We start from the raw sequence: 230,686 nt of genomic DNA, 5'->3' as shown, positions 1-230,686 counted from the left end.
TATTTCTTTATATATAAAGAAAAGAAAGTCATAAGACTTTCTTTATTCTTCAGTTGAAGCAACTACTTCTTTACCTTTGTAGAATCCACAGTTCTTACAAACTCTGTGAGCCATCTTCATTTCGTGGCATTGTGGACATTCAACTATTCCTGGTAAGCTTAACTTAAAAGTTTGAGCTCTTCTAGAATCTCTTTTTGCTCTATATGTCTTTCTAGCTGGATTTCCCATTATTACACCTCCTTATTCCCCAAACAACTCTCTAAGCTTTGCAAGCCTAATATCTACATCATAATCTAAACAACTACAATTTTCAACATTTTTATTTACGCCGCACTCTGGACAAAGTCCTTTGCAGTCGTCCTTACAAAGTCTTTTGATAGGTAAGGTAGAAATAATACAATTTTCAATAATTTCGGTAATATCTAAACTATCACCTTCTACAAACATAGTCCCATCTTGTTGTAGGTCTATATCGTTTGTAAACCTTTCTTCTATATCAATATCTATTGGATAGATAAAGGTATCTAAGCATCTAGAGCATGTTAATTGAAGCTTAGTTTTTATAGATGCGTTAACCACAATAACATCTTCATTAGATGTAGCTACTCCCTCTACTTTTACATCTTCAATTGCTCTAATCTCTTCTCCCTCGAACTCTAATGGTTCTAGTTTGAATGATAAACTTATTTGTTTCTTTCTGTTTCTTTTAGATAGCAAATCTGAAAAATTAATTATCATATCTTAAGCTCTGGATTAAAATCCTCACACCTTTAAGGTATATTATACGCACTGTATAGCTTGAGCTAAAGCGTCATTTCACTCCCTGCTACTTTTTTCTCATTTCAAACACAATTTATTATATAAAGGTAAGCTATAAAAGTCAAGCTATTTTATAATTACTTTTGTATTAATTCTAAAGTATCTCTAGCAATAACTAATTCTTCATTAGTTGGAATAACAAATGCTTTAACTTTGCATCCTGGTTTAGATATTTCTCTAACTTTTCCTCTAACCTTGTTAGCTTCTGTATCTACTTCTACACCTAAGAATTCTAATCCTCTTAAGCATTCTTCTCTAGTTTCTGGACCATTTTCTCCAACACCAGCAGTGAATACTATAGCATCTACTCCACCCATTATTGCAGCATATGAACCTATAGTAGCTCTTACTTTGTATTCAAATATCTTAAGTGCTAATATAGCTCTTGGATCTTTTTCTTTAAATGCTCCATCTTCTATATCTCTGAAGTCTGAGCTCTTTCCATATATTCCAAGAACACCTGATTTTTTGTTTAATAAGTCATTTACTTCATCAGCAGTCATATTTTCTTCCTTCATTAAGAAAGTAACTATAGCTGGATCTATATTTCCACTTCTTGTTCCCATTGCTACACCTTCAAGTGGAGTGAATCCCATTGAAGTATCAACAGATACACCATTCTTAACAGCACATAAACTTGCACCATTACCTAAATGACAAGTGATTATCTTTAAGTCTTTTATATCTCTTCCCATAACTTCAGCAACCTTGTTTGAAACATACTTATGTGAAGTTCCGTGGAATCCATATTTTCTAATTCCATGTTTTTGATATAATTCGTATGGAAGTGCATAGATGTATGCTTCTTCTGGCATAGTTCCATGGAAAGCAGTATCGAATACAGCTACCATTGGTGTATTTGGCATTAACGCTTCACAAGCTTCAATTCCAATCATGTTTGCTGGGTTGTGAAGTGGAGCTAATTTAAAGCACTCTCTTATGTAATCTTTAACTTCACTATTTATTACTACTGAATTCTTATACTTTTCTCCACCATGAACAACTCTATGTCCTACAGCGCTTATTTCATCCATTGATGAAATAACTCCATTCTTTTCATCTATTAAAGCTTCTAAAACTAACTTTATAGCATCTTTGTGATCAGCCATTGGTTGTTTTACTATATATTTATCTCTTCCTTCAACCTTTTGAGTTAAAACAGAACCTTCTATTCCGATTCTTTCAACTAAACCTTGTGCTAAACTTTCTTCATTTGACATATCTATTAATTGATATTTTAATGAAGAACTTCCACAGTTTATAACTAATACTTTCATTTGAACACCTCTTAAATATTTAATTTTTTTATATTATTTATTTGCATTTTGAGCTTGTGCCTGAACTGCTGTTAAAACAACAACGTTAACTATATCTTCTGAATTACATCCTCTTGATAAGTCATTTATTGGTTTTGCAAACCCTTGACACATTGGCCCTATAGCCTCTGCTCCTGCAAATCTTTGAACTAATTTATAACCAATATTTCCTGATTGTAAATCTGGGAATATTAATACATTTGCTTTACCTGCAACCTTGCTGTTTGGAGCTTTTTGCTTAGCAACGCTTTCAACTATAGCAGCATCTAATTGTAATTCACCATCTATTAATAAGTCTGGTCTTAATTCCTTAGCAAGTTCAGTTGCTTTTCTAACTTTATCAACCATTTCATGGTCTGCACTTCCCATTGTTGAGAATGAAAGCATTGCAACTCTTGGTTCAACCTTACAAAGATTACGAGCTGTATCTGCTGTAGCTATTGCAATAGCAGCTAATTGTTCGTAATTAGGATTTGGATTAACTGCACAGTCTGAGAATAATAACATTCCATTTTCACCATACTTAGAGCCTGGTACCATCATAATAAAGAAACTTGAAACAACAGATACCCCTGGAGCTGTTTTTATTATTTGTAAACCTGGTCTTAAAAGATCACCAGTTGTATGAACAGCACCTGATACCATACCATCAGCATCATCTAACTTTACCATCATCGTTCCAAAATATAAAGGATCTCTAACTATTTTTTCAGCCTTCTCAATAGTCATTCCTTTATTTTTTCTTGATTCATAAAAAGCATTTATATAATCATTTAATCTTTCAGATGTTTCAGGATTAATAATTTCAACTCCTGTTAAATCAACACCTAACTCTTGTGCTTTTGATAAAATTTTATTGTTATCTCCAACTAAAATTGGATGTGCTAAACCTAATTTTTGTATTTTCTCTGTTGCAACAATAGTTCTTTCCTCATCACCTTCTGGTAATACTATTCTTTGCTTATTTTCTTTTGCCGCATTCCATAATTTATCCATAAGTTCCATATCTGATTTCCCCTTTCGAATTTGTACGGTCTAATCTTCAATACTAATATACTCCTATGTAGCTATATTTTTCAATACCCAAATTCCTTAAAAATTTAATTCTTTATATTATAAATTTTCTGAAATTTTCGCTATATATGTAACATATTTTTTTATCTCCTCCAAATCCCTCTTTTTATTTATAACAAAAGAATTCATTTTTAAACCTTTAACATTAATCTTTATATATCTTCTCTTTATGCTATAATACTTTTATATTTCCCAAAAAGGAGTTTAAATATGAATATTACAGGAATAATTACAGAATATAATCCATTTCACAATGGACATCTTTATCATTTAACTGAAGCAAAGTCAGCTACAAAAGCAGATGGTATTGTTTGTATAATGAGTGGTAATTTTGTTCAAAGAGGCGGTCCTGCTATTATAGATAAATGGAAAAGAACAGAAATGGCATTAAACAACGGTGTCGATTTAGTTATAGAGCTTCCAACTTATTATGCAGTATCTTCTGCTGAATTTTTTGCTAAAGGCTCTGTTTCAATACTTAATTCACTTGGTATAGTTAATAATATTTTTTTTGGTTCAGAGTGTGGAAACACAGAAAAGCTGATAAAGATTGCAAAAGTTTTAACGAACGAAGATGAAGATTTTAGAAATATTTTGAAAGAAAACTTGACTCTTGGTCTTACCTTTGCAAAGTCTAGAGAAAAATCTCTTGTTGAATATTTTAAAGACGATGAACTTACTTCTATATTATCTTCTTCTAATAATATTTTAGGAATTGAATATATAAAAGCATTACTTAGATTAAACAGTACTATAGCTCCTAACACACTTAAAAGAGAAGGTGCTAGTTATAACGAGAAAAATCTAACTTCATCTTTCGCTTCTGCAACATCTATTAGAGAAACTGTAAAAGCTAATAAATCTTTATCATCTCTAAAAGATTTTATGCCTGAAGAATCTTTTAAAATATTTAATCAACAAAAAGAAAATGACTATCCTTTTGTTTTCGATGAAGATATGTATACATATATAAAGTATAAAATACAAACTAACTGTGTAAATTTTAACAATCTTTACGAGGTTACAGAAGGTCTTGACAATAAAATCATAAAGGAAATTTCATCTTCTACTTCATATAACGATTTGGTTCTTAAGATAAAAAGTAAGAGATATACCTTCAGTAAAATTTCTAGAATTTTAACTCATATTTTTATTGGGCTAGACAATTTTAATATAAATGAGCTTAATGATGAAAGCAATCTTTACGCTAGAGTTTTAGGTTTTAATAAAACAGGTAGAGAGATGTTATCATTAATTAAAGCTAATTCAAATATACCTCTTATAACTAAACTACCAAGATTTAATGATAATCCACTGCTTGAATTAGATATACAAGCTACAAAGGCTTATTCAATATTAAATAGTAAGGTTAATCCTAATAATGATTATTTAATAAGTCCTTTAATAAAATACTAATATTACATAGTATAATAAGCATATAAATACTATAGATGGAAGGAGGCTGTTTTCCATGTATAGTATTATTTTTTTATTAATTTCTATATTTTTATTACTTATTATACTTTTTAAACTATTTAATAGTAACAAAAATTATTTTATGTGCTTCTTAATAACTTTATTTATTTTTTTATTTGTTTCTAACCTCAAAAGTTGTATGGATGCTGCTTTAGTTGGCGTAAATCTAGTTGTAAAAACTATAGTTCCAACTATCTTTCCCTTTTCTGTAATATGTAATTTACTTATTTCTTATGATGGTATAGGATTATATTCAAAAATCTTAGGCCCTATTATTTGCAAGCCACTAAAACTTTCAAAATCTGCTTCTTTCCCTATAGTAGCAAGCGTACTTAGTGGTTATCCTTTAGGTTGTAAATATTGTTGTGACTTATATTCACTAGGTTATATTGATAGAAAAGAATTCGAGAGACTCTTAAATATAGCGTCAAATGCAAGCCCTATGTTTTTAATAGGATCAATTGGAGCTGCTATGCTAGGTAATATTAAACTTGGTTTTATTTTACTTATTTCTAATTACTTATCACCTATAATAATAGGTATTTTAACCTTAAAAAAAGCTTCTACTTATTGTAATGAGAAACCTTTAATTTCTGATAATAAAACTGCAAATTTTGGTATTGCTCTAAAAAATGCATTAGAAAAAGGAATAAATACAACTTTGCAAATCGGAGCTTTTGTTGTTATATTTTCAATAATTATAAGCATAATAAAAAATAATGCTTATATAAGCATTATTTTTAATAATATTGAAACTTTTTTTAATATTCCTAAATATTCACTTTACGGATTATTTGTCGGTAGTGTGGAATTTACAAATGGTTGTAAATTAATAACTACACTCCCTCTTTCATTACCTTTTAAATTAAGTATAATTAGCTTCATTTGTTCTTTTTCTGGTCTTTCAGTAATTGCACAAATTAGCTCATTTATATCCGAATATAATGTTTCAATTGCTAAATATACATTTTGGAAATTCATACAAGGAATAATAAGCTTTATTATTACATTTATTATAAGTAACATTTTAAGTATTACTTCACCTGTATCTACTTTGCCAAATAATAATACTTTTAGTTTTAGCATTTACTTAGCAATATATTTAATTTTACTTATACCTATATTATTTCCACTTATAATATCTTGCATAAAAAAACTACATAGTTTTTAATTCGGCAATGTTTTCTTTAATTCTACTACCAGTTTTAGATAAATTTTCATCTATATCTTTAGCTACTTTTTCAAAAGATGCTTGCATTGATTTTATAAGCTCAGCCTTATTTTTCTCTATTTCTATATCAAGTTGCATAAGAATATCATTAGAGTAATCTCTTGATCCAATTCTAATAGCCTTTGCATCCCTTTGTGCTTGGGCTATTATCTCTTGTGCTCTAATTTTGGCTTCTCTCACTATATCATGATTTTCTAAACTTTGTTTCATCATTTCAAAAGTTTCCTTTTGAGCCATATCATATTCTTTTTTTGCTTCTTCTAAAATTCTTTCCTTTTCACTAACAACCCATTGAGCTTTTTTTAATTGATCCGGTAAATAATTAGTTATTTGATCAATAACTTCATCAAATTCTTTAGTGTCAATTATAGCTTTACCTGTTATAGGAACTTTTGGTGAATTTTCAACCATATCCTGTAAATATTCTAATAATTCAATAACACTTTGCTCTAATTTTTCCAAAATAAAACGCCCTTCCCCTATTTTTTTAATTCTATTTATTAATTTTTCTTATGATGTCCTCTTTAATCTCAGCTGGAACTAAATTGTTAATGTCTCCACCAAACTTTGCTACTTGCTTTACTGATGATGAACTTAAAAAAGAATTTGCAGCTGATGTAGTCATAAATAATGTCTCAATATTTGAATCTAATTGTGAGTTCATAAGCGCCATTTGAAATTCATATTCAAAATCCGATACAGCTCTTAAACCTTTTAATATTACTCTTGCATCATACTCTTTAGCTAAATCAACAAGCAGTCCCTTAAAACTAATAACCTCAACATTATGTAAATGTGAAGTTACTCTTTTAATAAGCTCTACCCTTTCTTCAATTTCAAATAACCCAACCTTATCAACATTGACTAATACCCCTACTATTAGCTTATCAAATATTTTAGATCCTCTTGTAATTATATCTAAGTGCCCATTTGTTATAGGATCAAAACTTCCTGGATAAATTGCAACTCTCATACTATTCTCCCTTAGTTATTCCGTAATAAACTTATAATAACATACAGTAGTGTTACCGTATCTCTTACTTTTATTTAATTGTATATCTTCATACCCTTCATATATCTCTTCTATAGAATCTATCTTTGTAACAATTATTCCATCTTCTTTTAACATATTATTTTCTTTTATTATTTTCATAGCTTCTGGAATCATTTCCTTACAATATGGCGGATCTATAAAAATTACGTCAAATACTTTTCCTTTGTTAGCTAAACTTCTTAAAGCTTCATAAGAATCCATATTAAGTGGATAACAACAATCATTAAACTTTAAGTCATCTACATTCTTCTTTAAAAGCGGAAAAGTAGTATTACTCTTATCTACTAAATAAACCTCTTTAGAACCTCTACTTGCTGCCTCTAATCCTAAACTACCAGTCCCTGCAAATACATCAATAACAACTGCATCTAATAAATAGTTTTGAATTGTACTAAACATAGCTTCTTTAACTCTATCTAAAGTTGGTCTAGTTTCCATTGTTGCTGGAGGTATCAATTTACGTCCTCTTGCTCTTCCTGCTATAATTCTCATTTGTTTTCCTCCTTAATCTTTAACATTCTAATTTTATCATATAATTTATCTATTAACAATTTTTTTATTAAATTCCCATTCTGATTAATATCTAAACTCCAAATTATATATCGATTAATTAAAACAGATATATTTGCTCCATCTTTCAAGTGAATTACTAACTTCTCTACAGAATTTAACTTTACTTTCCTCGTCAGAATTCAAAAGAATTTTACATTCTTCTCTTGCACATCTTAATATATTAATATCATCATATAAGTTAGCTAAAATAAATCCTTCTTCTCCACTTTGTTTCCTTCCAAACATCTCACCTGAACCTCTAAGCTTTAAATCTTGTTCTGATATATAAAAGCCATCAGTTGATTCAGTCATTATTTCCATTCTTCTCTTAGTATTTTCAGTTTTAGCCTTTGCTATTAATATACAATAAGATTCATATTGCCCTCTTCCAACTCTTCCTCTTAGTTGATGTAATTGAGCTAATCCAAATCTCTCTGCATTCTCAATAATCATAACTGATGCATTAGGTACATTAACTCCAACTTCAATTACCGTTGTTGATATTATTGCTTTTGTTTCATTTGCTTTAAATCTTCCTATTATTTCATCCTTCTCTTTAGGTTTCATCTTTCCATGAAGTATTTCCATCTTTATATTTCTAAAATATCCATCACTTAGTTCATCATATAACTTTTCTACCGAGTTTAATTTCATATCTTCATTTTCTTCAATTAAAGGACAAACAATATAAACCTGTCTTCCCTTCCTTATTTCATCTACAGCCAAAGAATAAGCATCATTTCTTTCTGCATCATTGAAATATCTTGTATCTACTGGTTTTCTTCCTGGTGGAAGTTCATCAATTGCAGAAATATCTAAATCTGAGTAAACATATAGAGCTAATGTTCTTGGTATTGGTGTTGCTGTCATAACAAGAACATCCGGTCTTCTTCCTTTATTTATTAACCTACTTCTTTGCTCCACACCAAATCTATGCTGTTCATCTGTTATAACAAGACCTAAATTACTAAATGCTACATCCTCTTGAATAAGCGCATGTGTACCTATTACTATAAGAGGTTCGTCAGTTGTAATAAGTTCTTTTATTCTTCTCTTTTCCTTCACTGAAGTACTTCCAGTTAATAATTCTACATGTATATTAAATGGCTCTAATAGCTTCTTTGCTTCTAAATAATGTTGATTTGCTAATATTTCTGTTGGAACCATCAAAGTAGCTTGATATCCATTCTTTACAACATTAAACATAGCTATAAGAGCTACTACAGTTTTTCCACTTCCAACATCACCTTGAACCAATCTATTCATTGGCCATGGGCTTTTTTGATCTCTAAGTATTTCTCTCACAACTCTTGTTTGTGCTCCAGTTAAACTATAAGGAAGAGCTGCTTTTAAATCTTTAAGTTCATCTACAAGTTTAAATTCTATACCATTTTTACTCTTAAGCTTTCTTTTTAGTATTAAAAGTTTCATAGAATAAGTAAACAGTTCTTGAAATTTCAATCTAGTTATAGCTTGTTCTAATTCCTTTTTTCCCTTTGGAAAATGTATATTTCTTATAGCTTCATCTAAATTAATCATTTTATATTTATCTATTAAATACTCAGGTAAATTATCTGTAATTGTAATTTCCTCTAAACACTTTCCTATTAACTTAACTAAAATTTTATCACTTAATTCTCCCTTAAGACTGTATTTGGGAATTATTTCATTTTCCTTAGCCGCCTTTACCCCTATAATTGGGTTAACCGCTTCAAGCCTACTTCCTATTCTCTTAAACTTTCCTAATAGATCATAACTTTCACCTATTTTAAAGCTATGCTTTATAAAGCTTTGATTAAACCACTTACACAAAACTAAATTTCCTAAATAATTAAATCTAATAGTAGTTAAAATCTTACCATTTTTAGTTCTTACATCTTTATCATATCCAATGCATTTACATGTTAAAACTTGCTTTTCTTCTTCATCAACTTCTTCAAAAGGTATATTACTTCTTAAAAATTCATAATCTCGTGGAAAATATAGCATCAAATCTAAAATTGTAAAAATCCCACACTTATTTAACTTTTCTAAAAGCTTAGGTCCAACACCTTTCAAAGAGCTTACATCCTTTGATATATCCATTATACACCCCTCCTCTTACGTTATTTACTTTTATTTTTATATAATAACTACCAATTATTAAACTATATCTTTTAAAATTAATATAATTAATTTTATATTATTAACATAAAAAAATAAAGTGCAAGAAACAGTAATAGTCTCTTACACTTTATTTTTTCTATTCTACAGCCATTATGAAATAATATAATGGTTGATTTCCCTTATAGCATTGAACATCAAAGTCTTCATACTTTTCTTCTAATTCAGCAATAAAATCTTCTACTTTGCTTTCATCAACATCTTTTCCATAGAAAATAGTTATAAGTTCACTATCTTCATCAATCATAGATTCTAATACTTCCTTAGCTACTTCAAAGTAATCTTCTCCGACTTTATTAATTTTACCTTCAACTAGTCCAAGCATATTACCTTCTTTTATTTCTATTCCGTCCATTTCTGTGTCTCTTACAGCATAAGTTACAGAGCCTGTCTTAACAAGTTCTAATGCTTCCATTAATGCCGCTTCATTTTCATCAACAGAATTTTCTTGATTGAACATAGTTATACAAGTAATTGCTTGTGGAATACTCTTAGTTGGTATAACTCTTACATCTTTATCTGATATTTCAGCTGCTTGAGTTGCTGCCATAATTATATTTTTATTGTTAGGTAAAATGAATATGTGATCTGCATTTAATTTTGATATACATTCCATCATATCTTGAGTTGAAGGATTCATTGTTTGACCACCTTCAATTACATAATCTATACCTAAATCTTTAAGAACAGTTGTTATGCCGTCTCCCATAGCTACTGATATAAATGCAAACTTTTTCTTTTCAGTCTCTACTTCTTCAGCCTTATCTGCAGCTAAAGCTTCTTCTCTAGTTAGAAGCTCTCTATGCTCTTCTCTCATATTATCTATCTTTATCTTTGATAATTCACCTACTGCAACAGCCTTTGATAAAACTAAACCTGGATCATTTGTATGGATATGCACTTTTATAACATCATCATATCCTACAACTATCATAGAATCTCCTAGCGGCTCTATTTCATCTTGGAACGCTTTAGCTTTTGCTGCATCCCCTAATATTATAAATTCTGTACAGTATCCAAATTTAATGTCAATTTCTTCAGTTGATGCTGCTCCAGTTTTTGTAGATGTACTTGAAGCTATATCTTTTATCTCAGCCTTAATTCCATCTTTTAAAGCATCATACATACCTTGAATTATTATATATAATCCCATACCACCTGAATCTACAACTTTCGCTTTTTTTAGCGCTGGTAAAAGCTCTGGTGTTTTATCTAACATTATTTTTGCTTCAACTACGATTTCTGAAAGTAATTCTACTATATCAGTTTTATCAGATTTCATTGCACCTTCTGATGCGGCTCTAATAACTGATAAAATAGTACCTTCTGTTGGTCTCATAACTGCCTTATAAGCTGCATTGCTTCCTTCAACAAAAGCATTAGCTAATTCCTTAGAGTCTACACTATCTTTTCCATCTAAACCTTTTGAGATTCCTCTAAGTATTTGTGAAAGTATAACTCCTGAATTACCTCTTGCTCCCATAAGAGCACCTTTAGCTAACTTCTTTGAAGTTTCTCCAATAGACTCTGAATTTAAGTTTTCAATTTCCTTTACTGCCGCTTTAAATGTCATAGACATATTAGTTCCTGTATCACCATCTGGTACAGGAAAGACATTTAACGCGTTGACAAAATCACTTTCTTCTAAAAGCCTATTACTAGCATTAACAACCATGTTGTAAAAATCATGGCCATTTATTCTATCATATTTCATCCTATTTCCTCCTAGACTCTAACCGCTTGAACATTTACTGTAACTGATGCAACCTTTAATCCAGTATAATTTTCAACGCTATAACGTACCTTTTGAATTATATTATTAGCAATTACAGAAATTTTTGTTCCGTATTCAACCATAATAAATAATTCTATTACTAGTTTATCTTCATCATTAAATTTTAAATTTACACCCTTAGCTAAATTTTCTATTCTCATTAACTCCCAAAAGCCTTCTGTGGCATTTTTAGAAACCATCCCTACAACACCGTAGCATTCCATAGTAGATAAACCTACTATTTTTGCAAGAACCTCTTCAGAGTAGTGTATATTTCCAAGATCATTTGAATATCCTACCATACAAAATCCTCCTTTATTAATTTTTTCATATAAAATATTGTATATTAGTTGCTATATTAATTCAAGTAAATTTATGTCACTTACCAGTTCTTTAGTCAAATTCCTATTATTTTTTTATTTTTTTTTATTTTTTCACTTGCATTAAGTATATAAACTATGATAAAATTTGTTTTGTCCTATTGAAGAGAAATTATCTTCATAACATAAGGAGGTGTTTTCAAGTGGCAAGAAGATGCGAAGTTTGTAACAAAGGTGTTGTATCTGGAACTCAATACTCACACTCACATCGTCAATCTAAGAGAACTTGGGCTCCTAACATAAAGAGAGTAAAGGCTTTAGTTAACGGAACACCAAAGACTGTTCATGTATGTACAAGATGCCTTAGATCTGGTAAGGTTGAAAGAGCAATATAGTTCAAATAAAAAATGCAATTGTTAAAACAATTGCATTTTTTATTTTACAAAAATTTTTAACTTAAAATACATACTTGAAGTTATTCTTTCTTTAAGGAATCCTATTCCTAACAACTTATCTTCCTCGTCATATGTACTTATTTTTTTCTAGTGAAAAATTTTATAATACAGGATATAAATTTAGGCATCTTAATAGCAATTATCTTCATATACTCTCCCCCTATCTTTACAAAAAATCAAAGTGTACTGCTAATAATTTAAATATAAACTTTAAATCAGTAGTTAAATTTACTAAATCTAAAATTTATTTATTAGCAATTTTTAGATATAAAAAATCACCACTCCTTACTACTCATAATATGCAGTAACTCTCTAAGTGGTGATTACTTTTTTAAATTTTTTATTATTTTTTAATCTTTTGAATAAATTACTAAAAGTTTTCCAGTTGAAAAACTTATACTTATATCCATCCCCTTAATAAACTCATTAGAAATTGTTCTACTATCGCCTATTTTTAGGTCATAATTTTCTAATTCATATTTAGCACCCTTTATATTAAATTTACTAATAACATTTTCATATGCTAAAAATGAAATATACTTATATTCATCTTCTTCGGAAATAATACAACTTTTATCAACTATCGAAATCTTATTTCTATCATCAATAATATTTGCTTTTACATCTTTTTTTAAAGCTCTTAGCAATAGTCCTATATTTCCTAATGAATGATCAAATCTACCACCAGTTGCTCCTAAAAAAAATATCTCACAAACACCAAGACTTATAGCTAAATCAAAAGCTATTTCAGAATCAGTAGAATCTTTTTCACAATTAAACTTATATTTTTTCGATCCCTTTTCTTCTAGTATATTAATTATTTCTTTATTAGATGAATCAAAATCTCCAACTATATACTCAGGTATTATCCCTGCACTATATAGATAATTACATCCTTTATCAACACCAATTACAAAATCGCTTTCACTAGCATATTTCCTTAAACTCTCTAAAGACGGTTCAGAACCAGCACTTACAATTAGACACTTCATTATTGCCCTCTTAAAGCCTTAATATTAGCCTCTATATTACCATCACCAAAAACAGCCGATCCTGCAACAATAACATTAGCTCCAGCATCAATTACACTTTGTACATTATTCTTATCAATTCCACCATCAACTTGTATTAATATATCACTATTATTAGCAGCAATCGCCATTTCTTTAACTTCTTTTATTTTGTTTATTGAGTATGGTATAAACTTTTGTCCTCCAAACCCAGGATTAACAGACATTATTAAAACCATATCTAAATTACCTATAATATCCTTTAAAACAAAAGTAGGTGTAGCTGGATTTAAAGCAACTGCAGCTTTAACTCCTTTAGATTTAATATAAGAAATAGCTCTATCTAAATGCTTCTCAGCTTCATAATGTAGAGTTATTATGTCAGCACCTGCAGCTATAAATTCATCTATATAGCTTTGTGGATTATCTATCATTAAATGAACATCAAAAACCTTATTTGTTTTATTTCTAATAGCTTTTATCACTGGCATACCAAATGTAATATTCGGTACAAATTTTCCATCCATAACATCAATATGTATGAAATCTGCACCAGCTTCATGAAGCCTAACTACTTCCTCTCCTAACTTTGAAAAATCTGCTGATAATATTGACGGTGCAATTTTAATCATTAATACTTCCTCCCACTCATTATTTCTTCTAAAGTTCTTATATAAAATTCATATCTAAATTTATTTATTTTACCCTCTTCTACAGCTTCTTTTACTGCACAACTAGGTTCTTTATAATGTAAACACCCTCTAAATTTACACTCATGATTATAATCTTCAAACTCTGGGAAACAATATTTTAAATCATCTTTTTCTATAAAATTAACTTCTAGAGTTGAAAATCCCGGTGTATCAACTATGTACCCATCTACTACATCTATAAGTTCACTATGTCTTGTAGTATGTCTACCTCTTCCTATCTTTTCAGAAACCTCTCCTGTTTCCATATGGTATTTTTCAGTTAACGTATTTATTAATGTAGATTTTCCTGCTCCAGAAGGTCCACAAAGCACTGTAACATTAGAATCTAATCTTTCTTTTAAAGATTCTATTCCTAAACCTTGTTTTGCATTTATAAATAATACTTCATATCCTATGGAGTTAATTTTATTTTTTACTATTTCCTTTTCCTCTTCTGTAACTAAATCTACCTTGTTTAAACATACTATTGCTTTAATATTATTACTCTCACATAAAACTAAAAATCTATTTAATAAATCATAGTTTATATCAGGATTTTTAACAGCAAATACAACAAATGCTTGAGTTACATTAGCTACTGTAGGTCTTATTAGCTCTGATACTCTTTCATGTATATCACAAATAACACCTTTACCTTTATCAATTAAGATATCAACATCATCACCTACCATAGGTTTCATATCCCTATGTCTAAACTTACCTCTAGCCTTACACTCAATTATCCCTTCAGAGGTCTTAACATAATAAAAACCTCCAATTCCTTTTATAATTTTACCTTTCATAGTACCTCCAAACATTTTACTCTCCATATCTATAATAAACAAATTTTTAAAATAAATGCAATATTTTATTATATAAATCTTGTAATTATTAATTATATAAAATCTTTTTCAATGAATATTAATATAAAAAAAGGTCACAACACCTTGTGACCTTTTTTATATTTATTATGGGTTTGGTACTTCTGCAGAGTTATTATCTCCACCATTATCAGCACTATTTCCACCATTTCCACTATTTCCATTATTTCCACTTTCTGCATCATTTCCATTATTACTATTATTATCTCCTGATGGAGTTTGTGGAATTTTTTCTATTTGTAGCTTAACAAGTTCACCTTTTTTAATATTTTCAGTAAAACCTTTTATAGTATAAGTATTCATACTTTCTTGTGATGGTGAACCACCTGAAATAGTATATGAAATATTAGCTCCATCTAATACTGCTATAGCATCACTTAAATTCATCCCTATATATATATATTGAGAAACATCTACTGTAGGGTCTACATACTTACCATAAGTTAAAGTTATAGGTGTTCCTACGCCTACTTTATTTCCTCTTTGAAGTGATTGTTGAATAACTATTCCATTTTCACTTTCCCTATCAGTTTCTTGTTCAACAACTTGAACAACTAACCCAAGATCTTCTAATTTCCTTTGAGCTTCTTCAATATTTTCTCCTAAATAGTTTTCTATTAAAACTATTTTCACTTCTGGTCCACTACTTATTGTTAATTTAATAACCGTATCTTTAACAACCTCAGTATTTTTTTCTGGATTTTGACTAATTAAATATCCTTGTTCTACTACATCACTATATTCTTCAGTTATTTCATACTTTAATCCTAATCTAGTTAATACTTCTTTAATATAATTTACTTCATAGTCTCTTAAATCTGGAACTTTTACTTTCTCTTCTCCACCAGAAATAGTAACTTTAACAGTACTTCCCTTATCTACCATAGCACTTGCTTCTGGGATACTTTCTAAAACACTATTTTCTGGTCTATCACTTTCACTAGTTCCTACAATTTCAAGTTTTAATCCAAGTTCTTCTAACTTCTTTTTAGCTACCTCTACATCCATTCCAATAATATTAGGTACAGGTATCTCAGCGGTAGTAGCATTATTACTACCAAGCACAACAGCTCCAACTATACCACCAACAAGTAATAACAATGTAATAACAATTCCTATAATAAGTTTTTTACTTATCTTTTTATTAGATGGTATTTGTCTATTTTTTTCATTTTTATCATCAGACTCTTCTTCACTCTCTCCGCTATAATCTTTTTCAAAATCAGCTTTAGTATAAATATTTGGCTTAGATATATTCTGTTTGTTATCTACCTTTATAGGCTCCATTATAATAGTTCTACCATCATCTATTGCTGTGTTTAGATTAACATCTGGATTGTCCTTTATAGTTTGTAAATCTTTTATAAGCTCTCTACAGCTCTCATATCTATTTATAGGTTCTTTATTAATACATTTCATTATTAACGCATTTAAACTATTTGGAATAGAAGCATTAATTGCTTTAGGTTCTATTGGTTCTTCTTGTATATGCTTTAAGGCAACAGTAACTGGTGATTCTCCATCAAAGGGAAGTTTTCCTGTTACCATTTCATATAATACAATTCCTAGAGAATATATATCTGACCTAAAATCAATAAAACTTCCCTTAGCTTGTTCTGGTGATAAATAATGAGCTGATCCCATTATTGTAGTTGTATTTGTTATTGTAGAAGATGTAGAACTTTTTGCTATTCCGAAATCAGTAACCTTTACCTCTCCGCTTTCTGTAACAAGAATATTTTGAGGTTTAACATCTCTATGAATAATATTATTTCCATGAGCACACTCTAGAGCTTTTGCTATTTTAATAGCTATATTTATAGCAGTAGTATAAGTCAATTTTCCGTTATACTTTATAAACTCTTTTAATGTTTTTCCATTTATATATTCCATAACAAAATAATCTACGTTACCGTCTTCTTCATGTCCTACATCTAAAACATTAACTATATTGGAATTAGAAAAATTGGCTACGGCAGTTGCTTCTTTTTTGAATTTTTCTGCTACATCTTTATTATTGGCAAATTCTTTTTTTAGGATTTTAACGGCAACTAGTCTATCTAGCTTTCTATCTCTAGCTTTATACACTATTGCCATTCCACCTTCTCCTATCTTTTCAAGGAGCTCATATCTTTCTCCTAGCACCTCACCAATCATCACTACACCTCTCCTCCAAATAAAACCACTGTAATATTATCTCTGCCTCCATTTTTCTTAGCTAATAAAATCAATTCGTCACATACATCTATATAATTTTCCGATTTATTTACTATCTTTAAAATTTCTTCATTTGTTAACTCATTAGTTAATCCATCTGTACATAGCAAAAATTTATCGTAAATACCTTTTTTCAAACTAAAAATATCAACTTTTACATTACTTTCAGTACCTAAGGCTCTAGTAATAACATTTTTTTGTGGATGATTTCTTCCCTCTTCTTCGGTAATACTTCCTGAATCTATTAATTCTTGTACAAGAGAGTGATCTTTTGTTATTTTAACAATTTTATTTTTAGTTATTCCAAAACATCCGCTATCTCCAATATTAGCAATATTTATAGATTCTTTACTTACCAATGCTACAACTAAAGTTGTTCCCATACCTTTTAAATTGTTTCTACTTATAGAATATTCATTTACTTTAGTATTAGTATACTTTACAGCATCTTCTAACACTTTAGCTTCATTACCATGGCTAAAGTTATTTTTTATATATTCCCTTATTTCATCAACAGCCATTTTACTAGCAACTTCACCAGCATTATGGCCCCCCATCCCATCTGCAACAATATAGAGCTTATACTCATCATTCTCTATACAATCTGCATAATCTTCATTTAACTTTCTTCTAATTCCTACATCACTTTTTAAACCCACCATAAATTCTTCGCCCCTTTTATTTTTGTGTTTCTAAATAACTTCTTCTTAATTGACCACAAGCCGCATTTATATCTGTACCCATTTCTCTTCTAATAGTAACTTCTATTCCATATGACTTTAATATATTTTCAAAATCTTCAACTGTTTTTCTTGATGGTCTTTTTAATGTATTTTCCTTTATTTCATTAACTGGAATTAAGTTAACATGACAATTCATACTCTTAAGTAACGTTGCAAGTGATTTTGCATCTTCTCTAGAATCATTTACTCCTGAAACTAAAGAGTATTCATATGTAATTCTACGCCCCGTTTTATCCATATAGTACTTACAAGCATCTAATATTTCTGATATAGAATACTTATTTGCTATAGGCATTATTACCTTTCTCTTTTCATCACTAAATGCATGTAATGAAATAGCAAGCGTAATACTTAAATCCAAGTCTGCCAATTCTTTAATTTTAGGTACTATTCCACAAGTTGATAATGTAATATGTCTTTGACCAATATTTAATCCATATTCTGCATTAACAAGTTTTAAAAATTTAGTAACATTTTCAAAGTTATCTAGTGGTTCACCACTTCCCATTAAAACAATATTAGAAATTCTCTCTCCTATATAATTCTGAGCGACCATTACTTGAGATAAAATTTCTCCTGCACTTAAATCTCTTATCCTTCCCCCAAGTGTAGAGGCGCAAAATTTGCACCCCATTCTACAACCAACTTGAGTAGATACACAAATAGAATTTCCATGCTTATATTTCATAATTACACATTCAATTAAATTATTATCTTTAAGTGATAATAACATCTTTTTAGTATCATCAACCTTTGATTCATATACTTCAACTATAGTTGGTAATGAAATTAAAAAGTTTTCTTTTAATTTCTCTCTTAAAGCTACTGGTATATTTTTCATTTCATCAAATTCTTTAACGCCTTTATATATCCATGAGATTACTTGCTTTGCTCTAAAAGCACTTTCACCATTTTCTTTCATCCAATTTTGTAATTCTTCTAATGTAAAATCAAAAATATTATACATTTATCCACCTACTACTTTTTAGATATCTTTGCAATATAGAATCCATCCATATATTCGTTTGGTAATATTGTTAATGCACCATTCTTTTCATATATGAAATTATCCATATTTCCTAAGAATATCTTTTCTATAACTGCATCTTTATGTTTATTTAAGAACCACTCAACATTTTCTCCATTTTCTTCATTATTTAAAGTACAAGTTGAATAAATCATTGTTCCACCTTGCTTTAAATATTGCCATGCATTTTCCATTATTTCTCTTTGAGTTGGTACTAAATCTTTAAGTGATTTTCTTGATTTATTCCATTTTATTTCTGGCTTCTTTCTAATTATCCCAAGACCTGAACAAGGTACATCTATTAAAACCTTATCTGCCATTGACACATATTTAGAGTTAAGTTTTGTTGCATCCATTGCATCTACTTCTACATTGTTTAATCCTAATCTTTCTACATTTTCAGTAATTAAAGATAATTTATTTTCATGTAAATCAAAAGCATAAACCTTTCCTGTACCTTCTAAAAGTTCTGCTGCATGAGTTGTTTTTCCTCCTGGCGCAGAGCAAAGATCTAATACTACATCACCTTCATTAATGTCTAAAAGTGGTGCAACAAGCATAGCACTTTCATCTTGCACTGTAATGTAACCTTCTCTAAATAACTCGTTATTTTCTATTGAGCTACCACCTTTTATGATTATAGCTTCAGGACAAGCATATCCTTCTTCAACATCATAACCCATTTCTTCTAATTTTTCATATACTTCATCAAAATCAGCTTTATTAGTATTTACTCTTACTGTAACCTTTGGAGTTGCATTTAAGCCTGCTAATATCTTTCTTCCATTTTCTTCTCCATATTGTTTGTAAATCATTCTAATGAACCAAGGCTCATAAGAATAAGTGTAAACTAATTTATCTATAGGACTATCGCTTACTTCTATATCATCTGGATTCTTTGTATAACTTCTTAATATACCATTTACTAATTTTGAACTTTGAAGTGATATATTTTTAGATAATTCAACAGCTTCATTACACGCTGCAAAATCTGGTACCTTATCTAAGAAATGCATTTGATATATTGCCATTCTTAATATGTTTAAAACTCCATCTTCCATTAAAGATATATCTTTTACATAATTAGAAATTATAATATCTAATGTTTTCTTTCTTCTTATAGTTCCATAAACTAATTCAGTTACTAATGCTCTATCTTTTTCATTTAAATCTGAATCATTTAACTCCTTAGAAAGAACTAAATTTGAATATGCTCCTTCTTCTAAAACTCTGTTTATTATATTTAGTGCTACTTCTCTACTGTTCATACTCTACCTCTTAATCGTTATTTCTATTGCTTATAGCAATTAATCTTATCAATTGAGAAATTGACATAAGTGCTGCAGCTACATAAGTCATTGCTGCTGCGTTTAAAACATTTTTAGCCCCTTTAACTTCATCACCATATAAAATACTTCTACTTTCTAATATCTTTAATGCTCTATTAGATGCATTAAATTCTACTGGTAATGTAATTAACTGATAAAAAACTGCAAAACTAAAAAATATTATTCCTATTGTGGTTAACCCACTAAATCCCAAAAATAATCCTATCATAAATAATATAATAGACATTTGGCTAGTAAAATTTACAGCTGTGGCTATTGATGTTCTCAGGACTAATGGCTTATAACTTTGTGCGTGCTGTATTGCATGCCCACATTCGTGTGCTGCCACTCCTGCGGCTGCAATAGAAGTTCCATGATATATATCGCTAGATAATCTAATAACCTTACTTCTTGGATCATAATGATCTGTAAGTTCTCCTCTTGTTTCTAGTACTGGTACATTATAAAGACCAGCTCCATCTAATATCATTCTTGCAATATCTGCACCATTATATCCATTTATAGTTCTAACATTTTTGTATTTTCTATAAGTGCTACTTACTTTGCTTTGTGCCCAAATTCCTATAATAATTGCAGGAATTAACAAAAGCATCGTTCTATCAAAATAAAATCCTGGATAAAACATAAAATATCCCCTTTCACCTTATAGTAATTTACACCCAACCTCTATTTCATTCCCATTAATATATTGTTCTATAGTAAGTGGTTTACCATTTGGAAATTGTACCTTTTTAATTAATAATACGTCTTCCCCACAACTTACCTTAATACCATCTTTATTAACTCCAATGATAGTACCTGCTTCTTTGTTGCTATTTTCCTCTAAAACGCTTGAAGCGTATATTTTCATATTTTGTCCTTTATACGTAGTATGTGCTATTGGCCACGGATTAAGACCTCTTATTAAGTTGTGAATATCTTTAGCTGCTTTGCTCCACTCTATTTTTCCTGTATCTTTAGAAAGCATTTTAGCATAACAAGTTTCACCTTCTTGCTTTATAGGTGTTATAGTTCCTTGAACTAACCCTTCAATTGTCTTTATTAAAAGTTCTCCACCACTTGCCATTAGAGTGTCATGAAGTTCCCCTGCTGTCATATCATCACTTATTTCTACTTCATCCTTTAAAAGCATATCTCCAGTATCTAATCCAACATCCATAAGCATTGTTGTATTTCCTGATTTTTTCTCACCATTAATTACAACCCAATTAAGTGGAGCTGCTCCTCTATACATTGGAAGTAAAGATGCATGTAAGTTTATACATCCATACTTTGGAATATCTAATACTTCTTTAGTTAATATTTGACCAAAAGCTACAACTATTATAAAATCTGGTCTTAAATCTTTTAAATATTCTACCGCTTCTCTATCATCCTTTAATTTTTCTGGCTGAAGAACCTTTATATTATGACGTACAGCAACTTCCTTCACAGGTGAAAAAGCTAATTTTTTCCCTCTTCCTTTAGGTCTGTCCGGTTGCGTAAAAACAGCTTCTACACCATACTTTTCTATTAAAGCTTCTAATGAAGGAACAGCAAAATCTGGAGTTCCCATAAATACTATTTTCATATTTCATCCTCCTATTTTGCGTGATCTACGTATAGTACTCCATTTAAGTGATCATTTTCATGAAGCACTGCTCTTGCTAACAATTCTTCTGCTTCAAGTATAAATTGTTGTCCTTTTTCATTAAAAGCTCTAACTTTCACATAATTAGGTCTTTCAATTGGACAAGTTTTTCCTGGAATACTTAAACAACCTTCATCATCAGTTTGACTACCACTAGTTTCTAATATTTCAGGATTTATAAATACCATTAATCCATTTTCATCTCTTATATCTATAACAAAGATTCTCTTTAGTATACCAACTTGAGGAGCCGCTAATCCAACACCATCTGCTTCATACATTGTTTCTGCCATATCCTTAATAAGAGTTAACTCTCTTTTAGTTATTTCAGTTACTTCTTTACATGTCTTTCTTAAAACATCGTCTCCCATTGTTCTAATAGTTCTAATTGCCATTTTATTTCCTCCTAATTTAAATTGTTTGGATTTATATCTATACTTATTCGTATATCATTATATACGTTCTTGTTCTCTTCATAAAGTAATTCTTTAATATTTTTAGCAAATTCATCATTAAATTCACCCTTTATTATAATTTGCCACCTATAATTTTCCTTTATTTTAGATATCATACAAGGAATTGGTCCTAAAATTTCTAAATCATATTCCTTTTTTACCAACGGTTCTATTATATTAAATATTTTATGCATAAATTCTTTTAATAACTCTTCATTTTTTGAAATTCCATTTATTAAAAATATTTTACCAAACGGTGGATACTTCATCAACGCTCTAATTGTGAATTCTTTTTCATAAAAGCCTTCATAATCATAATTTATTGCATAATTTAAACTATAATGTTCTGGTGTATATGTTTGTATTATAACCTTCCCTTGCTTTTCTCCTCTACCAGCTCTCCCGGCAACCTGTGTTATAATTTGAAATGTTTTTTCTCCTGATCTATAATCTGGTATATTTATAGACATATCTGCAGCTAATATTCCAACTAAAGTTACATCTTTAAAATCCAATCCTTTTGATACCATTTGAGTACCTATAAGTATATTTGCTTTTTTTTCTTTAAAAGCATTATATATTTTTTCATGAGAGTTTTTTTCTCTAGTTGTATCTACATCCATTCTAAGAACTCTTGCATCTTTAAAGTACTTTCTAACTTCCTCTTCCACTCTTTGAGTTCCAGCTCCAAAAAACTTTACATACTTACTATCACATTTAGGACATACCTTTGGTTCTCTTTTAGTTTTTCCACAATAATGACAAACTAAAAAACCATTCTTATGATATGTCATTGAAATATCACATTCCTCACATTTAAATACATAACCACAACTTCTACAAGAAACAAAAGTAGAAAACCCTCTTCTATTTAAAAATAATATAACTTGCTCGCCTTTACTTAAAGTTTCATTTATACTCTTATAAAGTTCTCTACTAAATAAAGACTTATTTCCTGATCTTAATTCTTCTCTCATATCTATAACTTGCATAGGAGGCATTTCTTTATTATCTACACGATTTTTCAGTTCTAAAAGCTCTATTTCCCCTGTAATTGCTCTATAGTAATTTTCAATACTTGGAGTAGCTGAACCTAAAATAACCTTACAGCCTCGTTGATTGCTTATAAATTCTGCAACTTCTTTTGTTTGATACTTTGGATTTTGTTCAGATTTATATGTGTTTTCATGCTCTTCATCAATTATAATAAGCCCTAAATTCTTTGCTGGCAGAAATATTGCACTTCTTGCCCCTACTATAAGCCTGGCCTTACCTTGCCTTACTCTATACCATTCATCAAAACGCTCACCATCAGAAAGCTTACTATGAAATAATGCAACATCTCTTCCAAATCTTCCTTTAAATCTTTCAATCATTTGAGGTGTTAGTGATATTTCCGGCACCAGTATTATTGCACTTTTATTTTCAGATAAAGTTTTTTCTACTAATCTCATATATACTTCAGTTTTACCAGATCCAGTAACACCTTTAAGTAAAAATATATTTTTTTTTGAATTTAAAAATTCTTCTATAACATTTTTTTGTTCAAATGTTAACTCTTTTTCATTATCCTTTATATAAATTCTATCATTATACCTATAAACAGTTTCTTCTTCTACTAATAAATTTCCATTCTCTATTAGTTTATTTAACTTATATAAAGAAATTGAGTGATTTTTAGTAAGTTCTGCTTTTGTATATACTCCTGAATTACTTTTTATAAAATCAATTATTTCTGTATAACCATCTTTACTTTTAAACTTGCTTAAATCATCATCTATAAAAGCTATGACCTTTTTACTTTTGCTTTTTGCACCTTTTAATATTCCTGTTGGAATAAGCAATCTAAAAGCATCAATATATTTACAAAGATATTTTGTTCTTAAAAAATTTATAAGTTCAATATCTGCTTCGGTAATTATAGGTTCTTTATTTTCAATAGATGATATTTCCTTAACTTTAAAGTTTAAACAAGCTTCCTCTTCTTTTTTTATACTAAGCACAAATCCTTCGGAATATCTATTTCCAAAACCAAATGGTACTTTTACTATTTGGCCTATTTTTATGTCCTCTTCTAATTCATGAGGTACTTTATATGTAAAAGGTCTATCTATTTCTAATGCGTCACTATTTACTATTATCTCAGCATAAAGCTTCAAAACATCACCCTCATATACAAAAACTATTTTTATACAAAGAAAAGCGCAATTAGCGCTTTCCTAGAATCATATCAAATATATTACTTGCAACTTCTTTTTTACTCATCTTATCAAGATGCATAGCTTTATTATCCTTTGAAATAATAATTACTTTATTATCATCGCTACCAAAGCCTGTATCACTTGCAGTAATATCATTTGCAACGATAAAATCTAAATTTTTATTTATAAGCTTTTTGTTAGCATTTTCAATTACATTATTACTTTCTGCTGCAAAGCCTACTAATATTTGATGAGTTTTGCTTTCGCCTAACATTTTTAATATATCATTATCTCTAGTTAAGCAAAGGTTTAAGTCTCCCTCACCTTTTTTTATCTTTTCTTTGCTATATTCCTTTGGTTTATAATCAGCTACAGCAGCTGATTTAATAACAATATCTGAATCAGCAAAGTTCTCAAAGATTTCTTTTTTCATTTCTTCATTAGTTCTTATGTTAATTATTCTTACGTTTTTTGGTGGTTCTAAATTTGTTGGTCCTGATACTAAAGTAACCTCAGCTCCTCTATCTCTTGCTTCTTCAGCAATTGCATATCCCATCTTTCCTGTAGATCTATTTGTAATATATCTAACTGGATCTATAGGTGCTATAGTTGGACCTGCACTTATAAGTACCTTTTTACCTTTTAAATCCTGCTCTTTATCCTCTAATTCAAATAGTACTCTTTCAACAATTGTATTTACATCAGCCAGCTTACCTTTACCTATATCTCCACAAGCTAATCTTCCACTTGCCGGTTCAATAAATTCATAACCAAAGCTTTTTAGCTTTTGTATATTATTTTGAACTATCTTATTTTCATACATGTTAGTATTCATAGCTGGCGCAAAAACAACTTTTGCTTTTGTAGCCATTATAGTAGTTGTTAACATATCATCTGCTATACCATTTGCTACTTTTCCTAATACATTTGCAGTGCATGGAGCAACAAGCATCAAATCAGCTTTTTGTGCTAATGATATATGTTGAATTTCCCACGCTTTTGGTTCTGCAAACATATCAGTAACAACCATATTTTGACTAATAGATTGAAAAGTTAATGGATTTACAAACTTAGAAGCACTTTCTGTCATTATAACATGTACTTCAATGTCTTTCTTTCTTAAAGCACTAATTACATCTAATGCCTTATATACAGCAATACCACCAGTAACTCCAATAACAACACATTTACTCATAGCAGTTTACTCCTTATCAGTTTTATGATAAGAAATTGCTCCTTCATTTACTTCATTAACAGCAATTGTTAATGGTTTCTTTGATGGATTGTTAGTTAATACTTGGCTACCATCGATTATTTGTCTTGCTCTTCTTGATGTTACTATAACTAGTGAATATCTATCTTCTACCTTTTTTAATAAGTCCACCACTGATGGATTAATCATAGAGTTGTTCATGAATTAAGCCCTCCTTAGAATCTAATATTGTATCTTTTATTCTATCTACTCTACATTTTTCTGCGGCAATTATACCTTCTATTTTACTAACCGCCGTTAAAACTTCATCATTAACTACTGCATAATTATATTTAGAAACATAGTTTATTTCTTGATATGCATTTTTAAATCTTGTCATTAATGACTCTTCAGTTTCACTACCTCTTTTTATTATTCTTTGCTTTAACTCTTCCATTGATGGTGGAAGAATAAATATGAATACCCCTTCGCTAAAGTTTTCCTTAACTTTCAATGCACCTTGAATATCAATTTCTAATATAACATTTTTGCCTTCAGCTAGCATTTCTTCAACTTTAAACTTTGGTGTTCCATACATATTTCCATGTACTTCAGCGTATTCTAAAAAATCATTACTTTCTACTTTAGATATAAAATCTTCTTTAGTTAAAAAGTGATAATTTACACCATCAACTTCTCCAGCTCTTGGGCTTCTTGTAGTGGCTGAAACGGAAATAAATAAGTCATCATGTTTTTCTAAAAGTGCTTTACAAATAGTTCCCTTTCCTGCTCCTGAAGGCCCAGAAATAACAATTAATAAACCTTTATTATTTTGCATTATTCATCAACCTCATCTACAGTTTCATCTTTAGCTACTAATCTGTGTGCAACAGTCTCTGGTTGAACTGCTGATAAAATAACATGATCACTATCTGTTATTATAACAGCTCTTGTTCTTCTTCCATAAGTTGCATCAATAAGCATTCCTCTATCTCTTGCTTCTTGGATTATTCTCTTAATTGGTGCTGACTCTGGACTTACTATTGCAACAAGTCTATTGGCTGATACTATGTTTCCAAAACCAATATTAATTAATTTTATACCCATGACTCTCCTCCTATTATTCAATATTCTGTACTTGCTCTCTTATTTTTTCAAGTATATTTTTTATATCAATGACTATATTAGTCATTTGGATATCACTAGATTTTGAGCCAATAGTATTTGTCTCCCTATTCATTTCTTGTACTATAAAGTCAAGCTTTCTTCCAATTGGTTCATTTAAACTTAAAGTTTTTCTTACTTGATTAATATGACTGTTAAGTCTTATTATCTCTTCATCTATTGTTGCTTTATCTGCTAACATACAAACTTCCATCGCAACTCTATTTTCATCTATTTCAACATTTCCTAAAAGTTCTTTTAATCTTTCTTCAAGCTTAACTTTAAATGTTTTAGGTATACTATCTGCAAACTCCTCAACCTTTTTAACTAGTTCTTCTATTTGAGAAATTTTAAATAAAATATCTTCTTTAAGCTTATTTCCTTCAACTTCTCTCATTGCTATCATCATATCAAGAGAGTTTTTTATTAGAGGTTTTATTTCATCTAATATTTCCTCTATTTTATCTTCCTCTTCAACTACAGTTATAACATCTGAAAATCTTGCAATTTGCATTACCGAAATATCATTTTTAATTCCTAGCTTTTTTTCTATTTCTTTTAAACATTTTAAATATCCTTCAGCTAAATTCATATCAACTTTTGGAATTCCATTACCGTCTGAGTAAGTTTTTAAATTTATAAATACATCAACCTTACCTCTGCTTAATGTGTTATTTATTATTTTTCTTATTTCTTCTTCTAATGATATTAAGCTTTTAGGCATTCTAATGTTTACATCTAAATATCTGCTATTTACACTTTTCATTTCAACAGTAAAGAAGCGTTTCTTGCCTTCTTCACTGCTACTTCTTCCGAAGCTAGTCATACTCCTTACCATACTTTTCTCCTAACTTATATTTGCTTTATGCCAAATATAAAATTTTTTTAATTTTTATTATATTAAATTCGCAAATTTCTGTATCTCTGTCAATATCAATTAGTTTATAACTTTAACATTACATATGTCAATATTTTGTTCACAAATTGTTAACATTTTATATTTATATATATTTTATATCAAAAAAATAAAATGGCAAATTAAACATTAAATTAAAAAAGCTTTTTATTTTTTTAATTATAAAAAAATTGCTTAATAATTTAAAATTTTCATTTACCATTTTATATCTTTAACTTTTAATTTTCATTTTTTCTTAAAGTCTGCATCAATAAAATTAAGTATCACTTTGAATTTTTATATTTTACAAGAAAGCTATTTTTAATATAAATATAATTGCTAAAACATACATAATCCAAGATACTTTTACCTTTTCTTCTTTCTTTCTAGCAAATATCAAGTTATATAATAAATTAATTATAACATATGATAATATACCAAGAGTCAATCCATTTCCTATACTATAAGTTAACGGCATCGCTGCAATAGTTAAGAAAGCTGGAACACCTTCTGTTATATTATCAAAATCAATTTCTTTTACAGCTCCAAGCATTAAATATCCAACATAAATTAAAGCTGGTGCTGTTGCACAACTTGGAATTGCTATAAATATTGGCGAAAATAGCATAGCAATTAAAAATAAAACCCCTGTAGTTATAGCTGTAAACCCACTTCTTCCACCTGCTGCAACACCAGTTGAACTTTCAACATAAGTAGTAACTGTAGATACCCCTAGCAATGCGCCTGCAGTTGTTCCTACTGCATCTACTAGAAGAGCTCTCCCAGCATTAGGAACATTACCTTCATCATCTAGCATTTTAGCTTTTGAGCAAACACCTACTAATGTTCCTACAGTATCAAAGAAATCTACAAATAGAAAAGTAAATACTACTGTTATAAACATTTTGATATTTTCTGCACTAAACGCATTTACTAAATCAACTTTTCCTGCAATTTCTCCTATTCCTTCAAACTTAAAGATACCTGTTGGTAAGTAGATTCCTAAATTTGCTGCTGCTTCTTTATTAATTAACGCATATCCCCATCCTATTATCGCTGAAATTAATATTCCCCAAAGAATAGCGCCTCTTACACGTTTTTTATCTAAAACAGCTATTATTATAAGTCCTATAATTGATATTATTACTGCTGGAGTAAACTTTCCAAGTTCAACCATAGTAGATTCATTAGCTACTACTAAACCTGCATTAACCATACCTATAAAAGCTATAAATAATCCTATACCACCTGTGACTGCCAACTTCATATTTTTAGGAATAGAATTTACTACAGCTTCTCTAACTTTAAACAATGATAATACAATAAATATAATACCTTCTATAAAAACTGCAGTTAAAGCAACCTCCCATGATACTCCCATTTGTCCTACAACAGTATATGCAAAATACGCATTAAGCCCCATTCCTGATGCTAAAGCAAATGGAAGATTTGCAAAAAGCCCCATAAGTATAGAAGCAATTGCTGCTGATAAACAAGTTGCTGTAACTAATGCTCCAGCAGGCATACCTGTTGATGATAAGATATTAGGATTAACAGCAATAATATATGCCATAGTTAAAAATGTAGTTAACCCTGCTAACATCTCCTTTTTCATGTCTACATTTTTGTTTAAAAAAATAGGCAGGAGTTTTTCTTTTTTTGATACAGTTTGCATTAATAATTCCCCCTTTTTATTTTTTATGCACATTATCCTTTTATACTCCTATTTAAAACTTATTCCTCAAATCCTTTAAATATTTATATCTAAAATAAAAAAAGAGCCTGTACCAAAATAAAATTGATAAAGTCTCTTTTTTATATTATTACTTAAAATAATTATTATTTAAAATATATCTCTTATTTTCTCATATGACAATCCAGAATTAATTGCAAGAACTAATTTTATTCTTGCCTTTTGTCCTGCTAATGTATCACCAAATATAACTCCAAGATCCTTAAGCATTTTGCCGCCACCTTCATATCCATATGATTCATGTACTCTGCCTTCAAAACATCTTGATACTATTACAACTGGCACTTCTTTTTCTATTGCTCTTTTTATACCTTCAACCATTTTAGGTGGAACATTTCCTCTTCCTAAACCTTCTATTACAATTCCTCCAAAGCCTTTTTCTATAACAAAATCCATTAATGTTGAATCCATATCAGCTACACACTTAATTAATGCAACATCTTTTTTTATATCTGAAACATCATAAGTTTCAGTATTTTTTGTTTCTCTATAAAACATAACTTTATTATTATCAACTATTCCTATAGGTCCAAAGTTTGGAGTTCTAAATGCATTAAGAGCCATAGAATTAGCTTTTGTAACTTCAGATGCTGAATTTAACTCACCATTGAAGCATACAAGAACACCTCTCCCTTTAGCATCATCAGATATAGCTGTACAAATAGATGCTGCTAAATTTGATGGCCCATCATATCCAAGCTCCGAACCACTTCTCATTGCACCTGTTATAACTATTGGCTTATTACTATTTATAGTTAAATCTAAAAGATATGCTGTTTCTTCTAATGTATCTGTTCCATGAGTTATAACTACACCATCAATGTCATCTCTTTCTAATAACTCTTTAATAAACTTACTAAGTTTTATCATAGTTTTAAAAGTCATATGAGGTGATGGCATACTTGAAAAACTATAAGATTCTATTTCTGCAAATTCTTCAATGCCTGTAACCATGGACATTATTTCTTCACCAGTTAAGCTAGGTACTGCTGCTTTTATTCTTTCATCTACTTTCATGGATATCGTTCCACCATTAAATACTACTGCTATTTTTTTCATCTTGTCCTCCACATCTTTAGTTTATATATTATTCTTCTAAAATAAAAAACTTGTACAAATTTTCTACTTATATAATACTTATTTAACCTTGAAATCAAGCTTACTTACCTTGTAATCAATTATATAATATAGATGATTATCGGCAGGTCGACATTATCCTGCATCTCTGTTTACTACATTAATACTAGCGCATGAGGAGCCTTTTCTCACCTCAACAATCATCTATATATATTATTCTTAAATATTATACATTCAAAAAAATTTTATCGCAAATAATATTTATTTAATGGATTTCATTTCTATTAATTTTCCACTGTATATTCTATTTGCAATTTTTTTATCGGTAATTGGATACATTGTTGTTACATAAATATATTCATTTTCTTCATCTACTTCCACTCCTAAAAGCAAATTAGTATACATTGTCTTAATAAATTCTACAGCAGTCTGTCCCTGTTCATTTTTATATATGCCAATATAGTCAGGCTCTTCAAGTATCTTTTTCATCCTATCAAGAATACCGTCCCTAGTTTTTTTATCAAGTTGTTTCCCGTGCCTCTTAATAATATGCTTCAATACTCCTGGGGATGCATATATAACTCCGGTAAACCCTATACCTAACTCACTAGCTATCTTTCGCCTTAAATATCCTACTCTTTTATAGGTACAAAATCTGCTTTCCATACTATATCCCTCTTTACTATAATATATTAAGCATAAATACTATCTGCTTAATATATTCTATTCTATATAGTAATTTATTTACACTAAATTTCTTTATTTATTTCTATATTTCTTAATAATTAATAAAAAAAATTAAAAGCTTAGGCATATTTTGCACTAAGCTTTTAACTTTAAATTTCTAACTTTTTATAATATTATACAAATCAATCCGCCATTACCTTCATTTATAATCTTTTGAAGTGTTTTTTGGATTTTAACTTGAACATCTTCTGGCATTTTATACAATTTATTTTGTAATCCTTCTTTAACAAGTACCTCTAATGATTTACCAAACATATTGCTTTGCCAAACTGATGCAGGATCTTTGTCAAATTGTTCCATCAATGCTTTAACTAACTCTTCACTTTCTTTTTCTGAACCCATTATTGGACTAATTTCAGTTTTAATATCAGCTTTAATAAAATGAAGTGATGGTGCACTTGCTTTTAGTTTAACCCCAAACTTACTTCCTTGTTTAACAATTTCAGGTTCTTCAAATTTCATTTCACTAAGTTGAGGCGCAACTAATCCATATCCTGTTTCTTTTACATCCACTAAAGCATCTTTTATCTTATCATATTCAACCTTTGCAATATTTAATTCTTTAACAAGTGATATTAAATCACTTTCATTTGATACATCTACTCCACAATTTTCACTAAGAACCTTATAGAAAATTGTTTCACTAGGTTTAAGTAATATATTAGCAGTTCCTTCTCCTAAGTTAATTTCATTTAAGTCTGATGCGCTTAAATTTTGATTTTCCTTAGCATCATAAAATGCTGGTTTTATGTCTCTTATCTTATCTACATTTTGGCACATTCCCTTAATAATCTTAAAGAATTCTTTTTTTAGCCAATGATCTGGTTCAAGACACTCTACCCATTCTGGCATATCTATATTTATTTCTTTTACCGGGAATTCCTTAAGTACATTTTTGAATAACTTCTCAATATCTTTTTCAGTCATATTGAATACGTCCATAACCTGAACTTCAACATCATATTTCTTTTCTAATTCATCCTTTAATGCATCAGTTTCAGGCGAATTTATGTTTTTAGTGTTAAGTACTACTATGAATGGCTTATTTATAGCCTTTAATTCTTCTACAACTCTCTCTTCTGCTTCTACATAATCTTCTCTATTTATTCCTGTAATACTACCATCAGTAGTAACTACAAGTCCTACAGTAGAATGGTCAGTTATTACCTTTCTAGTTCCAATTTCAGCTGCTGCCTCAAAAGGAATTTCATCTTCAAACCATGGAGTGTTTACCATTTTTGGTGCATCATCCTCTGAGAATCCAAGTGCCCCCTTAACTATATATCCTACACAATCTACCATTCTTACCTTTAATCTTATATCCTCATCAATAGTTATTTCTACAGCCTCATTTGGAACAAATTTAGGTTCTGTAGTATGAATAGTTTTTCCTGAGCCACTTTGTGGAAGCTCATCCTTTGCTCTTTCTTTTTTATAAGTATTATCAATCTTTGGTATAACCATTAGGTCCATAAATTTTTTTATAAATGTAGATTTTCCCGTTCTAACTGGTCCAACTACCCCTAAATATATGTCCCCTTGAGTTCTTTCTGCTATATCCTTATATATATTGAAATCGCCCATAAGTACATCCTCCTATTTATTTTTAACACTATATATATATTCTTATATCTAAAAAAGTATACTGTTTTTTTAAACTTCTTATTTTAAATTTAAAAATATATATTTACCTTAATAAACTATATGTACTTAAATACAAAAAAAGAAGCTATTATTAAAATAGCTTCTTTAAATTTAATTAATTATTTTCAGATTTTTTATCTCTTTCCAATAATTCATTTACCATTGTTTTTGCATCTTTATTTTCAAATAAAACTTTATATAAAGCATCTGTAATTGGCATTTCAACATTTAATTTTTCTTTTAACTCATAAAATGCATGACAAGCTTTAATACCTTCTACTACCATTCCAACTTCAAGAACTGCTTCTTCTCTAGTCTTTCCAGTACCTATTAAGTATCCTGCTCTTCTATTTCTAGAGTGCATACTAGTACAAGTAACTATTAAGTCTCCCATGCCCGTAAGTCCTAAAAATGTTTCTATTTTTCCACCAAGCTTAGTTCCTATTCTAACTATTTCAGCCATACCTCTAGTCATAAGTGCTGCCTTAGTATTATCACCATAACCTAAACCATCACAAACACCTGCTGCAAGAGCAATAATATTTTTTACAGCTCCACCAATTTCTACTCCAATTAAATCATCATTAGTATAAACTCTAAAAGTCTTAGTCATAAATAAATCTTGAACTTCTTCTGCACATTTCATATTTTTTGATGATGTAAGTACAGTTGTTGGAACATTAAATGCAACTTCTTCTGCATGACTTGGACCTGATAATACAACTACAGGATTTTTAATTTCTTCCTCTATAACTTCTACTAAAGTTTTATTAGTTCCTTCTTCAATTCCTTTTGCAATACATATAACAGGTATGCTTTCATCAATTAAACCATTTAAACTTCTAGATGCAATTCTAATAACATGAGATGGAACAGCTAATACTACATAATCAGTATTAACTATAGCATCTTCTAAGTTATTATAAGCTGTAACATTTTTAGGCACTTCTAGCCCCTTAATGAATTTATCATTTTTTCTATTAACATTAATATCTTCTACAACGCCGCTATCTCTATCATATATAGAAACCGTATTTCCTTTGTTTGCTAATAAAATTGCTAAGGAAATTCCAAAACTTCCTCCGCCTAAAAAAGTCACCTTACTCATAATTAACTATCCTTTCTTTCCCTATACTCTATTTGAATTCCAGTACCACTAAAATCAAAGCTTTCTCTTAGTTGATTTTCTAAGTATCTTTCATATGAGAAATGTCTTGCATTTACATCATTAACGAAGAATACAAACTTTGGTGGTTTTGTAGCTACTTGAGTTGCATAGTATATTTTTAATCTCTTTAATGCTACAATTGGAGGTTCCTTCATTAATATTGCTTTACTTATAACATCATTAAGTACCCCAGTACCAACTCTCTTATCATAGTTATCATAACACTCTTTTGCAACTTCTAAAACTTTATGTGCTCTTTGACCTGTTAATGCTGATATAAATAAGAATTTAGCATATTTTATAAATTTAAGCTTGCTTTGAAGGTCTTTCTTATAAACATCCATAGTCTTATCATCTTTTTCTATTAAATCCCACTTGTTAACAATAACCATTATAGCTTTGTTTAACTCATGAGCAAATCCTATAATTTTTTCATCTTGCTCTGTTACACCTTCTGTTGCATCAATCATTAAAATACAAACATCAGCTCTTTCAACAGCTGCAAGTGTTCTAATTACTGAATATCTCTCAATTTCTTCTTTCACTTTGCTCTTTCTTCTAAGACCTGCTGTATCTATTAAAGTAAACTTACCAAACTCAGTTTCAACCTTACTATCTATAGCATCTCTTGTTGTACCTGCTATATCAGAAACTATTAATCTATCTTCACCTAATAATCTATTAATTAAAGATGACTTACCTACGTTAGGTTTACCTATCATAGCAATTTTTATGTCTTCTTCTTCCTCTTCTTTGCTTGCTATTGAATCAAAGTGAGCTACTACCATATCTAACATATCTCCAAGACCTTTTCCTTGACCTGCAGATATAGCAACTGGGTCACCTATACCTAAATTATAGAATTCCCATGCATTTTCTTCATCCTTTAAATTATCAATTTTATTAACAACAAGAACTACTGGTTTCTTAGACTTTCTAAGCATAGTAGCAACTTCATTATCAGCTGCTGTTAATCCTTCTTTACCATCAACTACAAACATTATAACGTCAGCAGTTTCTATAGCAATATTTGCTTGTCTTCTCATTTGCTTAACTATTATATCTTGGTTTTCTGGTTCTATACCACCTGTATCAATCATTGTAAAAGTATGACTTAGCCATTCTGCTTCTGCATATACTCTATCTCTTGTTACACCTGGTGTATCTTGAACTATTGAAATTCTTTTTCCTGCTAATTTATTGAATAATGTAGATTTACCTACATTTGGTCTTCCAACTATAGCTACTATTGGTTTTGCCATTATCTATTTTCCTCCTGACATGCTTCATTTATTATACTTACTATATCTTCGCCTGTATGATCACAGACAAGTACTTTAACACCTAATGCCTCTTCTATGTCTTCTATCTTTGTATCATCTAACATAATATACTCAGCAGGACCTAATTCATATCCTTTTCTAAACATATTATTTGGCATTATTAAATACTCACTATTAATTTTGCCTTTCAGTTGTGAAATAATATCAGTTCCAGTAAGAAGACCTGCAACAGTTATTGTTTCTCCAAAAAAGTGGTTAATAATTTTATATGTATCTATTTTAATATTAGGGTTAACTTCCATTAACTTTTTCATTCCATTACTTACTTCATCAAAAGCAAGCTTTCCTGTTGGAACAGAAAAAGTTCCTTTTATATTTTTATCTAGATGTTGAGCAGAATAGTTTATAGCTTCTCTAAAGCATCTAATCATTCCAATTCCATCTTCTATTTGCTCATACCCATTATAAAAGCTTTCTTCAGGCACATCTATACCTGACACTAAATAAAACTCATCAGAAAACCTTACAAATGGATCATTTATTTCTTCCATAAATCTCTTTTGGAACTCCATAACCATTTCTAATTCTTTTCTTGCCGTTTCATTAGTGAATGTTTTTACTTTAACTAATCCATCTCTATATTTAGTAACTCCAATTGGAACTACTGCTATATTAGCTACTGATGGATATAGTTCATATAAATCCGTTATAGTTCTTTTTAATTCTTCTCCGTTATTAACTTCTGGTATAAGAACTATTTGGCAATGCATTTCAATTCCAGCTTCAGCTAATCTCTTCATTCTATCATAAACTGCTCCTGCAAATCTATTGCTAAGCATCTTAACTCTAAGTTCTGGATTTGTTGTATGTACCGAAATATTTATTGGACTAATTCTATATTTAATAATTCTATCAATATCTTCTTCCTTCATATTAGTTAAAGTAACAAAGTTACCTTGAAGGAATGAAAGTCTTGAATCATCATCCTTAAAGTAAAGACTTTCTCTCATACCTTTAGGGTTTTGGTCAATAAAACAAAACATACACTTGTTACTGCATCTCTTTGCCTTATCCATAATACCGCCACCAAACTCAAGGCCTAATTCTTCTCCATATTCTTTTTCTATTTCATAATCCCATACTTCACCATTTGGTTTTTGGATTTCTAAAACTATTTCTTCATCACTAGTTAAAAACCTGTAGTCTATAATATCAACTATCTTTTCTCCATTTACTGATAATAAAATATCATTTACTTCTATGCCGACTTCTTCAGCAATACTATCAGGCATTACACTTGTTATTACATTTTTCATAATGTCACACTCCTATAATTACCTACCATCTCTATGATATATTAACCTATTAATTATATTCAGTCAACCAACAACTTTAGTAAAAAAAAGAATATAAGGTTCCCCTTATATTCTTATTATTACTCATTTAAATCTACATAATCACCTTTTGCTGAAAAAATTATCCACTCACATATATTAGTTACATGATCGCCAACTCTCTCTAAATATTTAGATGCAAATAATATTTGTGCTCCTTTGTTAATGATTGTTTCATCTTTTGCCATTTTCTTTAACATATCGCTAAATAAACCACGATATAAAATATCAACCTGATCATCCATTTTGCAAATTTCATAAGCAGCCTTTACATCACCTGCAACAAAAGCTGAAAGTGATTTATTAATCATTTTTCTTAAAATATCTACCATTTGCCAAATTGGTTCGCATTCTTCTCCTAAAATATCAAATTCAACTCTTTGTGCAATTTTACAAATATCAACTGCATAATCAGCCATTCTCTCTAAATCTGTAACTATTTTAGAAGTTGTAAATATTTTTCTTAAGTCTGTAGCTACTGGAGATTCCATTGCCATAAATTTTAAACACTGTTCTTCTATTTTTCTATTTAATTCATCAACTTTATCATCATTGTCCATTACTTGCTTTGCAAGAGCCATGTCTTTGTTTCTAAAAGCTTCTATACTGTTATATATTTGCTTTTCAACTAAACTTCCCATTTCAGCAAGCTCAGCAGTTAAAATCTTCATTCTTTTGTCTAAAAGATTTCTTGTCATGATTTCACTCCCTACTCTCAAATTATAACCTAAACATATTTTTACTCAAAACTTTAATTTATAATTACCCTTATTAAATATTCCCTTTTAACACACGTAATTTTATCCAAATCTACCTGTTATATAATCTTCTGTTCTCTTATCCTTTGGTCTATAGAATATATCCTCTGTCTTTCCATATTCAACAACTTCTCCTGATAAGAAAAATGCAGTTTTATCGGCAATTCTTCCTGCTTGTTGCATATTATGAGTAACAATTACAACTGTATATTGCTTTTTTAATTGATCCATAAGTTCTTCCATTTTATTGGTAGAAATAGGATCTAGTGCTGATGTCGGCTCATCCATTAATATTATTTCAGGAGAGACTGCTATAGTTCTAGCTATACATAATCTTTGTTGTTGTCCTCCTGAAAGACCTAATGCAGACTTCTTTAATCTATCTTTAACTTCATCAAAAAGAGCAGCACCTCTTAAACTTTTTTCAACTATTTCATCTAAAGTCCTTTTATCTTTAATTCCATGTATTCTAGGACCGTAAGCTATATTGTCATAAATAGACATTGGGAATGGATTAGGCTTTTGGAACACCATTCCAACCTTTTTTCTAAGGTCTATTTCATCATATTCCTTATATATGTCCTTTCCATCTATTAGTATTTGACCATTAATTTTAACTCCTTCAATTAAATCATTCATTCTATTTAAAGTTCTTAAAAATGTTGATTTACCGCATCCTGAAGGTCCAATTAATGCTGTAACTTTTTTTGACTCTATATCTAAATTTATATTTTTTAATGCTTTATTATCACCATAAAAAAGTTCTAGATTTCTAACCTGGATTTCAGGTTTTATTATATTTGACATATTTACACCTCAAAATCTTCTGATTTTCTTTCATTAATATAGTTACTTAATATAAAATTAGCACTATCTATCATTCCACTTAAAAATTAAACATTAATAATTAGCCTTGTTAAATCTGTTACTAATAAATTTGGCTAATAAGTTTAACACTAAAATCATTACAATTAAAACTATCCCTGCAGCAGCTGCTGATGCAATATCACCTTTCTCTTTAGTTTCAAGAAAAGCATGAACTGTTAAAGTTCTACCACTTGACATTATGCTTGTAGGTATTTTATAAACTGTACCTGCAGTTAAGAAAAGTGCTGCAGATTCTCCAATTACACGCCCCATTGAAAGTATTACTCCTGAAAGTATACCAGGTATAGCACTTGGAAGTATAACCTTATATAAAGTTTGGAATCTTGTTGCTCCAAGCCCAAGAGAAGCCTCTCTATATGATGGTGGAACCACTTTTAAAGACTCTTCTGTTGTACGAATAATTACTGGTAAAATTATAATTGCAAGAGTTAAAGATCCTGCTATAAGTGAATATCCAAACTTCAATGTAGTTACAAAAAATGCTGCTCCAAATAATCCATAAACTATTGATGGTATTCCTGCTAATGCTTCAGTTGAATATCTTATTATTTTAACAAGCCTACCTTGCTTTGCATATTCTTGTAAATAAACTGCTGATAATACCCCTATTGGTGTAGCAATAATTAATGATAATCCAATAGTATAAAGTGTTGAAATTATAAATGGCTTAATTCCACCACCACCTGATGGCTTATAATCACCAAATAAATAATTAAAATTTATAAGTTTATATCCTTTCATGAATATAAATCCTATTATAAAAACTAAAATTCCAACAGTTATTAATGCTGATAAATATAATAATACCTTTAAGATATTTTCTTTAAATTTTCTCATTTTACTTACCTTCCTTATTAGAAAGTTTAGAAATAACCAAGTTTAATATTAAAATGAATGCAAATAATACAACACCTGTTGCAAATAATAACTCTTGGTGTGATTGAGTTGCATATCCCATTTCTAAAGCTATATTACTTGTAAGAGGTCTCACCTTATCAAAAATAGATGTAGGTATTTGAACTGAATTTCCTCCAACTAGGATAATAGCCATGGTTTCTCCAATTGCTCTACCGCAACCTAATACTATAGCTGCAAGTATACCTGATTTTGCTGCAGGTACTACAACCTTAAATGTTGTTTCTATATGTGAAGCTCCAAGTGCTAACGAACCTTCTTTATAGCTTTTTGGAACAGCCTTTATTGCAGTTGTAGAAACTGAAATTATAGTCGGAAGCATCATAACTGCCAATACAATAATTACTGCTAATAAACTTTGTCCTTGTGGTAAATTGAAGGTCTTTTGTATCCATGGAACAATTACTGCCAAACCAAATAATCCGTATAATACAGATGGTATTCCAGCTAAAAGCTCAACTGCTGGAATTATAATTTTAGATAATCCTTTTGGTGCTACTTCTGAAATAAAAATTGCTGTAAGTAATCCTATTGGTACCCCTATTATTAAGGCTCCTATGGTACCATAAATAGATGCAATTATCATTGGTAATATTCCATACTTTTGATTTTCTGATGTCGGATACCATTCAGTTCCAAAAATAAATTGTGTGAATGATTTTCCTTCTGCAAAAAATGGTCTTAAACCTTTATAAAATACAAATCCTATAATTAAAACTAAACTTATAACTGCTATAAGTGCACATATTAAAAATATTGTTCTAGTAACTTTATCTACTATATATTTGCTTTTATTTTTTTTACTTTCTTCTACCATTTTAGTCCTCCTAATGGTAATAACTGCTTTTCAAATTACAAATTTAAAATTAAAAATAGCAAATTAACAAGGAAACCGCCAAGGCAGTTTCCTTAAACTTTATTTAATCAAAGTTTAATTTTTAATTTGCCTTTTGTAATTTTTATTTACTTAAATTATTCAATAGTTATTAATCAATAGTTATTAATTTATTTTCTTCTACTATTTGTTGTCCCTCTGGGCTTAATACGTAGTCAATTAATTTTTGACCATTTTCTGTTAAAGTATCTTCTTTAGTTACTAATAAGAATGGTCTTGATATTTTATATTTTGCATCTTTAACGTTTTGAGCTGTTGGTTCTACTCCATCAACTTGTAAAGCTGCTACAGTGCTATCAATATATTCAAAAGAAGCAAAACCAATTGCATTTTCATTTCCAGCTACTGTAGTTTTAACAGCTCCGCTACCATCTGAAATTGATGCATCTTTAGTTAACTCTTCTGATGCGTATCCTACTATTTCTTGGAATGCATCTCTAGTTCCTGAACCTTCTTCTCTTGAAACAACTACGATTGGTGAATCAGTTCCGCCTAGCTCTTTCCAGTTGGTAATTTTACCAGTATACACATTTTTCACATCTTCTAAAGATATGTTTTTAACTGGGTTATTAGGATTTACTAGTAAAGCAATTCCATCATATGCAATTGTAGTTCCTTTAACTGAACCCTTTTCTTCATCCTTTAATTCTCTTGAAGACATTCCTATTTCTGAAACTCCACCAATAACATCTTTTATTCCTGCCCCTGAACCATTTTGTTGTATTTCTAATGTAATATTATTATTTTCTTCTTCATATTTTTCTTGAATCTTTTCCATTAATGGCCCTACTGAAGTTGAACCTGAAATTGAAACAGTAACCGCTCCAGAACCATTATTTCCACCTTCTGCTGATTTATCAGATCCACATCCTACAAATGTAGCTCCTACCATAGTAACTAATAATGCCCCTACCATTAACTTTAATTTTTTACTTCTCATTTTTATTCCTCCACTTTCATAAATGAATTATTATTCATATACCTTACACACATAATATTATTCCTCTAAAGTTAAAGTAATATTACTTCTTCGTTAAATATTTTTAAGTCAATGTTAAGTTAATGTTAAATTTACATCTTTTAACTCTTTTCTAATATCTCTATAATTAACCTAAAAATATTTTAAATATAAAAAAAGGATTGTATTTCTACAATCCTTTTTGTTATTTCTTTATTTTAACAATAAATGTACTACCAATACCAACTGTTGATTCTACACTTATATCTCCATTAAACAATTTAACAATATGTTTAACAATTGCAAGTCCAAGTCCAGTCCCCCTTGTAGATCTTGATTTATCTACTCTATAAAACCTTTCAAAAATCCTTGGAATATCATTTTTAGGTATACCTATACCATCATCACTTACTTTAAAAATAAAACAATCGCCCTTTTCCGATGCGACTATATCAATATTTCCACCATCATTTGAATATTTAATGGCATTTTCAATTAAGTTTAAAGCTAATTGATGAAATTTATCTTTATCTCCAAGTATTTTTCCATTGAACTCATTGTAATAATTAATCTTAATATTTCTTTTATCAGCTTGCTTTGATACTACTTCAATTGTATTTCGAATAACTTCCATAGGCATAAAATATTCATTGTCCATCTTATGCATATTTTCTAAGTTAGAAAGAACTAAAATATCATTAATTAAATTACCTAATCTTTCCGATTCCTTTTCTATTATATCTAAAAATTTATTTCTAGTATTTTCATCATTAACATACCTTAAAGTTTCAGCAAAACCTTTTATAGATGTTAGCGGTGTTTTAAGTTCATGCGATACATTAGCAACAAATTCACTTCTCATATTTTCAAGCCTTTTTATATCAGTTATATCTTGAATTGTTATTACTATTCCTATAGGCTTTTTATATACTCCTATAATAGGTGACTTTTTTATTCTAATTTCTCTTTCTATAGGATGAAATAATTTTATTTCTTTTGTATCAATATCAGGAATATCTCTTATAAAATTAATTAAATCATAATCAATTATACAATCTGAAATATTCTTTCCTATAATTTCTTCTTTCACTCCAAAGAGCTTATTTGAATAGGGATTACTTAATATAATTTTTTCACTATTATCTAAAGCAATTACTCCACTTTCCATACTTTCTAAAATAGCTTCTAGCTTATTTTGCTTATCTAATGAATCATTTATCTTTATTTTAAGTTGCTCTGCCATATTATTAAAGGTTTGAGCTAAAAGACCAATTTCATCATAATTATAAATTATAGCTCTTTTATCTAAATCACCAGCTGCAATTTTAGTAGTTACCTTTTCTAATTCTTTTACTGGATACACTATAATTTTTACTAATTTAACAGCTAATAATAATGATAATAAAAATACTACTATAACTATGGCAATATAATATTTAAGAGTACCTAATGTAAAAACTTTAATATTGCTAATTGGCACAGAGCTTCTAACTACTAAATTATCACTTATTTTAGTTGCAACATATGCTAAATTACATGATAATGTATCGCTAAATCTTACACTTGTACCTTCACCTTTATTAAAAGCATCTATTATTTCTTGTCTATCTTTATGATTTTCTAAATTTTCTTTTTCATTATCATAAATAACTTCGCCATCTTTATTTACTACAGTGAATCTTACAGCATTGCCCTTAAATGTAAATAATGATACATTATCATAATCATTATTTTTTATATCATCTGCAATTAATAAATTGTAAATTGATAATATTTCCTTTGCATCATTAATAGTATTAACATTTACTAAAGCAATAAATGAACTAGTTACTATTATTAATGCAAATACTACAGTAATTACTACTGATGTTATAATTCTTTTCTTCATTATTTATAAATTAGGGTTAAACCTATACCCTACTCCTCTAATAGTTTCTATAAATTTAGGATTTTTATCATCTGACTCTATTTTTTTTCTTAAATATCTAATATGAACATCTACAGTTCTTGTTTCTCCAATATATTCATAGCCCCAAATTTTATCTAATAAAGTATCCCTTGTTAAAATTTTACCTTTGTTTCTAATTAAAATTTCAAGGAGTTCAAACTCCTTTAGTGTTAACTCTAACTTGTTATTTTTTATAAGTACCTCTCTTTTTTCAAAGTCTACAGTTAAATCACCAAAAACTAAAACATTTTCCTCAGACTCAACAATAGAAAATCTTCTAAGTACAGCTTTAACTCTAGCAAGCAATTCTCTTACTGAAAATGGTTTTGTTATATAATCATCTGCACCAAGTTCTAATCCTAATATTTTATCAATCTCTTCACTTTTAGCCGTTAACATTATTATTGGCGTATTCATAACTTCCTTAGTACTTCTTATTTCCTTACATACATCATATCCATCTTTTCCTGGAATCATTAAATCAAGTAAAATTAAGTTTGGTCTTTCCTCTAATACAATTTTCATTGCATCTATTCCATTATTGGCACTTAAAATTTTATATCCATTACTTTCTAAGTTGTAACGTATAAGTTCTGCTATATGTTCCTCATCATATACTACTAATATTTTTTCATTTGCCATTATTATCACCCCATAATTTATTTTATATATGCAAAGGAAAATAACCTTCCATAAGTTCCATTACTCTTTCTGTATGAGAATAATTTTTCTTCTTCTTCACAGTGTGTACATATTTTTAGAGAATATATGTTGTTTTCATTTATTCCTATTGATTTCAGACTTTCTTCTATGCATAATTCCATACTTAGATTTCTTCCATTAAAAAGTTTTTCCTTAGGCACATTAAATTTTTCAATAAACTTCTCTTTTAATTCTTCTGAAATTTCATAACAGCACTGTCTAATATGAGGTCCTATATAAACTTTTATATTATTTACATCTGAATTAAAATTAGTAATCATTTTATCTACAGCCTTTTTACTTATCTCATTAAAAGTTCCTTTCCATCCACTATGAATGGCACTTATAACATTTTTCTCTTCATCCACTAAAATAACTGGAACACAATCAGCTGTAAAAGCTCCTATTATAACACCTTTTTCATTTGTTATTATGGCATCTCCTTCATTTTCAATAAAATCTTTAATTTCTTTTTTATAACTAATAACATTATCACTATGAATTTGATGTAAATATTGAACTTCATCTACATTAAAATCTTCTTTTAATGAAAATAAATTTGCCATACCCTCTTCAGTATTTCTATTAAAACTTCTATGATTTTTAGCATTTGAAAATACTATATTTATTTTTCCATTCTCTAAAACCCAAAAATCTTTATATTCCTTTAAATCTTTAACATATATATAATTCATTTTTCACCTCTAAAATATTCTTATTTTATTTTAACATCTATTAACTACTTTTTCTATTTACTAGCTATATGTTTTAACCTACTTTTAACTTTTCTACTACAATATTAAAGTTTTAGCTTCTTATAATTAATACTTCTATTTAAACACGAAAAAGAGTTGTGTTTTATATTACCACAACTCTGTAAATATTCTATTATTTTGTCATTAAACCTTTTATCTCATCTAAAAAAGTATTAATATCCTTAAATTCTCTATATACAGATGCAAATCTCACATAAGAAACCTCATCAAGTTCTTTTAGTCTATCCATAACCATTTCACCAATTACTCTTGATTCAATTTCAGTAAGCATATTATTCGAAATAGTTTTTTCTATGTCTTCTGCTAATTCCTCTATTTGCTTTCTAGATATTGGTCTTTTTTGACAAGCTATAATTAGTCCATTAACTATTTTTTCTTTATTAAAGTTTTCTCTTGTAGAATCTCTTTTAATTACTAGTATAGGAATATCTTCAATCTTTTCATAAGTTGTGTATCTTCTTCCACACTTAGTACATTCTCTTCTTCTTCTAATTGTTGTATTATCATCTGTAGCTCTAGAGTCTACAACCTTACTTTCATAAAAAAAACAAAAAGGACATTTCAAGTAAATCACGCCTTCCTCTTATTTAGTATATGAACATTATACAATTTTTTAGTTGTTTTTTCTATATTTTATTTTCATCTAAGTTAAGTTCTATACCAGATGCATCTACTAACAATACATCAACACCAATTTTTATTACTTTTTCCCAAGGTATTTCTATATCATCTTCTTTAGAAAACCATCCCTTCGTTGCACCTGCCAACAGTATAGCTGTTATTTTTTGCTCATTAATATCAATTTTATAATCCTTTGTATACCCTAATTTACAGCCAGTGGATATATCAATAACCTCCATACTTCTAATAGCATTTACAGAATATAAAATTAATTCGTCTTCCATTTTTTAATCCCCCTCATTATAAAATATATTATTGATTAATAAACTTTAATCTCTTCATATTTATTACTTTATATAATATAACCTACTCTAAATAGGATTTTTTACTTTATATTTAATCTTTATTTTTCATTGCAAATATTATCCTTTAATTTAAATATATTTAATAATTATTTATATAATGCTAAATATAAAAAAAATAGGACTCATAGAGTCCTATACATATTTTCTCATGTGTTTTAATGCTGTTTTTTCTAATCTTGAAACTTGCGCTTGAGATATACCAATTTCATCTGCAACTTCCATTTGAGTTCTTCCATTAAAAAATCTTAATGTTAAAATTAGTTTTTCTCTATCATTCAATTTTTTCATGGCTTCTTTAATTGATATATTTTCAAGCCAGTTATCATCACTATTTTTAGAATCACTTATTTGATCCATAACATAAATTGCATCTCCACCATCATGATAAATTGGTTCAAATAAAGAAACAGGATCTTGAATTGCATCTAAGGCAAATACTACATCTTCTCTTGGTATATTTAATTCTTTTGCAATTTGTGAAACAGTTGGCTCTTTGTTATTATCCTTAACTAGTTTATCCCTAACTAATAACGCTTTATAAGCTATATCTCTCAATGATCTACTTACTCTTATAGAATTATTATCTCTTAAATACCTTCTAATTTCTCCTATTATCATAGGTACAGCATAAGTTGAAAACTTTACATTTTGACTCAAATCAAAATTATCTATAGCCTTCATTAATCCTATACATCCAACTTGAAATAAATCATCGACATTTTCGCCTCTATTATTAAACCTCTGGATAACACTTAAAACTAGCCTTAAATTTCCTTTAATAAAGGTTTCTCTAGAACTCGTATCACCCTCCCTCATTTTTAAAAGGAGTTCTCTTTTCTCTTTTTCTTTAAGTACTGGTAGTTTGGAAGTATTAACTCCACAAATCTCAACTTTGTTAACAATCAAAGTTACTCACTCCTTCGGAAGTAATAACATACTGCATTTAAAATTATTTCCTTAAGAGTATTCTTTTATACTAAAGACAACCTAAATCATTTTATTAATTTCTTTTTTTAATCTATTTATTATCTTTTTTTCTAACCTAGATATATAAGATTGAGAAATGCCTAAAATGTCTGCAACCTCTTTTTGAGTCTTTTCACTATTACCTGCTAAACCAAATCTTAATGTCACTATTTCCTTTTCTCTATCATTTAAATTTCTTAAAGCTAAAAATAATAACTGCTTATCCACTTCATCTTCAATCAAATTATAAACAGTATCATTTTCTGTCCCTAAAATATCTGATAATAATAATTCATTTCCATCCCAATCAATATTTAGAGGTTCATAAAATGACACTTCTGCTTTTACCTTGCTATTTCTTCTTAAATACATTAATATTTCATTTTCTATACATCTTGAAGCATAAGTCGCAAGCTTTATTTTTTTATCTGGTTTAAAAGTATTTACTGCCTTTATTAAACCAATGGTCCCTACTGAAATTAAATCTTCAACTCCTACTCCTGTATTTTCAAATTTTCTTGCTATATAAACAACTAATCTTAAATTTCTCTCTATTAATATATTTCTTATTTCATCTCCACCACTCTCAAGCTTTTCAACTAGCTTTTCCTCTTCATCTTTCTTTAAAGGAGGTGGCAATGCATCATTTCCTCCAATGTAGTCTACTCTCTTCGTCCCAATATTAAGCTTTGATAATATTTTATTTATTAATAAAATTATTTTTTTCATATACCCTCCTATACTATTCCCCTTGAAAGTAGTGCATGAAAATCATCAGTTTTACTTAACTTTCCTTCACACTCACATATAATAGCATCAACATTAATCCATGATTTATCTTCTTCATTTCGTATTTTTATACTTTCACCTTTAAACCCTTGTACCGCTCCATCCTTACTTATTGTTTTGTATCTTATTGTATATTTATCTTTATCTTGTATATTAAACTGATCAAAATAATTTTTTTCAATCAATATACATGGTAAATTAGTTACTGGTTCTCTTAACTCATTTCCTGTATCTAAAAAACCTTTTATTTGTAATGTATTATTTCCTTCCCTAATATATATATCATATATAAAATTTTTAATTATAGCCCTTTCCTTTATAGAATCTATTATTCTTGTGATACATATAAAAACAATTATCAAAGCTAATGCTACTTCCTTAAATGAATTATTTTCTATAACAAAATCTTGTCCTACTAAATATGTGTTTTGCATTACAACAAAACTAAAACACATACCACCTAACATAAATGCAATCATAAAAAATATAAAGGTCGATTTTATAATGTTAATTATTTTTCTATTATCAATAGCAATATAAATCATCACTATTGCAACTACTAACTTTGCTAATATGGAAGTTAAAATCATTACATTATAAAAGATAACTAAAGCATATAGTGCACCTAATAATGATGATAAATATAATAATTTAATATTATATTTAATCCTCTGTATCTTAAATGTTAATAATAATAAAAATATATTTATTATAAAGTTTTCGAAAATAAAAATATCTAGATAAACCTCCACATTTCTATCCTCCCTATTAAATCAATTATAACTTTATGCATAAAAATTTTTTGTCATTTTTGAGGATATTAAAAAATTTTTCACTCATACTTTTTTTACATTTTTTTTAATATATTTTTATATTAAGTATCTATTTTTTGTTTTTTGTAATCTTTAGGCATATTTACTGCTATTATTGCTTTTAATAAAAAAAATAGATAAAAACTTCAATACATAATTGATAGTTTTTATCTATTTTTATAACTTTATGAAATTTAACTTTTTATCTTCTTGCTCTTAAAAAACTTGGTATATTAACACTTTCTCTATCTAAATCTAATAATGGATCGTTATGTGGTTCCGGCTTAGATACTACTTCTTCCTTTACCTCTGGTTCTACTTTTTTAGGCTCAACTTTTTGTTCTATTGTTGTTGCTCCTATTTTTCCATTATCTTCTTCAAATCCAGTTGCAATAACTGTTAATCTAATTTCATCATTTAAAGATTCATCAATTACTGCACCAAATATAATATTAGCATCAACATCAGCAGCTTCTCTTACTATTTCAGCTGCTTCATAAACTTCGATAGCTCCTAAATCAACACCACCAGTAAAGTTAATTATAACCCCAGTAGCTCCATCTATTGATGTTTCTAATAATGGTGAAGATATTGCTTGTCTTACAGCATCTTGTGCCTTATTATCACCCTTACCATATCCAACACCCATATGTGCTAAACCTTTATCTTTCATAACAGTTTCTATATCTGCAAAATCGGCATTAACTACCCCAGGAATAGTTATAAGGTCTGATATTGCTTGTACACCTTGTCTTAATACTCCATCAGCTAATTTAAATGAATCTAAAAGAGTAGTTTTCTTATCTGCCATAGCTAAAAGTTTTTCATTAGGAATTATAACTAATGTATCAACATGTTGTTTTAAGTTTTCTAATCCCATTTCAGCATGTCTCATTCTTCTTTTACCTTCAAATGGGAAAGGCTTAGTAACAACACCTACAGTTAAAATATTCATAGATTTAGCAATTTCTGCAACTACAGGAGCAGCACCAGTTCCAGTTCCACCGCCCATACCAGCAGTTATAAATACCATGTTAGCACCTTTTATAGCTTCTGCTATTTCTTCTCTACTTTCTTCTGCAGCTTTTTTACCTATTTCAGGATTTGCTCCTGCACCTAGACCCTTTGTTAATTTTTCTCCAATTTGAATCTTGGTATTAGCTTGTGAAAGTAGTAATGCTTGCTTATCTGTATTTACAACAATAAACTCAACATTTTTTAATCCTTCAACTATCATTCTATTAACAGCATTTCCGCCGCCACCACCGCAGCCTATTACTTTTATATTAGTTAATTCTTGCATATCTAATTCAAAATCTAACAAAATAATTCCTCCTTCAAACCTTCTCTATTAGTTATTAAAATACCTTTTAAAATTAACTTTTATTAGTGTATTGTTTATTATTCAATCTTAAAATCTTAAACATACAAACTTTCATATATTGATTTTACAACATTATATATGTATTTAACAATAGTAAAAACATTAATTGTATAAGAATTTTGTAAATGAATATTATATTTTGTATTTATATATATTTTTATTCATTTAAAGCAAAAACTTCTAATCAAATACTATTTTGTTTAATTAAATCAATATACCTATCATATTTAATATTCAACATATACTTAAAAAATCCTCTATATAAATTAATATTATTTAAAAAAACTTAATATTTTTTGATATATACACTTTTTTTAACATTTGTGTAATAATATAAAATATATTGTTGTACATAAAATTAAGAGGTTATATCAAAACAATATGATTATTTTGATATAACCTCTTTTAAAATTTATAATATCATCAATCTCTTTAAGGTTTCACTATCCACGGCATATGTCATAGCTGTTTCCATACTTATTACTCCCTTTTTATACAATTCTGCAATTGACATATCCATAGTTTTCATTCCATATCTATTGCCAGTTTGTACTGCAGAAATTATTTGATGAGTTTTTCCTTCTCTAATTAAATTTTGTATTCCTGGAGTAGTCACCATTATTTCAAGACTAGCAACTCTACCATTTCCATCTGCATTTTCAAGTAACTGTTGAGATATAACTGCTTGCAATACAGAAGATAATTGAACTTTAATTTGTTGCTGTTGATGTGGTGGAAATACATCTATTATTCTATCAATAGTTTTAGCTGCACCGATAGTATGAAGTGTTGATAATACTAGATGTCCTGTTTCAGCTGCTGTTATAGCAACTGATATAGTTTCTAAGTCTCTCATTTCTCCAACTAATATAACATCGGGATCCTCTCTCAATATTGATTTTAGTGCACTCTTATAACTTTTACTATCTTTTCCTATTTCTCTTTGATTCACTATGCACTTATTATGCTTATGAAGATATTCAATTGGATCTTCTAAAGTAATAATATGTGCTTGTCTTGTATTATTTATTTCATTTATCATAGCTGCTAAAGTAGTACTTTTACCGCTACCTGTTGGACCTGTAACCAATACTAACCCTCTTTGTTTTTTGACTATTTCCTTAAGTACTTGTGGGTATTTTAAATCATCTAAATTAGGTATTTTAAGAGCTATAACCCTAATAGCAATTGCATCGCTATTTCTTTGTTTAAATATATTTACTCTAAATCTCCCTATGCCTTGAATAGAATAAGAAGTATCAAATTCTCCTTCTTTAATATACTCATCATATTTCTCTTCTAAAATCTCTCTTGAAAACTTTTCTACATCATCTGGAAATAATTTTTTGTTACCTAGTTGAATTAATTTTCCATTACACCTTACTGTTGGTGGTAATCCTACTGTTAAATGTAAATCTGATGCACCAAGTTCAATAGTCTTGGTTAATAGTTCCTTTAAGAAATACATTTTAGCTCCCCCTCTCTAATATATACATATATTTATATTCTAGTAGAGATATAGGGATAATTCAACTTATTTTGTAATATTTTAGTGTACTTTGTCATTAACTTGTAATTCTTTTCTTAATTTTTTTAACGCTTTCTTTTCTATTCTAGATACATAAGATCTAGAAATTCCTAACATACCTGCTATTTCTCGTTGTGTTTTACATTTTCCATCAATCAATCCATATCTCATTTTTATTATTTCACCTTCTCTTTCATTTAAAGAAGATTTTATCTTTGCATAAAGTGCTCTTATTTGCATATTAGTTTCTACTTTGTCTATAACAGAATCCTTATCACTACTTAAAACATCTATTAAGCTAATTTCATTTCCTTCTTTATCAACTCCGATTGGGTCATGAAGAAAAGTTTCTCCTTTTTGTTTTTTACTACTTCTAAATAACATTAAAATTTCATTTTCAATGCACCTAGATGCATATGTAGCTAATCTTGTACCCTTCGATGCATCAAATGAATCTATTGCCTTTATAAGCCCTACTGTTCCAATAGAAATAAGTTCATCTATATCCTTATTGGGTATTTGATACTTTTTCACAATATGTGCAACTAACCTAAGGTTTCTTTCAATTAACACTCCTTTTGCGTTCTTATCTCCCTTTTTCAATAATTCTAAATATTTTTCTTCTTCTTTTTCATCTAACGGCTGCGGAAATGTATTGCTTCCGGAGATATACCCTGTTAAAAATATATTGCTACATAGAAACTCCAGAATATTACTAATAAATATCACTAAGCTTCCTCCTATTAGTGCTTATTATATAATATGATAATTCCTCTAAATATTGCTTTATGAAACTAAATTAATTTTCTTGACACATTTTATTTGATGGAAAACTTCAAAATTAATATACTCCTATAAGTGCTCTAATAAATACATAAAGCCAATTACAGCATTATCTAATAAAAAAATAAAGGAATAAACCTCTAATGAAGTTTACTCCCTTAATAATTAATTTATCACTTTTAACCACTAATTAATTTTATCATTCTTCATCCATTAATGAATATATTATTTGTCTATAAATTGGTGCACCAGTATTTCCGCCTCCAAGTTCCCTTCCATCAGGATGCATATCAGGTATATTAGGTGCTATTACTACTAATGTATATTTATGCTCTCCTAATTCAAAATAACCTGCAAACCATCCATGATTTGTTTTTGATCCATCACTAGCTGTACCTGTTGAAGTCCCCGTTTTTCCACCTTGATTAATTCCTTCAACCTTAGCTTCATATCCTGTTCCCTTCCATATAACATCATGCATTGCATTTTGCACTATCTTCGCTGTTGTACTTGAAAAAACCCTTCTTTCTTCTTCTTGTGTTTTCTCTATAATATTATTATCATTATCAACAATAGCTTCTATTAAAGTTGGTTTAATATACACCCCATCATTTGTAATTGCATTAATTGCACCTGCCATTTGAAGAGGAGTTACAGTTAAGCTTTGACCTATAGAAAAATTACTTACACCTTCACCTGCTGGAGGCATACTCCCTACAGCTTCTTCTCTATTTTCTCCAGAGAACCCAAGAACCTTGCTATACAGCCCTAAATTAGTTGTATATTTAAGCATAGTGTCATATCCTGCTAAATTACCTACTTGCGCAAATACGTCATTACATGATACTTGTAGAGCCTCATTTACAGTTAAAGGTCCATGAGCATATTTTTCACCTAATTTTGTACATATTTCTCCAGTACACTCAAAAGTATCATTATTAGTTATTAATCCTTCATTTAAAGCTATAGAATCTGTTAAAGTTTTAAAAATCGAACCTGGTTCATATCCTAATAGACCTATACCTAAATTTACATTTGCTTCCGTTTCATCCTTTTGAACCATAGCCCTAATTTTCCCCGTATCAGCTTCTAATAAAACAACACCTATGTTACTTAAAAAGCTATATTCTTCTCTATTTAATACTTCCCTTATTTTTTCTGTCCAAGCATTATTTATAGTCAATCTAATGTTTTTATTTTCTTCACCTTCATCAGTTTTTGATGTATAATAGATAGATTTATTATCTAATGAAAAACTCTTATTGGGATATTCATTTTCCTTAATTATATCTGCTATTTTTTCTTCAAAAGATCCCTCTACTACATTATCTACATCTATACTTGCAATTGCATTTTCTATTTTCCATCTTTCTTTTAAATCTAATTCATCATATTCATAACAATAAATCCCCTTTATATTGGTTAATTTATTTATCTTATTGTATGTTTCTTCTGTTATTGTATAATAAAATTTACCTTCAGTTTGCATTATATCTGAAAAGTTAAAAGTACTATCTTCGGTTTTCATTATGAAGTTAAGTGCTAATAAATCCTCTAAAGTTTCTTCATAATTATTTAACTTAAAAGGTTTTGTATCTAATACCATAACATATTTTTTATTATATTTAATTAATTCATTTCCCTCTGTATCAAATATTTTATAATTATTATTACTTGTATACTCTAATTGATGTGCTTCAAGCTCACCTTGAACTAAATTACTAGGATATATCATCAAAAAATATAATCTAACACCTAAAATCATTAAAACTACAAAAAAGGTAATACAAACAATTGTTAGTCTCTTACTATCAATTTTATATTTGTACATAAAAAAACACCTCCTTCAGCTAGATTCTAGCCAAAGAATAGGTGTTTTATTCAAATTATTTTAATATATCTCTAATTTTTGCCATTAAAATATCTATTGCAACATAGTTATGTCCACCTTCTGGAACTATTATGTCTGCATATTTCTTTGTAGGCTCAGTAAATTGCATATGCATAGGTCTAACAATATTTAAGTATTGATCTACAACTGATTCAATTGTTCTACCTCTTTCATTTATATCTCTTACTAATCTTCTTAAAATTCTTATATCGGCATCAGTATCAACATAAACTTTAATATCTAAAAGATCTCTTATTCTCTCATCTTCAAGTATTAAAATTCCTTCAACTAATATTATATCTCTTGATTCAACTAAAGTTGTTTCTTTTGCTCTATTATGCACTGTAAAATCATAACTTGGTTTTTCAATAGCTTCACCATTTATTAATTTTTTTAAGTGTTCTACTAATAAATCATTATCAAATGCCATTGGATGGTCATAGTTAGTTTTAACTCTTTCCTCCATAGATAAGTGACTTTGATCTTTATAATACATATCTTGTTGTATCATAGTAATACATTCTTTAGGGAAGTTTGTATATAAGGCATCAGCTATTGTACTTTTACCTGAACCAGTACCTCCAGTAATCCCTATTAAAATCGGTTTTGACATTACAGTTCCTCCTTAGTTATTATTTATGTTGATAACATTGTTAGCTTTTACAAACATGTCATTTACTTTTAATGGAGTATCAACTTTAACAGTAAACATCATGTGTGCTCTATTTGCTACATCTGTCTTTCTATCTTTGTCTATATCATACATATCTTCAAGCTTAATCTTAAAATATGGAACATCCGGTCTTAAAACTTCTACTTCTTCACCTTCAAAAACTCTATTCTTTTGAAGAACTGTTGCAGTCTTTGTTTCAGGGTCATAAGATTTTACCATTCCGACAATTTCATAATCTCTAACATATCCTGCATCATCGTAATTTTGTTCACCATTTACTCCTAAATAGAAACCTGTGTGATATGGTCTATGACTTACTTTTCTAAGCATATCCATCCATTCATCTTTAAATTTATAGTTAGATGGATTTTCCCAATAGCTATCTAAAGCTTCTCTATATGCTTTTACTACTGAAGCTACATAGAATTCACTCTTCATTCTTCCTTCAATTTTAAAAGAATAGATACCACTCTTAACAAGCTCTGGTATGTAATGAATCATACATAAATCTTTTGAGTTCATTATATATGTCCCATTATCATCTTCTATAACAGGATAATATTCACCTGGTCTAGTTTCTTCAACTAAATGATATTTATATCTACATACATTACCACAGATTCCTTTATTGGCATCTCTCTTAATCATATAATTTGATATTAAACATCTTCCAGAATATGCAACACACATTGAACCATGAATAAATGCTTCAATATCGCATCCCTTAGGAATATTTTCAGTTATTTCATTTATTTCTTTAAAAGTTAACTCTCTTGCTAATACTATTCTCTTAACGCCTAAATCGTACCAGAATTTAGTTGCCATCCAGTTAACAGTATTTGCTTGAGTACTTAAATGTATTTCTAATTCTGGTGCAACTTCTTTACATATTGCAATTAATGATGGATCTGCAACTATAACTGCATCTACACCGATGTCATAAAGTCCCTTTATATAATCTCCTGCTGAAGGTAAATCATGATTTCTTGCAAAAACATTTAATGTTACATAAAGCTTTCTACCTCTATCATGGCAATACTTAATCCCTTCAATCATTTCTTCATTTGAAAAATTATTTGAAAAGGCTCTAAGATTTAATTTACCTCCACCAATATATACAGCATCTGCTCCAAAATCTATAGCTATCTTTAGCTTTTCTAAATTACCAGCAGGTGCTAATATTTCTGGTTTTCTCATAAGTAGTTACCTCCTCTTTGTTATAGCAATTCCATCTCCCATAGGAATTACTGATGTTACTAACTCTTTATCTTGTGATACTAAGTCTAGATAAGTTCTCATTCTCTTAACTATTGTTATTTTTCTTCTTTTAACTAACTCATCAGTTGCAACCATGCCTCTGAATAATACATTATCAGCAATTATTATTCCATCCTTATTTAAAAGTCTTAGGCAATGTGGCAAGAAATGATTATAATGACCTTTACCTGCATCCATAAATATTAAATCATAAGGTTCGTCTAGTTTTTCTAATACTTCTAAACAATCTCCTTCTTCAATTTTTATTTTATCAGAAAGTCCAAAGGATTCTATATTTTCCTTTGCATATTTTATCATTTCTTCGCTTCTTTCAATAGTAGTAATATGTGGATTAGTTCCAGCTGCTTCATGCATTATAATTGCAGAATATCCAATAGCTGTGCCAAGCTCCAATATTCTTAGAGGCTTTTTCATAGAAACCATAAATTCTAAAAACTTTATAGTTTCCTTTTGCGCTATAGGCACTCCATTTTCTTTAGCAAAATCTTCTAATGCTTTTAGTCTTCCTTCACTTTCTGGTATTAATCCTCTAATATATTCTTCCATATAATCGTAGGTAATTCCACTCATCTTCTTAAACTCCTCCGTATAGCTTAATATCCTAGCTCTTCTTTCTTTGTTTCAAAATCATCATAGTTATTCGTAAAATAATGCTCTCCATCTTTTTCTAATATATAGAATAAATAGTCAGTATCTGCAGGATGTAAAGCTGCTGCTAAAGACTTTTCTCCTGGGTTAGATATAGGTCCTACGGGTAAACCTTTATAAAGATATGTGTTATATTTAGACTCAATTGCTAAATGTCTATTTCTAACACTTTCAATATAATATCCGTGAGCATAAATAACTGTTGCATCAATTTGAAGTGGCATATCAATATTAAGTCTATTATAAATAACAGATGCTATTAAAGGTCTATCCTCATCAACTCTAGCTTCTTTTTCAATAATAGAAGCTACATTTACTACCTTTTCAATATCCTCATCTTTAATATCCATGCCTTTTGTATTTTCGTCCCATACTTCTTTAAATCTATCTAACATTGTTTGTATTATGTATTCTGGTGTAACGTTTAAATCAAAATTATATGTATCTGGGAATAAAAATCCTTCTAAATTATATCTTTTATCAGGATTATTAGTAATATATGATGGTAATGGATATTCCTTAACTGCCGTTAAAAATTCATCTGATGAGCAAATTCCTAACTCTTCTAACTTAAAAGCAATATCCTCTATAGTAAATCCTTCTGGAATAGTAAGTAAAATTCCTTCGCCTTCCGATTTACTTCCTAAGTCCTCTATTACTTCTTTTAAATTCATGCCTTTAGTTAATGTGTGTTTCCCTGGTAATACTTCTAAATTCGCATTTGTTAATTTAGAATAGACTTTAATCATTATTGGGCTTTTTATTTTTTTCTCTTGAAATAGCTTATTTATTATACTATAAAAACTATCTCCCTCACTCACTATTACTTCCTCATCTTGAGATATTAATAGTGGTTTATTAACTACAGAAATATATCTCACTCCTATAAAAGCTACGATACATATTGCAAAAATAGCAATAACCATAGTTATCGTTTTACTTTTCTTCTTCATAAATACCCCCTGTATTTAAAAGTGAATAGCTAGTTTCCCAGCTATTCACTATTATAATACTTTTTTATGAAATTATAAACAACTTAAAAGATTATTTTTTGCTTCTGCTAATCATTCTCTTTCTTTCAGCTGCATCTAAGTATCTCTTTCTGATTCTTATGCTTTGTGGAGTTACTTCAACTAATTCATCATTTCCAATGAATTCAATTGATTGCTCTAATGTTAAAGTAGTAACTGGAACTAATTTAACAGCATCATCAGAACCTGAAGCTCTTGTATTAGTTAATTTTTTACCTTTACAAACATTTATATCAAGATCTTCTGCTCTTGCACATTCTCCAACTACCATACCTTGGTATACTGGTGTACCTGGAGTTATGAATAATCTACCTCTTTCTTGAGCATTAAATAATCCATAAGCAATTGCTTCACCTTGTTCAAATGATACAATAGAACCTCTACTTCTTGATTCAATTTCTCCCTTATATGGAGCATATCCTTCAAATACATGGTTCATTATACCATTACCTTTTGTATCAGTCATAAATTCATTTCTGAATCCTATAAGACCTCTTGCTGGAATTATGAACTCTAATCTAGTATATCCATTAACAGCAGATGTCATATTAACCATTTCAGCTTTTCTTGGTCCCATTTTTTCCATAACAGCACCCATGAATTCTTCTGGAACATCTATAGTTAAGTATTCCATTGGTTCTAATTTCTTTCCATTTTCTTCTTTGAAAATAACATTTGGTTTAGAAACTTGTAATTCGAATCCTTCTCTTCTCATTGTTTCTATTAAAACTGATAAGTGAAGTTCTCCTCTTCCTGAAACTTCGAAGCAATCTGGAGTTATTTCTTTAACTCTTAAACTTACGTTAGTTTCTAATTCTTTCATTAATCTATCTCTTAGATGTCTTGAAGTAACGAATTCTCCTTCTTTACCTGCAAATGGTGAATCATTAACCATGAAATTCATGTTAAGTGTTGGTTCATCAATTTCTACGAATGGTAATGCTTCTGGATTAGCTGCATCAGCTATAGTTTCACCAATGTTTGCATCTAGGATACCACTTACAGCAATGATATCTCCAAGACCAGCTTCTTCAACTTCTTCTCTCTTTAATCCATTATATCCAAATACAGCAGTTATCTTATAGTTTGATTTTGTTCCATCTTGTCTAACTAAAGCAACATTTTGGTTCTTTTTAACTGTTCCTCTATGTACTTTACCAATTGCAATTTTACCAACAAAGGCATTACTATCTAATGTTGTAACAAGCATTTGGAAAGGTCCATCAATGTATCCCTTTGGTGGTTCAACATGCTCTATTATAGTCTTGAATAATGGTTCCATTCCATCATTTGTATCTTCAACATTATATCTTGCAAAACCTTCTCTAGCTGAAGCATAGATTATTGGGAAGTCTAATTGTTCATCATCAGCACCTAGTTCTAAGAATAACTCAAATACTTCATCAATAACCTCTTCTGGTCTAGCATTTGGTTTGTCTATTTTATTTATAACAACTATTGGCTTTAATTTTAATTCTAAAGCTTTCTTTAAAACGAACTTAGTTTGAGGCATTGGTCCTTCATAAGAATCAACAACAAGTAAAACTGAGTCAACCATCTTAAGTACACGTTCAACTTCTCCACCAAAGTCAGCATGTCCTGGAGTATCAACGATGTTAATTTTTATTCCATCGTACATTACTGCAGTATTCTTTGAAAGAATTGTGATTCCTCTTTCCTTTTCTAAATCATTAGAATCCATTACTCTTTCATCCATTTTTTCATTTGATCTAAATGTGTGACTTTCTTTAAACATAGCATCAACTAATGTAGTCTTACCATGGTCAACGTGAGCTATTATAGCTATATTTCTAATATCATCTCTAGTTATTAATTCCATTTAATTTCCTCCATTAACTTTAATTTAATTGATAATTAATATTGAAATTTCTTAATTTTGTTTAAATTCTCTAAACACATTACTTATAAAAATATTAAGCAATGTTATAATTAATTTCCAATTTTTAATTATCTATTCTTAATTTATCTACTAACTAGTTATTATAATACTCCAACTTATAACTTTGGATATAATAACATCATGTTCTTAGATAACGACTTTTTATCTTCCTATGTAATTAAATACCCTTGAAGATAAAAATTCAGTTTATAAGCTAATAAGCATATCTTATTAAGATTATTAAAAGAACATCAATTAACACTCTCTTTACTTATTAAACATAAATCTCTCAACTCTCTGTTTAAGCTAATTAACCAAAGACTTAGATTTTCAGTTATGTAAACCTATAAATATTTTGCCCAAAAAGAAAATTGGATACACTCGTATCCAATTCCCAAATCTATCAATTATTCTACTATTAATTTAATTGCTTGTCAACAAAGACTTATATTTCCATAATTATTGGTAATATCATTGGTTTTCTCTTTGTCTTTTCGTATAAATAATATCTTAATTCATCTCTTACTTTTGATTTTAATGTTGCCCAATCTGTGATTTTCTTTTCTTCACATTCTGATAAGATATCTCTAACTATATCTCTAGCACCATCCATTAATCCTTCAGATTCCCTAACATATACAAATCCTCTTGATATAATATCTGGTCCTGCAACTATTGTTTTAGTTTCTTTAGATAACGTTACAACTACTGTTAATATACCATCTTGAGATAAATGTTTTCTATCTCTTAAAACTATATTTCCAACATCACCAACACCAAGTCCATCTACAAATATTTGTCCTGCCACTACATTTCCATTCTTCTTAATAGAATTTCTTGTAACTTCTATTACATCTCCTAAATCAGGAATAACAACATTCTTTTCATCAAGACCAAGCTTTATTGCTAATTCTCCATGTTGTTTTAAATGTCTATATTCGCCATGAACTGGAATAAAATGTTTTGGCTTAATTAAAGTTTGCATAAGTTTTAATTCTTCTTGACATGCATGCCCTGAAACATGGATATCTTCTAAAGAGTCATAAATAACCTCTGCACCCTTTTTAAATAGTTGATTAATTACTCTTGATACAAGCTTTTCATTACCTGGAATAGGTGTAGCTGAAATTATTATTGTATCCCCTTCAACTATATTCACTTTTCTGTGCTCCGAAGCAGCCATTCTTGCTAAAGCTGACATTGGTTCACCTTGGCTACCTGTAGTAATAATTACAACTTGATTATCATTGTATTTATTTATTTGATCTATTGGAACTAAATTTTCTTTATCTATTTCAATATATCCAAGTTCCATTGCAACATTTATAATATTTTCCATACTTCTTCCTGATACAGCAACTTTTCTACCATAAGTTGATGCAGCATCTATTATTTGTTGAATTCTATGGATATTAGATGCAAATGTTGCAATTATTATTCTTCCTTTTGTTTTACCAAAAATACGAGTCAAACTTTCGCCAACTATTCTTTCTGATTTAGTGTATCCAGCTCTTTCAACATTTGTTGAATCAGCCATCATAGCTAATACACCTTTTTTACCTAATTCTGCAAATCTTGCAAAATCCATTGGTTCACCATCAATCGGTGTATAATCTACCTTAAAGTCACCTGTATGAAGAACTACTCCAAGTGGCGTGTGTATTGCAATAGCAACTGAATCTGCTATTGAGTGATTTGTCTTTATAAATTCTACTGATACAGACTTTAATCTAATTACATCTCTTGGTTTAACTGTTATAAGTTCTGTCGAGCTTAATAACCCGTGCTCCTTTAACTTTGTTTCAACAATTCCTAATGTTAGTTTTGTTCCGTATACTGGAACATTTAATTGTTTTAATACATATGGTAATGCTCCAATATGGTCCTCATGTCCGTGAGTTAAGAATATTCCAGATACCTTTTCTTTATTTTTCATTAGATAAGTTATATCTGGTATAACTAAATCTATTCCAAACATATCTTCATCAGGAAATTTTAAACCGCAATCAATAACTACTATATCATTTTTATATTCAATAGCAGTTAAATTCTTTCCGATTTCATTTACCCCACCTAAAGGAATAATCTTAACCTTAGCCTTTTCATTTTTCATATGTCCCCTCCTTATTTTTCTTTTATGTATTCCAAAGATAAATATTATCTCTTCATATTCATCTTTTATTTACCTTTAAGTTTTTTACAACATTCAGAACAAAGACCAAAAAATTTCACACTATGGTCTAAAATTTTAAATCCATATGTTTCTTGTATGTTGTGTTCAAGCTCATCTAAAAGATCATCTTGAACTTCAATTACAGCTTTACACTCATTACATACTAAATGATGATGTCTATGTGCTTCTTCACTATGTGCAAGCTCATATCTGCTACAGCCATCATTTAAATCTAGCTTAAATATAACACCAATTTCTTCTAATAATAAAACTGTTCTATATACTGTTGCCAAACCTATATCAGGACATATTTTCTTAACTTCATCATAAATTTCCTCTGCGGTTAAGTGTTCTCCCTCTTTTTCAATAATTGTATCAACTATAGCTCTTCTTTGAGGCGTTAATTTATAGCCCTTTTGTTTTAAATTTTCTTTTAGAAGTTCAATATCTATATTAACTGTGCTCATTTTAACACCTCACTTCTTTTTTTATTCTTCTTCTATAAAAATAGTATTATAAGCTTCTTCAATAGCAGCTAATTCTACTTCATTTTCAATTAATTCAAACATATCTTCGCCATCTTCGTCTTTTATAACTTTTAAAGCAAATGGATTTTCATCTTCATATCCTTGCTCTTGTACTATAACATACTCTGACTTTTCATCATTTTCTGGATTTACCATATCAAAAAATGCTATTACATTTAGATTAATTTCATTTCCATCTTCATCAAATAATTGTATAACTTTTAAATCTTTATCCATTTTTATTTAACTCCTCTTTTATCTATATTGTTTCTTATTATTATACACGAATTTTTAAAATTGAACACCTTTTAAGTAAATTGCTTATTAAAACTAATAAAAAAATATTAATAATAATCTTTTTACATTTTTCCATTTAATTACGACTTTTTTCTCATTTATACTTTATCATATTTCAAAAAAACTGGTAAGTTAATTTTTATTTTTGTCCGTATCAAATTTTATTATCAACCTTATACTTTCACTAAGAAGATATTTCAATTTACTACTTATCAAGGGTTACTTGCTAAGTCTTAATTTGTCAAGGTATCCTTGTAGAATATATGTAGCTGCTATTTTATCAACGATTTTCTTTCTCTTATTTCTTGATAAATCCGCTTCAAGCATAGCTCTATGTGCTGCAACTGTAGTTAATCTTTCATCCCACATCTCTATATGTAAGCCTGTTTTTTCTTTTATCAGTTCAGACAATGCTAAAACTCTTTCTCCAGCTTCACCTATTGTATTATTCATATTTTTAGGCAAACCAATAACTATAGTTTCAACTCCATATTCCTTACATATTTTATGTACTTCTTCAATATCTTGTTCCTTCTTTGTACGTCTAATTGTTGTAATTCCTTGTGCTGTCCAACCTAAAGGATCACTAAGTGCAACTCCAATAGTTTTAGATCCAACGTCAAGCCCTAATATTCTCATAGAAACTCCTTTATTTAAATTAATTGTGCTGTAATTCTTACTTTTTTTAATTTTATCTATTATTTAATTTTTCAATTAAAATTTTATTTCACAAATTTTGTATTTCTTCTACTAAAAATTTTATATATTTTATCATCAAACATATTTATTAACGAATAAACAAAAGTGCCCTTAACGGGCACCTTTTATTTTATATCTAGATAAGATTTTATTACCTCTTCAAGTATTTCATCTCTTTCAAGTTTTCTTAGTAAAGCTCTTGCTCCGTTATAACTAGTAATGTAAGAGGGGTCACCTGAAATTAGATACCCTACCAATTGATTTATTGGGTTATAACCCTTTTCCTTTAATGCACTATACACATCAGTCAAAATTGATTTTGTTAAGTCTTCCTTGTTTATATTAAGGTCAAATTGCATAGTTCTGTCAAGATTATTTTCCATAGCTCACGCTGCTTATATCGCAGCTTCACCCCCTTACGATTGTTTATATTTATTTTTAATCATTTGGAATTTCAAATATTAATTGTTATTTATATTATAACCTATCTTAACATAATTGTATACTATTTCAAGAAACTTATTTTATTAAATTTTCTATTGTTTGGAAAGCAACTTCTATTGCTTCTCCTATCTTTTCTGGCTTTTTACCGCCGGCTTGAGCCATATCTGGTCTTCCACCGCCGCCTCCGCCAACAACTGTAGCAACTTCCTTAATTATTTTTCCTGAGTGTATTCCTCTATCTAAAACATCCTTAGTTGCCATAGTAACTAAGTTAACCTTATCTCCTAAGTTACTTAATAAAACTACAACACCAGAGCCCATTTTACTTCTTATTTTATCAGCTAAATCTCTTAATGCATTTCCGTCTACACCTTCTAATCCATAAGCAATAGCTTTAACACCATTTATTTCTTTAGCAGATTTTAATATGTCGTCTAAAGCTCCACTTGTAAGCTTAGATTTTAATTCTGCAATTTCTTTATCCTTTTCTTTAAGCTCCACACCTTGACTTGAAATTTTCTTTAATACATCTTTTTCTGTACACTTAAGAGCTGCACAAGCTTCTTTTAATAATCTTTGTTTTTCTTCCATGTACTTAATAGCTGCTCTTCCTGTTAAAGCTTCTATTCTTCTTATTCCTGCTGCAACACCTGTTTCAGAAACAATCTTAAATAACCCAATTTCTCCAACATTAGAAACGTGAGTTCCTCCACAAAGCTCTTTTGAGAATTCTCCTGCAGCTACAACTCTTACTTTATCTCCATATTTCTCATCAAATAATGCAGTAGCTCCTGATTCCTTAGCTTCTTCTATAGTCATTAACTTAGTTTCAACTTCATCAACTTCCATTATTTTATCATTAACTAAATCTTCAACCTTTTGAATTTCTTCAGCAGTTAAGCTTTGGAAGTGAGTAAAGTCAAATCTTAATCTTTCGTTATCTACAAAAGAACCTGCTTGATGAACATGTGATCCAACTATTTCTTTTAATGCAGCTTGTAACATATGTGTTGCTGTATGATTCTTACAAACACTGCTTCTTCTTACTCTATCTACATTTAAAGTAACTTCTTCATTTAACTTAATGCTTCCGTTTTTAACTTCAACATAGTGTACAGTCTTTCCACCAACATTTTTCTTAGTGTTGTAAACATAAGCAGAACCATTAGTTCCTGTTATTATACCTGTATCACCAATTTGACCACCCATTTCAGCATAGAATGGAGTCTTGGCAGTTAAAATATATCCTTTAGTACCTTCTGTTAACTCTTCTACAAAAGCTTCATCAGTTGCAAGAACTATAACTTTTCCTACTCCTTCAGTTGAAGTATATCCAACGAATTCAGTTTCAACGTCTGCTTTTACTTTATTTATTGGATTTTCTTCAGCTCCCATGTAAGAAGTTTCCCCTCTTGCACTTCTAGCTCTTTCTCTTTGAGCTTCCATTTCCTTTTTGAATTCTTCATGATCAACTGTCATATTCTTTTCTTCAAGAATTTCTTCTGTTAATTCTAATGGGAATCCATAAGTATCATATAATTTAAACGCTTTTTCACCAGAAAGAACTGTAGCTTTACTTTCTTCTAATTCTTTAATATATCCATTTAAGATGTTCATTCCACTATCAATAGTTTCATTAAATCTTTCTTCTTCTAAAGTTATTATCTTTGTTATATAATCTTTATTTTCAACTAATACTGGATAATTTCCGCCATAATTTTCAACAACAGCATCTACAACATCTTTTAAGAATAGTCCTTTAATTCCAAGTAATCTACCATGTCTTGCAGCTCTTCTTAAAAGTCTTCTTAAAACATATCCTCTTCCTTCATTACTTGGTTGAACACCATCAGAAATTAGCATAGTTACAGCTTTAACATGGTCTGTTACTATTCTTAATGAAGTATCAGAGTTTGCATTTTTTCCATACTCTACACCTGATAAAGAAGATACCTTATTTAAGATATTTTTTACTGTATCAATTTCGAATATGTTATCAACACCTTGCATTATAGTTGCAATTCTTTCAAGCCCCATACCAGTATCGATATTTTTATTCTTTAATGGAGCATAGCTTCCATCTTCTTGTTTATCAAATTGAATAAATACTAAGTTCCAGAATTCAACTATTCTATCAGCATCAGATGCAGCTACAAAATCATCTACATTTGTAACAGGCGCTACATCTACACCTCTATCAAAATGAATTTCTGTACAAGGACCACATGGACCTACTGTTCCAACTTCCCAGAAATTATCATCTTTACCTAATCTAAATATTCTATTTGGATCTATATCTGTTTTAGAAGTCCAAATGTCATAAGCCTCATCATCTTCTAAATAAATAGTTACATATAATTTATCTTTAGGTAACTTTAAAACTTCAGTTACAAACTCCCATGACCATGGAATAATTTCATTTTTGAAATAATCTCCAAATGAGAAGTTACCAAGCATTTCAAAGAAAGTACCATGTCTTGACGTCTTCCCTACATTTTCTATATCACCAGTTCTAATACACTTTTGACAAGTTGTAACTCTAGTTTTTGGTGGTGTTTGTATACCTGTAAAGTATGGTTTAAGTGGTGCCATACCAGCATTTATTAATAATAAACTGTTATCATTTTTAGGCACTAGTGGAAAACTTTCCATTCTTAAGTGTTCCTTAGATTCAAAAAAGCTTATAAAGCTTTCTCTTAATTCATTTGCTCCCATGAATTTCATGATTAATTCTACCTCCAACTTCTTTAAATAGAAAAACTTAAAACTTATACTTAACTTTTCTATTTTCATCTTCTATTTTGATTTTAAATAAAAAAAGTCTCCATCCCTAAAGAAAAGGGACGAAAACTTATAATTTCCGCGGTACCACCCTAATTATGTATAAAGTATACATCACTTAAAGTAAAATAAGCTCCAAGATAGCTTCAATATGCTAAATAAGAAGTTTTCACCACCCACTTCCTCTCTTAATATTTATGTCATATTTACTCATTCTCTTCATCGCTTTAATATTAAATTTTATTCCTAGCAAGATTATATTTCATTTAAACCTGTCTGTCAATGTAACTGAGACTCCAAATTTTAATTTGGTTAGTCGAAGTTACATCTTCCACTGATAGGGATAAGATGTTTCCGTTTTTCACTTCAAATTTTAATTTGGCTAGTCGAAGTTACATCTCCCACTAATATGGAGAATATGTTTCCTTATTTAACACATCAAGCTTCACCAAAAAGCTCATTTGTAATTTGATTAATGGAACTTATAACTTCAATTTATAATAGACTATTTTTCTTTAAACAGTAATTAAAATAAATAATAATTTATATCATCATATATAACCTTTATTATTACTGCAATTGGCACTATCAATATCATTCCAATTACTCCACCAAGCTTTTCTCCAAGTATTAACAATATAATAATTATTATAGGATGCATATTAGTGCTATCCCCTGTTATTTTTGGTGCTAAAAAGTTTCCTTCAACTTGTTGAATTACTATTACACCAATAGTTGCTAATATTCCTTTTGTAACTGATCCGGTTAAAGCTATAAATATAATTGGCACTCCTCCAATTATAGGCCCAAAGTAAGGAATTATATTGGCAATTGCATTTATAATAGATAATACAAAAGGAAATTTCACTCTAAGCACTAATAAAAGTATAAAAGATAAAACTCCAATTATTAAACATAAAAGTAATTGACTTATTATATATTTGCTTAATATTTTATCAATATTGCTATTTATTCTTTTTATTAAAATTCTTTTATTGGTTGGAAATATAAGTAGAACTTTATTATATATAAACTCTCCATCAGCTAATAAGTAATATGTTATTATTGGTACCACTGCCAAACCTACTAAATTTTCCATAATATCCATCATATCATCAAACAAATTATTAGATACACTATTTAACATCATATTTACTTTGTCGCCTATTTGAATATACAAAGTTTCAAATACAGGTATTTTATTCAAATTAAACTTTTCAACTGCAGTTAATATATAAAGCTCTATACTATCTAGCATACTTCCAAAATTACCAGACTCTTTTATTATAGCTGGCACTATACAATATAATAATCCAATAAAAAATAATAAAAAAAACAATATTATAAAAATAGAACTTTTACTTGATGATATATGCAACTTTTTACATAAGTAATTTTTCATAGGTTTTAACGCATATGCAATTATAAAAGAAATAACTAAAATATTAACTACTGATCTTATGGCTCCAACATAAACATAAATCAGAATAGTTACTGAAAGTAATAGTATTATTAATGCTACCTTTGCTATTACTGCTCTATATTTTTTTAACATCCTTAATCACTCCTAAGCTATGAGGTAAGGTCTTAACTTTAACGCTATCATTTCCACTATACTTAATATATCCATCACATATTTTGCAATGTTTAACATTTATAATTTCTTTTCCTTTAATCATACTGTCAAATATTCCTGAACTCAAAATAAGACCTTTTATTTCCAATGTTTTTTTTGCTATTATTAAATCATCTAAAACACCTATGGTAATATCCTCATCATTAATTACATCAATATATTTAATACTCTTAAACTTAGTTCCATTAAATTTTTCTGCCTCATTAGCTACCATAATTCCATCCTCTATAGAAATTACAGATTTAATACTAATAAAATTTTTTCTTTTAAATAATCCTGTAGGAGAAATTGCAAAACCGTCTATAGTTATATTGGCAATATTTATATATATATCAGATATAATTCCTAAAGTTTTTCCTCTTGTATTACATACCTTCATCAAATAGAAATCTCTCCACTTAAACATAATTTCACCTCTAAAACTAATAATAACCATAGTATTAACAAATACTATGGCTATTATTACTAATTTGAATAGAAATTTCTAATTTTATTTTTAATGTATAATATCTGCAAATTGTCCATTTATAGATTCTATTAAATCCTTTGGTTCTAACTTAATTTGCAATCCTTTTTTACCACCACTTACACACATTTTCTCTAACGCTTTTGCATCCTCATGTATAAATGTCTTATACAGCTTCTTCATTCCAACTGGTGAACATCCACCTCTAATATAACCAGTATATTTAGTTATATCCTTAACATGTATCATTTCAACTTTCTTTTCTCCTGCTACCTTTGCTGCTTTTTTCAAATCTAACTCTTCTGCAACTGGAATTACAAAAACATAAAATTCCTTAGATAACCCTTGAGTTACTAAAGTTTTATAAACTTCTTTTACATCTTGACCTGTTTTTTCTGCAACAGACACACCATCTATTTTATCATCGGAAATATCATAAGTTATAACCTCATAATCTATTTTATTTTTATCTAAAATTCTCATTGCATTTGTTTTTTGAACTGCCATTTTCATTACTCCCTCTGTAAATACTTATTTAATTATTATACTTAAATATTTAAACAATTTAAAGAATAATGATTTTTTAAACCTCACTAAACCTAAGTTACACCAATCATCACATTAATATTAAGTATTATAATTATAAATATAAAAATAATAAGTTTATATAAACTTAATTATTTTTATATTGTTACATTCTCTAAAAAGCTATAAAATGTTATTTAACGCTTTTAATTTAAAATACAAATTGCATAGGAGACAAATATGAGCAAAGTAATATTAGATGTAAATAATCTAAGCAAAAAATTTAAAAATTTCACTGCTGTTGATAATATAAGCTTTCAATTACATAGTGGTGAAATTCTCGGTTTTTTAGGTCCTAACGGAGCTGGAAAAACAACAACTATAAAAATGATAACTGGTCTTGTAAAAAGCAATTCAGGTAGCATTACAATTAACGGTTATGATATTAATAAAGATTTCGAAGACGCTATGAGCAATGTTGGTGCTATTGTTGAAACTCCACACCTTTATGAAAACATGACTGGTTATGAGAATATAAAATTCTTTTCTAACCTTTGCAAAAATGCAACTAAAGAACATATTGAAGAATGTATAAAATTATCTGGACTAAAAAATAGACTTAATGACAAGGTAAAAAACTATTCATTAGGAATGAAACAAAGATTAGGACTTACTATAGCACTACTTAATAATCCAAAACTGTTAATTTTAGATGAGCCAACTAACGGTCTTGATCCTATAGGAATAAAAGTATTAAGAGAATTTTTAAAAGACTTAGCTCACAATAAAAATCTTTCCATTTTAGTTTCTAGTCATATATTAACTGAGATGGAGCTTTTATGCGATAAAGTTTTAATTATTACAAACGGAAAAATGAGATGTATAAAATCTATGGAAGAAATAAATAAAACCTCTTCACTTGAAGAAGTATTTATCCAAGTAGCTGGGGAGGATAATGTTATATGATAGACATTTTAAATCTAACTAAATGGGAATTTTATAAAATTTTAAAAAACCGTATTTCTTTAATTATGTTAGCTATACTTACTATAGTTATGTGTATATTAACTTTCAATGAATTTAATGATTATAAAAGATATAAAAATTTAGAAGCTACTGATTCTTCTCTTTTAAACATTGATACTAATTGGCAAGAACGAGAAGAACTTTTAATTAATAGTATAGATGACTATATGAATGATCCTTATTATAGTGATATTGAAAAAGATGCTATTTATAAAAGATATGAAATTGCAAAATATAAATTAGAAACTAATACCCAAAGACAGCTTTATAAAAATAAATGGTATTTCTTCTCTGATAATACTTTTAAATGGGTTAGTATGCTTGTAGTATTATTTGTTTCTATTATTGGAGCCTTTAATCTTTCTACTGAATACACCAATAAAACTATAAATCCATTACTTTTATTACCATATAAAAGATATAAAATTTTAATAGCAAAATATTTATCAACATTGCTTTATGGATTAATTTCATTTGGATTAGTACTAATTCTCGGTATACTTTTAGGAATAATAGTTTATGGTTTTGGTGCTTCTGGTGGAGTTGTTATACTTTATGGAAATAGCGGACCGTATACATTACCTATGTTTACTTATTCAATGATAGTAGTTGCATTACAACTTATAAATATAGTTTTTTATACTATTTTATCATTTTTAATTGCTGTAGTATTAAAATCTGTAGCTGTAGCAACTATAGCAACAGTACTTTCATTAACAATAATCTCACCATTAAACGCTTTTTGTGCAGACTATTATGATATTTTTAAATTCTTACCCTTTGTCAATATAGACTTTAGAAAATTCTTAGAGTTTGGTAGTACACTACCTGCAATTGAATTTAACTTTGAAAGTACAATTTATAGCGGTATAACTCCAACTATAGCTTCATTAATATTAGCAGCATATTGCTTAATATTCATTTTTATAACATATTATATATTCTGTAAAAAAGATATTAAATAAATTAACAATCTTCACTTAATTATAAAAATAAGAGTTAAAGTTTATAAGTAAATTGATTAATTAGTTAAAAATACTTTTAGTAAATTCAACTTAAAATTTATTTATATCCTTTTAACTCTTATTTTATTTTTAATTTATTTTTTATTTAAAACTTCTTCAGTACTCATATTAGAATATTTTTTATAAAAATTAAAACTTATAAATAGTGCTATTAAATATATCATTCCTTTAAAGCCAGCAAAATTTAATCCTACAAAAATTGAAACAAGCACACTTAATGGTGATATTTCTAATGATGAAGATAAAAGCTTTGGTTCTAATATATTTCTTGTAATCATAATAAAAGCAAATAGTATTCCTAAAAATATTACTATAAAATATTTCCCTTGAAATAAATATATAATCATTAATGGTAGGAATACTAATATCATTCCTACAACAGGTAAAACATCTAAAAGCATACAGGTCAAACTTAAAAGTAATGTATATGGTACTTTTATTATATTGAACCCTATAAAGGTTATTATAAATGTACAAAATATTAATATAGAATACGTTCCTATATATTTAAATACAACATCTTTAATCTCTATAATAATTTTTATATATTTATCATAATCCCTATTTTTTAAATAAGTATTATCCTCTTTCCTATTTGGAGACTTTTCTATAAATTTCTTCAAAAATATAAAGCTTGATAATATAGCAAAGACTATAACTGTTATTATATATGGCAATACAGATATAAAACTTATTATATAATTAACTATACCCTTACTAAAATCTAAAACATAATTTGATATATCAGCTAAATATCCTGTTACATTACTTTCAAGTGCTTCAATAACTGCTGGATCTATATTTTTAAATTTAGATAATGAATCTTGAATTAAAATTCCTATTTTCCCGCCATTATCATAAATATATTCATATCCCTCAGTAGCTAAATCCTTTATTTCTGAACAAAAGAAAACTACTCCTAATATTAAAAGTGTAACTGTTATAATATAAAACACCAATGTTGATATTATAGCTGCTAAATTACCCTTAATTTGAAATTTATTAATAAGCCATTCTGTTGGCTTTTTTAATATAGCTGCTGCCACTAATCCAACAATAAACGGAATTGTATATTTTAAAGTTCCAATAATAATCCAAAAGCATAATGTAAATAGAATTAAAAATATTACTACATTTAAACATGGTTTAAGCTTATTTAGTAAATTTGATATATACTCCATATTATCCCCTTCATATCTTGCTATTACTAATCCAATAGATTTATGTAAGTTTTATTTATTAAATATAATTTTAAAATTAAAAGGAGCTCAAATTCAGCTCCTTTTTCTATCTTTATATATAAATTACATTACTTATAAGAATAATTAGATTTACAAAATAATTTACTTTATTACTAATGCTATCCTCCTTTCTAAAATATTTAGATACCTTAGATCATCTCCTTTTTATACATCAATAAAGTTTTTATCATCCTGTAAAGTTATAATTTTAAACTTTGCGCAAGCCTCCTCTCTATTATATTTGTTCATTAACTGAACATCATCTAATATCGACATTTAGAAGCATCACCCTTTCATTTTTATAAGTTTAAAATGTTTTAATACAACTTGTTGTTGTAATTATATTATAATCCCACCTAAATTATTTGTAAATATTTACCACAAATTATTTTTCCTATTTTTTCTTTTATTTTTATTATTATTTCTACATCAAATATTTAATTGATAATAAAAATAACAAAAATACCCAACATACTTATAAATTATAAATAAGTATAGTAGGTATAAAACTAAAAATATTTTTTAAAAATAAATATCTGACATTTCAATTTCCACTTTTTCCTTAATTCCATTTCCAATTTCATTATTAGAATTATTTATTTCGAATAAATCTTTGTTATATTCAATTCTTCTTAAAGTAATTAATACCATTGTTCCTATACCTTCTTTACTATCAATACATATTTTACCGTTGTGTTTTAAAATTATTTCTTTTACTATACTTAACCCTAACCCACTACCTTCTTTATGTCTGGATAGAGATTTATCTGCTCTTTCAAATCTATTAAATATAACTTCTTGTTTTTCTTTTGAAATTCCAACTCCACTATCTTCGATTTTTATTTCAATTGTATTCTTTGTAGATTTAATATTTACAAAAATATCTCCATATTGTTTATTATATTTTATTGCATTTGAAAGTAAATTTAAAATAACTCTTTCAATTAAATCTCTATCTGCTAAAACATACAATTCCTCATCATCTGTATCAAAAACAACATTTATATTAGCTATTTCTGCAAAAGAAAGAATAGACATTGTTGTATTTTCAACGACTTCCACAATATTAATACACTTAAAATCAGTATTGTATTCTCCACCTCGTAATTTACTTGAATCAATAAAATTATTTATAAGTCTAGTCAATCTATGACAATTTTGTTTTATAATATCATTATATTTAATTACTTCATTTATATCATTGCTATCTCTTTTTAAATTTTGCATTTGTATAGCAGAGTAAATAACATTTACAGGAGTCTTAAATTCATGAGATATATTAGATAGTAATTGATTCTTAATGTCATCCTCCATATTACGTCTTTCAAGCTCTTGTATATACTTTTCTAAATCATTTGATTTACTAATTAGTTTTGTATAAAGAGTTTTATGTGGACTTATTATTACCTCTATTACAATTATTTTAAATATACAATAACTTCCCAAAAACCTAAGTATATATGATATTATGAATCTCAATAAATAATCTAAATTGCCACTCAATACTGAAAAAATTCCTATGGCAATTCTAAGAATTAAATAAATATTAAAATATTGATAAGAAGTTTCAGTAATATTTTTTTTATTTTTCTTTATTATTTTATATAAATAATAATATAATATTATAACTACACTCCTATACAATACTTTACTTACCATTGTTAAATCTTGATATATATGTACATTCTCATTTATTGATATGAATGCCATAAGAAAAGTAATTGGAATAAGTATTTTCAATATATTTTTCAAACTCATATTCCTATTGATATTTAAAAATGAAAAAATTAGCATTGCTGCTTCATACATAGAAAAAATATAAAATATTTCTGCTACTTTACTATTCTGCATAACCAATAAATCATTTTTAAAAAACACTGAATATGACATTGAAATTATACCTATACTTGCAAAAGATACAGCTAAACATCTATATAAATTACTAACATATATACTATTAATCTGTAATAATACAATAAAACTAGATAAATAAACAAAACTACTTAATAAATAAATTATATTAATTATGATATTTATATCTAAGCTTCCATTTATAAAAAAAACATACGTAATAATAATTAAAAATAAAGCCAATATAATTATAATATCTTTTTTAATGTTCTCTCTTTTAATCATAAATCTATCCCTTTATTATAAACATTTTTCAAAATCTTTACATATTTTGACTTATATTTTAAAATTATATCATTTTTTTACATATTATCCAAGTTAATTACTATTTTATTTTTTCTCTTTCACCTTAAATTCAACCATTAAAACACTTAAATTAAAAACCTCACCATGTTATACTTGTCTTATTTTTAGAATTTTTACAAGGCAATTTAAACTCAAAGAATTTTAAATTTTTCCCTCTTGGTGAAAATCTATCACAAACTATATGTAAAACATATCCCATAACAAAACCTAAGGTAAGATAAATATTACCGCTTAAATATACGCTATAACAAAACAACACTGTTCCTAACCATTTATGAGTAAACATTCTATGTGGAGATAACTTACCTAAAATAGTTAATACAGAAAATAATATTAGAGCAAAAAAATTACTACCGTTATTTTCAAGAAAAACAATAATATCATTTACAGTTAATGCAATACCCAAAAAATATCCTATAACTGCAGCTAATATTATAAAAACAAATATTTTATTAAACACCTGCCTTGCTTTCGAGTTATAAGAATCAATATCTGGCATATAGGAACCTATAAATCCGCCTAAAACTAATGGAACTATATAAAACGCACTATCAAATGTCTTTGTAATTAAAAAACCTACTCCCATAGTTGCTGTAGCAGTAGTTCCAACTATCATATGCTCTTTTCCTTTCATATTTTAATACCATCCTTTGTATAAATTAAAATTTTGTAGTTATATAAGCTAATTTTACTATACTTTTATCTTTAACGAAAGTATGTTCCTATTCAAATTGTCTATCTTTTAAAATTTTAATTACAAAAAGTGATGATATAATAAAACAAATATATGCTTACCTTATAATTAACTTATTAGTAAAATCATATATATAACGTTAAATTATATCATCACTTTTAAATTAAATTTATTTAATTATAGTTCTATAAAATATACTTTTTAATGATGTTCACAGCTATGACTAGTACAAGTGTGATTTATATCAAGTTCTTTTAATTTACTTTGATTTAATAAATCAATATTATCTTTTATACTACCTTCTTCTGCTTTGTATACTCTTATTCCCATTGTATTTAATTTTGATATAGCTCCTTGGCCAATACCTCCAACTACAATTGCGTCAACAGTTTCTCCTGATAATGCTTTGATAGGTTGACATTTTCCATGTTCATGCCCTAAATCTCCATTTTTAATTTCTTTAATATCATTGCTTTCTAAGTCACATATTATAAAAACAGGAGCACTTCCAAAATGATTATAAGGTATACTATTCACTCCTTCATTTGATTTAACTGGAAAACACACTTTCATTTTTATTCCTCCCTTAATATTTTTTTACAACAACCCTTCATTGACTTGCAGCTATGCTTACAAGTCTTAATATCAAAATTTCTAATATTGATATCATACTTTTCATCAATTAAATTTAAGTCTTTATGAATAAGTAATCTTAAAAAAGCCATAGATTTTTCTAAAATTTCCTTGTTCAATTCGTACATAACAAAATATCCACTTTTATATGCTACTATAAGCTCCGCTTCTTTAAGTATCTTTATATGTTGTGACACAGCAGCTTCTGATATATCTAAATTTCTTGCAATTCCTTTTGCACATATATTTTTTGTTGATAACAAAAGTAATATCTTTAATCTTGTTTCATCACCTATAGCCTTAAAAACCTTTACTTCCTCTTTCATACGTACCTCTCAAATTTAATTAAGTAATTACTTAATTAAATTGTAATCCTCTTAATTAAATTATTCAATAATAAAATTTCGCTTTATTTTGCTAAAAAACATAATAAAAAAAGCAAATTATAGCTTTATTTTCTATAATCTGCTTTTCTAATATATAATTCGTTCATTTACTTTATTTTTTAGAATATATATTATTTTAAATTTCTATAGCTATAGCTTGTCTGTTTTCAAAAGTATATATTTCATTAAATCCTATTGCTTTTAACATGCTTATACTCTCTTCAATACCTGCACCAACATCTTCACATTTATGAGCATCAGAACCTACTGTTATTATTCTTCCACCTAAATCATAATAAAGTCTTAATATATCTTCTCCTGGCATAGTCTCATTAACTATAGATCTTAAAGTTGAAGTATTTACCTCTATTCCTTTTCCACTTTTAATTATATTTTTAAGAACATCTTCTATTAATTCCTTATACTCATTAAACTCATATCTTCCATGGGTATTAAAAGCATATCTCTTCATTAAATCTAAATGGGCTACTATATCTATATATGGGGAAGTACATACCTTATTTACTTCTTCAAAATATCTTCTATAACTTTCATGCTTATCATTTTGTGACATATACGTAATTAGTCCAGTATTAAAATTAATATTGTGTATTGAACCTAAAACAAAGTCTAAAGGTAAGTTTTCAATTATAGCCTTTAGTTCTTCTTCATTTTCATGTGGTTCGCAAATTTCAAGACCAACTCTTATAATTAATTCATCCTTAAATCTTCTTCTACACTCGGCTATTTCATCACTATATTTCTTTAAATTTAAAAAACCATGACTTTTTAAGCCTTCTTTTACTGAAAAATGTTCTGTAAAACAAATCTCCTTTATTCCTTTAACTATAGCAGCCTCACAAACTGAAGCTACAGTTTCCTTACTATCAAATGAGTTATTGGAATGCATATGATAATCTACTAAGTACATATTGTTCTCCTTTTTCTACTACGATCTTTACTATTTTTATAATATCCAGTATGCTGTTAAATATATTTTAAAGTACCAATGTATTTTATCACACAAAACTATCTCAATCAAAATTTACGCAATATATAACATATAAACAAAAATTAAAGGAGTTATATGAAATACCCGTTCATATAACTCCTTTATATACCCTTTTTATATACCATAGTTGAAATAATAAAAACCATTACCCGTTAGTTTTTATTTAAATGTATTTTCAAAATTAATACCCTAGAGTATCTTCATACTCCTTTAACTTAACCTCTTTTTCGTCTTGAGATTTTTTCTCCTCAGCTTTAGCCTTTACATCCTCAATTTCTACTACATTTTCTTCTTTTAACATACCCTCATTCCTCCCATAAATTCTGTATACGTTTTCTCAATACCGTAAAAATTAATTATAATTTAACTTTATAACCTTATTATATCATAAATATTTTATTTTTCCATATACTTTTCATATTTTTTCTATTTTTATTTCGACATAATCCGCGCGCCCCTGGGGCGATAATTTATACTAAAATATAGTTTTGATATGAATAACTACAATTAGTTTCCCAAGTCAATTGTGATAAATCTGAATCATTAATAATTACTGCATCTGCTTCAAAGGTAAATGTCCATTCAGCATATGATTTACATTCAAGAGTTAAATCATTTAACGCCCCAAAATTTGCTTCTGCAATAAGTTCTTGTCCATTTCCTAATTTTATAGTTACATTATTTATGTTAAATATCTCATATTCAAATCCATTATATACATATGCATTCATTATTAGTTTACCATCTTTGTAATATACACTCTTTGGACTAATACACACTACATTATCTACTATTTGTGGCTCATTACTTAAATACTCATTTCCATCTGTACTTAAACTTATATTTTCTGCATTTATATTATTTTGTAATTCCTGACTTTGTGCATTATTTTCTATTTCTTCTCTTTCATTATCTTCATTTTCTTCACTATTATTTTGTTGATCCTTATTTTCTTCTAACTGATCAATTCCTGTATTATTAGTAATATTTTTATTTGTACATCCTACAAACATTATGTTGCTTCCCAAAATAGAAGCAATCATTAAAGCTTCAATTATTCTTTTTATATTTTTATTCATACTAAATTCCACACCCTCATCATATACCAATAAAATTTATCCTTTATACTACTTTATCATCACTGTATTTTTTTGTCAATTAACACCAAATTGTCCATCTTTTTTTATTTTAATGTGAGTATTTTTTTTATTTCTCTATATACTAATTGTATGTGTTAAATTTGGCTAGAAAGATAGTATAAGGAAGTGAAAAAATGCTAGATTATTATTTAATGCCTCATCCACCAATTATAATTAATGAGGTTGGAAAAGGAAGAGAAATTGAAGCTATAAATACTTTAAACGCTTGTAAAAAAATTGGCGAAAAAATAAATAATTTATCTCCCGAAACAATAATTATAATTTCTCCACACGGAACAATTTTTAGGGATGCTATTTCAATTGTAACTGCTCCACATCTAAAAGGTGATTTATTTAAATTTGGTGCTAATAATATTAGCTTTGATTATGAAATTGATACAGCTCTTACTACTGAAATTATAAAAAACTCAGATGAAGAAAATATTCCTACTGTATCCTTAGATGAAAAAACTTGTGATTTATATAATATTGATTTAAACCTTGATCATGGCGCAATGGTTCCTTTATATTTCCTAGGCAATAAAAAGAATTATAAGCTTGTTCATATAACCTATGGAATGCTTTCTCCATTAGAACTTATGAATTTCGGTAGATGTATAAAAAAGGCTGTTAAAGATACAAAAACAAATGCTGTTTTTATTGCTTCCGGTGATCTTTCTCATAGATTAACAAAAGACGGGGCCTATCCATATACACCACTTGGTGCTGAATTTGATAAAGCTTTAATTTCTCTGTTGGAAAAAGGTGATTTTAAAAATTTATTTAATTTAGATAAGCACTTGATACACGAAGCTGGCGAATGTGGATTACGTTCATTATACATATTAGCAGGAGCAATAAATAGTACTAATATCTCCCCTAAACTTTTAAGCTACGAAGGTCCATTTGGAATTGGTTATGGAGTTATGGAATTTACTCCAAACTTTAATAATGAAAATAGTAATAATATAAATTACTCTAGTAAAAATGGTGATTTATATAACGAAATTCTAAAAGATAAACAAAATGAAAATAAAAAACGAATGAATTATGGAAATATTTATACAAGACTTGCAAGATTAAATCTTAATAATTACTTTGATAATGGTACATTACTAACTATAGATGACTTAATCAACAATCCAAATCTACTTTTTAATGATGGTAATAATTCTAATGATATATCTAAATTGCTAAAAGATAAAAAAGTTGTATTTGTTTCATTAAAAATTAATGGTGATTTAAGAGGTTGCATTGGTACTATTTCACCTACTACAAATTGTATTGCTGAAGAAATAATAAATAATTCTATTAGTTCAGCAATAAATGATCCAAGATTTTCACCACTTAGAAAAGAAGAACTTATTGATATTGATATATCTGTAGACATTTTATATCCCCCAGAAAAAACTACATTTGAAGAATTAGACCCTAAAAATTATGGAGTTATAGTTTCTTGTAATAATAGAAGAGGTTTATTATTGCCTAATCTTGGAGGAATAGATACTGCTGATAAACAGATTGAAATAGCATTAGAAAAGGGTGGTATTTCAATAGATGAAAACTACACTTTAGAAAGATTTAAAGTAAAAAGATTTAAAGAAGTAGATGATGGTGATTAAAAAATATATTATATAAAAATAAATGAGGTTTAATAAACTATGAATAAAGAAGCAATGTTTTACGAAAAATTTGATGATTATATAAACTGTAACCTTTGTCCTCACAGATGTAGCAATTTAAAAGAAGGTCAAAAGGGTATTTGTGGTGTCCGTGAAGTGAAAAAAGATGCGGATGGTTCACTTAAATTATATAGTATAAATTATGGAGAAATTACTTCAATTGCCTTAGACCCTATAGAAAAGAAACCACTTTATAATTTTTATCCTAATAGTAATATACTTTCCATAGGTTCATTTGGCTGCAACTTCAAATGTTCATTTTGTCAAAATTATGCTATTTCACAAAATAGACCTGAAAGTAAATACATTTCTCCACAAGAAATGGCCAATATATCTATAGAAACCCTTACTAATTTAGGTATTGCTTTTACTTATAACGAACCTACAATTTGGTATGAATATGTTTATGATGTTTGTAAAGCAATTAAAACTTTAGACATTGATCATAAAACTGTTCTTGTTACTAATGGATTTATTTGCGAAAAACCTTTAAAAAGACTACTACCTTATGTTGATGCATTAAATATTGACCTAAAGGGAAATAATGAATATTATAAAAAACTTTGCTTTGGTGCATTAAAAGATGTTGAAAATAGCATAAGAATTGCAAGTGAAATGGGATGTCATGTTGAAGTAACTACACTTTTAATACCTAATGAAAATACAGATGATATAACATTAAAAGAATTAGGTGAATTTTTATCTTCTATAAATAAAAATATACCTCTTCATTTATCTAGGTACTTCCCTAGATACAAAATGAATTCACCTATGACTCCTATCGATGATATGAAAAATGCTTATAAATATTTAAGCAACTACTTAAATAACATTTATCTAGGAAATTTAACACAAGAAGAATTAGAATATTGTTTAAATTAGTAATAAAAAACAAGGTGACTTTCTACTAATATAAAAGCACCTTGTTTATACATATATAACTTATTAACTTTACTTTAATCTCCAACTCCAAAATCCGTATTGTTATATAAAACTTCAATGGTTGGATGTTTATCTAAATATCTATATTCTTTTCTAAACCACTTAACAAGCTCTTCATCTCTTTTTATATCTGTTGTATTTTCAACAAATACATTAATTGTTGCATATTTAAAGTATTGTTGTACTATATCCATATCTCTTTTTATCATTTCCTTAGTTTGACCCTTAATTCCTACCATAATGCAAACTGATTGAAATTTTTCTTGTACTTCCCTTGGATCTTTAAATTTAGCATTTTTATTTAAAAATTTATTTCTAAAATCATAATCAAAAGTTTCAATACCAATTTTAAATATAATAGGTATATTAAAAAATTTCCTCATTTCATCTAATTTATTTCTATAGCACCAATGACTTTCTAAAAATAAAAGCTTTATACCCTTTTCATCTATTATCTTTTTTATGTACTCTAAAGTTTCTTTAGGAATTTCAAAACAGCTTCCTGAATTTATAACCTCAAGAACTCCAAATTCACCAGTTATATTATCTAAAACTTCTTTGTTTAACTTATTAAGCTCTTCTTCATTTCTACCATTGTCATCTATGTAATCACAAAAACTACATTTTCCCCAAACACAAGGAAAAGCTCTTAAAAGTACTATTTCTCTATTATTTTTGTTAGTTATTTTATTATATCTATCCATACGTCTCCTACTCTTTCTTAAAATTATAAAGATAGGAGAGGTTCCCATAGCTAAGCCTAGTTTTTTATAGAGGGATGGTCATACGAACCTCTCCTAGTAATTATTACTAGATTTTATGAATTTCTCTCATAGTATAGCTTGTTTTATAATAAATTGCAAATGCCCCAGGGGCAACCTAAAAGTAACACTATTACTGTCATTACATAGTTTAAATCTCCCCTGAGGCATTATTTTATTTTTCACATAACTCTAATGGTAGATTATCTGGATCTTCAAAGAATGTGAATCTCTTACCTGTAAATTCATCAACTCTTATAGGTTCACATTCTATTCCATTAGAATTTAAACTTGCTATAGCATCATCAATATTATCAACTTGAAATGCTAAGTGTCTAAGTCCCCTAGCTTCTGGATAGCTTAGTCTTTCTGGAGCATTAGGAAATGAAAATAATTCTATTTCACTATCTCCAATTTTCAAATCAAGCTTATAAGAATCCCTTTCTTTCCTATAAACTTCTCTTATTACTTCAAGTCCTAAAACTTTAGTATAAAAGTTTTTTGACACTTCATAATTAGATGCAATAATTGCAACATGATGTACTTTATTTAACTTCATAAGTAACCTCTTCTCAATATTTATAATACTGTTTTTATCTATAATTTTATCTCTCTACCCACATTTTACTATACATTTACTATTAACTAAAATATAATTTTAAAAATTTATTGTTACTTATAAAAGTCATATTATAATTTTATATATTTTTATATCATCATTAAAATACCTGATGTAAATAATGCACTATTAACAAATTTAGTGAATGACTTCCCTTTAATTCATTTATATAATTGCTATTACCTTTCTTATAACTACTTTTTCTTTTAATTCCATCATATAATCCCTTTATAGATACAATTATCATAAAGATTCCTAACAATATCTAAAATATGATTCCATTACAATAATTTAACTTTTAACTTCTATAAAGCTAATACCTCTAATTCAACACCTCTAAGTTCTCTATAAATATCTCTATACTTCTTTTTTGAGAAAATCTCAAATCCCTCTAATTCATCTTCAAATATATAACTAATTTCACTTATACTATATTCTACGGTTCTCCCATTAGTTAGCGTAAAAATAACTGTATTTCCTTCTTTATTTGAAGTAACTTCTGTAAAAACATTATCATTTACTTCTGCAGCTATTACTATTTTAGCTTGCTCCACAGCTTTCTTTGCTAACTCTACCAACATTGCTTCTCTACTCATAATAATCCCCCTAATTGATATTATAAATTGTTTACAAGATAATTATATATCTAAATAGTAAAATCCATTGTCGAAATCTGTAGTAATATTTTTAGTAATGTATTCCATAAAAAACTTATTGCTCCTCTTTTCAGCGTTAAAATATCTGGTTTTTATATGAATTATAATAAAATTATATAAAACTATTGTACTTTGCATTCTTCCTTAATTTACATATAGCTTTATTAAAACTATTCTTTAATATATAAAAAAAGATTCTATAAAACCTTTTAATTTTATAAAATCTTTCTATCTTTTATACTTTAAAATATCTTAAATATTTCTAGTAATTTATATCATGGCTATCCTTTTTATACCACATTTAAATTTCTTTATTTTGCCCCATTAACATTAATGATATTAATAATGGTATACATACAAATAAAATAGCTTTTATCCCAATTTTTACTGCAAGGATTCCTCCAATAAAGGCACCTAAACAAAAAATGAATACTATAAAATAATATTGAAATGCTATTTTTAAATGTTTTTTATCCTTATTTTTTATAAATATAGCTAACTTTTCTGTTCCACTTCTTAAATTTCCAGTACACATTGTAGTTGCATAAACATTCCCATGAAACTTTCTAAAACTTTCAAATTGCATAGCACATATAAAGGATATTAACGTATTAGCAACATAATTATATGGTATAAAAGAAACTAATATAATCAAAATTATTTCTATAACTAATACAGCTTGTCTCCAATGTATCTTTTTATGTTCTAATAATTTAGCTTTAATAACTTCTGCTAGTAAAACACCTACTGCAAATGCAATTATAGGTATTAAATATTTTATTGTTCCACGTATATTACCTTCCATAAAAGTAACGCCTAACATAACCATATTTCCTGTTTGAGCATTTGCAAATACATTACCCCTACATAAGTAAGTATAAGCATCTAAAAAACCTCCAGCTAAGGCTAATAAAATTGCAAGCCTTAAAGATTCTGAATATTGCTTATGACCACTCATTATTTCCCTTCTTTCTAATAATCATAACTTCTTCCTAAGAAAGTATATTTATTATAATTTATTTTTTATTTTAAATGTATTATTAAACTTAAAACTCTATTTTTCCTATTTAAAAACCTCGTTATAAATTATATCTAAAAATTCACTTTCACTTTGATTATCACTATATTGGCTAATTTGTAAAATCTTATTTTCTGAAGTTAATAAATATCTACTGCCATAACTATTATTATTTTTATATACCATTATATTTTCCGGCAAAGTACTTTTTATAACTTCAAAGTTCAAATCATATTTTTTCATACTACTTATTATTTTATTAAACTTATAATTAATAACCCACTTAAAATTACTTCTAAAGAATTCATAAGTTAATTCTCCACTATGACCCTCATCACTATAAAATAAACTTTCTGCAATAATACTACTTTCATCATTGATATAAGGTTCATCTAATATATTAAATTCATCTTCACTATTTATGTCTTGATTATTATTTTCATATATACTTTTATCATTGAAATCCTCTAATGTTAAAACATATTGATCATTTAAATTTTTGTTAATTTCATCAGTTATAAATTCATTATTTAAAACCAATTGTCCTATTGTTATCATAACTATAATCATAATAATTATATTAATTATAGTGTATGTTGACATTTTATGTAATCTACCTTTAATAATAGTTTTTATAAATTCAGTTATTATACTAGCAATAACAATTGATATAATAATTACCGAAACACCTTTTAATATAAATATATTTTCATTTAATAAACATAGCATTAATGAAATAATTGCAGATAAAAAGAATATTTTTCCCAAAATTCTTCTAAAATTAATAGATAAATTGTACTGGTATTGAACTTTTTCATTATTTTTTAATGCTCTTTCTCCTCTTATCTTCCATATAAGATAATTAATCAAACCAATAATCTCATTTATTGCTAAGACACTTAAGGAAAATAATAATAATAACTGTGCATCATCAGTTAAAAATATTGCATTGTCCCCACCTAATGTAACACTATATTGACTAAACAAAAGTGTACTTACAGTAAAAATAGTTATCAGTATGTCTTGTATTGATAATTTAGAAATATTGTTAAACTTTTTTCTTTCATCTGTATTAATATCTATATACTCTGTATACTCTTCTGTATAAAAGACTTGTATTTTTTTATATTCACAAATGAATTTCCATCTTGTATCCTCACAGCATTCTCTATATTCTAATGCCACATCACTATTGTTATCATCAAAAGATGATGTACTTTCACCTATATAAACAAAATGTTTTATTTTCTTTGGTTCCATTTTAATAAACCTAAACAATTTACCCTGCATACTTTTTAACTTCCAGCCCTTTAAAGCCATTTTGTCCAAATATTTTTCTAAATCCGTATATTCATAAGGTAAAAAATCAAAAAAAGTATATTTGCTATTACCAATTACCATAACTATTTCCCCCAATACCTACTATAAATATCATAATTAAATTATATATATCGAATATTGTCGTTGTCAATTTTTTCTATATTATATATTTCATTGGTTATTTTGTGATAATATTTTATTGTTCTATAATTAAAACTCAAAAATATTTTTATATTTTTTGTATACATTTTAATAATTAAATTGTCTTATATACATAAGGCCTTAAAACTTTACATTCGGGGGATGCATGGACAAAGATATAATAATAAATTTATATAAAAAACAATTTAAAATAATTTGCTTGTACTTAACTAAATGCGGATGTTCAATTAGTGATGCAGAAGATATTGTCCATGACAGTTTCATAAAAGCAATTGAGTACATGGATGGTGTTGCTACTGAAAATCTTTCTTCTTGGCTATTTAGAGTTGCCATTAATACATATAAAAATAATCTTAAAAGATGTAAAATAATAAACTCTATTTCCATTGATGAAGATAACTTTTTTGAACAATTAGCAAATGATTTAACTGTTGAAAATGAAATATTAATAAAGGAAAACTGTAAAGAAATAAGGGAAATTCTTAATAATCTCAAAGAAGAGTATAGATCATTACTTCTATTTAAATATGAGCTTGATTTAAGCTATAAGGAAATTGGACTTTTATTAGGAATAAATGAAGCTACTGTAAAAACTTATTTATACAGAGCAAGAAATAAATTTAAAGAGGAGTGGATTAAAAATCATGAAAGATATAGATAGCCTATTTGATGATAAAAAGCTAAAAAAATCTGTAAAAAAAGCAAAGATTAAATCAACATTGAGAATAGTACTAATAGCACTAATAGTTTTTATATGTGGTAGTATATTAAATATAATAATAAGTTTAAAATTAAGTGAAAAGAAATATGAAATGGATGAAGCCTATATAAAATTAACAGTTCCAAATGGATATATAAGTGAATCAAATGACATAATTGGATTCCTAGGTGGAAGTGGAAGTTATAAAATAGCAAAAAAAATTGCAGGAACATCTGTTATATTAGAAGATAGACTTTCTCTTTTCGGAGTAATAGCTCCAATTAATTATTCTAGATCTAGTGGTAATGGATATCATACCGCTGGCGACTGGCCTGTTAACCTTTGGGAAAATGGATATAAAAAACTAAGATTTTTCCATCCTAATCTTCAATATAAGGAATATCAAAATGATTTAGCTAATATTGATAAAATACCTGATGGAAAAATAATTGAAATGGCTATATCTTTTGACAAGCCTTATAAAATTAATGACTTATATACTATTGAATCAGAATTAAAACCTGCAAATATAACATGGGTATGGTTAAATGAATTTACAGAAGAAAAAATAAAAGAATATCAATATGAAATAGAAAATTATGATGCTAAAGCAACTGGAATATATGCTGAGGATACTATAGGAATATCATTATATAATTCCCATGATCTTACCACTAGTTCATATGTTGAATATTATGATGAAATCCTTGAAAACTTAGAAAAAAGCTATTCAACAGAGCATAATAAATTATATGAAGAAATTAAATCTAAAGGTAAAACATCTTCAAGTGATGCTGAAATACTTGGTGTAGTTCTTCAAGGAACAAAAGAAGACTTTAAAAACTTAATAGAAAATCCTATTATTAAAGCATCAAGTTTTGGTGTAATAATTGATCCTATTTATTAATAGAATCACTAAGATTCATCTTACTTTAAGCCTTTAGCTAAATATATTTTTAAAATTTAAAAATAAAAATAAGAGTAGTACTTATTCTGCATTAGATATAAGTACTACTTTTTAATTATTTATGCTTACATTGATGCTTTACAACAAGTTCATATAAAGTTGAAACTGGTGCTCCTGTTCCACCCTTTGGTGTACTATCATTTGCAGCATCAGTCCAAGAAGTTCCTGCAATATCTAAATGTAACCAAGGCTTATCTTGAACGAATTCTTCTATAAACATACCAGCTGTGATTGTTCCAGCAAAACGTCCACCAGTATTTTTAAGTTCTGCAAAATCTCCTTTATATAATTTCTTAAAGCACTTATCATTAGGTAATCTCCAGAACTTTTCTCCACTTCTTCTAGCAGCTACTACTAGTTCTTCATAAAATTCATCATTATTACTTAATACACCTGTTATCTCTGTTCCAAGAGCTACTAATACTGCTCCAGTAAGAGTTGCAACATCAACTACCTTATCTACATTTTCTTTTTCAATAATGTAAGTAATAGCATCAACTAAAGTTAATCTACCTTCAGCATCAGTGTTTAATACTTCAATAGTCTTACCTGACATAGAACCAATAATATCACCTGGCTTGTAACTTCCACCAGAAATAGCATTTTCACAAGCTGCTACTACTGCTACTACATTTTTAGATACTTTATTTTTAGCAAGAGCTTGCATAGTTCCTATAACTGCTGCAGCCCCACCCATATCACTTTTCATTGTATCCATAGAAGCTGATGGTTTAAGAGAATATCCACCTGTATCAAAAGTAAGACCTTTTCCTACAAGCCCAACCCTTTCATCACTATTTTCATTTCCCATGTATCTCATAACAATTAATCTTGGTTTATGAACAGAACCTTTTCCAACTTCTAAAAATGCTTTCATTCCTAAGTCTTCTATTTGCTTTTCATCAAATACTTCAACTTCAAAACCACTTTCTTTCCCTATTTCAACTGCTCTTTTTGCTAAAGTTTCAGGATATAATACATTAGCAGGTTCATTTACAAGATCTCTAGCTACAATAATACCATCAGCAACATTACTTGCTTCTTCTATCTTTAATTTCATTTTTTCAAGCTTTTCTTTTGGTGCACCTACTATAGTTACATTTGGATTATAAGCTTCCTTATTTCCCTTATACTTATCAAATTTATAACTTGCTAATTTTACACCTTGCACTATAGATTTAGTAATTCCTCCTGTGCATAATCCATTAGCTTTTATAAAATTAATACCTAACTCGTTTATATTTAACTTTTCAGCTTGTTTTACACTTTTAGCAACTGCATTTATTAAATCAGTTTTTTCTAATTCATTAAACTTTCCAAGCCCTACAAAAATTTCATAATTTAAATCTTCAGTAGTTTTATAAAATACTTGTCCTGATTTTCCTTCAAATACTTTTTTTAACTTTAAATTTTCTAATACTTTATTATTTATTTCTTGATCTTCATATACAAGATTAATAATTCCTTGGAAATTATCAATACTTATATCTTTTACTTGTATCATATTTTAATCTCTCCTTACTATATTTTTAATATTTGATAACTTTTCTTTATTATACTATATAATTTGGTATTTTTAGAATTTGTTAGACTATTTTTTCAATTGTAGGACTAATATAAGTATTCTCTTTATAATTCAATTTTATATATAAAAATAGTGCCTACAACTTTTTCATCATAGGCACTATGACTAAATTAAATATACTTAATAATTAACAACTATACTACTATTTTTTTAACTATTACTGAACTACTCCGCCTTCAACAACTATTTCTTCAGCTTTTACGGCATCACCATATACAGGTAATAGTGTTTTATTATAGTCATTTAAGAAGAATTCTTCATCTGCTAAACTCTTAATTTCATCATTAATCCAATTTAATAGCTCTGTATTTCCTTTTTGTACAGCTGGAGCAATTGTATCTATATTACCAATACTTTCGATTCCTGTAGTAAAGCCTTCATTTTGATTTGACCAAGCTAAGGCTTCTGTATTATCAGTGGCAAATGCATCTCCTCTACCATCTAATAATGCATCATATGCTTCTTGATATTCATCAAATTTAACAAGAGTTATATCTGGATAGCTTTGTGAAAAATATGTTTCTGCTGTTGTTCCCTTTACAACTATTAATTTCTTGTCCTTTAATTGATCAATATCAGTAATTAATGCATCATCTGGTGATACTATTCCTAATGCAACCTTCATATATGGAAGTGCAAAATCAACTACTTCTTTACGTTCGTCTGTTACAGTAAAATTAGCTAAAATAATATCTACCTTACCTGATTTAAGGTATTCTACTCTACTTGCAGCTTCAACATAAACAAATTCTACTGCCTCTTCACTACCTAATAAATCCTTACCTATTCTCTTTGCAAATTCTACATCATAACCTTGAACTTCACCATTAGAATCAACATATCCAAATGGATTTTTGTCACTAAAAACCCCTATTTTAATCTTTCCATCTTCCTTTATTTCATCTAAAGTTCTTGCTTTTGCTGTTCCATTAGAATCTGTTGCTTCTGTGTTTGAACCATCTTTCGTAGATCCACATCCAACTAAAACCCCAATTACAAGTGCAATTGATAAAAATACTCCTAATAACTTTTTCATAAAAAATCCCCCTTTAAAATTCTAAATATTTTATACTGATAATTAGTGAGTATACATATTTAATTATTAATTTTTATACAATTTCATAACTAAATGTATTAAGAAACTGTTTAGCCATATCAGTCTTAGGATTAGTAAAAAATTCTTTAGGCGTTGTTTCCTCAATAATATTTCCATTGTCCATAAAAATAACTCTATCGGATACTGCTCTAGCAAATTCCATTTCATGTGTTACAATTACCATAGTCATACCTTCTTTTGCTAACTCTAATACAACTTGAAGTACTTCCCTTACCATTTCTGGGTCTAAAGCTGCAGTTATTTCATCGAGCAATAAAATTTGTGGATGCATAATCAAAGAACGTATAATAGCTACTCTTTGCTTCTGACCTCCTGATAATTGCCTTGGATAACTATTTTTCTTTTCTAAAAGTCCTACTCTATCTAAAAGCTTTTCTGCTTCCTTCTGTACCTCTTCTTTATTTCTCTTTTGTACTAAAGTAGGTGCTAAAGTTAAATTTTTCATTATATTCATATTTGAAAACAACTCATAACTTTGAAATACCATTCCTATTTTTTCACGTATTTCATTAACCTTATTACTCTCTGATGAAATTACTTTTCCATTTAAAATAATTTCTCCTGAATCTATTTCTTCTAACCTATTCAAACATTTTAAAAATGTGCTTTTCCCACATCCTGAAGGACCTACAACTACTACAACTTCACCCTTTTTTAATGAAAATGATATATTATTTAATACTATTTTTCCTTTTTCATATGACTTAGTTAAATTTTTAACCTCTAATATTTTATCACTCATTTTAATCCTTTAGTCTCCTCTCTAATACCTCAGATAATTTTGAAAATGGAAAGCAAATTACAAAATACATTATAAATATTGCTCCATATACCCAAAGGGCTGCATCTGGTGTAGTGTAACGATTGGCATCTATTATTTGCTTGCCAACTTTAACAACTTCAACTACCCCTATAAGTACTACCAAAGAAGTTGTTTTTATCATTCTTGTTAATAAATTCACTGCAGATGGAATTAATCTTCTAATAGTTTGAGGTATTATAATATGAATAAATACTTGTGTCTTTGTCATTGCAAGTGCAAATCCACTTTCATATTGATGCTTGGGTACTGAAATAAGTGCACTTCTTACTAAATCTCCCATTTCAGCTACTCCCCAAAATGTAAATACAATTATTGATGCAACTTCTCCTGAAAAATTAGCCCCAATATGTTTTGCTGCTCCAAAGTATACTAAGAATAATAAAACAAGTTGTGGCATTATTCTTACAGTCTCTAGGTAAACTCTACAAATTGCTCGAACTACCTTATTTTTGCTAGTCATTATTATCCCCATTATAATTCCAAGAGCAACTGATAATATCATTGCAATTAAAGCTATCTTTAACGATACCCATATACCCTCACATAATCTCAAAAAATTACTTCCCTCAAAGAGCACTCTAATCCCCAAATCCTGCATAACGAACCCTCCTTTCTATTAATGTACAAATTATAGAAATAGGAAGTAAAATAACTAAATACGCTATTACTAGCATAAGTAATGCTTCATCTGTTTTATAATAAATTCCTATTAAGTCCTTAGCTACAAACATTAAATCAGCTAAAGCAACAGCACTAAACACCGAAGTTTCTTTAACTAAGAAAATAATATTTGCACATAAAACTGGAACTGAAGTTTCAAATGCTTGTGGCAAAGTAATATGCCAAAACACTTGCCACCTTGACATTCCTAGGCTTAATGCTGATTCATGCTGTACTACCGATACATTTTCAATTCCTGAACGAAATGCCTCTGTCATATAACTTCCGCCTAAAAAAGCTAGTCCAATAATTCCACAAGCTTCAGAAGTTAACTTTATCCCTATCTTTGGCAAACCAAAATATAAAAAAAATAATTGAATCAATAATGGCGTATTTCTTGATAGTTCAATATATATGGCAACTATGGTTCTTAACACTGGTATTTTCATAGTTTTAATTAAACTACATATAATTCCAATAATTATAGATAATAATATGCCTATAGTTGCAATCTTTATAGTTAAAGCTGCAGCTTCTACATATAACTTATAATGCGTCTGTATAAAGGTTATATCCATGCTTTACCTCCATAAAAAATATAATACTTATCCTTAATCTATATAAAAAAAGACAGGTATATGCATCTTTACGCATTTACCTGTCGTTACTCTATTATTTAAAATCAAATTAAGAGTCAGCTATGAAAATGCGTACAAAACTTAACTGTATATTTACATATACAAAATTAGAACAAGATATCATAATAGTGTGATTATATAATTTATTACTTTTTATATGATTTTGTTCATTAAATCTTTTCATAACTAACTACTCTTTATTATATTTTTCAAAAAAATTACTATTCCCATAATAATATAGAGTTTTATTTATTATTAATAATATTCTACTAATTTAAACTTTAATATTTATTAGCTTATTTTTATTTAATACTTTTTCGTATTTTATTTATAAATTTGCACCAAAGTCTGTTACTAATATCTGACCTGTAATAGCCTTAGCTTTATCACTAGCTAAAAATGCTATAGTATTAGCAACATCTTCAGGCTCACATGTTGGAAGTTTTAAGTCTGAATGAGCCATCATTGCTCCCATCATATTCATATCCATATTTGATAAGTTTTCAGATTTAGTCATTGGTGTATTAACTCCACCTGGGCAAACAGCATTACATCTAATACCTTCTCTAGCCATTCTCATAGCAATATTTTTAGTTAATGAAATTACTGCCCCTTTACTTGCAGCATAAACAGCTCCACCAGCACCATAAAGCCCTGCTACTGATGCTACATTAATAATTACCCCACTCTTATTAGGTAACATAACCTTTGCTACCTCATTAGCAAAATAAATAGTTCCCTTTGCATTAACATCAATTACAAAATTAACATCTTCTTCCTTAATTGATTCAATTGCAGAAAGACCATGATCTAAAACCCCTGCATTGTTAACTAAAATATCAACCTTCCCAAAAGTTTTAATAGCTTCTTCAACTACATTTTTACATCCTTCAGCTTTAGAAATATCACTAGTAACTGCTAATACTTCTCCATTTATTTTTCTTATTTTTTCAGCAACCTTTTCTAATTGTTCTTTACGTCTAGCTGTTATTACAACTTTAGCCCCTTCTTTAGCAAATAATAATGCTGTTGCTTCTCCAATTCCAGAATTTCCTCCTGTAATTATTGCTACCTTATCTTTTAAAATCATAGCTTCCCCTCCTAAATTTTCTCTTTAATTATTAATTTGTAAAACTATCTATAATTAAATTAATATCATTACACATTTAAATTATACTATTAATCTCTTAATTTCAAAATATTAACATTAAAATAAAAAACTTATTTTTATAAATTTATTCCATAACTAGATAATCAATAATTAAAATATGCACTTTTTAGTGAGGTACTAACTAAAAAAATAAGTATTACTACATGAAAAAATAATAAAAAGTAGCCCCTACACTATTTAAAGCATAGGCACTACTTTTAAACTATATTTTTATAATTTTAAAAATTGAAATTATTAAACTCTTCTTCTCCTATTTCCTCTTCTAAAATTGCCTCTTCTACCACCTCTAAAGACCCCTTTATATCTTTCAGCTTTAGCTTCATTTATCATTTCCCTACAAACTCTACATCTATCACTTGGATAATCCCAAGATAATTTTTTACCACATATACTACAAACTCTTTCATGATCAAGTAGATTTGTTAAAAGTAGCTCATTTATTTTATTTGCTGTATCTTCTTTTTCACTTGATATATATCTATTGTTTATCATCATATTAAAGTTCTTTCCAAAAGAATAGGTTAATTCTAATGACTTATAATAATTTTCAAGTTCATCAAGTTCCTTCTTAGAGCTTACACTTTTCTTAAGCACTGGTTTCTTTAAATTTACTGCACCTGCACTATACATCTTGCAATACTCTTCCCATAGCTCACATACTACCTTATTATTTTCTTCAAAAGGAATTGTTGCCATCTTTAAAAGATCCTCTTTAGATGCCTTTATATTAAGCTTTTTTAATCTATTTAAAAGATAAATTATTGTTGTTACATCTGTTTTTTCATAATATCCCTTAACAAACATAACACTCCATGTTTTTAATGCATCTATAATATCTATATTTATATCTAACAGAGAGTCTGGTATTCCTATAAAGCATTTTTCAATCTTCTTTGTTTCTATAGTTAAAGCTGATTTTATTAAATTAGAATCTGCCATAGTTGCAACATATCCTTTGTTATACATTCCTCTACGTCCAGCTCTTCCAGCTATCTGCTTTATTTCAGCAATATTTAACTTTCTTAAAGATACACCATCATATTTTCTTGTTTCTAAAAATACAATACGCTTTATAGGAAGATTAACTCCCATTCCTATAGCATCTGTACATACTATTACTTCTGTTTCACCACTTAAAAATCTTTCAAATTGCTTCTTTCTTGTTGAATATGGAAGCGAACCATAAATTATACTTGTCTTTATATTATTATTAAGAAGCTGTGCAGAAACTGCCAATGCTTTTCTTTTTCCAAAGACAACTAAGGCATCTCCTTTTTTAACATCCTTATTTAAATCAAATTTTTTATCTTCAAATATAAGCTCTGTATCTCTTTTATGCTCAATAACTTCATATGTATCACCACAATCATTTATTAACTTAATTATTATATCCTTTGCTTCTGGTGCCATACATATATGAATTTCTGGGGATAATACACCTATTATTGCTCTTGTCCACGCCCATCCCCTTTGATTGTCAGCAATCATTTGTGCTTCATCTATAACACATACATCATAATAAGTTCCAAGCTCTAGCTTCTCAATTGTTGATGATACATGATATGCATATGAAATAATATCCTCTTCTTCTCCTGTCAATAATGAACAACGTATATTTTGAGAATTAAGCTTATCTTGAATCTCTAATGCTAATAATCTTAATGGTGCTAAATAAACACCAGACTCAGCCTCCATAAGTCTTTCAATACTTGAATATGTTTTTCCTGTATTAGTTTCACCAACATGAAGATAAAAATGTCTTTTCATCTCCCTTGCTTCTTTATATTCATTTATTGGATTATCTAAAATTATATCCTTAATTTCATCTTTTGCTTTATTTTTAATATAGATATTTTCAGATGTCCATACTAATCCTTTTATGCATATCCAAGGAATACACTCTTTAAAATCCTCCATATCATCAATAGATGGTGATTTTTCATTTTCCTTTAAGTAATTCTTATAAAGAATATTTTCAACTACAGCAATTCTTCTTATTATCTTATTAATTTTATCTTCTTTATCTATAAGAGCTTTTTTAAAACCTGTTAAATTAACGCTTTTATAATATCCAAAGACCATATTTCTAGCATTTTCTAAGAATAAATTCATATGATCATGCGTCTTATATATATTCATATTAATAAGATTATCTAACCTCTTATCAATTGAATTAACAACCTTAACCTTAAGCCTATTTATTCCTTTTGCAGATATAGTAGCTTCTTTGCAGTTTTCAATCATAAGCTCTATTAATTTTTCTTCATCATAGCTTTTATCTTCAACTACAATTTCTGTAGAATAATCATTAACAATATCTAATAATCTACAACCTTTATCATAAACATCTAATAAAAGTTTTTCCTCTAATGAAGATACCTTACTTTCAACTGGGCTTCCCCATCTAGTTTTAAATCCATTTCCTATTTCAGTTTTTATCTTCTCTTCTAAACTTCTTTTTTTATCACTACTTACTTCCTGCAAATCTATATCATAATATACCTTGCCATCTCTAGTCCTTTTATACCATCTAACACTGTTAAATAAAAATTCCTCAGTATATCTCTTCTTAAATTCTTTGTATAACCTACCTTTTTTTTGCTCCATTATGTTTGCTACTCTTTCATATAAAACAGTAGCAATATCCTTTGGTTCATACTTAAATACTTCATTACAATCATTAGTAATTTCAATTTCTTTTAAATCCTCAACATATGTTCCTTCCCATGATAATTCATATATAAAATCTTTTACATACATATAATCATAAACATTAAATGAGCCATTATCTTTTAAATTCACCTTAGAATTTATATCATATTTATCAAATTCTGAATCATCAACTTGAACCTTATGAGTTGTTTTTATGTAATTAACAATTTCCTTAATTGTTTCATTAATAAATTCATTATCTATATATTTAGCTATTTCATTTTTTACTTCTTTTCTTAATGTGCACTTAACTGACCCCATCCCATCACTTCCTTTGTAATTTAAAACCTAAGCTATTAATCTTTATCATAATATAATAAAAATTAAAGTAGGCTTTATAGTATTTTTATATAAAACCTACTTTAGTTAATTTCTTCACTTATAATTCCACATCCTAGTATAAAATTATAAATTTTATTCATTGTCAATTAAATAATCTATTTTTTATTATAACCTATATAACATAATATTTAAACCTAACAATTTTTATTAAAATCTCCATAATAAAAGTAGTACCTATTTATTTTAAAGAATAAGTACTACTTATAAATTTACCTTAAGCCAAAATTTTATCTATAAAATACAGCTGTTATTAAAAAATTTGTACCATATTTATCATTTCTAATAATTCCATCATTAGACCACTTTCCAAAACCAGCTTTAACTGCTAAAGGTCTTAAATCACCATAAAATGAAAATACACCTTTTGTCCAAATTTTTTTATATTCTGAAGCTTTTATAAGCTTCTTTACCTCTCTTAAATTTTTATTTGCTATTCTATTTACCTTAAAAATTTCCTTAGATATTTTAAAAAACCTTTTATAAAATAATGTACTATCACAATAATGAGCAAATATTAAACACTTAGTATTTCTACTTAAACTTATATTTCCTTTAAGAATTACATCATTTCTATCTGCTATTTTATATGCTTCATCAATTAAAGAATTCATATTAAACACTCCAAGCTTTAGTATATTCTCTTATTATTATTCTAAATACCTAAAGATTATATTCAGGCTGTCTTTATCCCTAAATCCTTGCTTTTTCCCATACCTTTAAACTCAAAATATATCATTGTAATAGATACTACTCCTGCTATAAAATCAGCAATAGGTCCTGAATACATTATTCCATCAATCCCCACAAATATAGGCAAAATAACTATTAAAGGCAATAAGAATAATATCTGTCTTGTAAGTGAAAGAAATATACCTTTCTTTGATTTTCCTATAGCTGTAAAGAAGTTTGATGATATAGGTTGGAAACAGTTTAAGAAAGTAAATAATAAAAATATCCTAAAATATTTTATTGCAAAAGCATAATAAATTTCTGAACCTGAACCAAATATAGATACTATTTGCCTTGGTAGGAACTGAAATACAAGAAATGCTATTACAGAAACTATTACTCCATATTTTATAGCTGTAGAATATGCTTTTTTTACTCTATCATATTTCTTTGCTCCATAATTAAAGCTTACTATAGGCTGTAATCCTTGTGAAAGTCCTATAACTATTGACATATAAATTTGATTTACTTTTGTAATAATTCCTGCACATGCAAGTGGTATTGATTCACCATACACAGATAATGCACCATAATATGTTAAAGATTTATTCATTACAATTTGTACAATCATCATTGCAAGTTGATTAAAGCATGGTGCTGCACCTAAAGAGACTATCTTACTTACAAATTCCCACTTAGGTATTAAATGCTTTCTTTGTATTTTACCAGTCTTATATTTAAATAAATATCTTAAAGCTAGTGATGCTCCAAAAATTTGTCCCACAATTGTAGCAAGTCCTGCTCCTACCATTCCCATATTAAAACCAAATATAAGTATAGGATCCAGAATTATATTAATTATAGCTCCTGATAAATTACATAGCATACTATATTTAGGGCTACCATCTGCTCTTATTAAATGTCCTCCACCTGTAGAAAATATTAAAAATGGAAATCCAATTGCAGTTATTCTTGTATAACTTTTAGCATACCCTAATACATTAGCTGGTGATCCAAAAAATACAAGCATAGGTTCTAAAAAAAGCTGAACTATAATACATAAAACCAATCCTGAAATAAACAACAAAAATGCAGAGTTTCCTACATAATATAGTGCCTTTTCCCTTTTTCCCTCTCCTAGTGTTAAATTAAAAGCTGATGCTGCTCCAATTCCCAATAATAATGCTAGTGCTATACATGATGTAGTAAGTGGAAATGTAATATTAGTAGCAGCATTTCCAAGCTCACCAATACTTCTTCCAATAAAGAACTGATCCACAATGTTATATAGTGCACTAACAAGCATTGCTATTATGCTAGGGATTGCAAACTGACTTAATAATTTATTTATCGGCTCTGTCCCTAAATTATTTTTTCTTTTATTCTCCATATATCTCTCCTCTTCCTTTGTCTTATTTATATATTATTCCTAAAATATAGACATTTATCATTTACTAAACGCCCATGAATATTTTACCATATATTCTTAAATTATCGTAATAATTAAATATATTATAAAATTTCCACATACTTAAAGGCAGTAATATAAAATTAATCATATTACTGCCTTTTTCAACTTATATATTGAAAATTAAATCTTTAATCATAATTTTCAAATATCTCTTATCATTTTACCAAATATTTTTATTTTCACATAATTCCCTATTATTGAGGTTTTCATCCTTTAAAAATTAATCTGAATTCAACTAGTTATTTTAAATAAATACCTTTTTAGATAAATACATTTAATTTTGTAAGTTTAATATCGATAGATTTTTAACTAGATGCTTATACAATTCCTGATTTTATATTATATCTATTTTTAATTTTTAACTTCTGATGATAAATAAATAGCTAAATTTCCACTTATAAGTACTACTATCGTTATTTGCATTATTACATACCATACTTTTAAAATAAAATTATCACTTAAAAATTCTCCATTTCCCAGTAAGATATATGTCATATCAAATATGCTTGTGACACCTTCAAAATATACTCTTTCTCCAAAAATACTGTTAATTTTATTACATATATAAAATAATATTGAATAATCTAGTATAATATTTATATAACTTCCAATTGCTATTAAAATTAATCTTAATTTCTGTGAATTATTTTCTAATACACCATTTTCAAATTTTTTAAAAATATCTGGGATAAATACTACAAAAAAGTGGATAGGTCTAGAAATTCCATAAAACGCTAATACAATTACAGTTATTACATATATATAGTTATTGTTTAAATCTAAATAAATTGGATGATATATTAATATTATTATTAATATAGTAATTATAATATATATATTTTTTATCATCTTAAGTAAAAAGAATATTCCTTTATTTTTTAAATACCTTATATTTTTAATGTCTTCAATTTTTTCAACTTTACTTTTAATTTTTCTAGATAAGTAGAAAACTAAATATAATGGAAGTGCAATAAACGTAATAAAAAAAATAATATTTGAAATCAAAAAATTAATATCATTTTGATAACTATGAATAATTCTACTTCTAAGATTTAATAAAGAGAAAAATGTAAATATAAAAATACTTATTGTTAAATAAAAATATTTCATAATTTCAGATATTATTCTATTATGAATTCGCTTATTTTTATTCTCATCCTTTGACAAGTAATTCGCCTCATCTCTTAAAGAATAGTAAAATTTAAAAGATGGACTTACTAATCCTATTACTTTATTATATTTTTTTCTTAAATCATCAATTTTTTTATAATACATTCTGTGATCCCCTTTAAAATGGTAATCCATCTCTTCTCTTAACATTATTGCAATTAAATTCTGGTGGTACAGCTTTAAAATTCCTTTCATTCATTTGGAGATTATGATCAAGTATTTGAAATTCTCTTAAAGCTCTAATATCAATTTCTCCAACAAGCAATGTATCATTTATTCCTCCACTAATTTGCAATATATTTTTTTCATAAGTTGATGACGGTTTAATAATCCTACTATCCCCTAATGTAGAGTCATTTACTTGTGCACAATAACAATGTACATCCCTAACTAAAGACTCCATGATATTAGAGTAATAATTTATATCTCTATTATGTACACTTCCAACTAATAAATCTACATATGAAGTAAACAAAGCTCTATCTTTTATATTAGCCAACTCAAAACAACTAAATGAAGAGAAATCTATTCCTTTCCACCTTATTAAATCATATTCTTTTTCATAATCTTTTCCTTGCTCTGGAAGTTTCCATCCATACCCCAATACCCAGTCCTTTTCTTTAGGTGAATAATGATTTTTTAATCTTAATTTTATGATAGAATTAGCGTAATAATTATTATACTTTTTAGACAAGCAAGTTTTATATGGTATTATAGTAGCCATATAATTACAACATAATTTATTATCATAAACAATATGCTCTAATCCGCAAATAATAACAACATTATGCTTTCTACTAAAATTAGATAGTACTTCTAATAATTTAAACGGAATACTCGCTTCAGGAAATATTATCATTTCTGCTTCTTCTTTAACTGCTTGATTTAATAAAGAATATATCTTTTCTAATTTTTTTTCTGTATTTTGTGATATTTTCTTAAAACTGTTTTCTAAGTCCTTATCGTATATTTTCATATTTATTACTGCAATTTTAAGCTTGTCTTTTTTTTCATATTTATTTATAGATAAAATATTTATAACTCTTTCCTGTTGAGTAAAAAGATATTCTTCTCTATTAAAATATCTTAAATAATCTAATTTTTTTATATTTTCTCTCTTTTCTTTATTTTCCTTAACCAGTTCTTTTATATTTTTATTTATATTAGGTACTATGGTGTATTCATCATTACTATCATTAAAATTTAAATACTTATTAATAGTATTTTCTTCATTCTCTAATTCATATTTTTCTGTATCATCTAATCTATTTAATGAATTATATATTTTTTTACTACCTATAATTTCTTCACACCTACTTACAATTTTCCCCTGCCCTATTAACTTATTGATTTCATATAAAATACACTCATGGAAATGCACAACTCTGGGATTATATACCTTAGCAAATTCGTGAATTTCTTTCTTACAACCTACTACTTTATCTTTATTTAAACAACTTATTTCACATTTAGAATTTAACACATATACATTATCATTACTGCATTCATTAGATTCTGTGTTATAAAAATAATCAATAAAATAATCAAAAGATTTTTTATACTCTATATTTGAAAATTTACAACTTTTTAAATCAGAATGTATTTCTATTTTTTCATTAGCTTCATGTAAAAAATCAACATATACTAAAACATTACTACTTTTAATATATTCTAAATAGTTGTTATAACAATAATTAATTAATGAACTTCTTACTAAGGAATGATTTAGCATATTAGATTTTCTAATGTTCTCTTTTAAAGAATATATTTTTTCATATTTAAATAATAACTTATCATATCTGCTTAAATCATTTGTAGTATTTAAACCTTTTTCAATTATCTTATTATAATAATCTTCATCTTTTTTTTCTTTAAATTTTGAAATAAATAGTCCATCATCTAAAGAATAGTTTAGTGCAATAACAATTTTAAGATATGTTTTTAAATCATTTCTTAAATTAATCATTTTTTCTTCTCTATAATAAAATTTATTTATTAACGTATTATCTATTTGAATATCAATTTCATCTATATTTTTATTGATGGCTCTAAATATTTTAAATATATAACTATATTTTTTATTTAACATATAATAATTAAAAACTTTATCCCATAAAAAATAATATTTTATTGCTGCCCTACTTTCAAATATTCCTAATATTTTCTCATCTACATCTTTTGTACTATAACTATCCTCCAATTTATCTGAATATATTATTCTTGCTAAAAACTTGGATAAATCATAAGGATTTACATTAATATCATTAACACTTGAAATTTTATGAATAGTATCTTTATAATCTATTTTATATACTTCATTATCAAAATTCCTTATAATTTCATATCTTTCAGGTAAAAACTTAAATACACTAGCATTCTTCCTTAATTCTTCTTTAAAACTTCTAATTAATGAATTTGAACCTTCTTTTTTAAAATCATAAATTTTTACTTTTGAATCCTGTATTACAAGATAAGCACTCTCACTAATATAATTATTAAGAAGATATATTGTTTTAATTTCATTTCCATCAATATTTATTTTATCTATTAACTCTTTAATATTTTCTTCATTATCTACATTGTTTTTATCATTAACTAACTTTATTAACTTTTCTAATATATTTTTTTCATCCCAACTTGAATAAATTAAATTTTGTGTTTTATCCTCTTGTAAAAACCTCTCAAATTCTTCATTTAATTCTTCTTTACTAATATTTTTTTTATAAGTTACATAAATATTTTTTAATATTTTTATTTTATCTTGAACATTAATTCTTTTTATCTTTTTTATACATTCTTCCAAAGCCTCTTTATCTTCTAACGGTACTATTTCATTACATTGATTTTTATTATTTACAAAATAAATAGACTTTTTAAAAATCTCATTTTTACAAAATTTATTATTAAAGATATATTTATGAATATTATCTTCATTTTCTTTAATGTACTCCGCATTGAAAATTATTAATATATCATCAACATACCTTTTGTAATATAGTGGATTTAATTTATTTGTAAGTTCTTCATCAAAATTTTTTAAATACCAATTTCCTAAAATATTACTTGGTAAAAACCCTATTGGCAATCTAAATTTTAAATTTTTATCTTCTTTATTATTAAATTTCACTTCATGTATTTTAGATGATATAGTGTTTGAGTACCCTTTTATAACATTAAAAACAATATCATTAATTACTTCAAACGGTTTCAAATAGTTTTCACATTTAAATTTTCCATATTTTTTTTCAATTATATAATTATATTTTTCTAATATTTCATTTTCATATTTTTTATCTTTTAAATTTATAGAATAGAAATATTCTTTTATATCTAATGATAACATTATAGTTCTTTTATTATTTTTCATTTGCTCTTCAACGATGCTTATCCCATCATCTCTCCATGATTCATACATAGTATAATATGGCTTAAACAATTTTAAGTTATTTAAATACATGCTATCATCAAGAATATTTCCTGCAGCAAATTCTTTATACTCTTTTTCTAACTCTTTCCCTATTAATAAAATCCACACTACTCCTATAATTTGGGTTTTAATATCCAAATCATAAAAATGTATTATTTTATCAATATAGCTATTTTCTCCCATGACTTTATTCGTTATTATACCTTCTTCTTTTATTTCTCTATCTATTAGATTTTTAGGTAGTACTCTTAATTTAGCATCCACAGGAAAACTATTTTTATAATCTCTATTTTTCGATGATACTTTACTTATCTCAATTATTTCTCTAGCTAATTTTTTAAAGTAATTATCCATATTAGTTATATTAAATTCATTTTCACTTTCAAACTCAACAATTCTCTCTTTTAAATATATATTTCTTTTTTCATAATAAGAGTATGATTTAAGTTTTTTATATGCACTTTTTATGTATACCTCTAACCATTCTTCTTGACTTAACTTTTTTTTATCCATAATTTCTAAATCCTTTTCCATACTTTAATCAATATATTATCACAATACTTAATATTACACAATCTTACAACTTTATATTAAATTACTAAATAAATATCCAATAGTTCATCTAAAAGTTTATATAAGCAACATATTTATACAATAAATATGTTGCTTATATAAACTTTACTTCACTTTTATTGATCAATTACTAAATAAATATTACGCTTCTATTAAGTAGTTATTTTATTATAAAATCTATATTTATTCGTTCTTTTCAATATCATTAATTAAATACTATTTAATTAAGAATCATAAATCTTTCACTATATTTAGATCAACAAAAGATATATAAGAATTAAATACTCCTTATAGTTAGGCAAGAACATCTTTGTATGCTTTTATACTATATTTTTTAAATTCTAAATGTATTCTTTATAAAGCTAACAATGATGGTCATATAGCTATCAATATAGTATTTTCACATACTTAAAGGCAGTAATATAAAATTAATCATATTACTGCCTTTTTAACCTATATATTAAAAATTAAAATCAATACATTTCTATATTATTTTACACTTATATTAACTTTCAAATAAATTTCCTAATCCTCCAAGAATACTTCCTTCGCCTTTTGTGTTGTTAGTAAGCTGTGGTGCTGCTGATATAATTCTATCTGCAAATCTGCTAAATGGTAAACTTTGAATCCATACATCACCAGGGCCTTTAAGAGTTGCAAAAAATAATCCTTCACCACCAAATATACTATTCTTAAGTCCTCCAACAAATTGTATATCATAGCTTACATTTTTAGTCATAGCTACTAAACATCCAGTATCTATCTTTAAAATTTGTCCTGGCATAAGTGTTTTTCTAACTATAGTTCCTCCACCATGAATAAAAGCTAATCCGTTTCCTTGAAGCCTTTGAAGTATAAAACCTTCTCCTCCAAAAAAACCTGCTCCTATTTTTTTAGTAAAAGCAATATCAAGACTTATTCCCTTTGCACAACATAAAAATGCATCCTTCTGACAAATTAACTCTCCTCCTAAGACTGTTAAGTCCATAGGTAGTATTTTCCCTGGATACGGAGCTGAAAAAGCAACACTTTCTCTTCCATATCCCATATTAGTAAAAGCAGTCATAAAAATACTTTCACCTGTTAATGCTCTTTTTGCAGCTCCTCCTATTTTACCAAATAATCCCCTACTATTTTTTTCACTACCATCACCTAAAACAGTTTCCATAACAATGCTATTATCCATCATCATCATGGCTCCTGCTTCTGCCATAACAGTTTCATTAGGATCTAGCTCTATTTCTACAAATTGCATTTCACTACCATGTATCTTATAATCAATTTCATGTACCATATACCTTTATCTCCTTATATAATATTAGATGCTTCTTTTTCAAGTTCCATTTACTTTTCTAACTTATTCATCTTTATTTCTCACTTCTTTTATTAATTTAATTATTCGATTAGTTCTTTATACTTATATATAATTCTTTTTCCAAAGAAACTTGTATATTCAATATCAGCTCTAATTACAACTATATTCCTTCTTATAAACATATTATTTTATCATCATTATATACATTATACTTACTTAGTTATTAAAACATTTAACCATTCTAAGTTACTTCTTCCACCAAGAGTATCACCTGATTTGTAAATTTTTCTTATTATTAGTTCTGGAATATTTTTAATCATTTCTTCAAAGCTTTCTTTTGTATAGCAATTAAAATATCTTCCCTTATCATCAATATACTCATTATTGCCATACTTAAAAGACATATAAAAAACTCCGTCTCTATTTAAATTACAAGATATATTCTTAATTACATCAACTATATTACTTCTATTAACATGAAGTAACGAAGCACATGCCCATATTCCATCATAACTTTCAGTTAATCTTAAATCTTCAAATTTACTAACTATAACTTCTTGTCCAATAACTCTTGAAGCCAGCTTTGCTAACTCCTTTGAACCATCAACTGCCGTTATTTTATATCCCTTATCTATAAATACTTTACTATCTCTACCGGAGCCACAACCTAAATCTAAAATTGCTCCTCCACTTGGTATTTCACTTAAAAAGTCACTATATAAATGACTCATATCAATATCTAATGTACTTTCTACATAGCTTTTTGAATTACTATTATAAAAATCTACAGTCTTATCTTCCATTAAGTTCTCCTACTTTTCTTTTATAATTTAAATCAATATAACTATCTTAAATAATTAATTCATATAATTCATTCTTTGTTTTTTCATAATTATCTAAAGCAATTTCACATACTAAAATTTTCTTATTTCCATCAACATGATTCAAGCTCCACCTTGAGTGTTCAATATCACTGTTAACTTTAGGATATAATAAAATACATTCTTCACACTCTATATATGTTGTAATATAAGCATACATTTGATAAATATCACTTTGAGAGTAAACTTCCCTATCATTAACAGATGAACTCTTCCACTTTGTATCAATTATAACCTTAGGTTTATTATCTTTATATATAACAATGTCAGGTTTTAATGCTATTTCATTTTTTTCTTTTAAAGTATTCCATAATAAATATCTAGATTTTTCCTGAGTATTTACTTTGATATTACTGTCATGAAAAACTTTCTTCAATAAAATTCCAATGTATTCCTCATATAAATAATTAATTTCAAATAAAATTGAAAATCCATTTTCTTTCCCTAATGATTTATCCATACTTGAATTTAATAATATTAATTTTGCTAATGTAAAACACTCTAAAAATCTATTATTAATTCTATTTAATCTATAATTTGAAATAATATTATTAGAAATATACATATCTGAAACTTCATTAAAAACATTATTTATAATACTTAAATCCTTCTTTACATCATCATTCTTTGTTGAAAGTAAAATAACATTAATAGCTCTTTTTAAAATAGCATTAAATAAATTATCCTCAGTAAATTCATCATATTTACAATTCATTTTATTTTTATTAATCGTATTTTCTTTTATACTTTTAGATATTAGAATTTTTCCCCTTATCATACTTAATGCTTCTTCTTTAGAAACATATTCTCTATATAACCCCTTTTCCAATTCACTTAAAAGCTTTTTTGAGAATATTTTTGCCAAAATATCTAGTAATGAATTATTTAGAATATTACTATTTAATAACTCTTTTATATCTACAGATAGTTTATTACACTTAGAAAGCATAAACATAAGAATTTTCCTATCTTTTATTATGTCATTACTTAACGATATCTTAGGCAATATCTCAATAATTAAATTCTTTACCTTTATTATTCCAACATAGTTAATAAATTTAATTTTATTATAATCATATACTATTGATTTATTACCTATATTTTTCTTTAAATATAAACAAAGCTCTCTATATTCAGAAGATGTTATTTCATTATCTTCACTACCAATACTTAACCAATCGTAACCTTCTTTTAAAATTATATATTTAATCTTCATATATGTTTTTAAGCTCCTCTATTCCAATATTAGATTTTACTCTAAAGAATTCTTTAGAGCCTATATCACTAATATTTTTGAAGCCCTTAAATATTTTATTTGCTGATTTTTCCTCTTTATAAACAATATATTTATCACCTTCAGATGATCCTATTCCCCCTAGAATCATTCCTACTTTTTCATTGTCTCCATAAAAATACTCTTGTAGTAATGGAATTATTTTATTAATAACTACATTGATAATATCTGAATACGAATTACAGTTAACAAAATATGCATGTCCTATTAAATGATCCCTATCTAATAAAAATTCTATCCTTTCATTAATTGCAATTAATAACTTGTCTAACTCTATACCATCAATTTCATCTAATATCTCATAATTAGGCATAATTTCTTCAAATATAAATCTTCTTCTTAATGCAATATCAATTTGAGCTATAGATTTATCAGATGTATTCATTGTTCCTATAATATATAAATTATTAGGAAGACTAAATTTTTCCTTTGTATAAGGTAAATTAGCTACAATTTGATTACTTGTCCCTATTCTTTTATCCTCTTCTAATAATGTAATAAGCTCACCAAATACTTTTGATATATTACCTCTATTAATTTCATCAATAATAAGCACAAACTTCTTTGCTTCTTTAAAAGCTTTTTCTTTATTAATATAATTATTAACCTTAAGTTTTTTATCATTGTAACTTAATTCATCTTCTTTATACTCCTCTTTTAACCCTTCATAAGCTGCATTATAAGATATTCTTTTTAAGATACCATCTTCTGTTACAAAATTACCTTTTCCATCCGATTTTAAACCTTCTATAAATTCCTCATATCCATAACTTTGGTGGAATGTACAAAAAGCAATTTGACCCTTATCAACAAGCTCTTTATATTGATTTAATATAGCCTCTCTATTATCTTCAGCTATTTCTGAATATCCTTCAGGATCAATTATTTCTAATGCTTTATTTATAACATTATAAGTTTTTCCTGTTCCCGGAGGTCCATATAAGATAAAATTCTTATTATCTTCATTTAACTCATCTACTTCATTAGATATATTTTCTTCTATCTCGTGTGGTAAGTTAATATTGTTTAAAATTATATCTAAAACTTTCTCATTTTTTATTTTAGTAAGTGTACCTAAATAATTTATTCCCTCAATTTCTCTAACTTCTTTTGATATCCATTCTACAGGAATAGTATGATGTAACCTTTCATCATATTCATACCCACTAGTAGCATCTTCAAGCACCTTAGCTACTGCTGATATTTTAAAAACAGAAATATCTCTCTTTTCTCCCTTAGTAAAAGAACTTTTTAATATAACAATATCATCTTTTTTTATCTCACTAAAATTACTTAAGTTTTTAATTGTATTATTATCACAATTATTTTCCTTTAGATACTCTTTCAAAGTTCTTTTATTTATAATTACATCACTTAAGTCTTCTTCAAAATATCCAACTGCTATTTTATTCTTCTCTATTAAATCTGGAAGTATATTATCTCCATCATAATTATGTCCTAAAGCCCAATAAGTTATTTTTCTTGGAGCCTTGCTAATAGTTTCCCATACAAAATTTGATAACTTAAACATCTCCCAATCTTTAAATGCATCCATTTCCTTAAGCTTTTTAGTTGCTAAATAATTTATTTCTACAATATTTTCTGCTGATTTATCTATATCTAAATTTAATATTTCTGCTAATGGAATTAATACTGATGATGAATAAACATCTATAAATTTATTTGGCAAATAAATTGATAATATTTTTAGTAACACCATATTCCATAATGGTGGATTTAATTCTTTTATTCCTTCTATATTGTCTTCCCTTGCAAACTCTATTGATTTTACTATTTTAGAAATAAGATCATTATATTCATACTTTAATTCATCACCTTCAATATATCTTTTCTTATTTCCATATCCTATGCAATATTTTCCGGTAGCATCCATATAGATATAAAACTTAGAAGCATTACCTCCACCAATAGCTCCACCTATTTCCTTTTTTCTCTCTAACCAATAAGTAAATACATCATTATATGTATCTGGATAATTTGCCTTTAGAACAATATACTCCTCTATGGGCATATCTATTAATTTATCTAAAGGGAACCTTTCAATAAATTTACTCTTATTATCTTCTAAAGTTTCAAAAAATTTATCTTTACTAATGTAATCTTTTGATGCTTCTATAAATTTTCTTAGCTTTTCATCTATTATTGTTTCTTGTACTTGATGTTTTTCTACTACTGATTCCATATCCACTTCTGATCTAGCTCCATATCTTAAATTTTCTACTCTCCAATAATATCCTCTACTAGGCTTTCCACTTTCACTTGCTCTTTCTAAACTATCCCCAACTGCCTGTACATTTAAAAACCTTCTTACCTCTGGAAAACTTTTAAATTCTGCTACTAAATCTGTTCTATCTTTATCTCTATAACATTTTATATCTGCTAATGCTACTGTTCCAGCATATTTACCCATTTATATCTTCCCCTTTTATCTTATATATTTAAATAATATTAAATGCTAGTCCCCATAATACGATCTCAATCTTTCATCACATCTATTAGCTATCCATACTTTTTCCTCTCTAGAAAGCTTCTTCCATATTACTTTATTAAACTGAACATATTCTATATCTCTACATCTCTCCATAAATCGCATATCCTCAAAGCGCTTAAATGGATTAGAAAATATATTTGTCTTAGTTTTCTTTCTATCAATTACTTCATCATTATAATGAGATCTCTTCTTTTCAGCTTGTAATCCCCTAATCTTTCTATCTTCGTAAAAATCAATAAAATAATCAATAATATCTTCAACTAAAACTCTGCCTTTATCATCTGATTCTTCTAGCATAGCTTTCAATAATACTGGTTTATATGAGTATGCCATATCCATCTTTTCTACAAACTCCATAAATTTTTCTTTAATATTTGTATCATTAATAAGTTGCCATCCAAATTCTTCTGCATATTTCTTTATAGTTTCTTCTTTAAAATACTTAAAGGTATTACTACTACAAGGTACTTCTAAATCAGCTACTATTTTTCCTTCTCTTATATACCTTGAAACAGTCTCTGCTTGCACATCAACTCTTCTTACAAACTCTATTTGAGATATCATATCTTTAGCAGCATCATACCAATTGAATAAGTCTATATGTTCATAATCTAAAACATTAATTGGTAAATCTATTAATTCTACAGGCTTTTCTCCTCTTCTTAGAAAATCAGCTTCTATAAATTTTCTATCCCCCTGTCCAAATACTAACGCACCTGGAACATATTCTTCAATATTAAACATTCTATGACAAGATAATGGCGCATTAAATAAATTAGCATTATCTATAAAATCAAATACTAATAAATATTCCTTTCCTTCACAAAGTCTAGTTCCACGTCCTAGTTGTTGCATATAAATAACTTTTGACATTGTTGGTCTTGCCATAAATAATACTTCTGTTTTGGGACTATCCCAACCTTCATTTAATAAATCACAGGCACATAATACTTTTATATTTCCCTCTTCATAATCTTTTAATATTTTAGATCTTTTACTCTGCTTCATAGCACCAGATACTGCTTCAGCTTTTATACCATTTGCTCTAAAAAGATCTGCTACTTGTTCTGCATTATTTACTGATGCACAAAATACTACAGTTCTTTTATCTTTTACAAACTTTAAATATGTGTCTACAATAATTTTATTTCTTTCTGGTACAAATAATTTACTTTCTAAATCTTTAGCATCATATTTAATACCATTTATCCTTACGTCTGAAATATCTATATCTGTCTTAATTCTTATACATCTTATTTCTGCTGCATGCCCTCTCTTTATTGATGTTTCTAAATCCATCTTATGAGCAACATTTTTAAATATATTTAATATATCTTCACCATCTGATCTTTCTGGTGTAGCAGTTAATCCTAGTGTAAAATCTGGCTCAAAATAATCTAATATTTTACCATAAGTATTAGCTGATGCATGATGAGCTTCATCTATAATTATGTATTTGAAATCATCTTTATTAAACTGTTCAATATTAGCAGAAATACTTTGAACTGATCCACATACAACATAAGCATCTTTCTCCTTAATATCCCCCATATATGTTCCAGTATCAATATCTTTCCAAAGCAATTGAAACTTTTCTTTAGCTTGTTCAACTAATTCTTTTGTATGAGCTATAAATAAAGTTCTTTCTCCTACTGATTTTGCATCTTCAACAGCAGTTACAGTCTTACCAATACCAGTTGCATGATATAATAAAGCAATGGTATTACCTTGTTTTCTCATATTCTCCAAGCTACTAAGAGCCTCTTCTTGATAATCTCTAAGTTCTAACACATTTCCTTGAGGTTTTAATAAACAATCTTCTTTACCTTCTTCTATTACATCACTTAAGAAGGTATATATTTCATCCTTAACTTTATCAGTAAACCTTTTAAGTTGCCCATCAGTCCATCTATAAACTTTCCAATTATTATAAATCATTGAGTTTTGTTTTAATAAATCATCATAATACTTTTCATGAGATACCTTACCTGGTTCATGAACACCTTCCCCATCTATTTCGATTGCAATCTTTTCATTATCAGTTAATACTGCAAAATCTATATATCTATTTCTACCATATATATCTTGTATTCCATATTGAATTAATAACTTTCCTGTCTTTTCTGGACCAAAAACTTCACTAAAAAGCTCGATAAATTTATCTTCTGCTCCTGATGCTAATTTTATTTTTTTATCCTTAGCCATCATTTTCCTCCTAAAACTTATGTTTTATTATATAGAATATTATAGCATATAATGATGTTATTAAATGTATCAGGGTACTTATAAATAATAAGATGCTAAACTATTGAATCATATATTTATATCACTATATAAATCTCTCTTATAAAAAAGCTCTACTTTAAAAGTAGAGCTTAAACCACTAATTATATTACATAAAATTCTATTATTATGATATTTAGCATCTAAATTTTAAATTTAAAATACTATTAGTATTTATTTTATCATGAGTTCCCATTTACACCATTCTAAGATTATATATTTGCTTAATTGAGTCAAATAAATAATTTAACTTATCTTTATCTCTTGGAATCACTTAATAATCTTCATTATCCTAATGTCCTATTTTAGAAACATCTCTCACTAATTTTTTGTGATCATTAATACTTCCCCATTTACAATTAAACCATCTTTTAATTTGCTTTTTTATAGGATATATATCTACTATATTTTTATTATTTAGTCTAAACTCACTATACAACTCTGTACACTTAATACCTATGTTACCATCTAAACTAAGATATATTCCTTAATTTCATTATATAGTTCTTTTAGTTCTTCTAGAGTATTATTTTTATATACCCTGATTTCTTTATTTACTAATTTAACTAACTCACTCGTAGTTTCTATTATTAACAAATTCAGCACTTCTTGAAGCCTTTATATGATTAAATCTTACTGTATTATTACTAAAGTTCTTAACTTCTCATAATTCAAATGATAAATCTCTAAAATTTATTGATTCTTTTTGGTAATTGTTGAATTTAGGTCATATAAATATTACCCTAGGTTGTGACTAAGCTATATCCTCTCTTTTTAAAGTATTGTTGTAATTTTCATTATACTTAAATATACACTCTGATTTATTGTTTACAAGCAAAGATAATGTTACTCCTTTATTCTAATAGTGAACAATATAATTTTTTTATAACATAAATAGTTTCTAGACATAAGTACTCTCTCCACCTTATTCTATGCTAATAATTTATATCTATATAAAATTATATTTTTTAATTTATATCATAATAATAACTCAAATACTCCAAAAACGGTTTCTTCAAAGCTTCTTTATCCATCATAGGAGACATTATTACTGGATAACTTTTATTAAATTCAAATATAACAAATCTCCCCACCCGTGGATCTTTTCCTAACTCAGGTCTTCCCTTTATTTTAGACTTTAATATATCAGATAAACCTAACTCATAAGTAATATCTAATATATTCAATAAAAACTTATCATTTCTAAAAATATCATATTTAATAATGTAGTTATATAAATCAAGATTATCAATTATATATTCATAATATTTCTCTCTTTCTTCCTTTTTAGTAATATTATCGTTTATATACTGTGCTCCTAACACACATTTATATATATAATTTTCCCAATCAAAATCTCTTATTACTATATTATTAAATTTACTTCTACTATCTTTTATCTCAGGATAATTCTCTAATAAATAGTCTCTTTTATAAACACAAAGTAAAGAATGCCAAAATATCTCTTCAAAATGAACATCCCTATCTGTATTTAAATAACTTTTTGAAATAACATCAAATGCTTCAAAGAATAATTTTTTCTTTTCTTCCTCATTTCTCGTACCCATATAAACTGGAAAATCTGGTATTTCATCTATATGTACAATTTCTCCCGAAAAATAATCATCATTATTTCTTATTTGATCTTCTAAAAAATCTTTATAAAATTGATCATTCTTTTTATATCCCTTTTTTAATAATCTAATTTCCATCAGAATATAATCTCCTTACTGCTGACGAATATTTTTCTATAACTTTATCTGATATAGAATAAATAACTTCATCCATATTATCTATATTTAACTCCCTAATTTTTTTCTTTTTCATAAGATTATATAATTTAAAATCTAAGCTATCTTCTGGAATCTCCATATCATCTATATCTACACTTTCATTATCTTCCCCATTATTTACAATAAACCTATACATTGCTTTTTGAAGGCCCATATATACATACGGATTATTAAATGCACTGCTATTAGACATACTAGAAAACTGTAATTCTTCATTTTTATAATTAATAATAATTGTTTCACTTCCAATTTCAATTTTTATATCAGACTTTAAATTTGGATTAACCTTCTTTTCAAACAACTCTAATGGTTTAGCAATACTTCCATCGAACATTGGGCAATTTGAAAATCCTAACATTGAATTTTTAGGTACAATTATTTCATCCTTAAATTCGTTATAGAAAGAACTTAAATCATCATTATCACTAAAGCTTATATCTTCTTTAGATTGAATAAATAATTGTATTGTGGTTCTTTTACTTAAGGATATTCTTGATTTTGAAATACGCTTAACCTTTTCTCCTAAATCTAAATTAAAAAATTTATTATCCTTAGATTTAATTACTAATATCAATATAGCTTGTCCATTTTCTAATAATCTTGTTATAAATGTAGATGTTATATCATAATTTATTTCTAAAATATAATCATTAGTATTTTCTTCAAGATTAACTTCTAATGTAAAGCTGCAATTTTCATAACTATTGGAGCTATTTGTTAGTATTGGATATGGAAAGTTAGCATCTTTTTTATAAATCATATTACACCTCCACATAGTACATAAACTTTAATGCTTTATTATAATTATCTTTAAGCTTCAATTCTATTTGTACATTTCCTTTAACTATCTTTACATCTTTAATTAAATTGTTATCTATCTTACATTTTGCCTCTGTAGCTTTATCAATAATGTGTTCATAATTATTTTTCAAATTAAACTCATTAGCATATTCTTCACCCATACCATCAATAACAGCTAATGCAATATCACATACCTTTGCATTTTTTATCTCAGGACTATCTGTAAAATCAAATTTTATATATTCTTTATCTCTTATAATTAGCCTTTTTACTCTATCAGGATAAGTATTATATCTTGTTAGCTTTTCTATACTAGTTTCTTCATCATCTTGTTTTTCCTGTTCCTCTATTTTAGGCTTTTTAACTTTTTTAACTGGCTTCTTCTTCTCTTTCTTTTTATCTTTATCATTCTTATCTTTAGGTTCTTTCTTTTTAGGTAGATCTTGATTGACTTTAACTATAGTTTTTTCTTTATCACCTTTATTTATTTTTACTGTTCCTAATGATTCTGAAAGCTCTTGCTTAAACTGATTTTCAACTATATATAATATTTCTTTAGTATCCATAACTCCATCTGTTGGATTACTCTTCTTTATCTCAGCTTCAATTATCTTTTTCATTTCCTTTGAAATATTATTTATAAATCTTTTAGCATTTTTTTGTAGCTCTTGATCTTTTATATGTTCACATGAAAGTTCTGTATGTGATTCATTTTCAAGTGATTTTAAAAATGCATCTTCAGCAATTGATTCTGGTATTAAAATAGCATTAAAAGGCTTATTCACATTCCCTGTAATTTTTTTATCTTCTATTTTCATACCTATAGTTCTTATAATAGCCATACGCCCTTTTGTAATTGCTTCATTATAATTAAAATATAATTTAAAACAATATTCCTTATTCATATCTTTAATTTTAATTACACTTGGTTTATTATTCATATATGTATTTAAATATAAAGGAGTAAATTCATCCTTTATTTCTGATATCTCTTGAATATAGTAATTCTTATCAGTTATATACTTTTTAATAGTTTTTCTATTTATAGTCTTATCATTTACTATTACTTCTAATTTATTTTCAAGTATGGCAATAAAGAAACTATCGCATACACTTTTAATAATGTCTTTTTCACTATTAAATTGTTTCCTTAAGAAAGGAATAATAATTTTTAAACCTCTAGTATTTTTTTCAAATACTTCATTAAATGTATTTTCGTAAGGATAAAATCTTTCTTCATTATTTTCTATCTTTTTTATATCGGTAAAATATCCTGTAGAACGATAATATTTTTCTTTATACTTATGTTCTATAAGTTGAACTGTTCCCCCTAAGTGCTTATTCCCTTGATCATCACAGTTTGCAAAATACATCATATGTAACTCTGATGCAGCATTAGAAGCTATCTTACCTATACCATGAGATCCGCCTCTAGCTTTTTCTAATGAAGTATCCTCTTCTTCCGAATGGACCCCTTTATTATATGCATATATTCCCCATGTATCTTTAGGATCATAACTTTGTCCATTCTTAGCGCCTGTTAATCCTTTTGTATTAAAATCCTCAAAAGAAATAAAATCTATTTCTTCTGCATTCATTTTATTTTGCATATGCTCTATAGTTTCTTTAGTATAATTATTTCGTCCTATTAAACATGAAATTCTATCTTTTATATCTTCAAGTCCAGGTATGTCATTTTTATTAACTTTACCAGTCTTTATAGTTACTATTACCGGATTACTTTCTCCTGGTACCTTTCCATCTAATGAATTTTGTATATTTTCTCTTACAAGTCCTGATATTCCCAAATCATAAAATCTTTCTAATACTTTGTTAAAAGTTGATTCCTCTATTCCCGGAATAACAGAAAATTTCCAAAGATTTCTGATATTGTTTTCAAATATATTTATCATATCGTTTATTCCTTTTCTTTAATTTATATTCTTTCACTTTCCAAATACTTTTCATTAATGTATTTAAAATAAATCATTGGTTTATTTACACTATTTGTTCTATTTAAATTATATAATAAAATTATTTATTCTTATGTCGAATAATGCCCTTATATTTATGGTATATTATGGTTGTAATTAAAATTTACTACAAATATTCTTGTGTTTTATTTTATCTTTATTACATTCTTTAATTTTATTAAATAAATAAAAAAATCTTAAAAATATTCTCTAACTTTTTTACTTTACTCTAATCTTAAAGTAAAAATATTGATTAAGCTTATAGCACTATTAGTATCTTCATTGTGAATTACTTTGAATTTCTTATCATCAATTTCATTAAATATTGCTTTATTTGTATATTTATCCTACTATTGATTAAAATAAGTTCTAATATGAATTTATGGAGACACTATGAAATCAATTATTAACCCTAATCTTTATCATGGTAAAAATAAAAAAACTAACTTCTTTGAAAGCTGGTATTTTAAAATTGTTTCTAAAGATAAAAAAAATACCTTTGCCATAATTCTGGAATTTCAATAGGAAATTCTCAAAATAATAGACATAGTTTCATTCAAATTCTAGATGATATAAATAAATTTTTTAACTATTGTAAGTTTTCATTTACAGACTTTTCATATTCTAATGCTCGATTTTTTATTTCTATTAACAATAATATTTTTTCTTTAAATCATCTTGTATTAAATATTAATTTTGATAACACTTCATTATCTGGCAAATTGAACTTTAGTAATCTCTATTATTGGCAAGATTATTTAATTAACCCTGGAATCATGGGCTTTTATAATTATTTAAACTTTATGGAATGTTATAGCCAGGTTTGTGCATTAGATGGTGGTATTTATGGTTATTTAAAATTAAACAATAAAGAAATAGACTTTACTGATGGAAAGATGGTATAGTATATCCATAGAAGTAATCTTCTTTAAATTCTAATGAACAGCTTCCCATTCCATATACAATAGAATTATAGATTTGATAAATAATTTCCCTTTCTCCATTACTCTTTAATTTACATATAGATAAATTAGCCTTATTAGAACCAACAGCTTCTAAGTCTTGAAAATATATATTATCATCATAACAATAAACCTCTAATATCATATAACTATCTATTGTATTATTTTCTTTTTCAAAATCATATTTATAAACTATTTCAGCTTTATCAAAACATGAGATATCTTCATCCATAACCTTTGAAGTATCTTCAGTGAGCTTTTTTAAAGGTATTTTATAAATAGCGTTTTTGTATTCAAAATTATTATCTCCAGCAGCAAAATATAGATTTTTGCCATAAGTAATCATTATTCCTTGTTTACTTCCCTTATCTACATCCTTAGAATTAAATATGTCAATTGATACTCCTGATTCTGATTTTGATTTAGAATCATAATATGATGAAGTCTTTCCTGCTCATCCTGTTATCATAAAAGCTGCTATTAAATAAAATATAAAAGTTGTTATCATAAGCTTCACTTTTTTATTTTGGGAATACATACTCATTCTCCTCATTTTTTTATACTAATTAATATGTATTCATTTTAGTATTGTTTCAATACTTATATTCTTTAATAATAAAAATATTTAGCTATGTTTAAAGAATGTTTATTTTAAAACATAAACAAATGCTTAAATTAAATATAAATTACTAATAATTACATTACTATAATTTCTATAAACTATGATATAATTTCGATAATATTAAAGTATAATAGGTGAACTTATATGGATAAATTTAAATATATAGGGGAAGGTGCTGCCCTAAAAAGAGCACAAAACTGGTACAAAAACTTTCTTTGCATCTTAGCTGAAAATAATGCTTATTTAATCAGTGATTATTATGGTTCAAAGGAAGAAGTAATAATACATTATAAAGAGGCAGATATAAAAACCTCTCCTCAAGTTTTTATTAATCATTATCTTCCTTCAACAAAATCTTTTGAAGAAATTTGTGAAGATAATGGAGATAAATTTATTAAATATGTTAATTGTAATGATTCACAATTAGCAGCACTAATTAAAGTTCCTAATGGTGAAATAACCATGACTAAAAATAGTTATATGAAATTTATTAAAAGCAGAAGTACTTTCTTTACCTTTCTTTCTGAAAACAATGCAATATTAAAGAGCCCATACTTAGGCTTTAATATTCCTTCAGTAATATATTATAAAGACAAGCATTTTAATATGGATTTTCCATCATTCAAAAGAGCTGTAAAATCTACAATTAGTTTTGAAGAAAAATGTTTAAAAAATGGTGATTTATTTATTAAATATAAAGATATAAATGATGGTGCTTCTATAGCATTAATTAAAAATAACACTAATGATATTTTAGAAATGAGTAGTAGAGCTTATGATTTATTTATTTCTGGTAGAAACTCCTTTTTTAAAGCATTAAATAAAGTTAATGCAATATTATTAGGATCATATTTAGGAACACATATTAAAACTACAATTAAATATAAAGGAGCAATAATTGATACAACTCCTCATAATTTTATATCCCAAACTATTGTTAATACTAATATGCTACAAAAAGCTTGTGAAAAAAATGGAGATAAATTTATTAAATATACATATAAAAAAGATGGAGTTATGCTTTTTTTATTAGAAACCTTTGATGGTGGATTTGTTGAGTTATCTAGTAATAATTATGGTCAATTTATTAAAGCACGATCTGACTTTTTTAATATTATTAAAAGAAATGGACATATTTGCACTTCCCCTTACTTAGGAAGTAATGAAGATATTGAAATTGATTTTTGTTGTGGACATGCTCCTAGTACCAAGAAACCTATAAATTACAAAATTTATGATACATATGGTTGTATTTCTTGCTATTATGATAATATCTCAAAAGATACTAGAATTAATAAATTAAATGACAAAAATATTCTTACTAATACTTTTCCACATTTACTTAATGAATGGTCTGATAAAAATATAGAACCTCCTTCTAATTATTCTTATGCTAGTAAGGAAAAGATATTTTGGAAATGTACTAATGGTCATAAAGATTTTCTTCAAAGTATTACTGCTAGAACTTTACAAGAGCAAGGCTATCCTAAGTGCTCTCAATCAAAGGGTGAAAAAATAATATGCTCTTATCTAGATAGTATTGCTTTAGATTACTCTGTTCAACTTACTTTAGAAAATAATAAGAAATATGATATTTTTGTTGGAGCTTATAATTTAATAATAGAAGTTCATGGTCTTCAACATTATGAAGAGGTAGATTATTTTTCTAATAGATCTTTAATAGAAGAAAAAGAAAATGACTTAAATAAAGAAATTTATGCTAAGAAAAAAGGATATAATTATATAATAGTTGATTATAGAGAACATAAACCTAGCCTAGCTTTATCTCGATTTAAAGCTCAATTTTCTTCTTTTATAGATAACTATACTAAGTAAATTTAATTAAAGAGTAGGCAGAACTTTTTTGTATAAAACTGCCACTCCTTAAATTCTTATCTAAAATTTTTAATAGATACTATATTATTATTTATATAAACTCAATATATTTTAGGAAAATTATCAACTAACTATTTACAATCCTTTTATATTCATCATACCAGTCAATATTCCATCCATTTTTAAAACATAAACTATACAATTGATCTTCATCATTAATACACTGACTAGTTATTAAGTTATGGGTTTCCTTATTAACTATAAAGCCATTCCATATACACTCCGAAAACTCTGGATACATCGAAACACTTCTTATGTGTGAAAACTCCGCTAGTTTCTTATCTAATTTCCTATTAGTAAGCTCATCTTTTACTATTTTAAACCTATTAATTCTCTGCTTCTTAAGTTTCTTTATATTCTTTTCCTGCAACTCTTTTGCTTTAGTCTGTAAAACCTTAATATCATTAGATTCATTTATTTCTTCTAAAATACTAAAAATAAGCTTTAAATATTCATTTTTAGGATTTGCTTCTATTCTTTTAGCTATTATTGAAACAAGACTTGACCATATAACGTAAGTTTTACTATTATAGTTAGCTTTATACTTACTGTTAATTCCCTCCAAAATATACGCTGCATCACTCTTAGTTTTGACTCTTATTATTGTGTGAAGTTTACTACAATCAAACCATATAAAACCTTTATTATCTACAATTCCACTACCAATGGCATTATATATTTTCTTAACAGTAATTTTATCTAATTCTTCTGCCTTCTTAGGAATTTTATATTTTATGTCTTTTATATAAGATTTAATAACTACTAATTCTTTATTTTTATTCATGATTTACCATCTTGTTATAAATGCTTGTTAATTCCGCCATAGCTTCTGCTGATTTTTCTGATTTACAAACATCTGGATGAATATTTCTCGCTATATTCATATACCATTCTCTTGCTGCATTTTTATTTACATATAGTGATTTATATATTTTTAGCTGTTTCATTCTTTCTTCTCCATCCAACTCTAACAAACAAAAAATATACTTATCAGCTTGACTTTTAAAGTAATTTAAATTATTTTCACTAGATTGTACATCATTATCATTAAATACATTAATTATTTTCTTTAATGCTACTATTTTATCATATTGCCCTTTCCAACTATTACTTCCCATCTTTATAAAACCATCTAATTTTTTTCTTCCAGTTAATTTTTTTATATCTTTATTAATTTCCATTTTAACAGTTCTTAAATTTCCTATTTGCTTTAATTCTTCAATACTGTTTGCTTCATACCACTTCATTTTAATCATACTCCTATACTATATTTGCTTAATACAATATATATTAAGTACTAATATTAAATATAAGAATTTATTTTTAAATATCCTAAATTTAATTATTGCTTTCCAAAACTAATTAAATTTATTTGAAATTAATTATCATCAAAACTCTTCCTTTTATTTTCTCATTCTTACTCCACTATTCTCACTTATACAAATTTGACCTTCTTTGACTTTAATTTTATAATGTACTTGTACAAAGAGATAAGAGAAGTAATTAAAGATAATAAATAAACTTCTCAAAGCGAAAATTCAATTAAGCTTATTAAAAACTACTTTTGAAATTTCAAAAAAATATGATTAAAAAGGAGGTCTTTGTATGTTCGGTTTAGTACCTTTTAAATTTAATAATGGAGAAAACAGTAGAGGATTAACTATCAATGACATGTTCAATGATTTCTTTAGTGATGATATGTTATCAGAATTTAAGTCTGGTGGAAGTTTCAAAACTGATATAAAAGAAACACCTGAAGAATATATTGTTCATGCTGAATTACCAGGTGTTAAAAAAGAAGATATAAATATTGATTATAATAACAATTATTTAACTATTTCTGCTACTAGAAATAATGATCATGAAGAAAAGAAAGATAATTACATTAGACGTGAAAGAAGTTATGGATCAGTTTCTAGAGGATTCTATATTACTAATGTTGATAAGAATTCAATTAAAGCTAAATTTGATAATGGTGTTTTAAATATTGAGTTACCTAAGAAGGAATTAACTGCAAGTGATAGCAATAAAATCTTAATTGAATAGCTTAAGTTTAATTAATCCAGAAAGGAGGTAATTCTAACGGATCAAAAACAAAGTAGCTGCAAAAAATAATTTTTGCAGCTACTTTTTTAATTATTTATATATTATACAATTATCTAACATAAATAAAATCTATTATTTTTATTTATAAAACTCTTGAGTTGCATATACTTTATTTCCTATTTTATATACGCCAACTCCCATACTTGAGAAGTTAGTTGATAAAATATTGGCTTTATGACCTGATGAATTCATCCAGTTTGTCATAAATTGGTTTGCTAATGCTGTTGGGTCTGTAATTCCCCCTATATATGCAATATTTTCTCCCCAAGCCTTATATGTTACTCCATCAGCTTTCATCTTTGTAGTTATATAATTACCATTTAAATCAGTATGACTGAAGTAATTATTATCTCCCATATCTTGAGACTTAATTCTAGCATACTTTTCCATAGTTGTATTATATGTTAATGGTGCAACTCCTGCTTTAGTTCTTTCTTCATTTACTTTATTAAATATAGCTTGTTCAACTTGTGCCATAAATTTATCACTTATAACAGTGCTATCACCTTGTTGAGTACTGTTGCTAGTATTTCCTCCACTTGATGATGTGTTACCATTTGTAGATGGTTTGTTTTGAGTATTATTACTTATATGTCCATGATATTTATGATTAGAAGATATACTTCCTCTTCTAGAATTTGAACTATTATCAATAGTTGCTGCGTGAGCTTGTACTCCTCCTATAAATATACTTCCTAATAATACTAATGAAATTATCTTTGATTTCATTTCCATTCCTCCTATAATTTGAGCTAATAATATTTAGCCCATTTTTAGTCGTCTTGTACTTTTACATCTATAACAACTTGTCCACCTAATAGTAACATGAGATTATAAAATTTATAATAGTGGAGTACTAGCAAATATATATTATTTATCCCTTATAAGATTAATTTATTATTTGTGGATAAATATTAATTATAATCCATATTTTAAAAGTATTTATTAGGAATCTATCGATTTTATTCATAGTGAAATTTTCATATTATTATAAACTTACACATTCTAATAAATCTCTTAACCTTCCCCCTTGTTATATATACTAAATTATTTAATTTAATATATAAATAAATATAATATATATTTTTATATTATTTATATATATATTATTTATATATATTATTTATATTATATATTGCTTAAAGTGGTATCATCAGTGATACTAGTATCATTTTTGACACCACTACTGGTGTCATTTTTGCTACCACTAGTAGTATCACCAGCGATACCAGTATCATTTTTGACACCACTACCAGTGTCATTTATGATACCACTAGTAGTATCACCAGCGATACTAGTATCATTTTTGACACCACTACTAGTGTCATTTTTGCTACCACTAGTAGTATCACCAGCGATACCAGTATCATTTTTGACACTACTACTAGTGTCATTTTTGCTACCACTAGTAGTATCACCAGCGATACTAGTATCATTTTTGACACTACTATACTAATGTCACTTCAGAGCTTCTTATATATTTTTTAGGGCATTATTATTAAACATCTAAACCTAAAATTTATTTAGATGTCTCACAAACTTAATAAATGACATGTGCTATCTATAAATCATAGTATATCTTATATAATTCTTCCCCAATTTGTTTAAGTAAAATTTCTTCCTTAGCTTTTTTAATACATCTCTGCCTGTTCTTTTCATTAGTTATTCTTAGCACATTTAAATTATACAAAATAAATGTTGCAAAAATATTAAATAAATCACGTTTAAAATATTTATTTTGTTAAATTTTTTAACATAATTAATTACTAACATTCCTTAACAAACTTTGCTGGCACTCCAGCAACTACTGTATTTTCAGGTACATTCTTTGTTACTACTGACCCTGCTCCAATAACTGCTCCATCCCCTATTGTAACTCCTGGTATAATAGTTGCATTTGATCCTATCCATACGTTTTTTCCAATGACTATAGGCTTAGGTATCATATTGCTTCTTTTTTCTGGATTCATATCATGATTAAGTGTTGCTAATACTACATTGTGTCCAATTAGTGTTCCATCTCCTATAGTTATTCCCCCTTGATCTTGAAATTTACAACCTGAATTAATAAATACATTTTTTCCTACATTAATATTCTTTCCACAGTCGGTATAAAACGGAGGAAATAATCCAAAACTACTATCTACTGGTTTTCCAATAATCTCAGAAAATATATCTCTAATTTCTTCTGGTGTATGATAACTATTATTTAATTTCATAGTTAGTTTTAATGCTTCTTGAGATAATATATGCATATATTGATGAATCTCCGATCCACCCTCTATTACTTTTCCACTATTTAAATATTCTATATAATTTTCTAAATTCATAACTTCTACTCCCTTATTTTCAATGCATTTTATCATTTCATATTTTCTATATTGATATTTTCTTAGCTCATAATCTTATTATATTATTGAGTTTTATAAATATCTAATTGTTATATTGAATACATTCCTATAGTTTACAGGAATGCTTGAAGCTATTATACTTAAAGTAATTTTTAAATAGAAATGAGGATTATAAATGGAATTGAGAGTTTTGAAATATTTTCTTGCAGTTGCTAGAGAAGAAAATATCTCAGCAGCTGCTGATAGCTTACATGTTACACAACCTACTCTTTCTAAACAGTTAAAAGAGCTAGAAGAAGAATTAGGAAAACAGTTATTTATCCGTGGTAATCGTAAAATTACTCTTACAGAAGAAGGAGTATTCTTACGCAAACGTGCTGAAGAAATAATTGATTTAACTGAAAAAACTAAGGATCAATTAAAGAAATCTGATAATATGCTTAGTGGAGATATCTATATAGGTGGAGGTGAAACAGATGCTATGCGCATTATTGCAAAAGTAGTAAGACGTATGAATTCAGAATATCCACTAATTAAATTCCATTTATATAGTGGTAATGCTAATGATGTTACTGAACGTCTTGATAAAGGCCTTTTAGATTTTGGCATACTTATAGAGCCAGCAGATATGAAAAAATATGATTTTTTAAAACTTCCTGCTACTGATACTTGGGGAGTTCTTATGAGAAAGGATACTCCTTTAACTGAGTTAAATACCGTAAAGCCTGAAGATTTATTAAATGTTCCATTGTTATGTTCTAGTCAGACTCTTGTGAATAATGAACTATCGGGATGGGCTGGTATTAATTTTGATAAATTAAATATAGTTACTACCTATAATTTGATTTATAATGCTTCTATTATGGTACAGGAAGGTGTTGGTTATGCACTTTGCTTAGATAAGCTTATAAATACTAGTGATAATAGCAATTTAATATTTAAACCTTTAGAGCCTGAATTAAAGGTAAATCTTGATATTGTTTGGAAAAAACATCAGGTGTTTTCTAAAGCAGCTAAGCTATTTTTAAGCGAAATACAAAAAGAAATTAGAAATACTCTTCATTAAATAATATAAACAGATATGACATCACTCTAAGATGCTATATCTGTTTATTGTTAATATAAATTTTTATAAGAAATAATGCTATGAACAATACCAAATATAATCATAATTCCAGTTGCTATATAGTTACTCATCCACAAAGATGCAAAAATCACGTTTATTTTACTATCGCCTCATTTATTCTATATATCTAAACACTATATCCATATTACTTAGTTTCTTATTAACTCTAACCTTATACTTAAAATTCTTACTTTCTATAAATATTAAAGTCATAGTTTCCCATAACAATACTGTTCCACCTGAATTTAATAGTGATGTAAGCAAAGATTCACCTTTAGAATTTTTAATAACATACCAACAAGATAAAAGAATTGCCGCAGCAATTATATAATAGCAAATTCTTATTACACCCATAAAACTCAATTTCTTCTCTCTAGCTAAAAATTCTCTATAAGAATTTATTATACTAACCTTAGATACTTCCTCTTTACTTTTATCCTTAACTTCTGCTGGCATATTTACTTCTAATTCAACATAAATCTTTCTCAACTTATATGGTACTCTCAAAATATACTCTTGAATCCATCCATCTAAATCAGCATTAATACTTCGATCTTTAACGTCTCTATAGTCAAATTCCCTAAATAGCTCTTCATAAGAATCAACCTTAATTGGTATTGTACATTTAACTTTTTCTTTTAAATTATCACTCATAATTTTTACTCCTAACTATCATATCTCCCCCTTCTTACATTTTTTCTTATTAGTATCACTTTTTATACATTTTTTTATTTATAAAATTTCATTATTAAATTTTTTATTAAGTCTATATATTTATTTATTAAATAAACAGCATTTTACTATATATAGCAATTTTATTTAAACACTAAAAATTTATCTAATTTATATGTTAATATATAATAAGTTAGATAAATTTAAGACTTATATTAAAATATTGAAATATAATTTAATTGATAAAAAATTATAGGAGAATTTAAATGAACATTGATAATTTAAAAATACGTAATGCAAAAATAGATGATATAGAAAAAATATTAGAAATTGAACATAATTCCTTTGCTAAAAATATTTGTGAAGATAAGCAAGTATTTATTGATAGAATCGAAACTTTTAATGAAGGTTTCTTAGTTGCCGAATATGAAAATGAGATAATTGGATATATTTGTTCTGAAATATGGCCATATAATGAAAATATTAAAGAAAGTAGCTTTTTGTTAAATCATTCAATTAAAGAAAGCCATAAAGCTAATGGTAATGAATTATATATATCATCTTTTGCTATTTCACCTAAAGCAAGAAAATATGGTATAGGAAAAATACTATTTAACTACTTAATTGATAATGTAAATAAATTAGTTTCAAATCCTAAATCTCTTTTATTAGTAGTAGCTGAAAATTGGATAACAGCTAGAAATATATATCTTAAGAAAGGTTTTATTGAAATCTGTATATTAAAAGATTTTTTTGATTATGGTAATATTGAGCCATTTAAAGCTGATGGTATAGTAATGAGAAAATTATTAAATTATAATTATACCCATGAAAAATAAAAGCAGTCACAAAATTTGTAACTGCTTTTATAACACCTATCCAATAATACCTTTTCTAATTCCCTCAATCTTAAGTCTATTTCCTACACTTCCTTCAACAATCATTGCTATTATATTATCTTTCTTAGTCGCTTTAGCAATATTTATTCCTAAAGCTCCCGCTAAGTTTATGAGCTTTTCCTTATTTAACTTTAACTTTGTTATATATGCTTTAGCTTCTTCCCTATTATTAAATTCCTTTAATTTTTCAATTTCAATAGTCCAATCATACTCTGTTACTGCTTCTTTTACAGCCTTATTTCTATGTTTATCTGATACTAAAAATGTACTCGTTCCATTTATTAGCTTGTCCAAATCTTCTTCTGTTAACTTTCCTATATACTTTATGGCTAAGTCCATAGCCTTTAAAACTTTACTATCAATCTTACTTCTCATCGATCCTATCCTTAAACTCCTTAACAACACTTTCAATTTCATTTACAATATTTTTCTTTGTAGGATTATCTGCTTTCTTTGCTATTGCAGGAATTAAATCTGCCATATCCATAAATTGAGAATTGTTTCTAATACTACTTTCAAATAATACATTGTATTTACCATTTAATATTTTATTTTTATCTGATACTCTACTTCTAAAATTAGACTCAAACTTAGTAAGCTCTTCTCCTTTAGCTATAGTAACCATATTCCCAACTACTCCTAATAACTGTGGTTTTATATCATAGCCCTTAAAGTTAAAGAACTTTATATCTTCATTAGTTTCACTTACAAGCTTTTCTATATGAGTTAATAATGACTCTATTCCTAAAGTTGATAAATAGTCAAACTTAGTAGGTATAAAATAATAATCACTAGCTATTATTGCACTTTGTGTAATTAAATCAAAGCTTGGTTGACAATCAATAAATACAAATTCATAATCTTCTTCTATTTCTTCAAGTCCTCTTTTTAAGGTATATAAACAATCTAATTTATTTCTTGCTAAACTTCTTTTAATTACTCCTCTTAACTGTACTGCCATTTCTAAGCTTATATCAAACAAATCTAAATGTGATGAAATTAGTCCTATAGGATTATTAGGACAATATTTTTTATTTACAGGTAAATCTTTAATGATAAAACTATTTATATTAGTTTCTCTATTATTTAATTTATCATCAAACCAATTTTTAATTGTTCTTGTTTCGCTATATTTATCAGCCCACTGATCTACAGCTATAAATGAAAATGTTAAACTTCCTTGCGGATCTAAATCAATTAATAATACTTTTCGTCCTTCTTTAGCTAACTTGGCTGCAATATTTGCTACAAATGTTGTTTTTCCAACTCCTCCCTTATAATTTACAACTGAAATTACCTTCAACTAACTTCCCCCTAAAAACTCTTACACATTATATTTATATTATCCTCATATGTATAAATTCATATTAAATAAGGCTGTAAAACCTGTAATTTTATCATTAGTATTCAATAAATTAAATTACCTAATAAATAAATTATCTACTTTACCAAAATTTATTATTTTAGCTGAAAGTTTTAAAAATTTATTTGAAATTGCTTTTCACCAAAACTCTTTCTTTTATTTTCTCACTCTTACTCAACTATTCTCACTTATACAAATTTGACCTTCTTTGACTTTAATTTTATAATGTACTTGTACAAAGAGATAAGAGAAGTAATTAAAAGATAATAAATAAACTTCTCAAAGCGAAAATTCAATTAAGCTTATTAAAAACTACTTTTGAAATTTCAAAAAAATATGATTAAAAAGGAGGTCTTTGTATGTTCGGTTTAGTACCTTTTAAATTTAATAATGGAGAAAATAACAGAGGATTAACTATCAATGACATGTTCAATGATTTCTTTAGTGATGATATGTTATCAGAATTTAAGTCTGGTGGAAGTTTCAAAACTGATATAAAAGAAACACCTGAAGAATATATTGTTCATGCTGAATTACCAGGTGTTAAAAAAGAAGATATAAATATTGATTATAATAACAATTATTTAACTATTTCTGCTACTAGAAATAATGAATACGAAGAAAAGAAAGATAATTACATTAGACGTGAAAGAAGCTACGGATCAGTTTCTAGAGGATTCTATATTAGTAATGTTGATAAAAACTTAATTAAAGCTAAATTTGATAATGGAGTTTTAAATATTGAGTTACCTAAAAAAGAAATCTCTTCAAACAATAATAATAGGATTTTGATAGAATAACCCAATTAATTAATTCTTGTAGAAAGAAGGTGGTACCAAAGTTTCATCAAAAAAGCAGTTGCATATTTACTTTGCAACTGCTTTTTTTCTCCCAATAATAAGCTCTATTTATTTTCGTTATATTTTATTACACACTCTTTACAAATACATGCTTTCCCTTTTAAGTTTTCTGGTATTTGTTCTCTTAATTCTTTAGGAACTTTAATATTTTCACACCAACATCCTCCATGAGATAATCCTTTTTCATATGCACAATTATTAGGCTTTCCACAAAGAGGACAAATATTTTTATTAACTTCCATTATTACCACCATTCTTTCCTTTTTAAAACATTCTTGAGTTTTTTATATTATATCCTAATTTTTTTATTTATTAAACTGAAAAACTTTTCTTGAATTTACTACTGCCATTTTTGAAGAAGCAAATGCAGCTATTGGTATAGATAAAACAAGTGCAATTCCTCCCGCTAGCCCTTGAATAATCTCAATTACTATAACATCAATATTAATTAATTGCATATATGGTAGATTATACATAAAATAAATAACAACTATATTAATACTACTTCCTGTAAATGCTAATATTAATGTATTTGTCATTGTTCCCATTACATCTCTTCCAATGTTCATTCCTGATTTAAATAACTGTGAGCTAGTTAACTTATTATTTATTTCATTCATTTCAAATATAGAAGATGTTATAGACATAGTAGTATCCATTATTGCTCCTAATGAGGCAATAATTATTCCTGCAAATAAAAGTTCCTTTACTCTTAAAGAAGTATTTTGTGCAACAAATAATAAATCTTGAGCCTCATTTGTATTAAAACTTGAAATATTAGTTATAACCCCAAATAAATAAGCTAATACTCCTGCAATAGCAGTACATAAAATACAACTTAAACATGCAACTACTGTTTTCTTACTAAATCCATTAAGGGATAACATAGTAACTCCAGTTGATAATATTACTATAACTATTGATGCTATTATTGGATTAATACCCCTTATTATTAAAGGAATAAATAAAAATATTACACATACCATAGTAACTGCTAAAGAAAATATTGATTTTATTCCTTTTAATCCTCCTATAAATATTACAATAAGCATAAATATAAATACTAAAGTATAAATTGCAGTTTCTCTACTATAATTCACAATAACAGTTGTAATAAAATTATCATAACTTGAAATTATATATTTTGTTCCAACCTTTGCTGGTTTATTATCAACTCTACCTATAAAGTTATTTACAGAAACTATTTCATCTTTTCTTTCTCCACTTATAATCTTAAGCTCTAAGTTTTGTTTACCTATATTGATATACGGAAAATCTGGGTCTGGCTCTAGCTCTTCAGAAATTATGTTTATAACCTCTGCTTTTGCATATTCAATTCCTACAGGTCTATCTTCTGGTTTGTTATAACTTAAGGTTTTATTAAATATAATCAAAAATATAAAAAGCGATGCTATTGATATTATCCAAATTATGTTCTTCTTATTTATTTTAAAATTTTCTTTTTTTAATTTAACCATAAGTAAATTCCTCTTTACTATTAAATTTATTTAATTTCTCTTCTTTTTATATAATTATAGTTAATTTAAATTTAGCTAGTTATTTTAATAACTCCATCCTTAACATTTAATTTCCCATAGTTGTCCTTTGTAGATAAAGTAGTTTTATCACTATCACCATTTACAGTTGCAAAAACGGCCTCTTCAATTTCAATAATAAGTTTATCACTTGGAATAACAGAATCTTTAAGCTTAAATACTAATTGAAATGGTATATCTTTTTTATCAACTTCAAATCCACTCTTAACATACGCATTTTTTCCTGCAGTAGTATCTAAATACATAGCTTTTATTACTCCATCTTTATTTGCCACATCTTTATTAAAGGTCCATTGTGGAATTTTATAAGAAGGTACACCATCTCTCTCTGGATCATAGTCATTATATGTTTCCATTGTACCTATATTAATTCCAACAAACTCTAGCTTATTATTATTAAACTTTATTGATACACTTGCAGCAGGATATTCATTGTCAGGTAAACTACTTAATACTGCTGGTATAATAATTTCATCTTTATTAGTTACAGAAATTTTTTCATTAGGAACTTTTAATGTTAATGTAGGTGCTTTTGTATTATTAAAAATCACTATACATATTCCTAAAATTAATAATAAAATTCCTCCACCTATCCATAGTTTTTTACTTTCTTTTATCCTCATAAATTTATCCACTCCCTCTATTTATTTTCTCATCTATATGCATATAATACATTATTTGACTAACTGCTTCATTGAGGTTAATGTTAAATATAGGTAATAAAAATTTAACATTAATAACTAAAAAAGTATTACAAAATAGATACTTAAATCCTTTTGTAATACTTTCTTTTACATTGTTAAATTATTTACTTAAATATTATTTTGATAAAACTTTGAATTCTTTACCTGATACATAATTATCAACTATATCTATAGCATCTCTTGTATTAATTCTTCCATCAGCGCTTACATTTATAGTTATCATATTTTTATTATCTAAATTTGATTTTCTTAACCAAGTGCTTACTGCTAATAAAGCATCTTGTGCATCTATTCCATCATTATTAATATCACCAAATATTACTGATTCAGCTTGTTCTTTACCTTCTGTTAATGTATAGCCATTTATATTAGATAAACTTTCCAAAGTAGTCTCTTCTGATACTAATGCAACATAAGTTACCTTTCCTGTTTTGTCTGTAAATTCTGGACTATAGTAGAAAATATCTTCACCAAACTTAATATTTGTTGTATTTTCTACTAATGTAAATTCTGCTGCAACAGCCTTCATATTTTCAGGAATTACATCAACTCCTTCTGATACATAAAGCTCTCTTGCACTTACTTGTGCTAATTCTTTTTCTACAAAAGTAATAGTACTCTTAGCATTTTTAGTATTGTATTCTATATCAATATCATCTTCGCATCTTAATACTAAGTCAGACATCGTAATATAAGTTTTATCATCTTTAGATTTATCTTCTTTTAAAGCAACTGTTAATGTAACTGCATTTTTATCTCCTGCTGTATTATTAACAAAAATAGGTTCATCATCTAAGTTTGCAAGAGCAACACGTAATTTTCCATCAACAACATTATAATCCCAGTTATTTGCCTTAATAACCTTGTTATTTAACTGAACTTCTTTAACTTCTAAGTCTTCTGGAATATTGAATTCCATTTCTGCAGCTCGTATTACAGAGTCTGTTGGTAATTCATTAACTATAACTGGAACCTTAAATTCAACACCTGATTTACCTTCAACATTTTCAACATCTGACATACTAACTGTATAAGGACTTTCTTCTAAATCTCTAACAACAGTTAAAGTATCATATAAATATTTATCTGTTGTTATAGTATCTGTTGTAGTATCATACTTAAACATATATGTGTTTAGTGTAAATTCATTTTCAGAAACTTCTACTTCAACAATTACTTGTTCCTTCTTAACATCACTGCCTGTATCAGTTGAATTTACATCTAAAAATGAATATCCTGGTGCAAGTAAATCTCCATCCCCTACTGTATAATTCTTTTTAGAGTACCACTTTAATCCACCAGCATGTCCTCCAACCATATATAATGGTACATTATCTGGATCTTCTACTGATCCATCCTCATTTGTTATTACTTCTGCCTTATATCCATTTTCATCAACAAATCCTCTTGAGTAAACATGGTCATGTCCTTGCATAACTACATCAACATCTAATTCTGTAAATATTGGAGCCCAATATTTTCTTGCTTCTATTATATCTGAATCAGTAATGTGAGATGCACCTGTATATATTGATTTATGGAAACCAACAAATGTCCATTGCCCTCTTTCCTTTGCATCTTTAACTACTGATTCTAAATATTCTTTTTGTTCTAATCTTGCATCAGCATCATATCTTGCAGCTTCTAAATTTAACATTATAAATGTTGCTGGACCGTAATCATAAGAATATACTATATTACCTGCTTCTGCTGGTGCATTAATATGTCTAGTTAATGAATTGTTATCATGATTACCTTGTACTACAGAAACTAAATTATTTGCAAACATATCTTGTCCACCTGTAGGGAAAGCTCCATCATTATTAAATAACAACTCCCATTGAGTTTCACTTGTTGCCTTATCTGTTGTATCTCCTGCTAAGTATACAAAATCTAAATCTTCAATTTTATTTACTTCTGCCAATGTAGCTCCTAAAGCTTTTGCATTAGTTTCATTTGATACTTGAGTATCTGCAATATATGCAAATTTAATAGTTTCTTTACTTCCTATTGCAGGTGCAGTCTTAAATTTACCACTAAAAGTGCTTTCTCCTGTACCTACTGTATATTCATATTGTGTATTAGGTTCTAAATTATTTACTGATATTTTATGAAAATATTTATCCGCATTTCCTATTGAGTTTTCACCAAGTACAGTTATTTTTTCACTGTCACCAACTTTATTTAATACAACCTTAGTTTCTAAATCTGAATTTATTGTTGTATAAGTAAAATTAACTTCTGTTGATGGATTTTCGCCCATATGAACATTTACTTGCTTTGGCATTGAATTTTCTTTTTCATTAATTACTTCTTCAAAAACTTCATCTTCTTCCTGAGAAACTTCAATAATTGCTTCATTGTTTAAGTCTACATTTAATGCATATGCATTACTAATGCCACCTAACATTGTTACAGACATGGCCATAGCTATGGATAATGTTATAGTTTTATTTCTTTTAATCATAAATATTTTCCCCCTATAATCTATATGGTATATTTTGTTTACACAATAGATATTATTCTATCCACGTTAGAAATTTATTAAATAACTGTTAGTATTTGTTAAATATAGGTTTATTTTTTCTTTACATAAAAAATACCTCTTAGCTTTTTATCACTAAGAGGTATCTTTATATTATTAAATCTTTACTGCTTCTCTACTAACAATGCCTTTACTTTTTATATCATTTATATCAAATATATTATTACTTAAAATTTCATTTGTAACATCTCTATATTCCTTTGTACTTTTGCACTTTGGATCATATAAAGATATTGGTAGCCCATTTGTTTGACTTTTTACTATTATGCTACTTTGATGTATTTCTGTATCAAAAATCTTATATTGATAAGATGCCTTTATATCTTCTCTAAAGCTTTCACTTAACTTCGTTCTTGAATCTACTCTTGTTAATAAAATTCCTTCAACTTTTAATTTCTTATTAAATGTCTTTTGAATTATTTTTATTGTTTTTGATAAATTTATAAGTCCTTGCATATTAAATAAAGATGGTTCCATTGGTATTATTAAACTATCACTTGCAACTAATGCATTAATAGTAGTGATAGATTGACTCGGAGGACAATCTATTAATATAAAATCATAATCATCTTTTAAATTTTCTTCTTCTATTAATTTTCTTAATATTCTTTTACAATTTCTTATCTTTACTAAAGATAAATCAGCATTACTAACTGCTGAATTACTAGGAATTATATCTAATCCATCTAATGTTACACATTTTTTTATTGTTTTTCTTAAAGACTTTTTCCCCCTAAGGCAATTAAGTAATGAGTCATTATCTGGTTTAAATCCTATACTTGTTGTTAAATTTGCTTGATAATCATTGTCTATTACCAATACTTTATAACCTGAATTAACTAATTCTGCTGCTATGTTTACTACTGTTGTAGTTTTAGCACATCCTCCCTTTTGATTCCAAACACTAATAACTTTCATCTCTTTCTCCCCTAACCCTCATACCATTTTGTTTATTTTTTATTTTTTCTTACTATAGTTCCGTAATATACAATATTTTGGTGACTTAACTATATAGCACTTATATTATACCATATTTTAGGATTAATTGTAATATTTTTACATTAGAATTTTAAAAATTTCGTTTTGATGTTATGTTTAATAAGTCTTAAAATTTTATTAAGTATAAATAATAACAATATAAGCTCCAGTAACATAAAAATAAATATGCTATAAAAGACCACCATACTAAAAAGTATGGTGGTCTTTATTCATTCTTTTAAATGTTTCACTAATATAAAATTTAATTAATTATACTAATATCTACTTAATCTTCTTTAAACATAGAAACTTTATTCTCTTCAATAATCTTAGATGTATCACTTTCCATAACATAAAAAGTTCCTTCAAAGTTAACTAATTGTTGTATATCATTTTTAAATGTCATCTTATCATAAATTCTATTTCCTGATAAAATACTACAATTAAATGTTGGTTCAGTTAAAATTCCATCTACAGATATATCCTTAGCTTTAACTATAATTTCTTTATCTATCTTATTTTCAATACATAAATTTAAATTTATTTCATCTTCTTCATTACGACTCATTCTAATAAAATAAATTCTTGCTTTATCTGTATCTATTATTATATCTCCATCAACTTCATCTTCATTATTAATACTTTCATTTTCAACTAAAGTACTATCTTTTTCTGCAACCTCTTCTTCTGAAGTTTCTTTTATTTCTTCTACAACTTCTTCTTCCTCTTGTTTATCATTATTTATTGGTGTAATTCCAGTAAACTCTTGTAATGTCTTATCATCACTTAAAACTTCTTTAAGTTTACTTAATTCCTTATTACATTTACTATAACAAGTATTTAATTCATCCCTTACCCCTTCATTTTCTAAATATAAATCAAGGGAATTATTATAAATTTCTATTAATGCATCTAAAGAATATGGGAAATCCTTATTTTCTTCTACTGTATTTTTAACAATTGTATATTCACCTTTATAATAATCATCTAAATTTTTCCCAAGGTTTAATAATGTTGTTTCTAATTCACTTCTTGCATTATTAAGAAATTCTACATCTAATCTTTCTTTACTATATGTGCTTAATAAATGTTCATCAATAGTATATCTTGAAGCTAAATTAAACATCTCATCTAATAATTCACTAGTTACTCCAAAACATTCTTCAACTTTAAATTCTTTTTTAACTGATTTATTTTTATTTCTACTAAATAATCCCATAGTAAATACTCCTTTGTTTTTATAATATCTACTTTAAACTATACTACATTAATTATTGTTTTGTCAGTTATTTATCATTTCACGTATTATGCTTGTATCATATTTTGCATCTAGTATATCTGTTGTTTCATCTGAATTTTCCATTACTATTATGGTAATATCATTTTTAGGATTATATTCTGTATTTGAGTTAAATCCATCTATTACTCCACTATGCCTTATAATGCCATCATTAATAAAAAGACCATAACCATAACCATCAACAGGAGTAATCATTTGTTCATATGATTCCTTTGATAAAATATTACCTTTATGTAACATTCTATTCCACCTAAACATATCATACACATTTGCATAAATATTACCTGCTGCATAAGTAAAGTCAGGATTAGCTTCTATTTCTCCTGATACATCACTTCCATGTCCTTTAGCATCTGATTCAACTGTCTTCATACTACTAGTTATCATTTTACATGGTTTAAATATATTTTGTTCTACATACTCTTCAAATGATAATCCACTAGCTTGTTCGATAATTAATCCAAGTAGATAATAATTGGTATTACAATAATCATAACATTCTCCTGGTTCAAAACATAAGTCAGTTAAATATAAACTTTTTAATATTGTATCTTCTGACCATCTTTCATCCTCAACATACTTATCAAAATAAGCATCATTTTCATAATCCTTTAGAATACTTAAACATTCTTCTGATTTCATAAATAAATCTATCTCATTAAGATAATCTGGAATACCTGATCTCATTTGTAATAACTGTTTTACTGTAATCTTGTTTGCATACTGATATTTTGGAAAATATTTATCTATTGTATCATCAAGATTTATTTTCTTTTCCTCTACTAATTGCATTATTGCTGCTGCTGTAAATTGTTTTGTATTTGAGGCAATAGCAAATCGTGTTGTTAGTTTATTTTCTCTATTTTCATCATAATCTGCATATCCATATGCTTTAGCAAATTTAATTTCATCCCCTTGTGCAACAAGTGCTACTCCTTGAAATCTTTTGTTAGCATATTCTTCATCTAAAAATGCTTCTACATCTTCATATCCTGATTTCACAATTTTTTCTACATCATCATATCCTTCATCTTCAGAAGTTTCTTCAACTTCATCTACATTATCATTTATATCACTAGTATTTACTTCTACCTTTTCACCCTTCTCTTCTTCATTAGATTTTTCCTGTATGCTTGATACTGCTGGATTTTCTGTAGCCTTTGTATCACAACCTGATAAAGTTACTACACAACTAATAGTAAGTGCAGTCATCAACAATATATATTTTTTCTTCATAAATTTCCCCACCATTTTTATATTTTACTACTGATTATTGATAATAAAATTTTCATTAATTTATTCCTAATAAATTATATCTAGTAGTTACTATCTTATTATACTACTATTATACATAATTTTTTTATAAATTTAATTGGTATTTTTTTATTATGTTATAAATTTAGTAATTTATAATCTCCATACTGTAGCTTTAAAATAAACATCTCTTTTTAAGCAATTTAATTAATATTTATGAATAAATATTATATATAGTTAATTGCGTAAGGAGATGATATAAATGACATTAGACGAATTAGTTGTAGGAAAAAGTGCCACAATTGTAAACGTAGGTGGATATGGTTCATTAAGAAATCACCTTCTTGATATGGGTCTTACCCCGGGAACACAGGTTTCACTTATAAAAACAGCTCCTATGGGTGATCCTATTGAATTGCGTTTACGTGGATATGAACTTACATTAAGACTTGAAGAAGCTTCTAAAATAGAAATTACTGATATTCATGATACAAATCATATCAAAAGCTTTAAAGAAAGAATTGAAGATATCCCCCATCCGCAAGTTGGTGAAATGGGAATTTATCATGTAAATAAAAAAGGCGATGAATTATCTGCTGGTGATCCTTTAAGCTTTGGCTTAATTGGAAATCAAAATTGTGGAAAAACTACACTTTTTAATCAATTAACTGGAAGTAATCAACATGTAGGTAATTTTCCTGGTGTAACAGTTGATAGAAAAGATGGTATTATTAGAAACCATCCTGAAGCTACAGTTACAGATCTTCCTGGAATCTACTCTCTTTCTCCCTATACCGATGAAGAAATAGTTACTAGAGATTTTATCATTAATAATAAACCTAGAGGTATTATAAATATTATTGATGCAACTAATATTGAACGTAATCTTTATTTAACTATGCAATTAATTGAAATGGATCTTCCTCTCGTTATTGCACTTAATATGATGGATGAAGTTCAAGAAAATGGTGGAACAATTAACATTAATTTATTAGAACAAACTCTTGGTGTTCCTGTTGTCCCAATATCTGCATCTAAAAACATGGGAATTAATGAATTAATTGAACACGCTATACATGTTGCCCGTTACGATGAATGTCCAGGTAGATTAGATTTTTGTGATGAAACTGCCTCCTTAGAGCAAGCTGCCATTCATAGATGTATTCACGCAATATTACATTTAATTGAGGATCATGCTAATAATGCAAAAATTCCTGCAAGATTTGCTGCTACAAAACTTGTTGAAGGTGATCCTATCATTTTAAAAGCACTTAATCTAGATGATAATGAAAAGCAATTGCTTGAACATATTATTATTGAGATGGAAAATGAAACTGGAAAAGACAGACAAGCTTCTCTTGCTGATATGCGCTTTACTTTTATTACTAATGTATGTGATAACACAGTTATAAAGCCATTAGAAAGTAAATCTCATATGCGTAGTGTTAAAATTGATAATATACTTACTGGAAAATATACAGCTATTCCATCTTTTATAGCTATTATGTCTCTAGTTTTTTATCTTACATTTAATGTAATTGGCGCTACATTATCTGATTTATTAACACTTGGAATTCAGTGGTTCACTGATGTTTGTAACAATGCATTAACCTCTTACGGGCTTAATGAAGTAGTACGCTCTCTTGTAATTGACGGTATTTTTGGTGGAGTTGGAAGTGTACTTAGTTTTTTACCTATTATAGTTGTCTTATTTTTCTTTTTATCTATATTAGAAGATAGCGGATATATGGCAAGAATTGCTTTTGTTATGGATAAACTCCTTAGAAAAATTGGACTTTCTGGTAGAAGTTTTGTACCTCTTCTTATTGGATTTGGCTGCTCTGTTCCTGCAATTATGGCTACTAGGACACTTTCATCTGAGCGTGACCGTAAAATGACAATGTTATTAATTCCATTTATGAGCTGCTCTGCAAAACTTCCAATTTATGCACTATTTACTTATGCATTTTTTCCTAAACATCGTGCTTTAGTTATGGTAATTTTATATTTTTCTGGAATCATTGTTGGAATTTTATTTTCTTTACTTCTTAAAAATAGTGCCTTTAAAGGAGAGCCAATACCTTTTGTAATGGAATTACCAAACTATAGATTTCCTAGTCCTAAAAGTGTAGGTCAATTAATATGGAGTAAAGCAAAAGACTTTATAACAAAAGCATTTACTATTATTTTTATAGCAACTATTATTATTTGGTTTTTACAAACCTTTGATTCAAAATTAAATGTAGTAAGTGATTCTAAGTTTAGTTTATTAGCATCAATTGGTGGATTTATATCACCTTTATTTACTCCTCTAGGCTTTGGAGACTGGAGAATATCAACTGCATTAATTACTGGCTTCACTGCAAAAGAAAGTGTAGTTAGTACATTAACAGTATTATTAGGTGGTGATACATCTACTTTATCTACTTTATTTACACCATTTACAGCATTTGTATTTTTAATATTTACATTATTATATACTCCTTGTGTTGCTGCAATAGCTTGTATAAAAAGAGAGTTAGGTTCTAAAAAAGCTGCTATCGGTATAGTTATAATGCAATGCTGTATAGCTTGGCTTGTATCATTCTTAGTACGTATAGTAGGAATACTTTTGGGTTTTGCATAAAAAATAAAGCAGTTACTAAATTTAATGTTGTAACTGCTTTTCATTACTTTTAACTTAATCCTTTGTTACTACCTGGAATATTTATATCTTCACCTTCAAGCTTTTCATGAGCAATTTCCTCTATATCTATTAATCTTTGCTCTTGCTGTATTTCCTTATAAAACTCATCCTTATTTTTATTTTTTTTACTCACAAATAACACCTCTAATATAACTTTCTCTTTTATTTACTTTAATATAATTTTTATTATTTGCTATTTGGGAAATATTATTTATAGTACTAAAACTTCTTCATTGTTAATAAAATATTTATCATTATTAGAATACCTTTTTATTTTTAAGTATACTACAATTTTATATACTAATTATCTTTCATATATTGTATCGATACATTGGTATAATTATTTTATTTATTGTATTTTATTACTATAAATTTTTTTTGGGGGTTATCATGTCAAACAAAAATACTAATACTAGAGATATTACTAAAATTGCAATAATGGCTGCTCTTGTTTTTGTAGCAACGTATTTAATTAAAATTCCTTCTTTAAATGGCTATGTTCATTTAGGAGATTCAATGATTTTTATAGCTGTATTACTTTTAGGAAGTAAAAAAGGTGCTTTAGCTGGCGGTTTAGGGGCTGCTTTATGTGACTTATTAAGTGGTTATATGCAATATATTATTCCTACATTTTTTATTAAATTAATTATGGCTTTAATTATGGGAGTTATTGCAGAAAAACTAATTACTAAAACAAAATTTAGCTGGATTATTGGTGCCATCATCGGTGGTGCATTCCAAGTATTTGGATATGCCTTGGTAGAAACAATACTGTATGGCTTTGCTGGTGCAATTGCTTCTGTTCCAGGAAACATTATTCAATCTGTATCTGGCGTTATTATAGCTACAGTTTTAGTTATTATACTTGAAAAATCTCATGTGTTAAAAAAATTAAAAAATGTATAACTTATATATAAAAATGCTGTGCAAACATCTTATGCTTGTACAGCATTTATTTTTTATATGAAGTGATTATCAAAATAACATTTTCTAACACTTTACATATTTAAACTACTTCTATCATATCCACTTGAAATGTATATAATTTAATGATAAAGTTTATTTACAGATGTATATACACAATCGAAAGGGGTAAAAAAATGAAAAGATTAAAAGAATACTTAAATCATATTTTTATTGATGGATTAAGCGGTATGGCATTAGGGTTATTTTCAACCTTAATAATAGGAACAATAATACAACAAATAGGTAATCTTATTCCTGGAAATATAGGAGATATTATTTATCTTTTAGGCAAGATTGCTGCATCTACTACTTGTGCTGGTATAGGTGTAGGTATTGCTTATAAATTTAAAGAAAGCCCACTTGTAGTTATATCTGGAGCTGTAGCTGGTATGATTGGTGGGTTTGCAACTAAAATTCTTGCAGGAAGTATAATGACCGATACTGGTGCAATATTACTTGCAGGTCCTGGTGAACCCCTGGGAGCTTTTATTGCTGCTATAGTTGCTATAGAAATTGGACATGTTGTTTCTGGCAAGACAAAGGTCGATATAATTATTACTCCACTAGTTAGTATTGCTTCAGGTGCTTTAGTTGGATTACTTCTTAGTCCTCCAATATCAAACTTTATGACTTGGCTTGGAAATATTATAATGTTAGCAACAGAGCAACAACCTTTTATTATGGGAATGCTTGTTTCTGTAATAATGGGAATATTACTTACTCTTCCAATAAGTTCAGCTGCTATTGGTGTTATTTTAGGACTTAATGGAATAACTGCAGGTGCTGCTGTTGTTGGATGTTGTTGTCAAATGGTTGGGTTTTCAGTTGCAAGTTATAGAGAAAATAAAATTGGTGGATTACTAGCTCAAGGTATTGGAACATCAATGCTTCAAATACCTAACATAATAAAAAAACCTGTTATCTGGTTACCAGCTATTATTTCTAGCGCTATTTTAGGACCAATTTCTACAACAGTTTTTGGTATGACTAATAATGCAACTGGATCTGGTATGGGATCAGCAGGATTTGTTGGTCAAATAATGGCATATCAAACTATGATAGAAACTACTGCACCAAGTATAGTTATATTACAAATTCTTTTAATGCATTTCATACTTCCAGCCATATTAACTCTGGCAGTATCTGAATTTATGCGTAAAAGAGAGTTCATAAAATTTGGTGATATGGCATTAGACTTATAAAGAAGAGAAGTGTGGTATATTTACTCAAGTAATATAACACACTTCTCTTCATCATGGTTATTAGTGATTATTTCTTTAATTCTATTACGTTTTGGATTAATGCTTTACATCTACCGCAAGCTGTTCCTGCTCCAGTTATTTCTCCAACTTCTTCAACTGTTTCAGCTCCATTTTTAACAGCATTAACAACATCTTCTAAAGAAGTATTTTTACATCCACATACAGATGCTAATATTTTTTCAATTTCACCTGCACATCTACCACATCCAGTAGCTGCACCTGTCATTTCCTTTATTTCATCTAATGTACGTGCCCCTTGAATCATTGCTTTTCTTATAGTTATGTAATCAACATTTTTACAGTGACAAATTATTTTATTTCCAGCCATATTATTTCCTCCTATTTATATACTATGTGTATAATTTTATATCTTTTCTCATATATTCTATAATCATACATTATATTATTCAATATTTATTTTTAAATAATACTATTTAACCGTATATTATTATTTAATATTATCTATCTATATTTCCTTATATTCCAGCTAAAGAGTGTTATTATTTAATATTAAATATACTTTATCTGTAACATCTTTACCACATCCAATTAAAATATTACCAATAAAATTAGTAATTATATAAACAAATTCAAAAAAATCCGTAATAGCTTTTACAACTATTACGGAATATATATTTATTACTAGAACCCAAATGGAATTCCAAATGCGAAGAATCCTAATAAAAGAATTGTCCATCCGATTAAGAAGCTTACTGAATAAGGCATCATTAATCTTATCATATCTCCAATTGTGTATTCTGGCTTGTACTTTCTCATAAATACTAAGATAATACCTGCATAAGACATTAATGGAGTTATTATATTAGTTGATGAGTCTGCAACTCTATAAGCAGCAGCAACAACTTCTGGTGTCATATTTGAATTTACTTGATATAACATTGGTAAGAATATTGGTCCAAGTAACATCCATTTTGAAGTTAATCCACCAACAAAAAGATTAATTACAGCTGTTATTAATATAAATCCGATTATTAAAAGTATTGGGAATTCTGATAAGTTCATTGACTTTAATAAGTTTCCACCTAAGTATGTAATATACGTTCCAAGTCCACTCTTAGATAATAATGCTAAGAAGTTGTATGAGAAGAATGTTAAAACAAGTACTGATCCCATTGTTCCCATTTGCTTTGACATACCTTTAACTACATCATTAGCAGTCTTGAACTTTCCAACTTTCATACCATAGAATACACCTGGCATAAAGAATAAGAATGTTATTATTAATATAATATTATCCATAAATGGTGTTACTTTTGAACCATCTTCAGCTATATATGTTGCTAAAGGTCCGAAGTATAATCCTACTACACATAATGCTGCAATTAAGAATCCTAAACCTGCAAATTTAAGAGCTTTATTTTCAACTGGTTTAACTGTAAAGTCATCTAAATTCATATCTTCTGGAATTACATAACTTTCTTTTTCAAGTCTTGGCTTAATTATCTTTATAGTTACAAAAGCACCTATAGCTGCTAATAAGAAAGTAGAAGCAACTACAAAGTAATAATGCATTGTTGCTGGATTTAAAGCTTGTCCTGCTGCATTAGCAAAAGGAATACCTTGTCCTTCAGCAAATATCTTTGCATTGTTACCAATAATAATATCTATTGGTGTAGCTGGTATTAAGTTTGCACTAAATCCTGCTGATACCCCAGCAAAAGCAGCTGCCATACCAATAAGTGGGTTTTTCTTTAACCCTGCATATAATAAACCTGCTAAAGGTATTAAAATTACATAACCTGCATCAGTAGCTATACTACTCATTATTCCTAAAAATACTAATACTATTGGAAGCATTTTATCAGAAACTTTTAATCCAACCTTTTTAATTAATGTAGATAAAAGACCTGATTCTTCTGCAAGACCAACTCCTAGCATAACAACAAGAATTGTACCTAATACTCCTCCACCATATGCTAACCAGTTGTTAAGTAATGCATTTGAAAATATCCATTGAATATTTTCTGAATCAAACATATTTAAAATAGTGTGTGTTGTATAACTACCATCACCATTCATAACATCAAATGTTTTTCCTCCTAAGAAGAAAGTTGCAGCTAATACAACAACATAAAATATTGCAAATATAATAACTGGATCTGGTATTTTCTTCCCTATTTTCTCAATTAGAGAAACTTTTTTCTTCTCTTGTAAATCAATGATTTTTTCTTCTTTTCTCTGTTCCATTTTATCCCCCTAAGTAAAATATTATTTTAAAATTTTTTGTATTTTTTAAACAAAAATCGACATACCTTTTTAGAGTAAAACTTCTGTTTTTTTAATTTTATAGTTAATTTACTATTATTTTACTATACAATTATTAATTTATCAACCTTTTTCATGTTTTTTTTGCAAACTTATTTATAAATTCTTTTATATATTTAAATTTTAATAATCCATTCCCATATTTTTAACATCTATATTACTATTTATTCCATATTTTACTGTTATTATTTATATTTTATTACATTTTATTGAATTTTATGGAATATTATAGGGTGAAATCTGTTTTTCCACAAAAAACTCATGTCCATAAACAATTAATTCACAGAATAATTTTGTTATTAAATTTCATTATTAATATAAAGAAATTTATCAATATTTAAATTTATAAATATCAAAATTTATTTATCAAAGCACTTAATTTTTTAAATAAATTTTTAAAGAAATTACTTTTAGATAAAATATCTGTATTAAACAAACAGGATACCACGAAGATTAAATCCTCTTGGTATCCTGTTTATTCTTTATAAAAAAATTATAATTTTTTAATCATTACTTAATCTATAAATGTAACTACTTCCTCTAATGGTTTACGTGGTGGTGAATTTGGTGTATCATCTTCTGAAACTCCAAGAGATATCATTGCCATTAAGTTATAGCCTTCCTTATTAAAGCTAATAAGTTCCTCAATTTCGCTCTTTGAATGAGTTGGCCCTGTCATATAGCAAGTGCCATAACCAAGTTCTGTTGCTGCTAATAAAAAGTTTTCTATAGCTGCTCCAATTCCTTGAGCTGCTGAATTAGGAAATCTTAATTCATTAATAACATCTTCACTAGCATTATTATCTCTAAGAATTGTTTCTTCTACCATATAATATTCCTTTGAATATACAACAATTACTACAGGCGCATTTTTAAAACATGTATAATACGGCAATACACTCATCATTTGTTTTCTTTGTTTTTCTTCTTTAGCTATGTCTGCTAAATGAATATGATTCTTTGTAACTATATTTCCTATTTCATTTATTAAATCTTTATTTTGTATTACAACAAAATGCCATGTTTGCTGATTTTTTGGCGATGGTGCATGTGTTGCTGCATCTAACATTTTAATAATATCTTCTTTAGGAACATTTATCTCTTTAAATTTTCTAACACTCTTTCTTTGGTATATAAAATCTAAACTCTTCATTTGCTTTCCTCTCCCTAACTTATATAGTTTTTAATCTATTGAATTATATTATATATTAAAAACTATATAATTAACTAATACAATTTATAATATAAAAATTTATAAATATTTCTTAATAATTCCCAAATAAGATTATTTTGCTTAAAATATTTTTAAAATTTTTTAAATTTGGCTATTACATACCAATAAGGTTAATATTCTCACTATGAATTTTGTATTATCACTGTTACATTTTTGACCTTCTTTTACTTTAATCATATAATATAGTTGTACAAAGAGATAAGGAAAGTACAAAAAATAAACCAAATGAAAATTTATAGATTAATTCAAATAAAACATCTTTTTGTAATAAAAGATGTAAGTTCGATTAACTAAATTAAAATTTGGAATTTCATTTAAGGAGGTCTTTGTATGTTTGGTTTAGTACCTTTTAAATTTAGCAATGGAGAAAATTACAAAGGAGTATCATTAAATGACATGATTCAAGACTTCTTTAATGATGATATTACATCACCATTTAATAGTAGTTCAAGTTTCAAGACAGATATTAAAGAGACACCTGAAGAGTATATTATTCATGCTGAATTACCAGGAGTTGAGAAAAAAGATATAAATATTGATTATAGCAATAATTATTTAACTATATCTGCTGTAAGAAACAATGAAAATGAAGAAAAAGCAAATAACTTTATAAGGAAGGAAAGACATTATGGTAAAATTTCAAGGGAATTTTATATTGATAATGTAGATAAAAATAAAATTCAAGCAAAATTTGAAAATGGTGTTTTAAATATTAAACTTCCAAAGAAGGAGCACATTGCAAATAGTGATAGCAGAATTTTAATTGAATAATTTATAATTTAAATCCTGTAGTTTACTAAATTTTATTAACTGTTGTTTTTAAATTTAAAAATTAAATTAAAATAAATGAAAGAGAGTGATTTTATGACATTATTTACAAACAACAAACATCAAAACTATAGATTTGAGTATAAAAAGGACCATATTTTAATTGATAAATTCTATAACACAACTAATAAATATGCACCTTATACTTCTATACTTTCAAGAACTGACTTGACTGAAGATGAATTTAATAAAATTTGTGAAGATTGGTATGCTAGAAAAATGAGAGAAGAAGCTGCAAGGGCTGCACATAAACACGTTAGCTAATAATTAGTATTCTTATATTTGAATAATAAATAAATAAAAACTGCCGTAAAACCCTTTAGTTTTATGGCAGTTTTTATTATCTAGTTTTCTTTTAAACTAATCTTTTTTTCTTTTAAAAATTGCAACTCCGGCTGCAGTTAATAATCCTCCTATTGCAGCTATAACACCTGTTCCTACAACTGCACCAGTTTGTGGTAAATTCTCTGTTGGTTTATTTGGCTTTTCAGAAGTTTCTGGTTTTGATGTCTCTGGCCTTACTGGCGTCTCTGGTATTTCTGGAACTTCAGGGGTTTCTGGAACTTCAGGACTTTCTGGAACTTCTGGTATTTCTGGAATTTCTGGGACTTCTGGCGTTTCCACTGAATCTATAAATGCCTTTGTCTTTTCTATTAAATCCTCATATGCTAATACTTTTTCATCTTCAGTAGCCATATCTGAAGCTAGTTTTTCCTTTATGTTTGCTAAACTTTCTTCTAAAGCAATTCTTTCCTCAGTTACTTTTTCACTTTTTAATGCTTCTTCAGCTGTAGCTATGGCACTATTAATTTTTTCCATTATTGAATCTAAAGATACAAACGTAGGCTTAATTTCAAATATTTCTGGTCTTCCAGCATCACTTTCCCATACTAACTTAACAGCTACTATATTTCTTGGATTTTCTAAATGTAACTCTTTTAATGCTTCATCTAAAATTCCAAGTTCTATTGTTTCACCATTAATTGTTTCTGCAATAACTTTTGCTCCTGATATATTATCTGCACCTTGAACCACTGTAACCTTTGAAGTTAATTTACCATCAAATATTCTATAAGTTAAAGTGTCTCCTGCTACTATATCTCTAGTAGGTATATAAGCTGTATTTAAGTCATTATCTCTTATATTTTCAGTTCTATCTACATAAGTTCCGCTTGCTGTTGCACTTGTCTTATATTCTTTTTCTGTTGTATTTACAGCAATCATTCTAACTCTTGTCCATGGAAACTCTTCATTTCTATCTGAAATAACTCTCACATATCTTACATTTATGTCTAAGTCTTTAATTAAAGTTTCTGGTCCTGTGATTACTCCTACCTTAGTCCAGTTTTCTCCATCTACTGAATACTCTACATCTCCTGAAAGTATATCAGCTCCTGGTCCTTGAACTATTCTAATATCTCTTACATGCTTAACCTTTCCATAATCTAATTGAACAAATTCTCCTTCAAATATATCGTCTGAACACACAAATTGAGATGATATATCATTGTCAGCTGCATATCTTGGATGTATAAGATCATTTGTACTTATACGTCTATTAGTTGTAACTTCTGCAATATCAAATCCTTCAGTATATACCTTAATATTTTCTATGTTAACCTTTGTATCATTAATAGCTTTTATTCTAAAGTACTTTCCTACTACTGGATCATCAACTCTAAATGATGTTCCTTCGGCTACCTTTTCCCATTGAGCATTATCAATTGAGCTTTCTATAACAAAATCAGATTCATTCATATTTCCATTAGCAGTTACAGCAACTATATGTTTAACATCATTTAAAGCTAAACCTATAGTATCACCAGCTTTTAATGATACCTCTCCTATATTTTCTACTAATGTTACTTCCTCTGTACCTTCTACACTTTTCTTAGCTATAGCTGTTTCTGATTTTATATTTCCTATAACATTTTCTAATGTTTTTCCTGTATTAACTTTAAAATCTCTTATATATAATTTCTTATCTGAATCTTCAGTAATTCTGTATCTTACATATCTAGCTTCTATATCGCATTCTGCTAATAAATCATATTGTCCATCATTAACTTTAAGTTCTGTCCAATTTTCTCCATCTACTGAATATTCAAGAACACCCGTTGTTACTATATCCTCATCATAGCAAGTTCTACCCATTGCTAAAAATACGTCTTTTATAGTTTCTACTTGTCCTAAGTCAAAGCCCATATATTCACCTGCTTTAACTGTTTCTCCAGATACAAACCCTGAATCATTTCTATCGTCAACAATATATTCTGGTAAATATATATCTTTTAAAAACCATTTATCTGTTGTTGGTCCTTCAATATTCATTATTGGGGTATAATTATATTTCTTCGTAAATATTTCATCCTCTAATATAGTAGTTTTATCATTGAAATACTTACTTCCAATATCATGAGATTTTCTTATAAATGGATCTACAACTTTTTCTGCAATTATACCTTCTAAAGAATCTAATTCTGCTAAAGCTTTCATACCTTCATATTTTTTATTCCAGAATCCAACCATATCATCATTTTGTATAGATTCAAGCATAGAAACTATACCTAATCCAACTTCTCCATACTTTTCAAACTTAACAAGTTGCTTTTCCATTTGAGATAATAATTCTTCATTATCTAACTTTTCTCTTAATGAATCAGGAGTACTGATCATTTTTTCAAATTCACTCTTTAAAGTAGCTAATTCAGAAGAAACATCTTCTCCATTATCCCATTTTTCCCACATTGTTTCTATAAAGCTATCTAATTCTGGCGAGTCTGGTCTACCTGTATCTAATCTAGTTGAATGATCTGCAACATATTTTAATTCTTCCTTTGCCTCTCCCCCAACTACTTTTAATGCATTATCCCATGATCTTTCATAATCATATGCTTTAGTATTCCACGCATAATCTGCACCTGTTAAAGTTGATATTTTTGATGCTTCTGCAAATCTCATTGGATTAATAATAAATCCTGACATTTTTTCATCTAAATTATTATCAAAACCATACATAGGTCCTAAGCCTAATTTATCTTCTTTATAATCATTAACAGGATAGTTCCACCATAACATCATTTTCTTGCCATATATATTTGTTACCACATCTACATCTTCCATAGTAACACCATGGGATGGTATAACATGATGACCTGTCCACATTACTTCTATATCTTCATCTAAAGTTTCAGCAAAATCTTTAGTATACTTCTGAATAGTTACTCCATCTAAATCAAACATTGATGTTTCCCAATATTCCTTTGGAACTGTAATTAATGATTTTACTCCATCTTTTACTTTTACAAACTCTTCATTAAATCTATTTAATATTTCTGCATGCTTATCACCTTGGCTATTTTCAATATCATCCCAAAGAATAGCAAATCTTCTAACACCCATCTCATATAATGTTTCACACTTATTTAATAGCGCTTGAAAATCTGCTTCCCCTTCTTCACCATCAAATTTAATATCTATTCCTGGTGATATAGCAAATATAAAATCAACTTTATTTTCATTAGCTGTATAAATAAGCTCTTGCATTCTATCTAATTCTGATTCTGGATATGGTTCTCTCCATAAATCTCTATGATATGGATCTGATTTTGGTGCATATATATATGCATTCATTTTATTTTCACCATACATTTTTAATTGATCTAATCTTTCTTCTTGAGTCCAAGGTGTTCCATAAAACCCTTCAACTACAGCTCTTAATTCTATATTGGGTTCATCTTTTATGACAACTTCTTCAATATTTTTATCATTATCATTTTCTATAATTTGCTTTAATGTTTGAACCCCATAAAATGTTCCTGATTCATCATTACCTCTAATTATTATCTTATCTCCAGCTTCATCATCTTTAGCTGCTAAAATATAACCTTCTGATTTAGTAACAGTTGAAGTATCAACTGCTAACTCAGTAATAGCATCTTCCATTTCAACTATATTATCATTTACTTCTCCAATATATATAGTAGTAGCTCCTTCAACTGGTATTTCATTAACAGTTATATCCATATTAGTTAAAATACTTTTTAATAACTCTACTGCATATAAATCTGCTTGATCTGCACCTATTATATTAATAGTTTCTGTTAATTCAACTTGTCCATTTAATATTTCCATACTCTGAGGAAGTGGATTAATTGTTAATTTCTTTTCAGATAATGTATTCACTACCTCATTTGTTATTTCTGTAGTAGCTTGTACACTTATCGATGCCATAGAGTTTATTGCTAACATTATAGCTAAACTTACTCCAACTTTTTTTGCAAATTTTTCTCTTGCCATAAATATTCTCTCCCTTACTTCTACTAGTGTTGTGTTTATAATTAAACGATAATTAAATATAAGTCAAAAAAATACATCCATTTTTGCATTTTTTAGTATTTTATGTCATATATTCTCTCAAAATATAATTTAGCATATTTTTTACCTTCTGTAAACATTTTCTTAGATTTTAATTAATAAAAAACTGCTGTAAAACATTTTAGTTTTACAGCAGTTTTTACAAATCTATTCGTCTACTTCAGTTTTTGCCGCTTCAATCATAACAAATATGGCAGTTAAAATATGCATAATCATTCCGACAAATGGTATCCATCCAATTGCATTACCTACAATACCTAAAATGCTTCCTGTAATAGGTAAATTTTCTTTTTTAGATAATACTAAATTTACAATGTGAAAAGTTAACATTGCTATTAATGGGGTCCATGCCAAAGATAATATTATACTTGCACCTAGTACAGGAATTCCAAGTAAAGCTTCTATTCCACCTGCAACCCACTTAGTTACTTTAATAGTACTTTTCATATAATCTCCTATTTATATATTTATTAGTTCATTATTATATATTCATAAGTCTACTATTTAATTCTAAGTTTACAAGCTACACTTATACATATTTTATCCTTCTATAAAATATTAATTAATTCATTAATACAGCTATTATTTCATTTATTGTAAATACATTATTAGTTTCAAAAATCTCTGCTAATGACTCTATATTTTCTTCTAAGTGTTCGATATCTTTAGAGTAAGTATGAGATATATCTACCATATCTTCATTAGTAAAATCACCTTCTTCAGTAAATCTTACTACAGATAATTCTTTAATCATTAAATAACTTACTATAGCAGTTTTTACTTTTGCAGATACATCATAATCAAAAACAGCCTTCATGAAATATCTAAATATGAAATATACTAAAATATGCTCAAATTCATACATATTTTCTTCATAATATTTATTAAAAGCCTTATGTTTATATAAATAAATTTCCTTATCATCTTCACTTTGCCAGAATATTCTTAAAGCATTTTCTAATCCAAGAGGATCATTAGGCGTTATATGTTTTAAGCTTTTAAATACATTAAAATATTCATATACATTCTTATATTTAGTAGTTTCATCATTTTTATATTCTTCTAAACTATCTATGATTTCCCTTATATAATCTTCTTTTAAATATTTTTCTCTAATAGCTTTTATGCTTATTATTTCATTTTCATCTATTTTATCTTGAATTTCCTTAGTAAAATTAAGAACTATGGAAGCTCTTGTATTTAAATCTATACTTCTATTTTGAAGAATATCAATAACTATTTTTCTGCATTGCATAAGCTCAATATAAAGCATAGCATTAATATCATTATATCTATTAACTTCTTCATCATTTTCACTTAATTCAAAAGTTACCTTTTTAGAATCTCTTAAAATTATTCTACAAGCTTCAGGACATGATAATGATATTCCTATTTCTCTTAAAGAGCCAAACTCCTCCATATATCTTGGATATTGTTTGCAAGTATACGATAACCCCTCTTCTCCAAGCTCCTTATATATATCACATAATTTATTTTCTGCTAAAAAAGGACAGTTATTTCCCTTTAAAACAAATATATTTTCTCCAGCCTCATTTACTATCTCATTTTTTAATCTTTCTCCAAAGCACCCTTCTACCTTTTGATACTTTTTATATGTTTCATCATCAATTACAATTCCCCATCCAGCACAACATGTATCTTCACATTCTGATGCTATACATTTAAAATCTTTAAAATATTCTGGTACTCGTATTTTCATTTTCTACCTCACATCTTATGTTTATTACATCTAAATATCTTTCAGCCTTTATTTTAATATTTATTAATTATAGAGGCAAGTTTATTATTTCTCTTTAAATCTTATATCTATTTTACATTTTCTAATTACCTTTTAGGTGGACAATTAAATTCAACATAAATATTAGCAAGAGTTCTATTAATAAAATCATTTGTAATGTAAGCATTATCAGAAAATAACAATCCATAATCACTATAAAATCTACTTAGCATAAGAATAATATAAAAATTAGTTATACTTATATCTATAACTCCAGTATAAAACGGAATAACTGCACTAGAATTTGAAATTAAATAAGTCAATGAAGGAATGAATGAACTGCTGAATTCATAATTATTTTCCATAATTTCTTTTATAAATTTATCTGCATTTTTATCATCATGAATTTTTATATTACTGTTATATTGAATATTTCCTTTCTCTACCTCATTAATATATAAGCCTATAATAAAACAATATAAATCTATTTGTAAGTTTCCATTAACCTTATTATTAAATGTTAGTGGATTTAAATAATTATATTCTTCTGTTGCAAGTCTTGAGTAATTATAACTCAAAAATAAATATAATCTATTGATATTTCTATAAACTACTTTACCATCCTTGACTAATGGATTAACACTACCCAAAAACTTTGCACATGGAGGAACACTATAATCATCAAATCTATTACAATAATTTTTACATTTTTTCTTCTTCTTAGCCAAAATATAGCCCTCCAAAATTAATATACACTATCTTATGATTTTAACAGAACAAAAGACACCTACAAAAATATTAGCCCATGTAGAAGTTTTACTACATGGGCTAATATTATATATCTAAATATCCTCTGCAAACTGGCTATTATATAGAGATTCATAGAATCCACCTTTTGCCATTAACTCTTTATGATTTCCTTGTTCTATTATATTTCCATCTTTTATTACTAATATTAAATCTGCACTTTTTATAGTAGATAATCTATGAGCTATAACGAAGCTTGTTCTTCCTTTCATTATATTTTGCATAGCTTTTTGTAGCATAAGTTCTATTCTTGTATCTACTGAACTTGTTGCTTCATCTAATATTAATATTGCAGGATCAGAAATTATAGCTCTTGCTATAGTTAAAAGTTGCTTTTCACCTTGAGATATATTAGATGCCTCTTCATTTAAAAACATATTATATCCATCAGGAAGAGTTTTAATAAAATGATGTACATTAGCTATTTTAGCAGCTTCCACTACTTCTTCCTTTGTAGCTTCAAACCTACCGTACTTTATGTTATTTTCTATAGTTCCATTAAATAGCCATGTATCTTGAAGTACCATACCAAACATACTACGTAAATCCTCACGTGTCATATCTCTTATATCTACTCCATCTATTTTAATTGCTCCACCTTTAAGCTCATAAAATCTCATTAATAAATTTATTAATGTAGTTTTACCTGCTCCTGTAGGCCCAACTATAGCTACCATTTGACCAGCCTTAACTTCTGCATTTAAATCATGAATTAAGATTTTATCATCACTATATCCAAATCGTACATGTTCAAATGAAACATTTCCTTTTGGATTTTCTAATTTAACAGAATCACTCTTATCTGCGCTTTGTTCTTCCTCTTCTAAGAATTCAAATACTCTATCTACTGCTGCAAAAGCTGATTGTATAGCTGAAGATAATTGTGTTACTTGAGATAAAGGCTGATTTATTTGCCATATATATCTTATAAATGCTTGAAGATTACCAACAGTAATTCCTCCTCCAATTGATATTATAGCCCCCATTATACCTACTGCTGCTATTCCTAGATAACAAACTAATGATACTAAAGGCCCCATTGTACTTGATATAAATTGTGCTTTAAATCCAGCTTTTTGAAGCTTATTATTAATGTCAATAAATTCTTCAACTGCATCATCTTCTTTTCCATATAGCTTTATTTCATTAAATCCAGTAAACATTTCTTGAACAGTTCCATTTAATTTACCTAAAGCATCTTGTTGTGCTTTAAAATATCCTTGTGATTTGCTTACTACTATTTTTGATACTATAAAGCTAAGTGGAATTATAAGCATTGCTACTAATGCCATTTTAAAATTTATGATAAACATCATTGTAAGTGCTAAAACAACTGATAATATAGAATTTACAACTTGGCTTAAACTTTGTTGAAGTGCATTTGAAATAGTATCTATATCATTAGTAATTCTACTTAATACATCACCATAACTATTACTATCAAAATAACTAACTGGAAGTTTTCTAATTTTATTTTGCACTGAATTTCTTAAATCTCTCATACTATTTTGAATAGCATTAGTTAATAAAAAGCTTGAACCATAAGTTGCAAGTGTATTTCCTAAATATACACAAAATAATACTACTAATACTTTTATTATATATTTAAAATTAACTGTAGCTCCTTCAATTCCTTTTATTAAGTCAAAAGAATCATTAGTAAGCTGAGTTATTATAAGTCCTTCTACTGATGGTGCAAGTGCTGTAAACACTGCAGCTATAATAATTAATAATATAGCTGTAATAAATCCTATTTTATAAGGCTTAACAAAAGGAGTAATTTTTTTCATTGAATTTAAAATCTTTTTCATTATGCCAATTCCTCCTCTGTAAGTTGTGATAATGCTATTTCTTTATATATTGGACATGTTTTTAATAATTCTTTATGTTTGCCAGCTCCAACAACTTCACCTTCATTCAGAACTATAATTTTATCTGCATCCATAATAGAACCTATTCTTTGTGCCACAATTAATACAATTGAACTAGTTGTTTCCTTTTTTAATGTTGCTCTTAAAATAGCATCTGTTTTAAAATCAAGAGCTGAAAAGCTATCATCAAATATATATATTTCTGGCTTTCTAACTAAAGCTCTTGCTATTGATAATCTTTGCTTTTGTCCACCAGAAACATTTGATCCACCTTCACCTATTGGCTCATCAAACTTCTTTTCTTTCTTTGTAATAAAATCATAAGCTTGCGCAACTTTTGAACTTTCAACTACTTCGTTATGAGTTGCATGTGGTTTTCCAAACTTAATATTACTTTTTATACTTCCTTTAAATAAAAGTGTTTTTTGTCTTATAAATCCTATTTTTTTACGAAGCGCTTTAATATCAAAATCTCTTACATCTACTCCATCTATCTTTATGTTACCTTCTGTAACATCATAAAATCTTGGAATAAGATTTATTAGAGTTGATTTACCACTACCTGTACTTCCTATAAATGCTATAGTTTCTCCTTTTTTAGCTTTAAAAGAAACATTTTTTATTACAGGCTCTTCTCCATCTGGATAAGTAAATGTAACATTATTAAACTCTAAAGTACCTTCATTATTAGTTTCAGTAACTCCATTTGCTGGATTTTTTATTAATATTTCAGAATCTAAAACTTCTTGTATTCTTTCTGCAGAAACCTGTGCTCTTGGATACATAACAAAGACATTTGAAAATAACATTAAAGAAAACATAGCATGGAATAAATATTCAATAAATGCTACTAATTGTCCAACTTGCAATGTACCTATATTAATCATTTTACTTGCAATCCAAAATAAAACTATTATAGCTAAATTTAGTAATAAGAAAAAACTTGGCTGAGCAATTGACATTAACTTAAATAGCTTTTTTGAGATACCTGCATATTCATTATTTGCCTTATTAAATCTTTCAGCTTCATAATTATCATTACCAAAGGCTCTTATAACTCTTATTCCAGTTAAGTTTTCCCTTGAAATTCTATTTAGTTTATCTAAATTCTTTTGTTGAGTTTGAGACCATGGATGAGAAGTTTTTGCTATTGCAAATACTCCTAAAACTATTAATGGTAATGTAACTACTAGTATTAACGATAACTTTACATTTGTCTTTAATATCATAAATAGACTTAAAACAAACATTACTGGACATATCATTGCCATCCTTAAAATAGTATTAGTAAATTGCATAACTTGAAATGCATCGTTTGTAGTTCTTGTAATCATTGAAGATATCCCAAACTTATCATACTCACTATGAGAAAATGCTTGTGCTTTTTTAAAAATATCATTTCTTATATCTCTTACAACACTTGTCGATATTTTTGCAGAAGTATATCCTAAAAGTATACTTCCCATAACACCTAAGATTGATATAGCTACAATTATTATTCCCATTTTCTTTATATAGCTTATATCATTATAAGCTATACCCTTGTCTATTACATTTGCCATTATAGTTGGTATTCCAAGCTCAACTAAGGCAAATCCAAGTACACCTAAAAGATTTAATAATATAAATCCCTTATATCTTTTTAAATACGTTAAAATCAAATTCAATCTTATCTTCCTCCCTTTTTCAAATTTAGTATCATTTCAAATTTACTTATTTTACTACAATAAAGATTTTAATTTTACCATTAATCTTATTTTGCATCAATAATTTTTTTTTAACCGCAGCGCGCCTGCGGGGCAACCCGAATTTTGCAAATGCAAAAGAATCAGTAACCTTAGTTACCGATTCTTTTATTTAAATTTCAATTTTAAGACTTATACTCTTCTAATATCTATATACCATTTCTATCATTTTTCTTTTTAAGTAAAGCATTAGTATCAATACCTTGAACCTTTGGCTTTTCTTGTTTCTTTTCTTTTTTTGATCTAGTGTTTTTCTCTTTCTTGCTTTCATTAGCTACTTCTTTTAAATCAGCTACTTTTTCATATTTGTTTTCTACTTTAACTTCCTTTTCCATAGCTAACTCTTCACTAATACTATCTTTTTTCTTAAGTTTCTTTTTCTTATTTTTATTATCTTTATTTTTAATAAACTTAGAAAAATCTAAGTTTAGTCTTCTATAAGCTATATCAAATAAAAATAGTATTAATGCTAATATAATAAGTGGAATAGTTAAATTTATTTTTCTATACTCCTTATCTAAAGTACTAGTAAATACTTCTTCAACTTTATTTATAAAGGCTCCATTTGTTTCTTTCACTAATGTATCTAATTTAATACTATTGGTATTAAACTTGTATTCATCTGAATATTTAAGTGCAAATGCACCTTTATAAGTACTCTTTATATTATTTCCTTCTTGTTCTCTTACACTAAAGTTATAAAATCCTAATGAACTTAATGGTATATTAGCTTCAAATTTTCCTGGCTCACTTTGAGTTAACGTAAACTCTCCTTCTGTACCATCTTCACCATTATAAACTCCAGTTACAGTTGTATTAGAAGTTATATTATCATTATAAAATTCCACTTTAGCTTCATTACCATCTTGAGTAATTGATAAATGTCCCTCTTCCCCATAAGAAGGTATTGCATAATAAACTATATTCTTTATTAATTGTGGCCCATATTCCCAATTTAAATAGTTTTTACTCCAGCTTCCATCTACATCACTTGTAAAGCTTACAGTTTTTCCTATTCCATATTGTCTTACTGCAAGTATTGGCTCATCTCTATTAGAACTTAAAATTTCAATAGCATCATCCTTTAATGATGTTCCTATATATCCAAGTAAACTTGGAATTCCTTCTGAGGTTTTAACTCCTGCAAGAACTTCATGACTACTTACTATACTTGGTGTAAATTCTTCATTTATTATATAAGTTCCTGCCGATAATAATACTTCTTGAGCAAATATTCTTGGTATATCAGTGAAGATATCAGTGTAATAGCTTCTTCCATGTCCAGCTGCAGCTAAATCACTTAATAAACTTTGATTTGAATCTCCACCTACTGCTACTGTTGATAAAGTTATATTATCTGCATTAAACTTATTTAAAAGAACTTCATAAGTTGAATAAGGTACAGAATCTTGTCCATCCGTTAAAAGAATAGTATGCTTTATTTTTGCATCACTTTCTCTTTGAAGATTATATCCATTTTCTAGCGCTGGATATATTGATGTACCTCCTCTTATTTGTATTCCTGAAATAAGCCCTTTTATATAATCTTTATCTGTAACCTTTTGAGTAGGTACTACTACATCATAAGTATCATCAAAGGCTATTACTGATATATCATCTATTTCTCTTAAGTTATCTACAGCCTTCATTGCTGCTTCTTTTGCAAGTGTAAGCTTACTTACTCCTCCACCTTCAGCACTCATACTTCCTGACTTATCAATAATTAAGTTAATACTTATAGATGGAACTTCGTTTTTCCCTTTCTTATCCATGTTTACAGGAAGTATAGTTTCTAAGGAAGTATCTTTATACCCTCCAAGAGCGTAAGCATCTTCTCCACCAAAAGTTACAACTCCACCACCATATTCCTTAACATAGCTTTCTATATTATTCATAAACCCAGTAGTTAAATCATCTTTATGAACATTGTTTAATACTATAGTTTTATATTCTAAAAGTTCATTTAAAGTACTTGGAGAAGAAGCTGGATAAATAGTTTTTATATTTGCTCCACCATTTTTTAATATTTCTTCAAGTGCAGTAGCATCACCTTTTACTCCATTTATTATTAAAATATTAGGTTTATCTACTACATTAGTATACGCACTATATTCATTGTTTACCTTATTTGTATCACCATTTGCTTCTACTGTAACTCTATAACTTTTAAATCCCCCACTATTTTGAACATCCCTAAAAACAAAGGAATTACTTCCTTTTTTCACTTGAACTTCTTGCTCTCCAACCTTTTCTCTTCCACTAAAAAGTGTAAGCTTAGCTGAAGTTTCATAATTTGATTCTAAGTCTATTTGTACCGCAAACTCTTCTCCTACAGATATATTGTCTGGCACAGTAACATTGTCTACATAAACTTCATTACCTGTTTGGCCTGTTACCTTATATACCTTTAAATCTATATTTTCTGCATTAATTAGCGGAATAGACTTTAAAATATCACCTTTATTTTCTTCTCCATCAGTTATAAGAACTATTCTTTTTGACGTACCATCTTCAAATAATGTTATAGCACTTTCAACTACTGACTGTATATTAGTTGCCGTATTTATAGGACTTTCATTTAATCCCTTATACTGCTTATTATCTATAATTTTATCTATTTTTGAATTATCTCCAAATAATATTACTCCTGCTTTATTTCCCCTTGGCATTATTTCTAAAGCACTTTTTATAAAGCTTTCTCCACTACTTTTAAAAGAACTTATACTTTCCGATACATCTAATAAAAATACTGTAGAAATATTTTTCCCCTTAATACTTACTGTTATATTGGCAAAAGATAAGGTTAAAAGAGTAAATATTATTATTCTACTTATAAGTATTAAAAAGTCATTTTTACTGCTATTTTTAAATTTTCTTATACTGTAGTACATAAAGGAGATAATTATTGGAATTAAAATTAAAAAATATAAGTTTTCTATATAAAATTTCACTTTTTATCTCCTCCTAATTACCTTTCTTATATAATATCCATTCAATTGCCACTACTATCATTGCAAGTAATATAAATAATGGCCCTAAATTAATTCCGCTTTTTAGCTGACCTTTTGAAGTTATTATATTTTCATTTTCTCCAATAGTTTGAACTGAAGTATTACTTTCACTTTTGCTTGGAAAATTAACAGCAAAGCTTTCTTTAGTTTCATTTTGATTTAACTTATATACACCTAAGTATTTACTACTATTTACTTCTTCACCAGCTTTTAAGTTTTCTATATCTCCATTTGGATAAACTACTTTTATTTCATTTTCATAATCTGATGATTTTAATACTATTTTTTCCCCTGATTTAAAATTACTACTATACACCATACCTGTAGAAATTAAATCTTCCCCAAGCTCATACATAAGTATTGGAAACTCTTTTTTAAGCGCAAAATCACTATTATGTAAATCAAATGATAAAGCTGCTATTTTTCTATCATTTAATTCACCCTTAAATCCAATAGAATCATTATCTATAGTTAAAATATTTTTACCATAATAAGGAGTTTCAATGATATTATAATTTGATAAAGTAAATTGAGTACCTTCTAAATATGTTGAAACTTCACCTTTAACTGCTGTAGCTTCACCTAATTCTCCACCTTTTAAAACATTAAAAAGCTCATTAGAACTAGGATTTATAAATAATAAACTTCCTTTTGTAGGGATGCTCTCTGGCATTAAATTATCAAATACATAAAGATCATAATCATCTGTACTAGTTATATTGGATGGATCATTTGTTTTATAAACTTCTGTATTTTCAATTGCTCCAAAGGCTTTTTCTAAAAATACATTTTCTTTTGTTATTAATAATACTTTATTTATCTTATTTTCACTTATAACATGATAATAGGTGTTATCTTCTACTAGTATATCTTTTCTTGATAACTCACCTTTTAAATATTCACTATTTATATTATCAAGTTCAAAAGATAAAGTTATGCTTTCACCTACTTGTAAGTTTACTGCTTCTACTTTTGATAATTCATCTCCTTCATATAATGAAAAATCCCCTTCATATACACTATCTCCATTATTAGTTACAGTAGCTATAACCTTAACCTTGTCTTCTATAAACTTATGAGAAATGTTATCTATAGAACCATTTAATCCACTATTAGCTAAGTAAATTATCTTTCCATTTATATCTTGAAGTGATATTTCTTTATCTGTAAAAATTAAAGCTTCATATTCTTCTCCAATACCTTCTCCTATTGCTTTAACAAAAGATGTTACCTCACTAATATCACCACTTGCATAACTTGGCATTATATTATCAATAATACTTCTTGCCTTATCTTTATTAAAATCTCCATTTAAAAGTAAGTTTGAAGTATTGTCATAAGAAATTATATAGGTATTAGTACCATCCTTAATACCATTTAAGTATTCCTTGGCCAATTCCTTACCTTGCTCTAACCTACTTTTATCATCATATAAAGTATTCATACTAGCACTATTATCTATTACCATAATAATATTTTTGTATGACTTTCCACCAAAGTTCAAGAAAGGTTTCATAAGAGCTAAAATTATAAATAATATTATTATAATTTGTAATAATAGCATTATATTCTTTTTAAACTTTTCCCATGGCGTATTTGCTCTAGTATTTTTATAAACGTCCTTCCATAATAAAGATGAAGATATTACCTCTTCTTTATACTTTCTCTTTAATATATAAAGCATTATTACTGGAGGAATAGTTAATAACAAAAATAACGGCCATAAATTAGTAAACCCCATAATATCCTCCCCCTAATAAAGTACTTTTCGCTTGCTAAATTCACTTAATATTATTTCTTCTATATTCATAGATGAATTAACACTTATAAGCTTTCCACCATACTTTTTAGCTAAAGCTTCTACTTTCTCATTATAAATTTTTAGTGTTTCTTTATATTCGTTAATAAGTGCTGGTGTTACACTAAGCTTTATATTTTCTCCTGTTTCACTATCTATAAGTGTAATTTCATTATTAAAATCCGGATTAATTTCTTCATCACACAAAACCTGCACTAAAATTATTTCTTGCTTCTTATATGCTAAATATTTTAGTCCATCTTCTAAACTTTCTAACCCTTCATTATTTAAAAAATCCGATACTACTATGGATATCCCTCTCATACTTAAAGGTCTTTTCTTAATACTAGAGCTTAAATCTGTTGTTCCATCAAACTTTATCTTTTCTAAATCCATTAATATTTTTTGAAAGCCTCTATTTCCTGTGCTTGTTTTTATATTTTCTAAACTACCATCATTCATAGTGCTTATATTAACTCTATCTAAATTATTTAAAGCAATATAACTTAAAGCTGCTACTATTTTTAAAGCTGTATTTTTTTTATTGTCTTTTCCATAATCCATCGATTTACTTTTATCAATAAAAAAGTTAAATACACCTTCCCTTTCTTCCATAAAGACTTTTATAAAAAATTTATCAAACCTGCTATAAGCATTCCAATCTATTCTTCTAAAATCATCTCCTGGTGCATATTCTCTATAATCTGAAAACTCTACAGATACACCTTTTGCTTTAGATTTTCTTCCACCTTGAGTACCACCACTAAGTTTGAAATTTATATACATATTAATTTTATTAAGCTTTTTAAAGAAGTCTTCATTAAACATCTTTTCACTCATTTTTTACACTACCTTTAACTCTTCTAATATTTTAGAAATAATAGTTTCTTCATTTAATCCTTCTGTTATTGCATCAAAGTTTAAAACCAATCTATGTCTAAGTACTGGATAAGCAAGTTCTTTTATATCATCAAAAGATACATTAAATCTTCCTTCCATAACAGCTCTAACTTTTGCACCTGCAATAATTCCTTGTGCTGCTCTTGGACTAGCTCCTGCTTCTAAATACTCCTTAGCTATTTGTGCTCCAGCTTCTATTTCTGGATGTGTTGCAAGTATTAGCTTTAATGCATATTCCTTAACTGGCTCTGCAATTTTAACTTCTTTAATAATATCTCTAAGCTCTAATATTTCATTTCCTTCTAATACATTTTCTAAATTAACTTTATTATTAGTTAAAGTTAAATCCATAATTTCCTTTAGTTCATCTAAACTAGGAAATTCTACATTAAGCTTAAATAAAAATCTATCAATTTGTGCTTCTGGAAGAGGGTATGTTCCTTCCTGCTCTATTGGATTTTGAGTTGCAAGCACCATAAATGGCTTTGGCATTTCATAAGTCTTTTTACCTACAGTTACTGTTTTTTCCCCCATTGCTTCTAAAAGTGCTGATTGAGTTTTAGGTGTTGCTCTATTAATTTCATCTGCTAGTAAAAGATTTGTAAATACAGGCCCTTTTTCAAATCTAAATACTGTATTATCATTTTCCTTTACTACAATATTAGTTCCAACTACATCTGCTGGCATTAAATCTGGTGTAAACTGTATTCTTGAAAAATCTAAATTTAAGACTTTTCCTATTGTTTTAACTAATTGAGTTTTACCCATTCCTGGCATACCTTCTAATAGCACATTTCCTTCTGCAAATATTGCTATTAAAACATTTCTTATAATATCCTTTTGACCTATTATACCCTTGCTTATTTCCTCTTCACATCTCTTTATTTTTTCTGCAACTTTTATTATTGATTGTTCATTTATTTCCATAATGTTCACCTCTTATATACTCCAACATATCATTTTAATTTAATCCTTCAAAATAATTCTTAATTAAATCTTTTAAACTTTGTGGTAAATTACTATTATTAGCGCCTTCTAAAGCACTATTGCTATAATCACCAATTACCTTATCATAATCTACCTTTTCACCGCTTATATTAAGGCCATTTTCAGTTTCTATTTGCTGCGAATTTCCATCTTCATTTTTATTTCCAGTAAGGTTATTATCACTACCTTCATTTCTTCCTGGAATATATATTTGTTCTCCTGGATTGTTTTCTAAATCATTTTCATGCCCAGTTGTACTACCAGTATTCCAACCTGCTCCTCCTTGGCCACCGCCACTTCCTGATCCACTTCCCGATCCTTGCCCTTGACCAGCTCCAGAACCTTGGCCAGATCCACTTCCTTGTCCTTGTCCTGAACCACTTCCTTGGTTATTTCCTTGACTTTGATTATTATTTGATTGTTGATTACTTGAATTATTACTTGTTCCATTACTATTATTCACTGAATTTGTAATAGCCTGTGATAAGCTTTCTGCATCAATATTTTTATCTAAAACTGCACTTGAAGCATTTTTTAATGCCTCTTGTAAATCCTCATCACTTATATCTAAAGCCGCATTTTTTAAAGCTTCTGAAAGAGCACTTAATTCTGAACTACTCATTGTTGATAATTTATTTTCTAGCTCTTTTAATTCTTTATTTACTGCCTCTTCATCTCCCTTTAATATAGCTTCACCTAAATCCTTACTTTCTTCTTTTTTCATTAATTCATTTACTAATTTATTAACATCTTTTTTTGCATTAGTCTCTTTTTCTTTGTTGAAATCATCTAATAAGTCTTTTTTAGTTTTTTCTAAAGTTTCCTTTGCTTTATCTGAAGATAATTTTTCCTTTTTATCTTCCAGCTTCTTTTCTAATCTCTCTAAGGTTTTATTTATTTCAGACTGCTTTTCACTTTCTTTTAATTCTTTTTCTGCCTCTTCTAGAATCTTTTTAATCTCTTCTTTTTCTATATCTGATAAATCCTCTGATTTTTCTATTTCATTCTTTTCTTTTTCAACTTTTTCTATTATTGCATTTTGCATTTTATTAAATTCTCTTATATTTTTTGCATTTTTTCTTGATGCTGTTGGCACAAACATAACTAAAATACACATTAATATAAGCCCTAAAGATAATAATACTTGTTTTTTATCTATACTAATTCTTAAATTCTTTTTAATATTAAAGTTTTTAATTTTATCTACTGTATCCTTCTTTTGAGCTATTGCTATATTATCCTCACAGTTTATAAGCTCTAATGATGTAATAAGCCTTTCATTTAATCCCTTTGAATCTACAATTAAAGAAACTTTCTCTTTGTTTGGAGCCTTTATAACTCCATATATTAAAGCAATTATTAATCCCACCACTAATATCCCTAAAGAAATTTCTTCTACATATGGAATTGTTATAAATAGTGATATTAATAGTAAGCTAAATATTAAGCATAGTAGCATCTTTAATGCCACTATGCTCAAATTTATTAAGAAGTTTGCTTTAATTCTTTTAGATGCTTTATTTATAAAATCTAAAATAGCTTTATCTAAAGAATTCATATTACTACTCCTTTACTTTTTTAGATTTTTTTCTAAAATTCTTATTAAGTGGATTAAGCTTAATAGCTGCTAAATATATAAATATTGCTGAAAGAACTAATTGTACTACTATAGAAATATATTCAGTATTTTGATTCATTCCAAGTTCAATTAACATATAATTAAATTCTGCCCCTAATCCCACTTGATTTATAAGCAAGCTTGCAAAGCCAGCTACTGGACTTAAATAAACTATTGGTGAAACCTTAGGCATATCGCTTATCATTGTTCCACTAGAACTTAATTTCATCATTGAAATAATAAATATTGCCCAGGCAATAACTATTATTCCTACATAAATAAATAATACTAATCCATAACTTAATGCGGTTGCTACCTTTGATGTTTTTACATATGTTGATACAAAAACCCCTATAGAGCCTACAAATATTGTATTTACTATAAAGAATATTATAAGTTCTATAATATTGCTTAATTTCACGCCTCCTATTAATGAACATATTGCATATAAAGGCATTGTACATATTATAAGTACTATGACTCTTAATGATGAAGCAAAAACTTTTCCAACTATAATTTGAAGTGGCGTTAATTTTGATGATAGTAATATATCTAAAGTTTGTTTTTCACGTTCTGAACATATTGCTGTTGATGTTAATGATGGTACTATAAACATTAATAGTACAGCTTGACCAATAGCCATTACTACATAAAACATAACTGATGATTGTAGGTTTAATCCGTTAACAAAAACCTCTGAATTCAATGAGTTATAGTAAATTACTGCTGCAACTGATAATATTGCTATATATGCAAATATCATTAATGTAAATTTTATACTTCTTACTGCAAGCTTGCTTTCATTTCTTAAAACTGGATTTAATCTCACTATTTCTCCCCCCTACTCTTCATCACTATCTGCTGTTATTTGAATAAATACATCTTCTAAATTTCCAACTGATCTACTGTAATTTAAAACTGGTATATCTTTTAATACTAATGCTTTTAAAACATTACATACTTCAATATCATCTCCACTTACACTTGCAGTTATCTTATTACCATCAACTTTAATATCAGAAATATTAGGTAATTCTTTTAATATTTTAATAGCCTCTTCTTCTTTATCCATAACAGTAAATACTATAGGGGATGCTCCTGCTGCCCTTGTCATAATTTCATCTACAGTTCCTTGACATACTATAGTTCCACCTTTAACTATTCCTATATTTGTACATACTTCTCCAAGTTCAGGTAATATATGAGATGAAACTATAATTGTTTTTCCCATATCCTTTAAATTTCTTAAAATCCCCTTCATTTCATATCTAGCCCTTGGATCCATCCCTGATGCTGGTTCATCTAAGATTAAAAGTTCTGGATTATGAACTAAACATCTTGCTAAACATAATCTTTGCTTCATACCTCTAGATAATCCATCAACATATGCATCAGCCTTATCCTTTAAATTAACAAGCTCTAATAAATCCATAGAAAGTTTTCTTGCATCTTCTCCTATAATTCCATAAATAGATGCATAAAACTCAAGATATTCAATTGCCTTTAAATTATCATAAACTCCAAAAAAGTCTGGCATATATCCAATTTTATCTTTTAATGCTCTATTGTTTTTTATAGCATCAATTCCATCAACATAAACCTCTCCACTGTCTGGTGATAAAAGTCCTGAAATAATTTTCATAGTAGTACTTTTTCCTGCCCCATTAGGTCCTATAAATCCAAATATTTCACCCTTTTTTATTTCTAAATTCAATCCATTTAAAGCTTTAAAATTGCCATAAGATTTTTCAAGATTTTTTATAACTAGCATTATTTCTCCACCCCTTTTACAACTATTTTAGGAGCCATACTATCTTCCTTATCTCTATTAACTTCAAGCTTTACTTTAATTACATTATTTAAAGTATAATTTGAAATTTCATCTACTTTATAGCTTCCTGATGATAATAAGAATTTTTCATATTCATTACTTTTGTAATTATAGATGTAATACTCACCATTTCTTCCATATTCATATCCCCATCTATCAGTTCCAACTTTAAAAGTAACCTCTTTAATATCTATATTTTCATCAATTTTATAATCAAAGATTACTTCTCCTTGTCCATAAACAAATCCATTATAACTATCAACATAAGCATTATTATCTAAAGAATTTAATTCTGGATTAAAATATCCTTCTGGGAAATTAATATTCCCTTCATCATCTTTAAAGTTTATACCTATATCTTGAATTATTGCTGTTGTATTAAATTTAGATACTGATTTTTTTCCTAAATTTAATCCATATTCTACAGGCATATCTGTTATTGCAATAATTTTTGAAATACTATTAAAATATTCATTACTACTTAATACATTTAATAAATTAGAATATCTTAAAACATATTTATACTTAGGATCATTTTCATCCTTGCTTTTATCCCATCTTGATTGATAGTATTCATCAGTCATAATTGATGAATAACTTTCTAAACCACTAGTACTTGAAGATTTTAAATTTTCTATTTTTATTTCTTCACCACTTTTTACTTGGCCTAAATCCCAAATATTATTACCTGTTACTACTAATAATCTATTAACGTCTGTGTCTAAATTGTTTTTTATACTACCATTTAAAGTGCCATCTTTTAAGTTAAAATCTCCTTCAAATTTAGGTATAAAAACTTCTTCTCCCTTTACTTTAAATGTTTTTATATCTGAAGCATCAGTATCTGAAAAAGTAAAGTAAGAATTATTATTACTATAAGTTGTCTTCACTCTTAATTTTGTTATTGATTCATTTCCAGCTTCTCCATAATAGTAATTATCACTATTTATATATTTCATTTCTAAATTTTCATCTTTTTCTATTACAAGATTATCTTTATACTTACTACCAATTCCTAAATAACCATTTACTTCACCTTTTCCATCTTCATTTACAGAAATAATATTTAAAGAGTTTAAAATTACATCATTTACTCTCATTTTCCCACCAATTAAGTAAATAAATATTGTAAAAGCAATTGCTAATACTGGTAGTATAACCCAAGTTAAATCTCTTCTTTTTACCATTTTTAAAACTAGATAAAGCACTATTCCTACTGTAATTGCATATATAGCTAGTATTATTACAACAGTAGTTGTGCTTAATATATTTTCTACTGGTATATAATTTAATATAGAATTAATTCCATAACTGTAATTCCAATAATTATTTTGAGTTATATTCTCATAAACTTTATCAAATATTGGAGTTAATATATTTTGCATTAGGCTACTTGCATCTTTAGAAGATATAAAAGGTTCTGTGCCTATATCAAAAGTAGTTATTAAAATTTCACCACTTCCCTTTTTCTTAGAATATACTAACTCTTGACCATTTTCTCCATATACTACATTTGCATCATCTATATTCAATGATGATAATATTAAATTTAAACTTTCATTTATTAACTTTACATTCTTCTCATTAGTTCCATTTGAAGAAATATTTAAAAAGCTTTTGTCTATATTATTTATAGTCTTACTCTCATTAGCTCCTGCTGATATTAATAATGTTCCTCCATTATTTACCCAAGTATTTAAAGCATCATATTGTTCTTTTTTTAAATTTGCCATATTATAATTATTTACTATTATTAAATCTAAACCATCAATATTTAAATAATTATTTCCTATAATATCTGAATTTAAATTAACAGTATTAATTTTTCCAGCTGTTGAATAAGAGGTATTAAAGGATATTTCTCCTAAATAACCTAATGCTGTTGCATCATCAGTTAATAGCCCTGTAAAAACATTTGCATCATTAATTCGCCCTGAAAAAAGTAATAATTCTTTTTCATAAACTACTTTATTATTATTAATTAAACATATAGTTCCTTTAGTTGAATTTTCAATAAACTTTACTGGAATTGATACATTTATATTTTCGCCTGCTTTAGCATTTACTTCTTTAGCATATGCATCATATCCACCTTGTGAATCACTAGCTACTCTTACCTCAATTTCTCCATTAAAATCTTCTGATAAATTCTCTACATTAATACCTATAGGCATATACTTTTGAGCTCTATATTTACCATCAATTCCATAATCTATAGTTACTTTATAATTACTATTCTTTTCATTTGCACTAACCTGTATATTAGGCATTATTAAGTTAAAAATAAAAATTAGTAATATATAGCTAAATATTTTTTTACTTTTTCCTTTTTTCATTAAGCTCCCCCATTTCACACTATTTGTTATTTATATACTTCATATTATATTTTACCCCATTTTTCCTTTATCTTCTTATTTTTTCCTTTAAGATTTTCTTAAAATTTTCTTACAATAAAAAAAAACAAAAAGTGATTATATAACATTTAATTAAGTTACATAATCACTTTTTGTCCAACTTTAACAAATAAATTTATTTTATTATTTATATAATTGCTTTTATCCTATTTTAATATTAGTCTTTTTTTAAATTTATGCACTTATAACCGGTAGGTTAATTTCCTTATGATAGCTTATTACCCTAATAGCTATTATAATTATTAAAGATATGAATTGAGCTGTTTCCAATCCTACCACTGGATAAATAAACCATAATATAGTTACACCTATAACTCCTGCAACACAATAAATATCATTTTTAAATATTTGTGGTTTTCTATTAGTTATAATATCTCTAAGTACTCCACCACCAACTCCAGTTATTCCAGCTACAAATGAAAAAACCATAAAATTATAATTACTTTCTATTGCCTTACTTGCTGCTGATACAAAAAATGCAGCTAATCCTAATGCATCAATAAACATAAATAAATTTTTATACTTAACTTTTCCTTTTAATATTATAGCAAGTAATGCTCCTGCTATAATAAATGGTATAGTTTTATAGCTAGTAAAAAATACCGGTATACCAACATTAGTAACTATATCTCTTAATACTCCTCCACCCATTGCTGTAATTATAGCTATTATATATATTCCAAAAATATCGAACTCTTCTTCTATAGCAACAATAGCTCCTGATACTGCAAAAGCAAAAACACCAATATACTCTAAAATAGCAATGTAGTCCAACTAAAATCCCCCTTAAAAATATAGATTAAGACTAATTATTAAAATAATTGCGCCTCTGTCTTTTTACCTGAAAGATTCTCTTACTACATTTAAGATTGCTTCGTCGGTGTCTTATATGAGCTTTCCAGAGTTTTCTCAAAATTTGGTCCTTTTGCCTGAGAGTTTGCCGCACTTTCCCCTTCGGCTCTGAATTAAAACAGTATCTCCCAAATTTATCAACGAAATACCTTTAAATTATAATAAAATCTTTTTATCAATTCAATATTTTTATATAAAATTTACTTAACTATTCATCACTACATACACATATAGAAGTTTGTAACTCTATATATTCTTCAACACTAAGCTCACTTAAATATTTATCATAATGTTCTTCTGAGCAAAATACTCCTATTTTATTATCTACATAATCCTTATTTAACTCTTTTTTGCAATACATACACTTTTTCATTTTTTATCTCTCCTTATCTTTAATTAAAATACTTTATCAGTTTGTAAATTAATTTGACTAATGTATTCAACTACTTTTAAACTTTATTATCTGCTGAAATCAATAATAAAAACCTATAAAGCAATAATTTTATTTCAAATAAATATGGCAAATGAAGATTTATATTTTCTAAGAAAATTTAATCTTTCATTTGCCATTACTAACATTACTTAAACAGCATTATTAAATTATTTACATTTCAAAACTTATGATTTATGCACAACTAATTTTCTGCTTATCGAGGGTTGCATATGAATCTAATAAGTTAATAATAAAATTTCTTGTATCCGTATCTAAATTTCTTGTACTTGATATGGATTTTACTGCAAACTTCTTAATTAAAAAGCTATATGCTAGCTCTCCTATAAATAATGCTGTGTTTGTCATTCTTGAATCATTTAATAATTCTTTAAACTCTATAGTTGTTCCTTTTATATATTCCTTTGCAATATTATAAACTTCATCAATACTAATTAATTTTAATACTACATCAATATCCTTATTTATTTTACTAACAAATTTATTAATTAAACTTATATAATTTTTCTCATGCTTTTCATTTACAAATTTTAAATTTTTCCCCATAATTAATCACCTCTATGTATACATTATAGAACATAAATTTGTCAATTATGTTACAAAGTGATTAAATTTATCTTAATATTTACTTGCTTTTAATAGCCTATATTTAAGTTAGTTTACTTCTTTATAGATATTCCTCTATAATACTTTGAGTACCTTTATCTTCAAAATTTTTCTTAGCTAATTCTTCATACATTTCTAATACTTTATTAAGTACAGGAAGGCTTTCACCTTTTTCATCCATTACCTCTTTAGCTATTTTCATATCTTTTATAAAATGCTTATTAAAAAATCCTGGTTCATAATCTTTTTCTATCATTTTATAACCATTATTTTGTAGTTGCCAGCTACCAGCTGCACCTTTTGATATAGCATCTAAAACTGTTTTAGGATCAAGTCCTGACTTTTTAGCATAAATTATAGATTCTGCTACTGCAGCTATAGTTCCTGCTATGGCTACTTGATTAGAAGCTTTACAGTTTTGTCCACTACCTGCTTCTCCAAGATAAATTATATTTTTTCCCATGCATTCAAATACATTATACATATATTCAAAATCCTCTTTGTTTCCACCCACCATAATAGATAAAGTAGCATTCTTTGCTCCAATATCTCCGCCTGAAACTGGCGCATCTAAAATATGAAATTTATTTCCCTTTTCATATAATTTCTTTGCTAAAAGTGGTGATGATGTTGTCATATCTACTAAATATGCACCTTCTCTTGCATATTCAAATATTCCTTCTTTCCCTAAATAAACCTCTTCTACATCCTTTGGATAGCCAACAATAGTAAATACTGCATCTGCATCCTTAACACATTCTTTAATACTGTCTTTAACTTCAATACCGTATTCCCTTAAAGGTTCACACTTTGAAAGTGTTCTACTATATACAGATACATTATGTCCACTCTTCTTTAAATTTATTGCCATAGAACTTCCCATAACCCCAGTTCCAATCCAAGCTATATTCATATCTATACCTCCATATTTTTTTCTAATTATAATATACTTATGATATTTTTTCCACTATCCGCCACTCATTTTATACACTTTATTTCATTAATGTTATATAATAGAAATATTGTATACTAAAGGGGGCTTATTTTATGGATTTACAAAGAAGAAAAAATCTTATTTTAAAGGGAAACATTTATAAAGTATTAGTTACACTTGCTATTCCAATTATGGCTAATAATATAATTCAATGTCTTTATAATATGGCAGATGGATTTTGGGTTAGTATGATTGGTTCTGTTGAATTTGCAGCTACATCTTTTGTATGGCCTGTTGATTTTCTATTTATTTCAATAGGTTCAGGAATTTCTATTGCTGGAACTGCTCTTTTATCTATATTAATTGGTGCTAATAAAGCAAAAGAAGGTAAAAAATATTCTGCTCAATTATTTGCAATTTCTCTATTAACTTCTGTAATATTTACTATAATAGGTTTTATTTTAACACCATTATTTGTTAGAGCAATGGGTGCAAGTGGTGACTTAGCTCATTTCAGTAATATATATCTTAGAATTACTTTTTTGTCTTTGCCATTTTTATTTTTTTACTTTGTTTTTAACTCAATAATGATTGCTCAAGGTAATACTACCCTTCCAACATTACTTAGTGGAATTAGCGCTATTATAAATATAGTTTTAGATCCTATTTTTATATTTCCTTTAAAAATGGGTATTGCAGGTGCTGCTTATGCAACTCTTTTATCTAAATTTATCTTATGTGTAATGGCATTTTTTATTTTAAAGAAAAGTACATCACCATTAAAGCCATCATTTAAAAATTTTAAATTGGATTTTGTGCTTATAAAAGAAATACTTTCTATAGCTGTACCATCATCAATTGGTCAATCCGGTTCTGCTCTAGGTTTTATAGTTTTAAATAGCTTTATAGCTTCCTATGGCACCAGTACTATGGCAGCATTTGGTATGGTAAATAAAATCACATCATTAATTTCACAACCAGCAATGGGATTTGGTTCTGCCCTTGTTACTATAACTGGGCAAAATTTAGGTAATGGAAATATTAAACGAATAAAAGATGCATTTAATAAAGCTTCTATAATAGTAATTATAATTACTGTTATTGGCTCCATAATAATGTACATAAATAATGATGCTATTATAAACTTTTTTATGCAATCAAAAGATGATTTAAAGGTAATTGAAGAAGGACTTACTTATTTAACTTATATACTTTTTTCAATGCCTCTTATGGGAATGTTTAGCGTTTTTCAAGGAATCTTTCAAGGATCTGGATATACAAAATATTCTATGGGAATGGAAATCGGAAGATTGTGGTTTGTTAGAATACCAATGATTTTACTGTTTAAATATTTTACTAACGTAGGTTCTATTGGAATTTGGTTTTCTATGAGCTTTAGTAATCTTATTATTTGTATTTATGGCTTTACTAGATATAAACAAGGCCTATGGCAAAATACACCTAAAAATATAAAAACAGCCGAAAAAGAGTGCTTTAGTTAATTATAAATTAAAGCTTGAATTATAATAATATATTATAACCCATACTAAAAACCAATATATACCGTTATCTAAATATAAAAGTAAAATGGCAAATTAATTATTAAAAATTCTTTTTCCTGAATTTATTAATTAATTTGCCATTTATGATTTTAATTTAACTACTTAAAGTTTAAAACCATACTTTCACTTTATTTAAAATGCAAAATTCTTTAAGCTAGTATTTATTTTTCCTAACATATTAGGAACTACTCTAACTATAGTAGGTAAGAAAAATGCTACTATTGTTGCTAATGCACAAAGAGCGAATATTTCCCATTGCATAGGGTGACCAATATAAATTTGATATCCATGTATTGCTGCTATTCCTATTGCTCCAACTATTATTACCTTAGATACTAAAAAACATGTTAAATTAATTATCTTAAATAAAAATATAATTATTGATAAGATTAATATTACCGGTATTACTAATATCTTAAATGGAACCTTTATTAAATTTAAAATTTTGTTATTATCACTACTTTTTTTGACAACAACCTTTTGTCCTTTGACTTTGCTTTGTTTTTCATCTACATTTTTATTTTCTGAAAACTCATTATTTTTCATTCTATTTATATAATTATTTTCATCACTATCATTACTATTTTTCTCTGTATAATTTTTGTTTTCTTTCTTCTCTTTGGTATTATTTTTATTATTCTTTTTCTTAGCCTTACTCTTTATTGGTTTATTTTTATTATTTCTTTTTCTAATTTCTACAATTTCTTCGTCTTCACTGTCATCTAAAGATAAAAACTCCTCTTTAGATATTGCTATATGTCTTTCTGTTAATGTATTTTCTTTAGATTTCCTTATTATTTCTTGAATTTCTTCTGCACTCATTTTAACAGTACAATCTAAATCATAATTTTCTTCAACCTTTTTTTCAGCTTCTTTAATTTCTTCATTTTCATTCAAACCTTTATTGTTTGTATACTCTTCTTCTATATTCTTAATTATTTTCTCTTCTAATTCTTTCTCTTCAAACTCTTTCATTAATTCATCATAAGCTGCTTTAAATAAACTTAAAAACTTATCTAATTTTTTCTTATCACGTACTTCATTATTAAATTTATTAACTTGCTTTTCATAGGCTTGTCTTATTTCCTCTTTCGACGCACCTTCCTTTATTCCTAAAATATTAAAACAATCCATATTATCTTCTCCATATTTTAATTAATTATAACTTTAACTAAATTACAAATTTAAAGTTTCACTTATTAGTATATCAATATTAATTTAAATATTAAATAGTAGTTATAACCATTAACTCCACATTAGCAATACAATATACTCTATAAAATAATAAGAACACCCTTAGAAATAAAGTAATTTAATTTCTTTATTCTAAAGGTGTATTATTATTTATCTTTTCTTTTTAAATAAGTTTACTCCTATTGCAGATATCATAGTACCAAAAATTCCAATAACTCCTGCTGCTCTTCCCCCTGTATTAGGTAACTTTCCTTGTTCTTTATTAGTGCTATTACCATTACTACTAGTACTGCTACTTACATTATTACTGTTTCCTGTATTAGTATTTCCAGTATTACTGCTAATATTGTCTTCAGTAGCATTACTACTTGAGTTATTATTTTCAGTATTTGAGCTATTACCCTCATTCTTATCTACACTATTTTCTACTAATCTACCTAAAGCTGCTTCTAAAGTACTCTTCGCCTTATATACTTCATCTTCAGTAGCATCTTCATTGCTAAGAACCAACTTAGCCATTTCTAATGCTTTAGCTACATTACTATAGCTTACTTCTGTATATTTACTTGCATCTAAGCTTTCTATCTTATTAATTAACTCTTGTAACTTATCTTTATTTGGTTTTAATCTTAATTCAAGGTATGCTCTAATTAAATTATTATACCCTTCTTTAACTTCATTTTCTAAAGCATTTTCATCATTAACAATAGTATTTGCCTCATCCAATGCAGTTTCTAAATTACTCCAAGTTGAAGTTATAAATTCTTCCTTATTTAATGCATTAATCTTTTCTATTAAAGCAGTTAAAGAAGCTTTATCCCCTTTATAGAAAGATAGCTTTTGCATTACAGATGATAATCTATCAAATGCAGCATCTACTTGTGATTGAGTTGATTTAGAATTATTTAAAATTTCCTTTGCATTTTCAAGTGCAGCCTTAAATTCAGTAACAACTACAGGAACAACATTCTCTAAATCTTCATCTGTAATTTCCTCTGCAATCTCAATAGCAATTCCTAACGCTACTTTATTTACTTCCTTATCAATTGATTCATTATTTTCATTCACTATTATTTCATATATTTTTGGAAGTGGCTTACTAGCGTCAAATTCTATCTTAACTTCTACAATTTCATCATTAACAGCTAAGTCACTTAATTGTTTTCCTAATACACCTATAGTTTTCCAAACACCATTAGTATTTTTAACACTTACTGTAGCTTCACATATATTATCTTTATCTTGAAGGAATACTATATTTTCTACATTTGTTATTCTTGTCATCTTATAAATTAAATTTTCACCATTTCTAACATTTTCAGCTTCAAAAGCAGTTGTTAAATCTTCATCATATAGATAATCCCATCTACCAGTATCAAAAGTACCTTCTACTAAATCAACAGTATCATCTCCAGCATCAGGAACTGTTTTATTAATTTCTACCTCAAATAATTGAACCCAATATCCTGAATTTTCTCCATTAGCAATTATTCTAATATATTTTGCCATTTTACCATTAGCATTTACAGAAGCTACCTTTTTATCTCCTTCTGATGTATATTGTAATTCACCTAATGAAGTCCAATTAATACCGTCTTCTGATATTTGATATTCAGAATTTCTCATATAGTCCATATTTCCAAAGTAAGCAGTTACATCATAAAGAGGTATCTTATTACCTAAATCTATTTGTATATAATGTCCTGCCCCAGATGATTTATCTGACCAATACTTAGTAGACTTATCTCCATCTAAAGCTTTATCTATAGTATAGCTTTGATAAGTTCCTATATTTTGTGAAATAGTTGGTGTTATCTTATATACAGGTATTGCTTTAAAGCTATTAATATCTATATTCTTTGTATTATTACTCTTATTTACTAATCTAATATAAGTTGCAGCAATACTTTCATTAGTCTTCATTACACCATCTGAAATTGTTGTTTCAGCTTCACTCCACTCAATTCCATTTAATGAATATTCAAGTGATAATCCTTCATAATCACTAGCATTAATATTAATCTCTGCTAACTTAATTGCTTTAGGAAGAGCAATTCCTATATAATCATTTTTAGCAAGCTCTAAAGCTGTAATATCGTTTATAGAATATACTCCACTTTCAAGACTTACTTCAATATTTAACTCTTTGTTTAAAGATGTTATAACCTCTGGATCTATTTCTTTAAACATTACTTTTGACATTATATTGCTTGAAGCAGTTATAACATCATTTATAAGTGGTTTAAGTCTTTTTTCTCCTACAGCAACAGCATATTGTACTGTTCCTGAGTCTTCCATTCTATCAACAGTAAAATTATTCATTTCATTTAACTTTTCTGTTGCTAGATTATTGTTATCAAGCCATGTTTCTATTTTACCTTCTTCTGCAGCAATTAATGATTTCATAGCTGCTACCCCTGATTCACCTAATGCTTTATATGCGCCTAAGAATGGTTCTATTTCTGAAAGTAAAGCTTCATTATTTATATTATTTGTAATAGCTTCATAATCTGAAAGGATTATGCTAAATTCATTTAATAGTTCATTTGCAATATCCACTATTGATTTATTATTAGCTATTGCACTTTTTAATGCAGTTATTTTATCTGATAAATACCAAGATTCATCATATTCAAAAGTTCCACTTGCACCACCATCATCCTTAAGGTATGACGTATTAGATGCAAATCGCATAAATTCCTCTTTTATTTCTGGTACAAGCTTTTCTATTGCAGTTTCCCAACTGCTCATATAATCAAAGCTATCTGTATTCCAAGTGTAATCAGCTATACTATATAAAGTAACCTTTGAAGCTTCTGCTTGATTCATTGGATTTGAGAAGAATCCACTAACATTATCTAAGTCTGTATTTAAATTGTGTAAAGGAGCCATAAGAAGTCTTGAATCACAATAGTCATTAACTGGATAATTCCACCAAACTGCTAAATCTTTATCTACTCCTGTTTGTGTCTTTGGCCACTCCATAACATCTTTAGATATATTAGACATAGTTGCATGACCTGTCCACATTACTTGAATATCAGAATGTAAAGTTTGCATAAATGGTTTAAAGTAGTTGTTCATACTTGGTCCCCATGCAGAGTTATATCTTGCAGAAATAACTATCATAGGTGCAACATCACCTTTTGCCTTTACAAACTCAGTATCAATTCTATTAATCCACTCTGCTTGCTTTTTACCATTAGTCCAATCATCTGTATCATCAAATAAAACACCAAATTGTCTTACACCTAAATCATATAATTGTTCGTATTTAGCTATAAGAGCATCGAAGTCTGCTTCAGTAAATTGTAATGTAGCTCCTGGATGAATTGTCCAGCAGAAATTAACATTATTTTCTGCTCCTGCTTGTGCAAGTTCAGCTATTTGTTTAGCTTCTTCTTCTGGATATAAATCCTTCCAATTACTCCTATGGTATGGATCATCCTTTGGAGCATAAATATAAGTATTCATCTTATATTCACTGCAATCTTTCATAAGACTCATTCTTTCTTCATGACTCCATGGAGTTCCATAGAATCCTTCAATAAATCCTCTAAACTCTATTTCAGGATAATCTCCGATTACAACTTCTGCAAATTTATTATTTTCGCTCTTTTCTAAAATTTGCCCTAATGTTAATACAGCATAATATGCTCCATCACTATCTGAAGCCACTATAGATATATTACCCTTTTCATTTTCATCATTACTAGTTTTAATTACATATCCTTCTTTATTATCTAAAGCTTCATTTTCTAATAATTCACTTTCTATACAATTATCACAATGGTCCTTATCTGAAGTTATTATTATATTTGCCTTATCAGATACAACTTCGTCTGAAATATTATATTTTATATCATTTTCTTTTAATATCTCTTCTAACTTATCTACAGTTGCTTCTTCTTGTTCTCCATGAATTACAACATTAACATCTCCTACTAATTCCATTCCTTCTTCTGATAAATAAGTAGTTTCTTGAGGAACTGGATAAACTAAAGAATCCTTCTCTTCATCTGGAACTACTGGTATTGTTGGTAATTCAATTTCACCTTCTAATCCCATTACTTCAACTTCATAAATTCTTGCAGCATTATCACTACCTTGAGTAGGCTTATCTACTATTAACTTAACATATCTAGCTTGAGTTACAGGAATTCTATCCGTAGTTATTCCATCTATATTATTTGTAACCTTTACTACCTCTTTATAATTTTCTCCATCTGAACTAACTTGTACTCTATATGCTTTAGTATTCATTGAAGCAGCTTCTCCACCTGCCTCTGAATGTTTTATAACTATATCTGTTATTGTATCGATTTTTCCTAAATCTATAGTTAAATTATGAGTACTTCCATTATTAGCACACCATTTAGTATTTGATTTTCCATCAACAGCTTTTTCTGGTGATTCAGCTGCTGCAACAAAGCCTGATGCAGTTACTGATTTTCCTAAAGCAAGATTAGTTTTTTCAGTACTTGCTGCATTTGAAACAGTAATTATTCCCTTTTTAACAATCTCATCTTTTCCTAAAGCATTCTTAGCTTTTAATGTTACTGAATATACTCCTTCTTTTTCATAAGTTACAGTTGGATTTTCTTCAGTACTAGTTTCAATATTAGCGCCTGTAAATGTCCATTCAAATTCTGATGATGCCATTGAGCTTAAATTTGTAAATTTAACTTCTTGACCTGGTGCCACAAAAGTACTTGAGACATCAAAATCTGCTATTGCTTCAAAGCTACTATTTAAGGCTTCAGTTATAAACGCTAGTGCAGTTTTTTCTGAAAGCTTTTTACCACTATTTAAACTAGACATATTTGAATTTAATAAACTCTTTAGTCTATCTGCCTCTGAAGTATTCTTATTTGACTTAGCTATTAAGTATTCTAAAGCTAATTTATCATTTTCTCCTAAAAGCTTTAACTTATCTAAGTTTTCACTACAATGAGATAATATTTCACTAGGTAATTCTGCTTTTAATTTATCAGCAGCTTCAATCATATCATTAAATTCTTTATTTAAAATTTCAATTTCAGCAGTAACATCTTGTCCTTTAACTATCTTTCTAAGTAAATCATCCATAGTACTTCTTATTTCTGGCGCATCTCCTCTTCCAGTAGAAGCCCAGCTTGCTTCCATTCTTGATGAATGATTTGCAAATGTTATCATATAAGGGGCTAAGTCGCCATACATTTTTTCTATAGCATTTTCCCAGGATTTTTGATAATCATATTCTGATGTATTCCAAGCATAATCCGCACCTGTTGCTAAAGTTATTTTTGAAAGTTCTGCATGTTCCATTGGATTCATAGTAAAAAAGTCTATTTGACCTTCTAGAGCTTTATCTGCATTATATACTGGCCCTAAAGCTAATTTTTCTTTCATATAGTCTGTAACAGGATAGTTCCACCATATTCCCATTCTTTTCCCATAAACTGAATTTACGAAGTTAGCATTTTCTAAATCTATTCCTTCTGATACAACTACAGGACCTGTCCACATAACCATTATGTCACTATCTAGCGTAGATGAAAAATCAGTTGTATATTTAGTTAACTCATCAATTGTTCCCATAGCATGAGTATCATATTCTGTAGGCACAGTTATAAGAGGTTTAACATCACCTTTAGCTTTAACAAACTCTTTATTAAATCTATTTAGTAATTCAGCTTGCTTAACGCCATCTTTATTACTTATATCATCAAATAATATGGCAAAACTTCTAACTCCCATGTCATATAATGATTGGCATTTATTTATTAAAGCTTGAAAATCTGCCTCTCCATTGTCTCCATCAAAATTAATATCTATTCCTGGAGAAATTGCAAATACAAAGTCTACCTTATTTTCTTTAGACGTTTCAATAAGTTCATTCATTCTGCTCATTTCACTATCTGGATAAGGTTCTCTCCAATTTTCTCTGTGATATGGATCATCCTTTGGAGCATAAATATAAGTATTCATTTTATTATCACCATAAAACTCTATTTGATCTAATCTATCTTCATTAGACCATGGTGTTCCATAAAATCCTTCTACTATTCCTCTTGTCTTCATAGTAGGTTCATCACTTATAACAACATCATTTGAATATTTAGAACTACCGTCATTAACTATCAACTGCGTTAACGTTTTAACTCCATAAAAAGTACCATCTTCATCTTTACCTTCAATTAAAATTGTTCCACCTTTACCTTCACTTGATTCAACAGCAAGTATATATCCTTCTTCTTTTAAGCCTTCTGTACCAGAAATACCTATTTTCTCCTTAGCTTCATCCATTTCTTTAATATCATCTTCTAATTCACCTATTATTAAAGTAGTTGATGATTCATCATAAGTTTCATTAATAGTAATATCATTTGCAATTAAAAACTCTTTTAAAATTCTAATTGCATCTTCATCTGCAACATCTTGCCCCTTTAAATTAATTGATGATGTAATTTTTAAAACACCTTCATTAGTCTCCACACTTTCAGGAACTTGGCTTAATTGTGGTATGCTTATACTTACTTCTTCATTAACATCAGCAAAAGCATCAATTTTAGTTATAGTTAGACCATTAATAATAAACACACTAGCCATAGTTGTTGCTAATATTCTTTTTAACATCTCTCTTTTCACATCTTTTCCCCCTATTATATTTACGTAATAATTAAAAAGTAGACCATTAATTAACATTTATCTCTCTTACTTTTAATAATAATCCTTTTTGTAATTATTTACAACTATGTAATTTTATTCTCATTATTTTTTTCTTATATCTATTTAAGTTTTCCCTAATTTTTATTCCAGATTCATGAAATTTTATCAAATGTAATGCCCATTCTACCATATATATTTTTACATAATAAAAGAGGCTGTATTATTGATATACTAGCCCCCAATCTTTACCTTAAACTACTTATTAAATTGTCAATTGACCAAACTCTTTTATCTCCTAATAAACTTTTAGATATATTAAATAAGGCCTTATCCTCTGTAACTAATATTAACTCTGAATTTATATAACAAGTATATAAATTTAATAAATCTACTTGAGACAGTTTATTTTTTTCTTTTTTATCTTTAGTTTCATAATCAAAGATTAAATAAAATCCACTTATATCTTTTTTATCTATTTCTATAGATACTGGTAAAAGTTCGCAAAATCGTTGACTTAGTATATAATTGCCTTTATATTTTCTTTTTTCTTTTATTGAAATTTCCTCTAAAACATCTTTTAATATTACTATTTTATTTTCTTTTATTAGTTCACTTAAGTTATCCTCATTTCTTTCCCATAATTTAATTATTATATTACTATCTATCAAATATCTATTCATTGCTATCATTCCTAATCATTTATTTTCTATAATTATATTAAATTAAAAATAAGTAAGTATAATTTAAAGCTCAATATTTATTTTTATCAATTATTTTTTACTTACTCAAATTTTTATAAATTAATAAAAAATAGGATGATTTAAGTCATCCTATTTTATGAAACTTCTTCTTCTTTTTTTGGTAAATTCGCAATATCTATAGTTCTTAAATTTAAAATTTTAATAACTGTTTGTAATAAATAAAATTCATGACCACTATCGGAAACTAATCCCTCTACTAATCTCCATGTAGAATTTTCATTATCTCTAGCCCAAGCTGTAATATTATGCGTATCTACACCATATTCAATACTATTAATCTTATAAGTAAAATTAAAAGCTCTATAAGTTAATTTATTAATATCATCAATTAACTTCTCTTTAATTTCATCTACAAAACCTTCAAAAATATTTCTATTAATTTTTATATAATTTTGGCTACATTCAGTTATACTTTCATAAACTTTACATTTTCTTTCTTCTATAATTATATTAAGTAAAATCATCTCTCTACTATTACTTAAATAATATTTATTGATTTCATCACTTTCATTTAATAATTTTTCTAATAAATTATTAAAATAACTTATATAAATCAAAAGTAACATATCATTAGTATCAAATTCTTTTTCTAAAATTTTTATCTTACTAATTATAGTATCTAATATAGTTTTAATTTTTTCTTCGTTGTTAAGTAGATAATATTCTTTTAATATTGTTAAAATATTTTCTTCATAAAGATCACTTTGAATATTATTATCTTTTATTTTGTTATCATTATAAATAACTTCATCTTCATTTTTAATTTTACTATCTATATCTTTATCATTTAATGATTTACTTTCTAACTCTTCTTTTTGTTCTAGCTTTTCAGAAGAACACTCTTCACTTAAAATAATATTCTCTTCTAAATCAATATTATTATTTCCTAAAATTAATACTTCAATTTCCTCTTTATTTTCTTTTGTTGCATAATTATTTTCATCTTCTAAATACTTTTCTTTTATTATCCTTAATTCTTCTTCTAACACCTTAATTTTTTCATTAGCTGAAGTTAAACTTTCTTTATATTCTTCTATTTGTATTTTATTCTCTTCAATTATTTTTAGTAATTCTTCAATTTTATTTTTTTCATTTTCTTTTTTTAATTTTAAAAAATTAAATTTCATACGCCATCCCACAATCTTCTATATTAGACTATATTTTTATTTTTTATTATAGTATTTTATATCCACATTGTCTAATGTAAATAATCCCATAACCATTTAAAAATAATTTTTCTATATTTACCATCACTATCCTCAAAGTTAAAGCAGTAAATATATTTATAACATTAAATTATTTACTGCTCTTACTTATTATTATTCTTTTAATATTGTAGAATTCCTCTTTTTATTTATAAAACTCTTCTTGCTCTTCCTATAGAACTCCATGGAACTTGTCTTATTCCTATTAATCCTCCAGTAGTTGATGAATCTATCCACATATTATCTCCTATATACATTCCTACATGTCCAATAGATGTGGTGAATAATAAATCACCAGCTTTTACTTCACTTAAGCTAACTTCATATCCTGCTTCGATTTGATTATAAGTTGTTCTACCTATATGAATATTAGCTTTTGCAAAAGCCCACTGCATAAGACCTGAACAATCAAAAGCACGGTAACCTTGATCTACAAATGCTTCTGCATGATTATATTCTCCAGCCGCCGCATCTACAGGAAATCTATTTTTAAGAATCTGTAAATTTGCTGTTGTAAGCTCTTCTCCAGACCCCCCCCATACATATGGACTTCCTATATGACTTTTAAGCTCATTTAATATAATCTCATATGAATTAGATACTGATTCATTAGTTGAGCCATTGCTAGATATATTAAAACTTATATAATCAACACTTACATATCCTACTGATCCATTAAAGTTTATTTTATACCATGCTCCTTCTTGACCCACTACGTCTACAACTGTCCCATTTAATAAATAACCTAAAACAAAAGAACTTCCATCTGCACTTTGACGTACTCTTAGATTTGAACCTTCTACATTAATAACTTGTCCTTTTTTTATTGTTACACTACCATCTGGTGTTGCTTCTGGAGTTGGATTATTAGGTGTTACTTCTGCATTTGCTTTATCCATAGTTATATATTCTTTACTAACATATGCTATAGAATTATTATAACTAATTTTATACCATGTACCTTCTTCACCAATTATATTTACAGTATCTCCTTCATATAAAGATCCTATTATTGCTGAACTAGTTGAAGAACTTTGTCTAACTCTTAGGCTTAACCCATCTAAATTATAAGCATATCCTATTGCATTCATCTCTGTAGTATTTCCACTATTACTACTGTTATCGTTATTTGTTCCATCAATTAAAATATAATCACTATGCACATATCCATAACTATTATTATATTTTATTTTGTACCATTCACCTTCAGTTCCTACTATAGATACAGTAGTATCATCTACTAAATATCCAATAATAGATGCATTTAATGACGCACTACTTCTTACTCTTAAATTAGGAGCTGCATCATACACTCTTCCTGTTGTTGTAATTTCATAAGATGGTAAATATAATTCTTTAACGTAATCCCCATGCACATATCCCGTAATACCATTATAACTAATTTTATACCATCCATTACTATTTGATATTATATCAAATGTAGTACCTTCAGTCATTGTAGTAAGTATGCTTGAACTTGTAGATGCTTCTGCTCTAACTCTTAAATAGCTACCATCTACATTTACAACTTGTCCCCTATTAATAGTTGCTACAGCCATATTTTCTGTGGCATATGCTGGCACAGATTTTAATGCTATTGTTGCACCTACTACCCCTGAAACAGCAAGTAACTGTTTTATTTTCTTTCTTTGCATCTTTTAATCACCTTTTCATCATAAACTTTTATAAAACAATTATTTTTTCACATTAAACATTATAAACATTCTTCTATTATTTTACCATAATTTTCACATATTCTATCAATATTTTTATTAATTTCTTAAAAGCAGCTTTACTTTTTATTTAATTTACATTTTTAGGCAGCTATTTTATTTGTTTTACAATTTTTCTCTTGCAAAAATATTAAATTTCATATTAGTTATATCTTTTATAAAATTTAAAATATTACTTATAAATAAACATATATACCACATAATATATTATATCTATAATAAGGATGGTGATTTTTTGAGTAAAATATCTATAATCGGAGCCGGTTCTATTGGTTCAACAACAGCATTTGCATTATTACAGAAAGGTATAGCTAGAGAAATTGTTATAAATGATATTAACCAAGAAAAAGCATTAGGTGAAGTTTTAGATTTAATGCATGGAAGTTCTTTATGTCCACCATGTAATGTTACATTAGGTAGTGTAGACGACACTAAAGATTCTGATATTATTATAATAACTGCAGGATCTCCTCAGAAACCTGGTGAAACTAGACTAGATTTAGTAGATAAAAACTATAAAATTTTCCAAAACTTTATTCCAAAACTTGCTAGCCTAAGTCCAAATTCAATATTACTTGTAGTTTCTAATCCAGTTGATATACTATCATATATGACTTATAAACTATCAGGTTTTCCAAAAGAAAGAGTCATTGGCTCTGGAACTGTTCTTGATACTGCAAGACTTAGAAGCCTTCTTTCAAAATACTTTAGAATTGATGGAAGAAATGTTGAAGGATTTGTTCTTGGAGAACATGGAGATAGTGAGTTTGTAACTTGGTCATCATTAAGAGTTGGTAGTATTCCTGTTAAAAGTTTTTCAGAGCAAAATTCAATTTCTTGGGATAAAGAAACAGAAAATGTTATTGCCGAGGATGTTAAAAATTGTGCTTATGAAGTAATAAAAAGAAAAGGCGCTACTGCCTTTGCTGTTGCTGTTGCTCTTGTTCGAATTGTTGAAGCTATATTAAGAGATGAAAAAACAATATTAACCCTTTCTACATTGCTAAATGATTATTTAGGAGTAAGTAATACCTATTTAAGTGTTCCTACTATAGTAGGTAGAAATGGAATTGAAAAAGTTCTCGATATTCAACTCTCTACCGAAGAACAAGAAAAATTTATATCATCAGCTAATCTAATGAAACAATACATCACAAGAATTGACTCTCACTAGATTTCAGCTACACTAACTATTTTGGTATAGCTCAAAGTTGATTTAAAGTTATACAAAAAAGTATGATATACTTAGAAGAAATTATTCTGACTTCTATAATCTTATATCATACTTTTTCTATTAACTTTATATTGTAATTTAACTATATATGTCTGAAAATTCAATACTAACTCTTTCTACATTGTTTTCAAAGGCATTCTTAGATTCTAAAATCTTTTCTTCTTTTGCTTTTACTATTGGCAAGCTAACTGTAAATGTACTTCCTTTATTTAATTCGCTCTTAAGTTCTATATTTCCATTATGTAATTCTACTATTGATTTAACTAGTGCTAATCCAATTCCACTTCCTTCATTTTCTCTATAAGTAGCTCTATCAACTTGAGTAAATCTATCAAAAATTTTCTCTTGCATTTCTATTGGAATTCCTATCCCTGTATCTATTACTGAAATAAAAACATTTTCATCATCTGTTTTTATTTCAACATTTATTTCTCCACCACTTTTAGTAAATTTTATTGCATTGGATAATAAATTAAGTATTATTCTCTCAATATTATCTGGATCACATGCAATTATCAACTCTTCAATATCTGTATCAAATATTAAAGAAATTCCTCTACTTTCAACATAACAAACTGCTGATAAAGTTATGTCTTCCACTAGATTGACTATGTCACAATTAGTCTTCATTAATTTAAAACTCGCAGAATCTATTTTGGTTATATCAATTAAATTGCTTATTAACCTATGAAGCCTATTTGTATTCTGCTTGCAAATATTCATGTACTTTGAAAATTTTTCATTTTTATAATTATCATTTATAGTTGTAACTTCAATCATTTGATTTGCAGTATATAAAATATTTAAAGGTGTTTTTAATTCATGAGATACATTTGCAAAAAAATCTGTTCTAATTTTCTCTGCTATTTCAAGCTTTTTATTAAACTTTATTAACTTACTATTATTTATGTAATCATTAGCATGATATGTATATATCCTGTAAGAAATTATGCTTGAAAAAATTAATGTAAAAATAACATTTACTATACTATCCATAACCCCTTTAGTCCCACTTGGTAAAGAAAGTAGATATATTAAAATAACAATAGAAGCTACTAAATTATTGGTAATGCTAATTATAGGTGGAAAATATACTAAAGCACTAATACAAAATGAAATTATTATATAAGCAGAAATTTGGCTAGTATTATAAAATAAATCTATGGACATAAATATACACCAATAAAATATAATACTACAAAAAATCCAATAAATTATTTTATTAGATCTTAATGATATCCTTTTAAATAAGAATTTATAATAAAAAAACCATGCTATAGCTACAATTGTCATAATTATATGTGATAAATATAAGTAGTAAAGAGGTTTATTTCCACTAGCTAAACAATTATAATAAAAAATATCAATAAAAATAAGAATGATATTCAATGGTATTAATATTAGTATTGGATAATTACTCCTTTTAATATTAATATTTACTCTCGCTTTCTCAAACTCATTATATTGCTCAATTGATTCAAACTTTTTATCTACTCTTATAAAATTTTTAATGTAATTTTCAAACATCACTTTCTCCTTTTGTTTAACCATTTGCATTACATATTATAACAATTTTATACATTATAATCAATTTATCATTAATCTAATTTTATTAAAAATATAATATCTTAGTTAATGATATACATAAATATCTAAACTAAGATATTATATAAATTTATATATTAATCCATTGTTTCATTAAGGATTTTATTCATATACTCATATTGCAATAATTTGATAACAGCAGGAGCTCGTCCTCCAACTGGAACTCCATTAATTTCTTTAGCTGCTACAATAAATTTAGTTGTGCTAGATAACATAACTTCATCCGCTTCCATCATATCTTTTATCGTAAATGGTATTTCTTCTATATTCATATTATTACTATTACAAATATTTAAAATATTTTTTCTTGTTATACCAGCTAAAATTAATCTATTTGTTGGATGAGTCTTTAATACGCCGTTTTTAATTATATAAACATTACTATAAGATGCTTCTGTTACAATATTTCCTCTGTGAAAAATAGCTTCTTCACAACCACATTCACTTGCTTTTTGAGATGCCATTACATTAGGAAGTAAATTTAAAGTTTTTATATTACAATGAAACGCTCTTGTGTCGGGAACTGTTATAAGCTTAACTCTTTTCTTATAGTTTCCTATATCATTAAAAGGTGTTATTGTAATATATAAATTCCCCTTTATATCTTTGTTGTATTTATGACTTCTTTGAGCTGTTCCTCTTGTAACCTGAAAATATACCAATTGTTCATCAGCATCCACTTTTTTTACTAGATCATATAATATATCTTTTAGTTCCTCTTTTGTATATGGAATTATTATCTTTAGCATTTCTGCACTTTTATATAACCTTTCAATGTGATCATTTAATGCAAATATTTTATGATTTACTGTTATTACAACCTCATAAATACCATCTCCAAAATAAACTCCCCTATCTAACATAGGAATATTTATATCTTCAATAGCTCCTATATTTCCATTATAATATCCTAAATTCTCCACTTACCACTATCCCCCTTATAAATTTTAGGCAAGTAATACTCTTATATGCCTTACACTATACTATATGCTTAATTATTTTTACTTATATACAACTATATTGCTTATCATTGATTTTATTTTATTTAATTATTGTTATATGAGAAATTGTACATTTTATTTTAAAATACTAAGATGTATTTAAATTAAATTACTTTTAACTTAAATACATCTTAACTTTATTTTTCACTTCTAAATTTATTAATCATATCATTTTTTAAGTTCCATAACTTAGGAGATAAATCTACATAATAGTCTTGTGGATTAGTAAATCTTTTTACCTCATCCCATAAAAAACTTACCTGTTCTATACAATAGCTTCTTATTGTTTCTAGATTAGGGGATTTATATACACATTCTCCATTTAAAATTACTGGAACCTGTAATTTTTTTGCATAAAAATTAGTTATAGTTTTTCTTTTCCATGTATAAATAGGATCAAAAATTTCATATTCTTTACTATCATCTATTATTTCATCTGCTAAAGTTAACACATCTGCAATTGCCATATTATTTTCTTTATTAAATAATCTCCATACAGTTTTATATCCTGGATTTGTTACTTTTTCTATATTTTCAGAAAGCTTAATTCTTGGAGCTATTTTTCCATCTTCTTCAACTGCAACTAGTTTATAAACGCCTCCAAATACTGGTTCAGATTTTGCAGTAATAAGTCTTTCTCCTACACCAAAGGTATCAATACAAGCTCCTTGATTCATAAGATCACTTATTATATATTCATCTAGGCTATTTGAAGCAATTATTTTGCACTCTTCTAATCCATTTATATTTAATATTTTTCTCACTTCTTTAGAAAGATATGCTAAATCACCACTATCTAATCTTACACCTTTAAGCTTTTTTCCTTGAGGCTCTAATATATTCTTCGAAACCTTAATAGCATTAATTATTCCTGATTTTAAAACACTATATGTATCTATTAATAAAATACAGTTATCTGGATAAGTCTTTGCATATGTTTCAAAAGCCTTATACTCATCTCCAAATAATTGTATCCATGCATGTGCCATTGTACCAACAGCTTTAACATTAAATATTCTATCTGCTATAGTTGTTGCAGTTCCATCAACACCACCTATATAAGCTGCTCTAGCACCATAAATTGCTGCATCATACCCTTGACTTCTTCTAGCTCCAAGTTCTAATACCTCTTTTCCTTCTGCTACTCTTCTTATTCTATTTGCTTTAGTGGCAATAAGACTTTGATGGTTTATAGTTAAAAGCAGCATAGTTTCTATAAGTTGTGCATCAATAACCTTTGACTTTACTGTAATCAATGGTTCATTAGGAAATACTGGAGTTCCTTCTTCAATTGCATATAGATCTCCTGTAAATTTAAAGTTTAATAAATACTCTAAAAATTCCTCACTAAATAATTTTCTACTTCTTAAATATTCTATATCACTTTCTGTAAACTTTAAGCTTTCTATATACTCAATAACTTGTTCTAATCCTGCTACTATTGCAAATCCTGCCTTGTCAGGATTTTTTCTAAAAAACATATCAAAATAAACTATAGTATCTTTAAGATTATTTTCAAAATATCCATTTGACATAGTAAATTCATAAAAATCAACAAGCATACTTAAATTTCTTTCATTTTTAAAATCAATATTTGACATAATTAATTCTCCTCATAAGTAATAGTACTACTGTCTATTTATATTATTTTTTACTATGTTGTACATATTATGCCTCAAATTACACTCCATATTTTTGAAAATAAATAAATCACTCCTAAGATTATTGTATCTACAATTTAATCTCTGGAGTGATCTCTTATATATTAATTTATTTTACATTGTAAACTTCATAATACTTTTCTTTTAAATATTTAATAAAATATTTAGCATTAAGTTCTTCACCTGTAATATTTTTAATTAGCTCATTAGGAGTATATAATTTCCCATTTTTGTGAACTTTTTCATTTAACCATACCTTTACTGTATTAAAATCGCCCTTAGCGACTTCATTCATAACTTCTGGTTTTTCTTCTAAAAGTTTATAATACATTTGAGCACCATAAATATTTCCTAAAGCATAGCTTGGGAAGTATCCAAACATTCCACCTGACCAATGAACATCTTGAAGAATTCCTTCACTATAATTGCTAGCTTCAACACCTAAATACTCTCTATACTTTTTGTTCCAAAGCTCTGGTAAATCATCTACACTTATATCTCCATTTATTAATTCTTTTTCAATTTCATATCTTATTATAATATGCAGACTATAAGTTAACTCATCTGCTTCTGTTCTTATTAAAGATGGTTCTACATAATTTATAGCTTCATAAAATTCCTCTAAATTAACACTATCAAAATCTTTAAAATACTTTTTAGCTAACGGTAATAAGTATGAACAAAACTCTTTACTTCTTCCTATGATATTTTCATAAAATCTTGATTGTGATTCATGAATAGCCATAGAAATAGCAGCTTGAAGACCTGTATCTTTTAAATCATCTCCAATGTTTTGCTCATAAATTCCGTGTCCACCTTCATGTATTGTGCTATATAAAGCTGATGTAAACTCATCCTCATGATAATTAGTTGTAAGCCTTACATCATTCTTACTTATATTAATTGTAAAAGGATGTACACTTTCATCTAATACTCCTGCATTTAAATCAAAGCCTATACTTTTTAATATTTCTAAGGATAATTCTTTTTGTTTATTTGTATCAAAATGACCATTTAAAAATTCCCTATTAATCTTCTTATTGCTAGATTTTATATTCTTAAGTATCTCTATAATTCCATCTCTTAACTCTGAAAAAACTTTATCTAACTTTTTTACCGTTAGACCACTTTCATATTTATCTAACAAAGTATCATATTTATTCTCTTCATAACCCCAATATTCAATAAATTCCTTTTGAAAATTAATAATTTCTTTTAAATTATCTTTAAATCCTTCATAATCATTATTTTCCTTAGCTTTTTCCCAAGCAATTTCAGCTTTATTGGTTGCAGATATATATGCAACGTATCTATCTTCAGGAATTTTTTTAGTTTCATTATAATCCTTTTCAAGTTCTTCTAACATTCTTAACTCTAAAGTATTCATTTTTTCTTTATTTACATTTAACGATTCTATAAATCCTAAAACTTTATCACTAGTTGTTTTCTTAAATACCTCACCTGATAAATAACTAATAACATCAGATCTTGTTTCTCCAGCTTTACTTGGCATACTAGTTCTCATATCCCAATACACTAAAGATATTGCTTCATTTAACTTATTAACTTCAGATATATGTTCTTTTACTTCGTTAAATTTTTCTTTTAAATTCATTTATTTTTCCCCCAATTTATTTAATGATAAATTCTTTATATAATCTTTTATTTCTCACCTAAGTGAAAGTCAAAATAATTATAATTCCTTAACTAATACATATCTTCTTAGTCCACCATATTTTATTTTATCCTTCTTAATTTCATAGCCTAAACTTTTAAAAGTATTTACGCTAAATTCATTATATGGCGATGCAGTTGCACAAACTATTTTAGTATTGTTTTCTATTGCAATCTTTTCTAGCTCTTCACATATAATTCTTTGAAGTTTGTTCCCTCTATATTCTTCTCTAACTACTGTTGACTCTATTTGTCCGACATTTAATAGCTCTTCACCTTTTAATTCAATGTCATATCCATAGTTCCCTTTATCATATCCTTTTTTAGCATATACACCCATAGCAATGATTTCATCATCCTCTGTTACATATCCTATTATTTTACCTTTTCCTTTTATGTACTCTTCAAATTCTTCCTTTTCAGTATCTGCATACAATTCTTTATTTTCTAAACCATCGATTATTATTTTTTGAAGTTCCATTATTTTATCTATATAATCTAAATTTAATTCTTTCATTTTAGCTTCTACTAATTGTCCATCTTTTCTTTTCAACTTTAGTATTTTTCTCATTTCTATCACCTCTAATTGATATTTTATCAAAACTACTCTTAATAATCCAAAGTTTTCTATTAATATAAATTATTTCTTAAATAAAAATATCATCTTAATTCTTTAAAATTAAAGCGATACTTTTAGAAGTAACTCTATTTTCTCTTACCCAGCTTATCATTTCATCTGAAATATCAAAACCATATACTTTTAAATTAGATATATTACTCCTTTTATTATTATTTTTTAAAATATTACTATATAAATAACCACAAGTAAAGCATGCTTTTTCTTTACTTGTGGCTATATTTAATGAACTATATACATAATATAATCTGAATTATACCAAGCTTCCATAAACTGTTCTAATTTATATTCTACTCTAACACTTTCATCATCTTCAGCTGCAGGATCATTTACAACTACATATTGCTCACCATTTTTATTGCTAAATCCACAAACTACTATTAAATGTCCGCTTGTTGTAAGTGGAGCATTTTCTATATATGGATATTTATCATTATCTATATCATTAGTGTATTTAACACTTGTTGCTACTGGATACCCATCTTCAATTTCATTTTTTAAATCCTCTAAACTACCAAACTTAACATAAGCTTGATGTCCTAAGCTTCCAGCAAAAGCAACATTATATACCCAATTACCAAATCCATCATAATTATAGTCATAAGAACTCCAAGCAACATCTTCGACTATTAAATTTTCACCTAATCTATTTAATAGCATTGTCATACTTGTTGGACTACATATTCTACTTGCAATTCTTTTATCTCTAAGCATTTGTGATATCTTTGGAGTTTCTATAACCTTTTCTACAATACTTAAATTTATATCACCATTAAAAGCATCTATAACTTTATTTTCACTATTTATATATGATACTGTAATTCTCGTTAATATAGGAGTTACTTTAGAGCTTTTTGAATACAATTTTACTCTCACTTGAATTTTATTAGCATAAGTTTCATCACCTTTAATAATAAGTGTATCTGTATCAACCTTAGCTAAATTACAAGCTGTACTTTTAGATGCCCTTTCTATACCTGTTCCCCACACTCCCCAAGATAGCCATTCTGTCCACTGAGAAGTATTGGTATATGCTCGTGCTTCAACTTCAATATAAGTTTTTTCTGGTGTTTCTGCATTCCATGAAAGAATAAGTTTATTAAAATCTTCTGTATCAATTACTTCTGAAATAAAGGTTCCCTCTTTGACATATTTTCCATTTTTACTTTTTAATACTATAGTATCTTCTTTAATATTATTATTTAAGCTATTATTATTATCTCGTATTATATCTACATTTTCTAAAATACCTTTATTAAATTCATTTTTTCCTTCTATAAAGATTAAATTTCCATTAATAGCCCTTTCATTTACACCATCCTGATTATTCACTCCATCTACTCCCTTATTATTATTTTTATATGTTGAGATAATAGCATATAATCCTATAAATACTATAATACAAATGCTTATACCTATAATTTTTTTATTCTTTTTCATTAAATTAAAAAGCAGCCCTCCTATTTATTATTACTAATAAATAATATGCGCTGCTCTTTTAAATATACACTTTATATAGTTTTTATTATCTTCTTATAGATTGTGCCATTCTTCTATAAGTATGTCTTACACCTCTTATAGTTACAGATAATTTCATTATATTTTCAGGTAATGCCATTCCAAAAGTTCCACAATCACCAATATGTTGAATATCAGCTCCTGCCATTTTAGACATTAAAGCTATTTTTTCTATAACAGCTTCACTTGCACCTTCTTGTGAAGTACCTATAGTAGTCATTGCTAATGCACCTGCTTCATGAATTGCATCTACCATTTTTTTAGCTAAATCTTCAGTAAATCCTGGCACTGTTCCTGGCGCTGGGAATAAAACTACATCTGCTCCACATTCTACAAAGCTTTTTACAACCTTTTCATCATAAATATTTCCACTACCTGCCCCATGCATTTTTCCTGCAATAATTAAAGTACTATCTCCTAAAACTTCTTTTGCTAGCTTAATTCCTTCACAAATAGTTTCTTCTGTAATTCCTGTACTTGGATTTCCTGTAATTACTATATGATTAAATCCATATTCTTTTACCTTTTCTAAGTTTGCTCTATTTAATCTATATCCTGTCTCATATGTGCTTCCCTCTGGTACTGGCTCCATATTAACACCAATTAATCTACCAACTAAACTTCTTATATTTCTTATATAATTTTTATCATTTATATTATTCTTTATTTCTTCAGTTATAATATTATATGCTTTCTCTATACCATCTGATAAATTAGCATTTCCAAATCCAAAAACATATGGTTTTTCAAAATTAAAAGTATTAAGAGTAATCATATCTGCTCCGAAACTTGCTGCAAGCTCTGGGTTAGATACTTCTCTAATATAAGGTGTATAGCTTATTATTGTCTCTGACATTACTGTTCTACCTTCTGAATTCTTAATAATATCTTTTAATTCCTCTTTATTAAGAGATTCTATATCTCCATTAGTTAATTCAAATATTCTCTTCATTGTTATACCTCTTCCCTCTTTTATTTTCACATAAGTAATTAATACATATCCAAATAAACATTTACATAAATTAAAAAATAAATTAAATTTTTAATTACTTGAAAGCAAATTTATTTTTAAAGGATTACATATTAAAATTACATGTCCATTATACAAGCTTATAATTAATTTGTCATTACCTAAAAAGTTAATAAATAAAAATCTTTATCAAACTATGTATTCTAGTACACATTGATTTAATAGCTCATTACTTTCCTGCTATAAAACAAACTTTACTACCAATATATTGGGGAATAATATTAAATTATTATATAAAGTCAGTAAATTTACAGCAAATTAATAGTTCAAAAGTAAAAGATGCAAAAATAATTGAAGCTGGCAACAATATAATGCGAACAAAAAAGTATGAGCATATTAATAAGCATACTCATACTTTTTTGTCATTAAAATTGTTTCTAATATCTATATTAAAACCTAACCTAATTAAAATATGCTATGAATTATATTTGTAATAAATCCCGTATGTTCATTAAATATATTTATACCAATAAGAATAAGTATTACTCCACCAACAAGCTCTGCATAATCTTTGAATAACCCACCAATTTTCTTTCCTGCTATAACACCAATAAAACAGACTACAAATGTTATAACACCAATAATAAGTGATGATGAAACTATATTAACATTTAAAAATGCAAAACTAATCCCCACAGCTAACGCATCAATACTAGTTGCTATAGCTAAGCTTGTTAATTCCTTATTAGATAATGATTCATCTTTAGCATTATACTCCTTGTCTAATGTAGTACTTACTTCACTAACTGCCTCCTTATTACTATCCTTTGCTTCTTTACGATTTTCATAGAATTCATGTATCATCTTTCCGCCTAGTATAGAAAGTAATATTAATGCAACCCAATGGTCTATGGACTTTATATATCCCTCAAAGCTTATTCCAAGTATCCACCCTATTAAAGGCATAGCTGCTTGGAATACTCCAAAGAAAAGAGCTATTTTTATAGCCATTTTTTTTGTTAAATTTTTAAGTGTCATTCCCTTTGTTACTGATACAGCAAAAGCATCCATAGCTAAAGCAAATCCAGTAAGTATAATTGTAATTAAATTCATAAGTTTACTCCCTTTCTTATAATTTATATTTATAAAAAACCTACCCTGTAGATTATTGTTATTCTATATTATAAAAATTATCTACAGTTTTAATTTTTTATTTTTAAAAATAAAAAAATAACGAGATTCATGGATGCTAAAATAACATCCATGAGTCTCGTTATTTAAGATTAAACCAGGTTGCCATATGCAAACCATTATGTTGGCCTAATCACACTTTCATGCTAACTACTCCCTCACAGGAACTAATATAGTATAATACTTTATATAATAATTTGTCAATTTAATATATAAATAAATTATCTACCTCTTGTAGTTTTTCTTTTTAAATACATTCCATCTCCTTTTTCCCCAATAAATTTATTATCTCGAACAATAATCTTTCCTCTTAATATTGTCATTATAGGATAGCCTTTCACCTTTATCCCTTCATATGCACTATAATCAACATTTGAATGCAAATCTTTACTACTTAAGATAACTTCCTTATTAGGATCTATGATAACTATATCAGCATCTGAACCAATTGCAATTGTTCCTTTTTTAGGATATATTCCAAAAATTTTAGCTGGATTAGTTGAACATACTTCAACAAACTTATTAATATTTATTTTTCCATTCATTACGCCCTCTGAAAAAATTAAAGGTATTCTTTCTTCAACACCTGGCGCTCCATTAGGACATTTTATAAAGTTATCTTTTCCTAACTTTTTATCATTATTAAAAGAAAATGGACAATGATCTGTTCCTATAGTTTGAATATATCCATCCCTAATTCCCTTCCATAAAGCAATACCATTGTACTTTTCTCTAAGCGGTGGACTCATTATATATTTTAATCCTTCTTTATTAGGTAATTTATATTTACTTTCATCTAAAATTAAATATTGTGGGCATGTTTCTACATATAACTCTTGACCATTTTCTCTAGCCATTTTTATATAATCTAATGCTATTTTTGTAGATAAGTGTACAATATATAAATCTTTATAATTAGCTATTTTAGCTATATTTATCATTCTATTTACAGCTTCACCTTCAGTTTCTTCTGGCCTACTTAAACTATGAAATATTGGTGACTTTAATCCATTCTCTTCATAATATTTGCGCAAATATTGAATTACTCCATGATTTTCACAATGAATCGCTGTAATCCCATTAACTTCTTTTAGCTTTTTAAATATTTTAATAATATCTTCATCTTCGATTTTATAATCATAAGTTAAATAAGCTTTAAAACTATTTATTCCATCCTCTTCAACTATTTCTTCTATTTCATTTAAAATATCATTATCTACATGTTGAATGACACCATGGAATCCATAGTCAATAACAGCATTATTGTCTGCATAGCTATGATATTTGTTAATTTGATATCTTAACTCACATCCTTGTGGTCCAAATCCTATATGATCAATTATAGTGGTTGTCCCACCACATGCTGCAGCAATAGTTCCTGTATAAAAATCATCATTTACTACTAAATTGCCTACATGTAAATTAAAATGAGTATGTACATCTACTCCTACTGGAATTACATACTTACCACTAGCATCTATAATTTCAGTTTTATTTTTATTATAATTTAAATTTTCTCCAATCTCTTTTACAATTCCATCTTCTATATAAATGTCGCCTTTAAAAGTATCACTTGAAGTCACTATAATCCCATTTTTAATTAATAATGACATAACCGCCCCCTATATAATCACTTATACCAAATTCACTTTATATACTACTTCCTATATATTATATTTCCTAATTTATAAATTTATTTCTTTCATTATTACATTGATAAAAAATTAAAAAGTTAGTAATTAACATATTTAATGGTTAACTACTAACTAATAACTATTACTCTATTCCTTTAATAGTAAATTTAAATGTCATATCTCTATTTGATGGTATTAAATATTCATCATGTGGCATAGCTCCCCAACTATCGTCACCACCAATACCACTATTCATTAATGATACTCTTATAACTGTATGATATACTTTAGGCAACTCATAATGATGATATGCATTTTCAAGTTCATGTGGAGTATATGGAAGTGCACTAAAATTAAAGTTATCTCCTTTAATTATTAATCCATTCTCTAAATTATCTGTAACACTAACCCATTTAACATCTGTTTTATTACCACACTCTTGTGGAATAACATATTTTGATAAATTATCACTTACTTTATTCTTATGAACTCCAAACCTTGCACCTTTATTTCTATCACAGTAATTTTCTTCCTTTCCTTTTCCAAACCAAGTTATATTTTCATATATACATGGAACTGTAAAAATCATTCCAAAATCAAGCATATTAGGTAAATTATCTACTGCTTTATACTCCATTTTAATATCTATAGTTCCATCAACTAGTGTAGTATATGTTACATAACATTTACTTTCTGGAACTGTTGGAAAACTATACGTATAAGTAATTTTTGCACTATTCTCATCATAAGAAGTATTAATGTTTATAACCTTTGCATAAAGACTTGCTATCTTCCACATAGCACAGTTATATGCCATAAAGTTCCCCCTATCATTATCTGTTGGAGCATGCCAAAAATTAGGTTTAGGAATAGTATCTATAAATTCTTTTCCATTATACTTGTAAGAAATCATACCTCCATAATTTTTAGAATATATTACTTCAAACTTTTCTCCTCTAACTCCAAAATTAATACTGCAATCACTTATAACTATTCTACTTTTATCAGTTGTTATATTATTTTTAACTAAATCTTCATTATACTTTTCTATTACTTCATAATAATCTTGACCAAAAGCCACCTCATAACCTTTATTACCCCATAAAGTATCTTCCTTTAATATTGCTTTTACATCTATTGTATAATTTCCAATATCACTTCCCCTAGTTATAGGTAATTTAATTTCTATTTTATTTCCTGGTTCCACAGATACATCTAATTTACCTGCTTCTATAACCTTTCCATCTTGTAAATGCTCCCATATGAAATCATATCTATTTAAATTTATAAATAAATTATCATTTTTAATTATAGCTTTATTAAAATTAACATCTATTTTTATATTTTGATAGTTGAATTTTACTTCCTGCATTTTAGGAGATTCTTTTCTATCAGCATAAACAATACCATTAACACAGAAATTATAATCTGTAGGTCTATCATCAAAATCTCCTCCAAAAGCAATATAATCTTCTCCATATATATCTTTAGTCATTAATCCTTGATCTATAAAATCCCATATAAATCCTCCTTGATACATAGGATATTTTTCTTCAAGCTCTATATACTTATGCATACCTCCATTAGAATTTCCCATAGCATGAGTATATTCACATAAAATAAATGGTTTTTCAGGATTGTTATTCAAATATTCTTCTATGTCAGTTACCTTAGCATACATACGGCTCTCCATATCTGAAGAATCATTAAATCTTCTATCATTAAATACACCTTCATAATGCACTAATCTACTAGTATCTCTATTTCTGAAATACTCTGACATTAAATAAATATTCTCGCCACCAAAAGATTCATTTCCACAAGACCATATTAATATAGATGGATGATTTTTATCTCTTTCAAGCATTGATTTTGCTCTATCTAATACACATTCTCTCCATTCTAATTTTGAATCTGGAACAATATGCTTTGTATTTATCTTTCCTGCTCCTTGCCATGTTCCATGACTTTCTAAGTTGGTTTCATCAATTACATAAAGACCATATTCATCACATAAATCATAAAATTCACTTTGATTTGGATAGTGTGATGTTCTAACTGCATTAATATTATTCTTTTTCATAGTCTTTATATCCCAAATCATTTCTTCTCTGCTTAAACATCTCCCTGTATAACAACTAAATTCATGTCTATTTACGCCCTTAAAAACTATTCTTTTACCATTTATATACATTACATTGTTTATCATTTCAAAAGATCTAAATCCTATCTTTTGCTTTACTACTTCTAGAACTTGTCCATTTTTTATAATTTCAATTATTAATGTATAAAGATTAGGTTCTTCTGCACTCCATAATTTAATATCTTTTACTTCAGAATATAGCATTAATTTCTCATTATTCACGTCTTCTATTATCTCAGTAACTATTTTTCCATTACTATCAAATAAACTTGCTTTTATTACAGAGTTTAATTCACCCTTAATATTAACTTCTATGTTTAAATCGCTATTTTTATAATTATCTTTAAGATTTGTATGAATAAACATATCACTTATATGTGTTTTAGGAGTTGTATAAAGATATACATCTCTAAATATTCCAGAGAATCTCCAAAAGTCTTGATCTTCAAGCCAACTTCCACTACAAAACTTAACAACCATTACTGATAATTTATTTTTACCTATTTTATAATGTTTTGTTAAATCAAATTTAGCTGGAGTAAAACTATCCTCACTATATCCTATAAACTCTCCATTAAGCCATAAATAAAATGCTGATTCAACTCCCTCAAAACATATATATAAAGGTTTACAATGGAACTCCTCTGAAATTTCAAATTCTTTAACATAACATCCTACCGGATTATGTACTTTAGGAATTTCTGGGGGTACTATATTTTCATGACCATCCCATGGATACATGGTATTTACGTAATGAGGCTTATCATATCCTTGGAGTTGTATATGTGCCGGTACTTTTATATTCTCCCAATTTTCAACACTATAATCCTCTTCATAAAAATTACTAATTATATCATTTAAATTCCTACTATAATTAAATTTCCAACTTCCATTCAAATAGTATTTAAATGAGGAAATTCCTCTTTTAACCTCACCTACATTTTTATAATATTTATGATCTGAAGTAGCTTCTAATCTATTAATATTAAAAATTTCTGGATTTTCTAAATAACTTAAATTCAATTTACTCATCTCTATCTCCTCTCTACCCTATTACTTTAAATAACTTAATTAAGTTATTTAATTTAAATTATAACTCGTATTTTCACAATATAAAACTATATTTTTACAATTTTAAATAAACATAGAAAAACTTAAACTCCTTAAATTAAGTTTTACCTAATTTAAGGAGTTTAAGTTTTTTTCTATATTTATTTTTCAGTTTCTTTATTTACTTCAAATACTTCTTCTTTATCATCACTTTTTATATCTTCTAATTCATCTTTTACTGTTTCTTCCTCACCTGGCCCATAAGTATTTCCACTATTATTTCCACAATAAATTCCCTTTTTAACTGGAGCTAATAAAAATCCTACTACAGCCCCTGCAAAGAAGCATGCTGCACCTAATAATACCTTTTCTTTATCATTCATAATTATTTCATCTCCTATTTTATCTACTTATACTATTATATTAATACCCCTGTATTTCTTTACTATTATTTTATTAATTTTTTATTAATCTAATATGTAAAATAATTTCTTTCTAATATAAATATCTGCGGAGATTTACTTATTTTATTAAGTTTTGCCTTAATTATTTCTCATGTTGATCTGTAAAGTTTCCATTATTAATAGCTGTTCTTTCTGCTACTAAATTAGATATTACTTCATTAATTGACCAATTAATTGATGTATCAGTAACTACTGCTTTAAGTACATTATTCATTCTAAGCCTTCTTAAATTTTCAATAAGTAGATTTATCTTTGCTTGTGATAAAGCATTAAATATAATTGCTTTCTCTCTTCTACCTTCTTCACACTCTGAATTTATATTATTTTCAAGTATATCTTTAATTATAGAGTCTCCATTCTTAGAATATAACACTATTTGATCTCTTATTCCTAATATAGAAGCACAATTTTTTACTGTTTTAAGTTCTTTACCACCTAAATTACAAATTATTATGCAAGCTCTTCCTTCTTTTGTTGTATTATCTTTAATATCTAATCTATCAAATGACATATTTACCTCCATTTTTATCTATTAATATTTATTATTTATTATCTATACTATCTCCTATTATAATAGATAGCAATTCATTAATTTTAATTATAGCATAATTTTTAATATTTAAATAATTATTATATGATAATTATTATTAGTAATTTTATTTATACATTATTATCATAATTAGTAGTTTTATTACCAAACTTTTATGAACACTTGTTCTTTTAATCATATTAAGTTATAATATTTAAATATTATATTTTATAAAAAGCTGGTGATTTTTATGGAAATTAGAGAAAAGTTAAGAATTTTAAGTGATGCTGCAAAGTACGATGTATCATGCTCATCTTCCGGTTCAAATAGAAATTCAAAAAAAGGTGATATAGGTTCTACTTCTATAAGTGGAATATGCCATACTTTCACACCTGATGGTAGATGTGTTTCTTTATTAAAAATACTTTTAACTAATTACTGTATCTATGATTGTGCATATTGTATAAATAGAACTTCAAATGATATAGAGCGTGCTACATTTACTGTAGATGAGATTGTAAATCTTACTATTAATTTTTATAGACGTAATTATATAGAAGGATTATTTTTAAGCTCTGGAATAATTAAAAATGCTAACTTTACTATGGAGTTATTGACTGAAGTTGCCTCTAAACTTAGAAAAGATTATAACTTTAAAGGCTATATTCATTTAAAGGCAATTCCTGGTGCAGATGAGGACCTTATTAAAAAAGCTGGCTTATTAGTAGATAGAATGAGTGTAAATCTTGAGTTACCTTCATCAAAGTCTCTTAAACTCTTAGCACCTCAAAAAAATAAAGATGATATATTCAAACCCATGAGTTTAATAAAAGATAATATATCAATAAATAAATATGAACATAGTAGATATAAGAATTCCTCTTTATTTGTTCCTGGTGGTCAAAGTACGCAACTTATAGTTGGTGCTACTAAAGAAAGTGATTTAAACATACTTACTCTCTCTGAAAATCTTTATAACAGGTTTGATTTAAAAAGAGTATATTACTCTGCTTATATTCCAGTAAATAGTGGTAAAAATTTACCTGAACTAAAAAGTCCTCCAACACTTAGAGAACATAGATTATATCAAAGCGATTGGCTTTTACGTGTTTACGGATTTAAATCTAATGAATTACTTTCAGAAGAAAACCCAAATCTTAATATAAATTTTGATCCTAAAACTAATTGGGCTTTGAATAACATTTATTTATTTCCTATTGAAATTAATAAAGCTCCTTATGAAATGCTTATCAGAGTTCCTGGAATAGGAATTAAAGGTGCTAGAAAAATAGTAAGCTCTCGCAGAATAAACTCTCTAGATTTTTTAGACTTAAAAAAACTTGGTATAGTTATTAAGAGGGCTCAATATTTTATTACTTGTAAAGGAAAATACTTTGGTTCAATACCTTTAGATGATGAAAAAATTAAAAAAGCCTTATCACCTAAAGTAGATTTAAATATTATTGAAGATAATATAGAACAAATAAGTTTTTTTGATAATGACATAAGTAACTTTGTGCTATCTGATGGCTCTACATTAACTGGTGATAAAAAATTATTTCTATTAAATGATAAAATGACCTCCTACACCGGGGAAATATAAAAGGGTGGTGTTTATTTTGATTGATTATGTATATGATGGTACTTTTGAAGGATTACTTACAGCTATATTTTACGCGTATTCTTCTAAAGTTTCATGTAATATAGTTTCTTATAAGAACTATACTCCCTCTTTACTCACTGAAGTAAATGAAATAAATACTGATAAAAATCTCTTTAATAGGGTTTATAATAGCATATTAAAAAGGCTTGACTATGTTGTTCTAAAAAATATTTATTACTTATATCTTAGTGAAATTAAAAATTCTGAAAATATCATTCTATCTTATTTAAATCTTTGTTATAAATATGGAACAACTATAAATTTAGCTAAAAATAATGATACTATTATTTTAATAGATAAATATTATCGTAAAGTTTCATTAGAAGCTCATAAATTTACTGGATTTGTTCGATTTAAAGAAATTGCTCCACTAAGCTTTTACGCTTCCATTGAGCCTGATTATAATATACTCCCAATAATATCAAATCACTTTGTTAAAAGATTTTCTGATCAAAATTTTATTATTCATGACTTAAAAAGAGAAAGTGCTATTATATATAATAAAGAAACTTTTATCATAGCTAATTTAAGTAAAAAAGAAGCTTTAAATTTTAATAAAAATAATAGTGATTCATTCTTTGAAGAACTTTGGAAAACCTTTTATAAATCAGTAAATATTGAAGAAAGAAAAAATCTTAAGTTACGTAATCAATATATGCCAAAAAAATACTGGAAACATCTTACTGAAATTTAAATATAAAAGAGGCTATAAAAAATCTGTTTTTACAAATTTTTTATAGCCTCTTTTAATTACTTTAAAATCGTAAACTTCTATATCTTCTTCATTTATTTTTTTCTTTCATATGCTATTTTTCTTATAGTTTCTTTCCACCGTCTATATTCATAAAATGCATCATTTTCAGCTTTCCCTCTTACCCATGTTAATAATTCTTTTGGTACTTTTCTCTTTATATTTCCTACAGATTTTTCTGTATCTCCTAATAAAACTCTTCCTAAATATCTAATAGATTTTAAATCGAAATTTATTTCCTTTTTATTCAATGCATCTATACTAAATTTCTCGCCTTTCTTAGTTGAATACCACCATCCCCCTAATAATGCTCCACCTTTATTTTTAGTTGAAACAAAATAACTATCTATTGTAATTCCATTATGACTTATTCCATTAAACTCCATAAAACAACATAAATTATATAAATCACTTAATATAGTTATTATTGAAATTACCGACAACTGATTATTATAATTCCTTAGTGCCTCTCTTAATGAGATTAATTCTACATCCTTCTTAAATACAACTGCAGTCTTTCCATTTGTAGATTTAAATTTAAATTCATTTATAGGTAAACATTTCTCAAATTCTTTTCTCATGTAATCATTAGTAAATTTTAAGCTATTAATTTTATCTAAAGCATTGTTAACTAATTTATCGTACTTTTCATTTATTAAATATAATACCGAATTATCACCTATATACATTTCCCCAAGTTTAAAGGCTTTTTTACTTCTAAATGGTATTATATATTCCCTATTACCCTCATTTTTTACTTTTATGATTCCTTTTTCATGTCCTGTGCCATCATTAAGCTGTATTGGGGTTACTTTATATAAATTGTTTGTTTTTTTAGTTGCTTTAATAAAGTTTTCTTTATTATTTAGTTTTCGATTATATGTCTTAAGTAATTCTGCATACTGTTTCCTACTATATTCAACATTATCTTTAAATATTTCATTCTTATATTGCCTCTTTATTATTTCTTCTCCAGTAAACATTTTATAGCATCTCCCTAGCTTAATATACGAAGTATTATCAAAAATATTTTTTATATTTTGATATCTCCCCTTCTTATTACTTATATTCTCTTTAAAATATAATAATGAATATTTTTTAAATTAATTCTTTTCAAAATTTTTCCATTTTGTTATAATTTATATATATTATGTTAATCTTTTTATAATGAGGTGTACTTATGGATATTAAAATTAATTTTAAAATATATAACAAAATACTAAATAAATGCTTTTCTGTAACTAGAATAGATTATATAGATAAACAAATCTATTATTTAAATAAAGATAAAAATGAAGAAGCTATTGTTTCATTTGATGATAGTATATTATTATTACCTACAGGCATTCATGACGCATCTGGACGTGAAATTTTTCAAGGAGATGTTATATCTTATCAGGAAAATAGCTTTACTTATAAAAAAACAGCTGAAGTAATTTATGAAAATGGATGCTTCTTTACAAAGCAAATACTTCCTAAAAATATAGCACTTACTGCTCAAAAAGAAAACTTAGATCTTGATAACTTTAAGGATCTTTTATATCTTTCTACCTTATCAACTACTAAACCTGTTAAAATTATAGGTAATATTTTTTCTTATAAACCTAGCAAAAATTCTGGTAAAATTAAAATTACAGTTTAAATATCAAATGTGTATAAAAAATAAAATTACAGTTAAGGTTTAAATATCATTATTGTGAATTTTAACCTTAACTGTAATTTTTCTATTATTTAATAATATTACTATGCTATTATATAAACTTTTCAAATAATTTTTATTAATTATAAATTTATTTAAAAGTTTCACTTAAATTTCTCTCTATGACTTCCTTAACCTTTATAGATAAGTAATTTTGCTCTTCTCTATTCATATCTTTTGTTTCGATTGGCTTTTCAAATATTACTCTTATTTTCTCTGGCTTAAACTTTCTCTCTTTTTCAAAAGATCTAAAAGCCCCATCTATTGTAATCGGTACTATTGGAACCTTAGCTATTGTTGCAAGCTTTAAACTTCCCTTCTTAAAATCAAGCAACTTTCCATCCTTACTTCTTGTACCCTCTGGAAATATCATCATAGAATATCCTTCTTTAATATTATTTACACCTTCTTTTATAACTCTAACAGCATCTCTGTTATCACTTCTATCTAAAGCAATACATTTGCATCTTGGAAGCCAATAGCCTAATACTGGTACTTTTAATATTTCCTTTTTTGAAATGAATCCTATAATTCTATTTGCAGCATAATAAACAATAGGTATATCTAAAATACTTGTGTGATTTCCTATAAATACACAAGGCCCTTTTGGTATATTTTCTTTTCCTTCTACTTGTACTTCTATACCTATAGTTTCAATTGTAAATCTAGACCAGTTATACATACATCTGCTAGAATATTTGGTTGCTTCGTCTATTCCTTTGAATCTCTTTATATATTCATATTTTAAGCCTCTAATTTGCATATATAACATATATAAACCATACTTTACATATTTAAAAAACATTTTATCCCTCCATCAATTGATGATGCTATTATAACATAACTTTTCTTTATTCGACAAAATATTCTATGTTTTTTAATATATAAATTAAAATGGAATAGAAATACATCTAGCTCAGTTCTATCTTAACCTTACTTCCACCTTTTCCTGATTCTGCTGGAGTAATTAAAAGCTTAACTGGTATTCTATTTTTTATACTTTCAACATGGCTTATAATTCCAACCTTTAACTTATCATTATGTATTCTTTCAAGAGAACCCATAACAACTTCTAAAAGATTGTCATCTAGTGTTCCAAATCCTTCATCTAAGAAAAATAACTCAAGTGGTGCAGTACCTTTTAATTGGATTTCTGATGATAGTGCTAATGCTAATGCTAATGATGCTAAGAAGGTTTCCCCTCCAGAAAGAGTTGATGCATCTCTTGCTGCACCACCATTTTTATAATCTCTTATAATAAATTTTCCATCTTCATCTACTTCTAATCCATAATTGCCATTAGTTATTTCCTTTAATCTATTACTAGCTTCAATTGATACGTATTTAAGCCTAGTAGCTGCAACAAATTCAACAAATTTCTTTCCTTTAAACAATTTATCTAAATCATTTAATAATGCTAACTTATGATCTAATTCAGCTTTTTGTTTTAATAAATCCTTAAGTTCTAACATCTTATTTTCAATAACTTTAAGTTCTTCTTCTATCTTAATTTTTATTTCACTTAAGACCTGAACTTCTTTTTCTTTTGACTCTTTTTCTTCCTGAAGTCTTATCCACTCTTCTTCTGTTATATTTCTACCTGATATCTTCTTAGCTACACTTTCTATAGCTCCTCTAACCTTTGATAAATCGTCATTATATTTTTCTATTTTTTCTTTTAATACTTTCATAACATCATTTTCAATAATATTATTCATTACATCATCTATAGTTTCAAAGTTTTGCTCTAATAATACAGAGTCTAGCTTTATCTTTTCAATATCTTTTCTCTTAAGAAGCTCTGATAATGTACTGCTTAAGCTAATTAATTTTTCATTACATTCTTGGAAGACCTTATCTTTCATATCTTTATTTTTTTCTGAAAGCTCAAATTCAGATTCTATAGCTTTTATTTCACTAATAATTGAATTTAATAATTCTTCTAAATTATCAATCTTACCTACTTTACTTACTATTTGTTGTATCTTATCATTTTTATTGCTATTTTTAGATTCTAAAGTAGATTTTTCCTTAACTAATATTTCTCTTAAACTTGATACCTTTTGCTGATGATCATCTTTATCTTTTATTAAATCTTCTAGTAACTTTCTATATTTTTTTAAATCATTCTCTAGACCTGATTTTTTCTTTTCAATTTCAACAATTTCATTACTCTTAGTAATAAAATCATCTACATTAGTTTCAGCTCTTAATATATTTAATTTTTCTGTTATGTTCTGTAGATCTTCATTTGATTTATTATACTCTTTTTCTAATACAATTAATTGTTTCTCATTTGCCAACAATTTTGCTTCAGTAGCCTTTAACTTTCCTTCCACATCGTATTTTTTATCTTTTAATATCTTATTACTCTTTTCTAACTCTTCTTTATTAGCTATATATTTATTAAGTTTATTTGCAAACTCATTAATTTTTCTCTCTAATTCTTCTACAGAAACTTTCTTAAATTCCTCACCTAAAGATTTTATTTTACCTCTTAAATCTTTAATGTTATTATTTGAACTTTCTTGATTAGCTTCTATTTTACTAATATTAGCCTCTAAAGATTTTAATTGCTGTTCTTTTACTTTTATCTCACGTTCTAATGTATCAATATCTTGAACTTGTATAGACTTAATATTTTCTTTATGATGGTCTATAGAGCCACATACTGGACATACCTCTCCATTATTTAAAGCTTCTCTAAGAGAATGAGCTAAATTCTCAATTTCATATTCTCTCATATTTGATTTACGTTTCTCAATATTCTTTTCTAGACTTTCCTTTTCTGCTTTAAATCCATCTAATTCTTTAGCTGATTTATTAATATATTCTTGACACTTTACAATCTCATCATTATATCTATTAAATTCATTCCATTTTTCTTTACTTTGAGAATATTCAGTTTGAAGCCTTAATAAATCATTTTGATCCCCTGGACAATTTTTTATTAATTCTTCATAAGCTTTTTCATTGTCTAACAATTCTTTTACTTTTTCATTTAACTTACAAGTTAAAGTTTCTTTATCATTAACTTCCACTAAACTCTCTTCTTTTAGTACTTTTATTTTATCTTTAGTGTTATTTACTATTAATGTTAGGTTGTTAAACTCTTTAGTAGTTAAAAGTCCTTCCTGAACCTTTTCTTTAAACTTAGAATCTAAATTTAATTTATCTACTTCATTTTCAGTAAGACTAATCTTTTCATTTCCCTTTTCCACTCTTCCTTCTAATACTTTAGCCTCTTTAATATGTTTTTCTTCTTCTAATTGTAATTCCTTAACTCTATTCTCTAATTCATTAATATCTTTAATTAAAATTTCTAAAGCTTTCTTATCTTCTAATGCATCTAATACTTTTTGTTCTTCTAATTTTAGCTTTGGTAATTCTTTATCTTTTTTATTTCTAGCTAAAATATATCTTTCTTCTGCCTTCTCTTTTTCTGCTTTTAAAACTTCTAATTTTATCTTATATTCACTTAAGTTTTCTTCAGTAACTGATATATTTTTTAATGTATCTCTATAGCTTAAAACATAAGGCTTAACCTTATCAGCAGCCTCTGCCATTTTTACTTTTTTCTTTTCTAACTCTATTTCCTCACCTTTACTTACAAGTTGCTTTTCTTTAGTTTTATAGCTTTCAATTTCTAACTGCCAATTCCAAAGTTCTTGATTTTCTTTAAAACTTTTTTCACTTTCCTTTAACTGCTTATTTGCAATATTTAAAGCCAGCTCATTTTCCTTTAAAGCTTCTTCTTTTTCTTTCTTCTTTTCTTCACTAATACCTTCATATCCCATTAATTGTCCTGAAAGAATATCATTTTGTGTTTTTTCTTTCTTTATTTCTCTTGAAAGCTTTACTGATAAATTATCACCATACTGTTCTAAATTAAATAATCTTTCAAGCATCTCTCTTCTTGGTTTACCTTCAAGCTTTAAAAACTCTGAGAACTTTCCTTGTGGTAATACTACAGTTCTAGTAAAATCCTCTAAGCTTAAACCAATAATTTTTTTACACTCAGTATTAACATTAGTTACTCCTTCTGTTAATACATTTTCTAATCCATCAGTTATATCAATTACCTTACATTTATCCGATACTGGATTGCCTGACTTATTTCTTTTAAAGCTTCTTACGACCTTATATTTCTTAACTTCTGATGTTGATATTTGAAATTCAAAACTAACATTTAACTTATCACAATTAGTATTTATATAATTAGAACTTTTTCTTGAAACATCTCCATATAAAGCTAAAGTTATACCATCTAAAATAGTTGATTTTCCACTACCTGTTGGTCCAAATATTCCAAACAAACCTCTACTTGTTAATTTATCAAAATCAACAGTTTGTTCTTCTATAAAGCTATTTAATCCTTTTATAGTTAATTTAATTGGTCTCACTATCATCACCTTCTTCATTTAATAATCTTAGCAACAAATCCACCACTTCATTATCTGCTTCTACTTCTCTTTCCTTCTTATAAAACTCTCTAAAAATCTCTTCAAAGGATTTTTCTTGAATACTAATTGCACTTTCCTCTTCTACATCTGAATTTAACTTTGGTAGTATTTCTAAAATATCCTTCTTTAAATCTTTCATTCTTTTTATTTCATCTTCTCTTATATATCTATCTGTTTTTATTTCTAAATAAACCCAGCATTCTCTCTCTTTATTTTCTTCACATTTTTCTATTGCTTCATCTATACTGTTACATGCCCAAAGCTCTATTGGCTTATAAATTTTAAGCTCAACTTCATTAATAATAGCCTCTTTACCAGCACTTAAATCTACAATAAAACATTTTTTAATTGTATTTCTCTCCTTTTTATTATATTGAATTGGAGAACCAGAATATCTAGCTTTTTTATTTGTTCCTGGTACTACTTGTGGCTTATGTACATGTCCTAAAGCAACATATTGTGCTTCTTTAGGTAAACAATATCCATCAACAATATAACTTCCACCTAATTGAATAGCTCTTTCAGAACCACTTTCTTCACTTCCCATAGTATAAATATGTGAAACTGCAATATTTATTGTATCTTTTCTATAATTTACTTTAAGTGAATCAAATAATTGTTTTATTCTTTCACCATAACTTTTTAATCTCTCATCATCATCATCCATTTCACCATATAAAACTTCATTTAACCTTTTTTCACTTGGATATGGCACTGTTAATATAACTGATTTTTCTCCATTTATCTCTATTTCAACAAATCCTTCTCCTGAGTTTACAACTCTATGCTTTCCATATTGCCCAGGTTGTACTACAGTCTTTGGAGTTCCAACCATTATAATTCCATGCTCCATAGCAAGTGGTCCTGCTGCAACTAATCTTTCAGGATTATCATGATTTCCTGCAATAACTAAAGTTAACCTTTCTCCATTTTTAGAAAGTTTTTTTAATGTATCATAAAACATTTTTTCAGCTCTTGCTGGTGGATTACTTGAATCATAAACATCACCTGCAATAATAACTAAATCAATATTATTTTCTTCTACTATATCTATAAAATCATTTAAAAATGCTTCCTGCTCATCCATTCTACTTTGACCTTCTAGGTTCTTGCCCAAATGCCAATCTCCAGTATGTAATATTCTCAAAATATAACCTCCATCCTATAAATTTATTTACCTTAATTATACAACAAATCCCTCATAATATTATCTAAACTTTATAAAAAGTACGATATAACACTACAAAGAAGCTATTTCCTTTTATAATAAAAATTTGAATGTTTTTTTGTATAAAAATCACCCCGCTAAGTATATTTTGCAACAATATTTTTTTATTGCATCTACATAACGGGGCTTACTTCAACTTACTATGTGTTTTTGTTTAGAAAATCTCAAGTTTAATTTTTATTTTTTATTTCAGTAGTTATTCTATTAATAAATTCTTTTAAATCAATAGCTCCTTCATCACCATTATCTCTACTTCTTAGTGAAATAGTTTTATCATTTTCTTCTTTTTCCCCAATAATGATTATATAAGGTACTCTTTCATTTCTAGCTTCTCTTATTTTATATCCTATTTTTTCAGTACGTAAATCAGTTTCAACTCTTACCCCATTAGCTTCAAGCTTTTCTCTAACTTCATTAGTATAATCAGTAAATTTATCAGAAATAGGTAAAATTTTAACTTGGACTGGTGCAAGCCATGTTGGGAATTTACCTGCAAAATGCTCAATTAATATACCAATAAATCTCTCAATACTTCCAAATATAACTCTATGAATAACTATTGGTCTATGCTTTTCACCATCACTACCAATATAGTCTAATTCAAATCTTTGAGGTAATTGGAAATCTAATTGAATAGTTCCACATTGCCATGTTCTTCCCAAACTGTCTTCAAGATGGAAGTCTATCTTTGGTCCATAAAAGGCTCCATCGCCTTCATTAACTTTATACTGTAAATTCATTTCTTCAAGGGCCGCTTTTAATGACTCTTCTGCTATATTCCAATCTTCATCACTTCCCATAGAATCTTCTGGTCTTGTAGATAATTCAACACTATATTTAAATCCAAATTTTGAATAAACTTCATCAATTAAAGCAACAACGCCTTTAATTTCTGATTTTATTTGCTCTGGTAACATAAATATATGAGCATCATCTTGAGTAAATGCTCTTACTCTCATAAGGCCATGTAAAGCACCTGAAAGTTCATGTCTATGAACTCTTCCAAGCTCTCCAACTCTCATTGGAAAATCTCTATAAGAATGTGTTTCTGTTTTATAAATAAGCATTCCACCAGGACAATTCATAGGCTTTAATGCAAACTCTTCCTCATCAATCATTGAAATATACATATTTTCCTTATAATGATCCCAATGTCCTGAAGTTTCCCATAGCTTTTTATTTAACATTATCGGTGTTTCAACTTCAACATATCCAGCCTTTTGGTGCAACTCTCTCCAATAATTAATTAAGTTATTTTTAAGAATAACTCCTTTTGGTAAGAAAAATGGAAATCCTGGTCCTTCATCAACAAAAGTAAATAACTTTAACTCTTTACCTAATTTTCTATGATCTCTTTTCTTCGCTTCTTCTATATTATTTAAATAAGTTTTTAAAATATCTTTATTTGCAAATGCCACCCCATAAACTCTTTGTAACATTTTATTTTTTTCATTACCTTTCCAGTAAGCCCCTGCAACACTAGTTAATTTAAAATCTTTTATTCCTTTAGTAGACAAAAGATGTGGTCCTCTACAAAGATCTATAAAATCGCCTTGTTTATATAGAGAAATTGTTTCTTCTTCTGAAAGATCCTTTATAAGTTCTACCTTATACGGTTCTCCTCTTTCTTCCATTAACCTTAAAGCCTCTTCTCTACTTAATACTATTCTTTTTATTGAAATATCCTCTTTTATTATTTTGTTCATTTCTTCTTCTATTTTAACTAAGTCCTCATTATTAAATGGAACTTCTATATCAAAATCATAATAAAACCCATTTTCTATTGTTGGTCCTATAGCTAGCTTTACATCTTTATAAAGTCTTTTTACAGCTTGAGCCATTACATGTGAGGTAGTGTGTCTCATAACCTCAACTCCAGCTTCATCATCATAAGTTATTATATTAACCTCATCATTGTTTTTAAGTTTATAAGATAAGTCAACTAAGGTTCCATTTACTTCACCTACTACTGCGGACTTTCCTAACTTTTTGCTAATCGATTTAGCTAGATCTAAAACAGTTGAATTTTCTTCAATTTTTCTTATTGATCCATCTTTTAATTTTAAATTAATCATTCACATTCTACCTCCTTTAAGTTCTATTTTAGAGAAAATCTTTAATTCTCTATATTTATTTTTGATATAAAAAAAACATCCATCCCTAAGCTTGGGACGAATGCTATATCCGTGGTTCCACCCAAATTGAATAAAAAATTCAATTCATCTCTTAAAGTATTATCGATCTTCACCGATGGTATTTCTCACTTAATGATACTAAACCATAACTCCAGGGTAGTTTTCTTATAGTCATATTTAAAAGTGCTTACAGCCTTTGACACTTTATCTCTTAAAATTGTATTCTATAATACTCATCCCTTTCAATGTTCATTGATATTTAAGTATATTTTAAAATTAATGTTACCACTTTATTTTTATTTTGTAAATTATTATCTTTAAATTCTTTACTATTAAATAATATATCAGTACTTTTTATCTAAATTTAGTTTGCAATTATTTTAATAAAAACTCTCTTATTACTTTAATCTTTAATATAATATATGCAATTAAACTACCAACAATTGAACTTAAAGAAAATGGAACAATATAAACAAATAATGCAACTTCTCTTCCTAAAACAAAAGCTGCTAAAGGATATGCTAGTAATGCTCCTATTATACCAGTTCCTACAACTTCCCCAATTACAGCTAATTCAACTTTCTTAAATTTTTTATATAGTAATCCTGCTAAAAGCACACCAACCATACTTCCTGGAAAAGCTAATATACTTCCTGTTCCTAAAATATTTCTAAGTAATGATGATACAAATGCACATAATAGTCCATAAACTGGTCCTAATGTTACACCTGATATAACATTTATAAGATGTTGAATTGGTGATGCCTTTGCACCTAAAATAGGTATAGAAAAAGTTCCTAATACAGTGGCTATTGCAATTAATATACCACTTAATACAAGCTTTCTTGTAGCCTCTGATTTAACCTTACTTACTTCCATAATTCAATCCCCCAATTTATTAATTATTTTTAGCTTCTTAATTTTTCAATTTCACTGCACCATTTTTCACATTCACTTTTTATATCTTCAGCTCCTAATATTGCTGAAACTACTGCATATCCATCTATGTTAGAATACTTTAATTCTTGAATATTATTTAAATTTAATCCTCCAATTGCAACTATAGGTAAATTAACTTCTTCTTTTATACTTTTTAAAGTTTCAATTGATACTGATTTTGCATCTAATTTAGTTGTTGTATTAAACATTGCCCCTACACCTAAATAATAAGCTCCATTTTCTTTTGCTATTCTTGCTTCTTCAATAGTTCTTGCAGATACTCCTATAATTTTATTAGCACCTATTAATTCCCTAACTTTATTTGCTGGTATATCACTTTGTCCAACATGAACACCATCTGCATCACAAATCATAGCAATATCAACTCTATCATTAATTATAAGTTTTACATTATATCTTCTTGTTAATTCTCTAAGTTTAATTGCTTTTTCTAAAAATTCCTTGCCACTAGATTCCTTTTCTCTTAATTGAAGCATTGTAACTCCACCTTTTAATGCCTCTTCAATACACTTATAAAAATCTCTATCTTCTAAAATATTTGAATCTGTAACTAAGTATAATTTTAATTCATTCATACAATTCTCCTCATATTTAATATATTTTTTATTATTTAATTCTCTTTAGATTTTTTGACTAAATAATAGTATTCTAGATTTGATTATTAAGATTTCCTCTATATAAACACTTTTTTAACTTTAAATTCTTATGGTATGCTAATCTTAAACTCCACTATTTATTATAAATTTGTGTTTTTTCTATAGCTTCATGTTTAAATCGTTCTAATGGAATTATTGCTATAACTATAGTACATAAAATACCTTCAACCCCAGCACTAGTAAAGTTATATAAAAATGAATATAAATATGGATTCATCCCTTCTGGTGCAAACTGTGCAAAAAATACTACACCAGAAACAAAATATGAAAATACACATAAAGCAACTGCAAATAGTGATCCAAGTACAATTTTATACTTCTTATCACTTCCTAAAATACATGCAAAACCTAATGCCATTGGTCCAAATAAACAATCTAAGAAAAACTGAACTGGATGTATTACATATGCACCATTTAATAATGATAAAACTCCCCATATTAAACCACCTGTAATACCTGCTGTTCTTCCATATAATAATGAAAGCACCATTATTGGTAGCATTGAAAATAAAGTAATCCCTCCACCTTGAGGATATTTAACAAATTGAATCAAACTAAGCATGAAAGCTAGTCCACTCATCATTGCTATAACTACCATTTCCTTAGTATTAATTGGATTTCTTTTTAAGTCTCTAAAATATAACATAAATATCATTACTGATATTACCCCAATAAAAATTACCATCTTGCTTTTTACTCCTTAAAACTTCTTATATTTAACTATTTATTTGCCATATTCCAAAATTCCATTTCATAAAGACTAGATTTAACAAATATATCTTTTAAATTTTCTTTTTCAACTTCTGATATGTTTTCACATAAATAATCAATATAATCAATCCATTCTTGAGCACATTGCCTAAACTCTTCTGATGCATACTCCTCTATCCATGGAGCATAAAAATTACCCTCTAAATTTTCTTTATAATTATCATAAAGATGCTTTCCAATGTAATAATAGCTCCAAGTACATGGCATTATTGTCATGGCAATTTCTTTTGCCCCACCTTTTAATGCAATACCGAGCATGTAATTTGTATAGCTTGCCGTTGTTAATTCACATTTATACTTTTCAACTTCCTCTGGAGTTAATCCAAATTCTCTTAAATAATTTATATGAACTGCAGTTTCATCCTCTAATACACCTTTAATTGATTGATGATAAAATTTCATTTCTTTCATGGTACTGGCCTTAACAACACCCATTGCAAAAACCTTGGCATAGTCTTTTAAATATAAATAATCTTGTATTAAATAATTTTTAAACTTCTCCTTATCTAAAGTTCCTTCTCCTATACCTTTTACAAATGGATGTTCTAAATACTCATTCCAAAGACCTTTAACTTCTTCAAATAAAACTTGTGAAAACTTCATATTACTCAAACCTCGCATATTCTTTTAACTTGTCTACATTCATTTCATAGACATTATTCATTAACTTTTCTTTAAAGCTACCAATTGCAATATTATTTATATCAGCTAATTCTCCACTTACTCCCATTGTAAGTACTCCCATAGCTACAGCTTCTAACTTGCTTATGGTTATTTCTTCCTTTGAATTTACTAATGTATCATAAGCACCTAAATAACTTCCAATTAAACTTCCAGTCATACACCCAGTTCCTGTTATACTTTTAAGCTTTACAGTTCCATTTTTAATTTTAATTACACTTTCACCATCACTTATATAATCTACCTTACCTGTAGCAACTATAATACTCCCTAACTTATTAGCTACTCTTTTAACCACTTCTGAGTTATCTTCATTATCATCAAAAGAGTCAACCCCTTTTCCTCTTACATCTAAACCACCTATAAACTTAATTTCTGAAATATTTCCTTTAACTACATCAAATTTAATTTCATTTAAAAGTTTATTTGTAAAATCACTTCTAGTTTTTGTTGCAAAGACCCCTACTGGATCTAAAATAACTGGTTTATTAAATTTATTTGCAGTCTTCCCAGCTTCAACAAATAAATTTAATCTACTTGAATTCATAGTTCCTATATTAATTACTATTGAATTTGCAACACTTACTATTTCTTGTACTTCTTCATCACTATAACTCATCAAAGGGCTTGCCCCTAAAGCTAAAGTTACATTTGCACAATCATTTATAGTAACCTCATTTGTATAATGAAGCACTAATGGATTTATTTCTTTTACCTTATTGATTAATTCATACATCTCATATTCTCCTTAATATATAAACTTATACTTTTAAACAGTTTCTACATAACTTTTTTTATTTCCTTAAACAATTTTTTACTCTTCAAATTTATAAAAATGATTAACTGGCCCCACGCCTTGTCCAATATCAAAGCTATGTCTTATTGCTTCAGTTATATATTCCTTACTCAACTTTACAGCTTCTCTTATTTCATATCCTAAAGCTAAATGTGAAGCTATTGCAGAAGATAATGTACATCCTGTTCCATGAGTATTTTTTCTATCTAATCTTTCTTGTTTATATATTTCAAATGTTTCTTTGCCTATTAATACATCAACTGCATCTCCTTCAAGATGCCCACCTTTCATAAGTACATACTTAGGTCCTAACTCTAATATTTTTTTACCAGCTTCCTTCATATCATCTATAGTGTTTATTTTTATACCTACTATTTCTTCAGCCTCTAATGTATTCGGTGTTATTATATATGCCATTGGTATTAATTCTTCAATTAAACTCTTTTTAGCCTCTTTCCTTAATAATGAATATCCACTTTTAGATATCATAACTGGATCTACAACTAAATATTTAGGTTTATAGTGAGCTAAAGACTCCACTATAACTTCTACTATTCTTGAACTAGATACCATTCCTATTTTTACTGCTTTTGGTTCTATATCTTCAAAAACAACTTCAATTTGTTTTCTTATTATATCCTCACTTAATTCTTCTACTAAAAATACACCTTGTGTATTTTGAGCTGTTATTGCAGTTATAACACTCATTCCATAAGTTCCTATTGCACTAAAAGTTTTTAAATCTGCTTGTACTCCCGCTCCTCCTGATGAATCTGATCCTGCAATTGTTAATGTTGGTATTTTGTAATTTCTCATTTTTTTCTCCTTATCTTAATTTATTTAATAAATGAAAAATTCCAATCTGATTAATCCCGTTTTTTGTATTTTTTCAATTTAAAGGAAATAAAAATAGCTATACTCCTCCGGAATATAGCTATAGGCTAACAATAAAATTTATATAATTAATTATATATTTTATGCTTTCCTCCGCTGGTATTATCCAGATCAGGTACAAGGGTTAATATTACTATTTCTCAGCCTAAAGGCACCCCTAGCAATTTTTTCTATTTATCTTATACTTTAATTATATTATAATATAACAAATTATCAATAATTATCTTATTTTTTATATTTAACTTAAATAATTATATATTTGTTGATATAATTTTAATAAAAACTAAAGATAAATAAAGGAGGTTTGGTTATGTCAAAAACTGCTGCATTTTTTGATATTGATGGAACAATATACAGAGAAGGATTAATTACTGAAGTCTTTAAAAAAATAATTAAATATGATTTAGTAGATGAAAAAAGATGGCATACATATGTAAAACCAGCTTATATTAACTGGGATAAAAGACAAGGTGATTATGATACTTATCTTTTAAAAATGGTTGATGTGTATATAGAAGCTATTAAAGGACTTGATAAATATCATATAGATTATATTGCAAGAAAAGTAATAGAACAAAAAGGTGATAGAGTCTATACTTTTTCTAGAGAAAGAATTAAATGGCATAAAGATAGAGGAGATATTGTAATTGCAATATCAGGTTCTCCTATAGAGTTAGTTAAAGAAATGTCTTCAAAATATAATATGGATGATTATAGAGGTACTATTTATAAATTAGATGAAAATAACAAATATAACGGTGATATAATTCCAATGTGGGATTCAGAAAGTAAAGAAAAAGCTATATTAGAGCTATGTGAAAAATATGATATAGATCTTAGTAAAAGCTATGCATATGGTGATACTGCTGGCGACTTTACAATGTTTAAGTATGTAGGAATTCCTTATGCAATGAACCCAACTCGTGAACTTATTTCTAAAATATTAGAAAATGAAGAAATAAAAAATAAAATAAATATCATAGTAGAAAGAAAAGATGTTACTTATAAACTTGATATTAACTCTTTAAGTTTAATTTAAATTAATAATGACAAATTTGAAATTATAATAAATATTAAAATTTATTATCGCTACAAATTTGTCATTATTTTTATCTTCTTACTAAAATCTTTCCTAAACCATTAATTTGCTTACTTCTTAAATTTAATATCAAATCAAAAACTATACTTGTAACAACAAGAATAATAAATGTAGATTTAAAATCTACTAATAACATGTATATCATTGCAAAATAAAAAAATTTACTGTATCCATTTGCTTTTGTAATTAAAATCATACCTGTCATAACAAATGATAAAGAATCCTTTAAAACAAAATATATAGCAATAACCTTAATAGCCATTATTACAGTATTAAAATATATAAAATTAACTTGTAGATTTAAATATTTAAATAGCTCTAATAATATTAAGTATCCAATTGCTATAAAAAAAGTTTTTCTACTGCAACATATATAAGAACCAACTTTTTTAAAATTATGAATAATGTCATATTTTTCAGTATTATTTTCATTTAAAATTTTAAGCCTCTTTCCAATAAATAAAGCTGCTATATATGTAATTAAAATAGTACTCATCGGTACTGTTGCTACAAATATACTAAATGCTATTTTCATAGCCTCTTCATTTAAAGAAAACATATTCCTATATTCATCAAATTCCTTCATAAAGCTATATCCTGTTAATTTAGAAAAATATACATCAATTAAAACCATTAAAAAGCATCCTAATACAGCTGAATAAAATAAATCATCAAAAATTGTTGACTTCTTTTGTATAAAATAACCACAAATTAATCCCATTAATATTCCTTGACTCATCCATATTCCAGATACTATATCACCTACTGCTAATACAACTATAAGTAATGATGTAATAGATGCTAATACTGTATATTTAAAATCTAACCTCATATATATAAGACAAACTATTATGGGTACTATCATATCCAAATATAGTGTATATGCTATCCCAGTATAAATAAACATCATGCTACATACTACAAATAATGCTGATAACATTGCTGCTTCTGTTAATTTTTTAGTATTCAAATTCTCACCACTTTTCTTCCATAGTTACTTCATTTTATTATACCCCCATGTTTAATAATATAACATGAATTTTTTTTAAATTTTTACTCCTTGGTTTAAAACTTTTTCTTTATAAAAAATGTTTAATCCTTCAAATGTTGGCTCAATACCTTTTTTCAAACACTCTTCTACATAATTTTTTAACACATAAATACTCATAAATAACACCTCTTTTTAAGACATTTCATTGTTTTTATGTTTTAATATATGTAATAACTATTATGTTAATAACTAAAAATAATAAAAACTTTCAAAAAACGTAGGTGCAAATATGAATTATATAATTTTTGACTTAGAATTTAACCAACAACATCCTGATGATATAAAAGATGATAATAAACCTGAACTATTATTTGAGATAATACAAATAGGTGCACTAAAATTAGATAGTAAGTTTAATACAATCTCTACTTTTAATTACTTAATTAAACCTAATATTCATACAAAAATTCATCCTTACGTAGAAAATTTAACAAAAATAACTGAAGATGAATTAAATAAAGCTTTAGATTTTAAAAATGTATATAATGAATTTTTAAAATTTATTGGTAATACTGATAGTGTATTAGTAGTTTGGGGAACTTCAGATATAAAAGAATTACTAAAAAATATAGAATTTAATAAATTATCTACATCTCCAATTCCTAAAAAGTATATAGATATACAAAGTTATGCCACTAAATTATTTAAATTGCCTAAAGGCCAAAAAATTGGATTAAAAAAAGCTGTAGAGGTTTTAGAGATAGCTGTAGATGGTGAGTTTCATGATGCATTTTTTGATGCTCATTATACAAGTGAAGTTTTTAAATCTATTTATAATAAAAAAATAATACCTCAAGTTTATAATAAAACATTAGAGAAAAGACCTAAAGTAAAAAAAGAAAAGTTAGATTCTAAAGCTTTAATTAATGAATTTGAAAAAATTTATAATAGAAAAATGTCTAAAGAAGAAATTCAAATTATAAGACTTGCTTATTTTATGGGAAAAACAAAACAATTTATTATAAAAGATGAATAATTTTCCATAAAGTAGTTATTCTAATTACTAAAGGAGGCTACTTAAAATGGTGCTTGTTTTAGTAAATTCAATGTTTTTTATTTTTAGATTTATATTCAATATAATTAAATTTTTAATATACATATGTGTGAAAGTATTATCCCTTGTATTAAAGGTCCCACTACTTAGATTTGCCTTATTACTTTTTGTTTTAGGACATTTTTTAGATTTAAAATTTGAATTTTTATCTAAAATTTATATCATTTATATCATACATTTAGGAGCATTGTATTTTAATATTTATAAAAGATTATTTATTTATTTAAATTATACTTATAATAAACTATATAATTTCTTTAAAGTTTCTTTTTCCTTAAGACCATTAAAAAATGAGAGTATAATTTTAAATAATTTATGCATAGAAAACGATGATTCAAATAACTGTACTATAGATGATTTAGTAATAACTGATGGCGGTATTTTTATTATTAAAACTTTAAATTATTCTTATAATGAATTTTTACTTAAAAGTACTACTAATAATAAATCCAAAAGTAAATTAAATAACGATTCGTTAATTGACTTAGAAATAATCTATAAAATTTGTGATGAATGTAATAACTGTTATACCTTACTAAAAGAAATTATATCTTCTGAAATACCTATAACTCAGGTTATTGTTTTACCTAATGAGGATTCAGTTGTTCCTTTAGATGATAATATTAAAATTCCAATTATATTGGCAAAGGATCTGCCATTTTTCATCAAAAAGAATCTTGATACATCTAAAAATTGTTCACCATTATCTTTAAAAAATACCTTATTAGATAACAAGGTTTGGTTCTTTGATATCTTGCTTTTAAAACTTAAATACTTTATTTCAAATAATAAAGTATTATTATTATTTTTTTTAATTTCTTTAATTTTCTATTCTGTATCTACTACTTCTGTATCATACATTTCTTTTCGCTTTTTAAAGTAAAATTATAAGCTATGAAAATAAATATAATATTTATTTTCATAGCTTACTTTTTATATTATTTCATATTCTTTCATTTCATCCCTTAATTTAGATATACCTTCTACTAAAGTATTGGGAAATAAATTTTTAATGTATTCAATTATACTATCGCAATTACCACCATTTTCTGCAATTGATATACTTTCTATTAAAATAGGTACATTTACCCCTGTAAGTACATAAAATTTATTTGGCTCTCTAATACATCTTACCATACACCTTTTAAAAGGACTTCCATTTATCATATCACAAAATATAATTATCTTTTCACATTTACCATAAAGATTTGATATAGCACTGCTAATCTTTTTATCTAAATCATAAACTTTTTCACTATCAATATAATCAACTACTTCTATATTTTCACGCTCACCAATTAACATCTTACAAGCACTATATAATCCTGAGGCAAAGTTACCATGACCAGTTATAATAAATCCAACCATTACTTAACTTATCCTCCTTACTTATATTAAGATAGTTAAAATACATGATACTAAATACCATTTATATATAATTTATTAATATATTCCATAAATTCTATATATATTATTATATCTCTATCTTCGTCTTGTTATTCAATAATATTAAACTAGAAGTTATCCTAACATTTCGTATTTATCTAAATTTGCTTGCTTGACTATTTTGTTATAAACATGTTTTATATCATCTACATTATTATTAAATGCCATATTTTCAATTAATGAATCTAAGATAATCATTATTTCCTTTTCATCTAATTTTAATTCCATAAATCTCACACTCTCTTTTTATAGTTTCATATTGAACTATTTATTCTCACTAAGCTTAATAAACTCTTCTATGTCCTCTTCGATTGTTTTAAGTGAATTTTCCCAGAATGTTTTATTATGAATATCAATTCCTACAGCCTTTGTTATATCTGCAATTTTATTTTTTCCTGTAATAGATAAAAGTTTTTCATACTCACTTGTAAAACTTTCTCCCTTATTAATATATTCTGCATATAAACCTTTTGCAAATAAAAGCCCAAATGCATAAGGGAAATTGTAGTAATTGTAATTAGCATCATAATAATGCGGTTTCCATGTCCACATATATGGATGTAAGTATTCTGGATCTAACCCATCCCCATATGCTTCTCTTTGTGCATTAAGCATAAGTTCTTTTATTTGTTCTACTGTTAAAGAACTTTCTTTTCTAGCTTCAAAAACTGATTTTTCAAATAAAAATCTTGAATAAATATCTACAATAACTTGAGTACAATCACAAATTTCAGCTTCTAATATTGCAAGTGCTTCTTCTTTACTAGCTTCCTTAATTGCTGCCTTCTTTATAATTGTTTCACAAAATGTAGATGCTGTTTCTGCTATTGGCATTGGATATTCTGAATTTAATGTAGCTTCATTCTTTAAACATTCTCCATGGAATCCATGGCCAAGTTCATGGGCCATAGTAACTACATCTCCAAAACTTCCACTATAATTTAATAATATTCTACTTTCACCTATAAAGTGAAGTCCAGCACAAAATGCTCCTCCAACTTTTCCTTCTCTAGGTTCTACATCTATCCAACTATTATCCATTGCTTTCTTTGCATAATCAGCCAAGTGGTCACTAAATGTTCTAAAGTTTTTAACTACAAATTCACAGCCTTCTTCATAAGTAAATTTCATATCTGCATTAGATACTGGTGCATATAAATCATACCAAGGTAATCCATTTTTATGTCCTAATAATTCTGCTTTTTTTCTAAGATATTTTCTAAATACAGGTAAACTTTCCTTCATTGCATCAAGCATTGCATTTAAAGATTCTTCATCCATTCTTGAATCTATAAGAGTTTTTTCTAGTGGAGATTTATATCCTCTAAAATTACAAACTGTTAAAACTTCTCCCTTAATTCCATTAAGAGAAGCTGCTACTCCTTCTTCCACCTTTTTATAAGCTTCTATTTCAGCTTCATAAGCTCTCTTTCTTACTTTAGCATCCTTATCTTCGGCCATATTTAAAACTACTGTTAATGGATATTCTTTTTTTACCCCATCTTCATCAATTTCAACCATTAAAGATGAAATTAGATTATCTTTTAGCTTACTCCACGCATTTGAACCTGTATTTTTCATATTAGCAATTATGTTTTCTTCTCTATCACTTAATAAGTATTTACTTTGATCCACTACATTTTTTAATACAAACTCATGTGCTTTTAATAATTCAGATTGATTTATTACTTTATCTATATCAGTTATAGAACTAATATATCTTTCTATCTTTGTTGATGCTTCAACTATATTAGTTAATTTCTTTTCAAATACATCTGAATATTTAAGTGCTTCTGCATTTTTTGTATTTACACTTATATTAAGTTCTATAAAACTACCTAATCTTGATACTAAATCTGTTAATTTTGAAAATCTTTTTATATATTCTTCTAATTTATCTATAATATTTTCATTATCTGTTACAATTTTATCTACCCATTTATTAATATCATCTATTTTATTATCTAATTTTTCCATATCGATTTTAAATTCATTACTATGAAATGATGGATATAATTCTTTTAAACTCCAATTTAAATTCATTTTTTACTCCTCCCAATTCTATTTTAAAATTTCATCTATTAAATTTAATTCTTCATTTGTAAAATCTAATTTATTAATTGCTAAAACACACTCTTCAATTTGACTAACCTTACTAGCTCCTATAAGAACTGAAGTAACATTATTACCTCTTAATACCCATGATAAAGCCATTTGAGATAGCTTTTGTCCTCTATTTGCAGCTACTTCATTTAATCTTGATACTTTTTTTATTAACTCTTCATTTATATCACTTGCTTGTAAAAATCTACTTTCACTAGCTACCCTAGAATCACTTGGAATACCATTTAAATATCTATCAGTTAATCTTCCTCCAGCTAAAGGTGAAAAAGCAATACTTCCTACTCCTTCTTCTTTTAAAACATCTAAAAGCCCATCTTCAACCCATCTATCAAGCATAGAATATCTTGGTTGATGTATAAGACATGGTGTTCCTAATTCTTTTAACACTTCAATTGCCCTTTTTGCTTCTTTAGGCTTGTAATTTGAAATCCCTACATATAAGGCTTTTCCTTGTCTTACTAGTAAATCTAATGCAGACATAGTTTCTTCAATTGGTGTTTCTGGATCTGGTCTATGATGATAAAAAATATCAACATAATCTAAACCTAATCTTTTTAAACTTTGATCTAAACTTGATACTAAGTATTTTTTTGATCCCCAATTTCCATAAGGACCTGGCCACATATCATATCCAGCTTTTGAAGAAATTATCATCTCATCTCTATATGATTTAAAATCATCTTTTAATATTCTACCAAAATTAGTTTCTGCAGAACCATATGGTGGGCCATAATTATTTGCTAAATCAAAATGAGTTATTCCTAAATCAAAAGCTTTTCTAACCATAGCTTTGCTATTTTCAAAATTATTTATATCACCAAAGTTATGCCAACATCCTAAAGAAATAGCTGGCAATAATAATCCACTTTTCCCACACCTTCTATATTTCATATTGTCATATCTTTTTTCATTTGCTACATAAACCATATTTTATCCCCCTCTTATATAATTCCATATTTTATATTATATACCTATATATAAAATAATACCATTTTCTTATTTGTTAAATTTTACACGCTAAATAGTAGCTATCATTTTATATAAAAAATAAACTTTAAGTAGTTTTAATAATTAAAACTACTTAAAGCTCATAAAATTTATTAATCAATATTTATAATAGCTTTTATTATTTATCGATTTTAACTTGTAATTTTTCAATCCATCCCTTTTTATACTTTAATGATATATATCCAATAATACTCATTATAAATGCTCCAAGGGCATCAACTATTAAGTCTTTCATAGTATCTACCAATGCAGCTCTGCCAATAAGTGCTTCACCACTTTCTAAAGCAAACTTTTGCATATTTAATCCTAATACTCCATCAAAAGTAAATTCATATATTTCCCAAACTACTCCTAATGTTACTGCAAAACAAAATGAGAATATAACTACAAATAATGGACTTAAATTCATAGGAACTTCCTCTGTCTTGTTTAATAATGTTACAAAAGAAAACCCTAAAGCCCCAAGCATAGCTCCACTAAATGTATGCAAAATAGTATCCCAATGAGGTACATTATAATAAAAACTTTTAACTTCTCCTAAGTAGATTGCACAATATAAAAATATTGTGTATAAAATAAGCATATTAGATGGTATATCTATCCTTAATCTATGCTTTAACATCCCTGGTAACAACATTGCTACAACACCTAAAATACATTGAGTTAGCATTAAAACATAATCACTTTTTATACGAACAAATGGTTCATTTGGATTCATAATAGTTGGTGCCTTAGCAATTGCATAAATTAAATAAACAATAGTAGAAATTAACGAAAGCATTACAAAATAATTTAATATCTTTTGCCAATTAATTTTTCTCTTTTTCATTTTTCTCTCCTTGCTAGTAATATAATATAAGTAAAAATCTATACTATATAATTCTAAAATTATATTTTCAAAACACTATTCTATATTAAAAAATGATAAAAGTAAAATAATATACCGTAATATTTGCAATATTAACAAATTTTTAATTATTTTCATTTTTCCTATTTACACTTTTTACTAACTATTATATTATATATATCAAAGATAAATAACAGCGTTGATAGAAAAAAGTAGTTTTTATGATCTATTAAAGCGAGCAAGGGATGGTGTAAGCCTTGTAAGAGTAGTTTTAATGAAAAACATTCTTGAGCTTCTAACCGAAAGAGTGAAATCTGAAGATTAAATTGAAATTGCATCTTAAAAGGAAATACCTTTTCCTTGCGTCAAAGGTGTAAGTTCGATTTGCCAAATTAAAATTACATCTTAAAAGGAAATACCTTTTCCTTGCATCAAAGGTGTAAGTTCGATTTGCCAAATTAAAATTTGGAATCTCACTTATCTCACTTAAGTAGACTTAGACGGGGTCTGACCGTTAAAAAGGAACAGTCTTGAATTTGTATTCAGCACTGATTGAGATAGTATATTTTTATACTAATTTAGGTGGTACCGCGGAAGTAACCTTTCGTCCTATATATTTTAGGACGAAAGGTTTTTTTATATTATTTATTATTTTAGGAGGAATATTTTATGAAAGAACAATTAAAATCACAAGTTTTTGTACCAAAAAACTATAAATCAAGCTTATCTTTAATAGAAACAGAAGTAGCAATAAAAAAAGTTAAAGATTTTTTTGAAAGTAAGCTTGCCGAAATATTAAATCTTACAAGAGTTTCAGCTCCATTATTTCTTGATCATAACTCTGGATTAAATGATAATTTAAATGGAATAGAAAGACCTGTTAGCTTCGATATGCTTGCAATAAATGATAGCAATTTGGAAATAGTACATTCTTTAGCTAAATGGAAAAGATTCGCTCTTCACAGATATGACTTCAAAGTAGGAACTGGCTTATATACTGATATGAATGCTATAAGAAGAGATGAAGAACTAGATAACTTACATTCAATATATGTTGATCAATGGGATTGGGAAAAAGTTATATCTAAAGAAGATAGAACTATAGAAACATTAAAATCTACAGTAAATAAAATATTCTCAGTATTTAAAGCAACGGAAGACTTTATTTGCTCTGAATATCCATCACTTGATAAAATTTTACCTGATGAAATTACTTTTGTTACATCTCAAGAACTTGAAGATATGTATCCTTCTTTAAGCTCTAAAGAAAGAGAAAATGCTATATGTAGAGAACATAAAGCAGTATTTATAATTGGTATTGGTGATACATTAAAATCTGGAGAAAAACATGATTGTAGAAGCCCTGATTATGATGATTGGTCATTAAATGGAGATATTTTATTCTACAATCCTTTATTCGATACTGCTATAGAACTTTCATCAATGGGTATTAGAGTAGATAAAAAAGCCTTAGATTATCAACTTACTAAAGCTGGTTGTGAAGATAGACGTACTCTTCCATTCCATAAAGCTTTATTTGAGGATAAACTACCACTTACTATGGGTGGTGGAATTGGACAATCAAGAATCTGTATGTTCTTTTTAAGAAAAGCTCACATTGGTGAAGTACAAGCATCTATTTGGGATGAATATACTCATGAAAAATGTGAAGAAGCTGGAATTGAACTTCTTTAATATACAATTACTTATACATTTAAAAAAATCACTTTATATTAAATAAGTAATTATATAAATAATTGGCTGTATTTAAGAATAATGTTGATATTAACCTAACTCTTAACACAACCTTTTTAATTTTTAATCGAGTAGGAGGAAAATAATTATTTTATTTTCCGTCCTCTCACACCACCGTGCGTACCGGTCTGGTACACGGCGGTTCTTTAAGTTTAATGAATTTTAATATATTGATGCGTTAGGCTTTTCAAGCCTAAGTCGGTAAAGAATTGATTTGTAAGTGTAGTATTTGATATAGCACTATTAGCTGTTCGCCAATATCCTTTACGGGTATTGGCAAATTTTATTGCTTGATAGTGATTTAATCCCAATTTCTTAAGGTTTTTATATCTTGTTTTAACCTTTTTCCATTGTTTCCATATACACATTCTTAATCTTTGTCTTATCCATTTATCCAATTGTTGAGCAATACCTTTGCATTTGGCTATTCCATAATAATTAATCCATCCAATATTTATTTGGTTCATTTTAATTATTCTTTGTTCCAAAGTCATCGGTTTTGACCTTGATAGTATTTCTCTAATTTTATCTTTATATCTTTTTAATGATTGTTTAGATATAGTAGTGCA

196 protein-coding genes, 3 riboswitches and 2 other annotated features are annotated in these 230,686 nt (G+C 27.2%); of the genes, 28 read left to right on the top strand and 168 right to left on the bottom strand.

Annotated features, from left to right (window positions below):
* Positions 1-42: 42 nt before the first annotated feature.
* The 4 genes from rpmF to pta form a co-directional block, all read right to left on the bottom strand.
* Positions 43-228, bottom strand: coding sequence for a 50S ribosomal protein L32 (rpmF, locus tag LPC13_RS00975; RefSeq protein WP_005213472.1), 186 nt, complete (start codon positions 226-228; stop codon positions 43-45).
* Between the two features lie 12 nt (positions 229-240).
* Complete coding sequence (locus LPC13_RS00970) at positions 241-738, bottom strand: YceD family protein (RefSeq protein WP_005213474.1); 498 nt, start codon at positions 736-738, stop codon at positions 241-243.
* A gap of 158 nt (positions 739-896) precedes the next feature.
* Positions 897-2,096 (bottom strand): acetate kinase, encoded by a 1,200-nt coding sequence (locus LPC13_RS00965; protein ID WP_195244480.1) that lies wholly within the window; start codon positions 2,094-2,096, stop codon positions 897-899.
* Between the two features lie 33 nt (positions 2,097-2,129).
* A complete protein-coding gene (gene pta / locus LPC13_RS00960; RefSeq protein ID WP_005213478.1) occupies positions 2,130-3,140 on the bottom strand; it encodes a phosphate acetyltransferase in 1,011 nt (336 codons plus the stop codon).
* 279 nt (positions 3,141-3,419) lie between these two features.
* On the opposite strand from pta, the gene LPC13_RS00955 reads away from it, so the two are divergent.
* Both LPC13_RS00955 and ylbJ read left to right on the top strand, forming a co-directional pair.
* On the top strand, positions 3,420-4,625 hold the full coding sequence (locus LPC13_RS00955) for a nucleotidyltransferase (RefSeq protein ID WP_195244479.1): 1,206 nt from the start codon (positions 3,420-3,422) through the stop codon (positions 4,623-4,625).
* 55 nt (positions 4,626-4,680) lie between these two features.
* Positions 4,681-5,856: a sporulation integral membrane protein YlbJ gene (ylbJ, locus tag LPC13_RS00950; RefSeq protein ID WP_040419459.1), complete on the top strand. Its 1,176-nt coding sequence runs from the start codon at positions 4,681-4,683 to the stop codon at positions 5,854-5,856.
* On the opposite strand, the gene LPC13_RS00945 is transcribed toward ylbJ, so the two are convergent.
* The 6 genes from LPC13_RS00945 to LPC13_RS00920 form a co-directional block, all read right to left on the bottom strand.
* Positions 5,842-6,378, bottom strand: coding sequence for a hypothetical protein (locus LPC13_RS00945; protein WP_005213487.1), 537 nt, complete (start codon positions 6,376-6,378; stop codon positions 5,842-5,844). The two genes, ylbJ and LPC13_RS00945, sit on opposite strands and share 15 nt — an antisense overlap.
* 31 nt (positions 6,379-6,409) lie before the next feature.
* Positions 6,410-6,889 (bottom strand): pantetheine-phosphate adenylyltransferase, encoded by a 480-nt coding sequence (gene coaD, locus LPC13_RS00940; protein ID WP_005213489.1) that lies wholly within the window; start codon positions 6,887-6,889, stop codon positions 6,410-6,412.
* Positions 6,890-6,904: 15 nt separating this feature from the next.
* Positions 6,905-7,462 (bottom strand): 16S rRNA (guanine(966)-N(2))-methyltransferase RsmD, encoded by a 558-nt coding sequence (gene rsmD, locus LPC13_RS00935; protein ID WP_005213490.1) that lies wholly within the window; start codon positions 7,460-7,462, stop codon positions 6,905-6,907.
* A 114-nt stretch (positions 7,463-7,576) separates the two neighbouring features.
* Complete coding sequence (gene recG / locus LPC13_RS00930) at positions 7,577-9,607, bottom strand: ATP-dependent DNA helicase RecG (protein ID WP_005213492.1); 2,031 nt, start codon at positions 9,605-9,607, stop codon at positions 7,577-7,579.
* A 157-nt stretch (positions 9,608-9,764) separates the two neighbouring features.
* The gene (locus tag LPC13_RS00925) at positions 9,765-11,399 is read right to left on the bottom strand and encodes a DAK2 domain-containing protein (protein WP_005213493.1); all 1,635 of its coding nucleotides are present in this window, start codon (positions 11,397-11,399) and stop codon (positions 9,765-9,767) included.
* Between the two features lie 11 nt (positions 11,400-11,410).
* On the bottom strand, positions 11,411-11,761 hold the full coding sequence (locus LPC13_RS00920; protein ID WP_005213494.1) for an Asp23/Gls24 family envelope stress response protein: 351 nt from the start codon (positions 11,759-11,761) through the stop codon (positions 11,411-11,413).
* Positions 11,762-11,982: 221 nt separating this feature from the next.
* Here LPC13_RS00920 and rpmB point away from each other — a divergent pair, with 221 nt between their 5' ends.
* Positions 11,983-12,174 (top strand): 50S ribosomal protein L28, encoded by a 192-nt coding sequence (gene rpmB, locus LPC13_RS00915; RefSeq protein ID WP_005213497.1) that lies wholly within the window; start codon positions 11,983-11,985, stop codon positions 12,172-12,174.
* 410 nt (positions 12,175-12,584) lie between these two features.
* On the opposite strand, the gene LPC13_RS00910 is transcribed toward rpmB, so the two are convergent.
* From LPC13_RS00910 to ybaK, 54 genes are all read right to left on the bottom strand, one after another.
* Complete coding sequence (locus LPC13_RS00910; RefSeq protein ID WP_005213499.1) at positions 12,585-13,226, bottom strand: thiamine diphosphokinase; 642 nt, start codon at positions 13,224-13,226, stop codon at positions 12,585-12,587.
* Positions 13,226-13,876: a ribulose-phosphate 3-epimerase gene (gene rpe / locus LPC13_RS00905; protein ID WP_195244476.1), complete on the bottom strand. Its 651-nt coding sequence runs from the start codon at positions 13,874-13,876 to the stop codon at positions 13,226-13,228. The genes LPC13_RS00910 and rpe overlap by 1 nt, the downstream gene beginning before the upstream one ends.
* Complete coding sequence (rsgA, locus tag LPC13_RS00900; protein WP_040419499.1) at positions 13,876-14,739, bottom strand: ribosome small subunit-dependent GTPase A; 864 nt, start codon at positions 14,737-14,739, stop codon at positions 13,876-13,878. The genes rpe and rsgA overlap by 1 nt, the downstream gene beginning before the upstream one ends.
* 165 nt (positions 14,740-14,904) lie before the next feature.
* A complete protein-coding gene (pknB, locus tag LPC13_RS00895; RefSeq protein WP_005213504.1) occupies positions 14,905-16,974 on the bottom strand; it encodes a Stk1 family PASTA domain-containing Ser/Thr kinase in 2,070 nt (689 codons plus the stop codon).
* A gap of 2 nt (positions 16,975-16,976) precedes the next feature.
* Positions 16,977-17,696, bottom strand: coding sequence for a Stp1/IreP family PP2C-type Ser/Thr phosphatase (locus LPC13_RS00890; RefSeq protein WP_005213505.1), 720 nt, complete (start codon positions 17,694-17,696; stop codon positions 16,977-16,979).
* Positions 17,697-17,712: 16 nt separating this feature from the next.
* The gene (gene rlmN, locus LPC13_RS00885; protein ID WP_005213512.1) at positions 17,713-18,744 is read right to left on the bottom strand and encodes a 23S rRNA (adenine(2503)-C(2))-methyltransferase RlmN; all 1,032 of its coding nucleotides are present in this window, start codon (positions 18,742-18,744) and stop codon (positions 17,713-17,715) included.
* 11 nt (positions 18,745-18,755) lie between these two features.
* A complete protein-coding gene (gene rsmB, locus LPC13_RS00880; RefSeq protein ID WP_005213515.1) occupies positions 18,756-20,072 on the bottom strand; it encodes a 16S rRNA (cytosine(967)-C(5))-methyltransferase RsmB in 1,317 nt (438 codons plus the stop codon).
* Between the two features lie 10 nt (positions 20,073-20,082).
* On the bottom strand, positions 20,083-20,778 hold the full coding sequence (locus LPC13_RS00875) for a zinc metallopeptidase (protein ID WP_005213516.1): 696 nt from the start codon (positions 20,776-20,778) through the stop codon (positions 20,083-20,085).
* An 18-nt stretch (positions 20,779-20,796) separates the two neighbouring features.
* Positions 20,797-21,723 carry a methionyl-tRNA formyltransferase gene (gene fmt, locus LPC13_RS00870; RefSeq protein ID WP_005213517.1) on the bottom strand — a complete coding sequence of 309 codons (927 nt, stop codon included), beginning with the start codon at positions 21,721-21,723 and terminating at the stop codon, positions 20,797-20,799.
* 11 nt (positions 21,724-21,734) lie between these two features.
* Entirely contained in the window at positions 21,735-22,178 is a 444-nt protein-coding gene (def, locus tag LPC13_RS00865; RefSeq protein WP_005213518.1) for a peptide deformylase, read from the bottom strand.
* A gap of 11 nt (positions 22,179-22,189) precedes the next feature.
* On the bottom strand, positions 22,190-24,397 hold the full coding sequence (gene priA, locus LPC13_RS00860) for a primosomal protein N' (RefSeq protein ID WP_005213519.1): 2,208 nt from the start codon (positions 24,395-24,397) through the stop codon (positions 22,190-22,192).
* Between the two features lie 49 nt (positions 24,398-24,446).
* Positions 24,447-25,634: a bifunctional phosphopantothenoylcysteine decarboxylase/phosphopantothenate--cysteine ligase CoaBC gene (coaBC, locus tag LPC13_RS00855; protein ID WP_005213522.1), complete on the bottom strand. Its 1,188-nt coding sequence runs from the start codon at positions 25,632-25,634 to the stop codon at positions 24,447-24,449.
* 6 nt (positions 25,635-25,640) lie between these two features.
* Positions 25,641-25,853 carry a DNA-directed RNA polymerase subunit omega gene (rpoZ, locus tag LPC13_RS00850; protein ID WP_040419464.1) on the bottom strand — a complete coding sequence of 71 codons (213 nt, stop codon included), beginning with the start codon at positions 25,851-25,853 and terminating at the stop codon, positions 25,641-25,643.
* Complete coding sequence (gene gmk / locus LPC13_RS00845) at positions 25,834-26,469, bottom strand: guanylate kinase (protein ID WP_005213527.1); 636 nt, start codon at positions 26,467-26,469, stop codon at positions 25,834-25,836. Before gmk ends, rpoZ begins: the two co-directional genes overlap by 20 nt.
* Positions 26,469-26,738 carry an extracellular matrix/biofilm regulator RemA gene (gene remA, locus LPC13_RS00840; RefSeq protein WP_005213529.1) on the bottom strand — a complete coding sequence of 90 codons (270 nt, stop codon included), beginning with the start codon at positions 26,736-26,738 and terminating at the stop codon, positions 26,469-26,471. The genes gmk and remA overlap by 1 nt, the downstream gene beginning before the upstream one ends.
* Positions 26,739-26,751: 13 nt before the next feature.
* Positions 26,752-27,633 carry a YicC/YloC family endoribonuclease gene (locus tag LPC13_RS00835; protein ID WP_005213531.1) on the bottom strand — a complete coding sequence of 294 codons (882 nt, stop codon included), beginning with the start codon at positions 27,631-27,633 and terminating at the stop codon, positions 26,752-26,754.
* A 361-nt stretch (positions 27,634-27,994) separates the two neighbouring features.
* The gene (locus tag LPC13_RS00830) at positions 27,995-29,365 is read right to left on the bottom strand and encodes an NCS2 family permease (RefSeq protein ID WP_040419470.1); all 1,371 of its coding nucleotides are present in this window, start codon (positions 29,363-29,365) and stop codon (positions 27,995-27,997) included.
* A gap of 168 nt (positions 29,366-29,533) precedes the next feature.
* Positions 29,534-30,502, bottom strand: coding sequence for an asparaginase (locus LPC13_RS00825; protein WP_040419473.1), 969 nt, complete (start codon positions 30,500-30,502; stop codon positions 29,534-29,536).
* Positions 30,503-30,781: 279 nt separating this feature from the next.
* Entirely contained in the window at positions 30,782-31,186 is a 405-nt protein-coding gene (locus LPC13_RS00820) for a PBECR3 domain-containing polyvalent protein (protein ID WP_005213535.1), read from the bottom strand.
* 186 nt (positions 31,187-31,372) lie between these two features.
* The gene (gene spoIVA / locus LPC13_RS00815; protein WP_005213536.1) at positions 31,373-32,851 is read right to left on the bottom strand and encodes a stage IV sporulation protein A; all 1,479 of its coding nucleotides are present in this window, start codon (positions 32,849-32,851) and stop codon (positions 31,373-31,375) included.
* 175 nt (positions 32,852-33,026) lie between these two features.
* The gene (locus tag LPC13_RS00810; RefSeq protein WP_195244470.1) at positions 33,027-34,019 is read right to left on the bottom strand and encodes an NAD(P)H-dependent glycerol-3-phosphate dehydrogenase; all 993 of its coding nucleotides are present in this window, start codon (positions 34,017-34,019) and stop codon (positions 33,027-33,029) included.
* 2 nt (positions 34,020-34,021) lie between these two features.
* On the bottom strand, positions 34,022-35,341 hold the full coding sequence (gene der / locus LPC13_RS00805; RefSeq protein WP_195244469.1) for a ribosome biogenesis GTPase Der: 1,320 nt from the start codon (positions 35,339-35,341) through the stop codon (positions 34,022-34,024).
* On the bottom strand, positions 35,341-36,678 hold the full coding sequence (locus LPC13_RS00800; protein ID WP_195244468.1) for a DUF512 domain-containing protein: 1,338 nt from the start codon (positions 36,676-36,678) through the stop codon (positions 35,341-35,343). Before LPC13_RS00800 ends, der begins: the two co-directional genes overlap by 1 nt.
* A gap of 119 nt (positions 36,679-36,797) precedes the next feature.
* The gene (phoU, locus tag LPC13_RS00795; RefSeq protein ID WP_005213540.1) at positions 36,798-37,454 is read right to left on the bottom strand and encodes a phosphate signaling complex protein PhoU; all 657 of its coding nucleotides are present in this window, start codon (positions 37,452-37,454) and stop codon (positions 36,798-36,800) included.
* 102 nt (positions 37,455-37,556) lie between these two features.
* A complete protein-coding gene (gene pstB, locus LPC13_RS00790; protein WP_005213541.1) occupies positions 37,557-38,321 on the bottom strand; it encodes a phosphate ABC transporter ATP-binding protein PstB in 765 nt (254 codons plus the stop codon).
* Positions 38,322-38,414: 93 nt separating this feature from the next.
* Complete coding sequence (gene pstA, locus LPC13_RS00785) at positions 38,415-39,239, bottom strand: phosphate ABC transporter permease PstA (protein ID WP_195244467.1); 825 nt, start codon at positions 39,237-39,239, stop codon at positions 38,415-38,417.
* A gap of 1 nt (position 39,240) precedes the next feature.
* On the bottom strand, positions 39,241-40,134 hold the full coding sequence (pstC, locus tag LPC13_RS00780) for a phosphate ABC transporter permease subunit PstC (RefSeq protein ID WP_195244466.1): 894 nt from the start codon (positions 40,132-40,134) through the stop codon (positions 39,241-39,243).
* A gap of 169 nt (positions 40,135-40,303) precedes the next feature.
* A complete protein-coding gene (locus LPC13_RS00775; RefSeq protein ID WP_005213545.1) occupies positions 40,304-41,152 on the bottom strand; it encodes a phosphate ABC transporter substrate-binding protein in 849 nt (282 codons plus the stop codon).
* Between the two features lie 223 nt (positions 41,153-41,375).
* Positions 41,376-43,058 (bottom strand): HAMP domain-containing sensor histidine kinase, encoded by a 1,683-nt coding sequence (locus LPC13_RS00770; protein WP_005213546.1) that lies wholly within the window; start codon positions 43,056-43,058, stop codon positions 41,376-41,378.
* 3 nt (positions 43,059-43,061) lie between these two features.
* Positions 43,062-43,760, bottom strand: a complete 699-nt coding sequence (locus LPC13_RS00765; RefSeq protein ID WP_234088470.1) for a response regulator transcription factor — start codon at positions 43,758-43,760, stop codon at positions 43,062-43,064.
* Positions 43,761-43,777: 17 nt separating this feature from the next.
* Positions 43,778-44,515, bottom strand: coding sequence for a peptidoglycan editing factor PgeF (pgeF, locus tag LPC13_RS00760; protein WP_005213551.1), 738 nt, complete (start codon positions 44,513-44,515; stop codon positions 43,778-43,780).
* 193 nt (positions 44,516-44,708) lie between these two features.
* Positions 44,709-45,161 carry a transcriptional regulator NrdR gene (gene nrdR, locus LPC13_RS00755; protein ID WP_040419502.1) on the bottom strand — a complete coding sequence of 151 codons (453 nt, stop codon included), beginning with the start codon at positions 45,159-45,161 and terminating at the stop codon, positions 44,709-44,711.
* Between the two features lie 61 nt (positions 45,162-45,222).
* Positions 45,223-45,501, bottom strand: a complete 279-nt coding sequence (locus tag LPC13_RS00750; protein ID WP_005213554.1) for a YlmC/YmxH family sporulation protein — start codon at positions 45,499-45,501, stop codon at positions 45,223-45,225.
* Positions 45,502-45,714: 213 nt separating this feature from the next.
* The gene (sigG, locus tag LPC13_RS00745) at positions 45,715-46,488 is read right to left on the bottom strand and encodes an RNA polymerase sporulation sigma factor SigG (protein ID WP_005213556.1); all 774 of its coding nucleotides are present in this window, start codon (positions 46,486-46,488) and stop codon (positions 45,715-45,717) included.
* 81 nt (positions 46,489-46,569) lie between these two features.
* A complete protein-coding gene (gene sigE / locus LPC13_RS00740) occupies positions 46,570-47,277 on the bottom strand; it encodes an RNA polymerase sporulation sigma factor SigE (RefSeq protein WP_005213558.1) in 708 nt (235 codons plus the stop codon).
* Positions 47,278-47,285: 8 nt separating this feature from the next.
* On the bottom strand, positions 47,286-48,089 hold the full coding sequence (locus LPC13_RS00735; protein WP_234088468.1) for a sigma-E processing peptidase SpoIIGA: 804 nt from the start codon (positions 48,087-48,089) through the stop codon (positions 47,286-47,288).
* 262 nt (positions 48,090-48,351) lie between these two features.
* Entirely contained in the window at positions 48,352-49,473 is a 1,122-nt protein-coding gene (gene ftsZ / locus LPC13_RS00730; protein ID WP_234088467.1) for a cell division protein FtsZ, read from the bottom strand.
* A 472-nt stretch (positions 49,474-49,945) separates the two neighbouring features.
* The gene (locus LPC13_RS00725; RefSeq protein ID WP_005213563.1) at positions 49,946-51,001 is read right to left on the bottom strand and encodes a type IV pilus twitching motility protein PilT; all 1,056 of its coding nucleotides are present in this window, start codon (positions 50,999-51,001) and stop codon (positions 49,946-49,948) included.
* 81 nt (positions 51,002-51,082) lie between these two features.
* Positions 51,083-51,790 carry an RNA polymerase sporulation sigma factor SigK gene (sigK, locus tag LPC13_RS00720; protein WP_005213565.1) on the bottom strand — a complete coding sequence of 236 codons (708 nt, stop codon included), beginning with the start codon at positions 51,788-51,790 and terminating at the stop codon, positions 51,083-51,085.
* Between the two features lie 253 nt (positions 51,791-52,043).
* On the bottom strand, positions 52,044-53,675 hold the full coding sequence (locus LPC13_RS00715) for a penicillin-binding transpeptidase domain-containing protein (RefSeq protein WP_195244460.1): 1,632 nt from the start codon (positions 53,673-53,675) through the stop codon (positions 52,044-52,046).
* 55 nt (positions 53,676-53,730) lie between these two features.
* Positions 53,731-54,348, bottom strand: a complete 618-nt coding sequence (udk, locus tag LPC13_RS00710) for a uridine kinase (protein ID WP_195244459.1) — start codon at positions 54,346-54,348, stop codon at positions 53,731-53,733.
* Between the two features lie 12 nt (positions 54,349-54,360).
* Positions 54,361-55,605 carry a peptidase U32 family protein gene (locus LPC13_RS00705; protein WP_005213576.1) on the bottom strand — a complete coding sequence of 415 codons (1,245 nt, stop codon included), beginning with the start codon at positions 55,603-55,605 and terminating at the stop codon, positions 54,361-54,363.
* A 6-nt stretch (positions 55,606-55,611) separates the two neighbouring features.
* Positions 55,612-56,256, bottom strand: coding sequence for an O-methyltransferase (locus LPC13_RS00700; protein ID WP_005213578.1), 645 nt, complete (start codon positions 56,254-56,256; stop codon positions 55,612-55,614).
* Positions 56,257-56,279: 23 nt separating this feature from the next.
* Positions 56,280-57,287 (bottom strand): endolytic transglycosylase MltG, encoded by a 1,008-nt coding sequence (gene mltG / locus LPC13_RS00695; protein WP_005213580.1) that lies wholly within the window; start codon positions 57,285-57,287, stop codon positions 56,280-56,282.
* A 91-nt stretch (positions 57,288-57,378) separates the two neighbouring features.
* Complete coding sequence (gene typA / locus LPC13_RS00690; RefSeq protein WP_005213582.1) at positions 57,379-59,205, bottom strand: translational GTPase TypA; 1,827 nt, start codon at positions 59,203-59,205, stop codon at positions 57,379-57,381.
* Between the two features lie 505 nt (positions 59,206-59,710).
* On the bottom strand, positions 59,711-61,378 hold the full coding sequence (locus LPC13_RS00685) for a ribonuclease J (protein WP_005213583.1): 1,668 nt from the start codon (positions 61,376-61,378) through the stop codon (positions 59,711-59,713).
* A gap of 65 nt (positions 61,379-61,443) precedes the next feature.
* Positions 61,444-61,905 carry a Fur family transcriptional regulator gene (locus LPC13_RS00680; protein ID WP_005213584.1) on the bottom strand — a complete coding sequence of 154 codons (462 nt, stop codon included), beginning with the start codon at positions 61,903-61,905 and terminating at the stop codon, positions 61,444-61,446.
* A gap of 21 nt (positions 61,906-61,926) precedes the next feature.
* A complete protein-coding gene (locus tag LPC13_RS00675; RefSeq protein WP_005213585.1) occupies positions 61,927-62,202 on the bottom strand; it encodes a DUF1292 domain-containing protein in 276 nt (91 codons plus the stop codon).
* A gap of 279 nt (positions 62,203-62,481) precedes the next feature.
* Complete coding sequence (gene ruvX / locus LPC13_RS00670; protein WP_005213586.1) at positions 62,482-62,901, bottom strand: Holliday junction resolvase RuvX; 420 nt, start codon at positions 62,899-62,901, stop codon at positions 62,482-62,484.
* A 185-nt stretch (positions 62,902-63,086) separates the two neighbouring features.
* Complete coding sequence (locus LPC13_RS00665; RefSeq protein ID WP_005213587.1) at positions 63,087-63,344, bottom strand: IreB family regulatory phosphoprotein; 258 nt, start codon at positions 63,342-63,344, stop codon at positions 63,087-63,089.
* 136 nt (positions 63,345-63,480) lie between these two features.
* Positions 63,481-66,129, bottom strand: coding sequence for an alanine--tRNA ligase (gene alaS, locus LPC13_RS00660; protein WP_040419481.1), 2,649 nt, complete (start codon positions 66,127-66,129; stop codon positions 63,481-63,483).
* A 112-nt stretch (positions 66,130-66,241) separates the two neighbouring features.
* Positions 66,242-66,418, bottom strand: a binding site (T-box leader).
* A 294-nt stretch (positions 66,419-66,712) separates the two neighbouring features.
* The gene (locus LPC13_RS00655; RefSeq protein ID WP_005213590.1) at positions 66,713-67,741 is read right to left on the bottom strand and encodes an AI-2E family transporter; all 1,029 of its coding nucleotides are present in this window, start codon (positions 67,739-67,741) and stop codon (positions 66,713-66,715) included.
* Positions 67,725-68,228: a PRC-barrel domain-containing protein gene (locus LPC13_RS00650; protein WP_040419483.1), complete on the bottom strand. Its 504-nt coding sequence runs from the start codon at positions 68,226-68,228 to the stop codon at positions 67,725-67,727. Before LPC13_RS00650 ends, LPC13_RS00655 begins: the two co-directional genes overlap by 17 nt.
* A gap of 90 nt (positions 68,229-68,318) precedes the next feature.
* Positions 68,319-68,801, bottom strand: coding sequence for a Cys-tRNA(Pro) deacylase (gene ybaK / locus LPC13_RS00645; protein WP_005213594.1), 483 nt, complete (start codon positions 68,799-68,801; stop codon positions 68,319-68,321).
* Between the two features lie 252 nt (positions 68,802-69,053).
* On the opposite strand from ybaK, the gene LPC13_RS00640 reads away from it, so the two are divergent.
* Entirely contained in the window at positions 69,054-69,779 is a 726-nt protein-coding gene (locus tag LPC13_RS00640; protein ID WP_005213595.1) for an ABC transporter ATP-binding protein, read from the top strand.
* Entirely contained in the window at positions 69,776-70,804 is a 1,029-nt protein-coding gene (locus tag LPC13_RS00635) for an ABC transporter permease subunit (RefSeq protein ID WP_005213597.1), read from the top strand. Before LPC13_RS00640 ends, LPC13_RS00635 begins: the two co-directional genes overlap by 4 nt.
* Before the next feature lie 134 nt (positions 70,805-70,938).
* Here the strand turns inward: LPC13_RS00635 and ytvI are convergent, their stop codons facing one another.
* From ytvI to LPC13_RS00600, 7 genes are all read right to left on the bottom strand, one after another.
* A complete protein-coding gene (gene ytvI / locus LPC13_RS00630) occupies positions 70,939-72,045 on the bottom strand; it encodes a sporulation integral membrane protein YtvI (protein ID WP_005213599.1) in 1,107 nt (368 codons plus the stop codon).
* A gap of 582 nt (positions 72,046-72,627) precedes the next feature.
* Positions 72,628-74,241 carry a sensor histidine kinase gene (locus tag LPC13_RS00625; protein ID WP_005213601.1) on the bottom strand — a complete coding sequence of 538 codons (1,614 nt, stop codon included), beginning with the start codon at positions 74,239-74,241 and terminating at the stop codon, positions 72,628-72,630.
* Between the two features lie 160 nt (positions 74,242-74,401).
* Positions 74,402-74,956, bottom strand: a complete 555-nt coding sequence (locus LPC13_RS00620) for a metal-dependent hydrolase (protein ID WP_005213603.1) — start codon at positions 74,954-74,956, stop codon at positions 74,402-74,404.
* 261 nt (positions 74,957-75,217) lie between these two features.
* Complete coding sequence (locus LPC13_RS00615; RefSeq protein WP_005213605.1) at positions 75,218-75,589, bottom strand: NifB/NifX family molybdenum-iron cluster-binding protein; 372 nt, start codon at positions 75,587-75,589, stop codon at positions 75,218-75,220.
* 2 nt (positions 75,590-75,591) lie between these two features.
* Positions 75,592-75,975, bottom strand: a complete 384-nt coding sequence (locus LPC13_RS00610; RefSeq protein WP_005213607.1) for an ArsR/SmtB family transcription factor — start codon at positions 75,973-75,975, stop codon at positions 75,592-75,594.
* Positions 75,976-76,171: 196 nt separating this feature from the next.
* Complete coding sequence (locus LPC13_RS00605; protein ID WP_005213608.1) at positions 76,172-76,966, bottom strand: histidinol-phosphatase HisJ family protein; 795 nt, start codon at positions 76,964-76,966, stop codon at positions 76,172-76,174.
* 551 nt (positions 76,967-77,517) lie between these two features.
* Positions 77,518-78,126, bottom strand: coding sequence for an SLAP domain-containing protein (locus LPC13_RS00600; RefSeq protein ID WP_147576254.1), 609 nt, complete (start codon positions 78,124-78,126; stop codon positions 77,518-77,520).
* A 194-nt stretch (positions 78,127-78,320) separates the two neighbouring features.
* On the opposite strand from LPC13_RS00600, the gene amrA reads away from it, so the two are divergent.
* Positions 78,321-79,808 carry an AmmeMemoRadiSam system protein A gene (gene amrA, locus LPC13_RS00595; protein ID WP_234088466.1) on the top strand — a complete coding sequence of 496 codons (1,488 nt, stop codon included), beginning with the start codon at positions 78,321-78,323 and terminating at the stop codon, positions 79,806-79,808.
* Between the two features lie 39 nt (positions 79,809-79,847).
* Complete coding sequence (gene amrS, locus LPC13_RS00590) at positions 79,848-80,750, top strand: AmmeMemoRadiSam system radical SAM enzyme (RefSeq protein ID WP_005213612.1); 903 nt, start codon at positions 79,848-79,850, stop codon at positions 80,748-80,750.
* 74 nt (positions 80,751-80,824) lie between these two features.
* Here amrS and LPC13_RS00585 read toward each other — a convergent pair whose 3' ends face one another.
* The 5 genes from LPC13_RS00585 to LPC13_RS00565 all read right to left on the bottom strand — a co-directional run bounded on the left by LPC13_RS00585 (position 80,825) and on the right by LPC13_RS00565 (position 85,265).
* Positions 80,825-81,514, bottom strand: coding sequence for a hypothetical protein (locus LPC13_RS00585; RefSeq protein ID WP_005213613.1), 690 nt, complete (start codon positions 81,512-81,514; stop codon positions 80,825-80,827).
* 232 nt (positions 81,515-81,746) lie between these two features.
* On the bottom strand, positions 81,747-82,130 hold the full coding sequence (gene gloA2 / locus LPC13_RS00580) for an SMU1112c/YaeR family gloxylase I-like metalloprotein (protein WP_005213614.1): 384 nt from the start codon (positions 82,128-82,130) through the stop codon (positions 81,747-81,749).
* Positions 82,131-82,495: 365 nt separating this feature from the next.
* Positions 82,496-82,786, bottom strand: a complete 291-nt coding sequence (locus LPC13_RS00575) for a hypothetical protein (RefSeq protein ID WP_005213616.1) — start codon at positions 82,784-82,786, stop codon at positions 82,496-82,498.
* Positions 82,787-83,147: 361 nt separating this feature from the next.
* Positions 83,148-83,804 carry a YoaK family protein gene (locus tag LPC13_RS00570; RefSeq protein ID WP_005213617.1) on the bottom strand — a complete coding sequence of 219 codons (657 nt, stop codon included), beginning with the start codon at positions 83,802-83,804 and terminating at the stop codon, positions 83,148-83,150.
* Between the two features lie 105 nt (positions 83,805-83,909).
* Positions 83,910-85,265 carry a DUF2812 domain-containing protein gene (locus LPC13_RS00565; RefSeq protein WP_234088465.1) on the bottom strand — a complete coding sequence of 452 codons (1,356 nt, stop codon included), beginning with the start codon at positions 85,263-85,265 and terminating at the stop codon, positions 83,910-83,912.
* 226 nt (positions 85,266-85,491) lie between these two features.
* Here LPC13_RS00565 and LPC13_RS00560 point away from each other — a divergent pair, with 226 nt between their 5' ends.
* Positions 85,492-86,007, top strand: coding sequence for an RNA polymerase sigma factor (locus LPC13_RS00560; RefSeq protein ID WP_195244842.1), 516 nt, complete (start codon positions 85,492-85,494; stop codon positions 86,005-86,007).
* On the top strand, positions 85,991-86,953 hold the full coding sequence (locus LPC13_RS00555; protein WP_005213625.1) for an anti sigma factor C-terminal domain-containing protein: 963 nt from the start codon (positions 85,991-85,993) through the stop codon (positions 86,951-86,953). Before LPC13_RS00560 ends, LPC13_RS00555 begins: the two co-directional genes overlap by 17 nt.
* Before the next feature lie 115 nt (positions 86,954-87,068).
* Here LPC13_RS00555 and LPC13_RS00550 read toward each other — a convergent pair whose 3' ends face one another.
* The 20 genes from LPC13_RS00550 to LPC13_RS00455 all read right to left on the bottom strand — a co-directional run bounded on the left by LPC13_RS00550 (position 87,069) and on the right by LPC13_RS00455 (position 117,531).
* On the bottom strand, positions 87,069-88,517 hold the full coding sequence (locus tag LPC13_RS00550) for a leucyl aminopeptidase (RefSeq protein WP_234088464.1): 1,449 nt from the start codon (positions 88,515-88,517) through the stop codon (positions 87,069-87,071).
* 238 nt (positions 88,518-88,755) lie between these two features.
* Positions 88,756-89,634: a cysteine ABC transporter substrate-binding protein gene (locus LPC13_RS00545; RefSeq protein ID WP_195244844.1), complete on the bottom strand. Its 879-nt coding sequence runs from the start codon at positions 89,632-89,634 to the stop codon at positions 88,756-88,758.
* Positions 89,635-89,707: 73 nt separating this feature from the next.
* Positions 89,708-90,457, bottom strand: coding sequence for an amino acid ABC transporter ATP-binding protein (locus tag LPC13_RS00540; RefSeq protein ID WP_267955890.1), 750 nt, complete (start codon positions 90,455-90,457; stop codon positions 89,708-89,710).
* A gap of 1 nt (position 90,458) precedes the next feature.
* Positions 90,459-91,136 carry an amino acid ABC transporter permease gene (locus tag LPC13_RS00535; RefSeq protein WP_005213629.1) on the bottom strand — a complete coding sequence of 226 codons (678 nt, stop codon included), beginning with the start codon at positions 91,134-91,136 and terminating at the stop codon, positions 90,459-90,461.
* Positions 91,117-91,776, bottom strand: a complete 660-nt coding sequence (locus LPC13_RS00530) for an amino acid ABC transporter permease (RefSeq protein ID WP_005213630.1) — start codon at positions 91,774-91,776, stop codon at positions 91,117-91,119. The genes LPC13_RS00535 and LPC13_RS00530 overlap by 20 nt, the downstream gene beginning before the upstream one ends.
* A 388-nt stretch (positions 91,777-92,164) precedes the next feature.
* Positions 92,165-92,926, bottom strand: a complete 762-nt coding sequence (locus LPC13_RS00525; protein WP_005213631.1) for an SDR family NAD(P)-dependent oxidoreductase — start codon at positions 92,924-92,926, stop codon at positions 92,165-92,167.
* Positions 92,927-93,241: 315 nt separating this feature from the next.
* Positions 93,242-95,980, bottom strand: coding sequence for a helicase-related protein (locus tag LPC13_RS00520; protein WP_005213632.1), 2,739 nt, complete (start codon positions 95,978-95,980; stop codon positions 93,242-93,244).
* 308 nt (positions 95,981-96,288) lie between these two features.
* The gene (locus tag LPC13_RS00515; RefSeq protein WP_005213633.1) at positions 96,289-96,672 is read right to left on the bottom strand and encodes a hypothetical protein; all 384 of its coding nucleotides are present in this window, start codon (positions 96,670-96,672) and stop codon (positions 96,289-96,291) included.
* A 62-nt stretch (positions 96,673-96,734) separates the two neighbouring features.
* On the bottom strand, positions 96,735-98,120 hold the full coding sequence (locus LPC13_RS00510; protein WP_005213634.1) for an MATE family efflux transporter: 1,386 nt from the start codon (positions 98,118-98,120) through the stop codon (positions 96,735-96,737).
* Between the two features lie 432 nt (positions 98,121-98,552).
* Positions 98,553-99,476, bottom strand: a complete 924-nt coding sequence (locus tag LPC13_RS00505; protein ID WP_040419487.1) for a hypothetical protein — start codon at positions 99,474-99,476, stop codon at positions 98,553-98,555.
* A 13-nt stretch (positions 99,477-99,489) separates the two neighbouring features.
* Complete coding sequence (locus LPC13_RS00500) at positions 99,490-103,332, bottom strand: hypothetical protein (protein WP_005213636.1); 3,843 nt, start codon at positions 103,330-103,332, stop codon at positions 99,490-99,492.
* 544 nt (positions 103,333-103,876) lie between these two features.
* Entirely contained in the window at positions 103,877-104,665 is a 789-nt protein-coding gene (locus LPC13_RS00495) for a TIGR00266 family protein (protein WP_005213637.1), read from the bottom strand.
* 233 nt (positions 104,666-104,898) lie between these two features.
* A complete protein-coding gene (locus tag LPC13_RS00490; protein ID WP_005213638.1) occupies positions 104,899-105,489 on the bottom strand; it encodes a class I SAM-dependent DNA methyltransferase in 591 nt (196 codons plus the stop codon).
* Positions 105,490-105,535: 46 nt separating this feature from the next.
* Positions 105,536-106,783 carry an McrC family protein gene (locus LPC13_RS00485; RefSeq protein WP_234088462.1) on the bottom strand — a complete coding sequence of 416 codons (1,248 nt, stop codon included), beginning with the start codon at positions 106,781-106,783 and terminating at the stop codon, positions 105,536-105,538.
* On the bottom strand, positions 106,773-109,292 hold the full coding sequence (locus tag LPC13_RS00480) for an McrB family protein (RefSeq protein ID WP_005213641.1): 2,520 nt from the start codon (positions 109,290-109,292) through the stop codon (positions 106,773-106,775). Before LPC13_RS00480 ends, LPC13_RS00485 begins: the two co-directional genes overlap by 11 nt.
* A 45-nt stretch (positions 109,293-109,337) precedes the next feature.
* The gene (locus LPC13_RS00475; RefSeq protein WP_005213644.1) at positions 109,338-111,581 is read right to left on the bottom strand and encodes a DEAD/DEAH box helicase; all 2,244 of its coding nucleotides are present in this window, start codon (positions 111,579-111,581) and stop codon (positions 109,338-109,340) included.
* Positions 111,582-112,624: 1,043 nt separating this feature from the next.
* The gene (locus LPC13_RS00470) at positions 112,625-113,368 is read right to left on the bottom strand and encodes an OTU domain-containing protein (protein ID WP_234088461.1); all 744 of its coding nucleotides are present in this window, start codon (positions 113,366-113,368) and stop codon (positions 112,625-112,627) included.
* A complete protein-coding gene (locus LPC13_RS00465) occupies positions 113,358-114,209 on the bottom strand; it encodes a hypothetical protein (protein ID WP_005213651.1) in 852 nt (283 codons plus the stop codon). Before LPC13_RS00465 ends, LPC13_RS00470 begins: the two co-directional genes overlap by 11 nt.
* Before the next feature lies 1 nt (position 114,210).
* Entirely contained in the window at positions 114,211-116,163 is a 1,953-nt protein-coding gene (locus tag LPC13_RS00460) for a hypothetical protein (protein ID WP_005213653.1), read from the bottom strand.
* Between the two features lie 942 nt (positions 116,164-117,105).
* Positions 117,106-117,531, bottom strand: coding sequence for a hypothetical protein (locus LPC13_RS00455; RefSeq protein WP_005213659.1), 426 nt, complete (start codon positions 117,529-117,531; stop codon positions 117,106-117,108).
* 420 nt (positions 117,532-117,951) lie between these two features.
* Between LPC13_RS00455 and LPC13_RS00450 the strand changes: the two genes are divergently transcribed.
* A complete protein-coding gene (locus tag LPC13_RS00450) occupies positions 117,952-119,643 on the top strand; it encodes a zinc-ribbon domain-containing protein (RefSeq protein WP_005213661.1) in 1,692 nt (563 codons plus the stop codon).
* 127 nt (positions 119,644-119,770) lie between these two features.
* On the opposite strand, the gene LPC13_RS00445 is transcribed toward LPC13_RS00450, so the two are convergent.
* Complete coding sequence (locus LPC13_RS00445; protein WP_005213663.1) at positions 119,771-120,487, bottom strand: hypothetical protein; 717 nt, start codon at positions 120,485-120,487, stop codon at positions 119,771-119,773.
* Positions 120,480-120,950: a hypothetical protein gene (locus LPC13_RS00440; RefSeq protein ID WP_051040683.1), complete on the bottom strand. Its 471-nt coding sequence runs from the start codon at positions 120,948-120,950 to the stop codon at positions 120,480-120,482. The genes LPC13_RS00445 and LPC13_RS00440 overlap by 8 nt, the downstream gene beginning before the upstream one ends.
* A 358-nt stretch (positions 120,951-121,308) precedes the next feature.
* Between LPC13_RS00440 and LPC13_RS00435 the strand changes: the two genes are divergently transcribed.
* Positions 121,309-121,749, top strand: a complete 441-nt coding sequence (locus LPC13_RS00435; protein WP_234088460.1) for an Hsp20/alpha crystallin family protein — start codon at positions 121,309-121,311, stop codon at positions 121,747-121,749.
* Positions 121,750-121,887: 138 nt separating this feature from the next.
* Here LPC13_RS00435 and LPC13_RS00430 read toward each other — a convergent pair whose 3' ends face one another.
* Positions 121,888-122,538: a CAP domain-containing protein gene (locus LPC13_RS00430; protein WP_234088459.1), complete on the bottom strand. Its 651-nt coding sequence runs from the start codon at positions 122,536-122,538 to the stop codon at positions 121,888-121,890.
* Positions 122,539-123,575: 1,037 nt separating this feature from the next.
* Positions 123,576-124,139, bottom strand: a complete 564-nt coding sequence (locus tag LPC13_RS00425) for a sugar O-acetyltransferase (protein WP_040419992.1) — start codon at positions 124,137-124,139, stop codon at positions 123,576-123,578.
* A 196-nt stretch (positions 124,140-124,335) separates the two neighbouring features.
* On the opposite strand from LPC13_RS00425, the gene LPC13_RS00420 reads away from it, so the two are divergent.
* A complete protein-coding gene (locus LPC13_RS00420; protein WP_005215273.1) occupies positions 124,336-125,226 on the top strand; it encodes a LysR family transcriptional regulator in 891 nt (296 codons plus the stop codon).
* A 174-nt stretch (positions 125,227-125,400) separates the two neighbouring features.
* Here LPC13_RS00420 and LPC13_RS00415 read toward each other — a convergent pair whose 3' ends face one another.
* Entirely contained in the window at positions 125,401-125,940 is a 540-nt protein-coding gene (locus LPC13_RS00415; RefSeq protein WP_005215266.1) for a hypothetical protein, read from the bottom strand.
* A gap of 284 nt (positions 125,941-126,224) precedes the next feature.
* Between LPC13_RS00415 and LPC13_RS00410 the strand changes: the two genes are divergently transcribed.
* Positions 126,225-126,797 carry a GNAT family N-acetyltransferase gene (locus tag LPC13_RS00410; protein WP_005215264.1) on the top strand — a complete coding sequence of 191 codons (573 nt, stop codon included), beginning with the start codon at positions 126,225-126,227 and terminating at the stop codon, positions 126,795-126,797.
* Between the two features lie 36 nt (positions 126,798-126,833).
* Here LPC13_RS00410 and LPC13_RS00405 read toward each other — a convergent pair whose 3' ends face one another.
* Positions 126,834-127,232 carry a hypothetical protein gene (locus tag LPC13_RS00405; RefSeq protein ID WP_005215263.1) on the bottom strand — a complete coding sequence of 133 codons (399 nt, stop codon included), beginning with the start codon at positions 127,230-127,232 and terminating at the stop codon, positions 126,834-126,836.
* Positions 127,222-128,160 (bottom strand): ParA family protein, encoded by a 939-nt coding sequence (locus LPC13_RS00400; protein ID WP_005215262.1) that lies wholly within the window; start codon positions 128,158-128,160, stop codon positions 127,222-127,224. Before LPC13_RS00400 ends, LPC13_RS00405 begins: the two co-directional genes overlap by 11 nt.
* 419 nt (positions 128,161-128,579) lie before the next feature.
* On the opposite strand from LPC13_RS00400, the gene LPC13_RS00395 reads away from it, so the two are divergent.
* Complete coding sequence (locus LPC13_RS00395) at positions 128,580-129,020, top strand: Hsp20/alpha crystallin family protein (protein ID WP_234088458.1); 441 nt, start codon at positions 128,580-128,582, stop codon at positions 129,018-129,020.
* Positions 129,021-129,124: 104 nt separating this feature from the next.
* Here LPC13_RS00395 and LPC13_RS00390 read toward each other — a convergent pair whose 3' ends face one another.
* The 7 genes from LPC13_RS00390 to LPC13_RS00360 all read right to left on the bottom strand — a co-directional run bounded on the left by LPC13_RS00390 (position 129,125) and on the right by LPC13_RS00360 (position 137,399).
* Positions 129,125-129,322 (bottom strand): cysteine-rich CWC family protein, encoded by a 198-nt coding sequence (locus LPC13_RS00390; protein ID WP_040419691.1) that lies wholly within the window; start codon positions 129,320-129,322, stop codon positions 129,125-129,127.
* Between the two features lie 63 nt (positions 129,323-129,385).
* Positions 129,386-130,558 (bottom strand): YibE/F family protein, encoded by a 1,173-nt coding sequence (locus LPC13_RS00385; protein WP_005214096.1) that lies wholly within the window; start codon positions 130,556-130,558, stop codon positions 129,386-129,388.
* 71 nt (positions 130,559-130,629) lie between these two features.
* Positions 130,630-131,259, bottom strand: coding sequence for a hypothetical protein (locus tag LPC13_RS00380; protein WP_040419693.1), 630 nt, complete (start codon positions 131,257-131,259; stop codon positions 130,630-130,632).
* A gap of 196 nt (positions 131,260-131,455) precedes the next feature.
* Positions 131,456-133,807, bottom strand: coding sequence for a metallophosphoesterase (locus LPC13_RS00375; protein WP_005214099.1), 2,352 nt, complete (start codon positions 133,805-133,807; stop codon positions 131,456-131,458).
* Between the two features lie 174 nt (positions 133,808-133,981).
* A complete protein-coding gene (locus LPC13_RS00370; RefSeq protein WP_005214101.1) occupies positions 133,982-134,803 on the bottom strand; it encodes a ParA family protein in 822 nt (273 codons plus the stop codon).
* Positions 134,804-135,149: 346 nt separating this feature from the next.
* Entirely contained in the window at positions 135,150-136,082 is a 933-nt protein-coding gene (locus tag LPC13_RS00365; RefSeq protein ID WP_005214102.1) for a hypothetical protein, read from the bottom strand.
* 63 nt (positions 136,083-136,145) lie between these two features.
* Positions 136,146-137,399, bottom strand: coding sequence for a serine hydrolase domain-containing protein (locus tag LPC13_RS00360; RefSeq protein WP_040419694.1), 1,254 nt, complete (start codon positions 137,397-137,399; stop codon positions 136,146-136,148).
* Between the two features lie 280 nt (positions 137,400-137,679).
* On the opposite strand from LPC13_RS00360, the gene feoB reads away from it, so the two are divergent.
* Complete coding sequence (gene feoB, locus LPC13_RS00355; protein WP_005214106.1) at positions 137,680-140,043, top strand: ferrous iron transport protein B; 2,364 nt, start codon at positions 137,680-137,682, stop codon at positions 140,041-140,043.
* 49 nt (positions 140,044-140,092) lie between these two features.
* On the opposite strand, the gene LPC13_RS00350 is transcribed toward feoB, so the two are convergent.
* Positions 140,093-140,236 carry a hypothetical protein gene (locus tag LPC13_RS00350; protein WP_157464285.1) on the bottom strand — a complete coding sequence of 48 codons (144 nt, stop codon included), beginning with the start codon at positions 140,234-140,236 and terminating at the stop codon, positions 140,093-140,095.
* A gap of 257 nt (positions 140,237-140,493) precedes the next feature.
* Between LPC13_RS00350 and LPC13_RS00345 the strand changes: the two genes are divergently transcribed.
* Together LPC13_RS00345 and LPC13_RS00340 are read left to right on the top strand one after the other, a co-directional pair.
* Positions 140,494-141,009, top strand: coding sequence for an ECF transporter S component (locus LPC13_RS00345; RefSeq protein ID WP_005214109.1), 516 nt, complete (start codon positions 140,494-140,496; stop codon positions 141,007-141,009).
* Positions 141,010-141,203: 194 nt separating this feature from the next.
* Positions 141,204-142,271, top strand: a complete 1,068-nt coding sequence (locus LPC13_RS00340) for a PTS transporter subunit IIC (protein ID WP_234088457.1) — start codon at positions 141,204-141,206, stop codon at positions 142,269-142,271.
* A 67-nt stretch (positions 142,272-142,338) separates the two neighbouring features.
* Here LPC13_RS00340 and LPC13_RS00335 read toward each other — a convergent pair whose 3' ends face one another.
* The 3 genes from LPC13_RS00335 to LPC13_RS00325 all read right to left on the bottom strand — a co-directional run bounded on the left by LPC13_RS00335 (position 142,339) and on the right by LPC13_RS00325 (position 145,770).
* Positions 142,339-142,659, bottom strand: a complete 321-nt coding sequence (locus LPC13_RS00335; RefSeq protein ID WP_005214112.1) for a (2Fe-2S)-binding protein — start codon at positions 142,657-142,659, stop codon at positions 142,339-142,341.
* A 314-nt stretch (positions 142,660-142,973) separates the two neighbouring features.
* The gene (locus LPC13_RS00330; RefSeq protein WP_234088456.1) at positions 142,974-144,539 is read right to left on the bottom strand and encodes an AbgT family transporter; all 1,566 of its coding nucleotides are present in this window, start codon (positions 144,537-144,539) and stop codon (positions 142,974-142,976) included.
* Positions 144,540-145,131: 592 nt separating this feature from the next.
* Entirely contained in the window at positions 145,132-145,770 is a 639-nt protein-coding gene (locus tag LPC13_RS00325; protein WP_005214114.1) for a nitroreductase family protein, read from the bottom strand.
* Between the two features lie 411 nt (positions 145,771-146,181).
* Here LPC13_RS00325 and LPC13_RS00320 point away from each other — a divergent pair, with 411 nt between their 5' ends.
* Together LPC13_RS00320 and LPC13_RS00315 are read left to right on the top strand one after the other, a co-directional pair.
* Positions 146,182-146,622 carry an Hsp20/alpha crystallin family protein gene (locus LPC13_RS00320; protein ID WP_005214115.1) on the top strand — a complete coding sequence of 147 codons (441 nt, stop codon included), beginning with the start codon at positions 146,182-146,184 and terminating at the stop codon, positions 146,620-146,622.
* A gap of 93 nt (positions 146,623-146,715) precedes the next feature.
* Positions 146,716-146,943: a hypothetical protein gene (locus tag LPC13_RS00315; RefSeq protein ID WP_040419696.1), complete on the top strand. Its 228-nt coding sequence runs from the start codon at positions 146,716-146,718 to the stop codon at positions 146,941-146,943.
* 96 nt (positions 146,944-147,039) lie between these two features.
* Here LPC13_RS00315 and LPC13_RS00310 read toward each other — a convergent pair whose 3' ends face one another.
* The 18 genes from LPC13_RS00310 to LPC13_RS00225 form a co-directional block, all read right to left on the bottom strand.
* Positions 147,040-150,978: a beta-N-acetylglucosaminidase domain-containing protein gene (locus LPC13_RS00310; RefSeq protein WP_234088455.1), complete on the bottom strand. Its 3,939-nt coding sequence runs from the start codon at positions 150,976-150,978 to the stop codon at positions 147,040-147,042.
* Between the two features lie 225 nt (positions 150,979-151,203).
* Positions 151,204-151,503, bottom strand: a complete 300-nt coding sequence (locus LPC13_RS00305; RefSeq protein WP_005214123.1) for a hypothetical protein — start codon at positions 151,501-151,503, stop codon at positions 151,204-151,206.
* A gap of 115 nt (positions 151,504-151,618) precedes the next feature.
* A complete protein-coding gene (gene fliB / locus LPC13_RS00300) occupies positions 151,619-152,776 on the bottom strand; it encodes a flagellin lysine-N-methylase (RefSeq protein WP_005214125.1) in 1,158 nt (385 codons plus the stop codon).
* A gap of 125 nt (positions 152,777-152,901) precedes the next feature.
* Complete coding sequence (locus tag LPC13_RS00295; protein ID WP_040419698.1) at positions 152,902-153,522, bottom strand: hypothetical protein; 621 nt, start codon at positions 153,520-153,522, stop codon at positions 152,902-152,904.
* Positions 153,523-153,636: 114 nt separating this feature from the next.
* Positions 153,637-155,412, bottom strand: a complete 1,776-nt coding sequence (locus LPC13_RS00290) for an ABC transporter ATP-binding protein (protein WP_005214128.1) — start codon at positions 155,410-155,412, stop codon at positions 153,637-153,639.
* Positions 155,412-157,139, bottom strand: coding sequence for an ABC transporter ATP-binding protein (locus tag LPC13_RS00285; protein WP_234088453.1), 1,728 nt, complete (start codon positions 157,137-157,139; stop codon positions 155,412-155,414). Before LPC13_RS00285 ends, LPC13_RS00290 begins: the two co-directional genes overlap by 1 nt.
* Positions 157,140-157,366: 227 nt before the next feature.
* Positions 157,367-160,168 carry a VWA domain-containing protein gene (locus tag LPC13_RS00280; protein ID WP_040419702.1) on the bottom strand — a complete coding sequence of 934 codons (2,802 nt, stop codon included), beginning with the start codon at positions 160,166-160,168 and terminating at the stop codon, positions 157,367-157,369.
* Positions 160,169-160,181: 13 nt separating this feature from the next.
* Complete coding sequence (locus tag LPC13_RS00275; RefSeq protein ID WP_005214133.1) at positions 160,182-161,969, bottom strand: vWA domain-containing protein; 1,788 nt, start codon at positions 161,967-161,969, stop codon at positions 160,182-160,184.
* A 12-nt stretch (positions 161,970-161,981) separates the two neighbouring features.
* Complete coding sequence (locus tag LPC13_RS00270) at positions 161,982-162,866, bottom strand: DUF58 domain-containing protein (RefSeq protein WP_005214134.1); 885 nt, start codon at positions 162,864-162,866, stop codon at positions 161,982-161,984.
* A 3-nt stretch (positions 162,867-162,869) separates the two neighbouring features.
* A complete protein-coding gene (locus LPC13_RS00265; RefSeq protein WP_005214135.1) occupies positions 162,870-163,853 on the bottom strand; it encodes an AAA family ATPase in 984 nt (327 codons plus the stop codon).
* A 34-nt stretch (positions 163,854-163,887) separates the two neighbouring features.
* On the bottom strand, positions 163,888-165,471 hold the full coding sequence (locus LPC13_RS00260) for a hypothetical protein (RefSeq protein WP_005214136.1): 1,584 nt from the start codon (positions 165,469-165,471) through the stop codon (positions 163,888-163,890).
* 4 nt (positions 165,472-165,475) lie between these two features.
* Positions 165,476-166,360, bottom strand: coding sequence for an ABC transporter permease (locus LPC13_RS00255; protein WP_005214137.1), 885 nt, complete (start codon positions 166,358-166,360; stop codon positions 165,476-165,478).
* A gap of 12 nt (positions 166,361-166,372) precedes the next feature.
* Complete coding sequence (locus LPC13_RS00250) at positions 166,373-167,302, bottom strand: ABC transporter ATP-binding protein (protein WP_005214138.1); 930 nt, start codon at positions 167,300-167,302, stop codon at positions 166,373-166,375.
* Positions 167,302-169,698, bottom strand: a complete 2,397-nt coding sequence (locus LPC13_RS00245) for a type 1 glutamine amidotransferase family protein (RefSeq protein WP_040419705.1) — start codon at positions 169,696-169,698, stop codon at positions 167,302-167,304. The genes LPC13_RS00250 and LPC13_RS00245 overlap by 1 nt, the downstream gene beginning before the upstream one ends.
* A gap of 252 nt (positions 169,699-169,950) precedes the next feature.
* Positions 169,951-170,550: a trimeric intracellular cation channel family protein gene (locus tag LPC13_RS00240; RefSeq protein ID WP_005214140.1), complete on the bottom strand. Its 600-nt coding sequence runs from the start codon at positions 170,548-170,550 to the stop codon at positions 169,951-169,953.
* A gap of 53 nt (positions 170,551-170,603) precedes the next feature.
* Positions 170,604-170,680: riboswitch (glycine riboswitch) on the bottom strand.
* 3 nt (positions 170,681-170,683) lie between these two features.
* Positions 170,684-170,769, bottom strand: a riboswitch (glycine riboswitch).
* A gap of 67 nt (positions 170,770-170,836) precedes the next feature.
* Positions 170,837-171,001 (bottom strand): hypothetical protein, encoded by a 165-nt coding sequence (locus LPC13_RS00235; RefSeq protein WP_005214142.1) that lies wholly within the window; start codon positions 170,999-171,001, stop codon positions 170,837-170,839.
* Between the two features lie 252 nt (positions 171,002-171,253).
* Positions 171,254-171,625, bottom strand: a complete 372-nt coding sequence (locus tag LPC13_RS00230; RefSeq protein ID WP_005214143.1) for a hypothetical protein — start codon at positions 171,623-171,625, stop codon at positions 171,254-171,256.
* A gap of 121 nt (positions 171,626-171,746) precedes the next feature.
* The gene (locus tag LPC13_RS00225; protein WP_005214145.1) at positions 171,747-172,598 is read right to left on the bottom strand and encodes an NAD(P)-dependent oxidoreductase; all 852 of its coding nucleotides are present in this window, start codon (positions 172,596-172,598) and stop codon (positions 171,747-171,749) included.
* A gap of 134 nt (positions 172,599-172,732) precedes the next feature.
* Here LPC13_RS00225 and LPC13_RS00220 point away from each other — a divergent pair, with 134 nt between their 5' ends.
* Positions 172,733-174,121, top strand: coding sequence for an MATE family efflux transporter (locus tag LPC13_RS00220; protein WP_234088451.1), 1,389 nt, complete (start codon positions 172,733-172,735; stop codon positions 174,119-174,121).
* Between the two features lie 192 nt (positions 174,122-174,313).
* On the opposite strand, the gene LPC13_RS00215 is transcribed toward LPC13_RS00220, so the two are convergent.
* The 5 genes from LPC13_RS00215 to LPC13_RS00195 all read right to left on the bottom strand — a co-directional run bounded on the left by LPC13_RS00215 (position 174,314) and on the right by LPC13_RS00195 (position 185,647).
* A complete protein-coding gene (locus LPC13_RS00215; RefSeq protein ID WP_234088449.1) occupies positions 174,314-175,315 on the bottom strand; it encodes a J domain-containing protein in 1,002 nt (333 codons plus the stop codon).
* Between the two features lie 210 nt (positions 175,316-175,525).
* On the bottom strand, positions 175,526-182,005 hold the full coding sequence (locus LPC13_RS00210; protein WP_051040709.1) for a beta-N-acetylglucosaminidase domain-containing protein: 6,480 nt from the start codon (positions 182,003-182,005) through the stop codon (positions 175,526-175,528).
* A 266-nt stretch (positions 182,006-182,271) separates the two neighbouring features.
* The gene (locus LPC13_RS00205) at positions 182,272-182,706 is read right to left on the bottom strand and encodes a PIN domain-containing protein (RefSeq protein ID WP_040419707.1); all 435 of its coding nucleotides are present in this window, start codon (positions 182,704-182,706) and stop codon (positions 182,272-182,274) included.
* Positions 182,707-182,861: 155 nt separating this feature from the next.
* Complete coding sequence (locus LPC13_RS00200) at positions 182,862-183,914, bottom strand: hypothetical protein (protein ID WP_040419709.1); 1,053 nt, start codon at positions 183,912-183,914, stop codon at positions 182,862-182,864.
* 227 nt (positions 183,915-184,141) lie between these two features.
* On the bottom strand, positions 184,142-185,647 hold the full coding sequence (locus tag LPC13_RS00195; RefSeq protein ID WP_005214156.1) for a C40 family peptidase: 1,506 nt from the start codon (positions 185,645-185,647) through the stop codon (positions 184,142-184,144).
* Between the two features lie 313 nt (positions 185,648-185,960).
* Between LPC13_RS00195 and LPC13_RS00190 the strand changes: the two genes are divergently transcribed.
* Complete coding sequence (locus LPC13_RS00190) at positions 185,961-186,899, top strand: L-lactate dehydrogenase (RefSeq protein WP_040419711.1); 939 nt, start codon at positions 185,961-185,963, stop codon at positions 186,897-186,899.
* Between the two features lie 138 nt (positions 186,900-187,037).
* Here LPC13_RS00190 and LPC13_RS00185 read toward each other — a convergent pair whose 3' ends face one another.
* The 12 genes from LPC13_RS00185 to LPC13_RS00130 all read right to left on the bottom strand — a co-directional run bounded on the left by LPC13_RS00185 (position 187,038) and on the right by LPC13_RS00130 (position 203,018).
* On the bottom strand, positions 187,038-188,129 hold the full coding sequence (locus LPC13_RS00185) for a sensor histidine kinase (protein ID WP_234088447.1): 1,092 nt from the start codon (positions 188,127-188,129) through the stop codon (positions 187,038-187,040).
* Between the two features lie 512 nt (positions 188,130-188,641).
* Positions 188,642-189,487: an aminotransferase class IV gene (locus LPC13_RS00180; protein WP_005214161.1), complete on the bottom strand. Its 846-nt coding sequence runs from the start codon at positions 189,485-189,487 to the stop codon at positions 188,642-188,644.
* A gap of 215 nt (positions 189,488-189,702) precedes the next feature.
* Positions 189,703-191,166 carry a nicotinate phosphoribosyltransferase gene (locus LPC13_RS00175; protein ID WP_234088445.1) on the bottom strand — a complete coding sequence of 488 codons (1,464 nt, stop codon included), beginning with the start codon at positions 191,164-191,166 and terminating at the stop codon, positions 189,703-189,705.
* Between the two features lie 169 nt (positions 191,167-191,335).
* Entirely contained in the window at positions 191,336-192,841 is a 1,506-nt protein-coding gene (locus LPC13_RS00170; protein ID WP_234088443.1) for a carboxypeptidase M32, read from the bottom strand.
* A 78-nt stretch (positions 192,842-192,919) separates the two neighbouring features.
* Complete coding sequence (locus LPC13_RS00165; protein WP_005214171.1) at positions 192,920-193,471, bottom strand: GNAT family N-acetyltransferase; 552 nt, start codon at positions 193,469-193,471, stop codon at positions 192,920-192,922.
* A 288-nt stretch (positions 193,472-193,759) separates the two neighbouring features.
* Positions 193,760-194,977 (bottom strand): C39 family peptidase, encoded by a 1,218-nt coding sequence (locus LPC13_RS00160; protein WP_005214173.1) that lies wholly within the window; start codon positions 194,975-194,977, stop codon positions 193,760-193,762.
* Positions 194,978-195,062: 85 nt separating this feature from the next.
* Positions 195,063-196,007 carry a DUF7916 family protein gene (locus tag LPC13_RS00155; RefSeq protein WP_040419713.1) on the bottom strand — a complete coding sequence of 315 codons (945 nt, stop codon included), beginning with the start codon at positions 196,005-196,007 and terminating at the stop codon, positions 195,063-195,065.
* Between the two features lie 483 nt (positions 196,008-196,490).
* Complete coding sequence (locus LPC13_RS00150; protein WP_005214176.1) at positions 196,491-197,138, bottom strand: manganese efflux pump MntP; 648 nt, start codon at positions 197,136-197,138, stop codon at positions 196,491-196,493.
* Positions 197,139-197,437: 299 nt separating this feature from the next.
* Positions 197,438-198,829: a dihydropyrimidinase gene (hydA, locus tag LPC13_RS00145; protein WP_005214177.1), complete on the bottom strand. Its 1,392-nt coding sequence runs from the start codon at positions 198,827-198,829 to the stop codon at positions 197,438-197,440.
* Between the two features lie 163 nt (positions 198,830-198,992).
* Positions 198,993-202,025 (bottom strand): glycoside hydrolase family 2 TIM barrel-domain containing protein, encoded by a 3,033-nt coding sequence (locus LPC13_RS00140; protein WP_234088441.1) that lies wholly within the window; start codon positions 202,023-202,025, stop codon positions 198,993-198,995.
* 179 nt (positions 202,026-202,204) lie between these two features.
* A complete protein-coding gene (locus LPC13_RS00135) occupies positions 202,205-202,426 on the bottom strand; it encodes a hypothetical protein (protein WP_005214181.1) in 222 nt (73 codons plus the stop codon).
* A gap of 163 nt (positions 202,427-202,589) precedes the next feature.
* The gene (locus LPC13_RS00130) at positions 202,590-203,018 is read right to left on the bottom strand and encodes a DUF3783 domain-containing protein (protein WP_040419714.1); all 429 of its coding nucleotides are present in this window, start codon (positions 203,016-203,018) and stop codon (positions 202,590-202,592) included.
* Positions 203,019-203,286: 268 nt separating this feature from the next.
* On the opposite strand from LPC13_RS00130, the gene LPC13_RS00125 reads away from it, so the two are divergent.
* Positions 203,287-204,639 carry a putative DNA modification/repair radical SAM protein gene (locus LPC13_RS00125; RefSeq protein ID WP_005214185.1) on the top strand — a complete coding sequence of 451 codons (1,353 nt, stop codon included), beginning with the start codon at positions 203,287-203,289 and terminating at the stop codon, positions 204,637-204,639.
* Positions 204,640-204,646: 7 nt separating this feature from the next.
* Positions 204,647-205,393 (top strand): TIGR03915 family putative DNA repair protein, encoded by a 747-nt coding sequence (locus LPC13_RS00120; RefSeq protein ID WP_234088440.1) that lies wholly within the window; start codon positions 204,647-204,649, stop codon positions 205,391-205,393.
* Positions 205,394-205,485: 92 nt separating this feature from the next.
* Here the strand turns inward: LPC13_RS00120 and LPC13_RS00115 are convergent, their stop codons facing one another.
* Positions 205,486-206,433 (bottom strand): hypothetical protein, encoded by a 948-nt coding sequence (locus tag LPC13_RS00115; protein WP_005214189.1) that lies wholly within the window; start codon positions 206,431-206,433, stop codon positions 205,486-205,488.
* Between the two features lie 197 nt (positions 206,434-206,630).
* Between LPC13_RS00115 and LPC13_RS00110 the strand changes: the two genes are divergently transcribed.
* A complete protein-coding gene (locus LPC13_RS00110) occupies positions 206,631-207,092 on the top strand; it encodes a YopX family protein (protein WP_005214190.1) in 462 nt (153 codons plus the stop codon).
* A gap of 148 nt (positions 207,093-207,240) precedes the next feature.
* Here LPC13_RS00110 and LPC13_RS00105 read toward each other — a convergent pair whose 3' ends face one another.
* The 10 genes from LPC13_RS00105 to thiD all read right to left on the bottom strand — a co-directional run bounded on the left by LPC13_RS00105 (position 207,241) and on the right by thiD (position 219,655).
* On the bottom strand, positions 207,241-207,954 hold the full coding sequence (locus LPC13_RS00105; protein WP_195244659.1) for a lysophospholipid acyltransferase family protein: 714 nt from the start codon (positions 207,952-207,954) through the stop codon (positions 207,241-207,243).
* A gap of 106 nt (positions 207,955-208,060) precedes the next feature.
* Positions 208,061-211,552 (bottom strand): AAA family ATPase, encoded by a 3,492-nt coding sequence (locus tag LPC13_RS00100; protein WP_040419719.1) that lies wholly within the window; start codon positions 211,550-211,552, stop codon positions 208,061-208,063.
* Positions 211,539-212,759, bottom strand: coding sequence for an exonuclease SbcCD subunit D (locus LPC13_RS00095; RefSeq protein ID WP_005214198.1), 1,221 nt, complete (start codon positions 212,757-212,759; stop codon positions 211,539-211,541). Before LPC13_RS00095 ends, LPC13_RS00100 begins: the two co-directional genes overlap by 14 nt.
* Positions 212,760-213,010: 251 nt before the next feature.
* The gene (thrS, locus tag LPC13_RS00090) at positions 213,011-214,915 is read right to left on the bottom strand and encodes a threonine--tRNA ligase (protein ID WP_005214200.1); all 1,905 of its coding nucleotides are present in this window, start codon (positions 214,913-214,915) and stop codon (positions 213,011-213,013) included.
* Positions 214,916-215,004: 89 nt separating this feature from the next.
* Positions 215,005-215,230 (bottom strand) — a binding site (T-box leader).
* Between the two features lie 120 nt (positions 215,231-215,350).
* Entirely contained in the window at positions 215,351-215,854 is a 504-nt protein-coding gene (gene thiW, locus LPC13_RS00085) for an energy coupling factor transporter S component ThiW (protein ID WP_005214202.1), read from the bottom strand.
* A 29-nt stretch (positions 215,855-215,883) separates the two neighbouring features.
* On the bottom strand, positions 215,884-216,510 hold the full coding sequence (gene thiE, locus LPC13_RS00080; protein ID WP_005214204.1) for a thiamine phosphate synthase: 627 nt from the start codon (positions 216,508-216,510) through the stop codon (positions 215,884-215,886).
* Between the two features lie 154 nt (positions 216,511-216,664).
* A complete protein-coding gene (gene thiT, locus LPC13_RS00075; RefSeq protein ID WP_005214206.1) occupies positions 216,665-217,276 on the bottom strand; it encodes an energy-coupled thiamine transporter ThiT in 612 nt (203 codons plus the stop codon).
* 35 nt (positions 217,277-217,311) lie between these two features.
* A complete protein-coding gene (tenA, locus tag LPC13_RS00070) occupies positions 217,312-217,965 on the bottom strand; it encodes a thiaminase II (protein WP_040419721.1) in 654 nt (217 codons plus the stop codon).
* Between the two features lies 1 nt (position 217,966).
* Positions 217,967-218,779: a hydroxyethylthiazole kinase gene (gene thiM, locus LPC13_RS00065; protein WP_005214209.1), complete on the bottom strand. Its 813-nt coding sequence runs from the start codon at positions 218,777-218,779 to the stop codon at positions 217,967-217,969.
* Positions 218,780-218,857: 78 nt separating this feature from the next.
* On the bottom strand, positions 218,858-219,655 hold the full coding sequence (thiD, locus tag LPC13_RS00060) for a bifunctional hydroxymethylpyrimidine kinase/phosphomethylpyrimidine kinase (protein WP_005214210.1): 798 nt from the start codon (positions 219,653-219,655) through the stop codon (positions 218,858-218,860).
* 149 nt (positions 219,656-219,804) lie between these two features.
* Positions 219,805-219,902: riboswitch (TPP riboswitch) on the bottom strand.
* 141 nt (positions 219,903-220,043) lie between these two features.
* Between thiD and LPC13_RS00055 the strand changes: the two genes are divergently transcribed.
* Positions 220,044-220,772 carry an HAD family hydrolase gene (locus tag LPC13_RS00055; protein ID WP_005214212.1) on the top strand — a complete coding sequence of 243 codons (729 nt, stop codon included), beginning with the start codon at positions 220,044-220,046 and terminating at the stop codon, positions 220,770-220,772.
* A gap of 70 nt (positions 220,773-220,842) precedes the next feature.
* Here the strand turns inward: LPC13_RS00055 and LPC13_RS00050 are convergent, their stop codons facing one another.
* The gene (locus LPC13_RS00050; protein WP_005214214.1) at positions 220,843-221,802 is read right to left on the bottom strand and encodes a DUF2232 domain-containing protein; all 960 of its coding nucleotides are present in this window, start codon (positions 221,800-221,802) and stop codon (positions 220,843-220,845) included.
* A 75-nt stretch (positions 221,803-221,877) separates the two neighbouring features.
* Positions 221,878-222,000, bottom strand: coding sequence for a hypothetical protein (locus LPC13_RS16900; protein WP_005214215.1), 123 nt, complete (start codon positions 221,998-222,000; stop codon positions 221,878-221,880).
* A gap of 112 nt (positions 222,001-222,112) precedes the next feature.
* Here LPC13_RS16900 and LPC13_RS00045 point away from each other — a divergent pair, with 112 nt between their 5' ends.
* Positions 222,113-222,859, top strand: a complete 747-nt coding sequence (locus tag LPC13_RS00045) for a 3'-5' exonuclease (protein WP_005214216.1) — start codon at positions 222,113-222,115, stop codon at positions 222,857-222,859.
* Between the two features lie 265 nt (positions 222,860-223,124).
* Positions 223,125-223,820 carry an NERD domain-containing protein gene (locus LPC13_RS00040; protein WP_195244665.1) on the top strand — a complete coding sequence of 232 codons (696 nt, stop codon included), beginning with the start codon at positions 223,125-223,127 and terminating at the stop codon, positions 223,818-223,820.
* Between the two features lie 50 nt (positions 223,821-223,870).
* Here LPC13_RS00040 and LPC13_RS00035 read toward each other — a convergent pair whose 3' ends face one another.
* From LPC13_RS00035 to LPC13_RS00015, 5 genes are all read right to left on the bottom strand, one after another.
* Entirely contained in the window at positions 223,871-224,305 is a 435-nt protein-coding gene (locus LPC13_RS00035; RefSeq protein ID WP_005214220.1) for a PTS sugar transporter subunit IIA domain-containing protein, read from the bottom strand.
* A 153-nt stretch (positions 224,306-224,458) separates the two neighbouring features.
* On the bottom strand, positions 224,459-224,611 hold the full coding sequence (locus LPC13_RS00030; protein ID WP_005214222.1) for a hypothetical protein: 153 nt from the start codon (positions 224,609-224,611) through the stop codon (positions 224,459-224,461).
* 36 nt (positions 224,612-224,647) lie between these two features.
* Positions 224,648-226,426 carry a M3 family oligoendopeptidase gene (locus LPC13_RS00025; protein ID WP_005214224.1) on the bottom strand — a complete coding sequence of 593 codons (1,779 nt, stop codon included), beginning with the start codon at positions 226,424-226,426 and terminating at the stop codon, positions 224,648-224,650.
* Positions 226,427-226,444: 18 nt separating this feature from the next.
* Positions 226,445-227,434, bottom strand: a complete 990-nt coding sequence (gene mgrA / locus LPC13_RS00020; RefSeq protein ID WP_005214226.1) for an L-glyceraldehyde 3-phosphate reductase — start codon at positions 227,432-227,434, stop codon at positions 226,445-226,447.
* 199 nt (positions 227,435-227,633) lie between these two features.
* Complete coding sequence (locus LPC13_RS00015; protein WP_005214228.1) at positions 227,634-228,344, bottom strand: hypothetical protein; 711 nt, start codon at positions 228,342-228,344, stop codon at positions 227,634-227,636.
* A 687-nt stretch (positions 228,345-229,031) separates the two neighbouring features.
* On the opposite strand from LPC13_RS00015, the gene asnA reads away from it, so the two are divergent.
* Complete coding sequence (gene asnA, locus LPC13_RS00010) at positions 229,032-230,057, top strand: aspartate--ammonia ligase (RefSeq protein WP_234088438.1); 1,026 nt, start codon at positions 229,032-229,034, stop codon at positions 230,055-230,057.
* Between the two features lie 212 nt (positions 230,058-230,269).
* On the opposite strand, the gene LPC13_RS00005 is transcribed toward asnA, so the two are convergent.
* The coding region (locus LPC13_RS00005) for a group II intron maturase-specific domain-containing protein (RefSeq protein ID WP_320414739.1) at positions 230,270-230,686 on the bottom strand (417 nt) is incomplete at its 5' end.

It is taken from the genome of Clostridium celatum, assembly GCF_021412605.1.
GTDB classification, from domain to species: Bacteria; Bacillota; Clostridia; order Clostridiales; family Clostridiaceae; genus Clostridium; species Clostridium celatum.
This window is presented reverse-complemented; position numbering and strand designations above follow the sequence as displayed.

What these genes read in the sequence shown, in the direction of transcription:
- rpmF (WP_005213472.1), bottom strand. Translation starts at nt 228, where the DNA reads ATGGGAAATCCAGCTAGAAAGACATATAGAGCAAAAAGAGATTCTAGA.
- LPC13_RS00970 (WP_005213474.1), bottom strand. Translation starts at nt 738, where the DNA reads ATGATAATTAATTTTTCAGATTTGCTATCTAAAAGAAACAGAAAGAAA.
- LPC13_RS00965 (WP_195244480.1), bottom strand. Translation starts at nt 2,096, where the DNA reads ATGAAAGTATTAGTTATAAACTGTGGAAGTTCTTCATTAAAATATCAA.
- pta (WP_005213478.1), bottom strand. Translation starts at nt 3,140, where the DNA reads ATGGAACTTATGGATAAATTATGGAATGCGGCAAAAGAAAATAAGCAA.
- LPC13_RS00955 (WP_195244479.1), top strand. Translation starts at nt 3,420, where the DNA reads ATGAATATTACAGGAATAATTACAGAATATAATCCATTTCACAATGGA.
- ylbJ (WP_040419459.1), top strand. Translation starts at nt 4,681, where the DNA reads ATGTATAGTATTATTTTTTTATTAATTTCTATATTTTTATTACTTATT.
- coaD (WP_005213489.1), bottom strand. Translation starts at nt 6,889, where the DNA reads ATGAGAGTTGCAATTTATCCAGGAAGTTTTGATCCTATAACAAATGGG.
- rsmD (WP_005213490.1), bottom strand. Translation starts at nt 7,462, where the DNA reads ATGAGAATTATAGCAGGAAGAGCAAGAGGACGTAAATTGATACCTCCA.
- recG (WP_005213492.1), bottom strand. Translation starts at nt 9,607, where the DNA reads ATGGATATATCAAAGGATGTAAGCTCTTTGAAAGGTGTTGGACCTAAG.
- LPC13_RS00925 (WP_005213493.1), bottom strand. Translation starts at nt 11,399, where the DNA reads ATGAAATATGATAGAATAAATGGCCATGATTTTTACAACATGGTTGTT.
- LPC13_RS00920 (WP_005213494.1), bottom strand. Translation starts at nt 11,761, where the DNA reads ATGGTAGGATATTCAAATGATCTTGGAAATATACACTACTCTGAAGAG.
- LPC13_RS00910 (WP_005213499.1), bottom strand. Translation starts at nt 13,226, where the DNA reads ATGAAGTGTCTAATTGTAAGTGCTGGTTCTGAACCGTCTTTAGAGAGT.
- rpe (WP_195244476.1), bottom strand. Translation starts at nt 13,876, where the DNA reads ATGATTAAAATTGCACCGTCAATATTATCAGCAGATTTTTCAAAGTTA.
- rsgA (WP_040419499.1), bottom strand. Translation starts at nt 14,739, where the DNA reads ATGAAAGGTAAAATTATAAAAGGAATTGGAGGTTTTTATTATGTTAAG.
- pknB (WP_005213504.1), bottom strand. Translation starts at nt 16,974, where the DNA reads ATGATTGGTGAGGTGCTAGGAGAAAGATATGAGCTCCTTGAAAAGATA.
- LPC13_RS00890 (WP_005213505.1), bottom strand. Translation starts at nt 17,696, where the DNA reads ATGGTGGGTTTAAAAAGTGATGTAGGAATTAGAAGAAAGTTAAATGAA.
- rlmN (WP_005213512.1), bottom strand. Translation starts at nt 18,744, where the DNA reads ATGTATAATATTTTTGATTTTACATTAGAAGAATTACAAAATTGGATG.
- rsmB (WP_005213515.1), bottom strand. Translation starts at nt 20,072, where the DNA reads ATGAACAGTAGAGAAGTAGCACTAAATATAATAAACAGAGTTTTAGAA.
- LPC13_RS00875 (WP_005213516.1), bottom strand. Translation starts at nt 20,778, where the DNA reads ATGTTTTATCCAGGATTTTATTTTGATAGAACGATGCTTTTGTTAATT.
- fmt (WP_005213517.1), bottom strand. Translation starts at nt 21,723, where the DNA reads ATGAAAATAGTATTTATGGGAACTCCAGATTTTGCTGTTCCTTCATTA.
- def (WP_005213518.1), bottom strand. Translation starts at nt 22,178, where the DNA reads ATGGCAATTAGAACTATTAGAACAATGGGAGACGATGTTTTAAGAAAG.
- coaBC (WP_005213522.1), bottom strand. Translation starts at nt 25,634, where the DNA reads ATGAGTAAATGTGTTGTTATTGGAGTTACTGGTGGTATTGCTGTATAT.
- rpoZ (WP_040419464.1), bottom strand. Translation starts at nt 25,853, where the DNA reads ATGAACAACTCTATGATTAATCCATCAGTGGTGGACTTATTAAAAAAG.
- gmk (WP_005213527.1), bottom strand. Translation starts at nt 26,469, where the DNA reads ATGCAAAATAATAAAGGTTTATTAATTGTTATTTCTGGGCCTTCAGGA.
- remA (WP_005213529.1), bottom strand. Translation starts at nt 26,738, where the DNA reads ATGGGTATAAAATTAATTAATATTGGTTTTGGAAACATAGTATCAGCC.
- LPC13_RS00835 (WP_005213531.1), bottom strand. Translation starts at nt 27,633, where the DNA reads ATGGTAAGGAGTATGACTAGCTTCGGAAGAAGTAGCAGTGAAGAAGGC.
- LPC13_RS00830 (WP_040419470.1), bottom strand. Translation starts at nt 29,365, where the DNA reads ATGCAAACTGTATCAAAAAAAGAAAAACTCCTGCCTATTTTTTTAAAC.
- LPC13_RS00825 (WP_040419473.1), bottom strand. Translation starts at nt 30,502, where the DNA reads ATGAAAAAAATAGCAGTAGTATTTAATGGTGGAACGATATCCATGAAA.
- LPC13_RS00820 (WP_005213535.1), bottom strand. Translation starts at nt 31,186, where the DNA reads ATGGAAAGCAGATTTTGTACCTATAAAAGAGTAGGATATTTAAGGCGA.
- spoIVA (WP_005213536.1), bottom strand. Translation starts at nt 32,851, where the DNA reads ATGGGCGATTTCAATATATATAAGGATATAGCAGAAAGAACTCAAGGG.
- LPC13_RS00810 (WP_195244470.1), bottom strand. Translation starts at nt 34,019, where the DNA reads ATGAGTAAGGTGACTTTTTTAGGCGGAGGAAGTTTTGGAATTTCCTTA.
- der (WP_195244469.1), bottom strand. Translation starts at nt 35,341, where the DNA reads ATGGCAAAACCAATAGTAGCTATAGTTGGAAGACCAAATGTAGGTAAA.
- LPC13_RS00800 (WP_195244468.1), bottom strand. Translation starts at nt 36,678, where the DNA reads ATGAAAAATGTAATAACAAGTGTAATGCCTGATAGTATTGCTGAAGAA.
- phoU (WP_005213540.1), bottom strand. Translation starts at nt 37,454, where the DNA reads ATGACAAGAAATCTTTTAGACAAAAGAATGAAGATTTTAACTGCTGAG.
- pstB (WP_005213541.1), bottom strand. Translation starts at nt 38,321, where the DNA reads ATGTCAAATATAATAAAACCTGAAATCCAGGTTAGAAATCTAGAACTT.
- pstA (WP_195244467.1), bottom strand. Translation starts at nt 39,239, where the DNA reads ATGAGAAAATTTAAAGAAAATATCTTAAAGGTATTATTATATTTATCA.
- pstC (WP_195244466.1), bottom strand. Translation starts at nt 40,134, where the DNA reads ATGGTAGAAGAAAGTAAAAAAAATAAAAGCAAATATATAGTAGATAAA.
- LPC13_RS00775 (WP_005213545.1), bottom strand. Translation starts at nt 41,152, where the DNA reads ATGAGAAGTAAAAAATTAAAGTTAATGGTAGGGGCATTATTAGTTACT.
- LPC13_RS00770 (WP_005213546.1), bottom strand. Translation starts at nt 43,058, where the DNA reads ATGAAGAAAAGAATTATAACATCAGTAGTAATTACTGTAGTATTTGCA.
- LPC13_RS00765 (WP_234088470.1), bottom strand. Translation starts at nt 43,760, where the DNA reads ATGGCAAATGAAAAAATATTAGTAGTATATGATGAGGAACATATAGCA.
- pgeF (WP_005213551.1), bottom strand. Translation starts at nt 44,515, where the DNA reads ATGAATTATATATATGTTAAAGATTTAAAGGAATATAAAGATTTTTGG.
- LPC13_RS00750 (WP_005213554.1), bottom strand. Translation starts at nt 45,501, where the DNA reads ATGGAAGACGAATTAATTTTATATTCTGTAAATGCTATTAGAAGTATG.
- sigE (WP_005213558.1), bottom strand. Translation starts at nt 47,277, where the DNA reads ATGAAAAAAATAATTTTATTAATAAATAAAATATTATCAAAGCTTAAT.
- LPC13_RS00725 (WP_005213563.1), bottom strand. Translation starts at nt 51,001, where the DNA reads ATGTATTTCTTAAAGGAACTATTAACCAAGACTATTGAACTTGGTGCA.
- LPC13_RS00715 (WP_195244460.1), bottom strand. Translation starts at nt 53,675, where the DNA reads ATGTACAAATATAAAATTGATAGTAAGAGACTAACAATTGTTTGTATT.
- udk (WP_195244459.1), bottom strand. Translation starts at nt 54,348, where the DNA reads ATGTCAAAACCGATTTTAATAGGGATTACTGGAGGTACTGGTTCAGGT.
- LPC13_RS00705 (WP_005213576.1), bottom strand. Translation starts at nt 55,605, where the DNA reads ATGAGAAAACCAGAAATATTAGCACCTGCTGGTAATTTAGAAAAGCTA.
- LPC13_RS00700 (WP_005213578.1), bottom strand. Translation starts at nt 56,256, where the DNA reads ATGAGTGGAATTACCTACGATTATATGGAAGAATATATTAGAGGATTA.
- mltG (WP_005213580.1), bottom strand. Translation starts at nt 57,287, where the DNA reads ATGAAGAAGAAAAGTAAAACGATAACTATGGTTATTGCTATTTTTGCA.
- typA (WP_005213582.1), bottom strand. Translation starts at nt 59,205, where the DNA reads ATGGAATTAATAACTAGAGATGATATTAGAAATATAGCTATAATAGCT.
- LPC13_RS00685 (WP_005213583.1), bottom strand. Translation starts at nt 61,378, where the DNA reads ATGAAAAATGAAAAGGCTAAGGTTAAGATTATTCCTTTAGGTGGGGTA.
- LPC13_RS00680 (WP_005213584.1), bottom strand. Translation starts at nt 61,905, where the DNA reads ATGAGCACAGTTAATATAGATATTGAACTTCTAAAAGAAAATTTAAAA.
- LPC13_RS00675 (WP_005213585.1), bottom strand. Translation starts at nt 62,202, where the DNA reads ATGGATAAAGATTTAAAAGTTATACAATTATTTGATGAAGATGGAAAT.
- ruvX (WP_005213586.1), bottom strand. Translation starts at nt 62,901, where the DNA reads ATGAGAATATTAGGGCTTGACGTTGGATCTAAAACTATTGGAGTTGCA.
- LPC13_RS00665 (WP_005213587.1), bottom strand. Translation starts at nt 63,344, where the DNA reads ATGGAAAATAATCTTGACAGAACTATGCAATTTGACCTTAATATAAAC.
- alaS (WP_040419481.1), bottom strand. Translation starts at nt 66,129, where the DNA reads ATGAAATTCATGGGAGCAAATGAATTAAGAGAAAGCTTTATAAGCTTT.
- LPC13_RS00655 (WP_005213590.1), bottom strand. Translation starts at nt 67,741, where the DNA reads ATGTTAAAAAAATATAGAGCAGTAATAGCAAAGGTAGCATTAATAATA.
- LPC13_RS00650 (WP_040419483.1), bottom strand. Translation starts at nt 68,228, where the DNA reads ATGTTTAAGTGGAGAGATTTCTATTTGATGAAGGTATGTAATACAAGA.
- ybaK (WP_005213594.1), bottom strand. Translation starts at nt 68,801, where the DNA reads ATGAAAATGGCAGTTCAAAAAACAAATGCAATGAGAATTTTAGATAAA.
- LPC13_RS00640 (WP_005213595.1), top strand. Translation starts at nt 69,054, where the DNA reads ATGAGCAAAGTAATATTAGATGTAAATAATCTAAGCAAAAAATTTAAA.
- LPC13_RS00635 (WP_005213597.1), top strand. Translation starts at nt 69,776, where the DNA reads ATGATAGACATTTTAAATCTAACTAAATGGGAATTTTATAAAATTTTA.
- ytvI (WP_005213599.1), bottom strand. Translation starts at nt 72,045, where the DNA reads ATGGAGTATATATCAAATTTACTAAATAAGCTTAAACCATGTTTAAAT.
- LPC13_RS00625 (WP_005213601.1), bottom strand. Translation starts at nt 74,241, where the DNA reads ATGATTAAAAGAGAGAACATTAAAAAAGATATTATAATTATATTGGCT.
- LPC13_RS00620 (WP_005213603.1), bottom strand. Translation starts at nt 74,956, where the DNA reads ATGAAAGGAAAAGAGCATATGATAGTTGGAACTACTGCTACAGCAACT.
- LPC13_RS00615 (WP_005213605.1), bottom strand. Translation starts at nt 75,589, where the DNA reads ATGAAAGTGTGTTTTCCAGTTAAATCAAATGAAGGAGTGAATAGTATA.
- LPC13_RS00610 (WP_005213607.1), bottom strand. Translation starts at nt 75,975, where the DNA reads ATGAAAGAGGAAGTAAAGGTTTTTAAGGCTATAGGTGATGAAACAAGA.
- LPC13_RS00605 (WP_005213608.1), bottom strand. Translation starts at nt 76,966, where the DNA reads ATGTACTTAGTAGATTATCATATGCATTCCAATAACTCATTTGATAGT.
- LPC13_RS00600 (WP_147576254.1), bottom strand. Translation starts at nt 78,126, where the DNA reads ATGAATAAAAATATAAAAAGAATAATTGAAGCTTTAATGATTGCTTCT.
- amrA (WP_234088466.1), top strand. Translation starts at nt 78,321, where the DNA reads ATGCTAGATTATTATTTAATGCCTCATCCACCAATTATAATTAATGAG.
- amrS (WP_005213612.1), top strand. Translation starts at nt 79,848, where the DNA reads ATGAATAAAGAAGCAATGTTTTACGAAAAATTTGATGATTATATAAAC.
- LPC13_RS00585 (WP_005213613.1), bottom strand. Translation starts at nt 81,514, where the DNA reads ATGGATAGATATAATAAAATAACTAACAAAAATAATAGAGAAATAGTA.
- gloA2 (WP_005213614.1), bottom strand. Translation starts at nt 82,130, where the DNA reads ATGAAGTTAAATAAAGTACATCATGTTGCAATTATTGCATCTAATTAT.
- LPC13_RS00575 (WP_005213616.1), bottom strand. Translation starts at nt 82,786, where the DNA reads ATGAGTAGAGAAGCAATGTTGGTAGAGTTAGCAAAGAAAGCTGTGGAG.
- LPC13_RS00570 (WP_005213617.1), bottom strand. Translation starts at nt 83,804, where the DNA reads ATGAGTGGTCATAAGCAATATTCAGAATCTTTAAGGCTTGCAATTTTA.
- LPC13_RS00565 (WP_234088465.1), bottom strand. Translation starts at nt 85,265, where the DNA reads ATGGTAATTGGTAATAGCAAATATACTTTTTTTGATTTTTTACCTTAT.
- LPC13_RS00560 (WP_195244842.1), top strand. Translation starts at nt 85,492, where the DNA reads ATGGACAAAGATATAATAATAAATTTATATAAAAAACAATTTAAAATA.
- LPC13_RS00555 (WP_005213625.1), top strand. Translation starts at nt 85,991, where the DNA reads ATGAAAGATATAGATAGCCTATTTGATGATAAAAAGCTAAAAAAATCT.
- LPC13_RS00550 (WP_234088464.1), bottom strand. Translation starts at nt 88,517, where the DNA reads ATGATACAAGTAAAAGATATAAGTATTGATAATTTCCAAGGAATTATT.
- LPC13_RS00545 (WP_195244844.1), bottom strand. Translation starts at nt 89,634, where the DNA reads ATGAAAAAGTTATTAGGAGTATTTTTATCAATTGCACTTGTAATTGGG.
- LPC13_RS00540 (WP_267955890.1), bottom strand. Translation starts at nt 90,457, where the DNA reads ATGAGTGATAAAATATTAGAGGTTAAAAATTTAACTAAGTCATATGAA.
- LPC13_RS00535 (WP_005213629.1), bottom strand. Translation starts at nt 91,136, where the DNA reads ATGCAGGATTTGGGGATTAGAGTGCTCTTTGAGGGAAGTAATTTTTTG.
- LPC13_RS00530 (WP_005213630.1), bottom strand. Translation starts at nt 91,776, where the DNA reads ATGGATATAACCTTTATACAGACGCATTATAAGTTATATGTAGAAGCT.
- LPC13_RS00525 (WP_005213631.1), bottom strand. Translation starts at nt 92,926, where the DNA reads ATGATTTTAAAAGATAAGGTAGCAATAATTACAGGAGGAAATTCTGGA.
- LPC13_RS00520 (WP_005213632.1), bottom strand. Translation starts at nt 95,980, where the DNA reads ATGGGGTCAGTTAAGTGCACATTAAGAAAAGAAGTAAAAAATGAAATA.
- LPC13_RS00515 (WP_005213633.1), bottom strand. Translation starts at nt 96,672, where the DNA reads ATGAATTCTTTAATTGATGAAGCATATAAAATAGCAGATAGAAATGAT.
- LPC13_RS00510 (WP_005213634.1), bottom strand. Translation starts at nt 98,120, where the DNA reads ATGGAGAATAAAAGAAAAAATAATTTAGGGACAGAGCCGATAAATAAA.
- LPC13_RS00505 (WP_040419487.1), bottom strand. Translation starts at nt 99,476, where the DNA reads ATGTATTATAAAAAAATTGATGATTTAAGAAAAAAATATAATAAAGTA.
- LPC13_RS00500 (WP_005213636.1), bottom strand. Translation starts at nt 103,332, where the DNA reads ATGGAAAAGGATTTAGAAATTATGGATAAAAAAAAGTTAAGTCAAGAA.
- LPC13_RS00495 (WP_005213637.1), bottom strand. Translation starts at nt 104,665, where the DNA reads ATGGTACATGAAATTGATTATAAGATACATGGTAGTGAAATGCAATTT.
- LPC13_RS00490 (WP_005213638.1), bottom strand. Translation starts at nt 105,489, where the DNA reads ATGGAAGATAAGACTGTAGATTTTTATAATAGTAATTCAAAAAGCTAT.
- LPC13_RS00485 (WP_234088462.1), bottom strand. Translation starts at nt 106,783, where the DNA reads ATGAAGATTAAATATATAATTTTAAAAGAAGGTTACGATTGGTTAAGT.
- LPC13_RS00480 (WP_005213641.1), bottom strand. Translation starts at nt 109,292, where the DNA reads ATGGGTAAATATGCTGGAACAGTAGCATTAGCAGATATAAAATGTTAT.
- LPC13_RS00475 (WP_005213644.1), bottom strand. Translation starts at nt 111,581, where the DNA reads ATGATGGCTAAGGATAAAAAAATAAAATTAGCATCAGGAGCAGAAGAT.
- LPC13_RS00470 (WP_234088461.1), bottom strand. Translation starts at nt 113,368, where the DNA reads ATGGAAATTAGATTATTAAAAAAGGGATATAAAAAGAATGATCAATTT.
- LPC13_RS00465 (WP_005213651.1), bottom strand. Translation starts at nt 114,209, where the DNA reads ATGATTTATAAAAAAGATGCTAACTTTCCATATCCAATACTAACAAAT.
- LPC13_RS00460 (WP_005213653.1), bottom strand. Translation starts at nt 116,163, where the DNA reads ATGATAAATATATTTGAAAACAATATCAGAAATCTTTGGAAATTTTCT.
- LPC13_RS00455 (WP_005213659.1), bottom strand. Translation starts at nt 117,531, where the DNA reads ATGATTACTTATGGCAAAAATCTATATTTTGCTGCTGGAGATAATAAT.
- LPC13_RS00450 (WP_005213661.1), top strand. Translation starts at nt 117,952, where the DNA reads ATGGATAAATTTAAATATATAGGGGAAGGTGCTGCCCTAAAAAGAGCA.
- LPC13_RS00445 (WP_005213663.1), bottom strand. Translation starts at nt 120,487, where the DNA reads ATGAATAAAAATAAAGAATTAGTAGTTATTAAATCTTATATAAAAGAC.
- LPC13_RS00440 (WP_051040683.1), bottom strand. Translation starts at nt 120,950, where the DNA reads ATGAAGTGGTATGAAGCAAACAGTATTGAAGAATTAAAGCAAATAGGA.
- LPC13_RS00435 (WP_234088460.1), top strand. Translation starts at nt 121,309, where the DNA reads ATGTTCGGTTTAGTACCTTTTAAATTTAATAATGGAGAAAACAGTAGA.
- LPC13_RS00430 (WP_234088459.1), bottom strand. Translation starts at nt 122,538, where the DNA reads ATGAAATCAAAGATAATTTCATTAGTATTATTAGGAAGTATATTTATA.
- LPC13_RS00425 (WP_040419992.1), bottom strand. Translation starts at nt 124,139, where the DNA reads ATGAATTTAGAAAATTATATAGAATATTTAAATAGTGGAAAAGTAATA.
- LPC13_RS00420 (WP_005215273.1), top strand. Translation starts at nt 124,336, where the DNA reads ATGGAATTGAGAGTTTTGAAATATTTTCTTGCAGTTGCTAGAGAAGAA.
- LPC13_RS00415 (WP_005215266.1), bottom strand. Translation starts at nt 125,940, where the DNA reads ATGAGTGATAATTTAAAAGAAAAAGTTAAATGTACAATACCAATTAAG.
- LPC13_RS00410 (WP_005215264.1), top strand. Translation starts at nt 126,225, where the DNA reads ATGAACATTGATAATTTAAAAATACGTAATGCAAAAATAGATGATATA.
- LPC13_RS00405 (WP_005215263.1), bottom strand. Translation starts at nt 127,232, where the DNA reads ATGAGAAGTAAGATTGATAGTAAAGTTTTAAAGGCTATGGACTTAGCC.
- LPC13_RS00395 (WP_234088458.1), top strand. Translation starts at nt 128,580, where the DNA reads ATGTTCGGTTTAGTACCTTTTAAATTTAATAATGGAGAAAATAACAGA.
- LPC13_RS00390 (WP_040419691.1), bottom strand. Translation starts at nt 129,322, where the DNA reads ATGGAAGTTAATAAAAATATTTGTCCTCTTTGTGGAAAGCCTAATAAT.
- LPC13_RS00385 (WP_005214096.1), bottom strand. Translation starts at nt 130,558, where the DNA reads ATGGTTAAATTAAAAAAAGAAAATTTTAAAATAAATAAGAAGAACATA.
- LPC13_RS00380 (WP_040419693.1), bottom strand. Translation starts at nt 131,259, where the DNA reads ATGAGGATAAAAGAAAGTAAAAAACTATGGATAGGTGGAGGAATTTTA.
- LPC13_RS00375 (WP_005214099.1), bottom strand. Translation starts at nt 133,807, where the DNA reads ATGATTAAAAGAAATAAAACTATAACATTATCCATAGCTATGGCCATG.
- LPC13_RS00370 (WP_005214101.1), bottom strand. Translation starts at nt 134,803, where the DNA reads ATGAAAGTTATTAGTGTTTGGAATCAAAAGGGAGGATGTGCTAAAACT.
- LPC13_RS00365 (WP_005214102.1), bottom strand. Translation starts at nt 136,082, where the DNA reads ATGGGATTATTTAGTAGAAATAAAAATAAATCAGTTAAAAAAGAATTT.
- LPC13_RS00360 (WP_040419694.1), bottom strand. Translation starts at nt 137,399, where the DNA reads ATGAAGAAAAAATATATATTGTTGATGACTGCACTTACTATTAGTTGT.
- feoB (WP_005214106.1), top strand. Translation starts at nt 137,680, where the DNA reads ATGACATTAGACGAATTAGTTGTAGGAAAAAGTGCCACAATTGTAAAC.
- LPC13_RS00345 (WP_005214109.1), top strand. Translation starts at nt 140,494, where the DNA reads ATGTCAAACAAAAATACTAATACTAGAGATATTACTAAAATTGCAATA.
- LPC13_RS00340 (WP_234088457.1), top strand. Translation starts at nt 141,204, where the DNA reads ATGAAAAGATTAAAAGAATACTTAAATCATATTTTTATTGATGGATTA.
- LPC13_RS00335 (WP_005214112.1), bottom strand. Translation starts at nt 142,659, where the DNA reads ATGGCTGGAAATAAAATAATTTGTCACTGTAAAAATGTTGATTACATA.
- LPC13_RS00330 (WP_234088456.1), bottom strand. Translation starts at nt 144,539, where the DNA reads ATGGAACAGAGAAAAGAAGAAAAAATCATTGATTTACAAGAGAAGAAA.
- LPC13_RS00325 (WP_005214114.1), bottom strand. Translation starts at nt 145,770, where the DNA reads ATGAAGAGTTTAGATTTTATATACCAAAGAAAGAGTGTTAGAAAATTT.
- LPC13_RS00320 (WP_005214115.1), top strand. Translation starts at nt 146,182, where the DNA reads ATGTTTGGTTTAGTACCTTTTAAATTTAGCAATGGAGAAAATTACAAA.
- LPC13_RS00315 (WP_040419696.1), top strand. Translation starts at nt 146,716, where the DNA reads ATGACATTATTTACAAACAACAAACATCAAAACTATAGATTTGAGTAT.
- LPC13_RS00310 (WP_234088455.1), bottom strand. Translation starts at nt 150,978, where the DNA reads ATGGCAAGAGAAAAATTTGCAAAAAAAGTTGGAGTAAGTTTAGCTATA.
- LPC13_RS00305 (WP_005214123.1), bottom strand. Translation starts at nt 151,503, where the DNA reads ATGAAAAGTACTATTAAAGTAACTAAGTGGGTTGCAGGTGGAATAGAA.
- fliB (WP_005214125.1), bottom strand. Translation starts at nt 152,776, where the DNA reads ATGAAAATACGAGTACCAGAATATTTTAAAGATTTTAAATGTATAGCA.
- LPC13_RS00290 (WP_005214128.1), bottom strand. Translation starts at nt 155,412, where the DNA reads ATGAAAAAGATTTTAAATTCAATGAAAAAAATTACTCCTTTTGTTAAG.
- LPC13_RS00275 (WP_005214133.1), bottom strand. Translation starts at nt 161,969, where the DNA reads ATGGGGTTTACTAATTTATGGCCGTTATTTTTGTTATTAACTATTCCT.
- LPC13_RS00270 (WP_005214134.1), bottom strand. Translation starts at nt 162,866, where the DNA reads ATGAGTGAAAAGATGTTTAATGAAGACTTCTTTAAAAAGCTTAATAAA.
- LPC13_RS00265 (WP_005214135.1), bottom strand. Translation starts at nt 163,853, where the DNA reads ATGGAAATAAATGAACAATCAATAATAAAAGTTGCAGAAAAAATAAAG.
- LPC13_RS00260 (WP_005214136.1), bottom strand. Translation starts at nt 165,471, where the DNA reads ATGAATTCTTTAGATAAAGCTATTTTAGATTTTATAAATAAAGCATCT.
- LPC13_RS00250 (WP_005214138.1), bottom strand. Translation starts at nt 167,302, where the DNA reads ATGCTAGTTATAAAAAATCTTGAAAAATCTTATGGCAATTTTAAAGCT.
- LPC13_RS00245 (WP_040419705.1), bottom strand. Translation starts at nt 169,698, where the DNA reads ATGAAAAAAGGAAAAAGTAAAAAAATATTTAGCTATATATTACTAATT.
- LPC13_RS00235 (WP_005214142.1), bottom strand. Translation starts at nt 171,001, where the DNA reads ATGAAAAAGTGTATGTATTGCAAAAAAGAGTTAAATAAGGATTATGTA.
- LPC13_RS00230 (WP_005214143.1), bottom strand. Translation starts at nt 171,625, where the DNA reads ATGGGGAAAAATTTAAAATTTGTAAATGAAAAGCATGAGAAAAATTAT.
- LPC13_RS00225 (WP_005214145.1), bottom strand. Translation starts at nt 172,598, where the DNA reads ATGAATATAGCTTGGATTGGAACTGGGGTTATGGGAAGTTCTATGGCA.
- LPC13_RS00220 (WP_234088451.1), top strand. Translation starts at nt 172,733, where the DNA reads ATGGATTTACAAAGAAGAAAAAATCTTATTTTAAAGGGAAACATTTAT.
- LPC13_RS00215 (WP_234088449.1), bottom strand. Translation starts at nt 175,315, where the DNA reads ATGGATTGTTTTAATATTTTAGGAATAAAGGAAGGTGCGTCGAAAGAG.
- LPC13_RS00205 (WP_040419707.1), bottom strand. Translation starts at nt 182,706, where the DNA reads ATGAATAGATATTTGATAGATAGTAATATAATAATTAAATTATGGGAA.
- LPC13_RS00200 (WP_040419709.1), bottom strand. Translation starts at nt 183,914, where the DNA reads ATGAAATTTAATTTTTTAAAATTAAAAAAAGAAAATGAAAAAAATAAA.
- LPC13_RS00195 (WP_005214156.1), bottom strand. Translation starts at nt 185,647, where the DNA reads ATGCAAAGAAAGAAAATAAAACAGTTACTTGCTGTTTCAGGGGTAGTA.
- LPC13_RS00185 (WP_234088447.1), bottom strand. Translation starts at nt 188,129, where the DNA reads ATGTCCATAGATTTATTTTATAATACTAGCCAAATTTCTGCTTATATA.
- LPC13_RS00175 (WP_234088445.1), bottom strand. Translation starts at nt 191,166, where the DNA reads ATGTCAAATATTGATTTTAAAAATGAAAGAAATTTAAGTATGCTTGTT.
- LPC13_RS00170 (WP_234088443.1), bottom strand. Translation starts at nt 192,841, where the DNA reads ATGAATTTAAAAGAAAAATTTAACGAAGTAAAAGAACATATATCTGAA.
- LPC13_RS00165 (WP_005214171.1), bottom strand. Translation starts at nt 193,471, where the DNA reads ATGAGAAAAATACTAAAGTTGAAAAGAAAAGATGGACAATTAGTAGAA.
- LPC13_RS00160 (WP_005214173.1), bottom strand. Translation starts at nt 194,977, where the DNA reads ATGAAAAAGAATAAAAAAATTATAGGTATAAGCATTTGTATTATAGTA.
- LPC13_RS00155 (WP_040419713.1), bottom strand. Translation starts at nt 196,007, where the DNA reads ATGAAGAGAATATTTGAATTAACTAATGGAGATATAGAATCTCTTAAT.
- LPC13_RS00150 (WP_005214176.1), bottom strand. Translation starts at nt 197,138, where the DNA reads ATGAATTTAATTACAATTATACTTACTGGATTTGCTTTAGCTATGGAT.
- hydA (WP_005214177.1), bottom strand. Translation starts at nt 198,829, where the DNA reads ATGTCATTATTAATTAAAAATGGGATTATAGTGACTTCAAGTGATACT.
- LPC13_RS00140 (WP_234088441.1), bottom strand. Translation starts at nt 202,025, where the DNA reads ATGAGTAAATTGAATTTAAGTTATTTAGAAAATCCAGAAATTTTTAAT.
- LPC13_RS00135 (WP_005214181.1), bottom strand. Translation starts at nt 202,426, where the DNA reads ATGAATGATAAAGAAAAGGTATTATTAGGTGCAGCATGCTTCTTTGCA.
- LPC13_RS00130 (WP_040419714.1), bottom strand. Translation starts at nt 203,018, where the DNA reads ATGTCATTTGATAGATTAGATATTAAAGATAATACAACAAAAGAAGGA.
- LPC13_RS00125 (WP_005214185.1), top strand. Translation starts at nt 203,287, where the DNA reads ATGGAAATTAGAGAAAAGTTAAGAATTTTAAGTGATGCTGCAAAGTAC.
- LPC13_RS00115 (WP_005214189.1), bottom strand. Translation starts at nt 206,433, where the DNA reads ATGTTTACTGGAGAAGAAATAATAAAGAGGCAATATAAGAATGAAATA.
- LPC13_RS00110 (WP_005214190.1), top strand. Translation starts at nt 206,631, where the DNA reads ATGGATATTAAAATTAATTTTAAAATATATAACAAAATACTAAATAAA.
- LPC13_RS00105 (WP_195244659.1), bottom strand. Translation starts at nt 207,954, where the DNA reads ATGTTTTTTAAATATGTAAAGTATGGTTTATATATGTTATATATGCAA.
- thrS (WP_005214200.1), bottom strand. Translation starts at nt 214,915, where the DNA reads ATGATTAATTTAAAATTAAAAGATGGATCAATAAGAAAAATTGAAGAA.
- thiW (WP_005214202.1), bottom strand. Translation starts at nt 215,854, where the DNA reads ATGGAAGTAAGTAAGGTTAAATCAGAGGCTACAAGAAAGCTTGTATTA.
- thiE (WP_005214204.1), bottom strand. Translation starts at nt 216,510, where the DNA reads ATGAATGAATTAAAATTATACTTAGTTACAGATTCAAATATTTTAGAA.
- thiT (WP_005214206.1), bottom strand. Translation starts at nt 217,276, where the DNA reads ATGGTAATTTTTATTGGGGTAATATCAGTAATGATATTTATGTTATAT.
- tenA (WP_040419721.1), bottom strand. Translation starts at nt 217,965, where the DNA reads ATGAAGTTTTCACAAGTTTTATTTGAAGAAGTTAAAGGTCTTTGGAAT.
- thiM (WP_005214209.1), bottom strand. Translation starts at nt 218,779, where the DNA reads ATGTATGAATTAATCAATAAGGTAAAAGAAATAAATCCATTAGTGCTT.
- thiD (WP_005214210.1), bottom strand. Translation starts at nt 219,655, where the DNA reads ATGAGAAATTACAAAATACCAACATTAACAATTGCAGGATCAGATTCA.
- LPC13_RS00055 (WP_005214212.1), top strand. Translation starts at nt 220,044, where the DNA reads ATGTCAAAAACTGCTGCATTTTTTGATATTGATGGAACAATATACAGA.
- LPC13_RS16900 (WP_005214215.1), bottom strand. Translation starts at nt 222,000, where the DNA reads ATGAGTATTTATGTGTTAAAAAATTATGTAGAAGAGTGTTTGAAAAAA.
- LPC13_RS00045 (WP_005214216.1), top strand. Translation starts at nt 222,113, where the DNA reads ATGAATTATATAATTTTTGACTTAGAATTTAACCAACAACATCCTGAT.
- LPC13_RS00035 (WP_005214220.1), bottom strand. Translation starts at nt 224,305, where the DNA reads ATGGTTGGATTTATTATAACTGGTCATGGTAACTTTGCCTCAGGATTA.
- LPC13_RS00030 (WP_005214222.1), bottom strand. Translation starts at nt 224,611, where the DNA reads ATGGAATTAAAATTAGATGAAAAGGAAATAATGATTATCTTAGATTCA.
- LPC13_RS00025 (WP_005214224.1), bottom strand. Translation starts at nt 226,426, where the DNA reads ATGAATTTAAATTGGAGTTTAAAAGAATTATATCCATCATTTCATAGT.
- mgrA (WP_005214226.1), bottom strand. Translation starts at nt 227,434, where the DNA reads ATGGTTTATGTAGCAAATGAAAAAAGATATGACAATATGAAATATAGA.
- LPC13_RS00015 (WP_005214228.1), bottom strand. Translation starts at nt 228,344, where the DNA reads ATGAAAAAGAGAAAAATTAATTGGCAAAAGATATTAAATTATTTTGTA.
- asnA (WP_234088438.1), top strand. Translation starts at nt 229,032, where the DNA reads ATGAAAGAACAATTAAAATCACAAGTTTTTGTACCAAAAAACTATAAA.